231 protein-coding genes, 3 tRNA genes and 8 pseudogenes (1 of these 242 cut by a window edge) are annotated in these 230686 nt (G+C 59.6%); 156 read left to right on the forward strand and 86 right to left on the reverse strand.

Annotated elements, in window-relative coordinates; all coding sequences use genetic code 11:
* The first annotated feature begins 197 nt into the window (after positions 1-197).
* The 12 genes and pseudogenes from AADH44_RS00790 to AADH44_RS00845 all read left to right on the forward strand — a co-directional run bounded on the left by AADH44_RS00790 (position 198) and on the right by AADH44_RS00845 (position 8904).
* Positions 198-1619, forward strand: coding sequence for a hemolysin family protein (locus AADH44_RS00790; protein WP_341953486.1), 1422 nt, complete (start codon positions 198-200; stop codon positions 1617-1619).
* Complete coding sequence (locus AADH44_RS00795) at positions 1616-2632, forward strand: hemolysin family protein (RefSeq protein WP_341953487.1); 1017 nt, start codon at positions 1616-1618, stop codon at positions 2630-2632. The genes AADH44_RS00790 and AADH44_RS00795 overlap by 4 nt, the downstream gene beginning before the upstream one ends.
* A gap of 76 nt (positions 2633-2708) precedes the next feature.
* Positions 2709-3098, forward strand: coding sequence for a VOC family protein (locus tag AADH44_RS00800; RefSeq protein ID WP_341953488.1), 390 nt, complete (start codon positions 2709-2711; stop codon positions 3096-3098).
* 66 nt (positions 3099-3164) lie between these two features.
* Positions 3165-3512 (forward strand): annotated as a pseudogene (locus AADH44_RS00805) (type I restriction enzyme endonuclease domain-containing protein); the annotation flags it as partial.
* 119 nt (positions 3513-3631) lie between these two features.
* A complete protein-coding gene (locus tag AADH44_RS00810) occupies positions 3632-3958 on the forward strand; it encodes a hypothetical protein (RefSeq protein WP_341953489.1) in 327 nt (108 codons plus the stop codon).
* Positions 3959-3987: 29 nt separating this feature from the next.
* A complete protein-coding gene (locus AADH44_RS00815; protein ID WP_341953490.1) occupies positions 3988-4827 on the forward strand; it encodes a hypothetical protein in 840 nt (279 codons plus the stop codon).
* Positions 4828-5188: 361 nt separating this feature from the next.
* Complete coding sequence (locus AADH44_RS00820) at positions 5189-5398, forward strand: type II toxin-antitoxin system HicA family toxin (RefSeq protein WP_341953491.1); 210 nt, start codon at positions 5189-5191, stop codon at positions 5396-5398.
* 10 nt (positions 5399-5408) lie between these two features.
* Positions 5409-5822, forward strand: a complete 414-nt coding sequence (locus AADH44_RS00825) for an antitoxin HicB (RefSeq protein WP_341953492.1) — start codon at positions 5409-5411, stop codon at positions 5820-5822.
* A gap of 33 nt (positions 5823-5855) precedes the next feature.
* Positions 5856-6128, forward strand: coding sequence for a HigA family addiction module antitoxin (locus AADH44_RS00830; RefSeq protein WP_341953493.1), 273 nt, complete (start codon positions 5856-5858; stop codon positions 6126-6128).
* A 191-nt stretch (positions 6129-6319) separates the two neighbouring features.
* Positions 6320-6853: a type IV toxin-antitoxin system AbiEi family antitoxin domain-containing protein gene (locus AADH44_RS00835; protein ID WP_341953495.1), complete on the forward strand. Its 534-nt coding sequence runs from the start codon at positions 6320-6322 to the stop codon at positions 6851-6853.
* Positions 6850-7791 carry a nucleotidyl transferase AbiEii/AbiGii toxin family protein gene (locus AADH44_RS00840; protein WP_341953496.1) on the forward strand — a complete coding sequence of 314 codons (942 nt, stop codon included), beginning with the start codon at positions 6850-6852 and terminating at the stop codon, positions 7789-7791. Before AADH44_RS00835 ends, AADH44_RS00840 begins: the two co-directional genes overlap by 4 nt.
* Before the next feature lie 9 nt (positions 7792-7800).
* Positions 7801-8904, forward strand: coding sequence for an acyl-CoA dehydrogenase family protein (locus AADH44_RS00845; RefSeq protein ID WP_341953497.1), 1104 nt, complete (start codon positions 7801-7803; stop codon positions 8902-8904).
* An 18-nt stretch (positions 8905-8922) separates the two neighbouring features.
* On the opposite strand, the gene cydC is transcribed toward AADH44_RS00845, so the two are convergent.
* Genes cydC through AADH44_RS00860 form a run of 3 tightly spaced genes read right to left on the reverse strand, consistent with a single transcriptional unit; the run spans position 8923 to position 14937 of the window.
* Positions 8923-12240 carry a thiol reductant ABC exporter subunit CydC gene (gene cydC, locus AADH44_RS00850; protein ID WP_341953498.1) on the reverse strand — a complete coding sequence of 1106 codons (3318 nt, stop codon included), beginning with the start codon at positions 12238-12240 and terminating at the stop codon, positions 8923-8925.
* 15 nt (positions 12241-12255) lie between these two features.
* On the reverse strand, positions 12256-13299 hold the full coding sequence (cydB, locus tag AADH44_RS00855; protein WP_341953499.1) for a cytochrome d ubiquinol oxidase subunit II: 1044 nt from the start codon (positions 13297-13299) through the stop codon (positions 12256-12258).
* Positions 13300-13317: 18 nt separating this feature from the next.
* Entirely contained in the window at positions 13318-14937 is a 1620-nt protein-coding gene (locus tag AADH44_RS00860; protein ID WP_341953500.1) for a cytochrome ubiquinol oxidase subunit I, read from the reverse strand.
* Between the two features lie 88 nt (positions 14938-15025).
* On the opposite strand from AADH44_RS00860, the gene AADH44_RS00865 reads away from it, so the two are divergent.
* The 3 genes from AADH44_RS00865 to AADH44_RS00875 are packed head-to-tail and all read left to right on the forward strand — an operon-like array spanning position 15026 to position 17035.
* Complete coding sequence (locus AADH44_RS00865) at positions 15026-15388, forward strand: BlaI/MecI/CopY family transcriptional regulator (protein ID WP_341953501.1); 363 nt, start codon at positions 15026-15028, stop codon at positions 15386-15388.
* Positions 15389-15390: 2 nt separating this feature from the next.
* Positions 15391-16227 carry a M56 family metallopeptidase gene (locus AADH44_RS00870; RefSeq protein ID WP_341953503.1) on the forward strand — a complete coding sequence of 279 codons (837 nt, stop codon included), beginning with the start codon at positions 15391-15393 and terminating at the stop codon, positions 16225-16227.
* Between the two features lie 10 nt (positions 16228-16237).
* Positions 16238-17035 carry an endo alpha-1,4 polygalactosaminidase gene (locus tag AADH44_RS00875; RefSeq protein ID WP_341953505.1) on the forward strand — a complete coding sequence of 266 codons (798 nt, stop codon included), beginning with the start codon at positions 16238-16240 and terminating at the stop codon, positions 17033-17035.
* Between the two features lie 153 nt (positions 17036-17188).
* On the opposite strand, the gene AADH44_RS00880 is transcribed toward AADH44_RS00875, so the two are convergent.
* The 4 genes from AADH44_RS00880 to AADH44_RS00895 form a co-directional block, all read right to left on the reverse strand.
* Positions 17189-18409 carry an MFS transporter gene (locus tag AADH44_RS00880; RefSeq protein ID WP_341953507.1) on the reverse strand — a complete coding sequence of 407 codons (1221 nt, stop codon included), beginning with the start codon at positions 18407-18409 and terminating at the stop codon, positions 17189-17191.
* A 102-nt stretch (positions 18410-18511) separates the two neighbouring features.
* Entirely contained in the window at positions 18512-19744 is a 1233-nt protein-coding gene (locus AADH44_RS00885; protein ID WP_341953509.1) for an alpha-hydroxy acid oxidase, read from the reverse strand.
* Between the two features lie 9 nt (positions 19745-19753).
* Positions 19754-20407, reverse strand: coding sequence for a GntR family transcriptional regulator (locus AADH44_RS00890; protein WP_341953511.1), 654 nt, complete (start codon positions 20405-20407; stop codon positions 19754-19756).
* A gap of 82 nt (positions 20408-20489) precedes the next feature.
* On the reverse strand, positions 20490-21407 hold the full coding sequence (locus tag AADH44_RS00895; protein ID WP_341955021.1) for a 2-hydroxyacid dehydrogenase: 918 nt from the start codon (positions 21405-21407) through the stop codon (positions 20490-20492).
* Between the two features lie 140 nt (positions 21408-21547).
* Between AADH44_RS00895 and AADH44_RS00900 the strand changes: the two genes are divergently transcribed.
* A complete protein-coding gene (locus AADH44_RS00900; RefSeq protein WP_341953513.1) occupies positions 21548-24118 on the forward strand; it encodes a LuxR C-terminal-related transcriptional regulator in 2571 nt (856 codons plus the stop codon).
* A gap of 21 nt (positions 24119-24139) precedes the next feature.
* Here the strand turns inward: AADH44_RS00900 and AADH44_RS00905 are convergent, their stop codons facing one another.
* Positions 24140-24631: a hypothetical protein gene (locus AADH44_RS00905; RefSeq protein ID WP_341953514.1), complete on the reverse strand. Its 492-nt coding sequence runs from the start codon at positions 24629-24631 to the stop codon at positions 24140-24142.
* Positions 24632-24744: 113 nt separating this feature from the next.
* Here AADH44_RS00905 and AADH44_RS00910 point away from each other — a divergent pair, with 113 nt between their 5' ends.
* Positions 24745-25185: a nitroreductase family deazaflavin-dependent oxidoreductase gene (locus tag AADH44_RS00910; RefSeq protein WP_341953515.1), complete on the forward strand. Its 441-nt coding sequence runs from the start codon at positions 24745-24747 to the stop codon at positions 25183-25185.
* Between the two features lie 9 nt (positions 25186-25194).
* Here AADH44_RS00910 and AADH44_RS00915 read toward each other — a convergent pair whose 3' ends face one another.
* The 5 genes from AADH44_RS00915 to AADH44_RS00935 form a co-directional block, all read right to left on the reverse strand.
* The gene (locus AADH44_RS00915) at positions 25195-26124 is read right to left on the reverse strand and encodes a hypothetical protein (protein WP_341953516.1); all 930 of its coding nucleotides are present in this window, start codon (positions 26122-26124) and stop codon (positions 25195-25197) included.
* Positions 26124-27092 (reverse strand): electron transfer flavoprotein subunit alpha/FixB family protein, encoded by a 969-nt coding sequence (locus AADH44_RS00920; protein ID WP_341953517.1) that lies wholly within the window; start codon positions 27090-27092, stop codon positions 26124-26126. Before AADH44_RS00920 ends, AADH44_RS00915 begins: the two co-directional genes overlap by 1 nt.
* Positions 27093-27102: 10 nt before the next feature.
* Entirely contained in the window at positions 27103-27882 is a 780-nt protein-coding gene (locus tag AADH44_RS00925) for an electron transfer flavoprotein subunit beta/FixA family protein (protein ID WP_341953518.1), read from the reverse strand.
* A 58-nt stretch (positions 27883-27940) separates the two neighbouring features.
* On the reverse strand, positions 27941-29707 hold the full coding sequence (locus tag AADH44_RS00930) for an acyl-CoA dehydrogenase C-terminal domain-containing protein (protein ID WP_341953520.1): 1767 nt from the start codon (positions 29705-29707) through the stop codon (positions 27941-27943).
* A 140-nt stretch (positions 29708-29847) separates the two neighbouring features.
* Positions 29848-30060 (reverse strand): CrcB family protein, encoded by a 213-nt coding sequence (locus AADH44_RS00935; protein WP_341953521.1) that lies wholly within the window; start codon positions 30058-30060, stop codon positions 29848-29850.
* A 474-nt stretch (positions 30061-30534) separates the two neighbouring features.
* Between AADH44_RS00935 and AADH44_RS00940 the strand changes: the two genes are divergently transcribed.
* Positions 30535-31893, forward strand: a complete 1359-nt coding sequence (locus AADH44_RS00940; RefSeq protein WP_341955022.1) for a potassium transporter TrkG — start codon at positions 30535-30537, stop codon at positions 31891-31893.
* Positions 31886-32584, forward strand: a complete 699-nt coding sequence (locus tag AADH44_RS00945; RefSeq protein WP_341953522.1) for a TrkA family potassium uptake protein — start codon at positions 31886-31888, stop codon at positions 32582-32584. The genes AADH44_RS00940 and AADH44_RS00945 overlap by 8 nt, the downstream gene beginning before the upstream one ends.
* Here the strand turns inward: AADH44_RS00945 and AADH44_RS00950 are convergent.
* A complete protein-coding gene (locus AADH44_RS00950) occupies positions 32581-33225 on the reverse strand; it encodes an alpha/beta hydrolase (protein WP_341953523.1) in 645 nt (214 codons plus the stop codon). The two genes, AADH44_RS00945 and AADH44_RS00950, sit on opposite strands and share 4 nt — an antisense overlap.
* A gap of 85 nt (positions 33226-33310) precedes the next feature.
* Here AADH44_RS00950 and AADH44_RS00955 point away from each other — a divergent pair, with 85 nt between their 5' ends.
* The 3 genes from AADH44_RS00955 to AADH44_RS00965 are packed head-to-tail and all read left to right on the forward strand — an operon-like array spanning position 33311 to position 36749.
* A complete protein-coding gene (locus AADH44_RS00955; RefSeq protein ID WP_341953524.1) occupies positions 33311-34978 on the forward strand; it encodes a circularly permuted type 2 ATP-grasp protein in 1668 nt (555 codons plus the stop codon).
* A complete protein-coding gene (locus AADH44_RS00960) occupies positions 34972-35904 on the forward strand; it encodes an alpha-E domain-containing protein (RefSeq protein WP_341953525.1) in 933 nt (310 codons plus the stop codon). Before AADH44_RS00955 ends, AADH44_RS00960 begins: the two co-directional genes overlap by 7 nt.
* Complete coding sequence (locus AADH44_RS00965) at positions 35901-36749, forward strand: transglutaminase family protein (RefSeq protein ID WP_341953527.1); 849 nt, start codon at positions 35901-35903, stop codon at positions 36747-36749. Before AADH44_RS00960 ends, AADH44_RS00965 begins: the two co-directional genes overlap by 4 nt.
* On the opposite strand, the gene AADH44_RS00970 is transcribed toward AADH44_RS00965, so the two are convergent.
* Together AADH44_RS00970 and AADH44_RS00975 are read right to left on the reverse strand one after the other, a co-directional pair.
* Complete coding sequence (locus AADH44_RS00970; protein WP_341953528.1) at positions 36746-38083, reverse strand: MFS transporter; 1338 nt, start codon at positions 38081-38083, stop codon at positions 36746-36748. The two genes, AADH44_RS00965 and AADH44_RS00970, sit on opposite strands and share 4 nt — an antisense overlap.
* The gene (locus AADH44_RS00975) at positions 38080-38496 is read right to left on the reverse strand and encodes a MarR family transcriptional regulator (protein ID WP_341953530.1); all 417 of its coding nucleotides are present in this window, start codon (positions 38494-38496) and stop codon (positions 38080-38082) included. Before AADH44_RS00975 ends, AADH44_RS00970 begins: the two co-directional genes overlap by 4 nt.
* An 80-nt stretch (positions 38497-38576) precedes the next feature.
* On the opposite strand from AADH44_RS00975, the gene AADH44_RS00980 reads away from it, so the two are divergent.
* From AADH44_RS00980 to AADH44_RS01000, 5 genes are read left to right on the forward strand one after another with little or no spacing between them, the layout of a single operon-like run.
* A complete protein-coding gene (locus tag AADH44_RS00980) occupies positions 38577-39473 on the forward strand; it encodes an alpha/beta fold hydrolase (RefSeq protein WP_341953532.1) in 897 nt (298 codons plus the stop codon).
* Positions 39473-39934 carry an HIT family protein gene (locus AADH44_RS00985; protein WP_341953533.1) on the forward strand — a complete coding sequence of 154 codons (462 nt, stop codon included), beginning with the start codon at positions 39473-39475 and terminating at the stop codon, positions 39932-39934. Before AADH44_RS00980 ends, AADH44_RS00985 begins: the two co-directional genes overlap by 1 nt.
* A gap of 33 nt (positions 39935-39967) precedes the next feature.
* Positions 39968-41017: a biotin/lipoate A/B protein ligase family protein gene (locus AADH44_RS00990; RefSeq protein ID WP_341953535.1), complete on the forward strand. Its 1050-nt coding sequence runs from the start codon at positions 39968-39970 to the stop codon at positions 41015-41017.
* The gene (locus tag AADH44_RS00995; RefSeq protein ID WP_341953536.1) at positions 40996-42054 is read left to right on the forward strand and encodes an iron ABC transporter permease; all 1059 of its coding nucleotides are present in this window, start codon (positions 40996-40998) and stop codon (positions 42052-42054) included. The genes AADH44_RS00990 and AADH44_RS00995 overlap by 22 nt, the downstream gene beginning before the upstream one ends.
* Positions 42051-42806: a heme ABC transporter ATP-binding protein gene (locus AADH44_RS01000; RefSeq protein WP_341953538.1), complete on the forward strand. Its 756-nt coding sequence runs from the start codon at positions 42051-42053 to the stop codon at positions 42804-42806. The genes AADH44_RS00995 and AADH44_RS01000 overlap by 4 nt, the downstream gene beginning before the upstream one ends.
* A gap of 13 nt (positions 42807-42819) precedes the next feature.
* On the opposite strand, the gene AADH44_RS01005 is transcribed toward AADH44_RS01000, so the two are convergent.
* The gene (locus tag AADH44_RS01005; RefSeq protein WP_341953540.1) at positions 42820-43104 is read right to left on the reverse strand and encodes a GNAT family N-acetyltransferase; all 285 of its coding nucleotides are present in this window, start codon (positions 43102-43104) and stop codon (positions 42820-42822) included.
* A gap of 76 nt (positions 43105-43180) precedes the next feature.
* Between AADH44_RS01005 and AADH44_RS01010 the strand changes: the two genes are divergently transcribed.
* Positions 43181-43999: a M15 family metallopeptidase gene (locus AADH44_RS01010; protein WP_341953542.1), complete on the forward strand. Its 819-nt coding sequence runs from the start codon at positions 43181-43183 to the stop codon at positions 43997-43999.
* Positions 44000-44023: 24 nt separating this feature from the next.
* Positions 44024-45028, forward strand: coding sequence for a prephenate dehydratase (gene pheA, locus AADH44_RS01015; RefSeq protein ID WP_341953544.1), 1005 nt, complete (start codon positions 44024-44026; stop codon positions 45026-45028).
* On the opposite strand, the gene AADH44_RS01020 is transcribed toward pheA, so the two are convergent.
* The gene (locus AADH44_RS01020; protein ID WP_341953546.1) at positions 44997-45983 is read right to left on the reverse strand and encodes a diacylglycerol kinase family protein; all 987 of its coding nucleotides are present in this window, start codon (positions 45981-45983) and stop codon (positions 44997-44999) included. The two genes, pheA and AADH44_RS01020, sit on opposite strands and share 32 nt — an antisense overlap.
* A gap of 37 nt (positions 45984-46020) precedes the next feature.
* Here AADH44_RS01020 and serS point away from each other — a divergent pair, with 37 nt between their 5' ends.
* Positions 46021-47286 carry a serine--tRNA ligase gene (serS, locus tag AADH44_RS01025; protein ID WP_341953548.1) on the forward strand — a complete coding sequence of 422 codons (1266 nt, stop codon included), beginning with the start codon at positions 46021-46023 and terminating at the stop codon, positions 47284-47286.
* Positions 47283-48116 (forward strand): HAD-IIB family hydrolase, encoded by an 834-nt coding sequence (locus AADH44_RS01030; RefSeq protein ID WP_341953550.1) that lies wholly within the window; start codon positions 47283-47285, stop codon positions 48114-48116. The genes serS and AADH44_RS01030 overlap by 4 nt, the downstream gene beginning before the upstream one ends.
* Positions 48117-48173: 57 nt before the next feature.
* On the opposite strand, the gene AADH44_RS01035 is transcribed toward AADH44_RS01030, so the two are convergent.
* Positions 48174-49493, reverse strand: a complete 1320-nt coding sequence (locus AADH44_RS01035) for an aspartate aminotransferase family protein (protein WP_341953551.1) — start codon at positions 49491-49493, stop codon at positions 48174-48176.
* A 133-nt stretch (positions 49494-49626) separates the two neighbouring features.
* Here AADH44_RS01035 and AADH44_RS01040 point away from each other — a divergent pair, with 133 nt between their 5' ends.
* The 12 genes from AADH44_RS01040 (at position 49627) to AADH44_RS01095 (ending at position 60384) form a co-directional block, all read left to right on the forward strand.
* Positions 49627-51195 carry a PucR family transcriptional regulator gene (locus AADH44_RS01040; protein WP_341953552.1) on the forward strand — a complete coding sequence of 523 codons (1569 nt, stop codon included), beginning with the start codon at positions 49627-49629 and terminating at the stop codon, positions 51193-51195.
* Positions 51196-51283: 88 nt separating this feature from the next.
* Positions 51284-51368 (forward strand) — tRNA-Ser (locus AADH44_RS01045).
* Between the two features lie 45 nt (positions 51369-51413).
* Positions 51414-52700 carry an LCP family protein gene (locus tag AADH44_RS01050; RefSeq protein ID WP_341953553.1) on the forward strand — a complete coding sequence of 429 codons (1287 nt, stop codon included), beginning with the start codon at positions 51414-51416 and terminating at the stop codon, positions 52698-52700.
* A 143-nt stretch (positions 52701-52843) separates the two neighbouring features.
* Positions 52844-53899: an acyl-CoA dehydrogenase family protein gene (locus AADH44_RS01055; protein ID WP_341953554.1), complete on the forward strand. Its 1056-nt coding sequence runs from the start codon at positions 52844-52846 to the stop codon at positions 53897-53899.
* Positions 53896-55263, forward strand: coding sequence for a bifunctional PIG-L family deacetylase/class I SAM-dependent methyltransferase (locus AADH44_RS01060; protein ID WP_341953556.1), 1368 nt, complete (start codon positions 53896-53898; stop codon positions 55261-55263). The genes AADH44_RS01055 and AADH44_RS01060 overlap by 4 nt, the downstream gene beginning before the upstream one ends.
* Complete coding sequence (locus AADH44_RS01065; RefSeq protein ID WP_341953557.1) at positions 55260-55961, forward strand: glycosyltransferase; 702 nt, start codon at positions 55260-55262, stop codon at positions 55959-55961. The genes AADH44_RS01060 and AADH44_RS01065 overlap by 4 nt, the downstream gene beginning before the upstream one ends.
* A 66-nt stretch (positions 55962-56027) precedes the next feature.
* Positions 56028-56116: transfer RNA gene (locus tag AADH44_RS01070), tRNA-Ser, on the forward strand.
* Between the two features lie 260 nt (positions 56117-56376).
* Positions 56377-57294 carry a hypothetical protein gene (locus tag AADH44_RS01075; RefSeq protein ID WP_341953558.1) on the forward strand — a complete coding sequence of 306 codons (918 nt, stop codon included), beginning with the start codon at positions 56377-56379 and terminating at the stop codon, positions 57292-57294.
* Positions 57295-57301: 7 nt separating this feature from the next.
* Positions 57302-58381 (forward strand): histidine kinase, encoded by a 1080-nt coding sequence (locus tag AADH44_RS01080; RefSeq protein ID WP_341953559.1) that lies wholly within the window; start codon positions 57302-57304, stop codon positions 58379-58381.
* Complete coding sequence (locus tag AADH44_RS01085) at positions 58378-59046, forward strand: response regulator transcription factor (protein WP_341953561.1); 669 nt, start codon at positions 58378-58380, stop codon at positions 59044-59046. The genes AADH44_RS01080 and AADH44_RS01085 overlap by 4 nt, the downstream gene beginning before the upstream one ends.
* A 46-nt stretch (positions 59047-59092) precedes the next feature.
* The gene (locus AADH44_RS01090) at positions 59093-59428 is read left to right on the forward strand and encodes a PadR family transcriptional regulator (protein WP_341953563.1); all 336 of its coding nucleotides are present in this window, start codon (positions 59093-59095) and stop codon (positions 59426-59428) included.
* Positions 59425-60384 carry a permease prefix domain 1-containing protein gene (locus tag AADH44_RS01095; protein WP_341953565.1) on the forward strand — a complete coding sequence of 320 codons (960 nt, stop codon included), beginning with the start codon at positions 59425-59427 and terminating at the stop codon, positions 60382-60384. The genes AADH44_RS01090 and AADH44_RS01095 overlap by 4 nt, the downstream gene beginning before the upstream one ends.
* A gap of 96 nt (positions 60385-60480) precedes the next feature.
* Here the strand turns inward: AADH44_RS01095 and AADH44_RS01100 are convergent, their stop codons facing one another.
* Positions 60481-60957 (reverse strand): DUF6326 family protein, encoded by a 477-nt coding sequence (locus tag AADH44_RS01100; RefSeq protein WP_341953567.1) that lies wholly within the window; start codon positions 60955-60957, stop codon positions 60481-60483.
* Positions 60958-61090: 133 nt separating this feature from the next.
* On the opposite strand from AADH44_RS01100, the gene AADH44_RS01105 reads away from it, so the two are divergent.
* The 10 genes and pseudogenes from AADH44_RS01105 (at position 61091) to AADH44_RS01150 (ending at position 69742) form a co-directional block, all read left to right on the forward strand.
* On the forward strand, positions 61091-62119 hold the full coding sequence (locus AADH44_RS01105) for an NAD(P)-dependent alcohol dehydrogenase (RefSeq protein WP_341953569.1): 1029 nt from the start codon (positions 61091-61093) through the stop codon (positions 62117-62119).
* Positions 62116-62742, forward strand: a complete 627-nt coding sequence (locus AADH44_RS01110) for a GNAT family protein (protein WP_341953571.1) — start codon at positions 62116-62118, stop codon at positions 62740-62742. Before AADH44_RS01105 ends, AADH44_RS01110 begins: the two co-directional genes overlap by 4 nt.
* Positions 62739-63458, forward strand: a complete 720-nt coding sequence (locus AADH44_RS01115; RefSeq protein ID WP_341953572.1) for a DUF2306 domain-containing protein — start codon at positions 62739-62741, stop codon at positions 63456-63458. The genes AADH44_RS01110 and AADH44_RS01115 overlap by 4 nt, the downstream gene beginning before the upstream one ends.
* 615 nt (positions 63459-64073) lie before the next feature.
* Positions 64074-64613 carry a YaeQ family protein gene (locus tag AADH44_RS01120; RefSeq protein WP_341953573.1) on the forward strand — a complete coding sequence of 180 codons (540 nt, stop codon included), beginning with the start codon at positions 64074-64076 and terminating at the stop codon, positions 64611-64613.
* 113 nt (positions 64614-64726) lie between these two features.
* Positions 64727-65551: an ATP-binding cassette domain-containing protein gene (locus tag AADH44_RS01125; RefSeq protein ID WP_341953574.1), complete on the forward strand. Its 825-nt coding sequence runs from the start codon at positions 64727-64729 to the stop codon at positions 65549-65551.
* 10 nt (positions 65552-65561) lie between these two features.
* Positions 65562-66242 (forward strand): ABC transporter permease subunit, encoded by a 681-nt coding sequence (locus AADH44_RS01130; protein WP_341953575.1) that lies wholly within the window; start codon positions 65562-65564, stop codon positions 66240-66242.
* A 3-nt stretch (positions 66243-66245) separates the two neighbouring features.
* Positions 66246-67025, forward strand: coding sequence for an ABC transporter permease (locus AADH44_RS01135; RefSeq protein ID WP_341953576.1), 780 nt, complete (start codon positions 66246-66248; stop codon positions 67023-67025).
* The gene (locus tag AADH44_RS01140) at positions 67025-67957 is read left to right on the forward strand and encodes an ABC transporter substrate-binding protein (protein WP_341953577.1); all 933 of its coding nucleotides are present in this window, start codon (positions 67025-67027) and stop codon (positions 67955-67957) included. The genes AADH44_RS01135 and AADH44_RS01140 overlap by 1 nt, the downstream gene beginning before the upstream one ends.
* 281 nt (positions 67958-68238) lie before the next feature.
* Entirely contained in the window at positions 68239-68988 is a 750-nt protein-coding gene (locus AADH44_RS01145) for a FadR/GntR family transcriptional regulator (RefSeq protein WP_341953579.1), read from the forward strand.
* Positions 68988-69742, forward strand: a pseudogene (locus tag AADH44_RS01150) (SDR family NAD(P)-dependent oxidoreductase). Before AADH44_RS01145 ends, AADH44_RS01150 begins: the two are co-directional and overlap by 1 nt.
* A 126-nt stretch (positions 69743-69868) precedes the next feature.
* On the opposite strand, the gene AADH44_RS01155 reads toward AADH44_RS01150, so the two are convergent.
* Positions 69869-70576, reverse strand: coding sequence for an FCD domain-containing protein (locus tag AADH44_RS01155; protein ID WP_341953580.1), 708 nt, complete (start codon positions 70574-70576; stop codon positions 69869-69871).
* A 248-nt stretch (positions 70577-70824) separates the two neighbouring features.
* Here AADH44_RS01155 and AADH44_RS01160 point away from each other — a divergent pair, with 248 nt between their 5' ends.
* The 4 genes from AADH44_RS01160 (at position 70825) to AADH44_RS01175 (ending at position 74167) form a co-directional block, all read left to right on the forward strand.
* A complete protein-coding gene (locus tag AADH44_RS01160) occupies positions 70825-71850 on the forward strand; it encodes an alcohol dehydrogenase catalytic domain-containing protein (RefSeq protein WP_341953582.1) in 1026 nt (341 codons plus the stop codon).
* Positions 71851-71893: 43 nt separating this feature from the next.
* Positions 71894-72766 carry a fumarylacetoacetate hydrolase family protein gene (locus AADH44_RS01165; RefSeq protein WP_341955023.1) on the forward strand — a complete coding sequence of 291 codons (873 nt, stop codon included), beginning with the start codon at positions 71894-71896 and terminating at the stop codon, positions 72764-72766.
* An 86-nt stretch (positions 72767-72852) separates the two neighbouring features.
* Entirely contained in the window at positions 72853-73749 is an 897-nt protein-coding gene (locus tag AADH44_RS01170) for a dihydrodipicolinate synthase family protein (protein WP_341953583.1), read from the forward strand.
* A gap of 34 nt (positions 73750-73783) precedes the next feature.
* Entirely contained in the window at positions 73784-74167 is a 384-nt protein-coding gene (locus AADH44_RS01175) for an L-rhamnose mutarotase (protein ID WP_341953584.1), read from the forward strand.
* A gap of 43 nt (positions 74168-74210) precedes the next feature.
* Here the strand turns inward: AADH44_RS01175 and AADH44_RS01180 are convergent, their stop codons facing one another.
* Entirely contained in the window at positions 74211-74918 is a 708-nt protein-coding gene (locus AADH44_RS01180; RefSeq protein WP_341953580.1) for an FCD domain-containing protein, read from the reverse strand.
* A gap of 76 nt (positions 74919-74994) precedes the next feature.
* On the opposite strand from AADH44_RS01180, the gene AADH44_RS01185 reads away from it, so the two are divergent.
* The 12 genes from AADH44_RS01185 to AADH44_RS01240 all read left to right on the forward strand — a co-directional run bounded on the left by AADH44_RS01185 (position 74995) and on the right by AADH44_RS01240 (position 87665).
* Positions 74995-76530 (forward strand): sugar ABC transporter ATP-binding protein, encoded by a 1536-nt coding sequence (locus AADH44_RS01185; RefSeq protein ID WP_341953585.1) that lies wholly within the window; start codon positions 74995-74997, stop codon positions 76528-76530.
* Positions 76527-77504, forward strand: coding sequence for an ABC transporter permease (locus AADH44_RS01190; RefSeq protein ID WP_341953586.1), 978 nt, complete (start codon positions 76527-76529; stop codon positions 77502-77504). Before AADH44_RS01185 ends, AADH44_RS01190 begins: the two co-directional genes overlap by 4 nt.
* Positions 77501-78529, forward strand: coding sequence for an ABC transporter permease (locus AADH44_RS01195; RefSeq protein ID WP_341953587.1), 1029 nt, complete (start codon positions 77501-77503; stop codon positions 78527-78529). Before AADH44_RS01190 ends, AADH44_RS01195 begins: the two co-directional genes overlap by 4 nt.
* Positions 78530-78606: 77 nt before the next feature.
* On the forward strand, positions 78607-79644 hold the full coding sequence (locus AADH44_RS01200; RefSeq protein ID WP_341953588.1) for a substrate-binding domain-containing protein: 1038 nt from the start codon (positions 78607-78609) through the stop codon (positions 79642-79644).
* Positions 79645-79711: 67 nt separating this feature from the next.
* Entirely contained in the window at positions 79712-80926 is a 1215-nt protein-coding gene (locus AADH44_RS01205) for an enolase C-terminal domain-like protein (protein WP_341953589.1), read from the forward strand.
* Between the two features lie 123 nt (positions 80927-81049).
* Positions 81050-81808, forward strand: coding sequence for a 3-oxoacyl-ACP reductase family protein (locus tag AADH44_RS01210; protein ID WP_341953590.1), 759 nt, complete (start codon positions 81050-81052; stop codon positions 81806-81808).
* Between the two features lie 210 nt (positions 81809-82018).
* Entirely contained in the window at positions 82019-83017 is a 999-nt protein-coding gene (locus tag AADH44_RS01215; protein WP_341953591.1) for a TIM barrel protein, read from the forward strand.
* A 188-nt stretch (positions 83018-83205) separates the two neighbouring features.
* Positions 83206-84093 carry an amidohydrolase family protein gene (locus AADH44_RS01220; RefSeq protein ID WP_341953592.1) on the forward strand — a complete coding sequence of 296 codons (888 nt, stop codon included), beginning with the start codon at positions 83206-83208 and terminating at the stop codon, positions 84091-84093.
* Positions 84094-84346: 253 nt separating this feature from the next.
* On the forward strand, positions 84347-84709 hold the full coding sequence (locus tag AADH44_RS01225) for a DUF1801 domain-containing protein (RefSeq protein ID WP_341953593.1): 363 nt from the start codon (positions 84347-84349) through the stop codon (positions 84707-84709).
* 181 nt (positions 84710-84890) lie between these two features.
* The gene (locus AADH44_RS01230; protein ID WP_341953594.1) at positions 84891-86345 is read left to right on the forward strand and encodes a glyceraldehyde-3-phosphate dehydrogenase; all 1455 of its coding nucleotides are present in this window, start codon (positions 84891-84893) and stop codon (positions 86343-86345) included.
* 90 nt (positions 86346-86435) lie between these two features.
* Positions 86436-87464: a 2-oxoglutarate and iron-dependent oxygenase domain-containing protein gene (locus AADH44_RS01235; protein WP_341953595.1), complete on the forward strand. Its 1029-nt coding sequence runs from the start codon at positions 86436-86438 to the stop codon at positions 87462-87464.
* 125 nt (positions 87465-87589) lie between these two features.
* A tRNA-Arg gene (locus AADH44_RS01240) sits at positions 87590-87665 on the forward strand.
* A 58-nt stretch (positions 87666-87723) separates the two neighbouring features.
* On the opposite strand, the gene AADH44_RS01245 is transcribed toward AADH44_RS01240, so the two are convergent.
* Both AADH44_RS01245 and AADH44_RS01250 read right to left on the reverse strand, forming a co-directional pair.
* Positions 87724-88713 carry a site-specific integrase gene (locus AADH44_RS01245; RefSeq protein ID WP_341953596.1) on the reverse strand — a complete coding sequence of 330 codons (990 nt, stop codon included), beginning with the start codon at positions 88711-88713 and terminating at the stop codon, positions 87724-87726.
* 213 nt (positions 88714-88926) lie between these two features.
* The gene (locus AADH44_RS01250; protein ID WP_341953597.1) at positions 88927-89487 is read right to left on the reverse strand and encodes a hypothetical protein; all 561 of its coding nucleotides are present in this window, start codon (positions 89485-89487) and stop codon (positions 88927-88929) included.
* Between the two features lie 102 nt (positions 89488-89589).
* On the opposite strand from AADH44_RS01250, the gene AADH44_RS01255 reads away from it, so the two are divergent.
* The 4 genes from AADH44_RS01255 (at position 89590) to AADH44_RS01270 (ending at position 91655) form a co-directional block, all read left to right on the forward strand.
* Positions 89590-89793: an AlpA family phage regulatory protein gene (locus tag AADH44_RS01255; RefSeq protein ID WP_141990139.1), complete on the forward strand. Its 204-nt coding sequence runs from the start codon at positions 89590-89592 to the stop codon at positions 89791-89793.
* Positions 89794-89824: 31 nt separating this feature from the next.
* Positions 89825-90256, forward strand: coding sequence for a hypothetical protein (locus tag AADH44_RS01260; protein WP_341953598.1), 432 nt, complete (start codon positions 89825-89827; stop codon positions 90254-90256).
* Positions 90257-90576: 320 nt separating this feature from the next.
* Positions 90577-91227 carry a ParA family protein gene (locus AADH44_RS01265; protein ID WP_341953599.1) on the forward strand — a complete coding sequence of 217 codons (651 nt, stop codon included), beginning with the start codon at positions 90577-90579 and terminating at the stop codon, positions 91225-91227.
* Entirely contained in the window at positions 91227-91655 is a 429-nt protein-coding gene (locus AADH44_RS01270; RefSeq protein WP_341953600.1) for a hypothetical protein, read from the forward strand. Before AADH44_RS01265 ends, AADH44_RS01270 begins: the two co-directional genes overlap by 1 nt.
* A 274-nt stretch (positions 91656-91929) precedes the next feature.
* Here AADH44_RS01270 and AADH44_RS01275 read toward each other — a convergent pair whose 3' ends face one another.
* The 3 genes from AADH44_RS01275 to AADH44_RS01285 all read right to left on the reverse strand — a co-directional run bounded on the left by AADH44_RS01275 (position 91930) and on the right by AADH44_RS01285 (position 93995).
* Positions 91930-92709, reverse strand: coding sequence for a DNA-processing protein DprA (locus AADH44_RS01275; RefSeq protein WP_341953601.1), 780 nt, complete (start codon positions 92707-92709; stop codon positions 91930-91932).
* Between the two features lie 107 nt (positions 92710-92816).
* Entirely contained in the window at positions 92817-93056 is a 240-nt protein-coding gene (locus AADH44_RS01280) for a hypothetical protein (RefSeq protein ID WP_341953602.1), read from the reverse strand.
* 753 nt (positions 93057-93809) lie between these two features.
* A complete protein-coding gene (locus AADH44_RS01285) occupies positions 93810-93995 on the reverse strand; it encodes a hypothetical protein (protein WP_341953603.1) in 186 nt (61 codons plus the stop codon).
* A 109-nt stretch (positions 93996-94104) separates the two neighbouring features.
* Here AADH44_RS01285 and AADH44_RS01290 point away from each other — a divergent pair, with 109 nt between their 5' ends.
* Positions 94105-94428, forward strand: coding sequence for a hypothetical protein (locus AADH44_RS01290; RefSeq protein ID WP_341953604.1), 324 nt, complete (start codon positions 94105-94107; stop codon positions 94426-94428).
* A 58-nt stretch (positions 94429-94486) separates the two neighbouring features.
* Here the strand turns inward: AADH44_RS01290 and AADH44_RS01295 are convergent, their stop codons facing one another.
* Positions 94487-94921 carry a hypothetical protein gene (locus tag AADH44_RS01295; RefSeq protein ID WP_341953605.1) on the reverse strand — a complete coding sequence of 145 codons (435 nt, stop codon included), beginning with the start codon at positions 94919-94921 and terminating at the stop codon, positions 94487-94489.
* A gap of 115 nt (positions 94922-95036) precedes the next feature.
* Positions 95037-95720 (reverse strand): SOS response-associated peptidase, encoded by a 684-nt coding sequence (locus AADH44_RS01300; RefSeq protein ID WP_341953606.1) that lies wholly within the window; start codon positions 95718-95720, stop codon positions 95037-95039.
* A 239-nt stretch (positions 95721-95959) separates the two neighbouring features.
* Here AADH44_RS01300 and AADH44_RS01305 point away from each other — a divergent pair, with 239 nt between their 5' ends.
* Both AADH44_RS01305 and AADH44_RS01310 read left to right on the forward strand, forming a co-directional pair.
* On the forward strand, positions 95960-96178 hold the full coding sequence (locus AADH44_RS01305) for a hypothetical protein (RefSeq protein ID WP_341953607.1): 219 nt from the start codon (positions 95960-95962) through the stop codon (positions 96176-96178).
* 90 nt (positions 96179-96268) lie between these two features.
* Positions 96269-98533 carry a DNA methyltransferase gene (locus tag AADH44_RS01310; protein ID WP_341953608.1) on the forward strand — a complete coding sequence of 755 codons (2265 nt, stop codon included), beginning with the start codon at positions 96269-96271 and terminating at the stop codon, positions 98531-98533.
* Positions 98534-98648: 115 nt separating this feature from the next.
* Here the strand turns inward: AADH44_RS01310 and AADH44_RS01315 are convergent.
* Positions 98649-99143 (reverse strand): annotated as a pseudogene (locus tag AADH44_RS01315) (integrase core domain-containing protein); the annotation flags it as partial.
* Between the two features lie 344 nt (positions 99144-99487).
* Here AADH44_RS01315 and AADH44_RS01320 point away from each other — a divergent pair.
* Entirely contained in the window at positions 99488-100750 is a 1263-nt protein-coding gene (locus tag AADH44_RS01320; protein WP_341955024.1) for an IS30 family transposase, read from the forward strand.
* A gap of 28 nt (positions 100751-100778) precedes the next feature.
* Here AADH44_RS01320 and AADH44_RS01325 read toward each other — a convergent pair whose 3' ends face one another.
* Positions 100779-101216, reverse strand: coding sequence for an IS3 family transposase (locus AADH44_RS01325; RefSeq protein ID WP_341953609.1), 438 nt, complete (start codon positions 101214-101216; stop codon positions 100779-100781).
* Positions 101213-101527: a transposase gene (locus tag AADH44_RS01330; protein ID WP_341953610.1), complete on the reverse strand. Its 315-nt coding sequence runs from the start codon at positions 101525-101527 to the stop codon at positions 101213-101215. Before AADH44_RS01330 ends, AADH44_RS01325 begins: the two co-directional genes overlap by 4 nt.
* A 48-nt stretch (positions 101528-101575) precedes the next feature.
* Between AADH44_RS01330 and AADH44_RS01335 the strand changes: the two are divergent.
* The 4 genes and pseudogenes from AADH44_RS01335 to AADH44_RS01350 all read left to right on the forward strand — a co-directional run.
* Positions 101576-101964, forward strand: a pseudogene (locus AADH44_RS01335) (alpha-hydroxy-acid oxidizing protein); the annotation flags it as partial.
* Positions 101965-102030: 66 nt separating this feature from the next.
* Positions 102031-102420, forward strand: coding sequence for a Rid family detoxifying hydrolase (locus AADH44_RS01340; RefSeq protein WP_341953611.1), 390 nt, complete (start codon positions 102031-102033; stop codon positions 102418-102420).
* A 266-nt stretch (positions 102421-102686) separates the two neighbouring features.
* Positions 102687-103466, forward strand: a complete 780-nt coding sequence (locus AADH44_RS01345) for an IclR family transcriptional regulator (protein ID WP_341953612.1) — start codon at positions 102687-102689, stop codon at positions 103464-103466.
* Between the two features lie 354 nt (positions 103467-103820).
* Positions 103821-104783, forward strand: a complete 963-nt coding sequence (locus AADH44_RS01350; protein ID WP_341953613.1) for an aminotransferase class V-fold PLP-dependent enzyme — start codon at positions 103821-103823, stop codon at positions 104781-104783.
* A 619-nt stretch (positions 104784-105402) separates the two neighbouring features.
* On the opposite strand, the gene AADH44_RS01355 is transcribed toward AADH44_RS01350, so the two are convergent.
* Complete coding sequence (locus tag AADH44_RS01355; RefSeq protein WP_341953614.1) at positions 105403-106455, reverse strand: alcohol dehydrogenase catalytic domain-containing protein; 1053 nt, start codon at positions 106453-106455, stop codon at positions 105403-105405.
* Positions 106456-106863: 408 nt separating this feature from the next.
* On the opposite strand from AADH44_RS01355, the gene AADH44_RS01360 reads away from it, so the two are divergent.
* The 9 genes from AADH44_RS01360 to dprA all read left to right on the forward strand — a co-directional run bounded on the left by AADH44_RS01360 (position 106864) and on the right by dprA (position 115874).
* Complete coding sequence (locus tag AADH44_RS01360) at positions 106864-108336, forward strand: sugar ABC transporter ATP-binding protein (protein WP_341953617.1); 1473 nt, start codon at positions 106864-106866, stop codon at positions 108334-108336.
* 34 nt (positions 108337-108370) lie between these two features.
* Entirely contained in the window at positions 108371-109357 is a 987-nt protein-coding gene (locus tag AADH44_RS01365) for an ABC transporter permease (protein WP_341953618.1), read from the forward strand.
* A complete protein-coding gene (locus AADH44_RS01370; protein ID WP_341953619.1) occupies positions 109357-110358 on the forward strand; it encodes an ABC transporter permease in 1002 nt (333 codons plus the stop codon). The genes AADH44_RS01365 and AADH44_RS01370 overlap by 1 nt, the downstream gene beginning before the upstream one ends.
* Positions 110359-110416: 58 nt before the next feature.
* On the forward strand, positions 110417-111394 hold the full coding sequence (locus AADH44_RS01375) for a sugar ABC transporter substrate-binding protein (protein ID WP_341953621.1): 978 nt from the start codon (positions 110417-110419) through the stop codon (positions 111392-111394).
* A 42-nt stretch (positions 111395-111436) separates the two neighbouring features.
* The gene (locus AADH44_RS01380; protein ID WP_341953622.1) at positions 111437-112423 is read left to right on the forward strand and encodes a Gfo/Idh/MocA family oxidoreductase; all 987 of its coding nucleotides are present in this window, start codon (positions 111437-111439) and stop codon (positions 112421-112423) included.
* Complete coding sequence (locus AADH44_RS01385) at positions 112420-113262, forward strand: amidohydrolase family protein (RefSeq protein ID WP_341953623.1); 843 nt, start codon at positions 112420-112422, stop codon at positions 113260-113262. Before AADH44_RS01380 ends, AADH44_RS01385 begins: the two co-directional genes overlap by 4 nt.
* A 39-nt stretch (positions 113263-113301) precedes the next feature.
* Positions 113302-114153: a fumarylacetoacetate hydrolase family protein gene (locus tag AADH44_RS01390; RefSeq protein WP_341953624.1), complete on the forward strand. Its 852-nt coding sequence runs from the start codon at positions 113302-113304 to the stop codon at positions 114151-114153.
* A 348-nt stretch (positions 114154-114501) separates the two neighbouring features.
* Positions 114502-114939, forward strand: coding sequence for a hypothetical protein (locus tag AADH44_RS01395; RefSeq protein ID WP_341953625.1), 438 nt, complete (start codon positions 114502-114504; stop codon positions 114937-114939).
* A 17-nt stretch (positions 114940-114956) separates the two neighbouring features.
* Positions 114957-115874: a DNA-processing protein DprA gene (dprA, locus tag AADH44_RS01400; RefSeq protein WP_341953626.1), complete on the forward strand. Its 918-nt coding sequence runs from the start codon at positions 114957-114959 to the stop codon at positions 115872-115874.
* Between the two features lie 263 nt (positions 115875-116137).
* On the opposite strand, the gene AADH44_RS01405 is transcribed toward dprA, so the two are convergent.
* Positions 116138-116446: a hypothetical protein gene (locus AADH44_RS01405; RefSeq protein WP_341953627.1), complete on the reverse strand. Its 309-nt coding sequence runs from the start codon at positions 116444-116446 to the stop codon at positions 116138-116140.
* Positions 116447-116810: 364 nt separating this feature from the next.
* Between AADH44_RS01405 and AADH44_RS01410 the strand changes: the two genes are divergently transcribed.
* From AADH44_RS01410 to AADH44_RS01455, 10 genes are all read left to right on the forward strand, one after another.
* Positions 116811-117068: a hypothetical protein gene (locus AADH44_RS01410; RefSeq protein WP_341953628.1), complete on the forward strand. Its 258-nt coding sequence runs from the start codon at positions 116811-116813 to the stop codon at positions 117066-117068.
* 469 nt (positions 117069-117537) lie between these two features.
* On the forward strand, positions 117538-118512 hold the full coding sequence (locus tag AADH44_RS01415) for a DUF3560 domain-containing protein (protein ID WP_341953629.1): 975 nt from the start codon (positions 117538-117540) through the stop codon (positions 118510-118512).
* Between the two features lie 433 nt (positions 118513-118945).
* A complete protein-coding gene (locus AADH44_RS01420) occupies positions 118946-119089 on the forward strand; it encodes a hypothetical protein (protein WP_341953631.1) in 144 nt (47 codons plus the stop codon).
* Positions 119090-119153: 64 nt separating this feature from the next.
* Positions 119154-119309 carry a hypothetical protein gene (locus tag AADH44_RS01425; RefSeq protein WP_341953632.1) on the forward strand — a complete coding sequence of 52 codons (156 nt, stop codon included), beginning with the start codon at positions 119154-119156 and terminating at the stop codon, positions 119307-119309.
* A gap of 481 nt (positions 119310-119790) precedes the next feature.
* A complete protein-coding gene (locus tag AADH44_RS01430) occupies positions 119791-120144 on the forward strand; it encodes a hypothetical protein (RefSeq protein WP_341953633.1) in 354 nt (117 codons plus the stop codon).
* 604 nt (positions 120145-120748) lie between these two features.
* Positions 120749-121279: a hypothetical protein gene (locus AADH44_RS01435; protein ID WP_341953635.1), complete on the forward strand. Its 531-nt coding sequence runs from the start codon at positions 120749-120751 to the stop codon at positions 121277-121279.
* A gap of 161 nt (positions 121280-121440) precedes the next feature.
* Positions 121441-121902 (forward strand): hypothetical protein, encoded by a 462-nt coding sequence (locus tag AADH44_RS01440; protein ID WP_341953636.1) that lies wholly within the window; start codon positions 121441-121443, stop codon positions 121900-121902.
* A gap of 425 nt (positions 121903-122327) precedes the next feature.
* Complete coding sequence (locus tag AADH44_RS01445) at positions 122328-123875, forward strand: serine/threonine-protein kinase (RefSeq protein WP_341953637.1); 1548 nt, start codon at positions 122328-122330, stop codon at positions 123873-123875.
* Between the two features lie 253 nt (positions 123876-124128).
* Complete coding sequence (locus AADH44_RS01450; RefSeq protein ID WP_341953638.1) at positions 124129-125925, forward strand: DEAD/DEAH box helicase family protein; 1797 nt, start codon at positions 124129-124131, stop codon at positions 125923-125925.
* Positions 125918-126148, forward strand: coding sequence for a hypothetical protein (locus tag AADH44_RS01455; RefSeq protein WP_341953639.1), 231 nt, complete (start codon positions 125918-125920; stop codon positions 126146-126148). The genes AADH44_RS01450 and AADH44_RS01455 overlap by 8 nt, the downstream gene beginning before the upstream one ends.
* Positions 126149-126260: 112 nt before the next feature.
* Here AADH44_RS01455 and AADH44_RS01460 read toward each other — a convergent pair whose 3' ends face one another.
* Positions 126261-126665 carry a hypothetical protein gene (locus AADH44_RS01460; RefSeq protein ID WP_341953640.1) on the reverse strand — a complete coding sequence of 135 codons (405 nt, stop codon included), beginning with the start codon at positions 126663-126665 and terminating at the stop codon, positions 126261-126263.
* Positions 126666-126950: 285 nt separating this feature from the next.
* On the opposite strand from AADH44_RS01460, the gene AADH44_RS01465 reads away from it, so the two are divergent.
* Positions 126951-129182 (forward strand): N-6 DNA methylase, encoded by a 2232-nt coding sequence (locus AADH44_RS01465; RefSeq protein WP_341953642.1) that lies wholly within the window; start codon positions 126951-126953, stop codon positions 129180-129182.
* A gap of 100 nt (positions 129183-129282) precedes the next feature.
* Entirely contained in the window at positions 129283-129582 is a 300-nt protein-coding gene (locus AADH44_RS01470; RefSeq protein WP_341953643.1) for a hypothetical protein, read from the forward strand.
* Positions 129583-129634: 52 nt separating this feature from the next.
* On the opposite strand, the gene AADH44_RS01475 is transcribed toward AADH44_RS01470, so the two are convergent.
* Positions 129635-130072: a hypothetical protein gene (locus tag AADH44_RS01475; RefSeq protein ID WP_341953644.1), complete on the reverse strand. Its 438-nt coding sequence runs from the start codon at positions 130070-130072 to the stop codon at positions 129635-129637.
* A 472-nt stretch (positions 130073-130544) separates the two neighbouring features.
* Between AADH44_RS01475 and AADH44_RS01480 the strand changes: the two genes are divergently transcribed.
* Positions 130545-133565 (forward strand): AAA family ATPase, encoded by a 3021-nt coding sequence (locus tag AADH44_RS01480; protein WP_341953645.1) that lies wholly within the window; start codon positions 130545-130547, stop codon positions 133563-133565.
* 570 nt (positions 133566-134135) lie between these two features.
* On the opposite strand, the gene AADH44_RS01485 is transcribed toward AADH44_RS01480, so the two are convergent.
* Positions 134136-134792, reverse strand: a complete 657-nt coding sequence (locus AADH44_RS01485; protein WP_341953647.1) for a cyclase family protein — start codon at positions 134790-134792, stop codon at positions 134136-134138.
* 97 nt (positions 134793-134889) lie between these two features.
* Between AADH44_RS01485 and AADH44_RS01490 the strand changes: the two genes are divergently transcribed.
* The 8 genes from AADH44_RS01490 to AADH44_RS01525 all read left to right on the forward strand — a co-directional run bounded on the left by AADH44_RS01490 (position 134890) and on the right by AADH44_RS01525 (position 141541).
* The gene (locus AADH44_RS01490) at positions 134890-135177 is read left to right on the forward strand and encodes a BMC domain-containing protein (protein WP_341953649.1); all 288 of its coding nucleotides are present in this window, start codon (positions 134890-134892) and stop codon (positions 135175-135177) included.
* 74 nt (positions 135178-135251) lie between these two features.
* On the forward strand, positions 135252-136220 hold the full coding sequence (locus tag AADH44_RS01495) for an amidohydrolase family protein (RefSeq protein WP_341953650.1): 969 nt from the start codon (positions 135252-135254) through the stop codon (positions 136218-136220).
* Positions 136221-136224: 4 nt separating this feature from the next.
* Positions 136225-136491: a EutN/CcmL family microcompartment protein gene (locus tag AADH44_RS01500; protein WP_341953651.1), complete on the forward strand. Its 267-nt coding sequence runs from the start codon at positions 136225-136227 to the stop codon at positions 136489-136491.
* Positions 136478-137392: an agmatinase gene (speB, locus tag AADH44_RS01505; RefSeq protein WP_341953652.1), complete on the forward strand. Its 915-nt coding sequence runs from the start codon at positions 136478-136480 to the stop codon at positions 137390-137392. The genes AADH44_RS01500 and speB overlap by 14 nt, the downstream gene beginning before the upstream one ends.
* The gene (locus tag AADH44_RS01510) at positions 137385-138155 is read left to right on the forward strand and encodes a FadR/GntR family transcriptional regulator (RefSeq protein WP_341953654.1); all 771 of its coding nucleotides are present in this window, start codon (positions 137385-137387) and stop codon (positions 138153-138155) included. Before speB ends, AADH44_RS01510 begins: the two co-directional genes overlap by 8 nt.
* Before the next feature lie 40 nt (positions 138156-138195).
* Positions 138196-139032 carry an ABC transporter substrate-binding protein gene (locus tag AADH44_RS01515; RefSeq protein WP_341953655.1) on the forward strand — a complete coding sequence of 279 codons (837 nt, stop codon included), beginning with the start codon at positions 138196-138198 and terminating at the stop codon, positions 139030-139032.
* A gap of 73 nt (positions 139033-139105) precedes the next feature.
* The gene (locus AADH44_RS01520; RefSeq protein ID WP_341953656.1) at positions 139106-140719 is read left to right on the forward strand and encodes an amino acid ABC transporter permease/ATP-binding protein; all 1614 of its coding nucleotides are present in this window, start codon (positions 139106-139108) and stop codon (positions 140717-140719) included.
* Between the two features lie 39 nt (positions 140720-140758).
* On the forward strand, positions 140759-141541 hold the full coding sequence (locus AADH44_RS01525) for a sulfite exporter TauE/SafE family protein (protein WP_341953657.1): 783 nt from the start codon (positions 140759-140761) through the stop codon (positions 141539-141541).
* 815 nt (positions 141542-142356) lie between these two features.
* Here the strand turns inward: AADH44_RS01525 and AADH44_RS01530 are convergent.
* From AADH44_RS01530 to AADH44_RS01575, 10 genes are read right to left on the reverse strand one after another with little or no spacing between them, the layout of a single operon-like run.
* A complete protein-coding gene (locus AADH44_RS01530) occupies positions 142357-142806 on the reverse strand; it encodes a hypothetical protein (RefSeq protein ID WP_341953658.1) in 450 nt (149 codons plus the stop codon).
* Entirely contained in the window at positions 142803-143198 is a 396-nt protein-coding gene (locus AADH44_RS01535; protein ID WP_341953660.1) for a hypothetical protein, read from the reverse strand. The genes AADH44_RS01530 and AADH44_RS01535 overlap by 4 nt, the downstream gene beginning before the upstream one ends.
* On the reverse strand, positions 143198-145033 hold the full coding sequence (locus AADH44_RS01540; protein ID WP_341953661.1) for a TraM recognition domain-containing protein: 1836 nt from the start codon (positions 145031-145033) through the stop codon (positions 143198-143200). The genes AADH44_RS01535 and AADH44_RS01540 overlap by 1 nt, the downstream gene beginning before the upstream one ends.
* On the reverse strand, positions 145030-146346 hold the full coding sequence (locus AADH44_RS01545) for an AAA family ATPase (protein WP_341953662.1): 1317 nt from the start codon (positions 146344-146346) through the stop codon (positions 145030-145032). The genes AADH44_RS01540 and AADH44_RS01545 overlap by 4 nt, the downstream gene beginning before the upstream one ends.
* Entirely contained in the window at positions 146343-147971 is a 1629-nt protein-coding gene (locus AADH44_RS01550; protein ID WP_341953663.1) for a hypothetical protein, read from the reverse strand. Before AADH44_RS01550 ends, AADH44_RS01545 begins: the two co-directional genes overlap by 4 nt.
* Positions 147971-149467, reverse strand: a complete 1497-nt coding sequence (locus AADH44_RS01555) for an SCO6880 family protein (protein ID WP_341953665.1) — start codon at positions 149465-149467, stop codon at positions 147971-147973. The genes AADH44_RS01550 and AADH44_RS01555 overlap by 1 nt, the downstream gene beginning before the upstream one ends.
* Positions 149467-150927, reverse strand: a complete 1461-nt coding sequence (locus AADH44_RS01560; RefSeq protein WP_341953666.1) for a hypothetical protein — start codon at positions 150925-150927, stop codon at positions 149467-149469. Before AADH44_RS01560 ends, AADH44_RS01555 begins: the two co-directional genes overlap by 1 nt.
* 7 nt (positions 150928-150934) lie before the next feature.
* Entirely contained in the window at positions 150935-151249 is a 315-nt protein-coding gene (locus AADH44_RS01565; protein WP_341953667.1) for a hypothetical protein, read from the reverse strand.
* A gap of 26 nt (positions 151250-151275) precedes the next feature.
* On the reverse strand, positions 151276-151881 hold the full coding sequence (locus tag AADH44_RS01570; protein WP_341953668.1) for a M23 family metallopeptidase: 606 nt from the start codon (positions 151879-151881) through the stop codon (positions 151276-151278).
* Positions 151881-152663: a hypothetical protein gene (locus AADH44_RS01575; RefSeq protein WP_341953669.1), complete on the reverse strand. Its 783-nt coding sequence runs from the start codon at positions 152661-152663 to the stop codon at positions 151881-151883. The genes AADH44_RS01570 and AADH44_RS01575 overlap by 1 nt, the downstream gene beginning before the upstream one ends.
* A gap of 474 nt (positions 152664-153137) precedes the next feature.
* Here AADH44_RS01575 and AADH44_RS01580 point away from each other — a divergent pair, with 474 nt between their 5' ends.
* Positions 153138-153572, forward strand: coding sequence for a helix-turn-helix domain-containing protein (locus AADH44_RS01580; RefSeq protein WP_341953670.1), 435 nt, complete (start codon positions 153138-153140; stop codon positions 153570-153572).
* A gap of 617 nt (positions 153573-154189) precedes the next feature.
* Here AADH44_RS01580 and AADH44_RS01585 read toward each other — a convergent pair.
* Together AADH44_RS01585 and AADH44_RS01590 are read right to left on the reverse strand one after the other, a co-directional pair.
* Positions 154190-154843 (reverse strand): response regulator transcription factor, encoded by a 654-nt coding sequence (locus tag AADH44_RS01585; protein WP_341953671.1) that lies wholly within the window; start codon positions 154841-154843, stop codon positions 154190-154192.
* Positions 154840-156138 carry a histidine kinase gene (locus AADH44_RS01590; RefSeq protein WP_341953672.1) on the reverse strand — a complete coding sequence of 433 codons (1299 nt, stop codon included), beginning with the start codon at positions 156136-156138 and terminating at the stop codon, positions 154840-154842. Before AADH44_RS01590 ends, AADH44_RS01585 begins: the two co-directional genes overlap by 4 nt.
* A 477-nt stretch (positions 156139-156615) precedes the next feature.
* Here AADH44_RS01590 and AADH44_RS01595 point away from each other — a divergent pair, with 477 nt between their 5' ends.
* Entirely contained in the window at positions 156616-157191 is a 576-nt protein-coding gene (locus tag AADH44_RS01595; protein ID WP_341953673.1) for a helix-turn-helix transcriptional regulator, read from the forward strand.
* Positions 157192-157193: 2 nt separating this feature from the next.
* On the forward strand, positions 157194-157388 hold the full coding sequence (locus tag AADH44_RS01600; protein WP_341953676.1) for a hypothetical protein: 195 nt from the start codon (positions 157194-157196) through the stop codon (positions 157386-157388).
* A gap of 3 nt (positions 157389-157391) precedes the next feature.
* Here AADH44_RS01600 and AADH44_RS01605 read toward each other — a convergent pair.
* Positions 157392-158545, reverse strand: a pseudogene (locus AADH44_RS01605) (IS3 family transposase).
* A gap of 82 nt (positions 158546-158627) precedes the next feature.
* The gene (locus AADH44_RS01610) at positions 158628-159053 is read right to left on the reverse strand and encodes a hypothetical protein (RefSeq protein WP_341953677.1); all 426 of its coding nucleotides are present in this window, start codon (positions 159051-159053) and stop codon (positions 158628-158630) included.
* Positions 159054-159319: 266 nt separating this feature from the next.
* Here AADH44_RS01610 and AADH44_RS01615 point away from each other — a divergent pair, with 266 nt between their 5' ends.
* From AADH44_RS01615 to AADH44_RS01630, 4 genes are read left to right on the forward strand one after another with little or no spacing between them, the layout of a single operon-like run.
* Positions 159320-160231, forward strand: coding sequence for an ATP-binding cassette domain-containing protein (locus AADH44_RS01615; RefSeq protein ID WP_341953678.1), 912 nt, complete (start codon positions 159320-159322; stop codon positions 160229-160231).
* A 53-nt stretch (positions 160232-160284) separates the two neighbouring features.
* On the forward strand, positions 160285-161142 hold the full coding sequence (locus tag AADH44_RS01620; RefSeq protein WP_341953679.1) for an ABC transporter permease subunit: 858 nt from the start codon (positions 160285-160287) through the stop codon (positions 161140-161142).
* The gene (locus AADH44_RS01625) at positions 161142-162428 is read left to right on the forward strand and encodes a histidine kinase (protein ID WP_341953680.1); all 1287 of its coding nucleotides are present in this window, start codon (positions 161142-161144) and stop codon (positions 162426-162428) included. Before AADH44_RS01620 ends, AADH44_RS01625 begins: the two co-directional genes overlap by 1 nt.
* Positions 162425-163141, forward strand: a complete 717-nt coding sequence (locus AADH44_RS01630) for a response regulator transcription factor (protein WP_341953682.1) — start codon at positions 162425-162427, stop codon at positions 163139-163141. The genes AADH44_RS01625 and AADH44_RS01630 overlap by 4 nt, the downstream gene beginning before the upstream one ends.
* A 166-nt stretch (positions 163142-163307) precedes the next feature.
* Here the strand turns inward: AADH44_RS01630 and AADH44_RS01635 are convergent.
* A pseudogene (locus AADH44_RS01635) lies at positions 163308-163502 on the reverse strand (IS982 family transposase); the annotation flags it as partial.
* A gap of 85 nt (positions 163503-163587) precedes the next feature.
* Between AADH44_RS01635 and AADH44_RS01640 the strand changes: the two are divergent.
* The 10 genes and pseudogenes from AADH44_RS01640 (at position 163588) to AADH44_RS01685 (ending at position 172634) form a co-directional block, all read left to right on the forward strand.
* Positions 163588-163755, forward strand: a complete 168-nt coding sequence (locus AADH44_RS01640) for a hypothetical protein (protein ID WP_341953683.1) — start codon at positions 163588-163590, stop codon at positions 163753-163755.
* A 153-nt stretch (positions 163756-163908) separates the two neighbouring features.
* Positions 163909-164490: a type IV toxin-antitoxin system AbiEi family antitoxin domain-containing protein gene (locus tag AADH44_RS01645; protein WP_341953684.1), complete on the forward strand. Its 582-nt coding sequence runs from the start codon at positions 163909-163911 to the stop codon at positions 164488-164490.
* A gap of 80 nt (positions 164491-164570) precedes the next feature.
* A pseudogene (locus AADH44_RS01650) lies at positions 164571-165359 on the forward strand (nucleotidyl transferase AbiEii/AbiGii toxin family protein).
* A 279-nt stretch (positions 165360-165638) separates the two neighbouring features.
* Positions 165639-166022: pseudogene (locus AADH44_RS01655) on the forward strand (Fic/DOC family N-terminal domain-containing protein); the annotation flags it as partial.
* Positions 166023-166088: 66 nt separating this feature from the next.
* Positions 166089-167399, forward strand: coding sequence for an extracellular solute-binding protein (locus AADH44_RS01660; RefSeq protein WP_341953685.1), 1311 nt, complete (start codon positions 166089-166091; stop codon positions 167397-167399).
* Between the two features lie 76 nt (positions 167400-167475).
* Complete coding sequence (locus tag AADH44_RS01665; RefSeq protein WP_341953686.1) at positions 167476-168363, forward strand: sugar ABC transporter permease; 888 nt, start codon at positions 167476-167478, stop codon at positions 168361-168363.
* A complete protein-coding gene (locus AADH44_RS01670; protein ID WP_341953687.1) occupies positions 168360-169199 on the forward strand; it encodes a carbohydrate ABC transporter permease in 840 nt (279 codons plus the stop codon). The genes AADH44_RS01665 and AADH44_RS01670 overlap by 4 nt, the downstream gene beginning before the upstream one ends.
* Before the next feature lie 70 nt (positions 169200-169269).
* On the forward strand, positions 169270-170325 hold the full coding sequence (locus AADH44_RS01675) for a LacI family DNA-binding transcriptional regulator (RefSeq protein ID WP_341953688.1): 1056 nt from the start codon (positions 169270-169272) through the stop codon (positions 170323-170325).
* Between the two features lies 1 nt (position 170326).
* A complete protein-coding gene (locus tag AADH44_RS01680; protein WP_341953689.1) occupies positions 170327-171307 on the forward strand; it encodes a glycosyl hydrolase family 32 in 981 nt (326 codons plus the stop codon).
* Positions 171294-172634, forward strand: coding sequence for a right-handed parallel beta-helix repeat-containing protein (locus AADH44_RS01685; protein WP_341953690.1), 1341 nt, complete (start codon positions 171294-171296; stop codon positions 172632-172634). The genes AADH44_RS01680 and AADH44_RS01685 overlap by 14 nt, the downstream gene beginning before the upstream one ends.
* Positions 172635-172721: 87 nt before the next feature.
* On the opposite strand, the gene ppk2 is transcribed toward AADH44_RS01685, so the two are convergent.
* From ppk2 to AADH44_RS01700, 3 genes are all read right to left on the reverse strand, one after another.
* Positions 172722-173519, reverse strand: coding sequence for a polyphosphate kinase 2 (gene ppk2 / locus AADH44_RS01690; RefSeq protein WP_341953691.1), 798 nt, complete (start codon positions 173517-173519; stop codon positions 172722-172724).
* Between the two features lie 213 nt (positions 173520-173732).
* Positions 173733-174548 carry a dienelactone hydrolase family protein gene (locus AADH44_RS01695; protein WP_341953692.1) on the reverse strand — a complete coding sequence of 272 codons (816 nt, stop codon included), beginning with the start codon at positions 174546-174548 and terminating at the stop codon, positions 173733-173735.
* A 54-nt stretch (positions 174549-174602) separates the two neighbouring features.
* Complete coding sequence (locus AADH44_RS01700; RefSeq protein WP_341953693.1) at positions 174603-175898, reverse strand: GNAT family N-acetyltransferase; 1296 nt, start codon at positions 175896-175898, stop codon at positions 174603-174605.
* 244 nt (positions 175899-176142) lie between these two features.
* Between AADH44_RS01700 and AADH44_RS01705 the strand changes: the two genes are divergently transcribed.
* Together AADH44_RS01705 and AADH44_RS01710 are read left to right on the forward strand one after the other, a co-directional pair.
* Positions 176143-176700, forward strand: a complete 558-nt coding sequence (locus AADH44_RS01705; RefSeq protein ID WP_341953695.1) for a heme-binding protein — start codon at positions 176143-176145, stop codon at positions 176698-176700.
* Positions 176701-176848: 148 nt separating this feature from the next.
* Positions 176849-177199, forward strand: coding sequence for an HPF/RaiA family ribosome-associated protein (locus tag AADH44_RS01710; protein WP_341953697.1), 351 nt, complete (start codon positions 176849-176851; stop codon positions 177197-177199).
* Here AADH44_RS01710 and AADH44_RS01715 read toward each other — a convergent pair.
* From AADH44_RS01715 to AADH44_RS01735, 5 genes are all read right to left on the reverse strand, one after another.
* Entirely contained in the window at positions 177196-177939 is a 744-nt protein-coding gene (locus tag AADH44_RS01715; RefSeq protein WP_341953698.1) for an FAD:protein FMN transferase, read from the reverse strand. The genes AADH44_RS01710 and AADH44_RS01715 overlap by 4 nt on opposite strands.
* Complete coding sequence (locus tag AADH44_RS01720; RefSeq protein WP_341953699.1) at positions 177939-178406, reverse strand: FMN-binding protein; 468 nt, start codon at positions 178404-178406, stop codon at positions 177939-177941. Before AADH44_RS01720 ends, AADH44_RS01715 begins: the two co-directional genes overlap by 1 nt.
* Complete coding sequence (locus AADH44_RS01725) at positions 178403-179821, reverse strand: ferredoxin reductase family protein (RefSeq protein WP_341953700.1); 1419 nt, start codon at positions 179819-179821, stop codon at positions 178403-178405. The genes AADH44_RS01720 and AADH44_RS01725 overlap by 4 nt, the downstream gene beginning before the upstream one ends.
* 65 nt (positions 179822-179886) lie before the next feature.
* Entirely contained in the window at positions 179887-181236 is a 1350-nt protein-coding gene (locus AADH44_RS01730) for a HAMP domain-containing sensor histidine kinase (RefSeq protein WP_341953701.1), read from the reverse strand.
* Positions 181236-181913 carry a response regulator transcription factor gene (locus tag AADH44_RS01735; protein ID WP_341953702.1) on the reverse strand — a complete coding sequence of 226 codons (678 nt, stop codon included), beginning with the start codon at positions 181911-181913 and terminating at the stop codon, positions 181236-181238. The genes AADH44_RS01730 and AADH44_RS01735 overlap by 1 nt, the downstream gene beginning before the upstream one ends.
* A gap of 138 nt (positions 181914-182051) precedes the next feature.
* On the opposite strand from AADH44_RS01735, the gene AADH44_RS01740 reads away from it, so the two are divergent.
* Positions 182052-183524 (forward strand): SPFH domain-containing protein, encoded by a 1473-nt coding sequence (locus AADH44_RS01740; protein ID WP_341953703.1) that lies wholly within the window; start codon positions 182052-182054, stop codon positions 183522-183524.
* A gap of 44 nt (positions 183525-183568) precedes the next feature.
* Here the strand turns inward: AADH44_RS01740 and AADH44_RS01745 are convergent, their stop codons facing one another.
* Together AADH44_RS01745 and AADH44_RS01750 are read right to left on the reverse strand one after the other, a co-directional pair.
* The gene (locus tag AADH44_RS01745) at positions 183569-183712 is read right to left on the reverse strand and encodes a methionine/alanine import family NSS transporter small subunit (RefSeq protein ID WP_341953704.1); all 144 of its coding nucleotides are present in this window, start codon (positions 183710-183712) and stop codon (positions 183569-183571) included.
* Entirely contained in the window at positions 183709-185292 is a 1584-nt protein-coding gene (locus AADH44_RS01750) for a sodium-dependent transporter (protein ID WP_341953706.1), read from the reverse strand. Before AADH44_RS01750 ends, AADH44_RS01745 begins: the two co-directional genes overlap by 4 nt.
* Before the next feature lie 235 nt (positions 185293-185527).
* Here AADH44_RS01750 and AADH44_RS01755 point away from each other — a divergent pair, with 235 nt between their 5' ends.
* The 4 genes from AADH44_RS01755 to AADH44_RS01770 all read left to right on the forward strand — a co-directional run bounded on the left by AADH44_RS01755 (position 185528) and on the right by AADH44_RS01770 (position 190978).
* Positions 185528-186490 (forward strand): metal ABC transporter substrate-binding protein, encoded by a 963-nt coding sequence (locus tag AADH44_RS01755; RefSeq protein ID WP_341953707.1) that lies wholly within the window; start codon positions 185528-185530, stop codon positions 186488-186490.
* Positions 186491-186591: 101 nt separating this feature from the next.
* Complete coding sequence (locus AADH44_RS01760) at positions 186592-187320, forward strand: ABC transporter ATP-binding protein (RefSeq protein WP_341955026.1); 729 nt, start codon at positions 186592-186594, stop codon at positions 187318-187320.
* Complete coding sequence (locus AADH44_RS01765) at positions 187317-188189, forward strand: metal ABC transporter permease (RefSeq protein WP_341953708.1); 873 nt, start codon at positions 187317-187319, stop codon at positions 188187-188189. The genes AADH44_RS01760 and AADH44_RS01765 overlap by 4 nt, the downstream gene beginning before the upstream one ends.
* A gap of 143 nt (positions 188190-188332) precedes the next feature.
* Positions 188333-190978 carry an AMP-binding protein gene (locus AADH44_RS01770; RefSeq protein ID WP_341953709.1) on the forward strand — a complete coding sequence of 882 codons (2646 nt, stop codon included), beginning with the start codon at positions 188333-188335 and terminating at the stop codon, positions 190976-190978.
* Position 190979: 1 nt separating this feature from the next.
* On the opposite strand, the gene AADH44_RS01775 is transcribed toward AADH44_RS01770, so the two are convergent.
* From AADH44_RS01775 to AADH44_RS01795, 5 genes are all read right to left on the reverse strand, one after another.
* Positions 190980-192032, reverse strand: coding sequence for an ABC transporter ATP-binding protein (locus AADH44_RS01775; RefSeq protein WP_341953710.1), 1053 nt, complete (start codon positions 192030-192032; stop codon positions 190980-190982).
* Positions 192029-193552: an iron ABC transporter permease gene (locus AADH44_RS01780; protein ID WP_341953712.1), complete on the reverse strand. Its 1524-nt coding sequence runs from the start codon at positions 193550-193552 to the stop codon at positions 192029-192031. Before AADH44_RS01780 ends, AADH44_RS01775 begins: the two co-directional genes overlap by 4 nt.
* Positions 193553-193590: 38 nt before the next feature.
* The gene (locus AADH44_RS01785) at positions 193591-194631 is read right to left on the reverse strand and encodes an iron ABC transporter substrate-binding protein (protein WP_341953713.1); all 1041 of its coding nucleotides are present in this window, start codon (positions 194629-194631) and stop codon (positions 193591-193593) included.
* Positions 194632-194737: 106 nt separating this feature from the next.
* Positions 194738-195454, reverse strand: a complete 717-nt coding sequence (locus AADH44_RS01790) for a metal-dependent transcriptional regulator (RefSeq protein WP_341953714.1) — start codon at positions 195452-195454, stop codon at positions 194738-194740.
* Between the two features lie 452 nt (positions 195455-195906).
* Positions 195907-197376: a deoxyribodipyrimidine photo-lyase gene (locus AADH44_RS01795; RefSeq protein ID WP_341953715.1), complete on the reverse strand. Its 1470-nt coding sequence runs from the start codon at positions 197374-197376 to the stop codon at positions 195907-195909.
* 123 nt (positions 197377-197499) lie between these two features.
* On the opposite strand from AADH44_RS01795, the gene AADH44_RS01800 reads away from it, so the two are divergent.
* Positions 197500-198390, forward strand: a complete 891-nt coding sequence (locus AADH44_RS01800) for a mechanosensitive ion channel domain-containing protein (RefSeq protein WP_341953716.1) — start codon at positions 197500-197502, stop codon at positions 198388-198390.
* Positions 198391-198662: 272 nt separating this feature from the next.
* On the opposite strand, the gene AADH44_RS01805 is transcribed toward AADH44_RS01800, so the two are convergent.
* Positions 198663-198986, reverse strand: coding sequence for a multidrug efflux SMR transporter (locus AADH44_RS01805; RefSeq protein ID WP_341955028.1), 324 nt, complete (start codon positions 198984-198986; stop codon positions 198663-198665).
* 172 nt (positions 198987-199158) lie between these two features.
* Entirely contained in the window at positions 199159-201189 is a 2031-nt protein-coding gene (locus AADH44_RS01810; protein WP_341953718.1) for a transketolase, read from the reverse strand.
* A 110-nt stretch (positions 201190-201299) separates the two neighbouring features.
* On the opposite strand from AADH44_RS01810, the gene AADH44_RS01815 reads away from it, so the two are divergent.
* The 4 genes from AADH44_RS01815 to AADH44_RS01830 all read left to right on the forward strand — a co-directional run bounded on the left by AADH44_RS01815 (position 201300) and on the right by AADH44_RS01830 (position 204938).
* Complete coding sequence (locus AADH44_RS01815; RefSeq protein ID WP_341953719.1) at positions 201300-202496, forward strand: ROK family protein; 1197 nt, start codon at positions 201300-201302, stop codon at positions 202494-202496.
* A 109-nt stretch (positions 202497-202605) separates the two neighbouring features.
* Entirely contained in the window at positions 202606-203058 is a 453-nt protein-coding gene (locus AADH44_RS01820) for a PTS sugar transporter subunit IIA (protein ID WP_341953721.1), read from the forward strand.
* Positions 203059-203086: 28 nt separating this feature from the next.
* Positions 203087-203362, forward strand: coding sequence for a PTS sugar transporter subunit IIB (locus AADH44_RS01825; protein WP_341953723.1), 276 nt, complete (start codon positions 203087-203089; stop codon positions 203360-203362).
* 43 nt (positions 203363-203405) lie between these two features.
* The gene (locus tag AADH44_RS01830) at positions 203406-204938 is read left to right on the forward strand and encodes a PTS ascorbate transporter subunit IIC (RefSeq protein WP_341953724.1); all 1533 of its coding nucleotides are present in this window, start codon (positions 203406-203408) and stop codon (positions 204936-204938) included.
* Positions 204939-205048: 110 nt separating this feature from the next.
* On the opposite strand, the gene AADH44_RS01835 is transcribed toward AADH44_RS01830, so the two are convergent.
* From AADH44_RS01835 to upp, 3 genes are all read right to left on the reverse strand, one after another.
* Positions 205049-205684 (reverse strand): pyridoxamine 5'-phosphate oxidase family protein, encoded by a 636-nt coding sequence (locus tag AADH44_RS01835; protein WP_341953725.1) that lies wholly within the window; start codon positions 205682-205684, stop codon positions 205049-205051.
* Between the two features lie 50 nt (positions 205685-205734).
* A complete protein-coding gene (locus AADH44_RS01840; protein WP_341953726.1) occupies positions 205735-206523 on the reverse strand; it encodes a winged helix-turn-helix domain-containing protein in 789 nt (262 codons plus the stop codon).
* 330 nt (positions 206524-206853) lie between these two features.
* The gene (upp, locus tag AADH44_RS01845) at positions 206854-207486 is read right to left on the reverse strand and encodes a uracil phosphoribosyltransferase (RefSeq protein WP_341953727.1); all 633 of its coding nucleotides are present in this window, start codon (positions 207484-207486) and stop codon (positions 206854-206856) included.
* A gap of 64 nt (positions 207487-207550) precedes the next feature.
* Between upp and AADH44_RS01850 the strand changes: the two genes are divergently transcribed.
* Positions 207551-207982, forward strand: coding sequence for a nucleoside deaminase (locus AADH44_RS01850; RefSeq protein ID WP_341955029.1), 432 nt, complete (start codon positions 207551-207553; stop codon positions 207980-207982).
* 10 nt (positions 207983-207992) lie between these two features.
* Here AADH44_RS01850 and AADH44_RS01855 read toward each other — a convergent pair whose 3' ends face one another.
* Entirely contained in the window at positions 207993-208379 is a 387-nt protein-coding gene (locus AADH44_RS01855) for a hypothetical protein (RefSeq protein WP_341953728.1), read from the reverse strand.
* A gap of 14 nt (positions 208380-208393) precedes the next feature.
* Complete coding sequence (locus tag AADH44_RS01860; RefSeq protein WP_341953729.1) at positions 208394-209356, reverse strand: cation diffusion facilitator family transporter; 963 nt, start codon at positions 209354-209356, stop codon at positions 208394-208396.
* A gap of 23 nt (positions 209357-209379) precedes the next feature.
* On the opposite strand from AADH44_RS01860, the gene proC reads away from it, so the two are divergent.
* Positions 209380-210207 carry a pyrroline-5-carboxylate reductase gene (gene proC / locus AADH44_RS01865; protein WP_341953730.1) on the forward strand — a complete coding sequence of 276 codons (828 nt, stop codon included), beginning with the start codon at positions 209380-209382 and terminating at the stop codon, positions 210205-210207.
* On the opposite strand, the gene AADH44_RS01870 is transcribed toward proC, so the two are convergent.
* The 6 genes from AADH44_RS01870 to AADH44_RS01895 are packed head-to-tail and all read right to left on the reverse strand — an operon-like array spanning position 210204 to position 216745.
* Positions 210204-211451, reverse strand: a complete 1248-nt coding sequence (locus AADH44_RS01870; RefSeq protein ID WP_341953732.1) for a sugar ABC transporter permease — start codon at positions 211449-211451, stop codon at positions 210204-210206. The two genes, proC and AADH44_RS01870, sit on opposite strands and share 4 nt — an antisense overlap.
* Positions 211448-212272: an ATP-binding cassette domain-containing protein gene (locus AADH44_RS01875; RefSeq protein ID WP_341953733.1), complete on the reverse strand. Its 825-nt coding sequence runs from the start codon at positions 212270-212272 to the stop codon at positions 211448-211450. The genes AADH44_RS01870 and AADH44_RS01875 overlap by 4 nt, the downstream gene beginning before the upstream one ends.
* 49 nt (positions 212273-212321) lie before the next feature.
* A complete protein-coding gene (locus tag AADH44_RS01880) occupies positions 212322-213374 on the reverse strand; it encodes a sugar ABC transporter substrate-binding protein (protein WP_341953735.1) in 1053 nt (350 codons plus the stop codon).
* Between the two features lie 20 nt (positions 213375-213394).
* A complete protein-coding gene (locus tag AADH44_RS01885; protein ID WP_341953737.1) occupies positions 213395-214591 on the reverse strand; it encodes an ROK family transcriptional regulator in 1197 nt (398 codons plus the stop codon).
* Between the two features lie 50 nt (positions 214592-214641).
* Positions 214642-215313, reverse strand: a complete 672-nt coding sequence (locus tag AADH44_RS01890; RefSeq protein ID WP_009773878.1) for a TrkA family potassium uptake protein — start codon at positions 215311-215313, stop codon at positions 214642-214644.
* Positions 215306-216745, reverse strand: a complete 1440-nt coding sequence (locus tag AADH44_RS01895) for a potassium transporter TrkG (protein WP_341953738.1) — start codon at positions 216743-216745, stop codon at positions 215306-215308. The genes AADH44_RS01890 and AADH44_RS01895 overlap by 8 nt, the downstream gene beginning before the upstream one ends.
* 65 nt (positions 216746-216810) lie before the next feature.
* On the opposite strand from AADH44_RS01895, the gene AADH44_RS01900 reads away from it, so the two are divergent.
* The 3 genes from AADH44_RS01900 (at position 216811) to AADH44_RS01910 (ending at position 217860) form a co-directional block, all read left to right on the forward strand.
* Positions 216811-217293 (forward strand): metalloregulator ArsR/SmtB family transcription factor, encoded by a 483-nt coding sequence (locus AADH44_RS01900; protein WP_341953739.1) that lies wholly within the window; start codon positions 216811-216813, stop codon positions 217291-217293.
* Positions 217294-217428: 135 nt separating this feature from the next.
* Positions 217429-217623: a helix-turn-helix domain-containing protein gene (locus AADH44_RS01905; RefSeq protein ID WP_341953740.1), complete on the forward strand. Its 195-nt coding sequence runs from the start codon at positions 217429-217431 to the stop codon at positions 217621-217623.
* Positions 217624-217761: 138 nt separating this feature from the next.
* Entirely contained in the window at positions 217762-217860 is a 99-nt protein-coding gene (locus AADH44_RS01910) for an AURKAIP1/COX24 domain-containing protein (protein ID WP_003792170.1), read from the forward strand.
* A gap of 43 nt (positions 217861-217903) precedes the next feature.
* Here AADH44_RS01910 and AADH44_RS01915 read toward each other — a convergent pair whose 3' ends face one another.
* Positions 217904-218668, reverse strand: a complete 765-nt coding sequence (locus tag AADH44_RS01915; protein WP_341953741.1) for an HAD family hydrolase — start codon at positions 218666-218668, stop codon at positions 217904-217906.
* A gap of 18 nt (positions 218669-218686) precedes the next feature.
* On the opposite strand from AADH44_RS01915, the gene AADH44_RS01920 reads away from it, so the two are divergent.
* Entirely contained in the window at positions 218687-218950 is a 264-nt protein-coding gene (locus AADH44_RS01920; protein WP_341953742.1) for a glutaredoxin family protein, read from the forward strand.
* Positions 218947-219246 carry a Dabb family protein gene (locus tag AADH44_RS01925; protein ID WP_341953743.1) on the forward strand — a complete coding sequence of 100 codons (300 nt, stop codon included), beginning with the start codon at positions 218947-218949 and terminating at the stop codon, positions 219244-219246. Before AADH44_RS01920 ends, AADH44_RS01925 begins: the two co-directional genes overlap by 4 nt.
* 17 nt (positions 219247-219263) lie before the next feature.
* Here the strand turns inward: AADH44_RS01925 and AADH44_RS01930 are convergent, their stop codons facing one another.
* Together AADH44_RS01930 and aspS are read right to left on the reverse strand one after the other, a co-directional pair.
* On the reverse strand, positions 219264-219572 hold the full coding sequence (locus AADH44_RS01930; RefSeq protein ID WP_341953744.1) for a hypothetical protein: 309 nt from the start codon (positions 219570-219572) through the stop codon (positions 219264-219266).
* Between the two features lie 71 nt (positions 219573-219643).
* The gene (gene aspS / locus AADH44_RS01935; protein WP_341953745.1) at positions 219644-220972 is read right to left on the reverse strand and encodes an aspartate--tRNA(Asn) ligase; all 1329 of its coding nucleotides are present in this window, start codon (positions 220970-220972) and stop codon (positions 219644-219646) included.
* A 67-nt stretch (positions 220973-221039) separates the two neighbouring features.
* Between aspS and AADH44_RS01940 the strand changes: the two genes are divergently transcribed.
* Genes AADH44_RS01940 through ccsB form a run of 5 tightly spaced genes read left to right on the forward strand, consistent with a single transcriptional unit; the run spans position 221040 to position 225639 of the window.
* Positions 221040-221675 (forward strand): histidine phosphatase family protein, encoded by a 636-nt coding sequence (locus AADH44_RS01940; protein ID WP_341953746.1) that lies wholly within the window; start codon positions 221040-221042, stop codon positions 221673-221675.
* Positions 221672-222262 carry a TlpA disulfide reductase family protein gene (locus AADH44_RS01945; protein ID WP_341953747.1) on the forward strand — a complete coding sequence of 197 codons (591 nt, stop codon included), beginning with the start codon at positions 221672-221674 and terminating at the stop codon, positions 222260-222262. Before AADH44_RS01940 ends, AADH44_RS01945 begins: the two co-directional genes overlap by 4 nt.
* Positions 222262-223005 carry a cytochrome c biogenesis protein CcdA gene (locus AADH44_RS01950; RefSeq protein WP_341953748.1) on the forward strand — a complete coding sequence of 248 codons (744 nt, stop codon included), beginning with the start codon at positions 222262-222264 and terminating at the stop codon, positions 223003-223005. Before AADH44_RS01945 ends, AADH44_RS01950 begins: the two co-directional genes overlap by 1 nt.
* A complete protein-coding gene (locus tag AADH44_RS01955) occupies positions 222983-224614 on the forward strand; it encodes a cytochrome c biogenesis protein ResB (protein ID WP_341953749.1) in 1632 nt (543 codons plus the stop codon). Before AADH44_RS01950 ends, AADH44_RS01955 begins: the two co-directional genes overlap by 23 nt.
* The gene (gene ccsB / locus AADH44_RS01960; RefSeq protein WP_341953750.1) at positions 224611-225639 is read left to right on the forward strand and encodes a c-type cytochrome biogenesis protein CcsB; all 1029 of its coding nucleotides are present in this window, start codon (positions 224611-224613) and stop codon (positions 225637-225639) included. The genes AADH44_RS01955 and ccsB overlap by 4 nt, the downstream gene beginning before the upstream one ends.
* Positions 225640-225782: 143 nt before the next feature.
* Here the strand turns inward: ccsB and AADH44_RS01965 are convergent, their stop codons facing one another.
* A complete protein-coding gene (locus AADH44_RS01965) occupies positions 225783-225929 on the reverse strand; it encodes a hypothetical protein (RefSeq protein ID WP_341953752.1) in 147 nt (48 codons plus the stop codon).
* Positions 225930-225983: 54 nt separating this feature from the next.
* Positions 225984-226973, reverse strand: a complete 990-nt coding sequence (locus AADH44_RS01970) for an o-succinylbenzoate synthase (RefSeq protein WP_341953754.1) — start codon at positions 226971-226973, stop codon at positions 225984-225986.
* A gap of 42 nt (positions 226974-227015) precedes the next feature.
* Here AADH44_RS01970 and AADH44_RS01975 point away from each other — a divergent pair, with 42 nt between their 5' ends.
* From AADH44_RS01975 to AADH44_RS01990, 4 genes are all read left to right on the forward strand, one after another.
* Positions 227016-227429 carry a 1,4-dihydroxy-6-naphthoate synthase gene (locus AADH44_RS01975; RefSeq protein WP_341953755.1) on the forward strand — a complete coding sequence of 138 codons (414 nt, stop codon included), beginning with the start codon at positions 227016-227018 and terminating at the stop codon, positions 227427-227429.
* A gap of 64 nt (positions 227430-227493) precedes the next feature.
* Positions 227494-228477: a 1,4-dihydroxy-2-naphthoyl-CoA synthase gene (locus tag AADH44_RS01980; RefSeq protein WP_341953756.1), complete on the forward strand. Its 984-nt coding sequence runs from the start codon at positions 227494-227496 to the stop codon at positions 228475-228477.
* A 33-nt stretch (positions 228478-228510) separates the two neighbouring features.
* On the forward strand, positions 228511-229620 hold the full coding sequence (locus AADH44_RS01985) for an AMP-binding protein (RefSeq protein WP_341953757.1): 1110 nt from the start codon (positions 228511-228513) through the stop codon (positions 229618-229620).
* Positions 229621-229629: 9 nt separating this feature from the next.
* Positions 229630-230640 carry a 1,4-dihydroxy-2-naphthoate polyprenyltransferase gene (locus AADH44_RS01990; RefSeq protein ID WP_341953758.1) on the forward strand — a complete coding sequence of 337 codons (1011 nt, stop codon included), beginning with the start codon at positions 229630-229632 and terminating at the stop codon, positions 230638-230640.
* Here AADH44_RS01990 and AADH44_RS01995 read toward each other — a convergent pair.
* Positions 230623-230686, reverse strand: partial view of a DUF4229 domain-containing protein gene (locus AADH44_RS01995; RefSeq protein ID WP_341953759.1) — the 3' portion only. Its footprint extends 215 nt past the window's final position; only the last 64 of its 279 coding nucleotides appear in the window; the start codon falls outside the window, past its right edge — the gene reads right to left on this strand; its stop codon occupies positions 230623-230625. The two genes, AADH44_RS01990 and AADH44_RS01995, sit on opposite strands and share 18 nt — an antisense overlap.

Consider the following 230686-nt stretch of genomic DNA (forward strand, 5'->3'; position numbering starts at 1 on the left):
CAAGTTTGGGCGTCTTCTCAGCCCAGACCCCCACGCTGCTCGGTACGATGAGGGTTCACCCATTTCGGAGGCGTCGACTAGCCAAGTGCACACCCTGACTGATTCGTTGTTCTGCAACGAATCCAGCCACAGCCCGATCACAACCGTCTGGCCTGCTCTCTGCAGGTCGACCGCACTACGAGTGTGGTGATCGGTCGATGATCACCGCGCTTCTGCTGCTCCTGATGGGCTTAGCGCTCACGGCGGTCATTATCGCCACGAATGGCTATTTCGTCGCCCAGGAATTCGCGTATATGTCTGTCGATCGCGCCAAGCTGCGCGCTCGCGCGGAGACGGGTGATGTGGCGGCGTCGCGAGCGCTCGCGGTTACCCGCCGCACGTCGTTCATGCTGTCGGGGGCGCAATTGGGCATCACCGTCACCGGCCTGCTTGTGGGTTATGTGGCGGAGCCGTTTATCGGCGAATCTATCGGTGTTCTGCTCGGCGGCGCAGGGGTGCCTGCTGCGATTGGCATCACGATCGGCACAGTTGGCGCTCTTCTTTTGGCGACTGTTGTCCAGATGATTTTTGGCGAGCTGTACCCGAAGAATCTCGCACTCGCGAGCCCTGAGCCGTTATCGCGTCGGCTCGCCCGCTCGACGCTGGTCTATCTCACCGTCTTCGGCTGGCTCATCCGATTCTTCGATGCTTCGTCGAATGCTGTGCTTCGGCTTCTGCAGGTGAAGCCCGTTCATGACGTCGATTCGAGCGCGACGTCGGAGGATCTCGAGCACATCATTGAGGACTCGCGCGTCAGCGGGGATCTGCCCGAGGAGCTGTCGGTGCTCCTCGATCGCATCCTCGATTTCCCGGAACGTGATGTGGAGCATGCCATGATCCCGCGTGTGCGGGTGGACGTTGTGAGGCCCCACACCACGGTTGGTGAGGTGCGGGCTCTCATGGCGCGCGCCCACACCCGTTATCCGGTGATCAGCGAGAGTGATGAGCTCGAGGGTGTTGTGCACCTGGCCGACGTTCTTATGAGTGCAGCGGATGACGGGCGACCGGTGAGCGCGATCATGCGCGAGCCGCTGGTCGTGCCCACTCTCATGCGCCTTACAGATGCGTTGGAGAATCTGATGCACACCCGCAATGAACTCGCTTGCGTGATTGATGAGTATGGCGGTTTCGCGGGAGTTGTCACGGTGGAGGACCTTGCCGAAGAGCTCGTGGGCGAAATTGCCGATGAGCATGATCCGCACGATGTTGCGGGCGCCGAGATGGATGCGGATGGTGTGTGGGTCATTGATGGTGACGTTCACATTGATGAGGTGGAGCGGGTTGCGGGCCGCGACCTTCCTCGTGGTGACTACGAGACGATTGCTGGTCTGGTGATTGCCACTGCTGGGCGTCTCCCCGGGGTCGGCGAAATTGTTCTCGTGGAGTTGCCGGTGGTGGGCTCGGATGTTGTCGAAGTGGTGCAGTTGGCACGCGCCCTTGAGATTGAGATTGTGGAGATCGAGCGCCATGTGCCGCGCACTGTGCGGGTGACGCTGCGAGCGGATCCGGTTGATGAACCGGCGCACGAACCGGTCGAGCCGGCTGCGGCATTCACTGCGGATGGTGAGGTGGGTCGATGAGTGTCGGGATTGTCATTCTGGTGACGGTGGCTCTTATCGGGCTGAGTGCGTTTTTTGTTGTGATCGAGTTTTCTCTGTTGGGGGCGCGGCGTCACCGTATTGAGGCGGCGGCGCCCGAGAGTGCGTCGGCGCGTGCTGCGCTGCGGGGGATGAACGAGTTGACGATTATGTTGGCGGGTGCGCAGTTGGGGATCACGGCGTGCACGTTTGCGCTCGGCGCGGTCACTAAGCCATTTGTCGATGGTTGGCTTGGTCCCGTCTTTGCTTCGTGGGGTGCCCCGGAGTGGCTTGCGGGTGGCGCAGCGTTTGCTCTGTCGTTGCTGGTGGTGACGTTCCTGCATCTGGTGATTGGTGAGATGGCCCCGAAATCGTGGGCGATCGCGCATCCGGAGCTTGCGGCCACAATTGTTGGTATTCCAGCGCGTGCGTTTATTTGGCCTTTTCGGCCTTTCTTGAGGTGGATCAACAGCGTCGCGAATGCCCTTGTTCGCCGCAGCGGGGTGGAGCCGGTGGAGAAGGCTGCGGTGGGGGGCCGGGATGCCGAGACTATCCGTCACTTGGTGGAGTACTCCACGCAGGCTGGCGTTTTTGAGCCAGCGCTGCGCACACAGATCGCTGAGGTGATCGCTCTGCAGAAGCTCACCGCTGGCGGCATTATGGCGACGGGTGTCGTGCCGACGTCAGTGTCGGTAGGGGCGACTGTTGCCGATGTGCGCGCTGTTGCCCAACGGTCTGGTCATTTGCGAATTCTGCTGATGGATGCTGCCGGAACGGTGTCGTCGGTGGTTCACGTGCGCGATACCCTGCTGGCTGCGGATGATGCGCCCGCCGTGTCATTCGCTCGTGCGGCGTTTAGTGTTGCCGAGTCGGCGCCCGTCTATGAGGTTTTGCGTCAGATGCGTGAGCAGCGGGTGCAGCTCGCGATCGTTGAGCACAACGATGCTCTGGTTGGCGTTCTCACGCTGACTGATGTGGTGAAGCGGGTTTTGCCCGGGCGTTCGGTGGCGGCTTAGGCATAGTGGTTGCACCGGGGCTTCGATGGGTATGGAATGTTCACGCGTGAACTCCTTCAATGAAAGCAGGCAAATCATGTTCTCTCCGACACGTGCACTATCTGGTTTTAGTGTGGACGATCTTGATGCAGCGAAGACTTTTTACGGCGAGACTCTGGGCTTGACCGTGGTCGATGGCGAGATGGGAACACTGATGATCACCGTGCCTGGTGGTGCAGAGTTGATCGTCTACCCGAAGGCGGATCACCAGCCAGCTAGCTATACGATGCTGAACTTTGTGGTCGATGACGTTGAGGCTGCCGTCGACCAGTTGAACAAACTCGGGGTGCGCACGAAGATCTATGACGACTCCGGGCAGGAAGGTGACTTGAACACTGACGAGAATGGGATCATGCGTGGGCACGGGCCGGAGATCGCCTGGTTCCTGGATCCGGCCGGAAACGTGCTGTCTGTGATGGGGGCTTAGCCTTCGCGCCTTCGGGCAGCGTGACGAGGTTCTCGCCGGTGCTTAACGGGGTGATGGTGGATCGCCAAAGTTGCGCTTGAAGGTAAGCGTGGGGAAACGTTCTCGCCGTCACTGTCATCAGACGAACTCGCGTTCTACGACGCTGTAGCCCAAAACGAATCTGCCGTTGAACTGCAGGGTGACGGCAAACTCGCGGACATTGCCCGCGGCCTTGTCGAAGTGATGCGTCGTGATGTGCGAACCGACTGGACCGTGCGCGACGATGTACGCGCCAAACTGCGCTCCTCCATCAAACGGTTGCTCGTGCTCAACGGGTATCCGCCCGATAAGCAGCCCGAAGCGATCAAGTTGGTTATGGAACAGATGGAGTCGATGGCGCCGCGGTATGCCGTGGAGCGTGAGGTGGGGGCGTGATCTAGTCGTCGTGTTCAAGCGAAGCGGCTTTGGACGAGTAACCCTCAACAGGTCAAGATGCTTCGATAACTTGACAGTCCCACACGATATGCTGAGGAACATAGTGACAAGGGGCCACAATGTCAGATATGGATAAGCGCTTCGAACTTACGGTTTCGCTCAGTTTTGCGGATAACCCTAACCTGCGCGTTCTTCAGGTTGCACACCAGCTTGAGGAAAGCCTGCAACAGGTTCTCAAGGAGTATGGCGCCATTACTGCGTACTTCGTCGCTCCGCAAGAAGCGGAAGCCGAGATCGAAGTGGGTTTGCGTTTCGAAGGAATCTACGCAAAGTACATTCGCGAGATGGCCGATGAGGTGCTCAAGAAGAGTATGGACAGGATCGCGAGCAGCTCGGGTTCAGTGTTCGAAGCAACCCGCGAGGAATCTACCCTCATCCCAGCATGACCGCCAGACGCGCAGGCGAGACTACAGCGATGAGAGTTGCAGAGTCTGTGGTGTGGCTTTGGCGAGCGTGTAAGGGCTGGGCATCGCAAACAACCGCAACGCTCGCTACCGTTGTCGCGCTCATCTGGGGCGGCTTTGGGGCTAGGCAATGGACCGAAGGTATATGGGTTTTTTGTACAGCCGTTACTTTGGGTTTCCTAGCGCTGGTGTTTCAGATCGCGCTGCAGCGCCCCACCTATATGGAACTGTCCCGTCGAGAGGAAAGGGCGGGACAGGAATCGGCCGATAAGTCAGAAGCTATCGAAAGATCCCTCACGGTGTTGATCCGTTATTTGGCTGATTACTGCTCACTGGCGACCAACAGCGACCGAGTCTCTGTTTATTATCACCAAGACAAGCAATTTGTCATGCTTGCGCGCTGGTCGCAGAACCCGAATTTCAACTCCGCTGGCCGTGGTACCTATCCTGTTGGGCAGGGAGCGATCGGCGACGCGTGGGATGCTAGATCCGCCGTAGTTGAGCTTCCGGGATCGAGGAGCCATTGGAACCAACGCCTCGAGAAGTACCACGGGTTTCCTCACGGAACAGCCGCGACTCTCACGATGCACAGTCAAAGTATCGCGGCGCAACGAATCGCCACCAACGGAGACGCTGCGGGAGTTATCGTTTTCGAATCGACGATCAAGCAGCGCGCTAGTCAAGACACATTGGATGCGCTCGACGATTCGAAACTTTACGCAGCACTGTGCGAACTCGTGGCAACGGTTGCCATGCTGACGCCGCGGGTGCAAGAAGCAGCCAGAGAAATCGCTCAATCAGCGCCCAGGCCAAACCTGTGGCGGGAAGTTAAGGAATCCAGGGGCGAATAGTGTCCGGAGTAACTGTCGCGAACGCAATTAGGTGATGGGAGACGAATCGTAATGTGCCGAACGACTTACGAAGCGATCGCGAGGTTATCGGTCTTTTTCTAGCTGCCGACCCAGATTCTTTCGAGGTTGTGACTACGATTGCGGCCTGGTCAGGGTCATACACGGGGTCTCGTTTCGCTGCGATGCACAAGCGCTGCCGAGGAGCGTTGACCCATGACGGTTCTTACCCCCGCACTGCTTGACCGCAAACTTGTCATGGAACAAATGGAAACGAGGGCGCCGAGACATGCAGTTGAGCGCGAGTCCACCATTTCGTCTAGTGGGGCTTGATGGAAAAATCAAGTGGGGCTAGAGTAAGCTGATGCCGAAGCCGCAGAAGTACCGAGATGTCATCAAGGTAGCGAAGGCAAACGGCTGGGTCTTCCTTCGGGACGCGAAAGGCAGCCACGAACTGTGGGGACTGCCCGACGGGTCAGTAAGAGAATCGATACCGCGCCACGGGGAAGTGAGCGCGGGAGTCGTTGGGCAACTGATGAAGAAGCTGCCGGAGACCCCGCAAAACTGGCGATAGGGGAACAACAATGGCGAACCGAAAGACATACGACGTCACTGCTCGCAAAGATGGCCGTTGGTGGTTCGTGCAAGTACCTGAACTCGACACCGTGGGCCAGGCGCGCAGTGCGAGTGAGATCGAGGAAGTTGCTCGTGAGGTAATTGGACTTTGGCTGGACGTCGAGCCCCATTCGTTCGATGTTGCTCTCGATGTCGAGATACCGGGCGAAGCTCGCGTTTCGTGGGAACGAGCGAAAGCACTCGAGGCGGCAGCCCGCAAAGAAAGTGCGGAGGCGGCTGCCTACGCAAGACGAGCCGTCGCAAGCCTTCGCGCAGAAGGCCTCACCTACAAAGACGCCGGAATCGTGCTGGGGCTTTCGCCCCAACGTGTGCAACAACTCAGCAAGGCCGAGAACGCCGACGCGCTGCAGAAGAGCGCCTAGCTCCGAGCGTTGACTGAGAAAGGGTCAAGAACAATGAGCATGCACAACCCTCCCCACCCCGGCCTGTTGCTGGAGGATTACCTCGGCGACATCAGCATCGCCGAAGCCGCTCGACGACTTAGCGTTACGCGGGCGACTCTTTCGCGCATCCGCAACGGTCATGCATCAGTCACAGCGGACATGGCTGTGCGCCTCGGAATCTTGCTCGGCACCAGCGCAGAGCTGTGGCTCGGCATGCAGACCAGCTACGACCTGTGGAACGAGCGCCAGAAACCACAGCCCAACGTTGTGCCGATAGCGAGTTGACCTCGTGGTCGCCGCTCGTACTCCTGGAGCGGCACCCAAGAATCTGGCAGTGAGTGTGACTTCGCTTCCCTCGGAATTGTCAATCACGAGGTTCTTCCGGCTCGCTTGGTAGCGAGAACCGATCTGAACCCTGCTCGCTCAGGTATGTCAAAACTATACTAATTTTGGTATAGTTTTGGCACGGAGGAACCATGACTTTGCGAACAGAACTCTGGCCAATCGCCACGACACAGTACGGATTCGTCACCACTCAGGATGCACGAGAGCTGGGTTTCTCGGCAGTGGAACTAGCCAAGCTTGCATCACGGGCGAGGCTGGAACGCGTCTCGCACGGGCTCTATCGGTTTCCGGAGCTCCCTCAAACTGAGCGCGACGACTACATGCGCGCAGTGCTGGCGACAGGGGCGCCTGACGCGATCCTCTCCCACGACACGGCGCTGCTCGTGCACGACCTCTGCGACATTAACCCTGAGGTTATCCACGTCAATGTCGGAAAGCATCGTGTCCGTAGAAGCATCACTGGTGTACAGCTGCATAGCGATCACATTTCGCCAGGGGAACGAACCTGGTGGGAAGGGATTCCTGTCGTCACGGTGCTCACGGCGATCGCGCAAGGCATCGCGACAAAGGTGCCACGGCATCTTCTCCAGCAGGCAATCGAAGCGGCGCGTGCGCGGGGGCAACTGACAGCCGCAGAACTGAGCGAGTTGGAGACCAACCTGTGACCGGCGCCTTCCACGGCCTACCTCCACGTGAGGCGCCACCCAAGAACACAGCAGCTCTCAACTCGTTTCTCAACACGGCCGCAAAGAAGACTGATCAGGCAGTTGACCGTCTCGGCTGGCTCGCCGGATCGGTGATCGTGATGGCGGTGCTGCAAAGAGCATTAGGCTCCGACGGCCGCCCAGAATTCCTGATCAAAGGTGGTGCCTACCTAGAGCATCGGTTGGAAATCGGCGCGCGAGCAACGAAGGATGTGGACACTGTCTACAGGGGTGCAATCGCGGAGTTTGAGACCGCCCTCGACGCGGCGCTCGCGGAACCTTGGGAGCCGTTCGAGTTAGTCCGAACTGAGATTGAGGTCGTCGAGAACGCCCGCACCACAAACAAACCTCGGCGCTTTCACATCCAACTCAAAATTCGTGGCCAAGTTTTTCGCAAGATCAAAGTGGAAGTCTCGTTCTCAGAGGGCAAAATGGGCGAGGAGGATGAACGCTTCACAGCGCCTGATCTGAGTGCGCTTGGGCTCGGCGTTCCTAACGACATCGCTGGAATAACCATGGCGTACCAAGTCGCACGAAAAATTCATGCCTGCACTGACCCGGATGATCCAGCGCCGGAAGGTAATGGCAAACCATTCTTGAACGACAGAGTGCGAGACACAGTAGACCTGCTGTTGCTTCGCGACGCTTTCTTTCCCGCCGGAAGCGAACTCACCACGGTGAGAGTGGCTGTCGAGCACGTATTTGAGGCGCGCGCGATCGAAGCTGAAAAGCTCGGGCTTAAGCCGCGCGCATGGCCGCCGGAGCTCATAGCGTGGCAAAGTTGGGCAGAGGGGTGGCAAAAACCTGCTGATCAAGCAGGAGTCAGCATCGGTCTTGCCGAGGCGCTGGCAACGCTCAACGAGTGGGTCGGAGAGATAGCGCGCAGCCCGGCACAGTAGCGTTGAACCATGACGGTACTCACCCCTGCACTGCTTGACCGCATCCGTTCGCGCGCCGCACGCTACGACCGCGAGAACATCTTCTTCACCGAAGACCTGCAAGAGTTGCGTGCGGTCGGCTACCTCAAGCCGCGCAGCCTGCGCGAACTCTCTGACGACCAACGGCTCCTCGCGGCCTACGCTCCCGCCACCGCCCTCGGCATCAACATGCACCTCGTCTGGATCGGCGTCGCCTGGGCCCTCCACGAACGCGGCGACACCAGCCTCGACTGGCTACTCACGGATGCCGAAGCCGGCGAAGTGTTCGCCTTCGGCCTCAGTGAACCCGGCAACGACCTGGTCATGTGGGACTCCCTCACCACCGCCGAAACCGTCGAAGGCGGTTACACGTTCACCGGCACGAAGGTCTCCACCTCGCTATCGCCCGCCTGGACCCAGCTGGGAACCTTCGGCAAACACACCGCCGCTGACGGCACCGAAACCCTCGTTCACGGTTTCATCTCCCGCGATAACCCCGGATGGCGCTCCCTCAACGACTGGGACACCCTCGGAATGCGGGCCAGCCAAAGCCACACCACCGTGCTCGACGGCGCCTACGTACCCGCCAACCGTGTCGCCAGGGTGCTCCCCATCGGCCCCAACGCTGACCCCTTCATCTTTGCGATCTTTGCCAACTTCTTATCCCTCATCGCCTCCGTTTACGCCGGCATCGCCGACCGCGCCCTCGAACTCGGAGTCGAAGCACTGCAGACGCGCAGCTCGGCAATAACCGGCGACCAGTACTCCGAGAATCCTGACCTGCGCTGGCGCATGGCCGACGCGGCACTCGCCCTCGACGCCCTCGAGCCCCAAATCCACAGCGTCGTCGACGACGTAGACGCCCTCATCGATCACGGCATAGGGTGGTTCCGCAAACTCACCGGCCTCAAACATCGCAGCGTCGAAACCTCCCGCCACGTCGTCGAACAAGTCATGCGCTCGGCGGGGGCTGGCGCATTCCGCAGCACCAGCGAACTCGCCCGCCTCCAGCGCGACGTCTTGGCAGGCATCTACCACCCGTCAAACCCAGAGTCAGTGCATCGCACCGTTGCGGGCGACCTGTTCGGCAGTTAGACCGCTAACCCAGCAGAGTTAGAGAGCGCCAACCTGCTCGCGCGCACCCAACCGCACACTCACATCCGAGTCGCGACGCTCATCCGCATGGTGACTCACCAACACAACAATCTTGTCGGCCAACGCCACTCGCAAGTCGGCGATGAGCTGCTCCGCACTCGCCGCATCCAAGTGAGCAGTCGGCTCATCCAGCAGCACAACGTCGGCACGAGTCAGCAGAGTGCGGGCGACCGCGAGACGCTGCCGCTCACCACCCGACAGACTCTTGCCGGCCGACCCGACCCTCGTATCCAACCCATAATTGAGCGAATCAAACAGCGGACCAAGACCCACCTGACGCAGAACCTCAACGAGTTCCTGCTCGGTGGGCTGATCGTCGTGGGCACGCCCCAGCAACAGATTGGCCCGGATCGTTGAATCAAACAGGTGCGACTCCTGCGGGCACCACGTCACTGCCTGACGCAACTGCTCAGCCGAAAGCCCCCCCGAATCGATGCCGTTGAGCGCCCACGAACCCGCCGCTGGCGACAGGTAGCCGAGCAACGCCGCCAGCAGTGTCGACTTTCCGGAACCCGAAGGCCCCTCGACCACCAACCAGTCACCGCGCTCTGCCCGAGCCGACACGTTCGAGAACGCCAAAGCAGTGCTCTGGGGCCAGCGGATGCCGAGCTCCTGCAACTCCAGAATCGTCACGTCGCCCAATGGCTGGGTGGCGCTCGCACCAATCACGTCGCGTTCGCGACCAGTGTCGCCCGCGGTCACCCCGCGCACCTTCGCCAACGCCGCACTGAGTGCCGGCCACTGCTGCACCGAGTCGACGAAAGCGATAAGGGAGTCAACGAGGCCGAGGGGGATCAGCACGAGCACGGCAACGATGCCGATCGGGAGCGTTCCGGTGGCAACCGCGGGCGCGGCGACCGTGAGCATCGCAACGGCAGTCACCGAGCAGGCGAGCACGACAACAGCGTTGCCGAGTCCGAGGGCGCGAGCGCTGCGGCGAGAGAGTGCGCCGGCTTCGGCGTCGATGTGATCGAGACGGACGAGCATCCGACTACCAACACCGTTAGCTCGCAAATCTGATGCGGCGCCGGTGAGTGCGGCGAACGAACGCAACACGCGAGACTGCACCTCGGTGATGCGACGGGCGGCGGAATGGTCGACCCATACCGCCACAAGGGGAGCAAGCACGAGGCCGAACGCGAGGCCTCCCAGCAGAATCGGAAGTGCAACCGGGTGCAGGGCAGCAACAGCGATGACCGCCGCCACCGATGTTCCGACAGCAACTGCGGGCGGCACGATCACGCGCGGAACCAGATCGCGCACCCGGTCAGCGGCAGCCACAAGATAGTCGAGCGCAACCCCGCCATTCGCCAGCGCCCGCGAACCCAGCGCCTGAGCGCCCAAACCATTCCACAGGGCCACCCGCAGTTCAACCACGGAACGCAACACTGCGCTGTGGGTCATCAGCCGTTCCGAATACCGCAGCCCCGCGCGACCCAAACCAAAGAACCGAACGCCAACAATTGCGACCAACAAATACATGATTGGCGGATGCTCGCTCGCCCGCACAATCAACCAGCCCGAGATCGCGGTCAACGAAATAGCGAACAGGCTCGCACCAATACCCAACAGGATCGCGGCTACGAGATTCCACGCCGAGGGACGCACAAACTCGAGGAGGCCGGCGAAGGTTGCGCGGGGAGAGACTGGCGCAACAGCTGCCGTGGCATCCAGCTCCATCACCGCGGTCACGGAAGAATCAACCACGGTGGCAGCGCGCGTGCCACCCGAAGTTCCCACCGGGATAACAACATCCGCGAGCCTCGCCATCCCCGACTCGTGGGACGCCACAATCACGGTCACCGGGCGCCCGCGCAGCTCAGCGATCGCCGTCTCCACCCGGTGAGCGGATGCTGGATCAAGGTGAGCGGTCGGCTCATCCAGCAGCAACAGGGTTGCGCCTGCTTCGACGCGCAGCAGCCCGCGCGCGACAGCAATGCGGCGCAACTCGCCCGGACTCACCTGGCGCGGATCGGCATCCGCAATCTCTGCCAACGAAAGTTCGAGCAACACCGATTTGATGGCCTGCTCGTCGTCGCTGTAGAGCCGCAACTCATCAATCACGGTGTCGGCAACGGTGTGCGGATGCTGCGGAACCCACGCGACGTGTTGCGGGTCGATGCCCCACACACTTCCGCCGCTGGGTTCGCGATTGCCGGCGAGCACCTCAAGAACACTGGACTTGCCGCTGCCGCTTGGCCCATCCAGCGCCGTAATGGTGCCGGGGCGGGCGAGAAAACTGAGCTGGTCAACGGTGGGAGCGGCACGACCGGGGTAGTCGATCGTGAGGTCGACTACACGAAAGCTGCCGTCGGGGCGACGGTGTTCGCGCGCTCGGGGAGTGTCAATGATGGCCCGTGCTCGACGAAGTGCGGTGAGTCCGTTTTCGGAGGAGTGGAATGCGGCACCCAGTTCACGGAATGGTGCAAAACATTCCGGTGCAAGTATGAGAGCGATGAGACCGATGGTGAGGGGCATTTGGTCGTTGACGAGACGCACACCAACGAAGACCGCCACCACCGCCACCGAGATTGTGGCGATGAGCTCAAGCACCAGTGATGACAGAAAAGCAGTACGCAGGGTTGCCATCGTCGTCGCACGATTCTCAACCGAAATTGCCCGCAACGCTCGGGACTGCTCAGCTACCCGACCCAGACCCACCAGAACAGGAAGGCCGCGCGCCAACTCCACCAGATGATCTGACAGGCGTTCGAGGCTCGCACTGGCCGCTTCCGCGCGCTCCCGCGTGTGACCGCCAACGAGAATCATGAAGACCGGAACGAGAGGCACGGTGAGAACAACAATGAGCGCGCTCACCCAGTCGACCGACAGGATGCGGAGCCCCACCAGCAGAGGAACCGTTGCGGTAGTGACGAGGGTCGGCAACACCACCCGGAAATAGTTATCGAGCTCATCGAGCCCCACCGTAGCGATCGCCGTGCTCGATCCGACCCGTGAGTCGCTTCCCGTGAGAACACGCTCCGCTAGCTCACGACGCAAAGACTCCTTCGCGCCGAGCGCCGCCCGGGTAGCGAAACTTTCCGTACCCCACGCAGTACCTGCGCGCAGCACTCCGGCGGCGACACCAAGCACAATCGCGAACTGCCACGCACGGGCATCCGACTCAATAACGCCGACAACACCGCGGGCGACCGCCTCGGCCATGAGCACAAGAGCAAGACCCTTGAGCGTTGCAAGCAGGCCCAGCCCGAACAGCGTGTGAACACCACCCGGCCCAAAACCGGCTGCGAGTCGTTCTCGGAGCTTCGCCTTCATACCCTCCATGGTGCCTTATCGAGCTGAGGGAACCGGGGCAACAGCTGGCTTCACCAGGTGTGCCTCAGGGATGTGGTGCTCGCTCATGCGCTTGCGGAACACCCAGTACGTGTAGCCCTGATAGAGGAATACCAGCGGCAGGCCGAAGGCGGTAACAACACTCATTACGCTCAAGGTGTACTCACCGCTAGCCGCGTTCGAGATCGTCAAGTTGAAGGCCGGATCAATCGTCGACGGAAGCACCACCGGATAAACAGCAGCGAAAATGGATGACGCACCCGCCAACAAGAACGCGGCAATCCCGATAAACGCGAATCCTTCACGCCCGGCACGAGCACTGAGCCACCCGAAGACGACCGCGATGACGGCGACAACAACAAGCGCCCACGTGATGGGGGTGCCGTTCTGGAGCTGCACGGCAAGCACCCAGCCGACGATGGGGAGTAGAGCGACGGGGCTCCAACGCACCAGGAAAGTGCGAGCACGAACACGAACTTCGCCGTCAGTCTTGAGGCCGAGGAAGGCGGAGGCGTGTACGAGGGCGAAACCAACGACGGCGAGGCCGCCAAGCACGGCGTAAGGGGTAAACCAGGCGAACGCGCCGCCGACCCGGTCACCATTTGCATCGATGGGGAGCCCTGTAGTGGTGAGGGCGAGTGCCGCACCGATACCGAAAGCTGAGCCCAGCGAGCCGAGACCGAGAGCACGGTCCCACCAGATGCGCCACCGCTCAGTGGAACCCTTGCCGCGGTACTCGATAGCGACAGCGCGGAAGATGAGACTCACAAGCACAATGGTTAGCGGGATGTAGAGCGCCGAGAACAACGATGCATACCAAAACGGGAATGCAGCGAAGGTGGCGGCGCCGGCCGTGATCAGCCACACCTCGTTACCATCCCAAACCGGACCGATGGCATTGAGCATGAGGCGGCGCTGCTTGTCACTGCGTGTACTGAAGAGCAGAAGCATCCCGACACCGAGGTCGAAGCCTTCGAGAAGGAGATAACCGATCCACAGGGCAGCGATCGCGATGAACCAGACGGTGGGAAGAAGTTCCATGAGTGGGTGTCCTTCTGGCTAGTAGGCGAACGCGAGAACGTCGTCGCGTTGGTCTGGTCGGTTGGGGTCGTCAGGGTTGGTGGGGTCATCGGCGGAACCACCGGTGCCCCCGTTGGTGCCATACGGGTGCGCTAGTTCCGGCATGGCCGAAGCAACACCACCGCGCACATACTTCATGAGAAGCCGGAACTCGACGACCAGAAGCGCGCCATAGACGAGCCCCAGTGAGACGAGCGAGAAGATGATCTCTTCACCGCTGACTCCCGGGGAGACTGCGGCAGCCGTGAACATGAACACACCATCAACTCCGCCCGGTGTGGGGTTCGGGGCAACCACGAAGGGCTGGCGGCCCATCTCGGTGAAGACCCAACCCGCGATGTTTGCGCCGAATGGAGCTGCGATGCTGGCGAGGGCGGTACCCATCATGAACTTGGACTGCGGAACGGTACCCTTTCGAACCATCCAGAGCGTGAGAGCCGCGAACGCCGCCGCGAGTGCACCGAAGCCGATCATCAGCCGGAAGCCCCAATAGGTGACCTCCATGATGGGCAGATAGTTGATTTCCTGACCAGCACGCTCACCGTAGAGCGGGTCGTTAGGCAGGTTGGTGCCGTACATCGCCTGGTACTCCGGGATGAGCGTGTTGACGCCCTTGATCTCGGTCTCGAAGTCACCGTGAGCAAGGAACGAGAGGATGCCGGGGATCTCGATGATTCCGACAACATCGTCACAGTTCTGCGAACCCAGGTTGCCAATCGACAGCACCGAGAAACTTGTACCGTCATAGCAGGCGGCCTCGGCAGCAGCCATCTTCATCGGCTGCTGCTCAAACATGAGCTTGGCCTGCACGTCACCCGTGATGGCGACACCACCGAATCCGACAATTGCTACAACAGCGGCGACGCGGATGCTCGTGATCCACACCGAATGGTCGGCGCGGTCGCGGCCAGGAATGCTGGCATTCTCGCCGACGACGACACGGCCCGCGGCATCCACGGAGTCGATTCCGTCACGGCGGCGCTGCCACAGCTGGTACCAAGAGATGCCGACAACAAAGCCAGCGCCGACCGCGAGTGCACCCATGATCGTGTGGGAGTAGGCGGCAAGGGCAGTGTTGTTGGTGAGCACGGCCCAGATGTCGGTCATGACGGGGCGGCCGTCGACAAGTTCGACACCCACCGGGTGCTGCATCCACGAGTTCGCGACGATGATGAAGAAGGCAGAAACGATGGAGCCGGCCACTGCGATCCAGAGGGCAGCAAGGTGGATTTTCTTGGGGAGGCGGTTCCAGCCAAAGATCCAGAGGCCAAGGAACGTTGATTCGAAGAAGAAGGCGAGCAAGCCCTCCATGGCGAGCGGTGCACCGAAGACGTCACCGACGAAACGAGAGTATTCGCTCCACGCCATGCCGAACTGGAATTCTTGAACGAGGCCGGTTGCGACACCCATGATGAAGTTGATGAGGTACAACTTGCCCCAGAACTTGGTCATTCGTAGCCACTTCTCGTCGCCCGTGCGCACCCACTGGGTTTGCATCAGGGCAACGACCGGGCCAAGGCCGAGCGTGAGCGGAACCATAACGAAGTGGTAGACGGTGGTAATACCGAACTGCCATCTGGCGATTTCTAGGGGATCCACTCCGTGCCTTCCAGTGCATTTTCTACGTCTTGTAGAACTATCTTGGCACAGTTGTTGAGCCAATTTCTACATGAGGTAGAATTGCTTCATGAACTCGTTAGGGGAACTGGAACGCAGCGTGATGGACGTGCTGTGGGCGGGCGGTGAAAGCCTTTCTGCGTACGACATTCAGGCCAAGCTTGCCGAGCCCCAAGACTCGGGCCGCGAGCTCGCGGCCACCACCATTCTGACCGTGCTATCGAGGCTCGAGAACAAGAACTTTGTGGTGCGAGAGCGCGACTCTCGCCCCCACCTGTATCGCGCCGCCGCCCGTCGCGAAGCTCATATGGCTGACCTCATGCACGAAGTTCTGGGTGGAGCAAGCGATCGCGCTGCAGTGCTCGAACGATTCGTCGGTCAAGTTTCGAGTGAAGAGGCTGACACTCTGCGCCGCATCCTCGCTGGGCGGTAGGGGTGATCGCTGCCGCCATCACGCTCGGCCTCGTCGCGGTACTGCTGGCGTGGCCTGTGCCCGCACTGCTCCCCGGCGCCGCGTGGGCGTATCGGCGACCGACCCTCGGACTGCTCGTCTGGCAACTCGTAGCACTCGTTGGTGGCATCAGCATGATCGGCTCACTAGTACTGCTCGGGGCCGCGACCTTCGCCACCGATCTAGCGGATGCCGCAAATGGCATCTGGGGGTTCGTCGCCGACAATGAATTGCCCGCCGGTGCCTCCGTATGGTCGCTGCTCGCGCTCTCGGGGGCCCTATTTCTTACCGTGCACCTTCTTCTCAACCTGCTGGTGACCGTTGTCTATGCCGAGAGGGAGCGCACTCGTCACGCCCAGCTGATTACCCTACTGAGCGAACCCATGTCGGACCGCCCGGGCACCCGGCTCATCGACACCCCGGCCCCAGTTGCCTACTGCCTGCCTGGTGCGCTCAGGTCGATTACCGTGCTGAGTGCGGGTCTCATCCAGTTGCTTGACGAGGACGAACTGCAGGCAGTGATCGAGCACGAACAGGCTCACGTGCGCCTTCGCCACGACATCGTTCTGATATTCTTCACGGCCTGGAAAGTGTCGCTGCCGTGGCTACCCACTGCACGCAATGCGTCTCGCGAAGTCGCACTCCTGCTGGAGATGCACGCCGACGACGACGCCCTCACCCGTGTTGGGCGCGGCAGCCTTGCCCGGGCGATCACGATTGTGTCGAAAGGCGGCTCGCTGCCGCAGCGCAACGAACTCTCCGCCACACTCCCAGAATCGACCCCGAAAGAGTTGCGCGCTCGCCTCTTACGGCTCGCCTAGGCTCAACAGCATGATCGCTCGCCCGATGAGATCCCGGCTCATAGTGGTTGTGACCTCAGTTCTCCTGATGTTGCTGGCCGCATGCTCAACCCCGCCCATTTTCGCGCAGGGAGCCGTTGCTGACTACCAGTTGGGTGGTGCTTACGAGCCGGCCGCCGAAGTTTCGATCGTGGTCCGCGATGCGGGAGAGCAACCAGTCAACGGGATATATTCCATTTGCTACATCAACGGTTTTCAGTCGCAGCCGGGGGAATCTTGGCCAACAAAACTGCTGCTGCGAGATGCCGCGGATGCCGCTGTGATCGATTCGAACTGGCCCGATGAAACCCTTCTTGATATTCGCAGTGCCGATAATCGTGTGGCTATAGCTGAACGGTTCAGGCCACTAGTCGCCCGGTGTGCTGACAAAGGTTTTGATGCGGTCGAGTTCGACAACCTCGATAGCTACACCCGATCCGGGGGGCTGCTCGACCGCGAGGATGCGATTGCGATGGCGACACTGTTGGTGAAAGCTGGGCATGAAGTAGGACTCGCAGTGGCCCAGAAGAACTCGGCGGGGCTGCTGGGGCAAGCGGCATCCGACATTGGGTTCGACTTTGTGATTGTGGAAGAGTGCGACCAGTTCTCTGAGTGCGCTGACTTCACTGATGCTTACGGTGACGCGGTGATTAACATCGAGTACACCGACGACCTGCGCCGGCCCTTTGCCGAAGTGTGCGCGGATGTCGCGACACCACTCATCACGATGCTGCGAGATCGCAACCTTACGCCGCCCGGCTCACCCGACTACGTTTTCGAGCGTTGCTAGCCGAGCACAGTTAGCCGAGCACAGTTAGCCGAGCACTGCTAACCGAGCACTGCTAGCCGAGCAGTGCTAGCGGAGCAGTGTTAACCGGGCGCTGCCCCTGCACACTGCTCGCCGTTCGACGGTGGGCACTCGAAGAGCGGCGTCGCGCAACATCTACGGGGTAACGCGCGGCCCGCGCCGGAACGCGAGCGGGAGGGTAAGGAGGGAGATGCCGGCGGCAACGAGCAGGGCTGTGGGGAATGAGAGCCCGGCGGCGAGAGTGCCGATGAGCACTGAGCCCACTGCGGTGCCCAAATCGAATCCGATGTTCCAGACGGCGCTTGCGGTGCCATACTGCTCTCGTTTTACGGCGGCAAGGGAGAGAAGAAGAGTCAGATTTTGGAGTCCGCCGAATGCGATGCCGACGAGAGTCAGCCCGGCGAGGAAGAGGAGAACGCTGGTGGCGTCAGGATTCTCGACCGCGATAGCGGTGACAATGAGTCCGACGACCGATACCAGAACGAGCGGCCACAGGAAGGGCTTGGCACCGAAGCGATCGGCCAAACCACCAATGCCCCACCGTGTCACTGCTGCACTGAACGTAAGCAGGGCGAGTCCACCAGCCGTCGCAGCTGGTGCTGAACTCATTTGTGGTGCGAAAGTAATGAGCGCACCGCCGGCCAGCGTGACTCCGCCCAAAAGGACCATGGGCCCTAGGAGGCTGCCTGCCAATAGTCGCCGCCCAGACCCGGTACTGTTCACCGTTGCTGTGGCACCGGTGGGCGGCTGAAGAGCGCGTTCGGCTTCCTGCTCGCGCAGAACACGGGCCAGTCGTGGGGCGGAACTGATGCCCAGAATCGGCAACGAACCGAGTGCAAAAATTGCCCAGAACCCTACTGACTCTGACAGCCACGGTCCCACGGGAATGAGAATCACTTGCGGCACCGCGATTGCCGCACCGTAGGCCCCGATGGCGGCACCGTGCTGCGCGCGAGGTACGAGATTGGCCACCACTGTGGATCCGGCAACGGTGAGTACACCGAAACCTATGCCCCGCACAATCGAGAGAAGCAGAATCCAACTCAGGTGGTCTGAGAGGAGAAACAGCAGCGGCGGCACCCCGAGAAGAGCCAGGCCGGCCGCCAGAACCCGACCGGTTCCGAGTCGGCTGAGTAGTCGGGGAACAAACGGTTGTGTCATCACCGTCGCCAGCAGCAGCACCCCATTGACAAGACCGGCACCGGCCTCATTCGCCCCGCCGTTGACCGCCCACAGTGGCACGACCGGCAGGAGGGCAGAAAATCCGGCAAATCCGGCGGCAGTGAGCACAAGAAGCGCCGGCATTCCGGGTGCCCGCCAGACTGGCTTGGGGGTTGGTGCGGGATGTTGGCTCACGGCATCCAACCCTATGCGAACCGCAACACCTCACCCTGCCAACCTGAACGGCACTATGCCCCACCCCAAACATCCCCGTGTCGGGTGTCGAGCCAGGCGCTGTTAGCGGCGCGGCACCAACCGCTGCAACTGCGTCACATGCTTGGGCTCCAGTTCTTCAATGCTGGTCACTTCGAGGAGCTTCATGGTGCGCACGATCTGATCCGAAAGGATCTCAATCGCGCGGTCGACGCCTTCTCGACCGCCCGCCATCAGTCCATAGAGGTAGGCGCGACCGATCAGAGTGAACTTCGCGCCGAGGGCCATCGACGCGACAATGTCGGCACCGTTCATGATTCCCGTGTCGACCATGACCTCAACGTCATCACCCACTTCGCGAACGACCTCGGGCAGCAAGTGGAAGGGAATGGGAGCGCGGTCGAGTTGACGACCACCGTGGTTGGAGAGCAGGATGCCATCAACACCAAGGTCAGCGAGTCGCTTGGAGTCTTCCAGGTTTTGCACCCCTTTTATGACGATCTTGCCTGGCCACATGTCGCGAATGATCTGCAGGTCGTCGTAGTTAATAGACGGGTCCATCGCGGAGTCGAGCAACTCACCGACGGTGCCACCGGTGGTGGCGAGCGAGGCGAATTCGAGAGGGGGAGTGGTGAGGAAGTCGAACCACCACCACGGGCGGGGGATCGCGTTCAGGATTGTTCCGGCGGTCAGCTGCGGCGGAATGGAGAAACCGTTGCGCTTGTCCCGAAGGCGCGCACCAGCAACGGGAGTGTCAACCGTGAACATGAGGGTGTCGTAGCCGGCGGCCGCCGCGCGCTCGACGAGTCCGTACGAGATCTCTCGCTGGCGCATCACGTACAACTGAAACCAGTTGCGGCCGTCAGGGTTTGTGGCTTTCACATCTTCAATGGATGTTGTCCCCAGTGTCGAGAGCGTGAACGGAATGCCTGCTGCCGCTGCGGCGCCCGCACCAGCGATCTCGCCCTGGGTCTGCATGAGGCGGGTGAATCCGGTGGGCGCGATACCGAATGGCATTGCGGAGGTGCCGCCCAACACTTTCGTGGTGGTGTCAACGTGGGAGGCGTCACGAAGGATCGACGGGTGGAACTCGATGTCTTCGAAGGCTTGGCGCGCACGGCTCAGTGAGATCTCGCTTTCGGCCGAGCCATCCGTGTAGTCGAACGCCGCTTTGGGGGTGCGGCGCTTGGCGATCGCTTTGAGGTCATAGATCGTGAGCGCACTGTCGAGGCGACGCTTCTTGCCGTTGAGTTCTGGTGCCTTGAACTTCATGAGCTTCGCAAGCTCGATGGGGTTCGGAAACTGACGCTTCTGCATGGTGTGCCTTTAGTTGGTGCTGGTGAGGTGGGTGAGGAGGCGATCGCGCGCCCCCACAATGTGTTCGCGGGTGAGGCGCTCAGCGGTGGCGGCATCCCCGGCGGTGATGGCATCGAGGATGCCCTGATGCTGGTCGGCCACCTCGTGGGCGGTGAGCAGGTGAGCTGATTGAACCTGCCCGATGCACAACTCGATTTCGCCCATCAGCAGTTCGTGCATTCGGGTGAGACGGGAGCTGGGTTGTCCGGCGACGAGCGCACGGTGGAACTGGATGTCGTCGTCGGCGAATTCATCCGAGCCAGATAGCAGCGAGTGGTGGGCTTGCAACGCGGCTGCCGGAATCGTGCCGTGTGTGGTGAGCGCCGCGATTGCCGCGCCTTCAACGATCGCTCGGTTGGTGAAGAGGTCGTTCACGTCGTTGCTGCTGAGGCGCGGAACTCGTGCGGCTTGGTGCGGTTCGCGTCGCAGCAGGCCATCGGCGACGAGTCGATCGATGGCGATGCGCGCGGTGGGGCGGGCGACGCCGAAGCGCAGGGCGATAGCTGACTCGGTGACGGTCGCGCCGGGAGTGATGATCGCAGCGATGACGTCGGCACGCAGCTCAGCGTAGATCGCGTCGGGACGGATGGGCTCCGCGTGTTCTGTATCCGGGACCAGCCTCATTATAGCTCTCTCTCCATGTAGATTGTATAGCAATCTACTATATTGCTATACAATTCGGCAACGAGAAGTGGAGCCCTCCTAGTTAGCGCGCCTCAACCACCACGTACGCGAGTGGTTCTCCGGCGAGAAGCCGTCGGGCCTGCTCACGAACCACGGCATCCACTCGGCCGTGCATTGCTGAGGTATAGCCGCCGATGTGTGGGGTGATGGTGATTCCGGGCGTCGACCACAGCTTGTGGTCTGACGGCAGCGGTTCGGGGTCGGTGACATCAAGCGCCGCCCGAATGTGACCAGCGGATGCCGCAGCAATCAGCGCGTCAGTGTCAACAATTTTGCCGCGAGAGACATTCACGAGCAGAGCTCCGGGCTTCATCGCCTCCAGAAACTCCGCGTCAACGAGTCGCGTCGTGTCGTCGCTGAGGGGCACGGCGATTGCTACAACGTCAGCCTTCGCGAGCAACGAGGGCAGAGCATCCATCGACTGGACGGCACCACGTGCGTCGCTGCGGTTGGTGCGAGCGACGCGCACGACGTTCGCCTCGAACGGGGCAAGCTTGTCGGCGATCTGATTGCCGACGCCACCCGCACCGACAATGATCACCGTGCTGCCGGCCACTCCGATGAATTCGTGCTGGTTCCACGTGCCAGTCTGTTGGTTGGCGAAGTGTTCGGGAAACCCGCGCTGTTCGGCAATGATCATCCCCACTGCCAGCTCGGCAGTCGACGCCTCATGCACGCCGACCGCGTTGCAGTAGGTGATACCCGCAGGAAGCCAATCGGTGACCCCGTCATAGCCGAGCGACTGCGATTGCAGAGCCGCGACATCCAGACCCTCAAAGCTGCCCAGTTCGTTGGCTGAGCCCAAGTAACCGAGCACAGCAAGATCAACGTGCTGCGGGGGAGCGCCATCATGTGCACCCCACACAATCAGATTCACCTCGGGCAGTTGCGCCTCAAGTCGGTCGCGCATGTGCTGGTCGGGAAGAGCAATGGTGATCATCACGCAAATCTACTCCAGCCTCTCGCGCCGACGAGCTGCCCGCCCAACCCAGCTGCCCGCCCTACTGAGCTGCCCGCCGAACGGCACCCTCCCACTATGCTTTCGCCCACAAGCACTTTCACTCTGGAGAAGGGAAGATCATGGCGCGCTGGCCCGTGTTGCCCCGGGAATCCGAGCGGGATGCTGTGGTGAACGCCCTGCGCGGCCCACGCTCGCGATCGGTAATGTTGCGCGGACCCAGCGGTGTCGGCAAGACCACACTGGGTGCCCACATCTCACACGTGCTGCGCGCCGATGGTCGCACCGTGGTTCCCGTGATCGGCCTCGTCGAGCTCGCCGAAATTCCCCTCGGCGCCCTCGCCCCCGTGCTGGCAAGCGCCGGCAGGGTAGGCCTCGAAAGTGTGAGCGACCGGGTTCAAGCACTCGTCGCCGTCGTCGGCGAGAACCCGGCCAAGTTCGTTCTGGTTATCGACGATGCCCCACTTTTGGATGCCGTATCCGCCGGCGTGCTCTACCAACTGGTGCGCGTCTTCGGCGTCACCACTCTGCTCACCGCTCGCGACTCCCACGAAGTCTCCGGCCCCCTCGCCCGCCTCCTGCACGAAGACCTCATCGACATTGTGGAACTCGACGGGTTGAGCCTGGAACACAGTCAGTCGATCCTCCAACAGTATTTGGGCGGAACACTGCGCCCCGAAAGCCTGCGCGCCCTGTTCGAGGCGAGCCGCGGCAACCCACTGATGCTGCGCGAACTCATCTTTGCGGCGGCGCGGGCTGGCGGCATCCACAGTGGAGATTTTGGTGTTGAAGTGTCGGTGGCGACGCTGCCTAAGCATGTGCGGGCCACGATTGCTGAACGCCTGCTGCAGTTGAGCGACGACGAACGACGACTGGCTCAACTAATTGCGATCGCCCAGCCCATTCCGGAGGCGGCGATTCGGCCGGAGGAGACAGACGTGCTCGCCCGCCTCACAATTGACGGCGTCGTTGAGGCCACGAGTGGCGATGCGATTCCCTCGGTGTGGCTGGCGCATCCGCTATTTGCTGAAGCACTCGTCGGTGAGCTTTCTCGAGCCGAACGAGCCGAGATCATTCAGGAGGTCGCCGCCCGATTGACGCCGATGGGTGATCAACAGCTGCGCTTTACCGCAACAGTTCTGCTGACGACGACCGATGCGGTGATCGATAATGATGAGCTCGATTGGGCGGCGAACTATGCGCACGCTGCGGGAGACCACGCCATGGCGGCCACTCTGGCTGAGCGTGCCCAAGAGGTAGAACGGCGCTTCGCTCCCGAGTTGGTGTTAGCCAGTGCGCTTTCGGCTCTTGCGGAATCTGAGCGGGCATCGCACGTTTTCGAGTCGACCATTAGCTTGGCTGCCGGAGATGAACAGCGTGCCATTGCTCTTGCTCGGTGGGGTCAGCATGTCGTCTATCGACTGGCTCGCCCGGCCGATGCGGTCACGCGCGTGCTCGCCGAGCTTGGGGAGTTGGATGCGCGAGCACAATCAGTGCTGCGACCCGAACTGGCCAAATGGCAGCTGATGACCGGCGACGCAACTGCCCTCAGCGATGTGGCTGATCCGGTGGTGCTCGATGGTGGGCTTGGCGCGGTTAATGCGGGCCTCACGGCGGCAATGATGGCCACCATGATGGGCAATCCCGAGGAAGCCTTTCACGCGATCAACCAGACTCGACCACTGGCCGAAGCGTTCCGTTTCGAAGCACCCTTTGCGGGCGCACTGCTCGATCTCTCCGAGTTTCTGGCGCTCGTCGCTTCAGCAGACATTGTGCGCGCCAGCGAATTCGCGGCCCAACGCCGACTCGATCGTTTTGCGGATTCCGCCGGAGTCTGGTCGTATGCCCTCGCCATTGTGCGCCTGCACGACGGCAAGCTGAACGAAGCAAGCACGCTGGCATCACTCGCCGTTGAGCAACTGCGCTGGCGAGACTTCACCGGACTGCTCGGCACAGCCCTAGCCCTCCACGCCACCATTGAAGCGCAACGCGGTGACCCACACACCGCACGACTCCTGTTTAACGAAGTGACTCCCGAGCAAGCCAGCGATGCCAAGGTGATCCTGCAGCGTGCCGAATGCGAAGCGTGGCTCCTTGCCGCCGACGGTCGGCCCGACGATGCCGCAGCGGTAATCGTGGCTGCGGTTGCAGAAGGAATCACCCTCGGTCATTTCTTACTCAGTGCGCTCACCCTCACCGTGGCACTGCGTATCGGCCAACCAGAAGCCGCGAGCGAACAGCTTGACCTACTCACGCAACTCTCGCCTGCACCGCTGATTGCCCGCATCCGCGAATGGGGAGAAGCATCAGCCGCTCGGGATGTCACCCGCCTGTGCGAGCTGGCACCCACGTTGGCTGCGTCTGGGGTGGCGGCGCTCGCAGTCGACGGTTTGCTCGCGGGGGCTCAGTCCGCGGCCAAAACTGACCGGCGAGAGTTGGAGCGCAAAGCCACCCTCGCGGCGCGGCGCCTCGCCGCCGACATGGATCACGTGCCCTCCGCGAATGGCGGTGATGAACTCACCGAACGTGAGTGGATGATCGCCCGCGCAGCTGCTGGCCGTAAACGCAGTCGGGAGATCGGCCAGCAGCTGGGGCTGTCAGTTCGAACCGTGGACAACCATTTGGCTCGCATTTATCGCAAGTTGGGTGTCACCGGCCGGGTTGAGTTGGAGCACGTGCTCGAAGAGTTGTAGCGCGCCACGGTGAGGCACGTTTTACTCGCCAGTCGGGCCAGCGGAGATGTTTACGGTCGCTGTGCCCTCATCGTCTTCACCCCAGCTGTACTGGACTACCCAGCCGTCACTTTGAAGTCCGTAAGCGTAGGCGCCTTCGCCGAGGGATATCTCAGAGGTCATCTCATAGCCGCTAGCAAGAAGCTTTTCGTATCCGGCCTGAGCATTGTCGGGGCTGCCGACGGTGATCGTGGCACTGTAACTTCCCCCAACCGCTAGGGAGAAGACGATGGCGCCATCCGGCACGGGCACTTCCGCCGGCCACGAATCAGGTAGTGACCCTCCCGTGCCGTCGGGACTGACATCGACGTCGACGCCGGTCGAGCCTTCGATGACATTCTCCACGGTGCCCTCGATGAGACCGTTCGCCAGATTCTCGAGTGGGTTGCTGAAGCAACCGGACAGCGACACGGTAATGCCGGCGGCAATGACTAGGGTAATTGTGCTTCTCAGGGTGCGCTGCGATGTGATCATGAGCCCAGTAAAGCGCTCGCACTCTAGTCAGCGCGTGAGTAAAAACTACCTAGCAGTGGCAGCATTCTCCGACCCCACTCAAGCACTCAGAGCAACAGGGGTAGCCTTAACCCATGCCACTTACCGGAGAATACGAACCCAGCACCTCAGAGTGGGCCCGCAATCAGGCCGACACTTTCGAAGCCAGCAACGGCCACGAAGGCAACCTCATGCGCGGGATGCCCGTGATTGTGTTGACCACGGTCGGTGCCAAATCGGGCAAGCTGCGCAAGACCGCCCTCATGCGAGTGGAACACGACGGCAACTATGCCGTTGTAGCGTCGCTGGGCGGTGCGCCGAAGCATCCGGTCTGGTATTTCAACATCGTGGCTCACCCGCACGTTGAATTGCATGATGTGGGCTTCAAGGGTGACTTTATCGCCCGCGAAGTCACCGGAGATGAGAAGGCGCTCTGGTGGGAGCGCTCTGTTGCCGCCTTCCCCGACTACGCGGATTACCAAGCTAAGACAGAGCGCCAGATTCCCGTTTTCGTTGTGGAGCCCCTCACGAGTTAGAACAGCGGTTCAGCGACCCACTTTGCCCGTGAGGGCTGCGATCGGCCTGAGGAATAGCGGCCGGGCGAGCAGCCAGGCCGCAGCCAGGACCACCAAGGAGGCGGCGAAGATCCAGAAACCCACCCAGTTCAGCTCGTCGTTAGCTGCATACATATGGTTGAGGTTCTTCAGCGCCCCAGTGGCCAGCACCAGCGCGACGTGCACGATGGTGAATGCGACGAAATAGAGCATGACGGGGAAGTGCACCGCCCGCGCCCACTCGATCGGGTACGCCTTGTTCAGCCTGGTCGCGTCTGCGGGCCAGGCTGCGCTCATGCGCAGTCCCGTGATGATCGCGAGCGGTGCCGCAATGAAGACGGTGACAAAGTACGCAAGCAGCTGCAGCGCGTTGTAGTTGACCCACCCCGACTCAACCGGCCAGTTCAGCGACACGTATTGCAGGGCTGCCGAGAGGGCGTTCGGGATCACGTCCCAACTGGTCGGAACGATGCGCATCCACTGACCGCTCGCGAACAGCAGAACGATGAAGAGGATGCCGTTCAGAACCCAGAGAGCATCGACGCTGAGGTGCAACCACAGATCGAGACTGATCCTCTTCGGACTACGCTTCGTGCGAAGCAGACCGGTGTTGTTCCTCGTCCAGTATGTGCTGGGCCTGGTGTTGGTGCGCACTTGCCAGCTGCTCTTCACGATCAGCAGCAGAAAGAAGATGTTCAGGAAGTGCTGCCAACCAAGCCAGGCCGGGAAACCCACCGGCGCGGACTCGGGCAAGGGCTGCTTTCCCGGATAGTCGGTCATGAACTGCTGAATACCGGCGAGCCCCGTCAGCCACCGGGCGAACAATACGACCACCAGTAGTAACACGACGATCAGCGGCACGAGCCAGACCAACTTGAGCCAGGGGCTTCGCGCCGTCGTGGTCTGAGATGAGGCCGCCATTATGCTGAGCGCGACTTGATGGCATCGACCAGCTGCGGCACGACGGTGAACACGTCGCCAACGATGCCGAAGTCGGCCACATCGAAGATCGGTGCGTCCGCATCCTTGTTCACTGCCACAATGGTCTTCGCCGTCTGCATACCGGCGCGGTGCTGGATGGCACCCGAGATGCCCAAAGCGATATACAGGTCGGGGGAGACGCTGACACCGGTCTGCCCTACTTGGGTGGTCTGGGGCGAGTAGCCGGCATCGACGGCGGCTCGGGATGCACCGACGGCAGCACCGAGGGCATCCGCCAACTCCTCGACCATGGCGAAGTTCTCTTTAGACCCGAAGCCGCGGCCGCCCGAGACGACCTTCTTGGCGCCGAGCAGTTCTGGTCGTTCGGAAACCTCGGATGCCTCGTTATAGGAATCGACAACACCGGCCTTTGTTGCGTCAACAGTGACCGTCTCGGACGTGACCTGGGCGGATACCGCAGGGGCGCTTTCGTCGATCGCGCCCGGGCGTACGGTGATCACCGGCATCCCGGTGGTTGCCGAGTCGACGAGATAGTTTCCGCCAAAGACGGAACCGCTCGCAATGATCCGACCAGCTTCGGCTCGCACGTTCACGGCATCGACCAGCACAGCACTACCGGTGCGCACCGCCAACCGCGCTGCGGCCTCGCGCCCATCGAAGGAATGAGAGAGAAGAACGGCGACTGGGTTGAGCGCCGTGAGAGCCGCGGCAAGCGCCTCCACCTGAGGCGCGACTAGGGCACTGTCGGCGTGCTCGGACTGCGCCTGGTAGACCTGGGCCGCACCGAGAGCACCGAGCCGGGCAATCACGTCATCCGCCAAGGGCTCGCGGGTGGCTACGACCGCGACGGGGTCGCCGAGCCGAGCAGCCAATGCCAGTAGCCCGCGCGCGGAGTCAGCCACGTGGCCGTGGGGGGAAATCTCTGCGAGTACCAGAATGTGAGACACGGGTGTTCTCCTAGATCAATCGGTTGGTGGCCAGAAACTCGACCAGGGCTGCGGCGGCAGTGCCGTCATCTTCGATCTTGGTGCCGGCCGCACGCTCCGGGCGCTCCGCCGTTGAGAGGACCTCTGTGCGATCGAAACCGGATGTCTCGGCGGCGTCTAGCCTCAGATCGGCGCGCGTCACCGTTTCGACCGGCTTTCGCTTCGCCGTCATGATGCCCTTGAAGTTGGGGAATCGGGCGTAGTCGAAACGCTCGGTCACGGTCATGATCGCGGGAAGCGCGGCGTGCACATTTACGGTGCCGTCGTTTCCCTGACGCTCGCCGGAGATGTTGGTCTCCGTGATCTCGACGTTCGCCAAGAATCCCAGCAGCGGCACACCGAGCCGTTCGGCAAGCATCGCCGGAATGATGCCACCGTTGCCGTCGGTGGACTCGTTACCAGCGATGACGAGATCAAACTTGGTGCGCTCAAGGGCACGGGCAATTGTGAGGGAGGTGAGCAGAGCATCCGCGCCCGCCAGAGAATCATCGACAACGTGCACGCCGGAATCTGCCCCCATGGCTAGGGCTTTACGGATCGACTTGATCGCATTCTCGGGGCCCATACTGAGCACGACAACCTCGGTATCTTTGTGGTCGTCCTTGTAGCGTAGTGCCACCTCAAGAGCACGTTCGTTGATCTCATCAACGATTGGCTCACCCGCATCGCGGTCGAGCCACCCCGTTTCCAGATCAAGTTTTCGCACATCAGCGGTATCGGGCACCTGTTTCACCAGCACGACGATTCTCATGAAACTACTCCTTCGAACACGCTTGGGTTCCTCCTAGTTATTTGCACACTCGAATCGATCAGAGCGTGGCGTTGTCTAACGCGAACAGGTCGTCGGCTCCGGCGGTCGCTGAGCCGAGCAGCCCGGAGCACTGGGGCAGTATTTGTTCGGCGAAGAAGCGGGCGAGCACGAGCTGGGTTTCCGCTACCTCGGCGTCATCAATCGTTTGTGCGGCAAGCGCTGCGCGGGCGAGCAGCCAGGCCCCGGTGCACAGTCCCCACATGCGCAGGTAGGGGGTAGAGCCTGCGAGAACGGCGTTCGGGTCAGCGCGGCCGGTACGTAGCATCCACATCGTTGACTTCTCAAGAGCGTCAAACTGAGTGGTGAGTTCTGCCCGAATAGAGGCGAACTTGTCTCCGGCGTCCGCCAGTTGCGCATCGATCTCGCGCATGCTGGCGAGAAACTCCATCACCGATGCACCATCGCGCACCCCCAGCTTTCGGCCGACAAGGTCGGCCGCCTGGATGCCATTGGTGCCCTCGTAGATGGCTGCGATCCGCACATCACGCACATGTTGAGACATGCCGGTCTCTTCGATGTATCCCATGCCACCATGGATTTGCAGGGCGAGAGACGTAAGTTCATTGCCGAGGTCGGTGCCAAATGATTTGCAGATCGGGGTGAGCAGGCCCACGATCTCATCCGCACGCTTACGTACCGCGGCATCCGGTTCATTCATGCTGTGATCGACGTAGCTGGCGTTCAGCAGCATCAGGGAGCGAAGGGCAGCGATGGATGCTTTCTGGGTCATCAGCATGCGGCGCACATCGGGGAAGTCGATGATGGCGGAATCCTCAGTGGCTCCAATTGCCCGGCCCTGACGGCGCTCTTTGGCGTAGGTGAGTGACTGCTGGTAGGCGAGTTCTGCCACGGCGAGACCCTGCGTGCCCACCGACAACCGAGCGCTGTTCATCATGACGAACATGATGCGCATGCCCAGGTTTTCTTCGCCGATCAGGTAACCGGTGGCGTCTTCGTAGGACAGCACGCAGGTGGGAGCACCGTGGATGCCCATCTTGTGCTCGATCGACACCGTGTGCACCGGGTTACGTTCGCCGAGCGATCCGTCGTCATTAACGAGGAATTTCGGCACGATGAAGCACGAGATGCCGCGGGTCCCTGCCGGAGCACCCGGGGTTCGTGCGAGAACCAGGTGCACGATTTGCTCAGAGAGGTCGTGATCACCGAACGTGATGTAGATCTTCTGGCCAGAGATAGCGTAGGTGCCGTCGTCTTGGGGGATGGCACGGGTGGTTAGTGCACCGACATCCGAACCGGCCTGCGGCTCCGTGAGGTTCATAGTGCCGGCCCACTCGCCAGTGACCATCTTCGGCAGGTAGCGCTGCTTGAGCTCGTCGTCGCCATAGTGGAGCAGCGCTTCGATAGCACCCTGAGTGAGTAGCGGGCAGAGAGAGAAGCCCAAGTTCGACGACATCATCATCTCTTGGATGATCAAACCGACGGTGCGGGGGAACCCACCACCACCGAACTCCTCTGGCAACGGCACCGAACCCCAGCCGGCTTCCACGTACTGCTGGTACGCCGCCTTGAACCCGGTCGGGGTGACAACGGAACCATCCGGTTGCCACTGAGCTCCCTCGATGTCGCCAGCACGGTTCGTTGGGGCAACGACCTTGGACATGAAATTGCCGCACTCTTCCAAGATTCCCACGACCGTGTCGAGATCGGCGTGTTCGAAACCGGGCAGCGCAGCAATCTCCGGGTATCCCACTACGTGCTCGAGGAGAAAGGCGATGTCTTTGACAGGCGGCTGATATGTGCTCATGCGCGCCATGGTATCTCTCGTTCACGAATAGTCGAAGGTGCAATGGCTAGCCCCGAGTTTTATGCAGGCTTCCTACAAAATTGTCTCTCGTGTGGGCACAACTAACGGATGTTCCCTCAGCGTCGAAAAATCCCCCCGCGTCACAGAGACCTGCCGAGCCACAGTCCACACGCGGCCATAATGACTGCCAACGCGAGCATCCCGAACGAGTTCGCGATAGCCAGCCAGATTCGATGCTCGTGCAACAGCCGCAGCGTTTGAAAGCTGGTCGTGCTGAATGCGGTGAACCCGCCGACCATTCCGACTCCGGCGTACAGCCCTAGCTCTTCGGGCAGGATGTGCGCTGCGGCCAACCGTTCGTGTTGGCGCAAAATTCGGTACCAATTCTTCGAAGTGAAGATGCCCCACCAGACGGCAGCCGCACCACGCGCATCCGTACTGTGGCCCCCAGTCCACCGCCGAGCGCGGCGAGTGCGAGATGACGGGGTCGGATACGAATCATGACGGGCATGCCGACAACGGTGCGGGCTACCTCGATGTCGCTGTTCATCGGGAGTCGGGGGCGGATGCGGCGCCGCCAACTGGGAAAATACCACGGCCGGCGAGTCGGGCGCCGATCGTCTGCAGCTGCTGTCAGCGGCGGATTCTTCGGGGCATGTGGCACAACGAGTTCTCCAGAATTCTGGTGTGGTTGGGCACAACTTTATCGAACGATCGTTCCCGCAGATGAATGCGCCCTCGACGATGGCTCTGCCCTTGTCACGGGGAGCGACTCTGCTTCCGCAGTTGGTGTCATGCGTGCCCTAAAACAGGCGTATCGTATCCCGGTGCACAATATCCTCCGCGGGACGGGTACTAAGAGAAAGCTGGTTCATCCGGCACAACTCACCCTTCTCGGGTTTTTGATCGGTATCGCGGCAGGAACAACCCTCCTCGCGTTGCCCATGTCACGCACCGGTCCCGGTGCCGCCAGTCCGGTTGAGGCGTTCTTCACCGCGGTTTCGGCGATGTGCGTGACCGGGCACATCATCGTCGACACTCCCACCTATTGGACCGGCTTCGGCCAAGTCGTGATCATGGTGCTCATCCAGGTGGGTGGTTTCGGTGTGATGACCTTCGCGTCAATTATCGGAATCGCTGTTGTGCGCCGTCTTTCGCTGCGCTCTCGCATCACAGCCGCCGCGGAAACGAAGAACGTCGGCTTCGGTGATGTTCGTTCGCTCATTCTTGGAGTGCTCAAGATCTCCCTCGTTATCGAGGGGGCTGGTGCGCTCATCCTTTTCCTCTGGTTTGTGTTTCACTATGGCAAGGGCGTCGGCGAAGCTGCGTGGCTGGCGGTCTTTCACGCCGTGTCGTCATTCAACAACGCAGGCTTTGCGCTCTTTAGCGACAACATGATGTCGTTCGTCGATGACCCGGTGGTTTCGCTCACTCTGTGTGCAGAAATCATCCTGGGTGGCCTCGGCTTCCCCGTTATTGTGCAACTGCTGCGCTACCGCAACAAACGCCTCAAATGGAGCATGAATACCCGCATCGTGGTGGCCGCAACCCCACTGCTGCTGATTGCCGGCGCCGTCTACATCACCCTCATCGAGTGGAACAACCCCGCAACCCTTGGCCCCCTGGACTGGCAAACCAAGATCCTCGCCGGCTTCTTCCAATCAGTGCAGACCCGCACCGCCGGCTTCAACAGCATCGACATCGGTGCGATGAGCGAAGCAACCCAGTTCGGGATGACCGCCCTCATGTTCATCGGTGGTGGCCCAGCAGGCACTGCCGGTGGCATCAAGATCACGACCTTCGCGGTGCTGTTCTTTATCCTCGTCGCAGAGGTGCGCGGTGACGGCGTTGTGAACGTCTTCGGCAAGCGACTGTCGCGTGCGGTGCACCGCCAAGCAATCGCCGTCGTCTTGCTGTCTGTTGGCGTTGTTGCGGCATCCACTGTCACGATCATGCTGATTTCAGGGTTGCCGTTGAGCCCGGTGCTGTTTGAGACGGTATCGGCATTCGGTACCGTCGGACTCTCGGAAGGCATCACGCCTGAACTACCGATCGCAGCACAACTGATTCTTGCGATACTCATGTTTGTCGGCCGACTTGGCCCTATCGGTTTTGCTACCGCGCTTGCGCTGCGTGAGCGCGCTGTCATGTATGAACTTCCTAAAGAAAGGCCGATCATTGGTTAAGTTGCGTATGTTCTCCGGCTCGGATGCCTCAAGCGTGGCTGCCGCAGATTCGGTTGCGGTAATCGGTCTTGGCCGTTTCGGTCGCGCTCTCGCGCTGGAACTCATGGCCAACGGCACCGAGGTGCTCGGTATCGACGTCGATGAATCGATCGTGCAAGAACTCAACGGTCAGCTCACCCACGTCGTGTCGGCAGATTCCACCCGCGAGGAGGTGCTGCAGCAGTTGGCGGTGCCCGAGTTTGACCGCGTAGTGGTGGCGATCGGCAGTGACATTCAGGCGAGCATCCTCACCACCTCCTTGCTCTTGCGGTTCAACGTGGCGCACGTGTGGGCGAAGGCCGTCAGTGATGCGCACGGCACGATTCTGGAACAGCTCGGGGTGAGCCATGTGATCTACCCCGAAAAGGAGATGGGCCGCCGCGTTGCCCACCTCGTGCGGGGATCAATGCAGGACTACCTTGAAATCGGCGATGGCTTCTCGCTCGTGAAGATGGCACCGCCCGCAGGGATCGTCGGTCACACGCTTGGCGAGTCCAAGGTGCGATCCACTGCCGGGGTAACCATCACTGCCGTTCGCCCGCATGGCGGAACCTGGACCTACACTGACGAAAAGACTGTGATCTCGGCCGATGACACCATCTTGGTCTCCGGTCCGACCGGCAAAGCAGAAGCGTTCAGCCTTCGACGCTAGCGCAGCGAGCTCAACCAGATCTCGCACAGCGACTGCCATGCCTCGGCGGCAGTTCCTTCAGCAAGACCCAGGCCGTGCTCGCCGTCAGCAAACACGTGCAGTTCGTGACGCACTCCGGCCGCCGCCAGGGCCGCGGCGAGGGGGTACGAGTGCTCGCCAACAGGGACCGCTTCATCAGCCGCGGTGTGCCAGATGAACATCGGCGGCGTGGCAGGGCTGACCAACAGCTCAAGCGACGTGTCTTCACGGAGGAAAGCGTTGGCATCCAAACCGATCAAATTCTCGCGCGACCCTGCGTGGGTGGGGCTGGTCATGCTGACAACGGGGTATCCCAGCACCACAAAATCGGGGCGTTCTTCGGGTGTTGCAATCGGCGCAACTGCGGCGTGGCCGGCCAAGTGACCGCCGGCAGAAAAGCCCAAAACACCCACGATTGGGGCGCCAGCGGCACGCTCTTTCGCAATTTCAGACTGAATTGCCAGCAAAGGAGTCGGATGTTTCGCGGCGACGGGGTATTCCACGACGCGAGAATTCCACCCGAGAGCACGCAACCAGTCAGCAACCGGCTTGCCTTCGTGGGGTGCGAGTCGCGAGTACCCTCCGCCGGGGAGAACAAGAATTGTGGGGAGGGTGTTAGGCATTATTTAACTGTAAATTGTGTGCGGCGATCTGCCGTAATCGACCCACTGTCATGCACAAATTGCCTGAGCGGCATAGGCTCTGGGAATGGCAGATTTGTTTGACGGATACACATCAAGCGCCTCCAAACGCACCGGACCAGCGGCGTGGGATGAGATGTTCTCTGCTGATAGCGAGATACGTCGCCCCTATCGGGAGATCCACGACGCTCTCGCTCAGATGACTCAAGAAGAGTTGCGTGGGCGCACCGAAGCGCTGGCAGATAGCTACCTCGCTCAGGGCGTCACCTTCGACTTTGCGGGCGAAGAGCGGCCGTTCCCTCTAGACCCGGTACCGCGCGTTATCGATCTCTCCGAATGGAAACAGGTTGAGAGTGGAGTCAAGCAGCGAGTGCGCGCGCTCGAAGCTTTTCTTGCCGACATTTATGGGCCGCAAACCGCTATCAGAGATGGTGTAATCCCTGCACGGATGATCACCTCATCCAGCCACTTCCATCGTCAGGCTGCCGGAATCGAGCCGGCAAATGGTGTTCGGATTCAGGTCAGCGGCATTGACCTGATTCGTGACGAGGTCGGCGCGTGGCGGGTGCTCGAAGACAACGTTCGCGTGCCAAGCGGTGTGAGCTATGTGATCTCAAACCGTCGCGTGATGGCTCAAACGCTGCCCGAACTGTTTGTCTCGATGCGCGTTCGCCCCGTTGGTGACTACCCGCATAAACTCCTGCAGGCGCTGCGGGCAAGCTCGCCGAGCGGCATCGAGGACCCCACCGTGGTTGTTCTCACACCGGGTGTCTACAACTCTGCATACTTCGAGCACACACTGCTTGCCCGCCTCATGGGCGTTGAGCTTGTTGAAGGCCGAGACCTGTTCTGTTCCGGTGGCCGCGTGTGGATGCGCACCACCGCTGGCCCCACCCGCGTTGACGTGATCTACCGCCGCGTTGACGACGAATTCCTTGACCCGCTGCAGTTCCGTGCCGATTCCATGCTGGGCAGCCCCGGCATGATGCTTGCCGCACGACTCGGAAACGTGACGATCGCCAATGCCGTCGGAAACGGTGTCGCCGACGACAAACTCGTGTACACCTACCTGCCCGATCTCACCGAGTACTACCTCGGCGAGAAGGCGATTCTCCCTAACGTGCAAACGTGGAGACTTGAAGACCCGGGATCCCTCGAAGAAGTGCTCGACCGACTGGATGAGCTGGTCGTGAAACCGGTCGACGGTTCCGGCGGTAAGGGTCTCGTTATCGGGCCTGCGGCATCCAAGGACGAATTGGCAACGCTGAAGGAACAGTTGCGCAAAGACCCGCGTGGCTGGATCGCGCAGCCCGTCGTTCAACTGTCAACAATTCCGACGGTGGTCGATGACGGCATGCGTCCACGTCACGCCGACCTTCGCCCGTTCGCTGTCAACGACGGCAGCGACGTGTGGGTATTGCCCGGTGGGCTCACCCGTGTCGCGTTGCCAGAGGGCCAACTTGTCGTCAACAGTTCCCAGGGTGGTGGCTCGAAAGACACCTGGGTTGTGGGCCGCGAGGAATCTCCGCCGACATCGGCTCGGGTGCAAAACCTTGTTGAGTATCAGTCTGAAACGGAAGCAATTACCGTCATCACTCCCGAGATGTTGCTTGAAGCGAGCGCGCACGAAGATCACGCTGAAGACCACGACAGCACTCGGGCGCTCAGTCAGCGACAACGTCAAGAAGAACAGCAACAGCAGAGTGTCGACATCGAGGGAGGGCAATCATGCTGAGCCGCATCGCAGAATCGCTGTTCTGGATCGGGCGCTACATTGAGCGCGCTGACGGAACCGCACGCATCCTCGACGTGCACCTGCAGTTGTTGCTGGAAGACCCGTGGATCGAAGAAGACGACGCCTGCCGCGCACTCTTGAGTGTGATGGGAAGCGAAGCGCCAAAAGATGCTGTGCTTACCCGCAGCGACGTGCTCTCGATTCTCGCGGTTGACCGCACCGAACCAGCCTCGATCGGCTACTCGATCGGCGCTGCCCGCGAGAACGCTCGCCGTGCTCGTGAGATTGTCTCTACCGAACTGTGGGAGTGCCTCAACACCACACTGGCCAGGATGCCCCGTCGCATTTCTGGAGACAAAGTTGCCGACTTTTTTGCTTGGGTTCGCGAGCGCAGCGCTCTTGCCGTTGGCATCATCGAGTCGGCGACAAGTCGCGATGAGGCGTGGCAGTTCTTTACGCTCGGTCGCAGTCTTGAGCGTGCAGATATGACTGCGCGCCTTCTGGCTACTCGCAGCCTCACTGAAGCGAGTGGCCCATCGTGGACCACGATCTTGCGGTCCTGTGGCGCCTACGAGCCGTACCTCCGCACCTACCGTGGTATGCCGAGCGCCAGCAACGCCGCAGAATTTTTGCTGCTTGACCGTCTGTTCCCACGCAGCATTCTGTTCTCGGTGTCTCGGGCAGAGGATTCGATCCGCGAGCTTGAGCCCCGCCGCATGAACCGTGTGGGTGTTGCCGATGACGCGCAACGACTGCTGGGCAAGATTCGAAGTGAACTCGAATACCGGCCCATTGCTGAAATTCTGGATGATTTGCCGCTGCACATGGATCGCGTTCAGGCAGCGACGAGTGCGGCATCCGAAGCGGTGCGCCACCGTTACTTCCCCACAAATGCCGCCCCCGAGTGGGTAGGAGAGATTTCATGAAGCGCTTGAGAATCAAGCATGCCACCGGCTTTAGCTACGGTGGAGACGTCACAGCCTCCTATAACGAGGCTCGGATGCTGCCGGCCAGCGTCGAGGGTCAGCTTGTGCTGTTTTCGAATCTGGAGATTTTGCCGCTCTCGAGTCAGAGCAACTACGTCGACTATTGGGGTTCGCGAGTCGCCTCATTTGAGGTTCTTACCGGGCACAAGGAGCTTTCGCTGACGGCGACAAGCTTGGTTGAGGTGCACGAGCGTGAGCACGAATCGGAGTGCATGAGTTGGGCGGATCTCACAGCGGCGGCAGAGTTGTCGATGCAGGCGGTAGAGAATTTGAGCCAGACCCGCCGAACTGAGCCCCCGGCGGAGGTTGTCGCGCTTGCGAAAGATATCGCTTCGAAGTCGGATGATGCCTGCGAGAGTGCACTTCAGATTTCGATAGCCATTGGTAACGCCATTGAGTACATGAGTGGCGTTACTGGGGTGCACTCCACTGCCGCAGAAGCGTGGGCTGGTGGCAAGGGAGTCTGTCAGGACATCGCACATCTGGCGCTGGGTGCCCTGCGCTCGGCAGGCATCCCGGCACGATACGTTTCCGGATATTTGCACCCGAAGCCGGATGCCGCGATTGGCGAAACCGTTGTCGGCGAGTCCCATGCGTGGATCGAATGGTTTTGCGGTGGGCACTGGCGCGGGTACGACCCGACGAACCTGATCGACATTGGTGACCGGCACGTTTTGGTTGGTCGCGGTCGCGACTATAACGACGTTCCGCCGCTGCGTGGTGTCTACGCTGGGCCGTTCGGCTCCAAGCTGTTCGTGAGTGTGGAGATTACACGCGAGGCTTAGCTAATGCGCCGGGTGGTGCTTTCCACAATCGCGATCTCTTGGGTTGCGAGTTCGCGCTCTTCATCGGGCGTTGGCTCGGGTGGGAACCTCAACCGCAAACGGAAGCGACGTTCTGGTACCCGACCGATGCGCATCCCGCGACTGTAAACGAGCCACGTGATCGCGATCGCTGCGGCAAGCACGCCGGACAGCGCTCCGATGCCCAGGGCCCAGCGCGCACCGAGTTCGTTAGCTGCCCAGCCGACGATGGGTGCGCCAATAGGGGTACCGCCAGCGAAGATTGCCAGATAGAGCGCCATGACGCGACCGCGCATGATCGGTGTTGTCGAGGTCTGCACGTAGGCGTTGGCGGTCGTCATCATGGTGAGCGAAGACACGCCGACGATCGTGAGGGCGGCGCCAAAGGTCCAATAGCTGGGGGCGAGGGCGGCGAGGAGGCACGCCATCCCGAAGAAGGCGGAACCGATCACGACGACACCGATCCGCGCACGCTCACGTCGAGCCGCAAGCAGCGAGCCGACGATCGCGCCGACGGCCATCATCGAGGAGAGCAGCCCGAATTCGGCGGCGCCTTTGCCGAATTCAGCCGTTGCCATCGTTGAGATGAAGACGGGGAAGTTGAACCCGAAGGTTCCGACGAGAAACACCATCACGAGCACGATCAGGATGTCTGGCCGGTTGCGAACGTAGCGCAGCCCATCCCGAATCTGACCCTTCGCTCGCCCCAGTTTGGCAACGGGAAAGAGTTGAGAACGTCGAATGAACCAGAGGGAGGCGAGCACTCCAGCGAAGGATGCCGCATTGACGAGAAACACCGGACCCGAGCCGATCAGGGCCACGAGAACCCCGGCGATTGCCGGGCCGATGAGTCGGGCACTCTGAAACGACATCGAGTTGAGCGCGACCGCGTTGGGAAGATCTTTGTCGCTGACGAGTTCAGAGACGAACGCCTGTCGCGCTGGCGCATCGATCGCGGTCGCAATTCCGAGCAGGAGAGCGAAAACGTAGACGTGCCAGAGCTGCGCGTAGCCCGAGATTACGAGAATGCCCAGGCCAAGTGCGAGCACGAACTGGCTGAACTGGGTCCACAGCAGAACGATGCGCCGGTCAAAACGATCGGCGATGATCCCCGCGACGGGCATGAGAATGAGCAGTGGGCCGAATTGCAGCGCCATGGTGAACCCGAGAGCTGCCGCATCGTGGTCGGTTAGTTCGGTAAGTACGATCCAGTCTTGGGCGGTGCGCTGCATCCACGCACCGGTGTTGGAGATGATCGCGCCGATAGTCCAGAGCCGGTAGTTGAAGATGCGCAGTGAACGAAACATTGCGTTCACGAATTGGCCAGCTTCATCAGTACAGGGATCGCGGCTAGGAGGGCATCTTGCTCGCTGGGGTCGAGCGTGGAGAGTTCAGCGGCAAACCACTCTGCTCGACGCTGCCGGGTTTTGTTCACGAGCTCAGAACCGGCATCCGTCGCTTCGATGAGCACTTTGCGGCCGTCATTGGGCGAGCTCGAGCGCGTGATGAGTCCTTCGTCGCTCAGGCAGTTAACGGTTCGATTCATTGAGGGTGGGGTGACGTGCTCGTGTTCGGCGAGGGCGGCGAGGGTACTGCCGCCGTGATGAGTGAGAACGTAGAGCACCGAGAGTTGGCTATCGCTAAGGGTGTCATCGTGGCGCTGTTGGCGGATGCGGCGAGCGATTCGCATGAGTGCGATTCTGAGTTCGTCGTCGTGTTTGTCTGGCACTTTCATTAGTCTAGCAAATTAGTTTGGCTAACTAAAAAGCGTGCCCCACCGCCGTACTATGGAAGCAGCAAGGAGGCCCAATGCCCAAGTTCACGGTGCCACGAACTGACCACTCCTACACGGATGCCCAGGGAGTGAAGATTTACTATTACGTCTGGGAGTCGCCCAAAGCTCACGCGGTACTCCAGCTCACGCACGGACTCGGCGATCACGCTCGCCGCTATGAGCACGTCGCACAGGCCCTCGTCGCGGCCGGCTACACCGTTTACGCCGACGACCACCGTGGCCACGGCGCAACAGGTCTCGAACAGAACGACGGCGATGCCAGCAAACTGGGCAAGCTCGGCAAGGGCGGACTGCGAGCCGCAACCGAGAACATCCGCGAACTCAGCAGCATTATTCGCGCCGAACATCCCGACCTTCCTGTAGCTCTGCTCGGCCACTCGTGGGGCTCGCTCATGGTGCAAGACGTGCTCAACAAGCACGCCGACGAATACGAAGCGGCGATCCTCACCGGCACAGCCCATCGCACGTTTGCCCACATGAACAGCGGCGACCTCAACGCCAAGCACAAGAACCTCGGAACGACCGGCTATGAGTGGCTGAGCCGTGACCCCCAAGTCGCAGAAGACTTCGTCAACGACCCGCTCACCTTCTACGCCGATGCCCTCAAGCTGTTAGGCCCTATCGATGGCATGCGCCTGCTCGGCCGTCCCACCAAACACATCAAGCGTGACATCCCGCTGCTGATCCTGATCGGCGAAGAGGATTCGCTCGGCGGAGAATCGAGCATTGAATGGCTCGCAGCCGACTATGCCACGCGGTCCAAACTCACCGACATTGAAGCAATCGTCTACCCGGGTGCCCGTCACGAGATTTTCAACGAGACCAACAAAGACGAAGTGATTACTGACCTGATCATGTGGCTCGATGTGCGCCTCAAGCCTGCACCGCACACAGCAACGCCGCATAAATAATGGTGTCGATTTTCACCGAGATTCTGAACGGTCGCTCGCCTGGTCGCTTTGTGTGGGCGGATGACCGGGTCTTCGCCATTCTCACTATCGAGCCGCGCAAGCCGGGCCATGTGCTCGTGATTCCGCGCATCGAGGTTGATCGGTGGAGCGACCTCGACGAAGAACTTGCACTGCACATTTTTCGTGTGGGGCGTCTCATCGGGTTGGCCCAGCGCGCAGAATGGAGCGCAGACCGGGTTGGCCTGATGTTTGAGGGCTACCGGGTGCCGCACGCGCACCTGCACGTGTGGCCATCATGGACGGTGTACGAATACAGTCACACCGGCATCAACCGCACTCCGGGAACTGCAGCACTCGATGAGGCGTTTGTGCGGTTGCGCAACCGAATGATCGAGCACGGGCATGGCGAGTGGGTTCCTGGGCTCGACTGGTCAATACCATCGGCGGATGCTGCACATTAGGCTTGATTCAGCACAACTAGACAGGGGTGAGTGATGCACGGCGAATTCAAAGTGCCCGGCGGAAAACTCGTAGTGGTTGATCTCGACGTTGTTGACGACACGATCACCGATTTCCGGCTCGCTGGCGACTTCTTTCTTGAGCCGGATGAGGCGCTTGGTGCCATCGATTCCGCCATCAATGGTCTCCCCGCTAACTCAGACGCCAAGACCATCACGACCGCGATTCAGCAGGCGCTGCCCGAAGGCACCGTAATGCTCGGCTTTTCTGCGGAATCTGTCGCCACGGCCATCCGTCGTGCCCTGCAGCGTGCCACGACCTGGAAAGACTATGACTGGCAGATTGTGACGGGCCCGCAGCTGGAGCCGCGCGTGCAAATGGCGATGGATCAGGTGCTGGCCGAAGAGGTTGCTTCCGGCCGCCGCAAGCCAACTTTGCGCATTTGGGAGTGGGAGAAGCCCGCCGTCGTCATCGGCAGTTTTCAGTCGCTGAGCAACGAAGTCGACCTCGAAAATGCCACAAAGTTTGGCTTTGATGTTGTGCGTCGCATTTCGGGCGGCGGCGCCATGTTCATGGAGGCCGGCACGGTCATCACGTATTCGATTTATGCCCCCGTCGAGCTTGTCCACGGCATGACATTTGCTGACTCGTATGCCTTCCTCGATGAGTGGGTCATTATTGCGCTGAAGTCGCTCGGCATCGACGCGAGCTATCAGCCGCTCAATGACATCACAAGCCCCACCGGCAAGATCGGTGGAGCCGCCCAGAAGCGACTCGGTGCTGGTGCTGTGCTGCACCATGTGACCATGAGCTACGACATGGATGGCGAAAAGATGGTGCAGGTGTTGCGCATCGGTCGCGAAAAGATGAGCGACAAGGGAACCAAGTCGGCAGCGAAACGCGTTGATCCTTTGCGCCGCCAGACCGGAATGGATCGCTCCGAAATCTTGGACCGCATGGTCGCCACTTTCCATAGGCTCTACGGCCTCACCGAGAGCGAAATCACGAGCGACGAACTCGCTCGCGCTGAAGAGCTCGTCGCCGAAAAATTCGGCACCGAAGAGTGGTTGCAGCGCGTTCCGTGAACCACACCCTTCGCGGCCTCACCCTCACGCTCACCCTTGCCGCACTCCTGCTGGGCGGCATTGTGGCATCGGCCGTGCTCGGGCAACTGCCAGTGAGCCCGGCAGAGGTCGGCGGCTCGCTACTGCGGGCAATCGGCATCCCCAACGGGTGGGCCCCGACGGACTCGATCGTGGAATCCACGCTGTGGGTTGTGCGCTTTCCCCGCATAGCGATGGCCCTGATGGTGGGCGCTGCACTCGCCGTTGCCGGTGCCGTGATGCAAGCCATTTTTGGGAACCCGCTGGCCGAACCTGGTGTCGTTGGGGTGTCATCCGGTGCCGCGTTTGGTGCAGCGGTTGCCATCGTTATCGGCGTCGCCGCGCTTGGTGATGGGGCCATTGCGGTCTTCGCCTTTGTTGGCGGTCTGCTCGCGACCCTGCTCGTGTACTTTGTTTCCCGCGCTAACGGGCGCACCGAGGTCGTGACTCTGTTGCTGACAGGAATTGCGGTCAACGCCTTCGCCGGTGCTGGTCTGGCATTCTTGTTGTTTGTTGCCGACTCCGGCAGCCGCGAACAGATTGTGTTCTGGCAGTTGGGGTCGCTCAATGGGTCACGGTGGAGCGAAGTGCTCATCGTCGCTCTAGTGACGGCCATCGGCATCGTCGCCGCCGTCGTGCTTGCCCGGCCGTTTGATCTGCTTTCGCTGGGGGAGCGTAACGCCCGTCACCTTGGCGTCAATGTAGAGCGCCTCCGTATCGTCTCGATCGTGATCGTCGCCCTGCTCACAGGGGTCGCGGTGGCTTTCGTGGGAATCATCGCGTTTGTCGGTCTCGTTGTTCCGCATGCCGTTCGGATGGCCATTGGCCCAGCCCATCGGCAACTGATTGTCGCCAGCGCCGGCGGCGGCGGCGTGCTGCTTGTGCTCTCTGATCTGCTTGCCCGTTCAGTAGTGCCGGGCGGTGACCTGCCGATCGGTCTGCTCACCTCTCTTGTAGGTGGCCCCTTCTTCTTCTACCTCCTGTTCCGTCAACGCAAACGCAGCGGAGGCTGGGCATGATCCGTGCACGCAACGTCGGCGTTCGACTCGACTCCCGCGCCATCCTCGACGGGGTGAGCCTCGACGTGCAGCGCGGCGAAGTTCTTGCGCTCGTCGGGCCCAACGGTGCCGGAAAGTCGACACTGCTCTCGGTCTTGAGCGGTGACCGCGTGCCAGACAGCGGCACCGTGACTATTGATGGTCGGGATGTTGGCGGCATCCGCCATGCTGAACTCGCCAGGCTGCGGGCCGTGCTCACGCAGGAGAACAGCGTGAGTTTTCCCTTCCGAGTCTCGGAAGTTGTTGCCATGGGGCGCAGTCCGTGGGCGCGCTCTGCGGAGAGTCGCGATGATGTGGCCGTCGTGAACGCGGCCCTCGCAGCCACGGATGTTGCCCATCTGGGTGCGCGTCGCTACACAACGCTGTCCGGTGGCGAAAAAGCGCGAGTCTCGCTGGCGCGCGTGCTCGCCCAGCACACCCCCGTTGTGTTCCTTGATGAGCCCACCGCCGCCCTTGATCTGCGCCATCAAGAGGATGTGATGAGGGTTGCGAAAGCTATGGCGGCAGAAGACAGAGCAGTCGTCGTGGTGCTTCACGACCTCAGTTTGGCCGGAGCGTACTCCGACCGGCTCGCCCTCATCGCACACGGCAAGCTTGACGCAATTGGTACACCGAGCCAGGTACTCACGGTCGAGCGGGTAGAACGCGTGTATGGCCTACCGGTCGACCTGCACGACGTTGCCGGGCATCCGGTGGTCGTGCCTCGACGCTAGGGGCAACCAGCGTTTAGCGGCTGAGGAGGTCGCGGTATTCGGGGTTGTCAGTGATGAAGCGCTCGATGAACTCGCACTGGGGGACAACCCGGGCTTCGCTTTCGGCACGCAACAGGTTGAGCGCGCCCCGGGCGAGTTCGCCACCACGGCCCTGGCCCCGGAACTTGGGGTCAACCTCGGTGTGCACGAAGATGATCGTGTCGTCACGGAGCTGGTAGTCGGCAATGCCCGCTTGAACACCATCAACAAGCAACTCATAGCGGTTCATTGTGGGATCGTGGATTACTTCGCTGGCCATGGTTCAAGCCTACTCTCGGTGTCAACGTGCGACGGTTGGCTGCCAGTGCGTCGCATCATGCGAATAGTATCGAAGCGTGTCTGATCCTCATCCCCCCGTTTCTAGCGGATCGAGCCGCCGAGTGCTCATCATCGCTAGTGCGATAGTGGCAGTAGTGGCGATTGCTGCCGTGGTGAGCTTTATCGCGCTCACTCCAGCGCCCGCTCCGGTCGCCACCGCAAGCCCCTCGCCGAGTGCGACGCCTACGCCTACGCCGACACCCACGCCAACGCCGACGCCCACCCCCACGTTCGACAAAGCGAAGTTCTCGAACGATGACGCGAGCAGCCTCTGGGTTGTTGCCGACAAGCTGCGCCCCCTCAACCCCATCGATTACGAACCCACCCTCGTGTTTGTTGATGTGCCATACGTCTACGAGCCCTACCTGACTCCGGATGCCGCTGCCGCCGTTGTCGAAATGTTTGCGGCGTTTAACGCCGAAACGGGGTTGCAAATGCAGTCCCAGAGTTCCTATCGCAGCTACTGGTCTCAAGAGAGCGTGTATGCGGGGTGGGTGTCGAGTCTCGGGCAGGAGGCAGCGGATCTCACGAGTGCGCGTCCTGGCCACAGCGAGCACCAGACGGGCCTCTCGATTGATGTGAGCGCGTTGCCGGCGAATTGCACCCTTGATCAGTGCTTCGGGGACACCCCTCAGGGGCAGTGGTTGGCGGCGAACGGCTGGAAGTATGGTTTCACGGTGCGCTATCCGCTCGGCAAAACCGACATAACCGGTTACGAGTATGAGCCGTGGCATATGCGGTTTGTGGGCAAGGAGCTCGCTGCCGAATTGCACAGCACGGGCATCCAAACCCTCGAAGAGTTCTTTGGGCTACCTGCCGCACCGACCTACGGGTAGTCGCAGGCACCCTAAACTCGTGACATGACTTCGACGCCAAGCCTCCACCCGGTGAGCTACAGCTACTTGGGGCCCGCCGGAACGTTTACGGAGGCTGCGCTGAAGCAGGTTCCCGCCGCGGTTGGGGCGCACTGGAAGAGTGTCAACAATGTTGGCGAAGCTCTTGACGATGTGACGAGCGGTCGCAGTATTGCCGCGATGATCGCGATTGAGAATTCGATCGAGGGTGGGGTGAGTGCAACACAGGATGCGCTCACAAATGTTCCCCACCTGCGCATCATTGGCGAATACCTGGTGCCGGTGAACTTCGTGCTTGTGACGCGGCCGGGAATGGCGCTCGCCGACGTTAAGACTGTGAACGCGCATCCGGTGGCGTACGCGCAAACGCGCCGGTGGCTTGACGCTAACCTGCCGAGTCACGGCCACGTGCCTGCGAGCTCGAACGTCGCTGCTGCAGCAACTCTCCTTGAGAGCGAGCAGGCGGATGCCGCGGTGGCCCCGCCCGGCATCACCGAGCACTACGACCTTGATGTTGTGGCAACGGAGATTGGCAACAATCAGAACGCGGTCACCCGCTTCGTTCTCGTGAGCTCCCGCACTGAGCTGCCCGAGCCTACCGGGGCCGACAAGACAAGCATCATTGTTGAACTGCCCGACGATGCGCCGGGTCGACTGTTGGAGATGCTTGAACAGTTCGCCACTCGCGGGGTGAACATGAGCCTGATCGAGTCACGGCCGATTGGCGATTCTTTAGGCCGCTACCGTTTTGTCATTGATCTTGAGGGCCACATCGTTGATGAGCGCGTTGCCGATGCTCTGCTTGGCCTCAAGCGTTTCAGCCCCAACGTGATCTTCTTGGGCAGTTACCCGCGCGCAGACAAACTCGCGACAACGGTGACGCCGCGCTATGGAAACGGCGTGTTTGTCGAGGCGCGCGACTGGTTGCGCGCGATAACGACCAACGAACCTTTGGCAGCTACAGGCGAACCTTCGGTGGCTACCGACGAGCCTTCGGCACCCGCACTTTAAGCGCACCGGGGTCGGCCCAGGCGTGCACTGATTTGACGAGACCAAATTCGTCACCGTCGAGCTGAAACTCTTCCGGGTTTTCGACAATCATGTTGAGATCACTGCCGGTCGCATAGCGCACATCGCGCACGTCTTGCGAGAGGTCAATGATTCGGCGGCCGATCACGCTCTTGCGCAACACACCGTTTTCCCACGCGATCTTGTTCCAAATATTCAGCCAACCGAAGCGGCCACGCGGCACAAGCGCAGCCATGTTGAGGATGCCGTCGTCGGGTTTTGCGTCGGGCATCAGCAGCAGGCCGCCGGGCAGTGCCCCGCAGTTGCCGATGATTACGGTGTGCGCGGTGAGGGACCGGTTGGGGGCACCATCCACGCTGTAGCGCAGCCGCACCGGTTGCAGTTCGGGGATCGAACGAGCGATGCCGTCGATGTAGGCGAGCCAGCCCACTGCCTTCTTGAGTTGCGAGCTGGTGTTTTTAATCATTTTGGCGTCGAGCCCGAGCCCGGCCATCACCAAGAATGCGTGCTCTTCACGCTCGTCATTGTCGCGCACAATTTCTACGATTCCGAGGTCAATCGTGCGGTCTTGGCCGGTAAATGCAATGTCGACGCTGTCACGGATGTTGGCGGTAGGCAGATCGAGATTACGCGCCAGCAGGTTGCCGGTGCCGGCCGAGACGACGGCCATGGCCACACCGCTTCCGCGCAGGGCTTCGGCCACCGCCCGCACTGTGCCATCGCCGCCCGCCGCGAGCACTATGGTTGCGCCGCGTCGGATTGCACTGCCGGTCGCTGACTGGCCCGGGTCTTTTTCGGTGGTCGAGAACCAGATTGGCGTTGCCCAGTCTGCTGCCTTTGCGGCGGCGTTCACAATCTTTTTCAATTTCCCCAGGTCGACCTTTATGGGGTTGTAAACAACCGCAGCTTTGGGCTGTGAAGTTCGAAGGTTGGGCACAGATAAACGCTACGCCATGAATCGGTAGGCTGTAGTAGTGATTGACCCCCAAATCCTTCGAGATAATCCTGATGCTGTGCGCCAATCGCAACGTGCTCGCGGCGCCTCCGTTCAGTTGGTCGACGACGCTGTTGCTGCCGACCAGAACCGCCGTTCCTGCATCGGCGAATTTGAGGCTCTCCGGGCTGAGCAGAACAGCTTCGGCAAGAAGGTGGCTCAGGCGCCTTCCGAGGAGAAGAAAGCCCTCGTTGCTGAGGCGCAGAAGCTTGCCGCCCGAGTGAAGGCCGCCCAGTTGGTGTCGACTGAAGCTGAGACCGAATTCACCCGCATCGTTGGTGCCCTCGGCAACATCACCGTAGACGGTGTGCCAACCGGTGGCGAGGATGACTGGAAGCTCGTTCGTGAAGTCGGCACTCCCGTCGCGTTCGACTTTGAACCGCGTGACCACGCCGACCTTGGCGAAATCCTCGGAGCCATCGACATTCCGCGCGGGGTGAAAGTATCGGGCAGCCGCTTCTATTTCCTTAAGGGTGTTGGTGCGCGCCTCGAGCTGGGCCTCATGAACATGGCCCTCGATCGTGCGATCGCCGGCGACTACATCCCTCTCATCACCCCCACCCTCGTGCGGCCCGAAATCATGGCCGGCACCGGGTTCCTCGGAGAACATTCCGACGAGATCTACTACCTGCCCGCCGACGACCTCTACCTCACCGGCACCAGCGAGGTCGCGCTCGCCGGGTACCATTCCGACGAAATAATCGACCTGTCGAAGGGCCCGCTGCGCTATGCCGGCTGGTCGACGTGCTACCGCCGAGAAGCAGGTTCTGCAGGAAAAGACAACCGTGGCATCTTGCGTGTGCACCAGTTCAACAAGCTTGAAATGTTTAGCTATGTGCTGCCTGAGAATGCGCAAGAAGAGCACGAACGTCTTCTCGCCTTCCAGGAGTCGATGTTGCAGGCGTGCGAGCTCAGCTACCGCGTGATTGATGTTGCCGGTGGTGACCTCGGTTCGAGTGCTGCTCGCAAATACGACATTGAGGCGTGGGTTCCCACCCAGGGCACCTACCGCGAACTCACGTCGACCTCCAACTGCACGACGTATCAGGCGCGCAGGCTCGACATCCGCTACCGCACTGAAACGGGTAAGACGGCACCGGTCGCGACCCTCAACGGAACCCTTGCGACAACTCGCTGGTTGGTCGCGATTCTTGAAACTCACCAACAGCCTGACGGGTCAGTCGTAGTGCCACAAGCTCTGCGCCCCTACCTTGGCGGACTCGAAATATTGGAGCCAATCGCGTGACAACTGCAGCACAGGATGACCGCTGGCTGGTCGCACTCGACATTGATGGCACCGTGCTGTTGGAGTCGGGTGAGATGAACGACGTCGTTATTGCGGCTGTCGCGAAGGTTCGGGATGCCGGCCACGAAGTGATGTTGGCCACCGGTCGTTCGGTTGCCATGACTTTGCCCATTCTCCGCAAGTTGGGCCTCAAGCCTGAGTATGTCGTCTGCTCCAACGGCGCAATTACTCTCAAGCGTGATGCGATGGGCGAGGGTGGCTACCGCCGCGAGTTTGTGGAGATGTTCAACCCTAAAGAGGTGTTGACGAGCATCCGGAGCCATTTGAGTACGGCAAACTATGCGGTCGAAGATCAGACCGGCAAGTTCTTTGTTAGTGGAAAGTTTCCGGACGGTGCACTCGGTGCGGTCAGCGAAGATGTTTCCTTTGATGAGCTCGTCAAGGTGCAGGCCACCCGTGTTGTCGTGATTTCACCGGAACATCATGTCGAGGATTTCCTTTCCGTCGTCGCGAAGATGGGTCTCCATCAGGTCAGCTACAACGTGGGCTGGACCGCCTGGCTCGACATTGCGCCCGATGGCGTCAACAAGTCAACGGCGCTCGAAAATGTGCGTTCACGGCTCGGAATCTCGCGCACTCGCGTGTTAGCGATGGGTGATGGCCGCAACGATATTGACATGCTCGAGTGGGCAGCCCTGCGTGGTCGCGGTGTTGCGATGGGGCAGGCTCCGGATGATGTGCTTGCCGTCGCCAATCAGGTCACCGAGAGTGACGTCAACGATGGTGCCGCGCTGGCGCTCACCATGTTCTTGGCTGGGCGTTCGGCGTAGTCGAGCCCTGTTGGGCCCGAGGAGAAAACAGAAACTCGGCCGAGACGGAACCCGTTTTTACAGCTCGCTAAACGCTTCGTCGTAGATGGCGAGCGCCCGCGCGACTTCTTCTGGAGTCACGACGGCTGGCGGCACCACGTGGATGCGGTTGTCGGCGATGAAGGGCAGTAGTCCACGCTTGACGAGTGCACCCTTCAGCTTGCCCATGTGCGCTGCGCTGAGCGGTTCGCGGGTGGCGCGATCGGCAACGAGTTCCATTGCCCAGAACACTCCACGGCCGCGAACTTCACCAATGCACGCGTGCTTTTCGGCGAGGGCGGCAAGGCCGGGGCCAATGTGGTCGCGGCCGATCATGGCAGCGTTCTCGATGATGCCCTCGTCTTCCATCGCAGTGATGGAGGCAACAATGGAGGCTGCAGCGATGGGGTGGCCAGAGTAGGTGAGTCCACCAGGGAAGACGCGTTCGTCGAACGTCGCAGCAATCTCATCGGAGATCACGACACCGCCGACAGGAATGTACCCAGAGTTCACACCCTTGGCGAAGGTGATGAGGTCAGGCTTGATGTCGAAAGCATCGAACGCGAACCAGTCACCGGTGCGACCGAAGCCCGCCATCACTTCATCCAAGATCACAAGGATGCCGTACTTGTCAGCGAGGGCACGCACCCCAGCCATATAGCCGGGCGGTGGCATCAGCACACCAGCGGTTCCGGGAATGGTCTCCAGCAGGATCGCCGCGATCGATGCAGAACCCTCAGCTTGGATGGTGCGCTCGAGGTGGTGCAGCGCGCGCTCTGATTCTTGTTCGGGGGAGTCAGCCCAGAACTCGGAACGGTACTGGTATGGCCCGAAAACGTGCACGTGGGCACGGGCATACTCGTTGGGGATCCGACGCCAGTCACCGGTGGCCACGATCGCCGAACCGGTGTTGCCGTGGTACGACCGGTAGCGCGAAATGATCTTGTCGCGGCCGGTGTGAAGGCGAGCCATGCGGATCGCGTTCTCATTGGCATCCGCCCCACCATTGGTGAAGAACACCCGGTTCATGCCGTCGGGGGTGTGGGCGGTGATCTTGCGGGCCGCTTCACCACGAATGTGGATCGCGTGCGCCGGTGCGACAGTGGCCATGAGGTCGGCCTGAGCTTTGATGCCGGCAATCACAGCAGGGTGCTGGTGCCCGATGTTGACGTTGACGAGTTGGCTGGAGAAGTCGAGATATTCGTTGCCGTCGTTATCCCATACGGTACTGCCGAGACCGCCCTCAAGCACCATGGGCTTCAATGCGCCCTGCGCCGACCAGGAATGAAACACGTGGGCACGGTCAAGTGCGACGGTCTCGTCGTTGCTGTGATTGGTGGATGTGGGCGCAGAGTTCATGAGACACCTTTCGAGGGCGAGGCCAATAGTCCACTATCGCGCGCAAAACCTGTCAGGTGGCTGACAATTTGTATACTCGCAGGTAGCTACTTCGACATAATGTGAGAAGTCGGTTCCGGAAGGAGAAACCCTGATGCTCCCCACCATTGAATGGCTCCTCGGCAGAAACGAGCTACGCCTCAGCGTGGTGGGCGGTGGTCGAGCAGACCGGGGCGACCGTGCTGCTGCGGGTGGGCATCCGCAGTACTCCGACCGGCTGACCGCACCCATCACCTGGGTGCACAGTTCTGACCTCGACGACCCGACGCCTTTTCTCAGCCCCGGCAACGTACTGCTCACCGATGGCGCGCAGTTCGGCTTCGACGATGCCGCTGAACGCTACACCTACGACACCTACGTAACGCGACTGGTCGAAGCCGGCATCGTCGGTCTCGGTTTTGCGACCCACTTTCTGCACCAGGGCATGCCCCCGGGGCTTGCGCAGGCGTGCGAACGTGCCGGGCTCCCTCTTATTGATGTTCCCGACCGCGTCCCCTTTATTGCCGTCATCCGTGAAGTTGCCGATCAACTCGCCGCCGAACGCAGTCGCCGCATGGAGTGGTCGATTGCAGCACACAAGGCAATCTCGCGCGCGTCCCTCAAGCCGACCGGACTGCGATCGACACTGAGCGAACTCGAACGTCAACTCTCGTGCTGGGTCGGATTATTCGATGCCACAGGAAACCCGGTGCTTGTTCCTGCCCAACGGCCATCCGAAGACCGGTTTGCGGCACCCGTGCGGGATGAAGTGGCGCGTGCCCTGCGCAAGGGGCGCCGGTCATCCACGAGTCTCACTCTCGATTCGGGTCAGGCGACCATTCAGACGTTCGGCCAGAGCGGACAATTGCGGGGTGCTCTGGCGTTGGGGCGAGGGTTTCCGCTCGACCGTGCCGAGAACGAACTCGTCACAAGCGTGATTGCGTTGGCAACGTTGGCGCTCGAGCAAAACCGCGAGCTCGACACGACTCGGCGCCAGCTGCGTTCGGCTCTGCTTGAGCTGATGCTCGCCGGCAATGTGCCTGCTGCGCGCACTACCGCTCATAACGTGTGGGGTGCGTTGCCCACAGAACCCCTCAGTGTTGTCGCAATCGCTCGGCAGGTGCGCAGCCACTATGTGCTTGACGCCCTCGAATCTTTGGCACTCGAAAGTGACGGCCGAGTGTTCTTTGCCGAGCGCGATACCACGATCGTGGTGATCGTCGGGCAGGGGAGTGAGCGCGACCAAATCGCACACCTTGTTGCCGATCACGAACTCACCGCCGGGAGTGCCGCCGCCGCAGACTATGCCGAACTCGGCGAAGCTCTCGGTCAGGCATCCCATGCACTGCATGCTGGCGGTGGGCGTCCTGGCCTCAGCGACTTCGCTGACATTGCTGACACCGGGATGCTCGGGGTGCTGCACGCGGCAGGTGCTGAGCAGGTGGCACACCGGGTGCTCACTCCGCTCGTCAACTTCGATGCCGAGCATTCGACGGCTCTCGTGGATACGCTGCGCTCCTGGTTCGCACACGACTGCTCGTGGGGTTCGACAGCGGCACAGCTGGGCGTTCATCGGCACACGGTGCGGGCGCGGATTGACCAAGCTGCGAGCATCCTGCACCTCGACCTTGAGTCCTTCGAAGGACGCCTAGAGATCTGGGCGGCGCTACGGATGCTCGACTAACCCCACCCACCCCCATTTCGAGCGTTCTAGCCTGCCTATCAGGTAGGCGATGCGGGCATCCGATACACTCTGAACTTGCGCTATGCAGGGAGGGCTGTCCGAGCGGCCGATGGAGCCAGTCTTGAAAACTGGTGGGCAGAGATGTCTCGTGGGTTCGAATCCCACGCCCTCCGCACTGCGTGTCATAGCTTGAATTAGGTGGTTGAAAGGAGTGTGTGATGAGTGAACTGCGTCCGCGGTCAGAGTTGCGTTCGCGCTCCGTTGCTCGCACAGGCCCCAAAAAAGCACCCCAAGTACAAGCGTTGGCACGCCACGGACGACTCAAGAAGCCGAGCCCGTGGGGCTCAATCGCCAAGATCGTTGCCGCGTCCCTTGCCGTGGTGATGGTGAGCGGTGCCGCTGTAGGTGCCGTCGCATTCGACAGCATTTACGGTCAGCGCGACACCGTAACTCTCGTCGGGGAAACCGAAGGACCTCCGCCCCAGATCGGCAGCTATGAGGGTGGATTCAACATTCTCATCGCCGGTAGCGACACCCGCGCAGGCCAGGGCGGCATCGGCGGAACCACCGAAGACGCGTCAGGTGAACTCAACGACGTCAACATGATCTTGCATGTTGCTGCCGACCGCCAATCTGCGGTTGCGATCAGCTTTCCCCGCGACATGGTTATGGGCATCCCTGAGTGCCCAAGCGCCGACGGCGACTACAACAAGTACTACTCCACTGAAGCGCTCAACACTGCATTGTCTTATGGCGGCCTACCCTGCGTGGCTATGACGCTCTCTGAGTTCACCGGCCTCGACATCCAATTCGCCGGCATCATCACGTTCGATGGTGTTATCGAAATGACCAACGCGATTGGCGGTGTGGATGTCTGCATCGACGGCCCACTAATCGACGACTTCACGGGGATCAATCTTCCCGCAGCAGGCACCTACAATTTGCAGGGATGGAACGCACTCGCATTCCTGCGCTCACGCCACGGCGTCGGCGACGGCAGCGACCTGACTCGCATCAGCTCGCAGCAGGTTTACCTTTCCTCGCTCGTGCGCACCCTCAAGAGTTCTGAGACACTCAGCGACTACAAGAAGCTCTACAACCTTGCGGATGCCGCCATCGCCAACATGCAGTTGTCGAAGGGTCTTGCAGACATCCCCACCATGGTCTCGATCGCGCTTGCCCTCAAGGACATCCCGCTGGATCGCATCCAGTTCGTGCAGTACCCCGGCACAACCGGAGGCTCCGGCGTTTACGACGGCAAAGTTCAGCCCAACCAGTACCTCGGCGACCAGATGATGGATCTAGTTTCATCGGACCAGGCATTTGCTCTGGAGGAAACCACTGATGGTCTGGGCGCAATTCTTGACCCGAACGCTCCCGTCGCCGAGCCCGCCCCCGAGCCAACTGACGGTTCGACAGCAACGCCCGTGGAAGATCTTCCGGTGATTGACGTGCGCGGTACAAACGCAGCAACGTACAGCTGTTCGGTCACCAACAACTATTAAACCGGCCCAGCCCGCCTAACTCAGCCGGCCGCTCGTCACTCTCAGGTGGATTTGGTACAACTGCAGAACTAAATGTGGTCGCCACCGATCGCGTACTTCATTTGCGCGTGAACGACCCAGACTCAAGAGGATGAGAGCTGAGGGTGAATACGACGTTTCCGGTGCGGATCACAGCTTCAGATCGCTACGACGGCATGCTGGATGAGGTGGGCCGGCGGGCGCTTGATTGTGACGGAAAAGTGGATGCTGCGCTGCAGCTGGCCGTGACTCTTGGAGCCACGGTTCCGCTGGTCGGGGCGGGCTCAACAGCCACCCTGTGGAGCGCATTGGCAACTGTGGCTGCGGCAGATGTCACCGTTGCCCGCGTTGTGGAGCCCCACCTCGATGCGCTCGCAATTCTCAGCCAAGCCAAACCCAGTGATCTGGATCGTGTGGCCGTTGCGGAAGACAGCACATGGGGCGTCTTTGCGGCCGAGTCACCTGAAGCCCAGTTAGATGCAGCGGAGAGCGCTGACGGCTGGAAACTGACGGGTACCAAAGCATGGTGTTCGTTGGCTGGTTCGCTCAGCCACGCACTAATCACGGCCCACACGGGCGGATCTTCTCGTCGGCTATTCGCCGTGGCCCTGGACCAGCCCGGCGTTGTTGTTCGCGAAGGGGAGTGGCATGCGAATGGGTTGTCTGCCATCGCGAGTGGAGCTGTCGATTTCACCACCGTGGATGCCGTTCCGGTGGGAGAGGATGGTTGGTACTTTCACCGTCCCGGGTTCGCCTGGGGTGGTATCGGGGTCGCAGCGTGCTGGTGGGGCGGCGCCGTAGGAATCGCCAGACGTGCATTCGACGCCGCACGAGATCGGGAACCCGATCAGGTTGCGCTCATGCACCTCGGCGCATTGGACGTGGCACTTTATACTGCTCGGGTCGCTTTAGCGACGGCAGCGGAGACGGTAGACGACCCGGCGACCGATCGTGATGCGGCAAAAATTGTGGCTCACCGAACTCGCACCGTCGCGGCTCGTGTTTCTGAAGAGGTCATTGAGCGAGTTGGTCATGCGCTCGGGCCTGGTCCACTGTCGCTTGAGCCAGATCATGCGCGGCGCGTAGCTGATTTGCAGTTGTACGTGCGTCAGCACCACGCAGAACGGGATGACGTGGCGCTGGCTCGGAAACTCCTCGAATCGCGAGCTGCCCGGTGGTGACTTTCGATAATCGTGAGCCGGGCACTCTGGAGTCGCAGTGGAGCGCGAGCCCACACTGGAACACACGGAGAGAACTAGACCCATCCACAATCCACCGCCTCATCGTGGTGGCCGCGCATCCCGATGACGAAACTCTCGGCGCTGCAGGGCTCATGCAACGTGTGGCGAGAGCCGGAGGAGACGTGCGGGTTGTGCTCGCCACCGATGGTGAAGGATCGCACCCGCAGTCTCCGACTCACACAACAGAGCAGTTGCGTGCGCGCCGAATGGCCGAGGTCGAGGAGGCCATCGAACTCATTGCACCGGGTAGTTCTGTTGTGCGACTCGGGCTACGAGATGGGGCGCTGAAACACGATGCGTCTCAACTGCGCGCTGGGATTGAGGCTGTGATCGCTGACGGTAGCGGTGCAGCCACGCTCGCGGTGACATGGCGCGGGGATGGGCATGGCGATCACCGAACTGTCGGCGAAGTGAGCGCAGAAGTCGCTCACGCAACAGGATCACAACTGTTGGAGTATCCGATTTGGTTATGGCATTGGTCGTCCCCCGACGACACACGGATGCCGTGGTCGCAGTTGCGCACGCTCGTTCTTGATCCTGAGGAAAAAGAACTCAAGCTGCGCGCCATCGCGATGCACACCAGCCAAACCGAACCGCTCTCAAACGGGATAGGAGACGAAGTTGTCCTCCGCGACGAATTTTTGGAACACTTTAGACGACCATTGGAGGCGTACGTTAGCCACGAAATAGCCCCGGATGGAGCATCGCTGTCACGCGAATACTTTGACACCTTCTATGCTGACAAAACCGATCCGTGGGGTTTTGAAACTCGGTGGTACGAGCAGCGCAAGCGTGCACTCACCTTGGCGGCTCTGCCCAGGGAGCGTTTCGAGCGGGCGCTCGAAGTTGGATGCTCGATAGGGGTGCTTACCGCACAGCTTGCCGCGCGCTGTGATCAGCTGCTCGCCACCGATATCGCCGAACAGCCACTGGAGATCGCGCGAAAACGACTGGGGAATCATTCACACGTCACTTTTCACCAGACTGCTGCTCATACCGAGTGGCCCACTGGTGAGTTTGACCTCATCGTGCTTTCCGAAGTCGGCTACTACTTCAGCGTGGACGCTCTCAACGACCTAGTCTGCAGAGCAGCCGAGAGTTTGACACCGGGCGGTGTGCTGGTGGCCTGCCATTGGCGACACCCCGTCAGCGACTATCCACTGACCGGTGACCAAGTGCACGCGCGGCTTCGGGCGGAACCCAGCCTCGAGCGTTTCGTTCACCACAGCGAAGAGGACTTTCTGCTCGAGCTGTTTAGCCCTCGACCGGCGCTCTCCGTGGCGCGTCAGACTGGACTCGTATGACGACACCGATCACTGGAATTGCTGTCGTCGTTCCGGCCCGAAATGAAGAAGCCCTGCTGCCTGGATCTTTGGCTTCTCTCGCGGTCGCACGCGACTCGATCCGAAATCAATTGGGCGGGCATGCTCCGTGGGTGCGCGTAATCCTCGTGCTGGACAGTTGCACTGACCGGTCTGCCTTCATAGCCTCACAATGGGGCGAGATTGAAGCACTCACGGTGGATTTCGGTGCCGTCGGGGCCGCTCGGCACCACGGCATCCACCACGTTCTGACCAGCAGCGACACGTCAGAATCAGCGCTGTGGATCGCAAACACTGACGCTGATTCTCAGGTTCCCGCAAACTGGCTCGTTCATCAGTGGGAGCTTGCCACTGCCGGCGTTGACATGATGATCGGCACGGTGCGTCCAGATTTCAACGACCTGAGCGAAGCCCAACGCCAACGATGGCTGGCCACTCACACCCCCGAATATGCCAACGGGCACGTCCACGGAGCTAACCTCGGATTCCGGGCCGACCGGTACCGGTCGGTGGGCGGGTTCAGGCCGGTCGCGGAGCATGAAGATGTGCTCCTAGCGGCGTCGCTTTCGGAGGCGGGGGCTCACGTCGCGGCAACGCACAGCTGTTGCGTTCTCACGTCTGGTCGCGCTCAGGGTCGAACACCCGGCGGCTACGCGTCGCACCTGCGGGAACGGCTCTAGGCGAGGGTGAGGCTTGCGCCAGTTCGTCGTTCGGCTTATCACCCGTTATGATTGCTGAGTACGTCTGGAGACGTCGCATAGTCCGGCCTAGTGCACCACCCTGCTAAGGTGGAGTACCCGTAAGGGTACCGAGAGTTCAAATCTCTCCGTCTCCGCTGAAAAAGTGCTGGTCAGAGCAGTTTTTGTTCCCGTCTAACCCACTTCTCACCACGACCAAATTCGCGCTGCGCAAAGTTCTTGTGCACTCTTTGTGGACTGTGAGCCAAACGAACTCGAGGACGAGCGAGTTTAGGCGATGCTGGTACCTCCAGCGGGGTACGAACAGTCACCCCGGCGGGGGGACGATCGCCGAGTACCGAGACCGTAGCTTTGTCCAGCCTGCCGGGAAAGTCCCGACAGCGAAAGGACGTTTCTCATGTTCAGCACCATCTGGAGTCACCTCTGGAGCCACATCCGGCCCGTCACGGCCCCGCAGCGCTTCCTGTTCGTGGTTGGTGCCATCTTGCTCGTGTCGGCGCTCATCCACAGCGGCATCGCGCTCGGCGCCCTGGCCTCCGGCCAGGAGTGGTCTGGCCCCATCTCGTGGCGCAAACCCGTTGTGTTTGCGGGGTCGTTTGGAATGCTCTCGCTTACCGCAGCATGGATCTTGCGTCTGCTGCCGACCACCCGCTGGACCTGGATTCCCGCACTGATGCTCGGCGTCTTCTCCTTCACCGAGGTCAGCGCAATCACGATTCAGAAGTGGCGGGGGGTACCCTCGCACTTCAACGAGGCCACCTCGTTCGACGTTGCAATGTTCGGGATCATGGCCGTGTCAGTCTTGACGGTCGTGCTTGCTCTGGCGATCCTATTGGTCTGGGTAGTGCTGAGGTTTCGAGGCAACGGTGGCGAACGGATCGCAGCAATCGTCGGACTGGTCAGCTTGATCGCAGCCGGGTACATAGGCAACCAGATGATCGATGTTGGTACCGCACAAACCGTGGCTACGGGAAGTGTTCCCTACGAGGTCGTTTTCGGTGCAGACGGCAGCGCCAAGCTGTCCCACTTCGTCGGGATGCATCTCATCCAGTTTCTCGCGGTGCTCGCCATCTTCGCCTCTGCGCGTCGCCGGGTCGCCGCGGTCGCGCTCGGGTCGGTCGGTGGCCTCGCCGTGTTCGGCTCGGTGACCCTGACCGCGTACGCTGGGCAGCCGTGGATCACCCCCGATCTCGCCACTGGAGCGCTCGGGATTCTCGGTGTAGTGGTTGCCGTCGTCGCGCTGGCGCTAACCGCGCGTTCGTTTACGCGGCAGGAGGGCGTGACCGGGTCGCGAACTCCCGCGCCGGTGGGATAATGTGCTCATGCCTCGCAGAGCGGCCCTGATTCTCGACGTTGGCGTGTCCGTCGCGCTGACGACGGCGCTCGTGGTTGAACAAGTTCTGCTGGGCCCGAACTCAGGGCTGGCTCCCGCCATCACTATCGCTCTGGCGGTGGTGATCGGCGGGAGTCTCGCCTTTCGTCGCGCGTGGCCTTTGACCAGCTACGCGATCGGTTCGGCAGCACTCATCGTGCAGTCCCTGTGGGTTGACGCGAGTTCGCTCAGCCCATATGCGAATTTGATAGGACTGTTTTCGCTCGGAATGTATGGCACCCATCGGCGTGCCTTGTGGGGGCCCGTCATTCTCGCGCCCGGTGTCATCGCGTACTTCGCGAACTCCTCGCAGCCCATCGGCTTACTCACGCTAAGCACCTTCGGGCTGTGGTTTGCGGCTTGGGCGATTGGCTATCAGATTGCCCGCGGCCGCGAGCAGAGCGCGGGAGCCCGCGAGGCGTCTCGCCGCGAGGCGCTGGCCGACGAGCGAGTGCGCATTGCCCGGGAACTGCACGACGTGGTCGGCCACACCGTCAACCTTGTTCTCGTACAGGCCGGCGCGAGTCGGCTCATCATGGATAGTGACCCGGCACGAGCCAAGACGATGCTCGGCGAGGTTGAGAACACTGCGCGCCAGGCGCTCGGCGAACTCGATCAGATGCTCGGACTGCTGCGCGACGATGCGGACTCGGTAGCGCAGCCGGGAATCCGGGGCCTGCCGGCTCTCGGTGAACGCCTCGCGGCGGTGGGCCTGACAGTGGAGTTCGAGATCGATCCGAAAGTGTCAGAAGCCGTACCGCCGCAGGTCGACATCGTGGTCTACCGCATCGTGCAAGAGGCACTCACGAATGCGTTCCGGCACGGTAAGGCGTCGAGCGCAGTTGTGCGAGTGCACGGCACCGAACCCCTCATCGTTGACATCTCCGACACAGGGCACGGCCCCACGGCGTACCAGCCCGGCCGCGGACTTCGCGGCATGGAGGAGCGGGTCGCGCTATTTGGCGGCACCCTGACTCACCACCGGGATGCCCGGGGATTCCACGTCCACGCCGAGCTGGTGCTGCCGTGAGGATCTCCGTACTCATCGCCGACGACGACGCCCTACTTCGTCAGGGTGTTCGCGTCGTGCTCGACAGCGCGACCGACATCGACGTAGTCGGCGAGGCTGGCGACGGTATCGAGGCGGTCAATCGCTGTCGTGAACTGAAGCCCGACGTCGTACTTATGGATGTTCGGATGCCCGGAGTCGACGGCATCGAGGCGACCCGTCGCATCACCGCAGAACACGACGAGGTGCGAGTTCTCGTACTAACTACCTTCCGGCACGACGACTACGTGTGGGGTGCTCTGCGTGCAGGGGCGAGCGGATTCCTCCTCAAGCGCACCCAACCGGAGAGTCTTATCGAGGCGGTGCGCACCATCCACAGCGGCGACTCGCTTCTCGATGCAGCCGTCACTCGCGAGCTCATCGATCACTTCGTGCTCGGCGGCGCACGAGGCCCCGAGGGCAACGCCGAGGAGCGCGCCGCGATCGAGCTGCTCACCGACCGCGAGCGCGAAGTCCTGTCGCTCGTCGCCAAGGGTCGATCCAATGCGGAGCTTGCCGCGGCACTCTTCATCGCCGAGTCGACGGCCAAGACCCACGTCAAGCGCATCCTCGCTAAGATCGGCGCGCGCGACCGTGCGCAGGCCGTCGTGGTGGCCTATCGATCCGGGCTGGTCGCAGTCCGGTGACGGTAGTCGCCTTGCTATAGTGTGTGATGCACAGTATCGTGAACTTGTGTTGAATGAAGAAGCGCTCGCAACCCATCGCCAGGAGTTGCGGCGGGGAACGATCGTTCTCGCCTGCCTCTTGCTCCTGAGTCGGCCGAACTACGGCTATGCGCTGCTCGACACGCTGGAAAAATCCGGGTTCGAAGTCGACGCCAACACCCTGTACCCACTTCTGCGCAGGCTGGAGAAACAGGGCCTTCTGACCAGTGAGTGGAACACAGACGATTCCCGCCCGCGCAAGTTCTACGTAACGAGCAAGGAGGGTGCCGCTCTTGCCGACACCCTGAAACGGGACTGGCACGACCTAGACACAGCGCTTCTCACTCTGAAGGATGACTCATGACGGCGACGTCTTCCCCTACTGACCGCTACGTCGCGGCAACCCTCCGCAGCCTGCCGGAACGGCAGCGCCAGGACATCGAGGCGGAGCTGCGCGCGCTCATCGCCGACGCCATCGACGACCGGCGTGAAGCCGGGGCAGACGCCGATTCCGCAGAGCGCGAGGTGCTCACCGGACTTGGCGCGCCCGCGCGCCTTGCCGCGAGCTACTCCGACAGATCCCTGTACCTGATCGGCCCCGAGTTCTATCTCGACTATCTCCGGGTACTCAAGTTGCTGCTGTCGACTCTCGTTCCTTTGTGGTTTGTCTTCTTCGCACTGGTGACTTTCACAGACGGCTCGCCTGCTGAGGTCGCGTTTGGCGGCGCTCTGTACAGCGCATTTGAGACCGCGGTGACCATTGCCTTCTTCACCACGCTCGTCTTCGCCATCATCGAGCGCGTGTCGGCGGTGCGCACGAAACGCAAAGCCACCTGGGATCCGTCGTCCCTGCCCGAGGTCCGCAAGAAAACCGGCTACTTCACCGAGTTGATCGGCGGCGTAATCTTCCTTGCGGTCATCGTGATCGCCCTGGTGCTCGCCCAGACGCTTGGCGCCGTCGAGGGCGCAGACGGGACCAAGGTTGGTCCCGTCTCCTCCGGCTTGTGGGAGTCCGGCGTTTTCTACATCGCTCTGCTGTTCGGTATCGCCAGCATCAGCTTCCACGTACTTGCCTATTACACGGGCTGGTCGACGGCTAACGCGATCGCGAACGCAGTACTCGTCGTACTCTTCGCTGCGCCAGCCATCTGGCTCGCGGCCAGTGGTCGCCTCCTGAGCGAAGAGTACTTCAGCGCCGTTGGCTGGCCCGGCGGGGAGAACGTCATCGCGGTTGTGGTGATCGTGGTCGTCACTCTGCTCACGGGAGGCGACGCCGTCGACGGATTCGTGCGGGCGAGCAAGAAGAGGCGTACGCGCTAAAGGCGACCCGGGAGACGATGGAACCCCCGCCGAACCCTGAGGCTCGACGGGGGCAAACCGTGGTGACCCACCGCTTGCTCGTCCGGCGTGGCGCACCTACTTTCGAAGGTCGGCTGTCGCGCTATCTGCCGCGACGGCGGAGGTGCGGGGCCAGGTCCAGGCGGAGCGCAGGATGAATACCAGGATCAGCACCTCGACTCCGATGGTAACGCCGTAGTAGAGCGCATAGCCTTGCGGCGCCCCTGCCGCGTTGACCACGCAGAAGGGGATCCACAGCGCCGCGGCGACGAGGTTCGTTGCGCGGTTCACCCGGGCGGGCAGCGTCAAGGAGAGCAGCACCATCAAGGCCGGCGTCGAGATGAGCACGAAGAAGATGGTCATCAAGTTCCCGCTAATTTCGAAAGTGAAGATGTTGCCGCCACGGATGATGTCGATCTGGTCAGGCTGGTAGAGGTGGAAGTAGTCGATGTAGAGCACGAGGTACATGAGGCTGGTCCATGCGGCGGCGAGCTTGGCCTGCACGGGGATCCGCGGGTTGTCGAAAAGCTTCGGGGTGTTCGTTCGGATGGTCATCGGTTCTTCTTTCGGACTCGTTGAGTGGGCGTGGTCGCGCACTACTGTATGACACACACTATAGTGAATCTTCTTGAGAAGTCCATTGAAGTGTAATAATGTGTGTCACACAGTATCGAGAAGAGGAAGAACCATGAGCGCACCCACTCAGCCCGCGCTAAGAACGATGAAAGCGATAACCCAACATCGTTACGGCGGACTCGACACTCTCGAACACGAGACTGTTGCCCGGCCCGTACCGGCGAAAGACGAAGTCCTCATCCGCGTTCAAGGAGCTTCCATTAACGCAGCCGATTGGCTGCTCATTCAGGGTGAACCATTCGTTGCCAGGTTGGCGTTCGGTATCCGGCGGCCCATGGTCTCGACGCGGGGCAGGGATGTGGCCGGCGTGATCGAGGCTGTGGGCGACAACGTGCGCGGTTTCAGTGTGGGCGACGAGGTCTATGCCGAAGTGGATGCCGGCAGCTTCGCCGACTACACCGTTGCCAAGTCGAAGCGCTTGGCTCACAAACCCTCGCGGATCAGCTTCGCCGAGGCGGCTGCCGTGCCGATCGCCGCAACAACGGCGCTGCAGGGGATGCGGGATGTCGCGAAGATCAAGCCGGGCGACACAGTGCTCATCAACGGGGCATCCGGCGGAGTTGGCTGCTTCGCTGTGCAACTGGCCAAGGCCTATGGAGCCGACGTGACTGGCGTCTGCAGCACCGCAAATCTCGAGTTCGTGCGGTCATTGGGAGCAAACCACGTCATCGACTACACGGGTGAGGACTTTACGGCAGGCGAGGCTCGCTATGACGTGATCTTCGACCTGGTCGGCAACCGACCGCTGGCCGAGTGCCGGCGGGCCCTCACTCGTCGCGGGACTCTGGTGCTGGCATCGGGCAACGGGGGACGCGTGCTCGGTCCGATCCGACGCATGCTCGCAGCGATGCTGCTGGACATGTTCGTGACCCAGAAACTTCGAGCCCTCGCCGCAGTCGCGAGTGGCGCTGACCTCGAGGTGCTTCGGGAGCTCATCGAGGCCGGCACCATCACCCCGCCGGTCGATCGCAGCTACCCGCTCGCCGAGACGCCTGAGGCGATCCGCTACTTCGTTGAGGAGCGCGTCAAGGGAAAGATCACCATCACCATCCAGAACAACACCAAGGAGCAGCACCAGTGAACACCACCCAGGCGACTCCCGCCGAGCCTGCGCACGCACTCGGCGAAACACTATCGACTGAGCGATTGTCGATACGCCCAGCCTCGCTGGAGGACGAAGCATCCACCTGGCAGTTCCGGCGGCTCGACGACGTCAACGACTGGCTCACCGGTACACCTGACACGGCCGAGGGCTATCACGAGCTATTCCGTGACCCGATCAGACTGTCAACCACGGTAATCGTCGAGTTGAACTCCGATCACGGTGGAAAAGTCATCGGAGACTTCATGTTCCGAATCGAAGACGCGTGGGCGCAACTTGATGTGGCCGAACAAGCGCAAGGCCGCCAGGTCGAGCTTGGCTGGGTACTTGACCCTCACTTCACCGGCCACGGGTACGCGACCGAGGCTGTACGCGAGCTCATCCGCTACGGTTTCGAGAACCTCGGAGTACACCGGATCGTTGCCGACTGCTTCCTCGACAACGAAGCATCGTGGCGGCTCATGGAACGCGTGGGAATGCGCCGCGAGAAGCATGCTGTGCGAGATTCGTTCCACCGATCAGGTGGATGGATGGACACTGTCGCCTACGCGATACTCGACGACGAGTATCCGCGCCCGAGCACCAAGGAGCAGCACCAGTGAGCACCACCGCCACAACTCTGATAACCCCTGCCGAGCGCGAGGGAGGGCGGCAACGACCTAAGAGCGGATGGCTTGCGATATCCGGCCTCTTGCTGCTCAGCGCGCTGCCCGTGATCGGCGGGGTGCTTCGCTTGACGACCGTGGGCGCTGACACCGAACGCGAAATACCCCTTGCCTCATTGGTCGCGATTATCGCGCACATCGTGGCGATGACCGTGTTCTGCCTTGTCGGCGCATTCCAGTTCTCTCCAGCACTGCGCCTTCGGCGCGGGTGGCATCGCGCCGCCGGCCGTGTGCTGATCCCCGCTGGAATCATCGCGGCACTCGCCAGCATCTGGCTCGCGGTCTTCTTCAGCGGCCCCCCTGAAGAGTTCGCACTCGCGATGGTTCGACTCGTCTTCGCTGTACCAATGACAGGGTTTCTTGTGATAGTGATCGCGATCAGGCGCCGCGACTTCGTGGCGCACGGGGCATGGATGACGCGCGCCTACGCGATCGCTGTCTCCGGCGGAACCCAAGCGCTCGTGTCCATATTGGGGACAGCTCTCATGTCCACGCTGTGGACACTCAACAACGGTGAGGTCGACGCATACGGTGAGGCATGGTTCGTCGCTACCGGCTTCGTGATCAACAGTGTCGTGGCGGAGTTGCTGATCCGGCGTCGGGCCGGCCGGCGGATACGCGGTCGTTTGGGGCGGGGTGCGCTTGAATCATGAGATGTTCTTCAAACCCCCTTCGTCTCCGCTCGAAGAATCGGCTCCGGTGCACCCCCAATGAGTGAGCTTGAGGATCTTCTTTCCAGCATCGTTGATGACGATCAGCTGGGGGATGCACGGGCGCTCATTGCGCTGATGGAGCACGCGACCGGTGAGCTTACCCGAGGTATGTCGAGGCCGTCGGGTTCGGTCACTACCACCACCAGTATTCGCTCGGACGCCAGATCTCGGTCTATCTGACAGGCGGTCTCGGTGCGTTCGCCGCTTGCGCGGCAAGTGCCGTCATCCGCGGGGGCTGGAACAGCGGCGCATGGTTCACGGGCATTCGGGTTGTCTTTGAGGGTGGTGCTTCGTGTGTCCCCCCTGTGTACCCGAGAACCAGATTATGCGGTGTGAGGAGTGTTTCGCGGAGCCGCGAGGCGCAAGAAGTCGCCCCTGAGTTGGAAACAGCGGCCCTGCTAAGGTGGAGTACCCGTAAGGGTACCGAGAGTTCAAATCTCTCCGTCTCCGCTCTTGCCCTGTTGAAGGAAAGTGAAAACCCTTGAGTCATTCAAGGGTTTTCGTGTTTTACGGCAGGGCCTTGATCACTTCATCCACAGGCTAGGCTCGGGCGCTATGGCAACTGGCTCAACAATCCACACTTTCACGGTGCAGCTCGCCGATGTGGATCGCGGCGTCTACGACGACTTCACGCTTCGGGTGGCGCGGCATCCATCCGAGACTGACTCGTACATGGTGACGCGCCTGCTGGCGTACTGCCTCGAATACGAGGAGGGGATCGCGTTCAGCGAAGGGGTCTCATCGACCGATGAGCCGGCGGTTCTCGTGCGAGATCTCACTGGCACCCTGACGGCATGGATCGAGGTGGGCGCGCCTGATGCGGCCCGACTGCACCATGGGAGCAAGTTGGCAGACAGGGTTGTCGTTTACACGCACCGTGACCCGGCGAAAGTGGCGGCTGCGTGGTCAGGCAAGAAGATCCACCAGGCCGAAGCCATCGTCTTGCGCAGTTTCGACCCCGGCTTCATCGACGGGGCCGTCGCCGGCCTCGAACGACGCAATACGATCACACTGTCCGCCACCGAGGGCCAGCTTTACCTAGAACTCAACGGCATGACGTTATCGTCGGCGATCCATGATCAGGGCATCGAGTAGTAACTCCGAGCCCGCGGTCATCGCCGCAGGCTAAGGCGCGAAGAATATACTTGTACTTTGAGGGGACCGGCAAGTGTCGATTCGCCCGACGAACGAGGAATGAGGCGCCTGCCATGATCGAATTCCAGAACGTCACCAAGCGGTTTCCCGATGGCACTCTCGCTGTTGAAGATTTCTCCCTCGTTCTTCCCGCACACAAGGCGACAGTATTCGTTGGATCGTCTGGCTCGGGCAAAACAACGCTGCTCCGGATGATCAACCGGATGATCGACCCAACCTCCGGCACGATTCTGATCGATGGCGAAGATATTTCCGGCCTCAATCGGGTATCGCTTCGACGACGGATTGGCTACGTTCTCCAAGCCATCGGACTCCTTCCGCACCGGCGGGTGGTCGACAACATCGCCTCAGTACCGCGGTTGAATGGCGTGCCGAAGCGGGTGGCCCGCGCGGACGCGCTCACATTGCTCGATGCGGTTGGACTCGACAGATCTCTGGCAGAGCGGTACCCGGACCAGCTTTCCGGCGGCCAGCAGCAGCGCGTCGGAGTCGCGCGTGCTCTGGCAAGCGACCCGGACATCCTCCTCATGGATGAGCCCTTCGGCGCGGTCGACCCGATCGTGCGGGCTGAACTTCAGGTCGAACTCAACCGCTTGCAACGTGAGCTCGGCAAGACCACGGTGTTCGTCACCCACGACATCGACGAAGCTTTCGCGATCGCCGACCAGGTGGTGATCCTCCGCAGCGGTGGCGTGATCGCGCAGGTGGGAACTCCGGCCGAGATCCTCTCGAACCCGGCAGATGATTTCGTCGCGACATTCATCGGTGCAGACAAGGGAAAGCGCACCCTTCATTTGCAGCATCGCGAAGGGGACAGCGCGACCCTGATCGTCGATGGTGACGGCCGCCCCGCGGGAATTCTCGGGGCTGACCGATGAGGGTCGATCAATGAGCTGGTTCATCGAGAACTTCGGCCTGATCGCGAGACTCACGGGCAACCATGTTGCCCTCAGCATTGTTCCGATCGTGCTCGGATTCGTGATCGCTGTGCCACTCGGCTGGGTTGCCAACCGGTGGCTGACGCTGCGGTCGGTGGTGATCGCCGGCGGAAGTCTCCTTTACACAATCCCGTCCCTTCCCCTCTTTGTGATCCTGCCGTATGTGCTCGGGACAAGAATCACAGATGACCGGAATATCGTTGTCGCGCTCACGATCTACGCGGTCGCGATGATGGTTCGCACTGCGGCAGACGCCCTGGCGGCGGTGCCGACGGATGCGATCCAAGCCGCCACAGCCATGGGGTACTCCACGTGGAACCGATTCTGGCTTGTGGAATTTCCTCTCGCTGGCCCTGTCCTTCTTGCGGGCCTTCGCGTGGTCTCAGCAAGTACGATCGCGCTCGTTTCCGTTGGCGCAATCATTGGCTCCGCCAACCTCGGCTACCTGTTCACCAACGGCAAGCAACGCGACTTCCTTGAGGAAATCATCATCGGCATCGCAGCGAGCCTCGTCATCGCCCTCGTCTTCGACGTAGTGCTTGTTCTTCTTGGCCGCGTGCTCATGCCCTGGAAGCAGCGGCGCGGTCGAACCCAACGCCAGAGTATCCTTCCCCTCAAGCAGGTGGCCTGACCCATGCAGTTCTTTATTGACGCCTTCCGCTGGCTTGTGGATCCCGCGAACTATGCCGCCGGGGCGCAGAACCCGCTTCCGATCCAGGATCGGCTCGGCGAGCACCTCTTGTACACGGTCGTAGCGGTGGTGATCGCAGCGATCATCGCGCTGCCGCTGGGTTTCTACATTGGGCACACGGGGCGCGGCCGCCAGTTCGTGATCGCATTCACCGGTGCAATGCGGGCCCTGCCGACACTGGGGTTGCTAATGGCCCTCTTCGTCATCGTCGGGGCGACAGTGCCGTTCACGCGGGCTGCGTTTATTGCCTCCATAATCGCCCTGGTCATTCTGGCGATTCCCTCGATCCTGGCCGGTGCGTATGCCGGTATCGAATCGGTCGACAGCGAGACAGTGGATGCCGGACGCGCGAGCGGCATGACCGAGTTGCAGGTGCTCACACAGGTTGAGATACCGCTCTCGCTCCCGCTGATCATCGGCGGTATCCGTGCATCCGCGCTGCAGGTTATTGCGACCGCGGTTATCGCCTCGTACATCTCGCTCGGTGGCCTTGGCACAATCATCTCGAGCGGTATCGGACTCAATGACAACGATCGAATCCTGGGCGGCGCCATTCTCGTCACGGTGCTTGCGCTTGTGGTCGATGGGATGTTCGCGCTTGTCCAGCGAATAACCAGACGACGCGGGTTCTCCGACTCGCACCAGCAGAAAAAACACCTCCGCGGACGGTCACTCGGACCGGTCACGGTGGCGGTAACAACCGCCAACGAAGGGAAAAACTAATGTTCGCAGCACACAGGGGGCCCCGGATCACCACCGCGGTCATCGCAGCAGGGGCGCTGGTTGCACTGGCCGGGTGCGCCACTTCCGACCCGACCGGTACTTCGTCGAACGACTCGGCGGCCGACACAAAGATCGTCGTCGGCTCATTTGCTTTCCCTGAAAGCGAGATCCTCGGCAACATCTATGCCCTCGCTCTTGAGGATGCCGGTTACGAAGTCGAAACGAAGTTCAACCTCGGACCACGGCAGACCACGATTCCGGCCCTTGAGGACGGGTCGATCAGCCTCATGCCGGAGTACAACGGCAACCTGCTGTTCTTCTATGACACAGAGAACACTGCCCGCAGCACGGCCGAGGTGGATGCTGCACTAGAGACCATAGTTCCGGATGGATTCCAAGTGCTCACCTCGTCCCCGGCCGAGGACAAGGATGCCTACGTCGTCACCCAGGAGCTTGCAGAGAAGGAGGGGCTTGTTTCGATTGGCGACCTGAAGAAGATTGAACCATTCAGTCTTGGAGCCAGCCCGCAGATCGCCGAGCTTCCATACGGCATCCCCGGCCTGAAGTCGGTCTACGGCATCAACGATGTGACGTTCGTGCCGATCGAAGACTTCGGCGGACCAGACACAGTGAAGGCCCTCGTTGACAACGCAGTGCAGGTGGCTGACATCTTCACAACCTCTCCTGATCTCGTCGCAAAGAAGCTCTTGGTACTGGAAGACCCAGAGAACCTGATCGCGGCGCAGAACGTGCTGCCATTGCTCAACTCGAAGATCTACAGCGAGAAACTCGCGAAGGTACTCGACCAGATTTCGGCCGCTCTCACCACCGAGGATCTGATCGCGCTGCGGGATCGCGTCGAAGGATCGGAGAAGGCGCAGGCCGCCGTGGCGGCGAAGGACTGGCTCACCGAGAAGGGCCTGCTGAAGTAACTGATTGCGGGGCGCCGCCTGGCTGCGCGGCGGCACCCCTCGCTTTGGCAGTTTTCTGCGTGAAGGAATGAACCTCGCCCGCGGCGGCGTTGGCTAAGAAGATGACTATTCTGCCGTGTTCTGGAGCACAACCTCCAGCATGCCGTTCGGTCGGATGCCGATGAAGGCCATCATCAGTGGCCTCAACTTCGTCACCGAGAACGACTACCCGGCGCGCTGTACTGTTGCGCCCTGAGCGACGCGTAGCACCGCCCATACCTGCGCGCAGTATTATCGCGGGGATGACTACTTTTTCTCGCCGAGGCCTGCACGGGCACGTTGTCGATGTGCTCGGCCGCCGCATCATGCGCGGCGAACTAGTCTCCGGCGAGATCATTGACCCGGATGCACTGCTCACCGAATTTCGCGTGAGCCGCACGGTGCTCCGCGAAGCCCTCAAGGTGCTCACCACCAAAGGCCTCGTCGACGCGCGCCCCCGCCTCGGGACCTACATCACCGAACGCGAACGGTGGCAGCTGCTCGATAGTGACGTCATGACGTGGCGATCGGAAGGGGTGCCTGACGCCCTGCTCGTACTCGAACTGAGCGAGGTGCGCCAAGTTCTTGAGCCCGCCGCCGCCCGGCTGGCGGCAGTGCGACGCAGCGAGGAACAGTGTGACCAGATTCAGGCTGCGATGACCGCGCTCGCTGCCACATTCGAGAGCACCGAAGTTGACTCGCACGTGAAAGCAGACCTCGCATTCCACCGGGCAGTGCTTGCGGCATCCGGCAACGAACTTTTGGCACGATTTGAAGTTGTCTTAGAGCCAGCACTGCACGCTCGCAACGAACTCGCCTTCGCGCACGAGACGACAACACAATTCTTGGTAGAGCATCAGGCCGTCCTAGAAGCAATCGTTGCCCAGGATGCCGACCGTGCTTTCGCTGCGATGCACATTCTTATGACGGAGTCGGCGCGTGACTCCGAAGCAATCGTCAGCCAGGATGCCGACGGTGCGGCCCTCGTGAAAGCACGCAAGAAGGCGCAATAGTGGAGAACGAAATTGGCACGACTCGCACCGTTCTTATCACCGGGGCAGCCCACGGAATTGGTGCTGCAAGCGCCCGACTGTTTGCTGCCGCTGGCGACGACGTTGTGGTCAGCGACATCGACACCGATGGCGCCTTGGCTCTCGCCGACGAAATCCAGGCAGCGGGCGGCACCGCCACCGGCCACTTCCTCGATGTCGCTGAGCCTGAAGCTTGGCAGGCACTCTCGCGCGAACTCCGAGCTGCAAACCGCCCACCCGCGGTCATCGTCAATAACGCGTTCTTTCAAGTGGGGGGAGTTGCCCACGAACAGGCCGAAGATAGCTGGAACAAGCAGCTCTCGGTGACCCTGTCATCCGTTATCGCGCAATGCACACCTTCCACGACACCCTCACCGCAGCCCGCGGCAGCATGGTTAACGTTTCCAGCGTTCATGGTGTGCTCTCGTGGGCCGAACAGCCTGCCTACGGTGCGGCCAAGGGCGGCCTGATTTCGCTCACCCGCCAACTTTCACTCGACTATGCACCCCACGTTCGCGTCAACGTCGTACTCCCCGGCTCAATCGAAACCCGCCAGTGGGCTCACCAGAGCAAAGAAGCCTACGAAGCTGCCGAGCGTCAAACAACACTGCAGCGACTCGGCAAGCCCGAAGAGGTCGCCTCCGTCATCCAATTCCTCGCCAGCAAAGGTGCCTCCTACGTCACCGGAGCATCGCTGCTCGTTGATGGCGGCATGACCACCACGCTCGCCAGCTGAGGCTCGCTTCGGCCTTTGCGCCTAAAGGGCGCCGGTAGTTGCCACTGGATGGTACGGCGTCGGAGTACTTTCATATGGACTGACTCTGTGGGGTCGTGCGTCAGTGTGGGTGAGCCATGGTCAGGGTTAGTGGCAGAAGTTGAAGTCGAGGTGTGGGGAGCTTGTCTCGAAGTGTCTTCTCATGGCGTCGATCGCGCCAGCGCGGTCGCCGTTTTGGACTGCGACAGCGATTTCTCGGTGGTTTGATATGGACAGCTCGACTGAGGATCTGGTGCGTGGCCCGATTCGTTCATACATTACCGTGAGTGAATCACTGACGAAGGTGTGTAGTCCTTCGAGAAGTAGTACGAGTGCGCGGTTTCCTGACAGAACGGCCAGGCTGTGGTGGAAGGCAACGTCGGCATTGATGAGCGCCTCGTCGTTGTCAGCGTGTGACATCGCTTCAAGGTGAACGCCCAAGGTCTGAAGTGCTTCTGCGTGATGGATTCCTGATGCTGCTTCGGCGGCTGCCTGTTGCTCTAACGCGGCTCGACAGTGTTGGAACTCGTCCAGGGTGATGCTGTCCTGTCGCATGCGAGTTCGGAAGATCGAATCAAGCACTTCGCTACCGGGGCGGGCAACGACAGACTCTTTTCCTTGCGCGCGTTGTATTATTCCGCGGCCTGAGAGGGTCGATAGAGCCTCTCGGATGACGACAACGCTGACGCCGAATTGTGAAGCGAGTTCGCCAGTAGAAGGGAGGGGGGATCCTACTCCGATCCCTTGCCTTTCGATCATCGCGACCAGCTCGTGAGTGACCTGGTCAGATAGGGAAGATCGCTTGATCATGGACATGCACTCATTCTAGACGAGGACTACTTATAAGAAGATCATCTTGACCACTCATACTAGAAGTAGGTAAGCTCGCTGCATGGCATCGCGTTGGTGGCACCAGTCGTCGAGGTGTGAATCGATCTCAACCATAAACAACTTCTTGATCCGAATCTTGGTTGACAACGGACCGAGACTCAGTCTCGCACAGATCAATACTGACTCTTTCGAAGAAAGTGAAAACTTCCTCCGTCGCACTACAAAGGAAATCAATGAGAGCTCTAGTACTCAGGGAATTTGGCAAGATTGAGGTTGAGCATCGCGAGAAACCTGTTCCGAACTCGGGGGAGATGCTCATCCGTGTGATCGCAACCGGTATCTGTGGATCAGATTTCCACGGGTATACGGGTGAAAACGGTCGACGCCAGCCGGGGCAGGTGATGGGCCACGAGACAGTTGGTCGCATCGAAGCCATCGGAGATGGGCCACAAAGTGATCTAGCCGAAGGTCAGCTGGTGACTTTCAATCCAGTCGTCGTGCCCGAATCCGAAGCTGCCGAATATCTTGGTCGTGAACAGCACTGCGCAAATAAATTCGTTATTGGAGTCGCTCCCACAGTGTCTGCAGGGTTTGCTGACTACGTTGTTGTCCCCGGCCGAAACGTGATTGGGCTACCTGCTTCAATGCCCGCCACTCACGGTGCTCTTGTCGAACCCATTGCTGTCGCGGTTCATGCTGTCCGTCGCGTGTATCGCGACTCGATGAAGAGAGTGTTAGTGGTTGGCGGGGGCCCAATCGGCCAGTCACTAGTGCTCGCGCTGCACATGCATGGCGTTCGAGACATCTACGTAAGCGAGCCATCAATCGAACGACGTGATCTGTGTGAGCGCCTTGGTGCGACCACAATTGACCCGACTGTCTCGTCAGTTGCGGAGACTCTGGCTGCCTCAGGACGCCTTGCCGACACCGCATTTGATGCAGTCGGGATTAGCCGAAGCCTAGATGACGCGCTAAACGCAACGGCATTCGGCGCGAACGTGTGCCTAGTCGGGATGGGATCCCCGCACTTGGACCTAGACGCGTTCAGAGTGAGCACGGAGGAGCGCTCTGTTGTCGGCAGTTTTACCTACTCTGCACAAGACTTTGTAGACGCTGCAGCGTTCGTGGGTGCAGCGCCTCCACATATTGGAGAACTTGTCAGCCTCGAGATCCAACCGGAGCAGGCTGATGCAGCATTTCGCAAACTGGCGGACGGCGATGGGACTCCAGGAAAGATTCTCGTTCGATTTAGCGAATGAGTGACTATCGTTTGCCTAATAATTTGGGAGTAGAGCATTCATGATTGAGTTTCGACGACTGGGCTCTGCGGGGAGCGAGGTGCCAGTACTTCAGATCGACGGCCAAGTGTTCGATCTAAGAAATCTGACGAAGGATCTGGATGCCAATTTCTTTGCCACGGAGGGAATGAATCGCGCGCTTTCGGCGCATGCTGAGGGTGAGCTACCGCTTCTCACAGGCACAAATTCAATGCGAGTTGGAGCTCCGATTGCTCGCCCGGGTGCGGTGCTCTGCATTGGGCAGAACTATGCTGCACACGCGGCCGAGTCAGGGAGCACGCCCCCAGAGGTTCCCATTCTTTTCTTCAAACACCCCAACACCGTTGTGGGGCCTTATGATGATGTCCTAGTTCCCCCTGGGGCTACCCAAGTTGACTGGGAAATTGAGCTTGGTGTTGTCATCGGTAAGAGAGCGCGCTATCTCTCTAGTCCAGAGGTGGCATTGGATTATGTGGCCGGCTACGTCACCAGCAACGACGTCTCCGAGCGCGACTATCAGATTGCGCAATCTGGTGGTCAATGGTCAAAAGGAAAGAGTGCAGAGACGTTCAATCCTCTTGGACCATCTCTAGTTCCTGCAAGAGATATCGACCCGCAAAACCTTCGGTTGTGGTCCTCGGTAAATGGTGAGCCACGGCAAGATTCGAATACCGCGGACATGATCTTCAGCGTGGCGTATATCGTCTACCACCTCTCCCAGTACCTTGTGCTCGAACCCGGAGATCTCATTAATACGGGTACCCCCGAGGGTGTCGGGCTCTCTGGACGGTTTCCCTATCTCGTAGCTGGGGATGTTATGGAAGTCGGGATTGACGGGGTCGGGGCGCAGCGGCAGAGTTTGGTTCCGGCAGTAACGGGCCTGGTGGGTAACTCGTGAAGGTATTTTTCGGGGAGCGTATCCGAATCGCATCCCACAATTTCGTCGATCAGCGTCTGGCCGTCAAGGGTTGACGGGCGAACACAATGGCAGCCAATGAACTTTTGGATCAATTGCACGGCGTAGTGCCGATGCTTCCTACTCCGTTCGCCTCTGACGGGAGTGTGGACTTTGCGGGCTGCGAGTCTCTCGCGAATTTTGCAGAAAAGCATCCCGCGGTTGCTCTTCTGGGGTTTGGTGCCGAATGCCTGACACTCACCACGGAGGAACGACTTGCCGTGCTTCGCTTCTTCGCTTCGGCCCGGAGTGCAGGGCGCCATATCGTCGCAGGGTGCACAGCGAAGACAGAGTCCGAAGCCTTGCGTCTCGTGGAAAGTGCAAACGAACTCGGAATTCATGCGGTTATGGTGGCAACTCCGCAACAATTAGAGCTAAGCGAAGACGCTGAGCACTTCTTTCGCAGAGTGATCGAGCGGCTCGACGAGACAACACTGATGGTGCAGGATGCGCCGCAGTGGGCGGGAAGTCCACTGGGTGCAGAAACCGTGCGGCGACTGCACACAGAGTTTCCTGAGATTCTGCGCTATGCGAAGCCAGAAACAGTTCCCTACATTGATCTAATGGCAGAGTTGGTAAGAATTCCTTCCCTTTCTGTCTTTGCCGGACTGGGTGGTGCGGGGCTTCTTGAGGCGTTGACGCTGGGTGCCACTGGAGTTATCCCGTTTTCCGAAGCCGGGGTGGAGCTCGCACGGATTTTCGAACTTCCGGAGCAGGAACGCGGGGGACGGTTTGCTGACTTCCTCCCACTCATCAGCTTCCAGTTCCAGTCGCTCGAATTTGCGGTTCAAACATCCAAGGCGTTGCTAGGCGCTCAGGGAGTGGCGATCACGGAAATGATGAGGTTGCCGATTCGACCGATGAGTGACATATCCCGCAAGTTTTTACTCGAGCACGCGCGCCGCGCGCACGTTCTCCCTAGTTAGCAAGATTTAAACAGTGGATTGAGGTCTGAGCCCCATGTCGAAAGAATACAGCGCACCCAACGTTTCTGATGAAGAGCAGACCTCCTCTGCAACTGGCGGGGTCCAGCGTTTCTGTTTTATCCTCCAGTTGAAAAGCGAGATGGTCGCGGACTACCTCGAGGCTCATGCGACGGTTTGGCCCGAGATGCTAGCAGCAATGTCCGCAACTGGTTGGACCAACTACTCGTTGTTTATTCGTAAATCCGATGGTCTAGTTGTTGGGTATGTCGAGACTGACGACTGGGAACGGGCTAACCGGGATCTTTCGCGAATGGTGGTTAACTCGCATTGGCAGGCCAGTATGGCGCCATACTTTGCGCAAACCGATCGTCCCGATCAATCCGCGCAGTTATTGACCGAGTACTTTCATATGGACTGACTCTGTGGGGTCGTGCGTCAGTGTGGGTGAGCCATGGTCAGGGTTAGTGGCAGAAGTTGAAGTCGAGGTGTGGGGAGCTTGTCTCGAAGTGTCTTCTCATGGCGTCGATCGCGCCAGCGCGGTCGCCGTTTTGGACTGCGACAGCGATTTCTCGGTGGTTTGATATGGACAGCTCGACTGAGGATCTGGTGCGTGGCCCGATTCGTTCATACATTACCGTGAGTGAATCACTGACGAAGGTGTGTAGTCCTTCGAGAAGTAGTACGAGTGCGCGGTTTCCTGACAGAACGGCCAGGCTGTGGTGGAAGGCAACGTCGGCATTGATGAGCGCCTCGTCGTTGTCAGCGTGTGACATCGCTTCAAGGTGAACGCCCAAGGTCTGAAGTGCTTCTGCGTGATGGATTCCTGATGCTGCTTCGGCGGCTGCCTGTTGCTCTAACGCGGCTCGACAGTGTTGGAACTCGTCCAGGGTGATGCTGTCCTGTCGCATGCGAGTTCGGAAGATCGAATCAAGCACTTCGCTACCGGGGCGGGCAACGACAGACTCTTTTCCTTGCGCGCGTTGTATTATTCCGCGGCCTGAGAGGGTCGATAGAGCCTCTCGGATGACGACAACGCTGACGCCGAATTGTGAAGCGAGTTCGCCAGTAGAAGGGAGGGGGGATCCTACTCCGATCCCTTGCCTTTCGATCATCGCGACCAGCTCGTGAGTGACCTGGTCAGATAGGGAAGATCGCTTGATCATGGACATGCACTCATTCTAGACGAGGACTACTTATAAGAAGATCATCTTGACCACTCATACTAGAAGTAGGTAAGCTCGCTGCATGGCAAAGATGGCTCGCAACGCAGCGAACGTTCCCCCGGTGGTGGAACTCGAGGACGTATCAATGGTCTTTGGGGGGACGATTGCTCTTCGGCATGTCAATCTCGACCTCAATGCTGGCCGCGTACGGGCACTTGTAGGCGAGAACGGCGCCGGAAAATCAACTTTTACGAAGGTTGTTTCTGGAGTTTACGCTCCGTCTGGAGGTCGCGTCTTGGTCGATGGAAACCCCATCAACTTGAGCTCACCGGCGCAAGCTCGGAGGCTAGGGGTGTCGATCATGCATCAGGAGCCATCGCTTTTTGCTCATCTGAGCGTTGCCGAGAATATTTTTTTGCAGCGCCAGCCTCGCCGAGGAATTCTTCCTCTGATCAACCGGTCGGAGATGAATCGGCGTGCGCGCGAAATCCTCGACGAACTAGATCCGGCTATCGCCGTTGATGTGTTGGTGCGCGAGCTTTCCATCGCTCAAGCACAGCTTGTTGAGCTCGCATCCCTGCTCACGGAGGATCCACGGGTTCTCATTCTTGATGAACCGACCGCCTCGCTCACCCCATCTGAGGTGGAGCGCTTATTGACGGTTGTTGAAGGTCTGCGCAAGCGCAATGTTGCGATTCTGTTTATCAGCCACCGGCTTTCCGAGGTATTCGCAATTGCAGATGACATCACGGTTCTTCGTGACGGTGAGATTGTGAGTTCGGGAGCGGTGGACACTTACAGCGAACGATCGCTGATCGCCGATATGGTCGGCCGAGATCTACTCGCTGAGCAGCACATTCGGGACCGTGTTGCCACGGGAACAGAACCGAGTCCCGTGGTTCTCGAAGTTAACAATCTCCGTGTTGCCGGTTCGTCTGGGCCGGTTGATTTTGTGGTTCGCGCGGGAGAAATTCTTGGGATTGCGGGGTTGGTAGGTGCTGGCCGCACTGAACTGGCTCGTGCCGTAGTCGGTTTGGATAAGAGTTCAGGCGGGCGTGTTCTCGTCTCAGGAACGAGAGTAAACAGCCCGCAAGGTGCATTGAGTCAAGGCTTGGTCTACGCACCCGAAGATCGTCAGCGTGAAGGTGTTGCCGTTGAGCTCCCTATCTCGGAGAACATCACGCTGCCACGACTGCAGGACTATTCGCGCATGTCGTTCATTCGCCGTTCTAACGAGCGAGACACAGCCAGAGAATGGATCGACAGATTGCGAATTAAATGCAACGGTCCAGAACAAGTCCCAGCTCAGCTCTCTGGCGGCAACCAGCAGAAGGTTGTGATCGCGAAATGGTTGGCTACTCGACCGAACGTTGTCATTTTGGATGAGCCAACACGAGGTGTAGACGTCGGAGCGAAACTCGAAATTCACCAACTCATCGAACGTCTAGCTCAGGAGGGACTAGCTGTGGTCATGATCTCTTCTGATCTCCCCGAGGTCCTGGCGATGAGCGACCGGGTTCTGGTGATGCGGGCGGGAATTTTTACCGCAGAATTTGACCACACAGAAGTGACAGCTGAGGGTGTTCTCGCGGCAGCGATTATGGAGAAGGTCGCGTGAAATCGTTGGCATTCCTCCAACAGCGGTCCGTGAACCTCGCGATCGTGATCGCGATGATTGCTGTCGCGGTAGCGGTAACGCAGCCTGCTTTTACTGGGGTTGGGAATATACGGAACATCTTGTTGGACATCACGATCATTACCGTGATGGCGGCGACGCAGGTACTTGTGGTGATCACTGGAAACTTCGATATTTCCATTGGGGCAACGACAGGGCTGAGCGCAATGTCTGCGGGCATAGTTCTTCAGAATGTCGGTGATTTCCCTGCGATCTTGGTCTTTGTGATCTCGATCGGGGTAGGTCTTCTGGTGGGGATTGTGAACGCGATCCTCGTCATCACCATCCAGATTCCGTCGATCATTTTGACGCTGGGAATGCTGAGCGTCATCCGGGGCGTTACGTTTTATGTCGCCGGCGGCAGCCAGGTAAATACGGAAGATGTTCCTGAATCGATTATTTCGCTGAGTCAGTCAGGACCTTTCGGCGTACCGTGGCTCGTTGTAATCGCTGCACTAATCGCGCTTGCGCTCGGAGTTTTTGCGAGGTCAACATCGACTGGACGAAACCTATATGCGCTCGGCTCGAATCCGAAGGCGGCAGCACTGCAGGGACTGCCTGTCAAGCGTCTCCTCTTCCTTGTATTCGCTTTGAGCGGTGCCTCTGCCGGTCTCGCCGGAGCGTTTTACCTGAGCCGCTTTGGGTTTGTTCAGGTCAACGCTGGCCTTGGGTTGGAATTGACCGTTATCGCGGCTGTTGTTGTGGGAGGCGCGAGTGTATTCGGCGGTGTCGGCGGTGTAGCCGGTGCTGCTCTTGGATGTCTCCTGCTCGGGGTCATTGGGAACGCCTTCGCGATACTCGGCATTTCCCAGTACTGGCAAGACTTTGCCTACGGCACCATCATCTTGCTTGCCGTGGTTGCGGACGCGGTTCTGAACCGAAGTCGGGCCCGCGGAGTGAACGGGGTTCGAGCATGAAACAGTTCATTCAACGGTTAGTGCTCGCCCCTGAAGCGTTCTCGGTAGTCGTTCTAATTCTCGCGATTCCACTTCTCGCGGCGGCATCTCCCTACTTTCTCACCTCGCAAAACGTGTCCCAGCTTTTTACCCAAAACCTCGAGATCGCGATCATGGCACTCGCATTGGCACCGCTGGTGATTGTTCGAGAGATCGACCTATCAGTTGGGTCGATACTTGCGCTCTCAGCTGTAGTCTTCGGAAAGTTTATCGAGATGGGTGCCCCGTGGTTGATCGCGGCGGTAGCTGCTTTAGCGGCGGGAGCAGTTGCAGGTCTGTTTAACGGAATCATGGTGACTAGGTTCGGACTGTCTTCAATAGTTGTGACGCTCGCAACAATGGCGTTGTTCAGAGGCCTTGCAAATGTGATCGTGTCTGACGAAACGATCGTGGGATTTCCTGAAGGCTTCGCTGGTTGGGATTCTTGGTATGTTCCTGGCACCCTGATTACAGTTCCGCAGATCTTGTTCGTACCGCTTGCCCTCGTCGTAGGCATTGCTCTTGCCACGTCTACGTGGGGTCGCCGGATTTATTTCATCGGCTCCAGCCCGGGAGTAGCTCGGGCTACAGCAGTGCCGGTAGATCGAATCAAGATCGCGCTCTTTATGGGCTCTGGTTTGGCGGCGGCTCTAGCCGGGTTGGTTTTGAGCTCCCGGTTAGATTCTGTGCGTGCAGACACCGGCACGGGATTCGAACTTCTGGCGCTCACCGTGGTGCTGCTAGGAGGGGTCAGCATTCTCGGGGGGCGAGGGTCGATCGCCGGCGTTGTTGTCGCAGTCGTATTGGTGGGGGCGCTGAGGAGCGGAATGGCGCTTGCCGGGCAACCAGATCAAGCCCGCATCGCGCTAATCGGACTCCTGTTACTCCTCTCCATCGTGACAAACGTAGGCATTCAACGGCTCCAGCAGTCGATGAGGCGCCGTCGATCTCTCAAGCTGCTGACAACGCCAGATATCCCTAAACCAGCACAATCCACAACGGTTTAGACCACGAAGTAAACCACACACGTAGCTCCAATTTCGCATAAGTAATCAAACAATCCACTCAACGAAGAGAGACAACAATGAATAAAAAACTCTTACGCGGCATCGCATTGGCCGGCGCTCTTACGCTAAGCGCCACAATGGCTGCCTGCGCCCCCGCGGGCGACAATGCGCCACCAAGCGGCGGCGACGGCACCAAGCCGAAGATCGTATTCATCCAACAAAACTCGGGTAACCCATACTTCGACAATATTTCTGATGGTTTCCAGGAGGCCGCAGATGCATACGGGTTCGAACTCACCGTAACTGGCCCCGCTTCTGCCGCCGCATCTGAGCAGGTGCCCTTGATCGAAGATGCCATCACTCAACAGGTTGCGGGCATCGCAATTCAAGCTAGCGATCCTGAGGCAGTCGCCCCGGCACTTAAGAAGGCCGTGGCGGCTGGCATCAAAGTCATTTCGATCAACTCAGATCAGTTGGCAGATGTGCGAAATGCCGCGGTCACACCGGTAGATTTCACTCGGGCTGGTTCTGAACAACTTGACCTTCTTGGTTCGCTGATGGACTACGAGGGCGAGTTCGCGATTCTCAGCGCGACAACAACTGCTCCTTTCCAGTTGGGTGTTGTGGATTCCATCAAGGAGCTCCTCAAGAGCGACGCAAAGTACGCCAAGATGGAACTCGTCGATGTGGTCTTCGGGAATGATGAACCCCAGAAGTCGACTACAGAAACGACCGGACTACTCACCAAGCGACCCGATCTGAAAGCGATCCTCGCGCCCACCTCGGTTGCGCTTCCTGCAGCTGCACAAGCTATCGAAACTGCCGGACTAACCGGCAAGGTCATCCTCACTGGTTTGGCACAGCCGAATCAGATGCGAAAGTTTGTTGAGAGTGGAACAGTGAGCAAGTTCCAGCTCTGGGTTCCCGCCGACCAGGGATACGTTGGCGGTGCACTGTTGAGTCAGCTCATCGCGGGTGAGATTGATGCTGCTCCCGGGTCGACGTTTGATGCGGGAGACTTCGGTTCCATGAAGATTGACGACTTAGGTGTGGTCATTGTGGCCGATACGTTTACCGTTTTCGATTCCACAAACATCGATAATTACGACTTCTAGACGCTAACGGGCGGGCGATCTGAGGTCGCCCGCCTGCCAGCAACAATCAGCGGAAAGAAGTACACACATGTCTGACCAGAGAATTGCTCGAATAACGACAACGCAACTGTCATTCGATTCAACTCCGACTACCCTTGAGGCGCATTTAGTGAGCCCGCTGAGTGCGGTGAGGCGTAAGCCTGCAAGTACTCCAGGGCGCACTTGGTTCGGCGACTGCGCCCAAGTGTTGGTAGAAATTGAAACCGAATCCGGAATCGTAGGAGTCGGAACGGCAGGTGGATTCAGCTCGGTGCCCGCAGCGGTCATTGATCAGCACCTTGCGCCAATGCTGATCGGGGCAGATCCGTTCAATGTCGAAAGCAACTGGGACTTGATGTACCGGGCGACTTCCCGTTTAGGAAACGGTGGCGCCACAATGGCCGGAATCAGCGGTATCGATATTGCCTGTTACGACATCATGGGCAAAGCACTCGGTGTGCCTGTGCACGATCTCATCGGAGGAACTAAACAAGACAAGATTCCCGTCTACGTGAGTCGACTGTATGCGCTCGATGATCTGGACGAACTCGCGAGGGAAGCTGTTCAGTGGAAAGAGGCGGGGTTTCGAACGATGAAACAACGCTTCGGATTCACTGCCGCGGACGGCGTAAAGGGAATGCGGAGAAATGTCGACCTCATCCGAGTGGTCCGCGAAGCCGTTGGGGATGACATTGAGATAGCTGCTGATGCGTATATGGGGTGGGACGTTGAATACACCCTAGCGATGGCCCGCGAGCTCGAAAAATTCAATCTGAAATGGATCGAAGAGCCACTGCTTCATCATGATATATCCGGGTATGCGCGGCTGTGTCGTGAGAGTCCCATCCCCATTTCTCACGGAGAGCATCAGTTCACTCGGTACGGTTTTGCGCGAGTCATCGAGGCCCAAGCCGCTCACCTGCTGCAGCCTGACGTTAACCGGGTTGGAGGCATCACCGAGGCACGAAGAATCTTTGCACTTGCTGCAGCGCACGACATCCCAGTGATTCCCCACTCGAACGAACTGCACAATCTTCATCTCGTTGCATCACAGATTAACGCTCCGTTCGCGGAGTACTTTCCAGACGTTGAACCTGACACTGGGAACGAACTGTTCTGGAAAATTTTCGATGGAAATCCGCGCGCGACGGACGGTTTCATAGAGATGCCGTCTGGGCCTGGGCTTGGACTGACTATCAACGAGCACAAGGTTCGCGAGTTGACACTCACAACTCGCGAGCACACCAGTCAGGAGTCAGCATGACGAATGTGACGACCGCTGCCCGGCACAGGTATCTCAGAGGCGAACCATCCGGATCAACAATGTCAAACGTGTGTGGCTTCCTTTGGATCACATCACCCGATAACAACCCGATGAGAGGATCTCATGACGAATCGTAAGGTGGCGCTAGTTACTGGTTCATCCCGTGGCATTGGGCGAGCAATTGCTCTCCGATTAGCTCGGGATGGTTTTGCGGTAGCACTCAATTACGCGACAGATGAAGCCAGCGCGGACAGCGCCCTCCGAACAATCAGAGAAGCCGGCGGCGAGGCTGTTTCGTTCCAAGCAGATGTCGGTATTCCGGAGCAGGCCATTGCTCTCGTAGCCGACGTCGTAGAGTCCATGGGTCGGATTGATGCCGTAGTCAATAACGCGGCAGTTTGCCCGCTCGGTCCTCTGGAGACCGTGACACTCGAGCAGTGGAATCGTGTTCATGACGTCAACCTTCGCGGAACGTTTTTGGTATCCAAGGCGGCCGTCGAGGTCATGCTTAAGCAGGGCTGGGGCGGTCGACTGGTTGCTATCTCCTCAATTTCTGCGATCGCTGGGGGAAGTCAACAGATCGCGTATACGCCGACGAAGGCCGGACAGGTTTCTCTGATGCGTTCCTTAGCGGTTGCGCTGGGGGTGCACGGCATTACGGCGAATTCTGTTGAACCGGGCACGATACGTACCGACCTAAACCGCGAGTATCTCCTCGATCCAGAAGTTCTAGCCCACTATGAGAGCCGCATTCCGGTCGGCAGGATCGGTGTTCCTGAAGACGTCGCAGGAGCAGTCGCATTCTTGGTGTCGGACGAGGCAAGTTACATCTCAGGCACCGAGATTTTGGTTGATGGTGGGGCGCTAATCAACCTCGCGTAAATAATTACCAACTCTTTCAAAGAACAAATGAAAGTCGATGATTGGAGACAGGTGAAAACTTCACAGGAAATTCGGGTTCGCAACATGCTCGACGAACTGGACGTCGTACAAGCGTCTTGGGCATTTGGCAACTCAGGTACACGATACAAAGTGTTTCAGGCCCCAGGTTGTCCTCGAAACATTTGGGAGAAACTAGACGACGCTGCAAAGGTGCACGATCTCACGGGAACAGGCGGATCAGTAGCACTGATTCTTCCTTGGGATTCGGATGAGCCTCAGAAGCTTAAAGCTGGACTTGTGGAGAGGGGACTTAAAGCGGGCCCTATTCGAACGAACCTCTTTCAAGATGAAGACTACCGGCTTGGGTCGCTCGCTCATCCAGATGCGCGTGTTCGCAAAAAAGCTATTGCTCACATCAAAGACTGTGTGGATCTCGCCCTCGAGCTCGGTTCGAACACTGTCGGTATTTGGCTACCTGACGGAACAAACTATCCTGGCCAAGACTCAATCATCGCGCGGAAGCGACGTCTTGAAGACTCCCTAGAGGAGGCGTACGCGCTCTTCCCCGCCGACCTGATGTTTTTGCTTGAGTACAAATTCTTTGAGCCAGCGTTTTACTGGACAGATCTTCCTGACTGGGGCACAACCCTGAAGCACGTTGAGCGGTTGGGAGATAACGCAAAAGTGCTGGTCGATATGGGACACCACGCCCCGAATGTCAATATCGAGGGAGTTGTTGCTCAAGTTCTTGATCTTGGTCGCTTGGGAGGTTTCGATCTTAACAACCGAGCCTACGCAGACGATGACCTCATAGTTGGTTCGGTTGACCCGTTCGAGCTCTTCCTCGTTTTCAACGAACTCGTGGACCGATGGGATATGGCGCGAGACGTCATTTACGCCCTCGACCAGAACCACAGCATCGAGGAGAAAATCCCCGCGATTCTGCGGTCGATCATGAACGTTCAAGAGGCCGCAGCAAAAGCAGCATTGGTGGACCGAGAAGCACTCACGTTGGTGCAGCAGTCTGGCGAAGTACTTGGGGGTCATGAGATTCTTTTGGATGCATACTCTACAGATGTGCGCCCGCTGATTGCAGACTGGCGAGAGCACAAGGGGCTGCCACGTGATCCGATTGGTGCGTTCAAAGCGAGCGGTTACGCGGACAAGATTTCTGAAGAGCGGGGAACCGCTGGCGACATCGGTTGGTAGGAGAATCACGCAACGGACTATGGCCGTTGGCGAACTAACAGTTATCGCGCAGACGTCTCGTTGCTTTTCATGATTACGAGTCTTATTGGGAAAGCTGAAATCGGTCTCGCCTCGCAGTCGCGTGCCGATTCAAGCCGAATCTGCGTGCGGCTTACTTGATGTGAAAAAAGCGAAGAAAGGGCGCTCCAATGTTGAAGCATCAGATTATCGATACCCATGTTCATTTCTGGGATATGGCGAACCCTGATACTGGGATGAAGTGGGTTTGGCTTGAGAAGGATTTCGTGCACCCAATACTGGGCGATATTGACGCAATGAAGTCGCTCAAGTACGGCATAAACAACGTATTCGCGGAGTCGCGTTTTGCGAATGTGCGGGCTTTCGTGCACGTACAGGCAGCTCTTGGCAGTACAGATCCGGTGCTTGAGACACGCTGGCTAACACGCATGCGCAACGACTCTCCCGTTCCATTCACCATAGTTGCGCATGCAGACTTGAGCAGTACCGAAGCGATCCGACAGCTCGACGAACATGGGGAATCCCCATACTTTGTGGGAGTGCGAGACTTTGCGTCTGAAGGGATTCTCGCATCTGGCGAAATCAATTCGAGGTTCGAATCTTCACTCACGACGCTTGCCGCCCGCGGCCTCGTGCTTGACCTGGATTGCGAGTGGATGAACATGGGTAAGGCGCTCGAACTCGCGCACAGGCATCCTGATTTGCAAATCGTTCTCGAGCACATCGGGTTTCCTCGCCGACGTGACGACGAATACTTTGAGATGTGGAAAAGTGGGATAACTAAGCTTGCAGGCGCTGAGAACGTTACCTGCAAAATTTCCGGCCTTGGCATGATCGATCCTCTGTTCACTGCGGAGAGTGTGCGTCGTTGGTTCGATACGTCGTTAGAGGCATTTGGAACGGATCGGTGCGTAATCGGATCCAATTGGCCTTTGGATCGTCTTTTCTCAAGCTACGACGTGATCATGAATCTGTATCGTTCATTTTTGGGCAGCTTGAGCGATTCCGAGCAGGCTAAAGTTCTGTCTGAGAATGCGGCTCAAGTCTTCAAGCTTTGAGCGGATTCATGCCGGCGATTCTTCTTCATGGTGAAAAATTGTCCTTTGATTTGGTTTAACAGGCCTTCTTGCCAGTCGTCTTCTACTCCTGCGGTAGAGGTGACGAGAAGGTATTCGGCGTGATGTTTGACAGCGACACGAACACTTTTCAGCCTGCCTCCAAGAGCAAGTTCTCACAGATCGGTGGTTCGGCGATCGGTTGCACTGAATACAATCTCCTCGCGCGTGAATACCGCCAACTAGAGTGATCACCATGGCAACAGGCACCACAGAATCCAGTGACTGGCGCAGCGACATGCTCGCCTACATTCGCGACCTGATCATGACCGCCGAGCCCGAAATCATCGAAGAGGTCAAGTGGCGCAAACCATCGAACCCGCTCGGCGTCGCAGCCTGGAGCTTTAACGGACTAATCTGCACCGGCGAAACCTACAAAGACAAGGTCAAGCTGACCTTCCCCAAAGGTGCCTCACTCGACGACCCGGAAGGGCTCTTCACCAGCAGCCTTGAAGCGAACGTCAGACGCGCCATCGACCTGCATGCCGGGGACACAATCGATGCCACCGCATTCCAAGCACTCGTACGTGCGGCGGTCGCTCGCAACTCGATGTCCTAGATTTCGGCGAAGCGCGACCGGGCGCGTTAAAAACAGCCCCCTTTGGCAATCTCTAAAGTGTTGCCCGAACTGCATCCCGCGCACGGCCCATGCCGAGCATCCGTCTGGAACAATGGATGCGGGGTTAGCCACGTCACAAGCGCGCTCGCGGCCCCGTAACACTGCAGTCGGAAGGAACCTGATGCAACGCCAACACAGCGACGAATTTGACCGGTGGAATGCCCGCCAAGAACTGGCGGAGGCAATGATCCCGCTCATTGGGGGGCTGTATCGCAACCACGGCGTTGTGACCTCCATTCATGGTCGCCGTCTCATCAACAAGTCGCCCGTTGAGGTTCTTAAAGCTCACCGATTTGCACGCCAACTCAATGAGAGCGAACTGCCGATCGAGGAGACCATGCCGATCATGGTCGCGCTGGCGGCGCTGCCACTGAATCCGGCATCCATTGATCTAGCGAAGCTCGTGAATCGTTTTCGTGAAGATGGCGGCACACTCGAAGACTTCTTGGCAGTAGAACTCGCCCCGGTGCTCAAGGACGGTAGTGAAATCAAGCCAACGGGAGCGGATGTTGTGCTCTACGGTTTCGGACGTATCGGTCGACTGCTTGCCCGCATCCTCATCGCCCACGCCGGCAATGGCGAAGGGCTCAGACTGCGCGCCATCGTTGTGCGGCGCGGATCAGACAACGACCTCGTGAAACGCGCAAGCCTGCTGCGTCGCGATAGCGTGCACGGGCCATTCGAGGGCACCATCTCCGTCGACACTGACGCGAACACAATCCTTGCCAACGGCACCCTCATTCAGGTGATTTACTCCAACGACCCCGCCACGATCGACTACACCGAGTACGGAATTTCGGATGCCATCGTCGTCGACAACACCGGCCGCTGGCGTGACGAGGAGGGCCTCAGCCAGCACCTCAAGTCGAAGGGAGTGAAGCGCGTTCTCCTCACAGCCCCCGGCAAGGGCGACATCAAGAACATCGTTTACGGGCTCAACCACGACTCGATCGTTGACTCCGACACGATCCTGTCTGCCGCCTCGTGCACGACCAATGCAATCTCGCCGGTACTGAAAGCGATCAACGACATGTACGGCATCGAGCATGGTCACGTCGAGACCGTCCACTCCTACACAAATGACCAGAACCTCACCGACAACTTCCACTCGGGCGATCGTCGGGGCCGCTCGGCACCGATGAACATGGTCATCACCGAAACAGGTGCCGCGAAAGCAGTCGCTAAAGCAGTGCCGGAACTTGCTGGCCTACTGACCGGCAGCGCCATCCGGGTACCCACCCCCAACGTGTCGATGGCGATTCTGAACCTCAACTTGGCTACCGAAACTACGGTCAAGGAAGTGAACCGTTACCTGCGTGGGCTCTCGCTGGATTCGACCCTGCAGCAGCAGATCGACTTCATCGATTCGCCCGAGGTCGTGTCGAGCGACTTCATCGGCTCGCACCGTGCCGGCATCGTTGACGGGCTCGCCACGATCAGTACTGGCAAGCATTTGGTGCTCTACGTCTGGTACGACAACGAGTTCGGCTACACCAGCCAGGTCGTGCGCGTCATCGAACATATGGGTCAAACTCACCCTCAAGTTATTCCCGAACGCGCCGCAGTTGGAGCATAAGTTTCCGAACTGTGACCGTGTTACGCCTGTGGCTAACGCTGCGAGCGTAACAAAGGAAAAGTCTCAGGATACGCATGCAAACATCGTTGAATGAACGATTCCGCACTCCCCATAATTGATCTCTCGCTCCTTGATGGCAGCCCCGAATCGGCGGCCAAATTTCGTGACGATCTGCTGTGTGCGACCCACGATGTGGGGTTCTTTTACCTTGTCGGGCACGGTGTTGACGAGACGTTAATGGATGACCTTCTTGCGGCATCCCGTGAGTTCTTTGCCCTGCCCGAAGACGAGAAGCTTGCCGTCGAAAACATCAACAGCCCGCAGTTTCGTGGCTACACTCGCGTGGGTGGAGAACTGACCGAGGGTAAAACTGACTGGCGTGAGCAGGTCGATGTGGGGCCCGAACGCCCCGTCGTTGATACCGCTGCCGGGTACGCCGACTACTGGCGTCTCGAGGGTCCTAACCTCTGGCCGGATGCCGTACCGCAACTTCGTGGTTTGGTAAATGAGTGGAACGACAGACTCAGTGCCGTCTCGCTACGCCTCCTGCGGGCGTGGGCTCAGGCGCTCGGTTCCCCCGAAGACTCCTTCGACCACGCCTTTGCCGATAAGCCATTCCCTGTCATGAAGATTGTGCGGTACCCGGGGGAGTCAAACCCCGAGCCGAAGCAGGGTGTTGGCGCCCACCGCGATGGTGGTGTGCTGACGCTGCTGATGGTGGAGCCCGGTAAGGGGGGCCTGCAGGTTGACTACCACGGTGAATGGGTGGATGTGCCGCCCCTGCCGGGTGCGTTCGTCGTGAACATTGGGGAGATGCTTGAGCTCGCGACCCAGGGCTACCTCAAAGCGACGCTGCACCGCGTGATTTCGCCGCTGATTGGTGACGACCGCATTTCGATTCCGTTCTTCTTCAACCCCGCGCTCGACACCGTGATGCCGCAACTGAAGTTGCCGCCCGAGCTCGCCGCTCAAGCTCGTGGTGTTTCACTTGACCCCACGAACAGTCCCATCCTCGAAACGTATGGAGACAATGCGCTTCGCTATCGAATGCGGGCGCACCCCAACGTGGCCCAGATTCATCACGACGATCTGATCCAAGCCCCACGAGGTGCGATCTAAGCAGCTAGCGCTGAGCGTGTGAAGTGCGGTCTGGCCACTGGGGCGGGCCGCACTTTCAGGCGAAAGCGTCATTCGGAAGGTAAAACCGCTGGTATAGTTTTCTGGTTGGCGAAAGTCAATGGTCTGCGCCCGTAGCTCAGCGGATAGAGCAATTGACTACGGATCAATAGGCCGGGGGTTCAAATCCCTCCGGGCGCACCAGTCAAAACCAGCTGTTAGAAACATTAAAACCCCCGGTCAGCCGGGGGTTTTAATGTTTTTATGGCTTTTCTTTCTTACTTGGTTCCGAATTCTCAATACTTACTTTTGCCCACATTTCACCCACACTTGAGGACACTGCCCTGTCATTCAAAGCGGCTGCAACCGCGTCCAGGTCATCATCGAAGAGATCTGCGTAGACGTCGAGAGTCATCGCCGCAGACGCGTGTCCGAGCATTCGCTGCAAGGATTTGACGTGTGCTCCGGCCGAAACGGCCAAGCTCGCGGCGGTGTGCCGTAAGTCATGAGGCGTTACGCGGGGAAACTGCGGATCAGCGGCCGTGAGCTCAGCAACTGCGCGATCGAACCTTCGCTTCCGAAACTGCGAGTTTCTAAGCACGCCGCCCTTGGGCGCAGTGAACAGTAGATCGCTCCTGTGTTTACCACTCATGTGACGCGCGATCACCGTGTCGAGAAATTCGGGGAACGGGACTGACCGACGCGCATGTGATTTTGGCGTGCCCCAGACAATAGTGCCGTTTGGCTCGGTGATGGCTTCTACGATATTGATTCGGCGTTTTACCGGGTCTACTCGCTCAACCTTTAAGGCAGCGAGTTCCCCCCAACGGATTCCTGTGTACGCGAGCAACAAAACCACATCGCCTTGGTCCCCAGCCGACTTCGCCAGTTTGGCGACTTGCTCATGCGATAAGTAGCCACGTTCCTTTTTCAGGATTCGAGGAAGCCGGATCCCTTCGCATGGGTTTCTAACCACGAGACCGTCTCGAGCGGCAAATTTAAAGATGCCAGCTAAGACTAAATAGGTCTGTTTCACTGATGAACCGCCGTGCGTAGCGGATAGCGAGGTCACCCAGCTCTGGACGTCGCTGTGGGAGACGTCATTCAGCCGGGTTTTCGCCCAGCGAGGAAGCACGTGTTTTCTCAGTGCTTGCTCGTATCCAAATAGTGTCGTTGGCTTGAGTTCGCTGTGAGCAAGGTACCAGGGCCGCGCCCACTCCCCGACAGTGACTTTGGACTTGGTCGGATCCATCCATTCACCACGAAGTTTCGATACCTCGATCGTCGCGAGGTACTCCTCAGCAGACCGTTTCGTCTTGAAGCCACGTTTGTCTGTTTGGCTTCGATCTGGCTTCCTGTATCGAACTCGATACCGCCGGCCACCTGATGTCTCGTAAGGCTCTACCGTTCCCATTCTCTTCTCCATCTGCGGCCCGAAGGCCTCCGCGGAGAGAGCTTCGCCGTTCTACAGTTCCCACCCGGCAGTGCCGAGATAAGACTCAAGTCGTTTCTTTTCATCGCGCGCGAAAGTCAAGCGAGCTTCAGTCCGCGCGGCAAGGCCACCTTCGGCCGCAACCTCAAGTTCACGAGCGACCTCAAGTCGAGCCACCTCACGGGTGAGAGATGCCCATTCCCGCAAGGCCTGCAGTTCTGAGCTTGCGTTGCGTTCGCTTATGGATTGCGGCTGGAAACCGCTCTCAGGCACGTTCGAAAACCAAGAGTCAAACTCAACGCTGCTCATTCCTTCGAATGCTCGGCTTAGGTTTGGAAGATCGATGCCCTCCCAAGGGCGTCCGAGTGGTGCAAGCAGATAGCTGGGTGCGATCCCGAGGGCCATCGCAATATTGAGCAATTGGCTGACATCGATGCTTGCTTTTCGGCCAGCTTCGATGTTTTCGATGATCGACTCAGAAACGTTCCCACCGTCGATCGCGTTAGCAAGATCGAGTGTGGTGCGGAATCCCCGAGCCTTTCGCGCTGCCTGAATTCGAGCGCCCAGCGTGCGTTCCGATCTGAAATCACCCATTTCGACAGATTACAGGTCTTGTCGTTGTCAAACTTACTATTCATGTGTACCGTCATATCAACAACGCTAACACACTGACGTTGTCAAAACGAGGAGCACACCATGGAAGATGAATTCATTCGTCCCGCCACAGTTGGCGAGATCACGGGTATGTCGATAGCTGCATTGGCTCAAATGAGGACTCGTGGACGCGGCCCACGCTTCTACAAGCCGACGGAGCGAACTGTCCTCTACAAGAGATCGGAGATCATGGCGTGGCTTGAATCCAGCGCCCAAAGCTGCACCGCTCCGCGAGTGGTCGCGTGACCAAAGAATGCATCAATTCTCGAGCATTGTCATGGACATGATGGGACTCTATGCCGCCAAGAGCGCGATCCTCGTGGCTGCTCGGTTGAGGCTCGGCAACACGGCTACTCGCTTGCTTCTCCACATGGCACTGGAATGTTGGGACGAAAAGCGCGACGCTCAGGAGCCGCGGAGGTACTTCGGGGGCCGAGAGATGTCGGCCGTTGCCTTGGGGTTTCTTGCCCCTGAGAATGGCAGCGATGCGGCACACAGGGCCGTAAAGCGTGCAGTCCACGAACTCGTCGAGAGCGGCGCGATCACGCGACTGCGGGCTGGCGGCAGGGGGCTGACCTCCGAGTACGAATTGATGCTCGACAGTGCACGACCGCAGACAGCTCGGCGACAGACAAACGATCCGAATGGCCTGCCGTTCATCGGCGGCCAGGGGACCAAGGATTGGTACCCACAGAGGGCAACTTTCTAGTCCTCTAAGGGGACCGAAAAGTTGTCAGTCAGGGGGCCAAAATTAGGCCCTCTTAACAGGAAGAGACCAGAAATGAACAAAACAGAACCAGTACGCGCAGGCGATGAAGTTCGTGACTTTTGGAGTTTCGGACTTACGAACTTCGACACTGTCGGACTCGCGAAGTCCGACAGTCACTGCCTCGCCGCACCGACCTGCGCTCGTGCCCCGAACATCCGAACATCCGAACCCACAGATTCACGAACATCCGAACTTACAGACTCACGAACACACGAACCTTCGAGGTCCATAACTTTGGGACTACCAAGGACGGTGCGCTCATGAGGATCGTGGCCATAACCAACCAGAAGGGCGGAGCGGGTAAGACCACCACGACTATGAATCTCGCGGCGATCGCCGCGGAAAACTCCCGTGTCCTGGTCGTGGATGTTGACCCCCAGCAATCGACGACCTGGTGGGCCTCGACCGCGGGAGACGGGCTACCGTTCGACTTCGCTGACGACACCGACCCGGCAACGTTGGTACGGATGAGAGACCTGCCTTACGACGTGGTCTTCGTCGATACCCCTGGCAATCTAACTGACAGCGACATCCTGTCCTCGGTTCTCTCTGTCGCAGATTTTGCGATCGTCCCTACAGAGCCGGAAGCCTTGTGCATCCCGCCAATGATGCGAACCGTGCGGACCTTCATCGAGCCAACCTCGACGCCCTTCCGTGTCTTACTCAGTAAGATCGACATGAGAGTGCCAGGGCAGCTGGAAGACGCCGAGCGCCTTGTGGACGAACTTGGGCTGCCTAGGTTCGGACGTGTGATTCGCCGCTACAAGATCCATGCTGACGCACCGATCGAAGGCAAAGTAGTCACCCAATACCCTGAGTTCAAGCAAACGGCGAAGTCGATCGACGACTACCGTGCTGTAGCACTAGAGCTGATGTCGATCTGGGCCAACGCCGCAACTTCGAGCAACTAATGGCTCGGGCCAATCTTGGCAAGTTGCTCGGCAACGTCGGAGATAAGGGACCGTCCACACCACCTCTTGCGGATGCGTCCCGAATCGAAGTCGCGGCCCCCGAGCGTCCGCGGATCGCGGTTGACCCGGTTCGATCTTCGACTCGAAAGAAAACGGTACGGAAGGAAAGCAACGAGCGCACGCGGCCAACATCTGATGCTCCTACACCGACTTATCTACGCTACGTGCGGAAAGAGACAAGAATCCGGGAAGACCAACAGAACCAACTCACGGTCGAGGCGAGACGCCTCAACAGGGCCAAGAAAAGCCAGGGAGCGCGGATCACTGAGAACTCCCTCATAAGGGTCGCGATTGACTTGCTCCTCGCCCAGATTGGCGTCGCGGCTGGCGACGACGAGGACTCGATCCGCAAGTCAATGACGACATGACCGGCGTAAATAACTGGGACGACGTATCCATCTTTGATGACCGGCGGGCAGCCTTCAGGGGACTGCCCGCCGCGCCAGCATCCGACCAGTACTCGATACTCAAGGCCTGGTGAGGTTCTCCATCGCTGAGACCACTCATCGCGCACTCACCCGTGACACCGCGCTGATTTTCACTGCGCCCTGGGACGCAGTCAAATCAGCCTGCGTCAGCGCGCTCCCCTCAACGCGCCTTCACCGAAAAACCTGATTCAGGTGAGTAGATGCCAAGACTTAATCACCGGAGCCTGTCGGCATCCTTGACGGACGCGACTCGCACCATGCTGTGACGCAGATGCAGGTCGATGCTTCCCGCCGCAGATTTGCTCATACTTGTTTGCGCCACGGTACCAACGGGACGGTTCATCGAAATAGCTGCCTCTGCAGTGCGAAGCGCGCCGGAGGATTTGCCGGCTTCTACGACTATTGTTTTGGTCGCTATTGCGGCCAGCAGTTGCTCGGCTCGGCGCTGCCCTCGAACTGTGATCGCGTCCGTAGGTGGCGATTCACTGATTCGCACCGAACCATCCACAACCTCAGCGCCGAGGAGCCCCTCCGCAGCGACGGTGATCGTTCTTCCTCGCATTGCGGCGGCGGCACTTAATGACAGTTGGTCGACACCCTGGGTCATTCCTGAAGCAATAACCCATCGCCGGTCGGCAAGACCGGTGGCCAACTCGATCGTCATGTGGATTGCTCCGGCAGTTGGGTCAGCGGTTCCCGTGATCGCAACTGCCGGGAGTTCAAGGACCGCCATGTCGCCCTGGGCAAAGAGCACTAGAGGCGCACTGCGCCGGAGTGCGCTCAACTGGCTCGGCCACTGAACATCTCTCGGTGTTAACACGTGCCCTCCGTTGCGGCTCATGGAGCGCAGCGTATCCGCCACACGCTTTGCTGATGCAAGTGCGCGAATCCGCTGACGCACGAGATGCGACAAGGCAACGGGGCGATCTCGTCCATCGTGAACCGCCGCAACGAACGCAACGGGACCCCCGAGGATGTCGATTCCGATAGCCACAGTAGGATCCCCGCTGACCCCTGCAGAGGCCAGGGCAATCCGAGCGATGGTGTCGTCATCGAGCACACACGACGTGGTCCCCATGGAAGGTGACAGCGAGTTGACACTCATAGTGAGCCACGCTCCTCATGTTGATCGCGTTTCTTGCCTTCGGGCAGACCAGATCTAGCTCGACAGGATGAGGTGAAATAGCGCACGGTTCGAGTGGTGAGAGCGACGAACCGAGGGCCCGTGCCCGCAGCCCGCATCTTCCGCAAATCCTCGACTGTCAGTTCAATGAGCTCGGCTGTTTCAGCAGGCGTGAGGAAGTAGAGCTCATCCAGTTTTTCTCGTATAGCGGTAGCCATTACTCGCAGGCCTCACAGTTCAAGTCATCCATCGGGTCGACGGGCACCTGGTACTCGCCTACGGTCTCTGTGTCTCTTTGCATTTTCTTTATCCCTTCCCATGTCTTTTTCGACACAAAGTGCGAAATGGTGCGACGGTGTGAATTCGCCAGTGACCGTGGAATACCGGAGTTCCGCGAGGATATGCCGCGAAAGCACTTGCGAAGAGAGGAATCGTGCTTACACTCACCTAGCGAAAACAGACAACGAAGTTGCTGGAACATAGGAGCCATCGGCTCACCAATTGCTCGTTATCAACGAGCGTCGTTAGACCTTCTTGTGCTTGATCTTGGGTAGTAGCCGTTGGTCACGAAGAGACGCAGCTCGGACGCCAGCACCACAGCTCCTTTCGCGGAAAACTTTGCTGCGCAAACTTTGGCCACGGTGCGTTGCACTGTCAGCGGATTCGAACTGTTGGGCGTCTTCAGCCAACAGGCGACAAACCCAAGGAGATCGCCATAAATAAGAAGCCAGAACCTGACGTCGACGAATACTTCGCACCCGTCGATCCGATAGAAGGTTCGCAGTGCGACAGCTGCCAGCAGGCAGCAAGTACCGGCGTAGCAGCCGGCACTTTACGCTGGGAAGGCGTTAACGCGATTCCACTGCGGAGCCCCATACCCAGGCGCGGTGTGGTTCTCCGCTGATGGAGTTCCATTGAATGGCCATGGCTCGCTCTGTCCATGCCACTGCGTCCGCTTCAACCCGAAGGGCTCACTCGGAGTATCGGACCCATGCCCAGACGGGGCGTGGGTTTTGTGTTCGAGTGAGGTCGAAACGACTCAGTTCCAGCTCTTCATCGTTCAATGAGTCCGGGGCGCTCGATGCCATTATTCGCGCGATGATGTTCGCGTCCATTCGTTCATCGATCTGGCGCGCATAGCGCTTGCTGCTGCCCACGACATCACCATAGGTGCGGCCGCCGACTAACTATCCACAGCTTCCGGCAACGGCCCCCACGTGCGTGCGCGGTATCGCACGCTTAGATGACGACGAATTGGAGAGAGTCATGTCTAGGTACGTATTCGCAGATGAGCAAGGGCAGTCCTGGGCTGTGGGTTTCGATCCTTCGGTTGCCAGCTATTCCGCTCAGATTGACTCAACGAACGATGCTGTAACTGTCGTAGGCGATGGGTACGGCGAGGTCCACAGCGTTGACGATTTGAAGAAGAAACTGGAGCAGCGTGTGCAGCTGCCGGCCTCGATCGAGGACAAGCTTCGTGCGTGCGGACCCGAGCGCGTCACCGCTCTTCAGGCTGTCCGTGCACGTTCGCGGGTGCGGGGTATGGAACAGCACGTCCTCAGAGCAGCGCATGACGGCGTGGGCCTTTGATCGCGCACAAAGTGCGACAGTGAACTGGCGGGCAGCCATGTGGCCTGCTCTGGTCTTCTCAACGAGGGGCCGGATGCAGCTCAACTAGCCCGCAGCGCGGACAAGTGATTGTTCCGGGTTTCTCGAATCGATCGCCTGGCCGCCATTGGCGGTCGCGGCCGCACGATGGGCACGTCGTAATGGGGGAGGTCATCTCAGTTGTCAACGAGCTGGCCTCGACAGCTTCCTTCATCGCGTGATCGTGAATCTGCCGCTCACGATCATCGGCCGGCCAATCACGAAGCACGGCATGGATCGCGTCCGCTGAGACGAACGTTCGCACAGGGTGCTCGAGCTCACGGGCGACGAAGCGAGCCAGTCGGCGCCACTCGTCGACCGAGACAGACAATCCTTCGAGTTCCTGCGAGGCACAGCCATCGGCCAGTAAAGCCGCTCGGATAGTGAGTGTCAACGGGTGAACCGGCTTGCCGTTTAGTCCAATGACTGTTCCCATATGCGCATCCTAATTAGTGCCCGGGCTGTGCTGATGAAGCGATCCAGTTTGTGGATAACGGAAGGGAGCTATCGGCTGTTGGCGACGGGAAGCAGAATCGTGAAGTGCTGGGGGATCAGGACACTCGATCGATGAGGTCAGGGCCGTTTCCAGTCAGCGGTGCGATCTGGTGAGAGGTCAGGGAGCTTGCGACAGGGATTGCTGCCGCGACTGCGGCATCGACCAAAGTTTGACCGCCCGCTGTTGTGGGGGCGGTCCATTCGTCCCAGAAATCGCGGGGGAGTGTCACCGGGTTTCGATCATGCAGGTGGGCAAGCTCGGGAACGCTGGCCATGGTGAGGATCGTCGTTGACAGTGACCACGCATCATCGCCTTCCTTCGAAGGGTCCTTCCACCAGGAGAAAAGGCCCGCGAATCCGAGCAGGTCGCCTGCTGGGTCGTGGATGAAGTTGGGTGTTTTGGTTTTTCCTTCAGTGACCCATTCGAAGTAACCGGTCGCTGGCACGATGGCGCGTTTGGATTTCACGGGGTTCTTCCACGTGGCTTTGTCGGTGATGTTTTCTGAGCGTGCGTTGAACGTGGGGAACTTCTGCGAGAGATCCTTCGCCCACGGGGCGACCAAGGACCACCGGGCAAGCTTGGTGCGATGTCCGTGTTCCTCATCCTCGAAGAGGATCGGAATCTGTGTGGTCGGTTTGATGTTCCATGATGCGGACCATTCCCGGAAGTCGCCACCGGCAGCAACATATTCCTCGATCAGAGCATTGACTTTGTCATCAAGAGCAAACCGTCCGCACACGCACATGAGGGTACCCCCATTGCTGCGTCACTTGGTGGGTAGATTCGCGACACCAATTTGTCTCTACGACCATAGTTCGCTCCCTCGGCTGCGACCCTCCGTTCGCTATTTGCAGACTCCTCCACTGCGTTCCCCCGCTTAGCAACCGCTTACTGCGGGTACTTCGCCTCCTCCGCTCTCTATTGCTCTACGTGCCCAACCGGCACCGCGAATCTGATAACCCAATAGAGAGAGAAACAATGGCTAACTCACGCAACGAGATCTTCGACCTCGAAACGATCAGTACAACTATTTCCAATCACGCCCACGCCGGCATCCGGTCTGACAGGTTGGCGGCGCGTGCACTTGATCTGGCAATGTTTGGAGGCATGGGATACGAACTCGTCTCCACTCTGAAGGTTGAGGGTGAAGGATCGATCGCGATTCTCGACACCCTCCAGCGGCGAAAGAGTGACTAAGTCTTTCTTGAGGGGGTGGCTTCTGCTGCCCCCTCGATGGGAGGGGTGCCGTTATCGCACAGAGTTCGGATACGCCGATAGGGTTTGGTTATGCCTGACGCGGTGGATTTCTCCCTCCAATCGGCGCGTGCATTCGCGGACAAATACGCTTCAGCGAAGTCAGAGAAGCAACTCGCGCAGTCGTATTGGCGAGATTTCTTTGGCATGGTCTGCGGTATCGACGATCTCCTTGCGACGGGAGTCGAGTTCGAGCAGCCCGTCAAGTCAGCCGCAACAGGTATGACGAACTTCGTCGACGTGCTCTGGCCGGGCGTAGTTCTTGTCGAGCACAAAACCGCCGGCAAGGACTTGGACAAGGCAGAGACACAAGCCCGTGATTACCTCGTTTCGTTACCGCTAACACATCGCACCCCGGTCATCATCGTTTCTGACTTCGCTCATATTCGTATTGTCGAGGTACTCGCAGGTAGAAGCATCGAGTTCTCCCTAACCGAGCTGCCGGATCACCTTCACCGCATCGAGGCAATTGTGGGCAACCACGCCAAGGAAGCAGCGCGCCCCGAGGTTTCCGCTGACATTCAAGCCGTCCAGCTGATGGCTGACTTGTTCCTCGCCTTCGAGAAGGCCGGCTATAGCGGCCACGAGGTCAGCGTGTTTCTTGTCCGTGTGCTCTTTCTCCTATTCGGTGACGACACCCGCATGTGGAAGAGAGTGGGGCATGGCCTTTTCGCAGAGTTCATTTCCGACTCCTCGACTGACGGAATCGGGCTAGGCGGACGCATCCAAGAACTCTTCCAGGTCCTCGACACACCGCCCGAGAAACGGCCGTCGTCTCTCAATCCGAGACTCACTGACTTCCCGTATGTCAACGGGGGACTCTTCTCCGAATACCTCCACGTCTTCTCCTTCACTGAAGAAATGCGCGATTCGCTGGTTAACGCATCGGCCTATGACTGGTCGAAAATTAGTCCCGCCATCTTTGGCTCGATGTTCCAAACCATCAAAAGCAAAGAAGACCGCCGCGCGCTCGGTGAGCACTACACCTCAGAGGCGAACATCCTGAAGGTGATTCGTCCGCTCTTCCTCGACGACTACCTCGAACGACTTCGTAAAGCTTGGGAAAGCCCCGCGGCGCTCAAGCGCTTGCGATCCGCACTCGGCGTAAATCATTACCTCGATCCTGCCTGTGGCCCGGGAAACTTTCTCGTTGTTGCCTATAAACGGCTACGTGACATCGAACTCAAAATTGTGGCGCGACTCCAAGAGTTGGGAGGAACACAAGGCCAGGTTGGGCTCGATGGGTCGATTGGTCTGCAAGTTCACCTCTCCCAATTCCACGGGATCGAGTATGAAGAATGGTCATCGCAAATTGCGACCGTGGCAATGTTCTTGGCTGACCACCAAGCGAATCTAGCTCTAGACGAAATCACAGGGGCTGCGCCTAACCGTTTCCCCATCACAGACAGCTCCATCATCGTGCACGACAACGCCCTGCAAGTGAACTGGGCCGAGGTCTGCCCCATGGATGAAAACACCGTCATCATGGGCAACCCACCCTTCTACGGCTCATTTCTGCAAAGCCCAGAACAAAAAGCAGACACGGTAAGCGTCTGGAAGGGAATATCCGGCAGCGGCAATCTCGACTATGTCGCAAATTGGTATTTGGTCGCTGCTCGACACATCGCGTCGACGGGCGGACGAGCCGCATTCGTCTCAACGAATTCCGTCACACAGGGTCAGCAGCCCGCAATTATCTGGGGGCAGATAAATCCGCTGGGTGTTGCTATCGACTTTGCCCACCGCACGTTTTCGTGGACCAACGAAGCATCCGGCAAAGCAGCTGTGCACTGCGTCATCATCGGGTTCTCTGCTCGACCTAAACCGAAGAAGCTGCCGCTTTGGAACTATCCCACGGTAAAGGGTGACCCCGAGCTGGGCTGGGCAACCCAGATCAACGCCTACTTACTAGATGCACCAAACACTTTGATCACTGCGCGCAGGAAGCCTCTCCACGCAGACACCCAGCCGATGGACTACGGCAGCAAGCCCACAGACGGTGGCTCCCTTTCAAACATCAGCTCCGCCGAAGCCGACTACATAAAGGCGAACGATCCCGTAGCCGCAAAATATTTGCGCAGGCTCGTCGGGGCGCGAGAACTCATCCATAACGACGTGCGTTTCTGCTTGTGGCTTGTCGGGGCAAGCCCCGCAGACTTGCGAACTTCACCAACACTCGCCACACGCATCAAAGCCGTGCGTGCACTGCGAGAGGCGAGTCCGAAGAAAATGACTCAGCAGGATGCAGAACGCCCATCCGAGTTCCAAGAGATCCGCCAACCAACAACCAACAACTGACTACATCGCCGTCCCTCTCCTTTCGTCAGAAGATCGGGAGTATGTTCCTGTTTCTCTGTTCACGCCCGAGACCATTGTGAATAATTTAGTTTCTGAATCGCCCTGGGTTTCGTTCCTAGGTTTTCTCTTGGGAAGCGGTCGCTCTCAAGAGTGATTCAGCATCAGCGTAGTACTCGTTCTCGGCTTCGGTCGGGGTGCGGTAATCGAGCTCGGAATGAAGGCGCTGGTTATTCCACCACCACACCCATTCCAGCGTTGCGAGTTCGACCTGCTCGACGGTGCGCCACGGCCCGCGAGCACGGATCAGTTCCGTCTTGTAGAGCGCGTTGATGGCCTCAGCCATCGCATTATCGTAGGAGTCGCCGACGGTCCCTGTTGAGGGAATGGCGCCAAGTTCCACGATCCGGTCCGTGTAAACCAAAGCCATATAGTTTGATCCGTGATCGGAGTGATGGGTCAGCCCAGTGAGGTCGCCGTCGGCGTCGAAGGCGGCCATGTCCAGTGCTTGAAGAGGCAGAATGTCGGCCTTCAGCGTCGCTGCGACATTCCAGCCCACGATACGACGTGAGAACACGTCAGTGACGAACGCGACATAGGCGAAGCCCTGCCAGGCTTGAATCCCAGCGATCGTCGCAACACTAGCGGCGAGGAGCGGGTATGCCTGCGAGGAAGTACACGGAGCAGCAGCGTCTTGAGTTCATGACTTTGATTGATCGTGGCGGCTCTGTTCGGGCGGCTGCGGTAGCAGTTGGCGCGCATCCCGATCGCGGCTATCAGTGGATGAAGCAGGCGGGGTTGTCAACGCCGCGCAGCACGCAGCGCAAATACACGGCGGCGGAGAAGGCGGAATTCTTCAAACGATTAGAGGAAGTGGGTAACGTCTCGGCGTTCGCGCGGGAGCTCGGCTTGAATCGGGTGAGTTGCTACGTCTGGGCGCATAAGGCCGGGATCTTCATGGCGGCCTATTCGGATGCGAAGCGGCAGGAGTTCCTCCGGTTGCGACGCGAGGGTGTATCCCGGCGTGAGGCCGCGGGCCGGCTCGGGATCGAGGCGCATCAGGCGCTGGACTGGGACAAAGGTATTCGGGTGTTTTCCAAGGGGCGCATCTACCCCGATCGTCGTATTGTGCTTTACCGTCCGGCCGAGAGACTGGCTAATGTGAAGAATCCAAGAACTGCGTGGGTGCAGGGTGGACGAGTTGCTCTGGCCAGGGTCGAGCAGGTCATCGATTCCCGTTACCTCAGTCTGTTGGAGCGGGAACGTTTGAAGGATCTGCAGTCATTGGGGCTGTCTATCAGGCGTATCGCGACGATGATGGGTCGCTCACCGTCGACGATCAGCCGTGAATTGCGGCGCAACACCGTCAGCCGGCATGGATACCTGCCCCACAACGCCCATCGAACGTCGGCCAAGCGACGAGAGCGTCCGAGGGCCTCGAAACTTGCCGCCAAGGGGCCGCTTCACGACTACGTCGAGGCAAAGCTGGCCAAGCGGTGGTCTCCGGAGCAGATCAGTCACCGGCTTCGGCGAGACTTTCCTCATGACGAGACAATGCGTGTGAGTGGCGAGACGATCTATCAGGCGATCTACGTCCACCTGCATGGGGAACTGAAACGCGAGTTTGCCCGGTCGCTGCGGCGAGGTCGATCCGCCCGGAAGTCGCAACGTGATCCCCATGCCCGGGCCAGCCGGTTCGTTGATCCGATGACGCCATTGACTGAGCGGCCCGCGGAGGTTGAGAGTCGAGCGGTTCCCGGGCACTGGGAGGGAGATCTGATTGTTGGGGCGGGTAGCCGATCGGCGGTCGCGACCGTTGTCGAGCGCAGCACCCGATACGTTGTCCTCGGATATCTCCCGGTGGAGCGCACCGCGGAAGCTGTCAGAGACAGCCTCATTGCAGCCTTTTCGGGACTCCCCTCGAGCCTTCGTCGCACGCTCACCTGGGATCAAGGCGCCGAGATGAGCGAACACAGCAGCGTCGCGATGGTGACGAACATGAAGGTCTACTTTTACGATCCTGCCTCACCCTGGCAGCGCGGCACGAATGAGAACACGAACGGGCTGCTGCGCCAATACCTACCCCGGCGCAGCGACCTCAGAATTCGAAGCCTCGAGGAACTCACCGCCATCGCGGACGAACTCAACGGGCGCCCCCGGAAATCCCTCAACTGGGACACCCCCGCGGAGCGCATAGCTGCTTTACTAAACACAACATAGACCAGACCGTTGCGACGATCGCTGGGATTCAAGAGGTGCGCACATACGTCACGTCAACGACCCAGAGCTTGCGCGGTGCATCAGCGTGGAAGCGTCGCTGCACGAGATCCGTGGGGCGTCGCCCTGCTGGATCCGATTTCGTCGTGAACACCCGCTTTGACCGTTTGACGCCGCGCAGCCCCTGGGCTCGCATGAGTCGCCCGGTCTGATCCCGGCCGATCTCCCAACCCTGCCGCTTCAGCAGGCGATGCATTTTCCGGACCCCGTAGACGCCATAGTTCTCGGCGTGAAGCCGTGCGATCTCGCCGCCGATTAGCTGATCCGACAGGGTTCTCGCCGACGCCGGGCGGCCTTTCGCCGCACGATACCCGCGGGCCGTCACGAATCCCACCTCAGCTGCGCGCATCGTGCGGCAGACGAGCTCGACCCCAAAACGATCCTTCATCACGTCGATGAAGCGGATCATCTCGACGAGGTGCGGCCGAGCTCGGTGGCGAAAAATACGCTCGCAGACCGCAGGATCTCGTTCGCCTTCTCTAGCTCCACGATCTGCTTCTTCAACCGTTTGATCTCCACCTGCGCCTCGGAGGTCGTCCCGGGCTCACGACCGGCGTCGATATTGGCACGCTTCTTCCATAACCGCAACGTTTCAGGATTCACGCCAAGCCGGCCGGCGACATGGCTGGCCGCAGCGAAATCAGACAGGTGATCAGGACGAGCCTGCGCGAGCATCCGCAACGCACGCTCACGAAAATCGGCTGGGTAAGGGTTAGTCATAGTTCCATCCTCCAAAAGGATCAGACGGAACGAAACCCAGGGCGATTCATTCTGCCCGAAGTGGTGCGCGAGGTCGGCAAGGACACCGAGGTGATGGTCGACACCGGCATCATGAACGGTGCGGATGTCGTCGCCTCCCTAGCGCTTGGCGCAAAGTTCACGCTCGTGGGCCGCGCATACCTTTATGGCCTGATGGCCTGATGGCCGGGGGTCGTGCCGGGGTCGATCGCACGATCCAGATCCTCTCGGACCAGGTCATCCGCACGATGAAGCTCCTCGAGGTCGCCACTGTCGAAGAACTCGAACCCAAGCACGTGACACAGCTTCAGCGACTGATCCCACGCGAGCTGTCGCCCCGGTTGGCTGCTGTTGAGGCACCTCCAAGAACCAACGTAATTGGTTTGGGTGGCCGCCCGAGCGATAGTATTGGTTCATGAATGGAAACCGACTCCCTCAACCGGAATCAGGGTTCAGGCCGATAGATCCCAGAAAGCGGTAAACAAATGTCATTTGAAGTAATCGAAACTACCAATGCACCCGCCCCAGGCGGAGCATATTCACAGGCTGTAAAAGGTGGTGGTTTAGTCTCGTTCTCGGGTCAAGTCGGCCTGGAACCTGACTCGGGGGCACTGGCTGATGGTGTCGCCGCGCAGACGAGGCAAGCGCTAAAGAACCTAGACGCCGTCCTCAAGGCCGCACACGTGAGTAAGGGCGATGTAATCAAAACAACCTGCTTTCTAACGGACATCGCAAACTTTGCCGAGTTTAACAAGGAGTACGAAGATTTCTTCGGGCCCTACAAACCGGCTCGCAGCACGGTAGGTGTCGGTCTCGCTGGTAGCTATCTAATAGAAATTGAAGCTTTCGCCATCGTCCCCGAAACCCAGCCATAATCGATTAAAGGGCTTTCTATTTAGGTACCCCGGCCGACCAACGTCCACTGGATGTCGTGTCTGGAGGGTCCAAAAGGCCTACATGTGGGACGTACTGATGGCTAAGGGTATCAACATAGAAAGCCCCTATCGATTATTAACACTATTGCGCCAATACTGCATGCGGTGGAATGTTTATCTGGGCAGTCGTGATTTACCAATGATTTAGATGCTTGACAAAAACCAATGATTAGTGAAAGTCACAATCAACTAGAGGATGGCGTTCAGTGGGAGACGAGAAACGCAGCGAACCGGTAAAGTCCGCGGGCAGAGCGCTAACGCTTGTGGAGTATGTCGCGGCAGAAGGTCCAAAGAACTTTACAGAAATACTCGAGGCGTTGAACATTCCTCGGTCAAGCGCACACAGTTTGTTGCAAACACTTACTGATGCCGGCTGGCTTGAGCACGAGCCTCGGTCAAAGCAGTACTCTTTAGGACTTCGTGCATGGCAAGTCGGACAGCGCTATCGTGGTCATTCTGATCTCGCTGATGTTGCTAAGGGTGCTATGGATCGACTCGTCAGAGCTGTTGGCGAAACAGTACAGATCGCCAGACTTAATGGGTTGGAAAACATCTACATCGCAATAAGTGAATCTGACAAGCAAATGCGATTGGCTTCCTCTGTCGGGGGCCGCCTGCCAGCCCATGCGACCGGCGTCGGGAAAGTTCTGCTGAGTATGCTTGACCCCGTCGCGGCCGAGCAACTATTGCGACCAGCCTCGTTATCTAGTTTTACTGACAGAACTATCACTGATGCTGACGAGCTCCTTTCCTCTCTTGAAAGCATCAGAGCTCAAGGTTTCGCCATGGACGATGAAGAATACGTCAGCGGTTGTCGATGTGTGGCGGTTCCGCTAACCAGCTCGAGCGAAGGGGGAATGCTCACGGCAATTTCAGTGACCATGCCGACATCTCGTACCGATCAGAACTGGCCAGAATCAATGCTTCAGCCACTACGGCTAGCTGCCAATGAGATTCGCTCCACTTTGGGCATTCCCAAGGTCTGACAGGAAACTGACACCACCGAGCTGGCGCCTGCCCTGAAGCTTGGAGGGCATGATCTTGACCCGAAACCCTAGTTGCTGAAATACTAGAGTCAGTACGTTCATGGATGAGAAAAAAGTTCAAGCATAGGAATCTCTTATCCCTATGTTGAGTGTTAGTTACTGATTGGATAGAACGCGTTGGAATCGAACAATGGCCTCCCCGCAAGGAAAGAAGACTTCCTTGGACTTGAGAACGTTCACTACTTTTACACGGGCGCCGAGGGTCCTCCGCTGAAAACTCACCCCAGTGCCTTTGAAAGTTATCTCGCACACAAGTCAGCAGGCCAGCCCGGGCGTGACCACCACGATGTGATCATGAATAGCTGTCGCGCTCAGCTAGCGGGACTTATGGGAGTAAATGCGCAGAATATTGCCTTGGTCTCAAGCTCGTCAGAGGCATTGCATCGGGTCGTAGAGAGTATCCCCTGGCGAACCGGAGGGAATGTGGTCAGCTGCGACATTGAGTTCCCCTCTGTGACACTCCCGCTCGTATCGCTGAAGACGCGCGGCGTAGACGTCCGCATAGTCGCCAACCAGGAGTGGCGTGTTTCAGAAGACGACATCGCGGCTTCAGTCGATGACAATACCCAGGCCATCATTCTGAGCCACGTAAGCTACATGTCCGGGTCTCGATTCGATCTGGAAAAGCTCTCGGCCCTAGCGCGAAAAGTTGGAGCTCTTTTGATCGTGGATGTCACACAGTCGCTTGGGGTCGTTCCAGTAGATGCGACGCAAGCGGACATCGTGATTGCGAGCACATACAAGTGGCTGCTTGGCGCACACGGCACTGGCGTTGTCTATATCAAGGATCCAGAATCAAGTCTGTTGCAGCCAGAATTTGTAGGGTGGCGCTCCGTTCAAGACATGTTTGCACCAGATCGCTTCGAGCGTTTCCAGCTTTGGCCTGACGCGCGCCGTTGGGAGCTTGGGTACCCAGGGTTCCCCAGCCTCTACATGCTCGAAAGCTCGCTCCAGTATTTGACTCAGTACTCACCAGAGTCGATTGAGAAACATATCCTGCAGTTGGGAACAGTGCTTTTGGAGGGTGCAATCGGTCACGGAATGTTGAATATGACCCCTCTGCTACCGGAGCTGCGCGCCGGGAATATTGCGCTCAGGGCTAATGAGCCAGTCAAGTTGGCTCAGGACCTGTCAGAAAAAGGGATCCTCGCTTGGGGTGGTGATGGGCGAATCAGATTCTCAATTCACCTCTTTAACGATCTCAGCGACGTAGAGGCGGCACTCTTGGCGTTGACGGAACTTGTCCCGTCCAAGTGACGCTAATGATGGCTCGATGAAGACACCATGTTGGCGGCCATGGAAATGTGCCCACAGGCGGCCAGACCAAACGTGTATTCAGGCAGAGAATCCCTCGTCAGGAAATCCGCCGCAGGCGTGAAAAATCGAGCTCATTCTGGACGGCACCGTGAGTTCCGTCATGGGCGTCACAGGCAGCCCAGAATGCACCACGGACGCTCCAACGGCCTGTAGACGGGCAGAGTTTCGACGAGTCCAAGAGAGCTGTCGGGGCCTTGCTGCCATCGCGCGGCCAGGACAGCCGCAGGCTGAAGTCACGCAACGTGACACCGGGAAGATCGAACCGGTGAGGATTGACCACATTCCCTTGATTTCAGGCGTCAAGGCGAGCCCATGTGCGGCCACTGACCAATGACGATATGCGGGCTCAGTGGTGGCCGTGTGTGGGCACTTTCTCATGGCCGCTAACAACACCACGCTAAAGCCGCCAGACACACTTCGTATGGTCCGCCGATGGCTCACTTAAGAAGTGATGCATTGAGCAAGTGGGGCCGTAGAGGTCATAAGCGGATTTCAAGAGATAATGCCAAGGTAAGAACCCATCTCGATTTAGACAATTTTGCCCAACAATTTTCGAGAATTAGCTGTCGAATCGGACAAGCACCTTTCCGGGCGTCCCATCATGTGCCGCTAGGCGCGTGAACAGACTCGGAGCTTCTTCAAGTGGAACTTCGAGGCTAATGAGCCGCGCAAGCTCGCTGGGCCCGGAGGATACCCACTTTGCCGCATCCCGGAAGTCACCATCGGAATACGTGAAGCTACCGACGATTGACTTATCGGCGGTGCTGACCTGGTAGGCGTCGAGGCTAATGACCGGGGCTCCCATACCCACAAGGCATATGCGTCCGCCGAGTTTAGTCGCCTCAATCGCGTCGGCCAAGGTTTTTCCAATTCCAACCGCGTCGATAGAAACGTCGGCGAGGCTTCCGAATTGCCTCCTCACTGCGGCTTGCACGTCTTCTTGGCCAGGATCAATCGCAACTGCGCCAATTTGTTCGCAGAGTTCTCTTCTATCTGGATCTATTTCACTGACGATGATGCCACTAGCTCCGCTACGGCGGGCGGCGAGAATTACGGATTGGCCGATAGGACCACCACCCACGACTAAAATCTTGTCGTCTTTGTGTACGACGACGCGACGGACGGCATGAAACGCGACGGCGAGAGGTTCGATGAGCGCACCGTAGGTTTCGGGCATTGTTTCAGAGATGCTCACCACATTCGATTCCGGAACCACAACGTACTGGGCAAAGGCGGCCACCGTTGTCGAATCCACACCAATCAGCACGCGGTCTTCGCAATGCTGCCATTCACCGCTTCGGCTTGCATCGCAGCGCCCGCAGGGGACTACTGGATTGAATGTGACTAGGTCTCCGACAGAGAAACCGGCAGCACCAGTGCTCGGGCCCATAGCGGAGACGCGACCGACGGTCTCGTGTCCCATAACCTGACCAGGTACGCGACGCCCTGTCTCGCCAGTCAATCCGTGAATGTCAGAACCGCAAATGCCCGTCGCGATGGTAGAAATGAGCACTTCGCCGTCGCCCGCAACCGGATCAGGGCGTTCTTGGACAACCATTTTTCCGTACGCTTCGAGCGCCAAAACTAGCATTATGTTGAATCCTTCTGTCATTGAGACTGCGTACCTCAGGGCCAGGCGGCCCTTATAAGAATCATCAAAAGTTCACCCCAATGAACTCCAGTTCCCGGACGCGAATTTTGAATGTAGTATTGCAGCCCTAAGCAGATGCCGTCAAGTTGCTTGCACGAGCCAGCGACGTTGCACCCCGAGGCGCTTAAACAGTCCGGCACGCGGGCTTGACGTTCGAAGATGTGGCTGGCATAGTACATATCAGAAATTCGCCTATACAAATTATGTTCACAAGACCGAACGAAGGGGAATCCTAATGCCAGATCCATTGGGCGTTAATAAGTGGCCTGCATATTCTCTCGTCGTGCCGCCGGGTGCTGTTCGATGAAGCCGGGGACTCTGGAGGAGGAATTGCCGAGTGAACCTATTTCGGGGCAGCCGCTTCTTGCAATGAGTGATATCTCAAAGACCTTCCCCGGTGTCTTGGCTGTTTCTGGAGTGAACCTGGAGATTCTTAGCGGTGAGATTCACGCGATCGTCGGAGAAAATGGGGCTGGAAAGTCGACTCTCATGAAGATTCTCGCGGGCGTCTATAAACCGACTTCGGGGACTATCTCGTGGAAAGGGCAGACGGTTTCCCTTGCCTCCCCGCAAGCAGGGCAGCAACTCGGAATCAGGATGGTATTCCAAGAGCTGAGCCTTGTGCCCGACTTGACCGTTGCCGAAAACATTTCTCTGGGCAGAATGCCTAAGAATGGACTCTTCCTCGACCGTAAGCAAATGATTCGTCACGCAGTAGAGGCGCTGGCCACGATAGGCGAAGATCTAGACCCTAATGCGCTCATTGCAGACCTGACAATCAGCCAGCGACAACTCGTAGAGATCGCCAGGGTCATCAGTTCAGGCGCGGAGTTAGTTGCCTTGGACGAACCAACATCGTCTCTCACTGAACATGAAGCCCAGAAGCTCCTCACGATAATCAGAGCCCTAAAGGAAAAGGGAATTTCGGTTATTTACATTAGCCACCGGTTGCACGAAGTGCTTGAAATAGCTGATCGCGTCACAGTAATGCGTGACGGGAAATCGATTGACTGCCGACCAGCGACGGAAACGTCGCCTAGTGAACTTGTTCGCGTGATGGTCGGCCGGGACCTTGAGGACGTCTTCCCCAAGACAGTTGTTGAGATTGGCGACGTCGTTTTTCAGGCAAAGTCACTCACGAGTGCTGGTCGATTCTCAGACATAAGCGTGGAAGTACGAAGTGGAGAAATCGTTGGGCTCGCTGGACTGGTTGGGGCCGGTAGAACTGAGTTTGCGCGGGCGGTTTTCGGGCTAGATCATTTTGACTCCGGAAGTTGTCAGATAAACGGCATCGACGTGAGGCCACGCAATCCGGCGCAGGCCATTCGGCTCGGAATCGCGTATCTTCCAGAAGACCGGCGGCTACTGGGCATAGTCCCTCCGCTCACCATTCGGGAGAACCTGACCTTATCGAGCCTGCGAAAGGTATCAAGAGCTGGCCTCATAAAGAGGCGTGCAGAAAGCGTGGAGGGCACGCAGCTGGCTGAATATATGACGGTTTCCCCTCCGGCAATAGAGAGTCGAATTGACACCCTCAGTGGCGGAAATCAACAAAAGGTTGTTCTTGGAAGGTGGCTTGCCACAAACCCGTCGTTGCTCATACTCGACGAACCAACACGTGGTGTTGACGTTGGCGCAAAAGCGGAGATTCATCGAATAATCGGCAAACTCGCGAGCGAAGGCATGGCAATACTTATGATCTCGTCCGAATTGCCAGAAATCATCGCTGCTTCTGACCGGGTTTATGTGCTCCACGAAGGCGCGATTTCTGCAGAGCTCAGTCGAGAAGAAGCTACAGAGGAAAACATTATGGTCGCTGCGACCGGAGCGGCGGTGAACTGAGATGTCAACAAATCGTGGACGATCGGTGAAAGACATGCCTCAAGTAACGCTAGATAGCGAGATTGGCCAGCGTCACAGCAAGTCTCGAGGAAGCATTGGATTCGCGATCGGGGTTCCGTTGACGGTAATCCTGCTTCTTGTCGTCGGCACGACGACATCTCCAGAGTTTTTGACTGTCCGCAACCTACTCAACGTTCTCACGTCAATTTCCATTGTCGGCATTGTTGCTGTGGGCATGTCCTTTGTCATGATCTCTGGAGGTTGGGCCGACCTTTCGGTTCCCGCGGTCGTTGCGACGGGAGCGATCCTTGCACTTGGCATGCAAAGCACATTTGGTACGATCGGTGCGATACTGATCGCACTGGTGGCCTGTGCAACCGCCGGCCTGATAAATGGTCTGATAGTTGGGTTCATAAAAGTGAACCCAATTGTCGTAACTTTAGGCACAAATATCATTGTGCTCGGGGCCGCGCAAGCATTCGTTGGCGGCGACATCGTCTACAACAATGACCCAATAGCCAACGCAATAGTCGCGGGAAGAGTTTTTGGAATTCCCTTCATCGCCCTCGTTTTCCTCGTTGTCTTGCTTTTCGCTCATATAGTTCTCGCTCACACTGTGTGGGGGCGGTGGACAATTGCGGCAGGCGGCAACTATGCAGCTGCTGCAGCCTCGGGCGTGCCAGTAAAACTAGTTCGGTGCCTGGCGTTCGTCGGCACAGCCTTAGCGGCGGGGCTGAGTGGGTGTTTGCTCGCACTTTCGTTGCAGAGCGCGCGCCCCGTAATTGGAGCCGGATACGAATTCGACGCGATAACAGCACTGGTGGTCGGCGGCGTGAGCCTGCTTGGCGGAGCTGGCAGCATACCCAGGGTGCTCGGTGGGCTTCTCATAGTTCAGCTCATAAAAAACATCATGGTGCTACAGGGATTCCCGACAACCTCACAAGGCCTTGCTGAGGGGCTCGTAATTGTCTTTGCCGTGGCACTCGACATCAAACTGCGGAAGAGATCGGGTGACCTGTAATGGCGCATATATTCACGATTGGGACTGCGCTTCTCAAGGCGCGACTTTGGGTAATCCTCACGGCGACACTCCTCTACGGAGCAATATTTGTTCCCGGATTTTTGTCGTTTCGTACGCTCGCCTTTAGCTTTGACCGAGCTACCACAATTGGAATTGCGGCAGTCGGGATGACAGTGGTTCTTATCGCCGGGCAGATCGATTTGTCGATCGGATCCGTAGTGGCCCTGACCGGAATCGTGGCCATTGGATTGCAGCCCGTTCTCCCCGCGTGGATTGCTTTCCTCTTCGCAATACTTTGTGGAGGTCTCCTTGGCCTTGTGAATGGCGTGCTTACAGTTGTTTTCAAAATCAACTCGATGATCGCGACGCTGGCGACAATGCTTGCAATTAGCTCCGTAGCTTTCTTGGTTACGAATTCGCTACCCGTTTCAGGGACAGACCCGTTTTTTGGCGCGGCCGTGACTGGGAACTTGGTATGGCTCTTTACCAATCGCACAGCAATTTTCCTAGTTCTAATCCTCCTTCTACATGTTTGGCTCACTCGGTTCCCGTCCGGGAGAAACCTGTTCGCCGTCGGCAGTGACATTGGGGCAGCTCGTGACAGTGGAATAACGGCTTCGCGGATACTCGTGGGCGCATTCATCTTTATCGGTTTGTGCGCAGGGTTGTCAGGCGCCTTGTTCTCACTTCAGATCAACACAGGGTCCCCAGTCTTTGGGACCACAGTGCTGCTGGCAACAATCACCGCAGTGGTAATGGGAGGCACAACCCTAGAGGGAGGCAGGGGGTCAGCACTGGGAACACTTGGCGGCGTTATCACTGTGACAGCTCTCACAACCGCATTCGAATATGCCAGCGTCCCCGTCTACTTCCAGACGATCGTAATTGGGACGATTCTTATCGTCCTGATTGTTCTCGATCGGGCACTGGGCCGATCGCCACGGCGGAAAGCCTCCATCCCGCAAGTCTTTGCAAAACTCACTGGAAAGCCAGCAGCGTAAATCACATTCCAATAATCAGGCACACCTCGAATGCACCAACCAATAAGGAGAATGAAAAATGAAAAGGACAGCAAAAAAAATCGGACTGCTAGCGGTCGCGATGACCGTTGGTCTTGCAGCAACTTCGTGTGCAGCTGACACTTCGGGGTCAACGGGAAATGAAGGCGCAAGCGGAAAGACCGTTTGCTACATCACCGCCGCAGCAGCCCACCCCTACGTAACTCCAGCCAATGAGGCTATTGAAAAAGCTACAACAGAGGCAGGCGTGACGCTGGTTGAGGTGAGCCAGGAGTTTGATGTTCAAACGGGAACTGACCAGCTCTCTACCTGTGTTGGACGCGGTGTTGACGGAATTATCCTGTGGCCGTTGGACCCAGATGCCTACACTTCGGGTCTTCTCAAGGCTCAACAAGCTGGGATTCCCGTCGTCGCGATGAATAGCCCTCTTGGTGAAGACGCATCGAAGCTAGTCGAATCGTTCACTGGCCCCGATCCTTATGAAACGGGTGTCCTTGCCGCACAGCTGCTCAATGAAGAACTCGACGGCGTTGGAAATATTGTTGTGATCTCAGGGCAGGCCGGAAACGGAACGTCGGTTAACACGGAAGCTGGCTTCTACGCCGAGCTAGAAAAGCTGGGATCAAAGATCGAGGTCCTCCAAACTGTGTACGCTAACTTCGATCAGCAGGATGCCCTTGTGGCGTCACGAGATCTCATCACGCGATTTGGAGACACGATCGACGGCGCATTCACCATCGACGATGGAATGGCGCACGGTTTTGTTGACGCGTGGACTGAAAGCGGCTCGACAAAGGTGCCTGCAGTAACCGGAGTTAACGGTCAACAGGATGCGTTCGAACTCATCAGAAGCGGCATGATGACGGGTACGGTTCTCCAGTCTCCAGTGACGGATGGGGAAGTAGCCATCGCCACGATGATTGTGTTGCTCGAAGGAAAGACGGTGGACAGCCGGATTCCGATTCCGCTGCCAGTGATCACCAACGAGAACATCGACGAGCACCAGCCAGCGTTCTAGGGCCGGACTACTAGAAACTAATGAGATTGGGCATGCACACAAATGGTTAAAGTCGCCTTAATTGGAGCAGGTGCAGTTGCGGACCTCCACGCCAAATCAATTGTCGAGGTCAATGGCATCGAAATGGTCGGTGTCTGCGACACCGACGTTGAGTTGGCCGCGAACAAAGCCGAGAAATGGGGGACCAGGCACTATTCGAACTCAGTCGCCGTTTTCAACGATGATAGCGTCGATGCCGTCCTAGTGCTCACCCACATGGATAGCCACCTCGAGCTGGCCTCAAACGCCATTTCTGCAGGAAAACATGTTTTTCTGGAGAAGCCTGTTTCAAAAAGTGCGGAGGGAATTGAAGCACTGTCCGCACAAGCAAAAGCGGCCAATTTGGTATGCATGCCCGATCACAATTACGCGTATATCCCAGAGTTCAGGCGACTTAAACGGATCGCTGATCGCGGGGACCTAGGCACAATTCGTAGTTTCCATATGAACTACGTCATCCCCCACGATGAGGAGCTAGCAAGCCGCTATACGGGAATTCTGGAAGAGGTGATGATTCATCACAGCTATTTGACGCTATCAATCCTAGGGAAACCGGACTGGGTGGTAGCGGGGGTGGCGAAGCCAGGGTGGAAGCTGCACAAAGCAGAGGACCAAGCTTGGATGGCTTGGGACTACGATTCGGGCGCATCTGCTCACCATTTCGCATCATTCGCCACAGACGACCTGAGCAACGACCCCTGGACTTGCATAGTTAAGGTTCTGGGCACCAACGGGTCCGCAGAAGTCAACTGGCGAACTTCCATGTTCAACCGGAAGTTCGGCACACATTCCTTCGCTTGGGTCGCCTACGAGGAAAGCTTCTCAGAAGCCCTATCGGCTTTTAGGGACGCAGTGCAAGAGGAGGTGCCGTTTGTTTCAACTCTGGATGATGCTGCAACCTCCGCGCGAATAATTGAGAAAGCGTATCTCGCAGCCAAAGAACATCGCAGTATCCCTCGGATCGATCCTCAGGGCAAGGCGGCGTGGTGACAAACGACATCAACCAGGGCTGGATAGATTCCCATTTCCACTATTGGCGAGTATCGCGAGGCGACTACCCGTGGATGCCCAAAGACGGCCCGCTAAGGCGGGACCATCTCCCGGCAGAACTCAGGAAACTGAGCGCGGAGACTGGTGTTGTCGGCAACATTTTGGTGCAGGCCGCACCAACGGTGAACGAAACCGAGTACTTGCTCGGAATCGCTGACGCTTCTCCTGAAGTACTCGGGGTTGTGGGTTGGGTCGACATGGAAGATGGCTCTTTTAGCGATCTACAACGCTTTACAGACAATGAGAAGTTCGTCGGAATACGACCGATGATTCAAGACATTGACGATGATGCGTGGATTACTCGCCCTTCGGTGTTTTCTTCCCTGAAAGAACTCGCGAGAGTGGGGCTCAGCTTTGACTTGCTCTGCAACCCTCGGCATCTTGAGTATGCAGTGCCAGTACTTAAACGAGTGCCGGAATTACGCGTTGTTGTGGACCACCTAGCAAAGCCTGACTACAGGAATCTTGACGATGACTGGCGGAAGTGGATGGGGCGCCTTGCCGCAATGCCCAACGTCGCGTGCAAAGTTGCTGGGCTGGTTAGCGAGGCGGGGACGTCGTGGCGGAACGCGGACTTCACTAGTCACATCGACGTAGTACTTGATCAGTTCGGGCCAGATCGGCTCATGATTGGCACAGATTGGCCGGTCCTTAATGGCGTTGCCTCATATACGGAGGTTGTTGAGCTTTACGAGCAAATCTTCCAAGGTCTTTCGCCGTCAGAAAAAGCGGCCATATGGTCGAAAACCGCTGTTCGCTCATACGGGCTCGTCACGTAATTGACAGTTTTCAAGTTTGGACAAGGGTATGGAGAAGGTATGAAACTGGCTCGCTTGGGTGAACTTGGACATGAGATTCCGGTAGTTATCGATGGCGATACAACATTTGACATAAGTGCGCTGCGAACTGATTTCAACGCGGAATTCTTCGAGTCCGGCGGCCTAGATGAGGTTCGGTCCGCCTTACTTGCTGACGATCTACCGGAAGTGCCGTATCCGACCAGTATGAGAATCGGCGCTCCAATAGCGCGGCCAAGCGCGGTCGTTTGCGTCGGAATGAACTACGCCGCTCACGCCGCCGAGTCGGGTGCCGAGCCACCCACTGAACCCATACTTTTTCTCAAAACCCCGAATACGGTAGTTGGCCCCAATGATTCGGTCAAAATCCCTCGAAATAGTGTGGCAACGGATTGGGAAGTTGAGCTGGGCATCGTCATCGGTGCGCGAGCCGCCAACTTGGAGAGGCGAGAGGATTCACCGAACCACATTGCTGGGTTTGTGATGGCAAATGATGTTTCGGAGCGCGACTACCAACTCAAATCGCCCGGCGGACAATGGTCAAAGGGTAAGTGCGCGCCGGGGTTTAACCCGGTCGGTCCGTGGCTCGTCACTAGTGACTCGATCGATCATAAGAACTTGCGCCTGCGCAGCTGGGTAAATGGCGAGACTCGACAAGATTCCTCAACCTCGGACATGATCTTTGACGTCGACTACATCGTTTGGTACGTAAGCCAGTTCCTTACTCTTGAGCCAGGTGACCTGGTTCTCACAGGTACGCCCGAGGGAGTCGCACTATCGGGCAGATTTCCATTTTTGGCTGATCAGGATGTGGTCGAAATGGAGATCGAAGGCTTGGGTCATCAGCGTCAAGAATTCGTCAGGTCCGAATAGCGACAGCGTGATGACGACGACGTTGGCTGTTGTCTCAAACCAAAGACTGATCCCTATCCTCGCTCCTGGCCTCGCTGACGATTGCGGAGTCATTTCGTGCTTCTTCTCGCGCTTTCTCAGCTAACGTTGCACTTATACCCAGTGCGTCTCGCATGCCGGTCGGCGTACGAACACTTCTGTACCGTGATTGAGGTCTGAGCCGCCGACTGGATTGCGATTTCGCGTATAGCCCGCCCGCAAGGAATTGTCACTCAGGTCCGTCAAATGCAACACCTTGCGGATTCGGCCTGACGGGTTCTGGCGGGCGGCCTATCGTGGGCGAATCGGAGCCGACTCAACGCGCTCCTCTTGAACACACTTGTTCAGATAGATATCGTCGTCGGGATCCTCGAACTGGGTACCAGCGTGTACAGCATCAGTTATGTGGCCGGGTGGAGCGCGGCCGAACCAGACGCGATCAGAAGCGCCGCCACCGAAAACCCATACGACCTTGCCGCTGACACAGACGCAAAGCCCGACGGGCCCCTAAGCCCCTCACTTTCTCCGGCTGACATCAACACATCGGACGGCGCACACGCCCGCGACTTGGTCTATACGGACCGCTTCCCGGCTGTTTTGTTAGAGACTTTTTTGTCTGTCTGGCCGGTCATCGTAGTTCGCTTCGTGCCTCTCGTTGCAGGCTTTCGCGGCATATCCTCACTGCGTTCCGGTATTCCACGACCCTTCACTGCCGGCACTCTCGCTCTCAATCGATTCTCTTGCCAGACAGGCAAAAAAATCAGTTGACGGAAAGAGAGAACCCCATGACTACCACTACCAGCAGCATCCTCGATAGCTTCCACCAGCAGCACCACAACCTCACGCTGGATACTCTCGCCCGCGTCGCGCTGTCCTCGATGAGCGAACCGGGAGATAGTGACATTGGGCAGCTCGTGGCGTCCCTGGGGGCGGAGGGAGCTGTGCGGGCACTACTCGACGCAGAAGACACCACAATCGATGCCGAAATGCACGAGTGGGCGCACACAAAATTCAGTGCAGGCCTCATCGAGTTGGCGTTTCGCAGCGCGGCCCGGTTCGGGGCAACCCTGATCACCCCCGAGCATCCACACTGGCCCACCCGCATGAACGATCTGGGCATACACGCCCCGTTTGCGCTGTGGGTGCGAGGCGACAGCGAGATCCTGATCGACGATAAGACTACGGCCATCGTCGGAGCCCGTGCTGCCACCGGCTACGGGGAACACATCACCATGGAAATCGGCGCCGGGCTTGTCGAGCGCGGTCACACCATCGCCTCAGGTGCCGCGTACGGCATTGACGGCATGGCCCACCGAGGGGCGCTTGCCTCCGGTGGTCGCACCATGGCCTATCTTTCCGGAGGAGTCGATAGGTTCTATTCGTCAGGCCACGACGCGCTCCTTGGTCGAATTGTCGAGCGTCGCGTCGTGGTGTCCGAGTTACCGTGCGGGGCCATGCCGACCCGGTGGCGTTTCCTGCAACGCAACCGACTGATAGCCGCCAACAGCGCCACCGTGGTTGTCACCGAGGCGGGGTGGCGTTCCGGATCGTTGAACACCGCAAGCCACGCCGCCGCCCTTGGCCGAGCTGTCGGCGCAGTGCCGGGACCGGTCACCAGCGCGGCATCCGCCGGATGCCACCGCCTCATCCGGGAGAACCGCGCCACCCTCATCACCAACACCAAGGAAGCCGCCACCCTCTAGCAACGGTGGGCCGATCCAGCAGGGCCGGCCCACCCCCAAAGTGAGACAGAGACACCAGACACAGACGGTCGAGGATCCCGTGCACGGGATCCGGCGGTTTTATTGCGCCGCCCTGGCGGGCGGCGCAACACAACACCCCCCCCACACAGCGGCACGCACATATCTACAGGAATACAGGGTCACAGGAGGAAGGCAACGCCAAGGCGACCGTCTACGCCCTAGCAAGCAAGGTCGTCTTCTAAGGGGCCGACGGCGGGAGCCGTTCAGTCGGTCGGACTAGCGGCTTCCGACTTCGCGGCTTCTGCCTTGCGCGCCTGGGCGGCTTCGTGGGCGGCTTCTTCTTTCCAGCTGGCCCCGAGGGACCACCAGTTTACAGCAGCGATGAGCGCAACTATCGGGGTAGTCCATTGCAGGAAGATTCCGAAGCCGCCCAGCGGGGTAATAACGATCGCCTCGCAGTCGACGAAGCTCCCTAGACAGAAGTACGTGCGCGTGGTTCCTGCGGTGGCAAGCACGTTACCGATGATGATTCCGGCGATAGCGGCGAGTACGATCCAACCCCAAATATTCACGACCCGCTTCTGCTCCGCGGCGGTACGCGAGGTGGGCTTTGGTCCATTCCCACCGGGCTGCGGGTGTGTCATAGCTGGAGTATGACACATTTTCAGGAGCGCATTCGTTAAATTTTGACGCCCGGAATCCTCTGGGGCGGCGGTCCGTCAGTGATGAAAGCTGGAGCGAGACAGAGACGCCAGACACAGACGGTCGAGGATCCCGTGCACGGAATTCGGCGGTTGTGTTGGCCGCCCTGACGGGCGGCCAACACAACGCCCCATACCCCCATGCTCAAATATTTACAGGTATGCAGCAGGACAGGGCGGGGGGAGTGGGGGCCAAACTGCTCCCTCGAACGGGTACCCCCAACCCGCTGCTCCCGTGAACGCGACAGCTGTACGCGATACCGATGCCCTCACCGGTGGCCGGCACCTCGACATCCAGCTCGAGGCCGCAGGCCGGGCGTTGACGCCCGGCCCATCCAAAACCGCCTTCAACGTGGAGATATGGAGAGTCCCCGAGAGGAAGGGTGACATCGTCAACGCTGCGCCGAACGAGCATCATGCGCTCGGCTGGTTCACTTTGGGTAAGTCGAAATCCGTGGACTTGGCTGATCATGAGTACCGCGCTTCTCAATGAAGTCCTGAGTTGAGTTCGGCGGTTAAGCGGGACCACAAATCTCTCTCACGATCGGCTTGTGGTCGTGGTGTCACTGAAGGCTCCTCATTGCGGACGATCGTGTCCCGAACACGGCTGCTGAAATCTGTGCAGCCGATTTTTGAGAATGACGTGGACTATCCGTCGGGGTGTGCTTCAAATAGGCACAATAAGAAGCGCAGGTCGACGGCGTAACGCCGCGGTTTCCCTGGTGAGCTGGCGCTCACATTTTTGCCAAAGCGCTCTGTGAGCGATTGTACGGTCGGCTTCACGAAACACAAACGGTATTCTGCCGTCCGCTCCTCCGAAGATTTTTGGTACGCGGTCGCTGCGCTCCCTTATTTCGTACCAAAATTCTTCGCCCCGCAGCCCTACGGGTTGTGTTCCGCTTCGCCTCCCATCGGCACTAAGCGCCGCTTTGGCAAAAAAACGTAGAAGAGAGAAGAAGAACATGCTGACAATCACCCACACACACGAAGCGGGCACCATGATTGAGGGCACAATGCGGGGAGACGGAACCCCCGAAATATTGAAGGCTCAGCGCTGGCGCTGGGGGCGCAGCATCGCGGCGTGGTTCGTGCCGCAGAGCCGCGACCGCCTGCCGAAGTGGCACACCATCAACGCCACCACCGCGGCATTACGCGCGGCAGGGTTCGAGGTCGCCACAGAGATTGACGAGGCCACCCGATCCACAGCCGAAGTCGAGGCGGCAAAAATTGAGCGCCAAGAACAGCGCGCGGGCGCGCTTGATTCCAAGGCCGACCGCAAAGCCACAGCAGCAGACCAGGCACAGGCGCGTGCAGACCGGGCACACGATTCTCTGCCGGAGGGAGGCGAGCCAATCAAGGTTGGCCACCACTCAGAAAACAGGCACCGTAACGCGACTGAGAAAGCACACAACACACAGGGCCGGGCAATCGCAGCAGGAACCGATGCGACAGAAGCAGCCAGACGAGCCGAAACAGCACATCACACCACCGGCGCCCGCTACAGCGTGCAGACCGTCGCGAACCGCATCAAGAAGTTGGAAGCCGACACCCGACGCACTCAACGCCACATCACCGGCAAACGTGAATGGATCACCAACGACGCCGGGCAAAGTGCGTTCAGCGCCGAACCAATCGCAGCCACCGGCGCCTACCTTGACCGCCTCACCCTTCTGCTGGCAGAGCAGCAAGACCAGCTCACCTACTGGCTGCAAATCCGCGCCGATCAAATCAGCGCGGGCACGGCCACCAACTACAGCCGCGAAACAATCAACAAAGGCGACTTTGTGAGACACCGTTTCGGATGGGCAGAAGTAGTCCGAGTCAACGCCAAATCAGTCTCGATCCGCACAGAGTACAGCTGGACTGACACTCTCGAATACGAAGCCATCAAAGAAGTAAAAACAGCCGCCGAGATGAGCCGCCTAGCTGCGAGCTAGGCGCACGCTAGGTTCTAGCAGTCTCCCTCAACGGATAGAGACTGCTAGAACCAAAAGTGCGAGAGGGCGCTGCCCCCTCGCGCTCCCCGACGCACAAACCAGTGCTCACCCGCAATGCGGAGAACGTCAATCGCTAACCGGCAGCAGGTTCAGGCCGGCAAGGCACCATGGACGGCGTAACGCCGCAGTTTCCTTGGTGAGCTGGCGCTCACATTTTTGCCAAAGCGCTCTGTGAGCGATTGTACGGTCGGCTTTACTCCACACAAGCGGCTTGCAGCCGCCTGCTCCTCCGAAGAGTTTTGGTACGCGGTCGCTGCGCTCCCTTATTTCGCACCAAAATTCTTCGCCCCGCGCCCTACGGGTTGCGCTGCGCTTCACCTCCCATCGGCACTAAGTGCCGCTTTGGCAAAAAAATATGGAAGAGAAGAAGAACATGGAAAACATCACAATCATTGTCCAGACTCGTCACGCTGAGCTAGACGGAACCGCCACACCAGGTCACACCATCGCCGCAGCACATGAGTACATCGTGCCGGTCGATCCAGCAGACGAAACACGGTGCGACAGCTGCCAGTAGTGACGCCGACTATTTCGGATTCGGCACCGGAACCCTCGCCTGCCTCAACCTTGGAAAGCGACCCATGGACAAGCAAGAAAACTTCGGTCCCGAACCGATCAGCGCTGAGCAAGAAAATCTACAGAACGCAATCGGCACCTTCGAAAAAGAGATCCACGCGCACGGCGGTGACGTTTACGCCGCAGCGGTCGAAGTCTTCCGAATGATGACCGGCAATTGAAGCAAGTGGCAGGTGGGCGACAGTGGGGGGAGCGCCACGAGCACCCTCCACCAAGCAGACGAAACACAGTGGGACAGCCGCCAAAATCATAAACAGGCGCGCAGTATCGAAGAAGAAGATAAGAGATGACGCCGCCCACAGATTGGCCAATATTTCATTGGATAACGCAACACTTTTTCTTTTTGTGGGTCGCTTTTTGTGGTACTATTTATTTATGGGAATCGAGTAGACAACAAGCGCAGCAAAGCACAACATTCCCCCAAGCTGACACCCTCTACGCAATAACTCACGCAGCAGGTTCAACCCAAATTGAAGGGCACGCAGGAGAGACAACGATCGTTTACGTGGGTCACCCTCACGCGCAAACCGAACGCTACATCGAAGTGATCGCCGCGCACCGCAAACCCCGAAGCATGGTTATTTATCACGCAATGGAATTGTCAGACCTGTACCGAGACCTACTAGACGAAGGAGAGAGCAGATGAATAACTACGATAACCTCGCGGCAGGAGCTGAGGCCGGACAACTCGTCCCGAAGCCAGGAACCACCCTCCGGGGGAAGGCCGCGGCCGAAGCAGGACAGCGCGCCGTCATGGAAGCGACAGGCGCTGACACTGTTGCTGCTGCTACTGGAATCGCACTTGGACGGCCACGCCTAACCGCTGCTGCACCTTCTGGGGTGACTTGGAAAGTCCGCACAACCCCAGACCTCGACCGAGACGCACGCAACGCCGCAGCAGCCCAGGGAGTATCTATCTCGCAACTGGTCAGGGATGCCGTTTCTGCCCACGTTTATGACCTCAACCTCAACGAGGTGGTACCCAAACACCGCTGATTGTGCGGCGAAAGGCAGCGTGGGGGAGCGAAATCTCAGCGTCGACGAGCTAGAGCTGAATCATTTTGCATCGTAACTAGAAAACACTACGAGCACTATGGGTCCACTTCACGGTTAGGTGACAGTTTGACCTGCCCTACTCCTGCAGCAGGCCCGAAAGATAAGGTGATCCAGCTAGCCACGCGACCGCTGTAACTACTCCGACGAGAAATTCAACTGCGGCGAAACTCACGACACTGGCCAGACTCGCGAAGCCTGACTGGCAAGACTCGCGCCGAGTACCCCGGCGGCGATGGTGCACAAACTGAAGAGGTTGACCGGAATCGATCGTTCATAGTGTGCCCCTATCCGCCGCGAGCAACAGCGACTGTAGGCTCCCGGCATTACCAATCCGAACCCTGGAAGTAAGCCGGGCTCCCGCCACACGCCGACGAACGCACCGGTCGAGTCCAGCGATGACGGACAGTTCCGCCATGACGGCTACTGGAACTCGTTTCAATTCGACCCTCCTCTGACACACGGGGACGCCCTCGTCCTGGTTGCGCGAGCAGAGGAGCTTGGTTACCGGCTGCTGTTTCGGCGAGCCGACTATTCACTCGAACAGGTGCAGGCTCAACTCGTTGACGAGGGCCCGAGCGCGTTCCTGGATCTGACGTGGCTCCAAGAAGATATCTCCCCGAAGGAACCGCCACCGACAGCAGAGCAGCGTATGGCTGACCGGCTACAGAAGCTCGCACCCATCACAGATTTGGTCATCACTGATCCGTTTCTATTCACAAAGTCCCGGAGCAGAGACCGCTGGGCGTATGCGGCGTCGGTAGGCAGCATGATTGCGCCTGCGCTAGCGAGGGGCCTGCACATCACTGCAATAGTGAAGCCGTCAGAGAATGACGCGAAGGTGAGAGCCGCGGTTGAAGCGGTGCTGTATGGTCGCGGCCAAGAGCTGACAATCTCAGTGGTCGAATCCGAGGACTTCCACGATCGCTTCTGGATCGCAGACCGCGCACGAGGTCTTGTCATCGGGACCTCGCTCAACAAGATCGGCCGCCGAATCTTCTTTGTCGACGAACTCAGCGAGGCGGACGTGGCCGCGGTGCTGGACGAGGTCGATCTGATTCTTAAACCACAGTCCTAGGGCGAGCAGCCGCAATCGTTCACTTTCGAGCACATCTGGGTACCTACAAACCACTTTGCTCAACCGTTCACACTCGACTGTGTGCCAATGAGGCAGAAAGGGTTGACCACCATAATTACGGAGCGATACGGGGCGCGCGATTGAAAACTGTATTGAGGTAGTTGGCCGGGTCAGTTCTTGGTGGCCTCGGAACGGTGTTGCTCACGATCTCAGTCGAGCAACTTCTTGATCCCGCGACGATCCAAGATCTCCTTGTCCGCGCGAGGGTAGCTGCCTTCGCCGGTGTGTTGCTGCTCGGCGCCGGAGTGATTCTCGCGGGGATCGCAGCCGCGGTCTCGGACGCTCGCGACCGATGGAAGATTGTGTGGCCGGCGATGGTCATGATTACGGCTCCGGTCGGGGTAGCTTTTTCCTTGGCCCTCTCTCTTGTGATTGCGGCCCTCGTCGCCATGGCCTTCGGAACGGAGTCCGGATGGGTCGTCGGGCCAGCCGGCGCCCTGCTCGTCTTAGCGGGGTACGTGCTCACCCGGGAGCTCTGGTACAAAGTCAAAGCTCGGCTCATGGAGGCCATCCGATCTCGCTGTGGCGTGGCCGGCGGAATCGTGGAGACTGATGAGCCCTGAGTGGCTGAACCGAGGCGACGGACCTCGCCATCCCGAGCTCGCGGGGCGGCTCCCTTACGAGGGCGTGAGCGATGTGCAGGTATCGCCGCGGTGCGCTCAGCTCTCCTGCCGGGAACGATCGTTTCAGTGGGGCAGGTCAAGTGCTGACTGAGAGGCGTCGTTAGCGCAAATTCACTATGGCTTTGTCGGGCTCAATCAACTGAGCGCTCGGGTGAGAAGGCCTGCGCGGCCCAATGTTGGACCCAATTTGGCCAATGGAATCCCAGGAACCCCTTTTCGGCGTCACCCATGAGTTCTCGACCAGCTGCCACCCCAGCAGCGTGATTCTTATCGCGCCTAGACCAGTCAATTTAATGGTTTAATAAAGACCAACCAATTACGTGTTATCATTGTCTCATGGACAACCATTGCGAAGGGGTGGTGACATGAGGCTCGGTGGACTTGCAGAGGTAGCGGCGGAGCTCGGGGTCACCACGCAGCGCATAGCAGTGCTGCGTCAGCGTGCAGACTTCCCCGATCCTGCGGGTGAGATTGCGCAGGGCCCCATCTGGGACCTCGACGTCGTGCGTGCATGGAACGGTTCGGGGCTTCGTCAGAAGACTGCGGGACGACCCAAGGCTGACGTCACCACACGGACGCTTGGCGGCCGATTTATACTTGAAATCCCACCGATCGGCAGTGGTGGTTTCGCCGATGTTTACCGCGCAACAGACCGGAAGACTGGCGACCTGGTAGCTGTGAAGGTCCTCCGCGATACGGCCTCGGTCGATCCGGAGGTTATCAGCCGGTTCACTCGCGAGCTCCGGCTCCTCGAAGGACTCAAACACCCGAACGTTATCTCGGTCGTCGCACAGGGAGAAACCGATGGCCGGGACGTCTGGTACGCGATGCCGCTGGCGCAAGGCAGCTTGGCCGACTTTGTCGACAAGATCGGCGGCAGTTCGCCCCTGGTCGTCGATATCATGCGGCAGGTGTGCGCGGGACTGACCTACATCCACAGCAACGGAGTATCCCACCGCGATCTGAAACCGGCCAACGTGCTTCGGTTAGAGAGTGGCGAGTGGGCTGTATCCGACTTCGGCCTCGCAGTCGAAGTCGAGCGAGGCACGACTCCTCTGACCTCGACGCTCCGCGCCGGCATGGGGTCATGGGTCTACGCAGCTCCCGAGCAGTGGGCACGAGCACGAAGCGCGGATCACCGATCGGACATCTACAGCCTGGGAAAGATTCTCCAGGAGCTGGTCACGCAGGAATACCCCGTGAATACCGAGATGCCGGCGAGCCCAATGCGACCAGTTGTCGAACGCGCAACCGCGAACAGCCCCGCTGGCCGATATGCCACCGTCGAAGAGCTCCTTGACGCACTCGAGCGTGCCCTCGGCACTCACGAAGAGCATGAGAACTGGGAAACCCGCGAACAGGCAACTGAACGGCTTCGGGACAGGATGCTGAGCCCCTCCAGGACACCATCCGACCTCATCGAGGTACTGGACTGGGCGGTCGCTCTCGACGAGACCGACGAAGAAGACATGAAGGCGCTCAGCCGGGTGCTGCCCTGGTGCACCTCCTCGTCTATCGAGTTCCTTTGGAAACGAGACCGCGGCGCCTTCCGTCGAATCTTCGAACGCTTCACCGACTACACGAAGCGCAGCGGATTCTCTTTCGAATACTGCGACGTGCTGGCCAACTTCATGCGTCGAGCTGTCGACGAGACCGCCGACTCCAGCATTATGCGTATGGCCGTCAGTGCCTTGGCGGAGCTGGGCCCCGACCACAACCGTTGGCATGTCCGAGATGTCCTCGTCTCTGTCTTGCAGGACATCAAGTCAGAGGAGGTGTCGATGGCCGCGATCGAGGGTCTTCGTTCCGTAAGGCGTGGCCAAGTGGTGTGGTCTATCACGGACTTCACCGTCCGCACCCTGCCTCCAGCCATCCGTACCGGTATCAGCGACTGGATCAGCGAGGCCGGTTGATGGCCTCGAAGAACACAAACCGAAGGGAGGTGATCACATGACCAGAGGAAGAAAAGCTCCCGCAGGAGCTCGGGCGCGGAGCGCCGTCTCGCGGCGCTTCGTGAAGCTGAGCTACGCGAAGCGCAACCCGAGAACGACCATCGTCCACAAGAAGAAGAGCTGCGTGGCTGAGCCTTCACGTGGAACCGGGGCGGGATCGTCATCGCAGGAGGTCCCGCCCCCAGCATAGACACACAACCAGCGTCATCAATGTTTGGAGCACACCATCAAGACCGACCACTACGCCGAGACGACCCCGTTCGTCGCAGCCAACCCCGACCTCCGCGACCCACAAGTCGATGCTTTCGAGGCCGTCGCCCAGCACGACTTCGAGGCACCCGACGGCAGGGAAGTCTCCGTCGTCCTCCCCGTCGGATGCGGAAAGTCGGGCCTCCTCGCCTTGGCGCCCTTCGCAGTGAGATCGAAGCGGACTCTGCTCGTCGCGCCGAACCTAAAGATCGCGAAGCAGCTCCTCACTGACCTCACCCCAAGCGACCCCAAGTACTTCTATCTCAAACGCAACGTGCTGTCCGACGCGCCCTTCCCGGAACCCGCGGAAATCCGGGGAAGCTCGAGCAACGTCAGCGATCTCCACGAAGCGGACATCGTCGTCACCAACATCCAGCAGCTCCAACGCGAAAACAACAAGTGGCTCGCAGATCTCCCCGGCGACTTCTTCGACCTCATCCAGTTCGACGAAGGCCACCACAACGTTGCCGAGAGCTGGGACGTACTTCGCCGGAAGTTCCCTGCCGCGCGCATCCTGAACGTCAGTGCCACCCCATCCCGCGCTGACGGCAAGATTATGACGGGCGAGGTCATCTACAGCTACCCCATCTCTCAGGCCGTGAAGAAGGGCTACGTCAAGCGGATCAACGGGTACCGACTCAACCCGACCACCCTGCACTACGTACGCCACGAAGGAGCCGAGGAAATCGAAGTCACTCTCGACGAGGTGCGACGCCTCGGCGAGGAAGACGCAGGATTCCGGCGCAGCATCGTCAGCTCGGAAGCAACGCTGACCACGATCGCAGAAGCATCTATTCGGAAACTTCGTGAACTTCGTGAGAGCACCCAGCAGCCACGGCTCAAGATCATCGCGTCGGCACTCAACATGGAGCACTGCAAGCAGGTGGTCGCCAAGTACCGCGAGCTTGGTCTGCGCGCAGACTTCGTTCACAGCCAGCTCGCCGGGAAGGCGAACGATCGAATCCACGAAAAGCTCGACAATCACGAGCTCGATGTCATCGTCCAGGTTCGAATGCTCGGCGAGGGCTTTGATCACCCGTATCTCAGCGTGGCGGCAGTGTTCAGCATCTTCAGCAACCTCGGCCCGTTCATGCAGTTCGTCGGCCGAATCATGCGCACGATTCCTGGGGTGGAACCGTTCGACCCGGTGAACGAGGGCGTCGTGGTCTTCCACGTCGGCGGCAACATCACAGGTGTCTGGACCGACTTCCAACAGTTCGCTGAGGCCGACCAAGAATTCTTCGCCAACCTCATCGATGAAGATCTCATCGAGTCCGCGCCGACCTCCGAACTTGGTACCGGTGGAGCCCGCGAGAGCAGCCCGCTGCCGACCATCACCTCTCAGGAGGAGGTGCTTCTCGAGAACCTCGTTCTCCTTCAGGCCGACCCTAAGGTGGCCGAGGCCCTCGCGATCTTGAAAGAGGCGGGCGTCAGCACAGGGGAACAGTTCGACCGACTGCAGCGGATCGTGCCGACGAAGCAGGCCTCGAGGAAAGCCAAACGCGCTCTCCTCGACGAGCTCGTCAAGACCGCGGTGGGCAAGTTTTTCGCGAAGCACGGCTTGAAGCATGCGGGACGGGACCTCGACAAGACGCGGGAAAACTTCCAGGTCGTGAAGTCAGCCATCGACTTTCAGATCAAGTCGACCGTCCCCAGTGGCGCCACCACGCGAAGCGAGTACACCACCGCGGATCTGGATCACCTCATCAAAGAGTTGCCCCAGCTCGTGGAGACCGTTGAAAAGGATCTCCGTCGTGGGTAGTCAGCGATCACTGCTCCGCTCCGTGAGTGCCGGAACTGCGAAACGCAAGCACTCTTGCAAGGGCAACAAAGCTCATGCCATCGTCAAGGATGATCGGATCCTCATCGTCAAGATCGACCGAGACGACTTCCACTACTGCCTGGACTGCGCAACGAAGTTCATCGCAACGGCCCGGACGAAGCTGACCACACTGGAGGACGAACTCTTCGGTACGGCCACGTAGAGAAAAGGTGCGCCGACTGTCACCGGGGTCAGCTGGGTCGATCAACAGCGCACTGCAACGTTGCAGCGCTGACGCAGCCTCGCCCCGCTGGTTCGACGATCACGATGTCGAGTCAGCGGGCAGGCTGATCCTCCCACGGAATTTCGAACGGCATATCGGCCGCAGAGCCGCCCGAGCGAATGTGTGAGGCGAGTCGTTCTGACTCCGGTGACCAGCCGGGCATGACGAAGGCCACGCCGTCTTGCCAGCCGGTGTTCGCATCGTCGAAGTAGTAGGTGATCTCGATACGCCCGTTGAGCATTTCGATCACGAGAGTCTGGTCTTCCGGATGAGTGCCGAAAACCTTGCCGGCGATTGGAGTCGGTAGAAGTCCCTCAGCTGCGAACTGCTGGAAGGTTGGATCGAAGATCATCGAGAGATGCTTGCTGGTCACGATCATGTGGGTCAGCGTGTCCAACTGCTGTGCTTGGCGATCGAGCTTCGCCGTCTTGTTGGCTGCGCGTGCGCTCTTACCCACGTTGGACATCCTGCCGGTGAGCTGAGGTAGCAGGCATTGTCCTGGAGCTCGTCGCGTCGTGTGGAGTTCGAGTGTGGGGTCAGCCGTTAGACGATTGATAGCCGAGGCTCCTGTCTATGTTCAGTGATGAGGAGCGAATTACCCTAAAAGGTGGTGAGCCCCAAAATACTTCAAACACATTCCAAGATCGTCTTACCGTCGAAAGTCTCGAGGTCGCCGTAGACTGGCGTGCAACTGGCCTGATCAATGACGGGTCGGCGCTTCATCGAAAGGACCCTTGCTCGCGTGTCGACAGCCACCCCAGCTCCCCAGGCCGCCCCTCCGGTCGCACTTCTTACCTGTCCCATCCGCGGCAAGCTCAGCGCCGCGGCTCTCGCCACGGACGGCTTGACCCCGACCGAAGAAGCGCGACGGATCGACTTCATCAGGTACCTGCTCAAGCGGGGATATCCGGCAGCGAACATCGCCGTCGAAACCGTGGTGATCAAATCTCTCGGGGAAAGCGGTCGCAACAAGCTCCGAGCCGATGTGATCGTCTACGACCAGCCGGCGATCAACCTCTCGTCGTCGGCAATCGCCGAGCGGCTCGAGCACGTCGTCCTCGTTGCCGAGATCAAACGTGAGTCCGCCAAACAGGCGTCGGGCATCAACAACCAGCTCATCCCCGCGATGCAGGTGATGCCGTCGACCACGGTTCTTGGAGCGTACTGGGACGACACCTCGCAGATCCTTCTGCACAAGTCCGTTGTGCGCGAGAACGGTCAAGAGAGCGTTCGCATCGGCCAGGATTCCCTGGCCAATCTCCCGGCCTTCGGGCAGAAGTACAAGAGCAAGCCGATCACCCTCTCGACTCTCGTGCCTGCTGAGAACCTCGTGGCGACCTTGCAGGCGATCGCGAACGTTCTCCGGAGCAATGGCGTCAACGACGAGCAGCTCCGCTACAAGGAGACCGTCAAGCTCTTGCTGGCTCGCTACGTCGACGAAAAAGCTGCGAAGTCGAAGTCGCCGCAGGTCCTCGACCTCCAAGTGTTCGAGGGAGCCGACCCGAGCTTCATGACTCGCGTGCAGGCGATCTACAAGCAGGCCGCGACTCGCTACGACCGCGCGAAGTCACTTTTCAAGAACGGCGTGGGCTCAGAACTCGACGAGGACGCGCTCCGAGGCTGCGTGCGAGCCATCCAGGGCATCGACCTAAGCTCCGCGTCCAACGACGTTATGCAGCAGGTCTTCATGTCGTTCGTGCCCGCAGTGTTCAAGAGCTCGCTCGACCAGTACTTCACGCCGATCACGCTGATTGACTCCATGGTCGATATGGTCAAGATCACGGCCAACGACAAGATCGCCGACCCTGCGATGGGCACCGCGGACTTCCTCAGCGCGGCGATGAGCTATCGGGTAGGGCAGGGCGACGACGACGCCTTCCAGCGCGTCTACGGAGTCGACAAGGACTCCCAGGCCTACGAGCTGGCAATCATCAACATGATCCTGAATCGCGACGGTCAGGCGAACCTTGTCCGCGAAGACTCGATCGAGAACCACACTCGCTGGGCGGAGAGCATGAACGTCGTGCTGTGCAACCCGCCGTTCGGGGCGAGGACAGTCGAAGACCGCCAGTCCGTCCTCAAGAATTACGACCTCGGACACCAGTGGGAACTCGACGCCGGCGGCCAATGGAAGATCACCGATAAAATCCTACCTAAGCAGCAGCTCGGGCTCCTCTTTATCGAGCGCTGCTACAAGCTCCTCGCAGACGGCGGTCGTCTCGCGATCATCCTCCCGGAGGGCTATCTCTGCACCGCCAGCTACGGGTACGTGCGGGAATGGATCCTGTCGCACTTCCAGATCATGTGCCTCGTCGAACTCCCACGTCGGATCTTCCTGAAGTCCGATGCCGACCTCCGCTCCAACATCCTCGTCGCCAGAAAGCTCGACACGGTCGGGCGGCCTGCGGTCACTTACCCGATTCACACGGACCTCGTTCGAAAGGTCGGCTACAAGCTCGGCAAGGCCTTCTCGCCGGTTCCATCGAGGGACCCCGAAACCGGGCTCGAGCGGCGCGACGGCGACAACGAGTTGGTGCTGGACACGGACTTCCGGCGAGTTCGCTCCGGCTTCGACGCGTTCATGGCCGAGAGCAACAACGCGACGACGATGCCCGACGATTGGCCGGGCGCAATATCTGACGACATCTTCAACACCAAACTGCTCGACATGAAGCCACGCCGACTCTCCGTGAACGCGATTGCCAACGTGCGCAAGGTGCAGGGTGGCGATCACGTAAGGCTCGGCGACATCGCCGAGGTCATCGATGGCGACCCTGCGATGGTCAACATGCTCGATTCGCCGGCATCGCTCTACCGTCTCATTGAGGGTGAGGACATCCGAGCCGTCGAGGGAATCGTCACTCCCAAAGAGCCCCAGCGCGCATGGCTCATCGCCGACCGAAAGTCGGCGAAGGTCTACAAGCTCCAAAAAAGCGACATCATCGTCGGCCTGGTCCGGCCTGGTCCGGCCTGAGCGCCGGAACGTCGGGCTCTTGATGTCCACCGGCGACGACATGGTTGGCTCGCCCGACGGCGTTGCAGTCGTTCGCCCAAGGGACGCGACACAGTACCCCGTGGGTTGGCTCTTTGCAGCGCTCCGGAGCGAGGCTGCGCGTCTGCAGCTTTGGACCGAGAGCGGCGGGACAAGCTACGGCAAGCTCTCGAAGGATCACATCCGGAACGTGATCCTGCCCAAGCCAACGGCGAACGAGATCAAGGCGATCGCAGAGCAGGTAGATACCTGGGCCACGAGCGTCGGCGAGTCCCTGACAGTGTGGGAGGGTATCGGTGCGCCTGAAGATCGACGACCGATCCGCAATAGCGCGATCATCGGCCTCGACGCGGACGAGTCCGACTCCGAGGACGCGGATTAGCCGATCCGGCGCCTGCAGGCTTGACAGATAGTCATCGGACCGCCGGCGAGCGCTAAGCGCCCGGGAACGCCACGGTGTTGTTGAGCTTGACCATCGCGAGCACACCAGGTGTCGCATTTCCGAACGCGGCGCGCATCTCGGCGCGGGCGACGAAGAGGTTGGGCTTGAAGTCGTCCTCGTTGGTCTCGGTGATCGCGACTGCACGTTCTCGCGGATCCAAAGGTGGGCCTGGCTGAGGTCTCCAAGCATCGCGAAACCCTCGGGGCGGACGGAACGAGGGCTGCGGGCACACCCCAGACGGTGCGTGGGCCGGCGTCGTCGGGTGCCGCGTGGTTGCGGTAGTCGCCCGCGGTGTTGAGCTCGAGCTCAACACCGCGTAGTCAACCGGGTTGAGCACGATGGCGGTGTTTTCGTAGACGGCGCTCTCAACCTTCGCCATTGCGCGGCGGATCGACGCTCTGGCGCTGGTTGCGTATGCCTGCGCGAGCACACCATCCTAGGAGTAGAGCCCTTTCAATCTCGCCCACGCCGTCGCTGAGAATTCGTGTGGTCGTAGTCGAAGTGACCCACGGCGGGGCGCGTGATAGCTCTACGGTCTGATGTCACGCACAGGCCGACCTCTACTTTGTTCCGGCCGTCCGCGCGGCCCTGTCGCTTTCGCTGCTGTCAGCGCGCGTGGCAACGCTCCGCTGACGACAGCTTCTTCGTCGCCGACGAGAAAGCGATGCCGAAGAAGAAGGGACGTGCAGGACGCACGATGACACATGCCCTCTATGAGATGAGGAGGTATCGAGGAAGATAACGATGAGTAGACAACGAGCAGACAATGCACGCAGGCACTATTGAGTGGGGGGTACTCTAGTTGCATGCGCGGAGGGATAGCCAGGTGGAAGCGAGGGGTTGCTTCTCAGGGTGTCCGGCAGGCCCTTGATTACGCATTTGGCGGTACGTGCGACTCGCACATGGCTACTTCTGCCGGATCTGAAGCGGCAGCCAATTACACCGATGGTGTGATTGAACGCTTCGTCGTAGAGGACGGGGTTACGGTCTCTGACTTGCTCAGCCGTGACCAGTTGAAGGCGTGGATTGGTGGTGCAGATGCGGAAACGGGCGAGCACCGTGGCCGCGAACTTCCGTCACCGGAGGCGGACCTGTTGCTTGATGCGACAGTCAATTCTCCGAAGTCCTTCTCGCTCGTGGCTCTTCTAGATGATGAATTGGCGGTCGAGTTCGAGCAGCTTCAGGATCGCCTGCGCGACCGTGTGCTGCTGACGTGGCAGTCGGAGCTCAACGCTCGCCGCGGCGCTGGGGGCGCGGTCAGGGAAGAGCTTTCGCGTATTGAAGTTGTCGAACTCAAGCACGAACGTTCACGTTCGTTGGACCCTCACAAGCACCGTCACCTGTGGCTGAATATGAAGGTTCGCGGCGTCGATGGTCGATGGTCAAACATCGATTCACGAGTGGCTTTACGGTTCCAAACTGTGGTCAATTCTGAAGGCGATTTGGCCGCTCGAACAGACCCAGAATGGATCGCTGCATTGGCAGCTAAAGGGTTCACATTGGATGCCTCTGGGGAGATCGAACAGCTCGCACATGTGGTGCGTCCGTTGTCGCGTCGGTCGAACCAAATTGAGGCGAACCGAGCACTGAAACTTGCCGAGTGGAAAGCCACTCATCCGGGTCAAGAACCTGACCACACTGTGCTGACTGCAATCGACCGTTGGGCATGGGCGGCAGGCCGTCCGAACAAGCCGGGCAAGGTTGACGAAGCTCGCTGGACCGAGGTTGTGCGGAACGAATTGTTGGGTCTTGACCCCAAGGTTTTGAACATGCGGTCAGCAGCAGATGTTGTCCCGGTTCACGTAGGCGAGCTTGATCGTGACCTCCTCGCAGCTCAAGCTATCGCGGATGCTGACCGACGCTCTGCTGGCACTGGTGGTCGATTTAGTCACTACGACATCCGCGCCGGCGCCGGCCGTGCCGTTGCCGCAAGCGGCATTGTTCTCGACCGTGCGCGCCTGTCAGAGCTGCTCGAGGACGTCGTTTCGCGAGCCGTCTCGACAGAGACCGTTGAACTCTCCGACGACGTCGATGCACTCCCCGGTCACGTCAAGCACTACATGGCAGCCGACACCGCCGTGCTCAAAACACAGCTCGCCGACCAACTCGATCTGCTCATTGAAGCGGGCGAGTCAGTTGCGGTCGGCGCTATCGAGACCATCGCCAGCCGTGTGCTGAGCGACGGCCGACGACTCGATGAAGGACAGACAAACGCCGCGGCCGCCATCGCCGGCAGCGACCGTTTAGTGACCGTCACCGGGCCTGCCGGCACGGGTAAGACGACCATGCTGAAAGTTGCTGCAGCATCGCTGGCAGAGCAAAGTCGCCAACTCATCGTCGTCGCCCCGACAAAGAAAGCAGCCAGCGTCGCCGGCCGCGAGACTGGCGCAACGGCATCATCGTTGCACGGTCTCTTGTACGACAACGGATGGCGTTTCGCAGTCGATGCGGCGGGCGTTCAGCGCTGGTCGCAGCTCGCTGTCGGTTCAGTTAGCCCCGACACTGGTGCCATCTACGAAGGTCCCCGTAGGCACGTGCTGCAACCACGCGACCGCATCGTCGTGGATGAGGCAGGGATGATCGACCTGAACGCAGCGCGTGCGCTGGCGATTCTTGCCGAGCAGTCCGGAGTCGGTATCGCGATGGTTGGCGACCACCTGCAGGCCTCCCCAGTTGGACACTCTGGGGCGATGGCATTGACCAAGCAGCGCTCGACTGCGGTTGTGGAACTCACCGCAATTCACCGTTTCAAAGACCCCGAGTATGGGCAACTGTCGATGCGACTGCGCGATCCGGGCAGCGAAGAGGCTGCCGCCGATGTCGCTCGCGAACTGTATGACGGCGGGCACGTAGCTTGCGTCTCCAACGACATCGACGCCCGCGCACGAATGGTTTCTGGCTACTTCGAGACCGCTGGTGTCGGACACAGTATCGCCCTGGTTACGGGCACCAATTCGGATGCGCAGTTCGTGAATGAGAGCATCCAGAGTGAACGTGTTGCTCGTGGCCAGCTCGCAACGAAACGTCTCGCCGAGGGACAGGACGGCCAGCGGTTATTGGAAGGCGACGTGGTGCAGACCCGTCGCAACGACTCCAGCACTGGTGTTGAGAACCGTGCTCTGTGGGTTGTGAAGAAGATCCGCGATAGCGAGATCGTTCTCGCCAATGCGGTTCAAGCTGGGGATACAAGGACCGTCACACGTGAGTACGGTACCAAGCACTTGCACCTCTCGTATGCCTCGACAGTGCACGGCATTCAGGGTGTGACTACCGACGTTGCGATTGTCGGGCCGGGGGTTGACGCAGCCGGTTTGTATGTTGGGATGACGCGTGGCCGGCGCCATAACGAGGCTGTTGTGCTTGCTGGCAGTCGTGGCCAGGCGGTTGAGATCGTTGCCGAGTCAATGCGGCGCGGCCGCGTGGAGATCACCCTCGATGATTCCCGAGCCGCTGCAGCAGCCGAACTATTGCGTGCTGCGCGTTCACCTGAAGGCGGCAGTGTCGATACGGTTGAGGGCATGCCGGCTGACGATCCTCGGCGTCCTGCAATCCTCACTGCACGAGCAGAGGTCCATGCACAGCTGGAGAAACTGTCAGGCCGGCTCACGCGCGATCGCCAGACGATCCGTGAACTCGATACGCGCCTCGCCCAACGAGCAGCGCTCAACCACAGTGCCCACATCGCCGGCGGCGAGCAAGAGCCCGTTGATGCGCTGAAATCTGCCAAGGTTAAGTTGCTCGAGCGGCTCAAAGATGACTCAGCTAAACGGGGCCAGCTTGCAGCACGCTACCGCAAGCTCAGCGATTCTCTAGAGAAGCCAGAGCAACCGCCCGTCGAACGTTCGAAGGTGCCGGCGCCGGATCTCGCACGCCCGGCAGCATCTGCGCCGTTGGCTGCTGAGAACTCGGGCTTGTCGCTGTAAAAATAGTCACGCCAAATGCGGGGCTAGTGTGCGTCCAAGAACCACCAGTACTATTGGGCGATCTAAGGATAACCATGGCATATCTTGTGGTTGTAATTCTGAGCTGCACGGATTTGCGATTCTCTGCGGCGTCATCTTGACGAGAACCCGGAGCGCACCTACTCAGCAATACAAGATGGTGTGCAGGGCGTTCTTCTAAACACTGCTCTAAGAACCGAAGGACACAAAGCCTCTCCAGTGAAATCCGGGAGGGTTCGACTCAGTCATGGCGACCAGGAAGATCAGACGCTGTGCCGATGTCGCCGGCACCTCCACAAACCATGCAGCGCTGCCCACCTTGCCCGGCTGGATCTTGCGTCAAAAGCACACCTTTTTGATGGCCCAGACCGACGTTAGGTCAGTGATCTCTTCATGGCACCTGTCACATTAAGAAAAGACGGTGTTGTCATCTCAGAAAGTAAGAGGTCACCAAGCCCGTGGCTGAACTCGCGCGGTGCTGAGACACGGTATCAAGAAGCAATGCTACTCACGTCACGAGGGTCCAAGGACATATCCAGGCCCCCTGTCACCCTATGAGGCCTTTTCGCGAATGGCTACGGCGCGGATCGGCGATCCGTCCAGCCCCGCCAAACGCAGAGGGAGGAGGGAGACAAGAGGGCGCGTCCAATCTATCCTCCCCAGATTCGTCAGGTTTTCGACGATGTACCCACCGGAGCCGAGCATGAGGTCATGGATCGCGACACTATTGTGCTCCTCACCGTCCGGATCTGGGTTGATCAGATCGACGCCCAGAACGCGCACTCCGCGATTAAGTAATTCTTCACCGAGCTCGGGCGCAAGGTATGGATGGTCCAGATACAAAGCTGATCCGTAGTGAGACGACCAACCTGTCGCGATGAAGACGATGTCATTCGGGCGGACGCTTTCCAACTGATCACGGACGTGCGAAACGGTGATCGCCTGGCCCGCACCGATCTCGGGAACTGACAGCACCACTGCGGGGCCGAAGAGCAGTCCGAGTTCCGCCTCGTCGATCGTTCCGGCGCCGTCGAAACGATGGCTAGGTGCATCGATGTGGGTTCCACTATGCGTTCCCAGGCGGAGAGATGCAACCGCGAAGCCGGTTTCGTCGACTGAACTAGCCGTTGAAATTTCCACTGTTGGGTCACCCGGGTAGACCGGCATTCCGGTGACCACTGGGTGGGTCAAGTCCAATATCGAATACAAGAGTATTGCCCTCCTTCATCCCCGGGGTTGACACCCGGCTCCCGCAATTATAGCATCTTGGCATGACCAAATAGGTCGTACCAAGGAGGATTCTTACATGCCTAACGACGCTTCGACCGCGCTGGGAATCGTTGCTACAAGGGGTCTCGTTGCTGCTGCGGAGGCGGCTGATGCGATGCAGAAGGCGGCAGTTGTTAACTATGAGGGGCGTCACTTCCTCGGTGATGGAACGGTTACGGTCTTGATTTCGGGGGAACTTGCCGCGGTAAAGGCTGCGACTGACGCAGCGGTCGACAGGGCGCGTAGCGTTGGCGAGGTCCTCGGCGTGACTGTAATCTCGCGGCCGAGCGACGCCGTTCACTCACTGCTCGCACCGCAAGCCTGACTCGGCGCTCGAGAAGCCTCATGTCGAAAGTAGTTACTGCCAACGATGTTCGTGATGCGATTCGACGAGGTCTCATGACGATCACGACCGACCATGAAGCTATAATCACCTCCGAGGCCCGCGATGTCGCAAAGTCGGCTGGGGTCGAGATTGTGCAGGAATCCTCCGGGGGCTGCTGCGGTGTAGGACCCCAACCGCTTGCCACCTTCGGACAAGTATCGTCGTTCGATTCAGGCCCGCAGCGCCCGCTGACCATGTCTCACTATGACGGCAGCTCTCCGCTCATCGCGGCCATTGCTGCTCCCATACGTGCTCTTATGCCGATTGATGCTCACGTCCATATCGGTCGCGCTCGATGGATGAGTGAGGACGTGGCAGCTGATTCTGTCCTAGATTTAATGAAAGATTCAGGTGTCGCAAAGTCTTGCGTCTTCCCTTTTGCTGATAGAGAGATGGACGCTTCAGAGGCTGTCTGGGAGGCGACACGCGGACGTCGGGACCTCATTCCGTTCGCCCTATGCAATCCCCTTGAACCCGGCAGCGCCTCGAAGCTCCGAGCCTTTTTGTTGCAGGGCTTCCGCGGGATAAAGATGCATCCGACTGCGCACGGATACCCCCTAGACCAATATGACATCGTCGACCCGATATTCGAGCTCGCCCGTGAATTCTCCGTGCCAATTGTCTGCCACTGTTTTTCGGACACGCCTTTTAATACTGCGGGTCAGTTCAAAGATCTCGCAGGTCGGTTCCCTCAGGTTGATCTCATTGCCCTTCATGGCGGGTTCATGTGGCATACGGCCGGCTTGGCAGAAGCGGCGCGAACACTGCCGAATCTATTTCTCGAAACCAGCACTGTCTACCCGAATCTCTTGCGTAAGCACATAGCAGACGTCGGCGTCGAACACTTCATCTTTGGAAGCGACACCCCCTTCAATTCCTCTGCCGCGGAACTGGGCAAGCTTCAACTTTCGGTCGAATCGATCGATGATCTGAAGGAACTGGTTTCCGGCAATCTTTCACGAATTCTTGCGAAACGAGGTTGAGCTAATGCTCATTGGACAAGTAATAAATCCTGTAGTGTGTGACGCTGCCATCCCGGAGCTTCGAGGCCTTCCGCTAGTGACAGTCGCGATAGAGACCGTCGACGCGTCGCCTCGCTTAATGGTTGCGGTCGACGTCGTCGGCGCTGGAGTCGGTGCCAATGTGCTTATTGCGGAGGGAGATGCCGCCCGACTCGCAGTGCGCAACCTCAGTGCACCTATCGAGGCAGCGGTCGTTGGCCTGGTTCGGGGTTCCACCAATGTCCAGTCCTAAATACGTCGGGATCCGAACTTTCCTGGGAGCTCCCCAGTCCGCGGTGAACGAGGTGCTTTCCGGTCAAATCGTATTCTGCGGTGCCCCACTCGACGCTGGGCAGACTTACCGGGTGGGGGCCCGCCATGGACCATCTGCAATTAGAGAAGCCTCTCGTGTGGTTAGACCTTATAATCCGCGTCTGGATCTTGACCTCTCAGCACTTGCGTTAAGCGACGCAGGCGACGCAGATGTGGCTCCCGGCTCCATCGAGCGTGGTTTCGAAGCTATCCGTTCTCATATTGGAGCGATCGTCCAACGGGGCGCATATCCGATGATCATGGGCGGGGACTGTTCTATCGCATTTCCAGTCCTTGGCGAGTTGTACTCAAAATGGGGCCCGATTGCATTGGTTCACTTTGATGCACACACCGACACATGGGACGAGTACTGGGGCGAGCGATACACGCACGGCACCGCTGTCCGTCGCGCGATCGAAGCAGGATTTATCGAACCCTCCGCCTCCGTACAAGTGGGCATACGCGGTTCGGGCTATGGTCCTAGTGACGTAGAACAGAGCCGAGATCTTGGCCTTCTGGTGTTGACGGCGGATCAGGTGCACGCAGATGGCGCCTCTGAAACAGCCCGACGGATTGTCGAACGAGTTGGTTCACACCCAGTCCTCGTTCACTTCGATATTGATTGTCTAGACCCAGCGCACGCGCCGGGTACTGGAATGCCAGAAGTGGGTGGTCTGACAACGCACGACGCCTCGATCATTCTCGTCGGTCTTGCAGGTATCAACGTAGTCGCAGCAGAAGTGACCGAGGTCCTTCCTGCATACGACCCGAGTGGTATCACAGCGATTGCAGCGGCGAATGTTCTGTTTGAACTAGCGAGTCTGGCAGGTTCGCATGGCTGATGAGGCAGGGCCCCAATCCGTATTCCTTACGCCTTCGCCCGTCAGCTTGTTGGAGTTAAGAAGCAAAGGCGTTCACGGCGCAGTAGCACTTGCCGCCGAGGTTGAGCGACTGATCGTCTCCGGTGCCATCGCTGACGGGGCGCGACTTCCTACTGAGCGCGAGCTCGCTGAGTTGCTGGGGATGTCGCGGGCGTCGGTCAGGGAGGCGATGTACGAGCTGTCCCTCAAAGGAATAGTCGATCGGCGTAGGAGCCGAGGTTCTGTAGTGGTTTTCGATCAGTCGAGTTCAAACCGATTACTACATACCAGTATGCCCAGAGACGAACGAGAGTTTTGGGAAGTAGTTGAATTTCGGTCAGAGATCGAGCCTGTCATCGCTAGCCGGGCTGCGCTTACGGCAACACCGAGTGATCTTGTTGTCTTGCGGGAGATCTTGAGGGCACAGGAAGATTCGGCAGATGTCGACAGCGCCATCGCGAATGACCGAGCATTCCACATCCAGATTGCGTCGCTCACTCACAATCAGCTCTTCGTCAGGCTCGCAGAGGTCAGCGCGGAGTGGCTCGTCCCCACGCGCAAACGATCTCAATCCACAATGGCAGGCCGACGCCGGTCGATCGCCGAACATCGCCTGATTCTTGATGCGATAGCTGCCAACGATCCAGAACGCGCTAGCGAAGCGATGCGAACGCACATCGAAAGTGTTGCGGAGCTTGCTCAGATGGCCAGTCCGGTACCCAGAGTAGTGAGAGTCGCGCACTAAGCACAACGTAATCACGGTTCACCAAGAAAAGGAGATAACAATGAAGTTATGTAAGAAAGCGCTGGCGGTGTCCGCAGGCTTGTTCTCGGTCGCTCTGCTACTTTCAGCTTGCGCCTCGACCGACGGTGCTGACAACGCTGCGGAGCGTCCGACAATTAGGGTTGGTTTGGACCCTAACCTCCCTCCGCTTTCGAGCCTAGATCCCGATGATCCTTCTAAGATCATTGGCGCCGAAATCGACATGATGGAAGCAACCTTCGCGCACTTGGGTTACGACTTCGAACTCGTTCCCCAGGCTTGGTCAGGAATCCTTCCCGCTCTCGATTCTGGGCAAGTCGACGTAATGTGGTCGATCCTGTACTACACGCCAGAGCGGGCGGCAAATGTGGACTTCATCACCTATCTTCGCGCGGACACCGGTGTCCTAGCAAAAGAGGGTTCGACGCTCAAAATCTCGTCCACTCTCGATCTTTGCGGGCTCACTGGCGCTGCGACTCTCGGAACGCTCGAGGTAGATCTGTACAACGAGATTTCTACCGAGTGCAAAGCTGCGGATCTTTCTGGAATCGACGTGCTGACGTTCCCGGACCCGGCGGCGACAGTTCGGGCCGTACAAAACGAGCGCGCCGATGTCGCCACATATAACGCCGTTCTTGTTTCTACCATCATTGAGCAGGTTCCGGGAGTCGAGCAGATTTTCATCATTCCCCAGAACAATCTCGTGGGCGTTGGGGTAGCTAAGGGAAATGTTGATCTCCGAGACTCGATCGCGGAGGGTGTTGCGTGGTTGCAGGAAAGCGGTACGCAGGAGGATATTTTGCGTGCGTGGGGGATCGATCCCGATCTCATGGTTTCGACCGAGATACTGACCCAGTAGTTATAGTCCTACAACCGAGTCGAAGGGGCGCTAACCAATGGCGCCCCTTCGACTGAAAGAATGCGTGTGAATCATGGATTTCATTTCGGAAGTTGCCCGTTACTTGTTCTCGACTTTCATGCTCGAGGGCGCATTCATCACGATTGGAATAGGGATAGCGGCGATGGCCGGGGGGCTTGTCTTCGGGCTTCTTCTAGCACTCATGCGGTTATCGCGGTTCCGTCCTGTGTCCGCGATAGCCGCTTTCTACATTTGGGTTTTTCGGGGTACTCCCCAACTACTTCAACTCGTGTTCCTGTTCGACGCGTTACCGCGACTCGGCATCACCATGTCCCCGATTATGACGGCGATTGTTGGTTTTGCGCTCAATGAAGCCGCGTTTGCGGGTGAGATCGTTCGTGGTGGAATAAACTCTGTCCAGAAGAACCAGCGTCTTGCTGCTGCATCTCTAGGAATGAGCCCCACACTCACACTGTTCCGAGTTGTGCTGCCACAAGCTCTCCGAAGCATCGTGCCCGCTCTAGGAAATGACTTTGTCAACGTCGTAAAGATGACTTCGATAGCCTCTGTCATTGCAGTGAGCGAGTTGACTCTTAGAAGTCAGCAAATTGTGGCCTCGACTTTTGAATTTTTTCCAGTCTTTACCGCCGCTGCAATTTACTACCTAGTCGCTACGTCCATCCTTGGCGCCATGCAGCGGTCACTTGAACGCCGTCTAGACCCGACGGTCGCACCAAGCGAAAGCATGGCGAGAAGGCTTGTGGGCTTGGGCATGCGCCGCAGGGTCGTGGGTGCGCGTCCTGATGGCGAGCCAGAAGACGCCGAACGAATTGTTCCGATTGAGGCTCGCCAGATTGGACCCAACCCGACGAAGATTGCCGAAGCGATTAGCCGTGAAATCGCTGTATCGACCCCCGTTTTGGAACCCTTCCTCTCGTGTAAATCGCTCGAGAAGTCGTATGGGTCAAGGCAGGTGATCAAGGATGTTAACTTGGAGGTCATGTCAGGTGAAGTCGTCGTTCTAATGGGCCCGAGTGGCTCGGGAAAGAGCACGATACTCCGCTTGATCGATCACTTGGAGACGGTGGATGGCGGGGAGATTCTCGTCGGTGGCCGACACATCGGATATCGCGCCAATAAGGGAAAACTGGTGCCGACACGGCATGTTCATCAGGAACGCGTCGACGCGGGCGTGGGAATGGTCTTCCAAAGCTTCAACCTCTTCGAGCACATGACCGTCTTGGAAAATCTTATAGAGGCTCCGGTTCGAGTGCTGGGCGAGAGCCGAGAGGTGGTGCGTGAGCGAGCTCTCCTGCTTCTCGAGGGCGTCGGATTGCGTGATCACGCTAACGACTATCCACACAGCCTCTCCGGCGGGCAAGCACAGCGGGCGGCGATAGCCAGGACACTCACGATGAGACCCAAGCTGATCCTATTCGACGAACCGACATCTTCACTGGACCCGGAGCTAGTCTCGGACGTCCTCGAGGTCATCCGAGCACTGGCTGACGCGGGTCTTACGATGCTTGTTGTCACGCATGAAGTTCAATTCGCACGTGATGTTGCCGATCGAGTTGTCTTCATGGATGGGGGCGTTGTCGTTGAGCAGGGCACACCGAGTGAAGTCCTGAGCAACCCCCAGCACGCACGCACTCGCCAGTTCCTCCATCGAGTGTTGGGCGAATAGTCCACAGAACGCCTCGATCTTGTCGAAAGCAGCAGCATGATGATTCCTTGGGACGTCGTGGTCCTCGCGGGCGCTGGTCTGTTGGCGGGGATGGTCAACGCGATGGCAGGTGGAGGAACGCTTATTTCCTTTCCTATACTTCTGGGCCTTGGAATGCCCGCGGTTGTCGCTAACGTGACGTCGGCCGTTGGTCTATCGTCTGGGTACCTGGGTGCCGCTATCGAGTATCGTCGAGAGCTCAACGGGCAAGGTGCTCGAATGTGGGCTTTAGTCCCTTTCGCTCTGGTGGGCGGGCTTCTCGGGGCCATCGTGCTTTTGCTGGCGCCCGCGGCGATATTCCGCGCCGCAGCGCCGTACCTCGTCTTGTCATCATGCGCACTAATGGCCGCTCAGCCAATATTGTCAAGGTTGGTGAAAAAACGTGCTGTAGCGCGTGAGAAAGAGCGACCCACGACGACGATTCCGCACACCACAATCTCAGTGCGGGTTGGAGTTCTGTTAGCTGGCATTTACGGTGCGTACTTCGGGGCAGGCCTCGGAATCCTACTTCTAGCAGTTTTGGGCATTTTAATCGACGACTCTCTACAGCGGCTAAATGGGCTCAAGGCAGCGCTCTCACTAGCGGTGAATTTTGTCAGTGTAACTCTGTTTATTCTCTCGGGACACGTCTCATGGGTCGCGGCGGGAACGATATTTGCCGCGGCCGCGATCGGCGGGATCGTCGGCGCAAGGGTTGCAAGAGTCTTGTCTCCTGCAGTGCTGCGAACGAGCGTGATTATATTTGGACTCGTTGTTGCGGTCGTCCTCCTAGTAAGGGGCTAGTGGTTGCAGCTTTTCGTGCAGACTTTGTTTTTACTCGGAGAAATCTCGTGTATCGCATCTCCATGACGAATCTTGCTCGATAAACGTAGTTTCACGGAAAAGTATCGAAGCGACTCCTGGCCTACAATCGCGCAAGAGTCGCGCATTTTAATGCGACGTGCGTCTAAAGACGAGATAAAATTGAGTTCACTATTTGGTGATTAGGAAGTCCTTACGGACTGAGAAGACGGTGGTCCGAAGCTGCTCAAGCTGCGTCAAGTAGCTCAACCTCAACGAACGTCACTGCTAGCTCTCCTCCGTTTGAGACATTGTGCTCCACTCCCGCCTGCCGGAAATATGCACTGCCCGACACAAGCGATACTGCTACCTCGGTTCTGGCGCTTTTCTGGATTAGAGTTCCATCTGTGATCGCAATGACGATGTAGTCAAACTCGTGTCGATGATGGCCTGTCTCTGCACCCGGAGTGAGGTGCCATCTGGTGACGCGCGCCCCCTGCACGTCAATCAGAGGGTGGGAGTTTGCGTTTTGCAATTTGTTCCTTTCCTTGGATCGCTGTGCGCAGTTGAAGCAGCGGAAAGAGAGCCTGGGTTCCAGAGCGACTTGTAGCGGTAGTTGCACCACTGCTTACTAGGCTGAATACTAGTATGTCGACGAGGATCTGAGTGGGTACGAGCCGATCAAGTCGTTTCTTGAGCCTCTTCCGTATCTCGCAAGCGACAGCGGCGGCTCACGCTCATGAGAATGGAGTGACGATAGACCCTTCGGTTATGCGCTGAGCGCCACGAGGGGGTCGGTATTACGCTCGCATATCGGACTAGGCGTGGCTAGTGGTGCTCCACCCTGACCATTCGTCATCAATCGGAAATATCCGGATCCGATCGGCGCGGTGCCCTTGGCTGCATGCGCCTCCGGATATTTGCCTGAATCTGGTTTGAGCACTACGCCAACGTTCAACGAAGCCGATGGGGCCATAGCCGGCATCAGTGGTGTCATAGGAGACAGTCCAAGCCGTCTGCAGTGCGGAAAGCTCCTCTACGAGCGCTCCGTGCTTCCACCAGCAATCAGGGATCACGCCCTCATCGATTGCATAGCGTGTGCAGATCCACTCGACCCAAGAGCGGAGTTCGTCCCATTTCTCGGGTGCGTTCGAGTTCGGTAGCGTTCTCCAATTCACAGCGATCGCTGCGATCTCTTCGGAGTCTGGATCGCGTTCGCTTTCTTCTTCGGCGAGCACGTCGTCGATGTCGAAGTCTTCGTAGCTCATGGTTGCTCCGTGGTTGTGGTGGTCAGTTTTCGCCGCAGAACACGTAGGGCGAATGCGCTGGCGACTCGGCGGCTTCGCATGGCGCGCAGTACCTGGTCGCGGTCGAGAAGTCGATGCAGTAGCTCGTGGTGGGCGGGGTGCAAGCTCACGAGGTCACTGTGGTTTTCTTCTGCTTTCCATCCGGTCGGAGCTTCAGTGACTCCGGAGTAATCGATGTGGTGAAGCTCGAGCTCGCGAACCTTCGCAGCTTGGCTGCAGGCCTCGCAGCGCAAATCGTTTCCTGCTGCAGATTCTTCGACGAACCAGCGTGCTCGGCGGACAAACCATGCGCGTGAGCGCAGGTAGCCAGTGCGGTATTTGTTGCCGCGTGCCGGCCTGCGAAAGTTCGACATCAGTTCTGGGTTTCCTCGTAGTCCAACTCGACGGGTTCCTCGGGCCCGGGAAGTGCAAGGGGCTCAGCTTTCGCGAACTGCGTGCGGAACTGTTCCTGCTGTTCTGCTTCGGTTGTGCGCTTTCCGGTTGAGATGCTCGTGCTGTCGGCCCGGTCTGTCCACCCGCGGAGGTCGAGGAGTGCTCCGCGTCGGTTTCGGTAGGCCAGCAACCCCATCGATTGCGGCATGCGACGAATCTCGTCAACGGTCATCAAGGGGACTCTTTCGAGCTGGTTGCTGGTCGAGGCTCCTTGCTGGTTGTAGCTGTAGGAGGAACGTTTCAACTGTCGCGTTCCGAGCATGGCTTCGATATCGCGCAGGTGGCCCATATCTGAAGCGCCTCCGAGCAGGATCTTCGCGGTTGCTGCGGACCAGATGGTGTCTGCTTCTGCCTTTGACCAGGCGGTCTCCGCTTGCGAGAGTGCCTGCAGGACGACCATCGTGCAGATTCCGCGACCGCCACCGTCAGCCATGACTCGTGGCAGTGCTGGCCACGCGAACATATTCGCGATCTCGTCGAGGATGAGGCCCAGCGGCAGGGCGAGTCGTGAGCCGGGTGTTGCCAGTGCCTTGCGGCGGGCTGTTTCGACGACGTCGTCCAACAGTGCGCCGAGGAAGCCTCCCATTGCCCCAGCTCCGCCGCTGGAGCCGATGAGATAGAGGGTGTTTTCGCCGGAGAGGAATTCGGCTGGGTCAAAGTTTTCTCCGGCTTTCGGGGAGAGTGCTGCGCGTAAGGAGGGGATGCCGAGCGGGCGCACCGCTGCTGCCACGCCGAACCAGGACGACGAGAGAAGCTTGGGGTCGCCGCCCAGAACACCGTTGAGGCTTTCAGCCCACCCTGGAGCGCCGTCGCTGCGAAGAATATCGACCGCACCGCGGGCGAGACCGGGGTTTGAACCCCAGTGGTAGAGCTGTTTGACTCCACCGCCGGAGATCGCGGCAGCATGGAGCAGTTGCGCCAGCACGCTTGACGCGGCGCCTGCCCATTCTTGATTGGACTGGCTGGACCCGAGGGCCGTTCCAGCGATGATCGCCTGTGCCCGTTGATCGGCAACGAGAGGGTCGTCACATCCGGTGACCGGCGAGATGCGCAGGGCGGAGCTGACGCCGGAAAGTTGCTGTGGGTCAAAGACTGTCACGCGGCCGCGCTCGGCGCGCGGTCGCATCGTCGCGGCCAAGTTGTCGTTGGTCGTCGACGTTGTAACGAGGGGACCTGCCCAATCGAGGATTGCCGAGATCAGGATGCGGTAGCCCTTACCGGATCGGGGTGGACCTTCTAGCGCTACTGAGTCTTCTATGGAGACGTATACGTCGACACCGGACGAACGTCCGACTCTCCATCCCACGTCCGTGGCGGCAGGCTTCTGCAGGTTTGGGCGGAGTGTTTTCGCTTGCTTCAGCACGGCTTTCGCCGAGAGGTGCTTGGTGATCTCGCTACCCTTCGCGAACCCTTCTCGGCCGCGCAGCTGCTGGATGAAGTAGCCGTCTGACTGGCGGTATCTGAACCACATGACGACCCCGGCGACTACCGGCAAGACGCAGAGGGCGATGACGATGATGCTGGCAATACGTGCCGGCGTTGCCGGAAACGAGCAGCCCTGGTCGACCACATAGCTTGAGGTCTCACCGAAGAAGGCGAACCCGACGCCGGAGAACATGGACTGAGGTGCTGCAGTGCTGTCACAGATGATCTTTGTGACTAGCGCGGTTACTGCTTGGCACGCGAAGTTGATCACTAGGATCACCGCGACGAGGCCAAGAACTGGCGTCACCCACCAGTTCTTCGCGGTGTTCATGCGTGCTGCTCGTTCAAGCTCTCGGCAACTGCGGCGCCGGCCGCGATCCAGGCGTTCTTCGTGGATGGCTTCAAGCTGTCGAAGCGTAGAGCGCCAGACTTCAAGCTCGGCTCGAAGGGAATCACGACGGTGCGTGGCGCAACTTTCTCGAAGCCCGACACGATGCGTGCGACTTCAGTCGCCGGAGTTGAGCGCTCTGCGACTGTGACGACGACGACAGCGTTCTTTACTAGCTTTGCGGAACGTTCATCTCGTTGGCTGAGTTCCTCGAGCAGCAAAGCTGCGGACTCTGCGGCCTCACCCGATGGGCTAGTCGGCACTACGAGCTGGTCGCAGTGGTCGATCATCCGCAGCCAGCGCTCGGACGATTCGTCGTTGCCTGTATCGAAGATGACCATCCGCGAGTACTTCTTGATGACTTCGTTCAGCGCATCAAATTCGGTGGCGGTGAGCCGCTGATCGGAGGCCAGAAGCTTGGGGTTTGAGCGGAGAACGTCGTACATATCTGCACTCTGGTGGTGAACGTAAAGCGCTAGATCCCCGATGGTCGCTGTCGGCTGCATGAGCCGTTCGGTTACGCCGCCAAGGTCTTGGATGGTGGCGTTATGGCTGGAGCGTTCCGTTCTCCAGCCGAGTGTTCCGCGAGTGTCGTTGTTGTCCCAGGCGATTACCCCTGAGCCACCGTGACGCGCGAATACTGCGGAGAGCATCGCGGTAGTCAGCGTTTTTCCGACTCCACCTTTGCCATTGACGACGGCAATCGAGCGGCCGCCGGCCCAGTGCTGGCTGACGGCCCGGATAGCCATTAGGCGCTCTTGCTCTGCAGCGGAAGGGGCAATCTTGATGCCCGTTGTGCGGGTGATCAGACCGCGCCATCCAGATGCTGGTGGAAGTGCCGCACTGTCGTCGGCGAGGAACGACCGGCGCCCTTCTTCGGGCGCTTCTTCCTCTACCTCGAGGGCCGGCTCGGGTTCCGGGGCGATAGGGACTTGCACTTCTCGTTCCGATGTCATCGGTCGGGTTCTGCGCAGTGGCTCTACGTGTGCGGTGTGTGGTTGAGGTTCAGCCCTGTTGTCGGGGCTGATGCGGCCGTCACCTGAGACTAAGAAGCTGAAGACCCCGTTGGATTGTTTCGAGGTCAGGCGAACGTTGTCACCGTGCTCGCGAGCAACTTCTGTGGCTCTCTGGATGATTCCGCTGCGGAGCTGGTCCTCACGTGCGTACTGGACGGTTTCGGCTGGCTTGCCAGCGATGCTCACAGTGGCTGCGGTGCCGCTCGCGGCAACGTCGGCTGTCATTTCGAGGGTGCTCATGCGGACTTCTCCTTGTGGCCCTCCACGGGCACGGTCGAGGGCCAGATCTGGTCCAAGCTGGGTTCATCGAGTGGCCAAAGATCATCCAGATACTGGTTTCTGAAATCCAACTCAGCAATCGGGTTGTCAATGATGTCGGCGGCACCTTCCACGGCATCGTCAGTCTTGAAGAGCTCGTACTCCCACTGGGTCGAGGTAACGAACGCATCGACCAGATACGAGTACAGGCCGACGTAGGCGATGAAGGTGCCCGATCGTAAACGTCGCGCAATCAACACATGCTGCGGCGGTAGCTTCAGGCGTTTAACGAGGTTGTCTTCTTCTTGCTGGTTGACGCGGAAGATGAACTTGTTCTCGATGTCGGCGGCGATCGAGTAGGCCAGTGCGCGTTCTTCTGACCCTTCTTTGCCGACAGCATCAAGGTCGGAGAACTTGTGCAGGATCAGCACGTTGCTGATGCCGTAGTGGCGAGATAGCTTCAGCCATTGCTGAAGGGTCTGGAGTGCTGCCACTGATGACATATCGCGCCAGCCTTCTTCGCGAATCAGGTAGCGGGTTTTCTTGGCGGCTCGGTCGGAGATGACCGCCTGAATCCATGCGCTTGTGCACAGCTGTGTCAGCTGTGCCACAAGGTTTCCACGTTGGAAGAGTTCGGAGGTGTCGACTACGACCATGGGAGCTTCATCATCGAACTTCACAGTCGATTCGTGCTCGAAGAGACCACGCAGATCCCCATCGATGAACCGCTTGAGAACGTAACGTGCCCGCTCTCCTTCATTGAACAGTTTCGCGGCTCGAAGAGAGGAAGTTGCATCGATGTTCTCCAGCTGCTCGGATACTGCTGTCAGTGTCGGCCGATCGCCGGTCACGTCGATCGCGGTATCGAGGGCCCAGCTGATCGAGGCGTGCTCCATTGGAGTCAGCGGGGGTTGGCCGCTAAGCGTCAGTTCGATGATGCTTCTCAGGGTTCCGTGCCGGCGGTCATGAACCATCTGGAGGTGCTCGTCATCGGTGGCGTTTGAACGCCGCGGGCCACCATCTAAGGGATTGATTCGTGCGGTGGTGTTGGGTCCGCCCACACGGATCACTTTTCCTCCGGGGGTTGCCTCGCACACGGCAACCCACTCGCCCTTGGAATCAGACGGCACCACTACTTGGTGGCCGAAGGGGATGCTGCGGGTGGTGAGCATCTTCAAAACACCGGACTTACCGGATCGGTACGCTCCGAGAACAAGAATGTTCGTCGATAGGGCTGCTCGCGAGGTGGTGTCGGTGTATAGATCCCATGGTGAGAAATGCCACAAGGAGTCGGCGTTGAGGTCGACGCCGAGAATGGGGCCGCGATGGCCCAGTCCGCGGTCGGCGATAAAGGGGTAGATGCCGGCGACGTGGTGGCTGGTGGCTTGGTGGTGGGGCTGCTGCAACCGCATCAGGTTCCAGTATTCGCCGGTTCGAACTCCCGGCCCGAACATGCCGGGGACGGCAGCGGGTGGAAGGTTGAGGGTGTTTTGTGATTGCCCTGTCTCGTCCTTCTGTGACGTCAGGGCCGCGATTTCTTTGGCGCGTTGTCGACGTTCGCTGCGCGTGAGAGACGGTGGGGTGACGGTGAATACTTTCCGTGCCATTACTTCAGTCCCGTTCCGAGTGGCATTGCGTTGATGAACAGTGCTTCTGCTTGCTGGCAGTAAAGAATCTGGCCCTCCATTCCCACACGGGACATCGCGTTTCGGATGCCGGCGATGCCGGATGCGAGCCGTTCCTCTGTTGGGGCGCTGACCGTGAGGTAGCCGCCATAGCGGTATTCCCCGTGGCCCTGGACGATGGATTCCTCTTGGTCATCCAGCGCCTGCCAGTCAGCACGGTCCTCAGCGGAGTCGCTGTCATTTCGTTTTGCTTTCAAGCGTTGGTTTCCACGCCATACTTTTTTCTCGGTGCGGATGCGTTTGAGGGCTGCTTTTACGGAAACCGGGGTCAGCACGAGGGTGAAGATGTGGCTGATCGCATCATCGGTAGCCGGGTCGCGGGCGAAGACGATGGGTTCGATAAATCCCACCTGCGCCATGCTTCGAGGCCACTCGTGTATCCACATCGTCGAGTGCCATGCACCTTCGGCGAGCACGACCCCGTTGTTGCCTTGAGGTTCGTCAAACGCCATCGGCCCGATTGCGTCGACCGAGACGCCGGCCTGCTCGTCAGAGCGATCTTGGATCATCGGTACCGAAGCGATGTCGAGTGCGGTTCGGGCCATCGCTGCCCACTGGCGGGAGTCGAGCCAACGACGGACGTTGATGTTCGCGGCCGCGAGAGCCGCTCCGACGTTGCCTGCTTCGAGCTTGGCGAGTGTCTGAATAGCGTGCTTGCCACCTCCGAGGCTTTTCAGCTGCGACTGCAGCGCGACCAGGTCGAGGGTCAGTGTGAGGTAGTTACGGTGTGAGACGGCGAAGCGTTCGGCGTTGTCCATCACGTCGCGGTAGTTCTGCGCTACGGCGGTCGTGCCATCGGTGCCTCGACGCGCCAACGTGTCTTCGAAATGCTGCCGTGCCGGCCTAATTGTGGTCGGCATGGTGCGTTCTTGCATCGAGACTCGCTTGATGCCGGCACGCTGGGTGAACGAGGTCAGTACTGAGGCGAGTTGCTGCGAGAGGTCGTACCGGTCAGCATTGTCCATCATCAGGAATCCGTCGACGTCTAACTCGGCGGTGATCGAGACAGTTCGATCGCCAGGGTTATAGGCCGAGGTGAAGTCGTCTGAGTCCCACAGTTGAACGTTTGCCAGCTTGCCCGGCAGATTCAGCGTCGCGGCCACGCGAGGCCGCTCAGGCCGGAAGCGGGTCTTCGTCCCACCTGTGGCGTGCCTAACTTGCTTGGAGATCCAGAGGGCCGCAAGTTTGGATGCCGGCATTCCCTGTATAGGGATAAATGACGCTATCCCCATGGGTGCCCAGATGATGGCGCTGGCGAAGAACCCTACGAACCCGTAGCGGGTTGTAGAGATGACAGCGATCGCCAGTGCTGCTGCGATTGTGGTGAATGCCCAGCCGTCGAGGCCGAGGAAGACTCCTTGGGACGACCTGCGGCTCAGGCGCACCGGGCGGTTGTAGACGTCGTTGCTGCTGGACATTAGCTGGCTCCATTTCGTGGTGTGCCGCTCGATCTAGCTGATTGGGGCGCCGGTGTGGCAGCTGCGGAGGGGGATGTAGCCGTCGGGGCGCTGAGGTTCCCTCCGGCGCTCTGGCGAGATTGCGGCTTCTGGGTGGCAGCCGGTGGTGATGATGCTGATGGTGATGATGCTGATGGTGATGTTGTTCGGGGTGCTGAAGTGCGCGGTTGGCTAGCTTTCCGGCGGGCAGAATTTGCTCGGCTAGCGGCTCCGCGTGCCATAGAAACGCCGCGGCTAGCTTGTTGTGTTGCGCTTGAGCCCATGCGTGAGCCGACAGCATCGGCGGCGGTGCCTCCGATGAAGCTGAACATGCTGAACGCGGCAATCGGTACGAACGCGATCATGCAGAGTCCGATGCCGAAGGGTAAGGCTTGGATGCTCCAGAGTGTGTCGACTTCACCAACTCCGGTGATGACCAGGGCCAGTAGCCCTAGCGTTAGTGGTGTGGTCAGGATGAGGGCGATTACAGCGGAGAAATAGCGAACTACCCACTGTTTTCCGAATGATGTCGGGAAGAGCATCCACGCCACGGGTCCCATCGAGATCAGTGCGGCCAGGGCGAAATTGCGGAAGGAGAACACTGCGACCAGGACGGCGGTGGCGATTGCAAGTAGGCCGAGGATGGTGGTCGCGGCGAAGATGTTTCCACCGCCGCCACCGAAGATCAAGTTCTCCATGAACTTCTCTACCCCGCCACCACCGTTGGTGCGATTGATGATGGGCTCGACCATCAAATCAACGATGTCCAGCAGCTTCCCGATTATCCATAGGGAGGCCGCGGAAAGAGGTAGAGATAACGCAAATCGTGAGATCGCCGTGACGAGGTCACTGCGGTCGCCAGTGGCTACCGCCATGACGATCGCTACGATTCCCGCTCCGAGAATGACGAGAATGATCGCGCCTTGCCACCATGCCCACTCGGTAAGTGAGGCCTCCCATAGACGGGAATCTGAGTTGAAGCTGGTTTGGCTAATCGCCCAGCTGAGCTGCGCTCCGATCGATGTTGCGAGTGCGGTGGCCGCCATTTGTCCGACGGTGCATGAGGGGTCCAGTAGCGCACATTTGAAATCAATCTTGAGCTCGTCGCCGCCAGCGGCCCTTATGTCGTCAACGTTGTCTTCGGAGGACGTGCAGACCGTATTTGGTTCACCGCTGATCAATACTTTGTTGAAGCATCGTTCCTCGACGGAGCTAGCGAGTTCTGTGGGAGCGCAAGTGATCCTTATGCCAGTTCTGATGCACTCAACGTCGGCCGCGGGAGCGCTCCATTCTTGATCTGTTACTTCGCCCTGTGCAGCTGAGACTGCAGCAGAGTAGGGAACATCGGCCGGTCCCGCCGCAGCCGGTGCTGCGACAAGGAGGCTGATGCCGACAGCTACAGCCCCCGAGATGCTCAGCATCGTCCACTTGGGAATCCTCATGCTGTTTTTAGAATCCGAAGTTGAAGTTGACGAGCCATGCAAAAATGCCGGAGATGCTGCCAAGGATGATCGTGGCGATTGCTACGGTGGCCACGTTCTCTCCCGCCCAGCTCTGCATCCGTTCTGGAACGATTGACTTGAACCCCAAGGAAGCTACGGCGACGATCAGCACGCCGAACATAATTACCAAGGCAGCGCCCAGGATGTAGGAAACGACTGTTTGGACTCCGACCATGAAAGGTGCGGAGAAATCGGGAGCGATGGGCGGCACTGTCACATCAGCCGGGAGGCTTCCGATCAGTTCTACTGCGAGGTGGATCATTTATTTTCCTTTTCCTGGTCGGAGAGTTAGAGGGAGATGCCGTGCTGCAGCATGAAGGGTCGGGGATCGACAGGCTGCCCGTTGACGTTGAGCTCAAAGTGCAGGTGGCAACCGCTGGAGAGGCCGGTTGTGCCCTCGATGCCGATCTGGTCGCCGGCTTGCACGGTCTTGCCGAGCGTGGTCAAGACGCCGCCATTGACCATGTGGCCGTAAACGGTGACGTACCCGCCACCGTGATCGATGTTGACCCAGTTGCCGTAACCGCCGGAGTTCCACCCGGCGGCGACAACAGTTCCAGGGCCAGCGGCGTAGATAGGGCTGCCGCAACCCGCAGACAGGTCGATCCCCTTGTGAAACTCGGAACACACGAAGCAGTCGGAGCGGTCCGGGTATCCGAATGCTGCCGTCTCAAAATATCCGCTCTGGGGGGCGCCCCACTCGCCCACAATCAGCGGCCCACCAGTGGCGTTATCCGGCGGAGTAGTCGCGGGGGTCGCGTTGACGACTCCCAAGAGAAGCGGAAGCGAGAGCAACAACGCGCCAGCGATTCCCGCTAAGCCCACTACGAGTAGCCGCAATGCGGGTTTCAGACCCAATGAAACGGCGAGCTTTACGACGACAGGCGCCGCCATCAGTTGAAAACTTCAGGAAAGTAACGGATTACGGTGCAGTTCCCGGGAACTTGCGTCGTGGGCGGCACGGGGTAGGAGCCTTCGCACTGGATCTGCATGGATACGCTCAGGGGCTTCACGACCTCGATCGGGTTCCCGCTTTGCTCTGCCGTGGTCGTAATATCCAGGTCGACAGTGACGGTGTGAAGATCGATGCTGATCGAGTCTTCTAAGGAGCCTGCGGAAATCGAGACGTGGTCGTAGTCCATCTTTACGACGCCAGTGGGCTTCCCGACTAGGATCGAGTCATCTCGAGCGAGAAGGTCCCACCGTGAGGAGTCGCCGATTATTCGGCTGTAGATCTCGTTAAGCCGATCATCCCTGACGCCCTCCAGCTCGGAGAGGTCGGTTCCGTAACGCTGGTCGTGTCCGATCCACCCGGCGATGTATTCCTTGAACTTCTTGCGGTCGACCTTTGTAGAGTCGACTGTCACAAGCGCTTTAGCGGCTTCAAGCGCGTACTGCTGAATGTCGGAAGTGATGGGCTGGGCGATGAGACCCAGTTCGGTCACTGTGGGGTCGACCACTTCGCTTCGTGGTCCTTCCGGACCCTCGGTGGGCGGAGCTGGTGACGTTTCTGTTCCACTAGGAACAGAATCAGAAGGCTGTTTATCCCGGTCAGTCCCCAGCAAAGCCAACGACCAAATGATTGCCCCCACCGCGGCGAACCCAAGGAGCATGGCCAAAATCAACGCGACCAGTCGTCGGACTTTTTTCTGTTCCTCGGTGCGCTCTTTCGCCATTAAAACTCTCCCTTGAACGAAGAAATACGGGAGCCTCTGCTCGAGTTTTCTTCGCATAACGTCCGTACCACCCTAGTCTGGGGGGTAGACGCTAAGTTCCACTTACGTCGTCCACATCGTCTGGGTCAGCGACAACCACTGCTGCCTAACTCTTTAGTAGTGATAATACTGCATTAAGTACTGTTTTGCCCTTATAAAACGTAAAAACGATCACTAGCCTCTTTATGGGGTGCAATGTGCGGGCGGTAAAATGAGCGGTGCCATAACCGAATGTGTGCGCATGCGTTTCGGAACCTACTGCGCCTTTCCCCGGCTCGCGCGCTACTTCGCGACATAATGCAGGGACTAGAAGCTCTATTTGTGCGAAGAAATGGTTGGCAGTGTCGGTCTCAGTACGTTTCGACTACAACGAGGAATTCAGTCTTCACGTTGAGGTTGTCGTTTCTTGTCTTGTCCGTCCACCTGGGTCGCCTCATGCCTGACGAGAATTATTGGATGCGGTTCCCTCAGGTGCTGAGCGTTGCAGAGGTCGCTGGGATCACTCGCGTCTCCAGCGTTACAGTCTGGCGGCTGCTCAATAGCAGCAAAATCCCCGCGCACCGCATCGCTGATGCGTGGATTATCTATAAAGAGGAGGTTCAGGCGTGGGCTGAGAGCGGCGCGGAATCATCGAAGGTGCATTCGCCGACTAGGTTCCTTGAGGGGTATCCCGAAGAACTTACAATCGAAGATTTGACTGTATTGCTCGGCAAGACACAGCAAACGGTATACAAGTGGCTTGCAGCCGGGAGCCTTGCCCCAACGGGGTGGCGAGTCGGCCGGAAGTGGTTGCTCCACAAAAGCAGCTTTATCGTCCTCCTTGAGAACAGCAGCAACCAAAATGGCGATTTCGTTGGCGACGGAGCGTGAGGTCGCAGTTGATAATACTGAGATCCGTCTCCGGTCAGTCGACAGAGCGCGTTGTGGCACGACGTAGGGGGTCTCGCGTTGGAATAATACATGACACGAGAAATAGTCAGATTAGCCGTGCCCACATTTCACCCACACTTGGGGAGCACCCCAGTCAACTCGCGGCATCGGAGTCGCGCCCAGTCACCAGTGTTTTGCAGCAATTTTGGGCACTTCCGCATAGTTCTGCGGGAATGGTTTTCGACTACGGATCAATAGGCCGGGGGTTCAAATCCCTCCGGGCGCACCAAAAAAAGCAGGTCTGACCAGCACTTTCTCGCAGAGTGTGGTCGGGCCTGTTTTCGTTTGCCCACATTTTTCCCACACTTTGCCCACACTTCAAAAAGTTTTGCGCCGCATTTCGGCCGAGATGCGGCCTTTGCGACTCGTCCCGGCTCAGTGTTTGCTTGGGATTTGGTCTGCCGCATCGAAGTGACCTATTGACCTCTGATCGAGGGGTCGGAGGCGCAGCAGTTCGCGATGCTCCGAGACATCATCTGCCGCTGCAACGGACTCGCCAAAATATGATGTCGGGGATGCTGAATGGAGTCGTCACGGGCGGAGGCGGGGTCCATGGCTCAACTAAGTAACCCGTTTTCGTAGGCGTGCGCCACTATTTGCACTCGCGACGTGAGCGCTAGTTTCGCCAGGATGCTTCGGATGTGGCTTTTGGCCGTAGATTCGCTGATATAGGCGGCTTGGGCGATCTCTGCGTTGCTGAGTCCCCGCGCTGCGAGGAGGAATACTTCTTTCTCGCGAGCGGAGAGAACTGCGATCGCTTCTTCGGCTGGTTCCCGATTGGTTCGGTTTGTGCGCTGCCGAATGAGGTCGACAGTACTACTGGGTGCGATCACGGAGTGACCAGCGTGCACCGTGCGAATGGATGCGAGAACGAACTCTGGTGTGGTGTCTTTCATTAGGAAGCCCTCGGCGCCGGCGCGAATAGCGCGAATAACAGCTTCGTCGCGCTGGAAGGTCGTCAGCATGATGATTTTCGGTTGGCCCTCTTGGGTGCCAAGAATGCGTGTGGTCGCTTCGATGCCGTCGATGATTGGCATCCGGATGTCCATCAGAATCACGTCGGGGCGAGCACTTTGTGCAAGAACGATGGCGGCTTCTCCGTCGTATGCGGCTCCGACGAATTCGAGATCTGCCTGCGATTCGATGAGCATCTGGATACCGGAGCAGAAGAGTTGCTGGTCGTCGGCGATCGCGACTCGGATGACTGTCACTGTGTACTCGTACCCTGTTGTGGCATCGTAGCCATCTCTGCTTCGACGGTTGGCGTAGGACTCCACGCTGTCGGCACGAAGGCGGTAACCAAGTATCCCCCCGGTATATCCGCTTCGCTACCTGCGGTGAGCCACCCTCCCGCAAGTCGTGCACGCTCACGCATACCGTAGATCCCGCGGCCCTGCTTTATGGTGTGCGGTTCGGTGTTGGTTTGTTGCGGGGGAGTCCCGCTTGATTCGATCGTAAGAGCAAGACCGGGGCCGCGCCAGTCCATCGTCACACGTGCGGTCGGGCCGGCACCGGCGTGCTTGAGTGCGTTTGTCAGACCCTCCTGCACGATGCGGTAAACCGCTAACTCCTGACTGGCAGTGAGTGTGACTTGCTCGCCGAACTGCGTTACCGTGGCCGACAGGCCAGCCCCGGACATCCTCAGCACCAGATCATCCAGATTCGCGAGGGTGGGATTCGAATGACCCTCCGGGTCATCTACTAGCGACTCGATCAGCATCCTCACCTCAGACAGTGATGCTCGAGCCGACGCGGCGATCCGCTCAAGTGATTCATTGACCACCCCAGGTCGGGACGGGCCGATGAACCTCGCACCATCCGCCTGCGCAATTATCACAGCTAACGAATGAGCCATGATGTCATGAACATCCTGTGCGATGCGGTCACGTTCTCTCGTAATAATCAGGTCAATTTCCGCAGATCGCAACTCTCCTTCGGCCTCTCCGAGCTTGATATCGCTGGCTCGTTTCAACCGCGAAGCCCTGAAGCCGAAGCCAATGAACCACGCTGCCGCTGTTGACACAAGACTTGGCAGCAGAACTGCAAGGAAGTTGCCGACAATATGAGCTTCGGGAAGCCCCACTCCTGCCCAGGACGCCAATCCGTAGCCATCCGAAAGGGAGGGGATCGTCATCAGGCCCGTGATGAGGATGAAGTAGCCGGCGGTCGCGGGAAGAGAGAGCCAGCGGACCCGTCCTGCTGCGGTCGCACTGATGATCAAGCAGGTGATGAGAACGGCGAGGTAGATCGGCCAGGTCGTCCCAATAAATCGTGTCGATGGTACGAAGAGCTGAACCACAAGCACAATGCCAGTAAGCGCCAGCGCCACTCTAGGAAAACTGCGTGCGACGCCAATCGACGCAGCGAGTAAACCTACGGTGAACGGGAAACTTGGCCAGGGTGCGCCACCCGAACGGCCAATTTCGGCAACGATCCAGAGGGCGAAGAAGATGATCGCAAACGACGGCTCGACGAGCCAGCGAAGCTTGGGAAGTGGATTGAACATGCCCCCACGTTAGGGCGAATAGGCTTCAAACACTGTCGGCAAGTAGATGAATCCTCCGAAAGGATGAGTAAAACTAGCCCGAGGGCGGACGACTATTCGGCGTCAAACCGATTGCATTGATTCATCAGGATCACAACCATAACCAGCGCCCGTAACGCCGACGACCCAGCGACCGTTGAGCTAGCCAACATCCACACCGTCGAGCTGAAAGCAACGGACTGCACCGACCACCACCCCAAGGTCGAGGCGCCGTCTGGTGGCGACGCGAGTTCTGCCAGCATCAATCCGTCATAGCCGATGTGTTTCGACGCACTCTTCGAGCACATCCAGAACTAGGCGCGAGCTGCTGGGCAAACCCTGCTTAGGTGGGGTGACCCGAATCGGCGAGATCGCCAAATCTCTAGGATCCGAGTGGGGCACACGCAAAATATGACGTGTAAGCTATAAATAAGATAATGATCGAGGGTGGTGATGGGCATGGCGAACGCATCGACGCTGGTCCGCGCCGCCCGGAAGAGTCGTCGTCTTACCCAAGAACAGCTTGCGGCTCGTTCGCTCATTGACCAAGGCAGCGTTTCTCGGTCCGAGCGCGGACGCGATGCAAGCTTCGAAACCATCGACCGGCTGCTTGCTGGGGCCGGGCATCGACTGTACTCGGCTCCTACTCGGCGGGATGACGCAGCAACGGTAGCGACAGAAATCCGTCGACAACTCAACGCCGGTGACAAAGACAGGGCTCTTCGCGCCCTGCTGCAACTCAACGACAATCTTGTGGCCGAGCACGGACTTGTACGGGGGATACTTGGGCTCGCAGAGCCCGAGTCAACTCGCGACCCGGTGTGGGATGCGGCGATCGCAGCCCTCGTAGCTTGGCGACTTTGCGACGACGGAATCCCTGTGCCGGCATGGGTCGACCTCCCGAGTCGGTTTCTGAGTACTCCCCGAACTCTCGAAGTGGATCCGGCCGATCCTGTTCCTGCACTTGCTGAAGTCCCCGTCGAGTTCGCCAAACGAGGCGTTCTTGCGTGGCGCGCGACGTTCGAGAGCGTGTGATCGTGGCAACCACTCTTGATCGAGATGACATCATCGCCGGGCTTCGTGAGCTCATCGCTGAACTACGTGCCGATGGTGAGGTGGCGGGCATCAGATTGGTTGGCGGGGCAGCCCTGTCGTTGCGCTATTTTGATCGGGGAAGCACGCAGGATCTTGATTTGACGTGCCCCACGGCCTGGTTACCCGTTCGGGTCTGAAGGTCAGGCGGGGATGGATGTTTGATTGAAGCGTAGCTCGTGCTCGATAGGGGTTGAATATCCGAGCTGAGAATGGCGGCGTTGGCGGTTGTAGAAGATCTCGATGTAGTCGAATATCGCGTTCGCCAGGTCGAGACGGGTGCGCCATTTCTTCCGGTTCAGCAGTTCGATCTGCATCGATGACCAGAACGATTCCATCATGGAGTTGTCGTAGCAATCGCCGATGGTTCCAAATGAGGGCATCAGGCCTGAAGCTCGGATCTTGTTCGTGAACGCCCAGGAGGTGAATTGGACACCGTGATCAGCGTGCACGATTCCGCCGGCGACGGGTTGACGGCTCTTGATTGCCATGTCGAGGGCGTTGACGACGAGGTTCGAGTCTTGCGCGTTGTCGATCGACCAGCCGACGATCTTCCGGGAGAAGGTGTCCATCACGGCGCAGCAGTAGATTTTCCCTTCTCTTGTCGGATGCTCCGGGATGTCGGTGACCCAGAGCTCGTTCGGTGAGAGCCGATGAAACTTGCGATGGACGAGATCATCAGCGGTCGCGACGCCGTGCAGCCGCTTCACCTTCGCCGGCCCGGGAAGCCCGGCAATCCGGGCCTGGCTCATCAGCACGGCGACGAGCCGCTCACTGACCCGAACGCCCATGCCAAGGGTGAGTTCAGCATGAACTCGCCTCGAACCATAGGTTTGCCGGGACGCCGTGTGAACTTCGCGGATCAATCCCGTCAGCCACTGCCGCCTCATCTGCGCAGCTGACAGCGGCCGGTTCCGATATCGGTAGTTGCCGGGGCTGCTGACACCAAGAAGCCGGCAGCAAACTTTGGCCCGGTAGCCGGCTTCAATAAGAGCGTCGACTACCGGGTGAATCCTTTTGGGGGCGGACGATCCTCCCCAAGCAGCTTCGCTGCGACCTTCAGAATCTCGACCTCTGTTTCCAGCTGGCGGATCCGTTTCTTCGCCTTCGCCAACTCCATGCTCTCCGGCGTCGTTATTCCGGGCCGTTCCCCTCGATCGATCTGGTCTTGGCGGACCCAGGCGTGGATTGCCGCCGCGCTCACCCCCAACTCGACGGCAGCGGTAGTGATCGGCTTACCGGCACGAACGAGCGCGACAGCTCGCATACGAAATTCAGCGGGAAACGGTCTGGGCATGGAAGAAGCCTCTCAAAGAGAGCCCGATCCACACACCGTTCCGGGTAACTAAACCGTGGGGCACGTTAGAGCGTGCCAGTTCTTACCAGCTGACCTCGTGTGCCGAAGTGGCGGACGGAGGCTGTGGTCGGTTTCCGGGCACCTCGGGTCCAGGCCCAGTCCGACGAACTGGAGCTGTCGGCTCAGCGCGCTTCTCGGATTCCTTCGCGGCCTGCTGGGAGGCAAGCGCGTCGGAGTGCGCGAACGGTGCTCTGAGGCGTGCATCCGCCTCCAAAATTTCGGCATTGAGAACAACGTCTTCTTGTTCAATTTCGCCGATGATTCTGGGCACTGCAGATGTTCGATTTTCGAGCTGACGGATCAAGCCCAAACCACCACCCAAAAACTCACTGCGTGACACCTTCAGACTCGAGCGCGGAACACCATCAAGACGTACCGCGAGGTACGGCTCTTGCTCCATTCCCGGATCACTTTCGACCTGAACCGCCCTGAATGCGTTCGCCATCACCTTCTAAGACCGCTGGCCGGCCACGGAAGCCCACTACGAAAACCGCCGGAATAACCGTGACTGAAACAGACCCCAATCGTGCATAGACCGATCGCCGCCTGGGCGAGACCAAATTCGCTTGATCAAGACGCGCTAGTACCGCGGTACCGGATGCCGCGGACAACACAGCACCCTGGTGGGATGCCGCAGGGTCCGGAGATTCCTAGAGTCAGGTTGATGAGTTTCAAAAAGGCGAAACTCCAGACGTGAAATCGAGGCGATCAGACATGATCGAGGTTAGTAATCTCACCAAGAGGTTTGCCGACGTGACGGCCGTGAACGACATTTCATTCACGGTTCAACCCGGCAAGGTGACCGGATTCCTTGGCCCCAACGGCGCGGGAAAGACCACAACAATGCGGGCCATCGCCGGACTTGACCGTCCGAGTGCCGGCACGGCTAGGGTCAACGGTAAGCGGCTCGCAGATCACCGCGCGCCGCTGCACGAGATCGGCCTGTTGTTGAATGCGGGTCACGTGCACCCGGGCCGCAGCGCGAAGAACCACCTGCTCGCGCTTGCCGCGACTCACGGGATCGGACGCACGAGGGTGCGCGAGGTCATCGAGCTGACCGGACTGGAATCGGTGGCCAACAAGCGTGCTGGCACCTTCTCGCTCGGCATGGGCCAGCGGCTCGGTATCGCTGGGGCACTTCTCGGCGACCCCGCCACCCTCGTCATGGACGAACCGATCAATGGCCTCGATCCAGACGGTGTTCTCTGGGTTCGCCAGTTGCTGCGCGAACTGGCGGCCGGCGGCCGCACCGTGTTTCTTTCCTCGCACCTGATGAGCGAGATGGCCATGAGTGCCGACCACCTGATCGTCATCGGTCGCGGCCAGCTCATCGCTGACTCGCCGATCGCCGAGGTGCTGGCGGGCGCAGACAAGAGCCGGGTGCTCGTTCGCACTAACGACGCTGCGCGTCTGGCTGTAGCCCTTGCCGCGCCCTCGGTCACCGTGACGACCGTCGCCCACGATGAGCTAGAGATCATCGGCATCGACGCCGGCGTCATCGCGCGCATCGCGGCAGACGCCGGCGTGCTGCTCCACGAGCTCTCTACCCACACGGCGTCGCTCGAGGACGCCTACATGTCACTCACCCGGTCATCGGTGGAATTCACCTCAGGGGCTGCGGTTTGATGAACGCGACGCCCACCCCAACTTCTTCTCTCACAGAAACGGAACCAGGAATCATGTCAGTCTCCACCATCTCCCCCGCTCTCGGGGGCGCCGCGGCGCAACCCGCACGCGGGCAGCTGAGCTTCGCGCGAGTCATGAGGTCTGAGTGGATCAAATTCACGACGATCCGATCCACCCTCTGGGGGGTCGCGCTCGCGCTCGTCGGCGGGGCCGGTCTCGCCGGCCTCATGGCGTATGCCTTCCTGGTCGGTCCGTCCCTCGACTCGACACTCACCGCGGCCGAGATGTTCAGCGAGATCGGCGACCGCCCCGCGCTCGCGGTCATCGGCTTCGACATCAAGCTCACCTACGCGCTCGTCGCAATCCTGGGCGTTCTCCTGATCAGTACCGAGCGCGCGTCGGGACTGTGGAACGCGACACTCGTCGCGGTTCCCTCCCGTACTCCCGCGCTCACCGCGAAGTTGCTGCTGAGCGGTGTCGCGGGCACCGTGCTGGGATTCGTCGCGGCCGTCGCGACGGTGCTGATCACGGCGCCGACCCTTGCGCATTACGGGTTCGAACAACCCCTTCTCGATCCGATTCTCGCGCAGGTGGTTGTCGGTGCGGCAGTGTTCACTGGCCTGATCGGTGTCATGTCAACCGCCGTGGCGTCGGTGGTCCGCAGCACAGCGGCGGGCGCTGGTATCGTGCTCGGGCTATTTCTCATCGTTCCCAGCATCGTCGGCCTCATTCCCGGCGAGTTCGCTGCGCAGCTGGCCCAGTTGCTGCCCAGCGCCGCTGGTATGATGCTGCTTCAGCCGGTGGATGCGATCGGCTGGTCGATGCTTGCGACGGGCTTCTTGGTCTTTCTCGGTTGGGTGGTCACGTCGGTCGTCCTTGCCTTGGTGCTCCTGAAGAGAAAAGACGTCTAGTGAAACGAGCGCGATCTGCCCCGGCAGGAGAGGTGGTCACCTCTCCTGCCGGGGCAGATCCCATCTCTGCCGACGACTTCCCTTCGAGAATCGGCTTACTTCAGTCACGCCCTTGGCTTGTCGACATCTCGATCGCTGTCGGATATGTAATTCCGCTGATGCTCGCGAGAGCCTACAATCTGGTCACAGGGGTGCCCGGGGAGACGATCTGGCTTCTCCTCCTGGTGCCGGTCTCGGCGGCGTGCCTAGTCTTCCGGCGCCATCGTCCGGTCACCGTGCTCATCGCGGTGGCGGTCATCGCGTCGGTACTCAGCCCGCCTCTGGGCGACACCAACGACCTCATTGCCGTGCCCATCGCGCTGTACGCCGTTGCGGTATATCGCACTCCCCGCGTCGCATGGTTCGGCTTTCTCGGCTTCGCGTTCATCGAATTGTTCGGTATCGGACTGTGGTTGTCGATGCCCGGGGCCGATGGGGCGAGGTATCGCGACCCGATCTCACTGATCGAAGTTAGCGCCGTGCTTCCCATGCTCTGCTTGTCCGCTATCTTGACCGGCATGCTGGTGCGCGCGCGACGCGAGCAGCTGCGCATCCTCGTCGATCGTGCCCGGCAGGTGGCTCGGGAGCGTGACAGCCACGCCCAGATCGCGACGCTTGCCGAGCGCTCGCGAATCGCGCGCGAGATGCACGACATCGTGGCCCACAGTCTCTCGGTCATCGTTGCGCTTGCCGACGGGGCGACCGCGACAGCGCAGAGCGACCCCGCGGCGACGAGAAATGCGCTCGATCGGCTCTCTGATACGGGACGAACCGCGATGAACGACATGCGTAGCCTGCTCGGCGTGCTGTCAGGCGATGAGCCGCTCGCCCCAGAGCTGCATCCCACTCCCGGGTACACCGATCTCGATTCACTTGTCGAGAGCTTTCGCGCTGCGGGCATGCCCGTTCGCCTGTCGAAGACGGGCATGCCCACTGACAGCCCTGCCGTCCAGCTGACCGTCTACCGCATAGCGCAGGAGTCGCTCACGAATGCGCTGCGCTATGCCGTCGCCCTCACGAGAGTCGAAGTTGCACTGGTATTCACCGACTCCGAGACCATTCTCACCGTGACCAACGATGGCCAGCGGCCCGCGCCGAAGCCCGGATCATCCGGCGCCGGGCGCGGCATCACCGGCATGATCGAACGGGCAGCGGTGCACGACGGCACCGTCGAGACGGGGCCATGGTCCGGCGGTGGATGGCGCGTGCGCGCTACCCTTCCGAAAGAGCCACAGGAGACGCGATGACCACCCAGCCGAATGACTCCACTGAGACCGACATTCGAGTGCTGCTCGTCGACGACCAGTCACTCATCCGACTCGGGTTCACGATGGTGCTCCGCAGCGTCGACGGCATCACCGTGGTCGGTGAGGCCGACGATGGCGCTGCGGGTGTGGCGCTCACCGAGTCGCTCCGTCCCGATGTTGTGATCATGGACGTGCGGATGCCCGGAGTCGACGGAATCGAGGCCACCTCGCTCATCGCTTCGAGGTTTCCGCTGACGCGCGTCATCATCCTGACAACCTTCGACCTAGACGAATACGCGTTCGCCGGGCTCCGCGCTGGAGCGAGTGGCTTTCTACTAAAGGATGCGCGACCGGCCGAGCTCATCCAGGCGATCCGATCGGTGGCGGCGGGTGACGCGATTGTTGCCCCAAGGATCACGCGGCGGATGCTGGATCTCTTCGGCAGCCAGTTGCCGCATGACGCGGCGACGCCGCGCGCTCCGGCCGTCGATCGGAACGCCCTGCTGGCAGCGCTCACGGAGCGCGAGTTCGAGGTGTTCAGTGCCGTTGCGAAGGGCAGGACGAACGCCGAGATCTCAGCGGAGCTGTTCCTCTCGGAGTCGACAGTAAAGACACACGTCGGCCACATCCTGATGAAGCTAGCGCTGCGAGACAGGATACACGCCGTCGTTCTCGGGTATGAGACCGGCGTCGTCGTGCCCGGTCGGGACTAGGCCTGTGTTGAGCAAGGTTAAGGCGGTGGCGAGGGTGGTCATTGATGCGAAAAAGTACGGTCGATTCATTGATTCGTGCTCGCTCGCCCAGAATAAATCCGACAACGATTGGTCGACTCGAAAGTCACAGGAGTTGGGACTCTCGGCGCCGGTCTTGATGGGTGCTGGCGTAGCGGACCCAGCGGGCTTGCGAGTCAAACTGGAGCAGATGCTGAGCGACTACGAGGCACAGCAGCTCCGCATCCGAGAGCACCGGCTTGCGTCCCGGGCGTCCGGCGCGGGACAAGCCAAGACGCAGGAGTACCAGATCCTCGAGGAAGACATAAAGTGTGGTCAGGAGCGTGTTGAGTTCGTTGTTCATCCCAAGGGTTTAACACCCTCCGCCAAGACCTAAAAACCGGCCCGCGGCCCAACGCAATAGGAATTACTCATCTAAGCCCGACATCGTGTTCGCGGACGAGCCGACAGGGTCACTCGATACGGTCGCGGGGCGCGGAGTGCTCGATCTGCTGCGGAAGGCTGCCGACGGAACTCGCTCGATCGTGATGGTCACGCATGACCTCGAGGCTGCAGCGCGAGCGGATGGGTCGGCTGCACCGGTAGGTGACATCTGAGTTGGTTTGCCTGGGTGGGTGGGTTTTTGCAAAGGTTTCGACTTTGACTAGGTGTCGTGCGCGAGTGTGCTGACCGGCCCTCATTTGATGTGGTTCCGGGCTGTCGCCTATAAATAGCTACAGCTAAATGCATCTGTAGGCTAAATTCGGCACATGTCAACCACGGGCCTGCCAATGCGAGCGTTCTCGCAATCTGAGGCGAGCCGCGCGGGAATCGACTCGCGCCAGCTCTATCGGTTGCTAGACAGGCAGCAGATTGAGCGGATCAGTCGCGGGCTGTATCGGCGCACCGATCTGCCGGTTGCTGACCTTGATCTGGCTGAGATTGCAGGGAGGCGTCCTGATGCGACTATCTGTTTGGAGTCGGCTCTTGCACGCTTCGAGTTGATCGATGCAATTCCGACTCGCACTGACATTGCGATCGCTCGGGGCCAGCGGCCTGCGAAGACTCAGGCGGCGGTTGAGTGGCATGTGTTTGACCGGCCCACGTTCGAGATTGGTCGCACTCTGCTTGCGACCGGGGACGAAGGTCAGAGCATAGGACTTTATTCGGCTGAGCGTTCGATCGTCGACGCGTTCAGGCTGCGCGGCACTGTCGGGTACGAGACCGGTATCGAGGCGCTGCGCAATTGGTTGACGCTCCCAGCATCCCAGCCCGCGAAGCTGTTCGCTATTGCGCAGTCCCTGCCGCGCGCGGTCGGCCCACTGCGAACCGCCTTGGAGATACTGACATGACCCCGGAGTAGACTTTTGCTGCGCTGCAACGCATCGCCCGACAGCAGGGTCGCGCAGTACGGGAACTTCTTACCCTCTACGTGCTCGAGCAGGTTTTGGCGAGACTGGGGGAGTCCACCTTCGCGGATTCGTTCGTGCTGGAGGGCTGGGTCCTACTCGCTGGCTACGGTCTTCGGCGGCCGACGCGGGATGTTGACATGCAAGCAATCGGCTTCGTGCTCGATGAGCAACACTGCCGGGAGGTGGCCGCAGCGGTAGCGGGGGCTGATGGGGACGACGGTGTCGTCTTCGAGGCGGTCCCGATTCGTATCGAGTAGATTCGTGACGAAAAAGAGTATTCCGGCATCAGGGTGCATATCCGAGCCCAGCTTCACAGTGCGCGGATAGCGGTGAAGCTTGACATCAGCACAGGGGACCCGATGTTTCCCGAAGCGCAGCGGATGACGATGCCGCGCATCCTCGGCGGCGAGTTCACACTGTTGAGACATGCGCTCGAAACCGTTATCGCGGAGAAGGCGGTCACTATCTTGCAACCTGGAGTCACGAGCACACGCTGGCGCGACTACATGGACCTCCGGTCGCTGTCCCGCAGTCGGAGCTTCGAATCGATGAAACTGCGCCAGGCGATCGACGAAGTAGCGAAGCACCGCGGGGTCACGCTGTCAGCCCCTTCTGTCTCACTGAGCGGTCACGATGAGATAGCGCAGCAGAAGTGGGCCGCGTGGCGCACGAAGTCCGACGTTGAGGACATCACCCTGGCCATCCTCAAGAATCAGCTCACTGAAGTCTCGACATTCCTCGACCCAATTTTCCTGAACACAGTCGAACCCGCAGCCGCGTGGGACCCAACTTCACAAGTCTGGATCTGAAGCCGCTTTTTCTCTTTCCTAATGGCACTGACAGCCTGATCAACGGCGCAGTTTCCAAGCGCTTGTGATGTCTCAAGACAGCACAAGGAGTACGGTCAGGCCTGTTTTTCTTTCCCCCAGATTTTGCCCACACTTCACAACGTTTCCGGTCGAAAGTCGGCCATCCAGGATCGCGACAACCGCACGATTCAGGTCGCATCCAAAGTTGAAACAATCTTTACAGATCACATCAACGTGTAAAATTGGTGGCTCCTTCTTTTCACGTTTGACGCAGGTGCCGCTTTAGCGACCCTGGATCAGGCTTCCCGACGAAAGACCAAACCGACCGTTTCCATTAACTCGATACCTCTTCTCGAGGGGCAGGCGAGTTCTGAGATCGAGAACATCGCTACGACCGCAGACGAACGCTTCAGATTCGCTCACGATGAGGAGTTTGCCATCGCCGTTGCGAGGGGGCACGAGGTGGCACGGCGTTACCCGGTGAGGGGGTTTGAGTGTCGCGTCGCCGCTCGGCAGGCGGCCTGCGTGGAGGTTCGCTCTTCGGCAGAATCATGTGGGGCGGCCGCCGCCGAGCAGCGAGAAGTTTTTTGGCTCCGTTTGGCACTGGACAAAGGAATTCTCTTCCCGCAGAATCGTGCCAAGACGTTTTGCCAAAACGTTTAATCATCACTAAGGTGATATCAATCACAGTGCGTAGCAATACTGCTACCAAAGAACGGAGTCGAAGTAATGAAGCTTCGCAATATGCGCGGTACACGTGCCGCAGTACTCGGAACGGCTGTCCTGTCGGTGACGGCACTCGCACTCTCCGGGTGTGGTGTCGGTGGTGGAACCAACGGAAGTCCCTCTGACGAACTGACAGTTCTCGTCGAAGGTGGCGGGCTTGCCGAGCTCCAGCCAATCGCCGACTTGTATAAGGAAGAGACCGGGACGACGATCAAGCTCGTCGAACTGCCCTACGACGGACTGTACGACCGAATCCAGACGGAACTTGGATCGGGCAGCGTCTCGTTCGATATTGCCGCACTTGACGCGATCTGGCTAAGCGCCTTCGCGGACGGTGTCGCCCCCCTCGACGACCTGTTCACTGACGACGTCAAGTCAGACCTCTTCCCCGGCCTCGTGTCCGAGGCGCAAGTGGGAGGCAACTACGTGGGAATGCCTATCTTCACCAACTCCGAGATTCTCTACTACCGCACTGACCTCTTCAACGACGAGAAGAACAAGTCAGACTTTGAGGCAGAGTTCGGCTATCCTCTTGCCGCGCCGACCACGTGGGCCCAGTACACCGATGTCGCGAAATTCTTCACTCGCGACACCGACGGCGACGGACAGATTGACCTCTACGGTACGGACGTCAAGGGCGCGGTAGAGACCGAGTGGCTCGCGACCGTCTCCCAGGCTGGCGAGACTCAGATGGTGCTCGACCCCTCCAGCGGCGACGTGACTATCGACAGTGCTGAGCACCTCGAAGCACTCGACTTCTATACGAGCCTGCTTCCTTACGCCCCGGCCGGTGCTTCGCAGCTCGACTGGGCAGGAGCGCAGAACCTCTTCTACCAAGGCAATTTGGCGATGATGCGATTCTGGGGTCACGCATACACACAGACTCCTGATGATGCTGCCGTCAAGGGCAACATCGGTGCCGCACCCATGATTGCTGGCCCGGGCGGCGTTGCAGGCGTACCTGGTGCCTGGTACCTCTCCGTGCCGACTGCGACCACCAAACAGCAGGAAGCGAAGGACTTCATTGCCTTCGCGTACGAAAACAACGAATTGTCAGTAGACACATCGTTGGGTCTCGTCTCGCGCATCTCTGCCTTCGAGTCGCAGGCGAATGTCGAGGGTCGGGAGAACTACCCAGCAATCCTCGCCACACTCAACTCGCCCGCGACGTTTGCGCGGCCAGCAACACCGAAATGGCAGGAGATTGTCAACACGGTACTCACGCCGATGCTCCAGAAGGCTGTTGAACCGGGTGCTGACAACGCTGCGCTCTTGAAAGACGCCAAGATGCAGATCGAAGCGATCATCCAGTAACTCGCACTGCAATCTGGGGCAGTCCGTCTAATCGCGGGCTGCCCCACCATCCGACTAGTTCAAAGGACTCGCTCTCGTGCGCCTCACCGACCGACGGTTCGCCTTGCTGCTGATGGCACCGGCCGCCGCCTTCCTCGCAGCATTCGTACTGTGGCCTCTTATCCGATTCGTCTCGAACGGATTCTACGAGATCTCACCCATTGCCGGAGGACCCCGAATCTTCGTGGGCTTCGATAACTTCGCCGCGGCATTCGCCTCAACGGCTTTCCAAGGCGCGGCGTTCCGCACGATCCTCTACACCGTTATCGTCGTCGCCCTTGAGTTTGCGATTGGGCTGGCTGTAGCGCTCATATTCGCCTCGCTCGGAAGCCGCTCCGCGGTATTCCGCACCATCTTTATGTATCCGCTCATGATCGCACCCGTCGTCGCCGGTCTGTTGTGGCGCTTCCTACTCATCGACAACTTCGGGATAATCAACGAACTTCTTCGCCAAGCAGGAATCCTGCAAACGAGTAGTCAAATCGGATGGCTAAGCGACCCGAACATTGCACTGTTCTCGGTCGCCCTACCTGACGTCTGGCTTACTACCTCATTCATTACGCTCGTGCTTTTCGCTGGCCTGCAGAATGTGCCGAGTGACGTAATCGAAGCAGCGAAATTGGATGGTGCCCGCTTTTCCACCATGCTCTTCCGCATCATCATCCCACTGCTTAGGCCGGTGATCGCGGTAGCGCTCATCGTTCGGGGGATTGATGCGGCTCGCGCCTTCGACATCATCCTCATCCAAACCAACGGTGGCCCGCAGGAGAGCACAACGACGTTGAGCCTTCTGGTCTACCGAACCATGACTCGCTATGGCGACCCGGGCCTCGCGAGCGCCATGGGGACTATTTATCTTGTTGCAATGCTCGTGATTGCCACCGCGGCGATATATGCAATCTGGCGCCCAGGGAGTGACAAATGATTGGCATTGAAACGAACCGGCGTTCCTCGCGTCTGTTCCTGTGGGTTGCTCTCGCGGTTGTTCTATTAATCTATGGATTCCCGTTCCTTTACCTTCTACTTACTTCCTTCAAGACTCCGCTCGATGCGATCGCTGTGCCGCCCTCTGTGTTGCCCTCGGTCTGGACTCTAGAGAATTATGTGACCGCACTTAGCAAGGACGGGGTGGTTCCGGCGCTGGTGAACAGCACGGTGACCGCTGTTCTGAGCACAGCCCTCTCCCTCGTGCTCGCGGTACCCGCGGCCTATGCGATCACTCGGTACCGCACACCAAGCGGGCAGGTCTTCGTCATGGCAGCGCTAGTAACACGGATGGTGCCCACGATCGCAGTGGGAGCCCCTCTTATAGAGACCATGCGGGTTCTCGGAATTAGTGACACATCTCTGGGCCTTGCTATCGCGCACACTACTCTCTCGCTTCCCCTGTCAATCTGGCTGATGGCGAGCTTCTTTGAAGCCGTCCCTGACGAGCTCGAAGAAGCGGCGCGGGTTGATGGCGCGTCACGTCTGGGAGCATTGTGGCGGGTCGTAATCCCGGTAGTGTCGGGCGGCCTTGCCGTCACAGCGATCTTCGCCTTCCTTGCATCGTGGAACGAGTTCCTCTTCTCCCTCCTGCTCACCTCGGTGCGAGCGCAGACGACGCCGATCGTGATCGCCAATTTCCAGACCCAGTTCGGTTTGGACTGGGGCGGGATGACCGCGCTCGCTGCGATCTATTCGATCCCCGTCATCCTGCTCACTCTCGCCTTGCAGCGTCACATCGTCGCGGGTCTCACTCTCGGCGCCGTGAAAGGATGAACCGTCTCTCGATGGAAAAAAATCACAGCTCCGGTGGAATTATTACGCACCTAAAGGAAGAAGTAGAACTGTGGCAGTGAGAAATGTTGGGATCCGAGATGTCGCCGAAATGGCTGGTGTTTCGGTTACGACGGTGTCCCACGTCCTGAACGACACACCGCAAATGCGGGTCGCGGCCGAGACGCGAGAGCGTGTCCGCGAAGCGGCGAAAACACTGGGCTACGGCCCGAACCGGATGGCCCAAGCGCTACGCACCAACCGGTCAGGACTCATCGGCCTGCTGAGCGAAGAAATCGCTACCACTCCTCACGCGGGCAGGATCATTCTCGGCGCCCAGAATGCGGCCCGCGAACACGACTTGACCCTGGTCATCATCAACACTGAGCGCGAATCCGGCGATTCGCATCGAGACGACGTTCAGGCGCTGATCGACCGGCAAGTGGAGGCGGTGCTCTACGCGACCATGTATCACCGCCAAGTATCCCTCCCTCCGAACCTGCAGGGGCTGCCTGCCGTGCTGATCGACTCGACCGACAGGGCCGGCATCGTTCCTGCAGTGGTACCGGATGAGGTGGGCGGCGCGATCGCCGCCGTCACCCACCTCGTCGAGGCCGGTCACAGACGCATCGGCTTCCTCAATAACGACGACGACGTGCCGGCTACACACGAACGTCTGGTCGGCTACACGCAGGTGTTGCAGCAGCACAACATTCCGCTCGACGAAAAACTGATCGTTCACGCACCATCAGAAACGCTCCCCGGCTACGAAATTGCTCGAGAACTGCTCGCTCGGAACGACCGCCCAACCGCCCTGTTCTGTTACAACGACCGCATGGCAATGGGCGCCTACAGGGCCGCGAACGAACTAGGTCTGAACATTCCGCTCGACCTCTCGATCGTCGGCTTCGACAACCAGGAACTCATCGCCGCAAACCTCTTCCCTGGCCTGACCACGGTGGCGCTCCCTCACTACGAAATGGGCGCTTGGGCCGTCGAAACTCTCGTGCACCTGCTTCACGGAGAAGACGAATACAAGCTCCTCGCCGACACCCCTACACGCCTCGAATGCCCACTAGTCATCCGAGGATCAGTCTCCAAACCACGCGACAACGGAAAGGTCACATAAAATGCTTCGACTGGCCTCGTCCTGGGTGTGGGACTTCTGGATCGCCGACGATGGCGACCGTTACCACCTCTTCTTCCTGAAAGCGTCTCGAGCTCTCCTCGACCCCGACCGGCGGCACTGGCGTGCCACCATCGGGCACGCGACTTCTACAGATCTCACGACGTGGACCGAACACGCCGACGCAGTCATTCCGGATGATTCCCCGGCCTTCGACGACCTCTCAACGTGGACGGGGTCAGTAGTTCGTGACGACAACGGCACGTGGCGAATGTTCTATACGGCGGTCAGCCGTGCCGAAGGCGGACTCAACCAGCGGATTAGCTCCGTCGTCTCCGACGATCTCTTCACGTGGAGCCGGGAACCCGACAGGCAAATTCTTGAACCGGATGCCCGTTGGTATGAAACTGCCGAAACGAGAAAGTGGCCGGACCAGGCCTGGCGCGACCCGTGGGTGTTCCGTGACCAGCACAACTGGCACATGCTGATTACGGCGCGCGCCAACCACGGCGATCCCGATAACCGAGGGGTCATCGGGCACGCAACCTCACCAGACCTTACTCACTGGACTGTTCAGCCGCCGCTGTCCGAGCCAGGCGCCGGATTTGGGCACATCGAAGTGGTTCAGACCGCCATAGTCGACGGCACGCCGGTCGGCTTGTTCTCCTGCCTTGGACCTGAACTGGCGCATGACCGCCATGCGGAAGATCCCGTCGGCGGCGTTTGGGCGGTTCCCGCGGACTCCCTGGCAGGGCCATTCCGGCTGGCGGATGCGTACCGACTCACCGACGAGCGACTCTACGTTGGTCGGTTGGTTCAGGATCGCGCCGGACAGTGGCAGATCCTTGCGTTCCGGAACGACGACGAGAACGGCGGTTGGGTTGGAGAGATCACCGACCCGCAGCCCGTCCGTTGGGTCGATGGCCGACTAGCGATCGAAGTGACTAGCCACGACGCGAAGGAGAGAATCTATGTCGAGCGCTAACTACTACGACGTGACGAAGTGGCCCGTCGGCAATCCGGTCGAGGACATCGGCGAGGTATTCAACAGCATCATCGCTGACATTAAGAGCCGGCAGGCGACCACCGATGAGAACAAGGGTGGAAAGCCGGGTGCGGTGATTTACGTTCCGCCCGGGGATTATCACCTTCGCACCCAGGTGCTGATCGATATCAGTTTCCTCAGCATCCAGGGCTCGGGACACGGCTTCACGTCGTCGAGCATTCGGTTCAATGTTCCCCAAGACGAGTGGCTCGACTTGCACGAACTGTGGCCCGGGGGCAGCCGCATTCTCGTCGACATTCCCCTCGGCGATGACGAGCCGAAGTCCACAGGCGCAGCTTTCTTCATCGAGCGAAGCGGGAGTCCGCGGATCAGTTCGGTCGAGTTCTCGAACTTCTGCATCGACGGGCTGCATTTCACCCCGGATGGCTCGGAGTTGCATCCAGAGAACACCTACGTCAACGGCAAGACGGGCATCTATGTCGCGAATGCCAATGATTCGTTCCGCATCAACGGCATGGGATTTGTCTACCTCGAGCATGCTCTCACGATCTACAACGCGGACGCACTTTCCATTCACGACAACTTCATTGCTGAATGCGGAAGCTGCATCGAGCTGCGTGGCTGGGGACAGGCCTCGAAGATAACCGACAACCTGATCGGAGCAGGGTTTAAAGGCCACTCGATCTACGCTGAGAACCATGGCGGGCTGTTGATCACGGCGAACAACATCTTCCCCCGGGGTGCGAGCAGTGTCCATCTCAGCGGAGTCACGCGTTCAAGCGTCACCAATAATCGCCTGCATTCGTTCTACCCTGGGATGGTGGTTCTCGCGGCGAATAGCTCGGAGAACCTCGTGGCCTCGAATCACTTTTTGCGTGACCTCGAACCCTGGACGCCCTTCCTGGGAGTCGACAACGGACTGGATGACCTCTACGGACTTCTCTGTGTCAGCGGCAGCAACAACTCGATCATCGGTAACCACTTCTCCGAGGTCATCGACTCACAGCGCATCCGCCCCACGGGTGCGACGCCCGTCATCATCCGGTTGATGGCGGGGGGCTCCAACTACGTCTCCAGCAACCACGTGGTGGCAATGGACGTTCACGCCAAGTCGAGTGGCTCCGCCTTCGCAGCTCAGGTCGACGCCCTACTGACGACCGAGGCTTCAGACGGCCTCGTCGTTACGGCAGTCAAGGTCGATTCCGAGTCAGCTCGAAATACGATCCTCGATTCTGGAAGCGACGCCCAAGTTGTCGTAGATGCAGCAGTTAACGCTTTTAGGGCCACACCCACAGTCGGAACCTAGTCGGTAGCCGAGTCGCCCTCTTCGCCCGAGGTTCAATTCGCTCATTCCTTGCAGGAACAGGTCAGCCGTACGGAAAGCATCGCATCCTCATAAACTCGTGGCGATATCGGGGACAAAGTGTTGGGTCTCGACCGGTGGACGTGAGTAGTTCGCCGACTTCGGTCGTTTCGGAATTTTCACTGACTTGGGTTCTGTGCGCTCGAACTCGATCTGTGAGATTAAGTGACTCATCACGTTGAGACGTGCCACTTTCTTGACGTCGCTGTCGACCGTCCACCACGGGGCGTACTCCGTATCGGTGGCGGCGAACATTGCATCTTTGGCGCGAGAGTATTCTTCCCAGCGAGTGATGGACTGAAGGTCGGTGTCAGAAAGTTTCCACCGGCGCATGGGGTCGTGGAGGCGGGACTTAAACCGTCGCTGCTGCACTTTGTCAGAAACAGAGAACCAATACTTGATCAGCACGATGCCGTCGTCGACAAGCATCTGCTCGAAGACCGGAGTTTGCCGAAGAAAGAGCTCGTACTGGTCGTCAGTGCAGTAGCCCATTACTCGCTCGACGCCGGCGCGGTTGTACCAACTGCGATCCATCAGCACGATCTCGCCCCGGGTCGGCAGGTGCTCAACGTAGCGCTGGAAGTACCACTGCCCCTTCTCCCGCTCATTCGGCTGCGGTAGGGCCACCACTCGAGTCGATCGGGGGTTGAGATATTGTGCGATGCGTTTAATCGCTCCGCCCTTGCCGGCGGCATCTCGACCCTCGAAAATCACCAGCACACGCAAGCCTGATTCAACAATCCACCGCTGCATTGTGACGAGTTCGATCTGCAATCGCTTCAACTCTCGCTCGTACAGCTCCTTGGATACGCGTCGGTTCTGAGACATGAGTTCACTTTAGGCGCCTGCGCAACGAAGTCTTAGGGAGAATCGAGAAACTATCCAGGGAGATCGCTTGGTCGTAGGCAGCGGGAATGGCCTGCACCTCGACCAGCGCGCCGGGGATGGCGCGCCAAATTCGATCCGCGGATGCTTGTCCCTTCCTAATGGTGCGTACGTCGCCTGCATGGGTCGGCGGGATTGCGAGTACCGGAGCCGCGCTCAGCCGATCCGTTCCTTCAGAAATGCAACAACGCGATCCCGGGCGGCCGACGCCGAATTGGCGGGGTCCTGGCGCACTTCACCGGTGAGTACCGAGTGCGCCGACTTCGCGTAGCCGTCGGGGTTACCTGGCGAGGAATCCAGTTGGATGATCTCGAAGGCATCCCCGAGCCGCTTCTTGATCGTGTCGAATCGTGCTCGCGGCACGGAGCTGTCTTCGCTAAACCGCAAACCGAGCGCACACACTTCGCCGGCACTCGCCCGCGCCGCGATGCGATCAAATTCTTCCGGAGAGACCCCAGGGTCGAGCTGGCGGGCGCGGCCCAGCGGAATTGGCGTAGCGGGTTGGCTCAGAACTGACGCGGCAACGGAGTCATCAATGGCGGCGGCTAGAGCGAAACCGCCGGTGAAGCACTGGCCGATTACACCGACGCCCTTTCCTGGAGTGCGGGCGGCGAGGTCGGATGCGACGGCCCTCAGGTAATCCGTGATTGGCCGGTGTGCATTCGTGGCGAATGCCCGGAACTCTGACGCAACACAGAGTCGCAGCACTGTCCCCATCATGTAGCTGCCGGATATAGCCCGCCCCGGATCGCCAAATGGGGACGGTACGACCACGGTGAAGCCCGCCGCAACAAGATGCTCGGCTAAGCCGAGAACTTCCGGGGTGATCCCAGGAATCTCGGGAATGAGCACCACCCCTGGCCCCGAACCCTTCTCGTAGCAGTCATGGGTTGTGCCCGCACCCGTGAATGGGGTGCGAACCCACCCTTCGAGTTGGCCTACCGGGGCGGATTGGGTGCCTGCACCTGTCATCTGTTGATCATCCTCCATGAAGTCCGAGAGCTGGTTGTGCGCAGCCAACCCGCGCTAGAGGCGGGCGAGCCGCTCAATATCTTCGAGGAACTCTGTCGCGACTTGAGCCGACACGGTGGTGCGGGTGGACCGAATAGCGGAGAGATAGTCTTCGGTGGTCGGGCCGGCCGGGCCAGCCGGAGCGGCGGCATCCACACCGTCGAAGAGCGCGCGCTCGAGGGCTTCTTGAGAAGCCCGACGAGCCGCGTACTCCACATCGGCGGGGGAGAAACCATCGCTTGAGGTGACCAGCACGTCAAGGTCAATGAGACCGGTGACGCCGGCAGGAATGTATCGCTCCCAGATAGCGTGCCGTGCCGCAACATCCGGCAACCCGATCGGAATGACGTAGTCAAAGCGTCCATGGCGAAGCAGGGCGGAGTCGAGTGCACGGATGAAGTTGGTTGCGCACACAAGAAGGCGCCCCGGTTGTTCTCGGAAGGCGGGGATGATCTTGAGTAGTTCGTTGGTGACACCCTGCAGGGCCGATGGCGGCTCACCACCACGCTGCGCCGCGATCTCCTCTACCTCGTCGATGAACACGACCACGTGCTCCAGCTCTGAGATTTTGAGGAACGTTTCGCGCAGAGCTCCGGCCAGCCCTTTCGGGTCGGCGGCGAGTCGGGAGGGGAATACCTCAACGAACGGCCAATCCAAACGGGAGGCGATCGCCTTGGCGAAGGTGGTCTTGCCCGTTCCGGGCGGGCCGAACAGTACAACAGCCTTCGGCGGCACCACCCCATACTGGTCGGCCATTTCAGGTTTGGCGAGCGGCATCACAAGGCGGCGCTCGAGCAGTTCTTTCTCGCGCCGCATACCGCCGACGGCTTCCCAGAGATCGCGGGGCAGCATCCGCCCACCAAGCTCGGCGAGTGACCGCAGTTCTTCGCGCTGCACCGGAATGTGGCGCTCGAAGTAGCGCAGATTCTTCTTCACCTCGAAGCCTTGATTGAGGAAGGCATCCACCCGGCTCGCCGATTCTGGAAGCAGCGCTGAAAGCTTGGCGAGCCCGTACGGCGCCATTCGCTTCTCCAGCGCCCCCAGTAGTGCGGTGCCGATGCCCTGATTCTGCCAACGTTGTGCGGTTGCGAGGAAGACAATCCACCCTTGAGCATGTGCCGCGCGACCGACGGCAGCACCGATGACTTCGTCGCCGTGCATCGCGACGACAGCCTGATCCTTCTGGCAGCTGGCCAGCACCTCCGATAGCCCATAGACCGGGTCAATCTTGAGGGCGGTGATCTCTTCCCAGAGATGCAGGATGCCGTCGAGATCGTCGGAATGAAAGTCGCGAATGCGCCAAACGGACACTGTGGCTCCCTTGTGTTAGCGCAGTGTGCCAGTAAAAGTGTGTCACTCGCTCGTGCGACGGTTGAGGCGATAATACGTTAGTCGAACGACATATTGTTGAGTGTCGTCTAGGCCATCGGGATGCGTCTTGTCGTGATGGGCTCTGGTCCTGCTTGGTCCCGAGGCCCCGCGGTCACGACGAGACGAGCCGCCGAACTTCCTGCAGGCTCGGGCCGCTTCCAGTACCCGAGCGTACGATCAGCGAATGACAGAGAAGCAGCCCTATGACCTCCTACGCACCGAGGGTGTGGTGGAGGTGCGACGCTACCCCGAGCATGTCGTTGCTGAGACGAAAGTTTCGGCAGATTTCGAGAATGCGGGCAATCGCGCGTTCCGCTACCTTTTCGGTTACATCACGGGCGATAACGCCGCCAGACAATCAATCGAGATGACCGCTCCCGTTGTGCAGGCCCGTTCGCAACGCATCGCCATGACGGCCCCCGTGGTGCAAACCGGCTCCGGGGAAAATTACACGGTCGCGTTTGTGCTCCCGGCATCCATCGACGAGGCATTGGCACCGCTGCCGACCCGCAGCGAAGTGTCTCTGCGCACGGTACCCGCGAGGCTCGTCGCTGCGGTGCGCTTCACGGGGCGCTGGAGCGAGTCCTCCTTCCACAAGCACCGCGCCCAACTGCTTAACGTGGTGAAGGATGCCGGGCTCACGACCATCGGCGAACCCTGGTTCGCACGCTTCGACCCACCCCTCACCCCCTCGTTCTTTCGTCACAATGAGGTACTTGTCGAGGTGGCGGAAGGCCACTGAACTCACACTGCACCCACGCCTCGACTACTCTGCTTACAGGGCACACAGCTCGGCGGCGTAGCGTAATTAGTGGATGAACTACTGTTCTTCTCGCGAAGTTCTCACCCGGCGGCAGCCCACAGTGCACCACAATTGCCAGGAGGCGACCATGCAGGTCATCGTTAACACTGATCACAACATCACCCTCAGCGAGGAAGCAACCGCCGAAATCGTTACCTCGGTCGAAAGCAAGCTCGCGCACTTCAGCTCTCACCTCACCCGGGTTGAGGTGCACTTGAGCGACGAGAGTGCCGGTCGCAGCACTGGTGACGACATCCGTTGCCAGCTTGAGGCCCGCCCCGAGGGTAAGAATCCTGAACTCGCCAGCGATAACGCGTCGACGGTCGAAAGCGCCGTCAATGGTGCGATTCGAAAGATGCAGCACGTGCTGGAAACAACGTTCGGGCGCGCCGACCAGCACAAAGGCGGCAGCTCGATGGGTGGCGTCGAACCGCGCTAGGCGGCAGTATTCGTCACCAGCGAGCGCAGCAGCCCTGGAGTCGCACGCAACGCACCTGACCGATCGACCGTGATCACATCAACATCCCAACGACCGGCCACATCATCGAGCGCTTCGGGCCCGCCCGCCACAATCGCGGTCGCGAGCACGTCAGCTGTCACGATGTCCCTGGCAGCAACGCTCACCTGCACGAAGTGCGTCGGCTCAGTGCTTCCTCCGCGCCAGATGTGGTCGCCACGTTGCGCGCTACCCGAGGTCGCGAGAGCGAGCCGCGAACCGCCGAGGGTGATCGAGCAGAGAAGAGCCGAGCTATCCACAGGATCGACGATACCCACGAGTTGGGCTTCGCCGGTGGGGGAGACGAGGATGTCGCCACCAACGTTTACGCTCCAGCTCGGGCATCCGACAGCCTGAAGGTGTGCGCCAGCACGTTCGATCGCTTCAGCCTTGACAATGCCGTTCAGATCGATGACCCCATCGGGGCGGTGTGGGCTAAAGAAACCCGAGGTAGTGCTGCGCCACTCAAGGGCACGCGAGTAACTGGCGAGCAACTCAATACTTGCGCCGGCCAGCGCCAGGTTGCCGCACGCGATGCGGCTCAACTCGGAGTCGGGCCGATACAAACTGAAACGTTGCTCGATCTCCGCGAAGATCGCCACAATCGCACCGAGTTCGCTCGACCACCCCTGGGGAACCTCAGTTGACGCCACCGTTCCCATCGTCTCGAAAGTGTGACGCATCAGGCACCAGCCTGATCAAGCGCTGACTGCACTGACGTCAAATACGCTCGCGTCGTGTACGTAGCACCACCCACATTCGACACCCGAGTGGACTGCGAGTTGAGCACCTCGCTGCGCAGAATTGGTGCCGCATAGTTGCTGATCTGCACCGAACGGCCATCCGCATTCGTCAGATGGAGCGCGTCGAGCTTGCTGATGCTGCCACCGGCGATGGTCACCCGCACTTGCACAGCACCGAAGCGTGTGTTGACGCTCGCACCGGTGTAGGTTCCATCGCTGGGTCCGCTCGGGGCTGGCGCAGCGGCACCGGTGCTTGAGCCCGAACTCGACGAACCAGCGGTGGCGCCACCCACGGGCAAGGAGATCGACGATCCATTGCTGGTCGTGACTGCGGTTCCTGCTTGGTAGCCGACGATGAGCACGCTGGCCGAAGCCAGAATGCTTCCTAAAATCGCTCTCGTTCTCACCAGTCAAACCTTTCTGCGTGAATTTGTTCGGGGCGCACGCCCGTGGCCCGCACTTCTGCTTCAACGAGGTCACGCCAGGCGGTGGGGCCGCACAGGTACACGTCGGAGTCGGCCAGGTCGGGAAAAGCTGTTTCTAGGGTGACTCCGCGAGCGACATCACTTGCGGCCATCCAACTGTCGCCACGACGCGGACGGTGCCCGACCATGGAGTAGCAGGCGGCACCCTTTGCTTCGGCGATTGCCCGTATTTCGTCCCAGTGGTAGGTCTCCTCTGGCGTACTGGCTCGCAGCAGAACGGTTGCTTCTCCGGGGGAAAATGAGGCATGTTCGAGCAGGGCCCGTACGGGGGTGACTCCGATACCGGCCGCAATGATCGCGAGCTTGGGTGATGTGCGGGCAGCTTCGGAGAACAGACCGTACGGGCCTTCGATGCTGACGCGTGTGCCAACGGGAACAGCTGACAGTCGCGCGCTTCCGGCTCCGAGCTCCCGAATCGTGATGCGTGCGGTGCTTTCGGTCGGCATCGCCGAGAGCGAGATCGGGTGCGAGTGCCACCAGGTTCGTGGGGTCCAGAAGCGCCAGATGAAGAACTGACCACCGGATGCTCCGAGCCCGCGCAGTGCGTGGCCGCCGAGTTGAATCGTGGTGACTCCGGGGGCAATCTCGGTGACCGCCGCGACCCGCAGCCGGTGTCGGAGGCTTGACACGAGTGGTTCGACGAACCGGAATGTGATGATGCTTCCGAGGGCGAGAACGTAGAGCGCAATCCAATAGACGCGTTGTGCGGTGCCGTCAGCGAGCACTCCGCCAACACTCAACTGGTGGGGGAGTGCGAAGGCGACTGACACATAGCTGAGCAGGTGCACGAGGTGCCACCCTTCATAGCTGAAGTGGCGACGAACAGTGACAACTGACGTTACGACGACGGCGATCAGCAGACCGAGGCCAATAAAGGCGAGGGGCATATCGGGTAGCGCGAGCATGGGGCCGATTTCGGCGATTGGGTTGATGCCCGAGGAAAGTCCGTACCCCACAAGCAGCATTACTCCATGGGCGAGCAGCAGGTAGAGGGCGGGCTTGCCGAGTGAGCGGTGCACCGCAATGGCCCGGTCGTGGCCGATGGTGCGGTCGATGAGCGGGATGCGCGCCGCAAGTACCAGCATCACGAGGATGAAGTCGGTGCCGACAAGTCCGGTGATGATTCCGATGCTGGTGAGTGTTTGCGCGATCGAGCCGAACTGGGCGGCACCGCCGGAAGCCAGAAAGAGTGCGGCGGCGGCAGCGCCCGAAGCCCAGAGCATCATCACGAAGACGTCAGAACGGCGTGCTCGGCGGGAGTAACCGCGGCGGTAGTCGTCCGCCGCCTCGATCTGAGCGTGTGGGTTGGTCGCTCGGGTGCGCACCTGTGTGGTCATGTTCCTACTGTGCTGGCGCCAGCTAGAGGAACGCTAAGAGAAAGCGCCTATTTGCCTGAGGGAACTCACATGTTCGGCAAGTAAACGCTCACACGCAAACCGTCGCCGGTGTTCTCGAGGGTGGCGGTGCCCCCGGCAGCGCTCGCGATGGCGTGCACGAGTGCCAGCCCGAGTCCGCTGCCGCCGGTCGATTCGGTGCGCGATACGTCAGGGCGAGAGAAGCGGTCGAAGGCGATCGGGATGAACTGCGCCGGCATTCCCGGGCCGTCATCGACGACATCCAACCGAAGACCGCCGCTGTCACTAGTGAACGTTGCTGACACCTCTCCCTGGGCGGAGATTGCGGCGAGGGCATTAGACAGCAAGTTGTCAACGAGTCGACCGAATGATTGGGCGCCGATCCGGTAACGGGCCGTCTCGTCGGCGGTTGAGACGGTGAAATCGACCTGTGCCGCTTTCGCCATCCCCAGAAGCCGGGCACGGTCGATGCTGCCCATGAATTCATCAACGAGTTCACCAGCGCGTGAGGTCGCGGTGTTTGATTCGGTCTCTAAGCGACTGAGTTCCAGCAGATTGGTGGCTAACGATGTCAGTCGATTCACGGATGCTTCCGCCGACGTCACTTGAGAGGCAAGTGCCGCTGCGTTCCCAAAGTCGGCGTGCGCGAGTTCAAGCTGAGTCGTGAGCGCTGCTAGCGGGGTGCGCAACTCGTGGGCGGCATCCGACACCATCTGCTTTTCGCGTTCGGTGGATGCCCGCATTCTAGCGAGAAACTCGTTGAGGGTTGTGGCCAGCGCCGAGAGTTCGTCGTGCGCGGGCCCGACAGGAAGTGTCGCCTCGGTGTCGGTGCTGAACTCCTCAGCTTTGCGTCGCATCGCAGTTACGGGTCGCAGGGCGACAGAGGCGAGAATCCACGATGCCAATCCCAAGCCCAATAGCAGTACCCCGCCGGCCACGATCAGTACTCGATCGAGCCCGTGCAACGCGAGTTCGCTTGCCGATGTGCTGCGGGCCGACCACAACACCCAGGTTCCTGCGGTGGTTTCTACCGTGCGCCCGGCGATCACATAGGAACGCTCATCGTCGTCGCGCAGCGTAAACGTGGTGTTGTCGGGATCGCGTCGCGAGATGGCCTTTCGAACGTCGCGAGGCAAAGTATTCACCTGCACGTTTTTGGTGGGGTCTTGAATGAACACGAGCACGCCCGTGCCGGGGTCGTCCACAGTTTCGTCGGGGTTTGCGGTGATGTCAGCTACGAACGAGGTGAGGTCGCTGGTGGCGAGAGAGCGGTCGGCTTCGATCAGGATGTCGTGCACGGCAACTCGCACGACGAGAAGCGCGAGCAATAGCAGGATGGTGGCCGCGGCGACACTGCCGAGGGTGATGCGGGCACGAATGGAGAGCTTCGAGAACATCACTCCACCTCCGCTAACGAGTAGCCAACACCGCGCACCGTGGTGATCACAACGCCCGACGTGTGCGGGTCGAGTTTTCGCCGCAGATAGCTGACGTACTGGTCAACAACGTTGGCATCAATGTGGGCGGTGGTTCCCCAGACTTCGTGCAGGATGTCGGCACGGGTGAGTGTTTCGCCGGTGCGGGCGCTGAGCATCCACAGCAGGGCGAACTCTTTGGAACTCATCGGCAGTGGTGCACCGGATGCCGTGGCTCGCACCGTTGCCGCGTCGAGCACCAGCTGGCCTATCTTTCGGCTGGCTTTGGGGGTGGACGAGTCGCGGCGCACAAGCGCACGAATCCGGGCGGCCAACTCGGCGAAAGCGAAGGGTTTGGTGAGGTAGTCGTCAGCGCCGGAGTCGAGGCCGAGCACCCGATCTTCTACGGCATCGCGTGCGGTGAGCAGCAGCACGGGAAGGGGGTTTCCCTGTTCGCGCAGGTGTCGGCAGATTTCGAAACCAGACATTTCGGGCAACATCACATCGATGGCGGCGGCGGAGAAATCATCGCTGGTCGCCGCAATGAGCGCATCCATGCCGTTCGTGACGAGCGTCACGGTGTAACCCTCACCCTCGAGACCCTGCTGAACGAGCGCACCCATCGCCGTGTCGTCTTCCACGACCAGGATCTTCGTCATGGGGGTCAGACTACGCCTGCCGTCGTGTGCGCTGAACGAATGCTGCACTGCACCGGGCTCACTTTCTGCGTCTTTCGTCCAAATGCTCCCCGAGCGACGACAATGGATGGATATCGCTCATCTTTGAAAGGTGCATACATGGAACTCTTCGCCACCGGCGGAATCGTCCTGCTCATCGGAATCGCGGTGGTCGTACTTGTTGTACTACTGCTCGTACTCCTCCTGATTGCTCGGGCATGGTTTAAGGTCGCTCGTGCTGACGAAGCTCTCGTCGTCTCCGGTCGTTCACAGAAAGACTCGACGGGGCGCGATTCGGCGGTCACTGTCATTGTCAACGGCAAAGCCCTGGTCAACCCGATCACACAGCGCCACGAGACAATTTCTCTTCGATCGCGTCAAGTTTCGATGACTGCCGAGGCGCAGTCGGCAGATAACGTCACGCTTCAGGTAGAGGCGGTCGCTATTGTCAAGATCGGATCTGACCCCATGCTGGTGCGCCGTGCCGCAGAGCGCTTCGCTTCGCAGGATAAAGCGATCGAGCAGTTCACGACAGAGCAGCTCGAGGGTGCCCTTCGTGGTGTCGTTGCAACCCTGTCGGTTGTTGAGCTCATGCGTGAGCGCAAGAAGTTCTCCGACCAGATCGCCACCGATGTTTCCACTGAGCTGTCGGAGCAGGGCCTCATCCTTGACTCCTTCCAGATCAAGGGCATCGGCGACAAGGTTGGTTACATCCAGTCGCTCGGAACCCCGCAGATTGAGTCGAAGCGTCGCGAGGCTGAGTTGGCAACCGCTGACGCTAACCGCGAAATCTCTAAGCGCAACATCACCGTCGCTGAAGCGAACCTGATCGAGCAGACTGCGCTCGACAAGAACACCGCAGACTCGAAGGCTGAAGTCGGTAAGGCAAACGCCGAAGCTGAGCAGGCTGAAGCGCTGGCTCGTGCCCGCGCAGAGCAGGGTGTTCTCCAGCAGCGCGCCGAAAACCGTCAGGCTGAGCTCGATGCTGACGTGAAGCGCTTGGCAGACGCCAACCTCTACAAGGCTCAGAAGGATGCTGACTCCGACGCGTACCGCCTCGTTAAGGGTGCGGAAGCTCAAGCGCAGATCGCGGCTGTCGAAGCTGAAGCTGTGCGCGTTCGTGCCGCCGCCGATGCGGATGCGGTTCGCCTCTCCGGTGAAGCTCGGGCGGCAAGCATTGAGGCAGAAGCCGCGGCTCTCGCTAAGCACCAAGATGCGCTTCTTGCGCAGCGTGCCCTCGAGTCGCTTCCTCTTGTCATGGAACAGTGGGCAAAGGGCTACGGTCAGATCGGGTCCGTCACCGTCATCGGTGGCAGCGGATCAAGTGCAGCAGACACCATCGGAAACGAGAGTGCTATCGCGCTGCGCAGCTCGTTCGAGTCGATCAAGGCAGCAACCGGGCTCGACCTCGCGTCGATCATTCAGGGTCGCGCCGTCGGCCAGGCTGTCGGCGAAGGCGCTCGCGGTGGTTCCGCAGAAAGCTCAGTGGATGCCAGCCTCGCGCACGTCGCTAACAGCGGCACCGAGGCAGCTCACACGCCCGCTCCCACGGCTGCCGACTCCGCTGCCCAAGAGAGCGACACAGCGAACTAGCACCGTCATGGTCGGGTGTCTCTGTTGATGCCCGACCATGAGCGCTAGTCGTTGTCGCTAACGAGCTCAGAACCCTCGGGGTAGTTCTCTACTTGAGGCTTGCGGGCGAGAAACACGATGCTGGCGATGAGTCCGCCCCACACGAGCACGGCAGCGACGACAAAGAATATGATGGCGATGCCGCTCATTTCTTGAGCTCCTTTAGTGCTTCGGCGCTAGGCCACGGGGTGAATTCGTCGGGGTCGTGCTTCCAGCGCAATGCCGTCATGCTGATGGCACCAATGAGGATTACGGCGATGGTGCCCCATCCGGCGACCGCGAGGTACCACAGCGGGTACCCCTCGTAGCCTTCGGTGACGAGCACAATGATGCGCTGGATGAGCATGTAGAGCAGAACGACCGGGGCGAGTACGCCGACGAGTAGCTGCCAGACGCGGCCCACCTTGAAGGTGGAGACGGCGTTGAGGTGCGCGGCAAGCTCCGGGCCCTTGCGGAACACCCAGATCACGAGGATCGTCGCGGCAATAGCGGCGACCACGATTCCGACGTTGTTTGCCCACTGGTCGACGGTGTCAAGGGTAATGAGTCCGGTCGTTGTCGAGAACAGCAGTACCGAAACGATCGCCAAAGCCGAGCCGACACGAATCGAGGCTTGGCGGGCACTGATGCCGAACTTGTCTTGAAACGCGGATGACACAACCTGCAGTACCGACAGCAGGGAGGTGAAACCAGCCATCACCAGCGAACCGAAGAACAGTGCACCAAAGAGTGGACCGCCGGGCATCTGGGAAACAATCGCGGGGAACGTGATGAATGAGAGTCCGACCCCAGTAATTCCTTCGAGCTCATCGATGCTGACGCCCTGCTGGAAGGCGAAGTAGCCGAGCGTCGCGAAGACACCGATGCCGGCAATGATCTCGAACGAGGAGTTAGCGAAAGCCACCACCAGTGCTGGCGCGGTGACGTTAGCGCGACGGCTGCGATATGAGGAGTACGTGATCATGATGCCGAACGCGATCGACAGCGAGAAGAAGATCTGGCTGTAGGCCGCAATCCAGACGCTCGGGTCGCCGAGTGCAGCCCAATCAGGGGTGAACAGGGCATCGAGACCGGTCATGGCGCCATCCAAGAACAGTGCGCGCACCACCAAGATCAGGAACGCGACGACCAGCAGCGGCAAGAAGATCAGGTTGGCGCGCTGCACGCCCTTCGCGATGCCCGAACCCAGGACGGCGAGCACGGCGACCCAGACGAGCACGAGCGGGATGAGAACGGCAGGCACGAACTGCGAGCTGAAGCCCGGTTCGGATGTTTGTAGAAACTCGGTGACGAAGAAGCCGGCAGTGTCATCGCCCCAGCGCAAATCAAAGCTGAAGGTGAAGTAGCTGGCGGCCCAGGCGACGACGGCCGCGTAGTAGACAGCGATGATGATGCAAATCCACACCTGGAACCAGCCCAGCGACTCCAACCACTTGCCGGCCTTGCCGCCCAGGCGACGGAAGGCGGTCGGTGATGATCCGCGAAAGCGGTGACCGATCGCATAGTCAAGGAACAGGATCGGGATGCCGGCCGTAACCAGTGCGATCAGGTACGGGATGAGGAACGCCCCACCACCGTTCTCGTACGCGACTCCGGGGAAGCGCCAAATGTTGCCCAGCCCCACGGCCGAGCCGATCGCCGACAGGATGAAACCGAGCTGGCCGCTCCACTGTTCACGCGGTCGCGAGGCGACCGATGCCTGTTGTCCCGATCCTTGGTGCGCCGACAAAGTTGCTCCTCTGCATGAAGGCCACCCGAAGGGCCGTCTGTGGGGCCATCCCGGAATTGTGGCCCGCTGCCCCTCACGGGGTGTTCTCACGTTAACACTCGGTCGTGCGGCGTTGCGACATGTGACGTGGGTAAGGCGCGCGAAAGAAGGGTGACTTTTGCTTCGCCCGCACAATGTGAAAAAACTACGGCTAGACGTAGTTACAGTTGCGCGGTACCCAACATAGAATCGGAAGATGAGCAGTTTCAGCGGCGAAGGCGCGCGGACGGGCATCCGTCGTGCTCGAAGTTTTGCGCTCGCCGCCACCGTTCTTGCGGCCCTTGTTGCGTGCAGCAGCACACCGGATGCCGCGGCACCAGCTGACCCGAATGACCAACGCCCCGTCGTGCTCACGACCTTTACTGTGCTCGCCGATATCGCCCAGAACGTGGCAGGCGAGCACCTTCGGGTGGAATCGATCACCAAGGTGGGTGCGGAGATTCACGGCTACCAGCCGACCCCCGGCGATATCGCCAAAGCGGCAGATGCTGATCTCATCCTTGACAACGGTCTCAACCTTGAGGCCTGGTTTGCGCAGTTCGTTGACGGTCTGGAGGTGCCGCACGTCGTGGTCTCTGAGGGTGTCGAGACGATCAACATTGCCGAGGATGCCTATGAGGGGTTGCCGAATCCGCACGCCTGGATGAGCCCACTCAACGCTCAAATCTATGTCGACAACATGGCTGCCGCCTTCGCCGAACTCGACCCCGACAATGCCGCCGATTTCGCCGCCAATGCCGAGGCATACAAGATCGAACTTCAGACAGTGAATGACGAACTCACCACCGAGCTTGCCACCCTCGCGCCCAACCAACGCGCACTCATCACCTGCGAGGGCGCCTTCTCCTACCTGGCTAGGGATGCCGGCCTCAGCGAGCACTACCTGTGGGCGGTGAACGCCGAACAACAGTCCACGCCCCGACAGGTCGCCGCCGTCATCGACTTCGTTCGCGACAACGATGTACCCGCCGTGTTCTGCGAGTCCACCGTCTCCGACCGCACCATGCAGCAAGTCGTCGAAGCAAGCGATGCAACCTTCGGCGGCACCCTCTACGTTGACTCGCTGTCGGCAGCGGATGGTCCGGTTCCGACTTACCTTGAGTTGCTGCGGCACGACGCACAACTCATCATCGACGGGCTGACGGGAGCCGGATCGTGACAGGAGAAGAGCCGACACCAGCGGCAGGGCAGACACCAGCGGCGGAGAACGCGGGAGCCGCGGCATCAAGGAGTGCGAGAGCCGCGGCATCCACACCGGCCATCAGTGTGCACAATGTCACGGTGCACTACGGCGACGTGCTTGCGCTCGACAACGTGAGCGTCACCGTTGCGGCGGGGCAGGTGTGTGGGCTGATTGGCGTGAATGGTTCGGGCAAGTCGACCCTGTTCAGGACGATCACGGGGATGATTCGCCCTGACCGTGGAACGGTCACACTGGCGGGTCAGGCACCCGCGCTCGCGCGAAAAGCAGGGGTGGTTGGCTATGTTCCGCAGAGTGAAGAGGTGGATTGGGCGTTCCCGATTTCAGTGCGCGATGTGGTCATGATGGGTCGCTACGGGCACATGGGCCCAACCCGGCGCCCGAAAGCTGCCGACCGCACTGCTGTCGATGAGGCTCTGGCGAGGGTCGACCTCACCGATCTTGCTGACCGCCAGATTGGTCAACTTTCGGGCGGTCAGAAGAAGCGTGCGTTCGTCGCTCGGGGCATTGCGCAGGGGGCGAGCATTCTGCTGCTGGATGAGCCATTCGCTGGTGTCGACAAGCGGTCAGAAGCAACCATCACCGCGGTGTTGCGCGAACTCGCCGCCGATGGGGCAACAGTGCTGGTGTCGACGCACGACCTAAATGCGCTGCCGAAGCTTGCCGATGAGGCGATCCTGCTGATGCGCAGCGTGCTGATGCATTCAACCCCTGCTGAGGTTTTGCAGCCCACCAATCTCGCCCGCGCTTTCGGTCTCGATGTTCTTCAGCAGGGTGACAGCGAATGAACCCGCTCGACTTTCTCCTCGAACCTCTCAGCTATGACTTTATCCAGCGGGCTATGGCGACCAGTGTGATTGCTGCGATCGTCTGCGCAGTGTTGTCGTGCTGGCTGGTGCTTGTTGGCTGGTCGCTCATGGGCGATGCTGTCTCGCACTCCGTGCTGCCCGGAGTTGTTCTCGCCTACGTGGTGGGGGCCCCTTTCGCCCTGGGGGCGCTCCTCTTCGGTTTCCTCGCCGTCGGCCTCATCGGGGCGGTAAGAAACACCAGTCGAATCAAAGAGGATGCCGCAATTGGCATCGTCTTTACGACCCTGTTCGCGCTAGGGCTCGTACTCATCTCGGTGATCCCCTCGCAGACCGACCTCAACCACATCATCTTCGGCAACCTCCTCGGCGTTTCCTGGGCCGACCTCCTGCAGGTGGTGATCTTGGGTGTTGTCACCTTCACTATTCTCATCGTCAAGCGCCGCGATTTCACCCTCTACGCTTTCGATGCAACCCACGCTCACGCCATTGGCCTCAACCCCAAAGTGCTCGGCGCTGCCCTGCTCGGACTGCTTGCGCTCACCTCGGTGGTCGCACTCCAAGCTGTGGGGGTTGTGCTGGTCGTGGCGATGCTCATCATCCCGGGTGCCACCGCGTACCTGCTCACTGACCGGTTCTCACGGATGCTCGTGATCGCTCCCGCACTGTCGGCGCTCGCAGCAATCACCGGGCTCTACCTCAGCTACTATCTCGACACGGCATCCGGCGGCATGATCGTGCTCGTCGAGGGTGCCGTCTTTGCGCTGGTGTATTTGTTCAGTCCGCGCCACGGACTCATTGGCAAACGGGTTGGTGCCCAACGACGTCGACGGATGCTCGCAGCACGGTAGTTGCCGAATCTGAAAGATAGGTTAGGCTTACCTTATCAATTCGAAGGAAGTCGGATGACCGTTGCACGCCACACTCAATCGGTGGGAAACCCACACCGGGGTAGTGCCGACCCAACTTCAGACAGCTGAGTCAACGCACAACCATGACTGTTCAGACTGAATTCGCCGCGCTAAGCCTCACCCGTGGAGTGCCACACCACGTTGCGTTGGTTACGGATGACGGCGAGCTAACCTACGACGACATTCGAGGGCGTGTAGAAGCCCGACGAGATGAGCTGGGGTCCACGCGACGATTGGTAATGATCGAAGCCGCCATGACGGTGGAGCCTGTCATCACCTACCTCGCGTCCCTCGAGGCTGGGCATCCGGTGTTGCTGGTTGAACCAGCCAGCACTACGAACGGACAAGCGTCTCGTGCACGAATCGAATCACTGGTGAGCCGGTTCGACCCTGACGTGATCGCTGTGGCGGAGGGTGACCACTGGGGTCTCAACGAAACACGAACCGGCACGCGGCATGAGCTTCATCCGGACCTCGCGATGCTGGCAACGACATCCGGGTCGACGGGGTCACCTAAAGTGGTGCGTCTTTCGCGCGAAAATCTGCTGTCGAATGCTTCTGCTATTTCTCAGTACCTCGAACTCGACGTTGCCGACCGAGCCATGACTACGCTGCCTTTGCACTACTGCTACGGGCTGTCGGTACTCAACAGTCATCTCTTCGCCGGGGCATCTGTGCGCCTGAGTTCGCGCTCTGTCCTCGACTCAGAACTGTGGAACGACTTTGAGGCGGCACAGGCAACATCATTTGCTGGAGTCCCGCACACCTTCGAGCTACTCGAAAAAACTGACTTTGCCACGCGCGATTTGTCATCCTTGCGCTACATAACGCAGGCGGGAGGAAGGCTCGATCCGGAACGGGCTCGGCGATTCATCCAACTTGGTCACCACCGCGGCTTCGATTTCATCACGATGTATGGACAAACTGAAGCGACGGCACGCATGGCCTACGTGCCCAGCGATCTCGCCGAAACTGCGATCGGCACCATCGGTATTCCCATCCCCGGAGGTCAATTTCGAATCGATGCCCCTGCTCATTCTGATGTCGGAGAGCTTGTATACACCGGCCCTAACGTCATGATGGGCTACGGAGAACAGCCAGCAGACCTCGCGCTCGGCATCACCAGCCACGAACTGTTTACGGGAGATCTCGCCCGGCAGCGCGACGACGGACTCTACGAAATTGTTGGTCGCAGCAACCGATTCACTAAGATCTTCGGGCTTCGAATTGACCTCGACCACGTCGAGCAGCTCTTCGAAAGCTCGGGTCTTGACGTGAAAGCGGTCAGTTCTGACGGCAAGCTGATCCTCTTGGTCACCACCGCCGGCCAGGCGGCAGTCGTAGCCGAACATGCAGTGTCGCGGTGGGGTTTGCCAAGCCACGTGGTGGAGGTGCACTCTATCGCTGAGATCCCGCGAACCTCCAGCGGCAAGACCGACACGGTTGCTCTGCTTCGCTACGCGAGCGACAACACTGTCGACCCTGTCATCGATGATGTCGTCACAGCCGAGACGCTCAGAACTCGAATCGCGTACCTCTTGGGCGCACCGCACGCTGTCATCGGCGATTCTTTTGCCGGGCTGGGGGGAGACTCGCTCAGTTTTGTTGAGGTCGCGATTCACCTCGAAGAACTCTTGGGAACGCTGCCTCGCGCCTGGCCAACGATGTCGATGATCGAGCTTGCTGCGCACGCGGTGAGACCCCTGTCGCCGCTGTCTGCCGAGCCAGCCTCAACCTCCCGGGCTGAAACGCACGGCCCGGTCCCACTTCACGCCCAGATGAAGCCAGCGACGAGACGGCCCTGGCAGAGATTGCCCCGCATCGAAGCGCCTATTGTGCTGAGAGCGGTGGCGATCGTTCTCATCGTTGCAACCCACGCTGACCTCATCTTTGTGCAGGGTGGCTCTCATCTATTGTTGGTGATCGCTGGCTACAACCTTGCGCGTTTTCAGCTCGCGAATCGATCCCACCGGCTGCGTACCCGGGCAATGCTCGCGGGGGTCGCATCGGTTGCCATTCCTGCCATCACATGGATCGGAATCGTCGGTGTGATTACGGGGACCTACGCCACGGCCACAGTTTTTCTTGGCAACAACTTCGTTGGCAGTGCGCAATGGACACCTCAATGGCATTACTGGTTTCTCGAAGCGATGCTGTGGTCGATGCTGGCCGTCGTGGCTCTGCTTGCGATACCAGCAGCGCGACGGTGGGAGCGTCGCTGGCCTTTCGCTTTCGCTCTCGCGGTGCTGGCGCTAACCCTCATTGTGCGCACCGCCGTGTTGGGTGGAGTTCTGGCAGAGGGCACAGAGAAGTACGCGGTCGCGACGGTTGCCTGGTGTATTGCCCTCGGTTGGGTGATCGCGCGCATCACTACGAGAACTCAACGCCTCCTTGTTTCGGCCTTGGCGATCGTGTGTGTTGTTGGCTTCTTTGGGCAGCCACTACGCGAAGCGATTGTCATCGGCGGGGTGCTGGTGTTGCTCTGGGTCACTTCGCTACCGATGCCGCGTTGGCTGGTCGGCGTAGTGTCCGCCGTGGCGGGGGCGTCTTTCTTCATCTACCTCATTCATTGGCAGATTTACCCGGGCATCGAAACGCACTCTCCACTGTTGGCGACAGTAATCTCGTTGATCGCTGGTGTGGTGGTCTGGAAGGCCTATACCTTCTCTATGGGTCGCGGCCGGGCGCTCTTCGCGAAAGCCTTTAGCACTACTCCGCGCACTCGTTGACCTAGTAAGTCGCCGTGCTCGCGGGATAGAGCACTGCTCCGCCTTCCACTTTCAGGCCCACTACCGCACCGACAGCTAGCGACTGCGTGTGCTGAGCGGGCATGGTCAGCGACAGTGCGATGGAATGGGTTCCCACGGTGCGCAACGATACTGCGGCGGTTGGCCCGATGTATCGCACTCCGGTAACTGACGCACTGCCATGGGAAAAGTCAGCATTCAGGGACACTTGCGAGGGACGAACCATTGCCGAAACCGACTCTGCACCGGCACTGTGATCATGCCGCACACGTATGCGACCCAACGCGGAATCGATTTCGTTCCCCACACGCACGGCAGGCATCAGTACGATCGACCCCATCAGCGCGGCAATCTCGGCAGAACCAGGGTTACCAAACACAGATTCGGGAGAACCCGACTGCGGGAGTGAGCCTCTCATCATCACAGCGACACCGTCACCGAAAGAGAGTGCTTCTTCTTGGTCGTGAGTGACCAGCACAGTGGTGGTTCCGCTGCGCTCAAGCGCGGTGATTACCGCGGCTCGCGTTTGTTCGCGTAACCCGGTATCGAGTGCACTGAACGGCTCATCGAGCAGCACAACCTCGGGCCGTGGCGCAAGGGCTCGCGCCAGAGCGACCCGTTGCTGCTGGCCACCCGAAAGCTGGTGAGGATAGCGCGAGACGAGAGCCGCATCCAAGGAGGTCAGTTTCATGACTTCGACTATGCGTTCTGTTCTCCCGGCGCGGGGAAGACCGAAACCAATGTTTGCGGCAACCGAAAGATGGGGAAAGAGTGCGCCATCCTGAGCGACATATCCGATCCCGCGTCGGTGCGCAGGTACACTGCTTCCTGGTGCTGCGAGCACGCGGTCGCCCAGAGAAATTTCTCCGCTGTCAGGTTCGACGAAACCTGCGATAAGGCGAAGGAGGGTGGTTTTGCCGCATCCCGAGGGGCCAACTATCGCGGTGCGTGACCCCTGAGGGACGTCAAGCCCAATGTCAGTCAAAACCGGCGTTGGGCCGAAAGATTTGCTGACACCGCTGATATGTAACTTCACCGTGTTCTACCCCTCGTCTGCGCAAAAAGTAGAGCCACAGCGGGAATTGAGAGTAGCACCAGAGCGATGGCGTAGGGGGCTGCGCCGGCGTAGTCGATCGACGAGGCAGCCGACCAAAACTGGGTCGCGAGCGTTCGTGTTCCGGTTGGGGCGAGCAAGAGCGTGGCGGTCAATTCGTTTGCCGCTCCGAGCGCCACGAGCGCGCCGGCTGCCGCAATGGCCGGGAAAAGCAGCGGAATTGTCACGCGCAACCTCGCGAGGAGGGGCGGCGTTCCGAGCGCTCGGGCGGCTTCTTCCAGAGACTCAGGAACCTGCGCGAGTCCGGCGCGCAGAGTCACCAGTGCCCGGGGGAGAAAAATGATCACGTAGGCCGCTGTCACGGTCGCGGCAGTCTGATAAAGCCCCGGTGCAACGTTGAGCGTCACCGTAACTAACGCCAGGGCCACAATAATCGCGGGCAGACTGCTGGCGATCGAGTAGCCGCCTTCGAGAACTCGGCTCAGTCGTGATGGATGCCGCGTCGCGAGCCACGCGACGGGAAGGGCGACCACGATGGCCCCGATGGCCCCGCCGAATGAGAGAAGGGAGGTGTCAACTAGCGCGCGCCAGAGACCGTCGAGCATCTCAGGCTGTGTGGCGAGGGACCATCGAATAACGCTGACCATGGGCACGACTGTGGCCAACGTCGCGATCGTTACGAGGGCAAGGATCGCGAGCGGGGTGAATTTGCCGAGTTTGACGAGTTGCGCTGGCCGCGCACTACCCGATCCCACATAGGCGTAGCGAGCGCGACCTCGTGCTGTGGCTTCGATCCCCAACACGATGACGCTGAGTAACGCGAGCACTATGCCGAGAGAGGCGGCCGACGGGCCGGCAAATGTTGACTGGTAGGCGACCACAATCGCGGTAGTGAAAGTGTCGAAACGAATGAAAGCGAATGCTCCGTACTCGGAGAGCAGATGGAGGGCGACGATGAGCCCCCCACCGAGAATGGCCAGTCGAAGCTGCGGGATGACAACTCTGAGAAGGACGGCCCCCTCTTTCAGCCCGAGGGATCGTGCGCTCTCCTCCAAACTCGGGTTGAGGCCGCGCAACGTGGCGAGGGCGGGGAGGTAGACGAGCGGGTAGTACGCGAGCGTCGCCACGAGGAGGCCGCCGCCGAGGCCTTGGATTGAGGGAACGACGCTCGCCCAGCCGTAGCTGCTAACGAAGGCGGGGATAGCTAATGGCGCAACAGTGAGGATGGCGAAGAAGCGCCGCCCCGGGAGGTCAGTTCGTTCGACAAGCCAGGCACTGCCGACCCCGAGCAGAATGGTGATGGGTACTCCGAGCACGAGAATCAGCACGGTGTTACCCAAGAGCTCGCCCACGCGGGGACGCAGGAGCAGATTTGCAAGCTCGTCAACGCCGATCCTTGCTGTTGCCTCAATGACGTAGCCCACAGGAATCAGCATCCCGATGGCAAGGACCACCACAATAACGAGCAGTGCTCGTGAGGGTGGTGTTGTGGTTGCGCTCAACCGCTCCGCGCGTAACGCTCGCGCCGCACCCGGGGTTGTCAGAGGAGCCCTGCTTGTGTCATGAGGTCGAGAACCTCGGGGCCATTGAGTGTTGACGGGTCAATGATTGGTGCGTCGAGTGAATCGAGAGCCGGTAGTGGATCCTTTGCTGGCACATTGCTTCCCACGGGGTATTCGAAGCTGTAGCCCTCGCCAAGAATTGTCTGTCCGGAGACGCCAGCGAGAAAGGCCAAGAATTGTTGAGCTTGGTCAGGATTCTTGCTTGATTTGAGCACGCCACCGCCGGAGATACTGACGAAGGCCCCGGGGTCCTGCTTGCCGAAGTAGTGCAGTTTGGTATTGCCGCTGTTTTCGCCGCCAGAGTCTGAGTCGCGGAACCAGTAGTAGTGGTAGATGATGCCGCCAGCAACCTCGCCCGCGTTGACCGCTTTCATCGTGACGATGTTGTTCCGGTAGATCGTCGCGTTGTCTTTCATCCCAGTGAGCCAAGCAGACGTAGCGTCAGCGCCCTGGGTTTCGAGAATTGCGGAGACTATCGCCTGAAAATCCGCTCCAGCGGGCGCCCCGCCCCACTTGTCTTTCCAGCGGGGGTCTTGCAGATCGAGTATCGATGTCGGGAGTTCAGATTCGTCGAGAAGGTCGGGGTTGTAGACGAAGACGGCGGAGCGCGCGGCGATGCCTGTCCACATTCCGCTACTGGGCCGGTACTGTTCCGGAACCAGCTCGAGGGTCGCGGGGTCTACCGGCGCGAGCAGCCCGGCATTTTCGACCAGCGACATGGCGGGGGAGTTTTCGGTGAGAAACACATCGGCGCGCGAAGCATCACCTTCGGCAATGAGTTGATTGCCGAGTTCGCTATCGCCGCCATTGCGCAGCACGACCTCAATTCCCGTCTGGGCGGTGAATTCTTCAACCCATTCCTCGGTAAGTTTTTCGTGCTGGGCGTTGTAGACCACCAAGGCTTCTTCGCTGGCATCCACGACCGCGCCATCGTCATCCGTGCCTGTGATTCCGGTGCACCCGCTCAGCAGAAGACTCGTTGCGGCCAGTGTTGCGGTCACGGTCAGGATTCTCTTCACAGCAGTCGCCCTTCATTCATACGGTATTAGATTAGGCTATCCTAACTTATCCCGAAGTCCCGTCAGACGCTCGAGAGCTCGCCCCGTCGCGGATGCCCGAAGAAAGCTAGATTTTCGCGGTGTCGCCCGTCACGGTTCCGCCCGAAACGTAGAGTGCATCGCTCGCGCTGCGACCCAGGCTGATCGCTTCGCTAGACGGCGTCGTTCCACCGTGGCCCACCCGCACGTCGAGGGCATCCGAGTATGGTGCCCCGGCGCTGATGTGCAGCGTTGCACCAAACACGATGCCTCGCTCTTCGAAAAACTTCAGCAAGTCGGGGTCGTCGTCAGAGATGCGTTCGACGAGCACAATACTGCCGGGGGAGATCCGGCTCAGCTGCACCGCATCCGGCAGCGTTACAACACCGTGGGCGCTGGGGATGGGATCACCGTGGGGATCGCGGGTGGGGTGCTCCAAGAACTCGTCGATGCGCTCCACCATGAAATCTGAGACTGCATGTTCAAGGATTTCGGCCTCATCGTGCACCTGATCCCAGCCATAGCCGAGCACGCTCACCAGGAACGATTCGATGAGGCGGTGGCGGCGAACCATTGCCACAGCGTGCCCCCGACCCGCTTCGGTGAGTGCGATGGAACCGTAGCGGGCATGATCAAGGAAGCCCTGATCGGTGAGGCGACGTACGGCATCCGAAACGCTAGACAGGGTGAAGCCGGTCTTTTCAGCGATGACGGTGGCGGTGACGGGGGCGTCTGACCACTCGGAGAGACTCCACACGGTCTTCAGGTAGTTCTGGGTGCTGACAGAAAGTTCTGTGACCGACATGCGCCAAGTCTAAAGCCGAAGATTCAACTACGGCTAGACGTAGTTAACGCACTTGCCCCCACCCTGAGTACAGAGGGTGAGGGCAAGCGAGTGCGGGTGTTCGTTGGGTTGGGTTGGGTGTTAGTTGAACATTCCGTCGAGACCAAGGTCACCGGTGATGTCGCCGATGATGTCATCAGTGTCAACAACACTGTCGAGGATGTCATCAACGTTCACCGATTCGGTGGCATCGGTCACCACGTCGGAGACGTTGGCGACGTCACTCACGTTGGCTGAGTCGCTGACGTTGCCGACTGCGGTGTCGTTGCCCGAAGCGACGGGTGCGTTTACTTCGTTACCGGATGCGATAGCGTTTCCGTTCAGGAGATCACCGTTGAGGATGCCACCACCAAGAATTTCGCCACCGCGGATGTCGCTGCGCAGCAGATCAACGTCGCCAATCTGGGGTGCAATCAGTACCGGGATGCCGCGGCAGCTTTCACGGCGGCGTACGCCTCGAGTGCTTCGCGGCGGGTTTCGGCGAGATCCACGATCGGGTCGGGGTAGTCGGCGGTGCCAAGTTCGGGAACCCAACGGGCAACGTATTCGCCGGTGGGGTCGAACTTTTTCTGTTGCAGTACCGGGTTGAAGACTCGAAAGTAGGGGGCGGCATCCGCACCGGATCCGGCAACCCACTGCCAGTTGGCGGGGTTGCTGGCGTCGTCGGCATCAACGAGGGTGTCCCAGAACCATTGTTCGCCGGCACGCCAGTCGATGAGTAGGTTTTTGATGAGGAAGCTCGCAACAACCATGCGCACGCGGTTGTGCATGGTTCCGGTGTGCCACAGCTCACGCATGCCGGCATCGACAAGGGGGATTCCGGTGCGGCCGCGACGCCAGGCTTCTACCTCGGCGACTCCGGCGGGTTCGTCAACGGCACCGAGTTGGTCGACGGTGTAGCCCCAGGGGAACACGTTGTAGGCGGGGCGGTAGCTGTCGAGCGAAAGGCGGGGGTGTTCGAAAAGTTGGGTGGCAGAGAATTCTCGCCAGCCGATTTCGCTCAAGAATTTGGCGATATTTTTGCGGGCCACTGTAGGTACGCTTGTCGCGCCCGAGCCGCGCAGCCGATGCCAGATGTGGGTGGGGCTGATCTCGCCAAAACGTAGGTGGGGGCTGAGGCCGCTCGTGGCGTCAACGGCGGGTTCGTCGCGGCGGTGGTAGTCGGCAAGGCGTTCCGCTACGAAACTCTCGAGGCGGTCAAGGGCCCCGGCCTCGCCGGGCGTCCAAGTCTCGCGCAAACCAGCAGCCCAGTCGGGGTGGGTCGGCAGCAGATTCCAGTCAGCGAGGTTGTCGCTGGGTATCGCGCTGGGGTTGTTGCTTGATTCATCGCGGTCGGAGGAGGTCTCTGCCCAGCTCAGTTCGCCGGATTCTGGTGGCGGCAGCAGCTCACGCACGGGGCGCTCTTGCGCAGCCCGCCAGTACGGAGTGAACACCCGATACGGTTCGCCCTGCCCGTTGCGAATCTGCCACGGCTCATTCAGCAGATTGCCCTGATGGCTTTCGACGGTGAGGCCCTGCTCGCGCAGGCTCGACTTGAGGCCGGCATCGATGTCGCGGGCTGCCGTGTAGCGGCGATTCCAGTGAACGGACGCAGCGTCGAGCTCATCGACCAGCGTGGGCAGCACGTGCGCGGCCGGCCCGCTGCGCAGGGTCAGTTGGCCGCCCAGTTTCTGCAGGGCAGCATCCAGAGCGGTGAGGCTGTGGTGCAGCCACCACTTGCTTGCCGAACCCAGCGGACGGATGCCGTCGCTGATTTCGTCATGAATGTAGACAACAACGAGTGGCCGGTTTTCGCTCGCGGCGGCGGTTAAAGCGGGGTTGTCGGCTAGTCGCAGGTCGTTGCGCAACCACACGACGGAGGGCCGGTTCTCACTTCTACTCACGGCACTATTCTACGTTTGGTGAGCGACTCTAGCTGGGGCGTTTGGCTGGGGTGTGACGCGTAGACTCACGCAGAACACTCAGTGTCGTGGAGTATCTCGACACGAGACAGAGGGGACTTGGCCATGAGGGAGTTTGGTTTTCGGCTGGAGCCGGTCGATTTCACCGATGTGATTGACCGGGTGCAGAACATCTTCGCTTCACTTTTTCTTGCCCTCCCTAATGTCATTCTCGGAATTGCCGCGTTCCTCCTTTTCTGGGCAATCTCATGGCTTGTGGCGAAGCTTGTCGGGTTAGCTGTTCGGCGTGCGGGGCGACCCCGTGGGCTCCAGGTGGTGCTGAGCCGTCTTGTCGGGTGGGGGATTCTCGGGTTCGGGTTGCTGGTGGCGCTCACCATCATCTTTCCCACCATTACGCCGGCATCGCTGTTTGGCACGTTGGGTGTGGGCGGCATTGTGATTGGGTTCGCCTTCCGTGACATTTTTCAGAATTTGCTCTCCGGAATCCTGATTCTGTTTACTCGCCCATTTCGGATCGGGGATCAGATTGTGTCGAACGATCACGAGGGCGAGGTCGTCGATATTTTGGTGCGCGCCACGCTGGTGCGCACCTACGACAACCGTCAGGTGGTCATCCCGAACAGCGAGCTTTACACCAAACGTGTGGTCGTGAATACGGCGTACACCACTCGGCGGCTCAGTGTTGAGGTCGGGATCGGGTATGACGACAGCATTGCTGAGGCCCGCATCGTGATCCTTAAGGCAATTGCTGCTTTGCCGGGCATCGTCACCGAGCCGGCGCCTACCGTCTTGGTGAGTTCGCTGGGTGATTTCAGCGTAATTCTTGAGGTGCGGTTCTGGATTAGTCCACCGGATCGTCGCGAAGCGGTGGAGGCCCAAGACCAGGTTCTTGAAGCGATCAAGCGATCCTTGACTGCGGCAGGAATTGAGATGCCGTTCCCGACCCAGCACATCAAGTTTGACTCGGAACCGGTTCGCACGGAAAGCGACGGTTAGTGACCGAACCCGCGTCATTAAGGGGTTATAGGGCGATAGGCCTCATTTAGGCGGCTGCGTTAAATAGTTCGAGGGCCGGTTTCAGAGGCATGAAACCGACCCTCGCCCTTGCACCAAGAGTGTCCTGCAATCACATTCCGCAGTAGCTGCCACAGCAAACAACTTCTGCTCTATGAATGTATAACGGAAAGATAACGCTGTCTAGTTACCGATCCGTTATTTTTGGAAAATTTTCAAAAAAGGTTGTCTACCCCGCGGTTTCTGCACCCGAATCAGCTCGCCGAGTCGACCAGTTTCAGCCCGACGACGCATCCGATCAGTCCGACGATGAGCAGAATCTTGACCCACGAGATAGCCTCCTCGCCGAACACCATCGCGTACGTCACCGTGAGCGCAGCACCAATGCCCACCCAGACGGCATAGGCGGTGCCTATCGGTAGTTCGCGCATCGCAAACGCTAGTCCGCCCATGCTTGCGATGAGAGCGACCCCAAAAACGACGCTGGGCCACAGCTTGGTGAAGCCCTCAGATTTGCCGAGCGCGGTCGCCCAGACAGCTTCGAGTACGCCAGAAAGAATCAGAATAAGCCAGTACACAACAGTCTCCTTGGCCAGTCGTCGCATACCCGGTACTGATCCGTCGTCGGGAGCCGTTGATGCGGCTACCCTCATACGGTATCAAAAGAGCTGTGAATTGGCAGGGCTGCCCGGCCGCGATATCCGATCGCTGCCGCCCGACAGCCACGACCCGACCGCTATCGTTTGACTGCTACTTCGCGAGCGCGCGCCGAGCAGCGCCAAGCACAGTATCCAGTGTGATCCCGCGACGAGCCATCACCTGCGCGCCAGAACCAGATTCACCAAACTCTTCAACGCTCACGACTTCACCGTCAAGCCCGACCCAGCGGTACCAGCCGTCACCCCGCCCGGCCTCAACAGCAACACGGGCGGCGATGGATGTGGGCAGCACTGTTTCCCGATACGCAGCATCACTCGCCGCAAACCACTCAACACTCGGCATCGAAACGACCCGAACACCGACACCCTCCGCGGCCAGAGCTTCCGCCGCCTCCAGTGCAAGAGATACTTCACTGCCGGTGGCGATGAGCGCGAGATCAAGACCATCACCGTGCTGCCACGCAACATAACCGCCATGGGCGACCTTGGCATCCAAGTCGTCTCGCTCAGGCAACACGGGAACATCCTGACGCGAGAAGACCAGCGCCGTGGGTCCAGTAGACAGAGTGATCAGGCGCTTCCACACCGACACAACCTCGGCGGCATCCGCGGGGCGCACAACATCAAGACCCGGCACTGTGCGCAGCGACGCAATCTGCTCCACCGGTTGGTGGGTTGGGCCATCCTCGCCAACAGCAACGCTGTCGTGGGTGAAGACATAAATCACGGGCAACTGCATGAGAGCAGCGAGGCGGATGCTCGGCCGCATGTAATCGCTGAACACCAAGTAGGTCGACGCAAACGGTCGCCATGGCCCCTGAATCGCAATGCCGTTGAGTATCGCCGCCATGGCGTGCTCGCGAATTCCAAAGCGAATGAATTCGCCGCCGGGGTTGCTCGCGGTCACGGCGGAGCCGGGCACCTCCACCCCCGTCGATCCTGCCAAGTCTGCCGAGCCACCCCACAGCGATGACACGTTCTGCAGCACCTTCAGCGCCACACTGTTGAGCTTGCGGGTGGCCGACGCGGTGCCGACCGGCGGAACCTCGATCTCGTTCAGCGCGCTGAGAGCTGCCGCAGCATCCGGGTTGCGGAATGCGTGCCAAGCTCGCGCCGCCTCAGGTTGGGAAGCCTTCCAGCAGGCGAGCGAAGCGTTCCACTCGTCTTCGAACACCTGACCGCGGGCGAGAGCGCCACGCGCGAAGGCGAGACCGTCATCAGTCACGAGCGCGTCGAGTGGAGTATCCGGCGCAAAGCCCAGTGCGGTCTTGATCGCCGAAACCTCCTCCTCACCAAAGCCGCCCGAGTGAGCGGCAGGTTTGCCCGAGAACTCGATCGATGGCGCACCGATCACACTGCGTATTGCGACGAAAGTGGGTCGACCATCTCGCGACCGCGCTTCGGAAAGCACTTTCTCAATCTCGTCAAGGTTGCTCGCGTCATCAATCTCAAGCACCCGCCAGCCATAGGCGGCATAGCGAGCGCGCACATCCTCGCTGAAAGCCGCTTCGCCCGTGGAGTCGATGGTCACGTTGTTGTCATCCCAGATCACGACCAGGTTGTCGAGGCCGAGAGTGCCCGCCAGGCTCGAGGCCTCGCCGCTGACTCCTTCCTGCATGCAGCCATCGCCGGCGATGGCCCAGATGGTGGGGCTGAGCAGGTCACTGTCTGGTGCGAACACTGCGCGCTCGCGGCGTGCCGCCAGCGCCATTCCCACGGCCGACGCGACACCCTGCCCGAGCGGTCCGGTGGTCATTTCAATGCCGGGGGTGTGACCGAGCTCCGGATGCCCGGGGGTGCGGCTATCGAGGGTGCGACTCTTCGCCAACTCGTCCAGCTGCAGCCCGTATCCCGTCAAAAACAGCTGCACATACAGCAGCAGACTGGCGTGACCGGCCGAGAGTACGAGTCGGTCACGGCCGAGCCAGTGGGGGTTGTGGGGGTTATGGCGCAGACTTCGTTGGTAGAGCACGTGGGCGAGGGGTGCCAGGGCCATCGCTGTTCCACCGTGCCCGTGGCCCTTGGCTTGCACGACGTGGGCGGGAATGCCGATGGCGGCGCGAACGGAATCTGCTTCCGCAGGCGTGACGTTTCCGAGAAGGGGGAGGCCGTTTTCTGACATACCTGACACTTTGGTCTACATGTGTACTAAAGTCAACGTGTGCAGAAAGCTCTGTACAGTCACGAAGTAGACTTTCCGTCACGGTCGGTCACGATGCGGAGGACACAGCTATGGCGCACGTGATCTCAACGGGCTCGGGCGTTGTTCTCGACCTCATCCGATCCGGTCAAGCGACCACCCGCTCCGACCTCATCATGCGACTTGGCTGGTCGCGCATCACCCTCGCCCGCAGGCTCGATGAACTTCTGAACGCCGAAATAATTGTCAGCGCCGGCCAGTCCGATTCTCGAGGCGGCCGTCCACCCGAAGAATTCGTCGTGAACAAAGACGCCGGGTTGTTGCTTGCGATGGATATCGGCGGCTCCCACTCCCGGCTAGCCATCACCGACCTCGTATCGAACATCCTCCTCGAAGACGAAGCAGACATCGGGCTCAACCAGGGCCCCGACGACATCTTCGACTGGAGCTGCCAAGTCTTCGACCATCTGCTCGCCAATCTTGGCAAGTCACGGTCGGATGTGCGCGGAATCGGTGTCGGCGTGCCCGGCCCCGTCGATTCGGCCAGCGGTCGCATCGCGTCACCCCAGCTCAACGCCCAGTGGGCGGATGTCACAGTTAAGGACTACTTTCCCGACGACTACCGAGCGGTCTTCGCTGTCGATCGCGACGTGAACATCCTCGCCGTAGGGGAGCATCGCTTGGGGTGGCCAGAATACGACGACGCCATTGTGCTGAAGGTGGGTATGGGTATCGGCTGCGGACTGGTGTTTGATGGCCGCGTTTATCACGGCACCCGGGGCGGCGCTGGTGACTTGGCGCACTCGCCATCGGGAGGCGCTGAACTATGCCTGTGTGGCCGCACCGGATGTCTCGATACTGTCGCCAGTGGTCGTGCGATCCAGCGTGAGCTGCACGCGCTCGGGGCAACGGTGCGCACGAGTGCCGACATTGTGGCGCTCGCCAACAGCGGTCATGAGGGTGTCGCCGAATTGTTGGCAGATGCGGGCAACCACATTGCCGACGCCCTGCTCGATCCGGTTGCCCTGCTGAATCCCGCTGCTGTCGTGATCGGGGGCAACGTTGCTCAGGCGGGCGCTGTGTTCTTGGATCCGATTCGTGACCGCTTGTTGCGTGAAGCTACCGCGTTTTCGCGTCGCGATCTTGTGGTGATTCCAGCGAAATTGGGGCAAGAAGCGGGTGTCATTGGGGCGTCGCTCATTGCACAGGATGCGCTTTTTGAGCCAGACCGCATCAGCCGGTTGACACGGGAAGACGGTGCTTCGCTCGCGAAGTACGGCGAGAAATAGACACTTCGGGCTATTCGTAGACATAAGTCCCGCTGGGGGACTAGGCTCGCAAGCGTCAGCAACTGTCACCCAGTGGCAGCGTGAACGACAGGCAAGAAAGCGGGATGCAATGAGTGAAACATTGGCCGACGAACTCAGTGATGACGCGATCGTCTTGGGCGCTGAAGCAGAGGACTGGCGTTCCGCCGTTCGGATCGCTGGCGACGCACTCACCGCCACCGGGTCAACAACCGCTGAATACACGGCCGAAATGATTCGTGCCGTGGAAGAGCTTGGGCCATACATCGTTATTGCGCCGTCAATCGCTTTGGCACACTCGCGCCCATCACCCGCAGTACTCAAGACCGGAATCAGCTGGGTAAGCCTCGCCCACCCTGTCGAATTCGGTCACGCAGCCAACGACCCCGTTCGGCTCGTTGTCGGGCTTGCCGCGGTCGACCACGACTCACACCTCGCCACCATGTCGAATCTTGCCGGTGTACTCAGCGGCGACATCGACCGCCTCCTCGAGGCGACCAATCCGGAACAACTCCGGGCACTCATCCGAGAGAACACGCAGTAGCCCACTCTCGAAACCGAAAGGCACACACATGAAGATCGTTGCGGTCTGTGGAATGGGAATCGGCACTTCCGTTCTCCTGAAAATGAATGCAGAGAAGGTTCTTCGCACCCTCGGAGTCGACGCGGATGTGGAAGCTGCCGACATCGGAGTTGCTCGCGGTATGGCACGCGACGCCCAAATTGTGCTGACCTCAGAAGAACTTGCCCCTGAGATCGGCGACGTTTCCGCCAAGGTCATCGTCATCGACAACTTCTTCGACCTCGAAGAAATCACAACCAAGCTCAAGGCAGCACTGCCCGAATAGCTCGTCGCCGCGTCATTAACACACCAAAACAAGGGAGAACACAATGGAGTGGCTTGTTGTAGTCCTGAATTTCGTCGGACAACAGATCCTCAACGTACCGGCGTACCTCGTCGGAATCATCACCGCAATCGGTCTGATCGCGCTCAAGCGACCAGCCGGTGCAGTTATCGGCGGTGGCCTCAAAGCAGCGCTCGGCTTCCTCATCTTGGGTGCCGGTGCTGGTGTCGTGGTCGGCTCGCTGACCCCGCTCGGCAATCTGATCCTTCTCGTCACTGGGGCACAGGGTGTTATCCCTACCAACGAGGTCATTACGGCCCTCGCTTCGGTTGAGTACGGCGCCACCAGCGCTTACGTTCTCACCCTCGGCTTCATCGTGATGCTCGCACTTGCTCGGTTCACGCCGCTCAAGTACGTCTTCCTCACCGGCCACCACATGGTGTTCATGGCGCTACTGCTCAGCGTTGTGCTCTCGGTCGGCTTTGGCCCTGACCTCAACTGGCTCGTCGTGCTGATCGGTGCACTGCTGCTGGGCGTAATCATGGTCGTCATGCCCGCGTTCGCTCATCCGTGGACCAAGAAGATCACCGGCGACGACACGATTGCTATCGGTCACTTCGGAACCCTCGGCTACATCGCCGCCGGTGCCGCGGGCCAGGCTACCGGTCAGAAGAGCCACTCAACCGAGAAGATCAACTTCCCGCAGGGCCTCAAGTTCTTGCGTGACTCGATGGTTGCCACCGCAATCTCGATGGTGCTGATTTACATGGTCTTCGCCGTGTGGGGACTCATCGCACTACCGCAGCAACAAGCACTCGACGTCTTCGGATCAGCGGATGCCGGTGCCTACATCATGGCCGCGTTCGCCCAGGCACTTCAGTTCGGTGTTGGTGTCGCGATCATCCTCTACGGTGTGCGCACCATTCTCGGCGAGCTTGTTCCTGCCTTCCAGGGAATTGCCGAAAAGGTAGTACCGGGTGCGAAACCAGCCCTCGACATCCCGCTGGTGTTCCCCTTTGCCGCTAACGCTGTGCTGATCGGATTCCTCGCATCGTTCCTCGGTGGACTCGTCTCGCTGGCACTGCTGGCAACCTGGCTCGGGCCCGTATTTGGTCTCGCGCTGATCCTGCCCGGCATGGTTCCTCACTTCTTCACGGGTGGTGGTGCCGGCGTTTACGGCAACGCGACCGGTGGACGAATCGGTGCCATGGTTGGTGGTTTCGTCAACGGCGTGCTCATCACGATCCTTCCCGCCATCCTGCTGCTCGTGCTCGGTGAGCTCGGATTCGCCAACAGCACCTTCGGTGATGCCGACTTCGGTTGGTTCGGAACACTCATCGGCGTAAGCCTGCTGAGCGGCGTTCCCGCGATCGGAGTGCTCCTGACCGTGGTGATCGCAATCCTGCTCGTGGTTGTCGCCTCCATCTTCCAGATCCGTGTGGTCAACACGGGCTGGACGCCGGGCGCGAAGCGTGATGCATGGCTCGCTAGCGAAGCTGAGAAGGCTGAAGCTGAGAAGGCAGCCGAAAAGGCGGCAGCGAAAGAGGCTGCTGCGCCGACTGCAGGAACTAAGGCTTAACCCCTAAGACCGAGTCATTCGGGTGACTTGGTCGGGCGCCATTCCTTCGGGGGTGGCGCCCTTTTCTTTGCGGATTGGATGCCCGCACAAAGGTTCCGCACCGACTGAGGTCAGTCGGTGCCGTGCAGTGCCCTAACCGACTGGGAAGCAAGGATGCCGGGCCGCAGGTCGGGCGCATCAAGCACTGTCACCGGTTGCCTGCCGAAGCGCACTTGGCCGGCCCAGGTGTCGCCGGCGATATCGGAATCCGCGTCTTCGGGCCACCCATCGGAGACCCTCAGAGACCACTCGTCGATGGGCATGGAGAGCACCAGCGTGGCGGCGAGTTCCTTGGTGGTGTTCGGGCGAACCTCGTTGAGTCGACCGGGAATCAGCTTGTCTGTCAGAGCGTCAAGCGCATCAGTCTTCTCTGTTCCGGCCAAGACCTGAAAGGATCCGAAAAGCACAGCACTTCGGTAGAGCAGTGACGACTCGAATGCTGACCGTGCCACCACTATTCCGTCGACAGCGGTGACCGAGACAGCGGCCGGAGCCCCAGAAACCAAGCGCATCCACCGCGAGCCTGTTGAGCCATGAACGATGAGGGCATCTCCGAATCGAGCGACCGCCGTCGGCAGCACCCCGGGGGCGCCCTGTTCATCCACGTAGGCGATGTGCCCGACGATCGTCGAGTCGAGGAGTGCATCAAGCACTTCACGACTGTGCGACATCAACTCAGGAATCCGGGTAGCGCTCGTTTTGCTCACCCGCTCAGTGTGGCATGCTGGCGGGCCCAGTTGTGCGGTGCGACCGACCCTTAAATGAAGTCCGGGCTCGGGGTCGAAGCGAAGCGCACCGAGACATCCGGATGACGGTCGTAGCGGTAACCGATTCCCCGAACGGTGCGCACAACATCTTCATACGCGCCGAGCTTGGAACGCAGGCGACGAATGTGCACGTCGATGGTGCGTTCGTTGGGTGCTTCGTCGTCTTCGGACGACCACAGTGTTGAGATGAGTTGTGCGCGCGCGATGGTCTGCGATTCGCGAAGGATGAGGAACTGCAGCAGCTCGAACTCTTTGTAAGTGAGCGCGGCGGGTTCATCGTCGATAAGCACGCGTTTGCGCGAAAGGTCGACAATCACGCCGCTTGCGGTCTTCACTTCTGGCTCTTCCACTTGGCGGTGCTTGGCGAGAGCCGAGGGGTCTTGCAGGGCGAGGCGCACAACGTCGACGTCGCGTCCGCCAGCACCGATGGGGGCGAGGGCGACTGCCGCGTGGGTTTCTGCTGCGGGAACCAGTTGCTGTGCGAGTTGCTTGAGCTGTTCGACGATCGTGCTCAGATCAGTGCCCGCTGAAGCGGCCTTGAGCTCGTCGATTCCGACGTAGAGCACGAAGCCGCGAGCTTCGGTGCCCTGAGGCACGGCACGAAGGCGAGGCGCGTCAGTTGCGGGAGCTGAGGGTGCTGGCGCTGCTGCCGGGCGCGCGTCGCGGGCAGGCTGCACAGCCAGCGACAGTTCGCGGACGGGTGCAGGAACCGGAGCGTGAGCCGGGGCCGCAGGGGCAAAAGTGGTGCGAGGGGTACGTTCGATGGTTGCGAGAGACATGGGTCCAGAAATCCTTGGATAAGGGGTGAAGGGCCTCTGATGATGAGGGTGTGATCCTTCGGAAAAAAATAGTGTGACGAGCTAGATAGACGCCGTTATGAGGACGAAAATCTGGGGGCATCCCATCTGGTGAGAATGCCCGGCGCAGGTTGGCCGACTAGGCACACATTCGACAACACAAAACGTCGCCCACCAGCGCTGTGCCCACAGGCATCGAGCTGGCGTTCCTGGAAGCCACGGGGGCGGTCAGGTCGCGAGTTTGTACAGTCATGAATGCAACTATGTTTCATTCGGCGCGCGTCTGTCAAGTTACGCGCGGCACATTGGTGGCTAGACGAGTCCGTAAAGTCGGTCGCCAGCGTCGCCAAGTCCGGGCACGATGTAGCCGTTCTCGTTGAGGCGCTCATCGAGGGCACCAAGAACGATGGTGACATCGCGACCCTCCATGGCCTTTTCGACGGCGGCGAGACCTTCGGGGGCTCCGAGGATGCAGACTGCCGTGACATCCGTTGCCCCACGGTCGAGCAGGTACTGAATGGCGGCGATCAGTGAGCCACCAGTGGCGAGCATGGGGTCGAGCACGAAGCACTGGCGGTTCGAGAGATCATCGGGGAGACGTTCGGCGTAGGTGTCAGGTTTCAGCGTCTCTTCGTTACGCACCATGCCCAAGAATCCGACCTCGGCGGTGGGGACAAGTTTCACCATTCCTTCAAGCATTCCGAGTCCGGCGCGCAGAATCGGCACGACAAGAGGCTTGGGCGAACTGATCGCAACACCCGTGGTTTTCGTGACCGGGGTCTCAATGTCCACCGCCTCAACGCGCACCGAACGTGTGGCCTCGTAGGCTAAAAGGGTCACAAGTTCCTCCGTCAGCGCCCGAAATGTGGGGGCTGCGGTGTTCTTGTCGCGCAACACTGTGAGCTTGTGCGTGATGAGCGGGTGGTCGGCAACGTGAACTCGCATAGGCTAAATCTACTTGAGGTCGACACCAACAGGAGAACCGATCGTGGCAAAGTTCGATCAGTGGATGACGCGGGCCATCGCCGAGGCGAAGCTCACGCACGATTCTGCTGACGTTCCGGTCGCCGCTCTCGTCTTTGACGAGAATGACCTTCTCGTCGCCGTTGGACGCAATGAGCGGGAGCTGACCGGCGATCCCACGGCGCACGCCGAGGTTGTGGCAATCCGGGCTGCTGCGGCCGCGACGGGTTCATGGCGGCTCGAGAATATGACTCTCGTGGTCACACTCGAGCCGTGCACGATGTGTGCTGGCGCGATTCTGCAGGCGCGCATCCCGCGTGTGGTGTTTGGTGCGTGGGATGAGAAAGCGGGGGCGGCGGGCAGCGTGAACGATCTGCTTCGCGACCGACGGTTACCTCACAGGGTTGAGGTGGTTGCCGGCATCCGGGAGGCAGAGTGTGCTGCGCTGCTCACTGACTTCTTTGAGGCCCGCCGCTAGCACGCTTCGCTTAGTGCCAGAGCACCGCAACGAACACGTTCACCAGTGCGGCAAATCCGGCGAGGTGCAAGAAGGGCAGCGCAGCTTTCTTCTCGCTTGTTCCGGCCGCTAGTGCCTTGCCCTGGCGTGCGCGAGCAACGAGCACGGAAACCAGCACGATAACGGCAAAGATGGTCTTCACGGCGATCTTGGCGTTATTGACGTCTTCGTCAGCCACCTGCAGCAGACCTACGAGGGCAAGTCCGGTCACCAGCTGGGTGATCGCACCGATCAGCATGGTGCCAAACTCGAACCCTTGCTTGCGGCGCAGTTGGAGGGCGAATGATCCGATGATCAGCGACAGCCCAATAATATGGATAACGACTAGGGCGAGAATAATTGGTTCAACATTCATCATTGTGGGTGCTTTCTTTAGTCGTTGCCTTTGATGACGATTGCATCAGTGGGTGGGGCGGCTTCGGTGGGGCGGCGGTAGACGTCTGGCTCGATATAGATCACTCGGGCCATGGGCTCGACGGCACGGATTTCTCGTTCGACGCTGTCGATGCTTTCTGCGACATCCGAGACTCGCGACTGCGCTCCGAAGTCGATCTTGGCGGCAACGAGCAGTTCCTCTGGGCCGAGGTAGAGCGTCTTCATGTGGATGAGTGAGCGTACTTCGGGGTGCGCGTTGATGGCGTCGCGGATCAGGTTGCGCTGCTTCACTGTCGCGCCTTCGCCGACGAGCAGGCTCTTCGTTTCGATGCCGAGAATGACGGCGACGGCCACCAGCAGGATTCCGATTGCGATGGTGCCGACGGCATCCCATAGTGAGTCGTCGGTGAGGATTGTGAGGCCAACTCCGAAGAGTGCGAACATGAGGCCGAACAGTGCCGCTACGTCCTCGAGCAGTACGACGGGAAGTTCGGGGGCTTTGGCGTGACGTACGAATGCGATCCAGCTCTGCTTTCCGCGAACCAGATTCGATTCACGCACGGCGGTACGCAGCGAGAACGATTCGAGCCCGATCGCGATGATCAGAACCGTGATGGGTAGCCACGCCTGCTCGAGCGGGTGCGGATTCTGAAGCTTGTTGATGCCCTCATAGAGCGAGAAAACTCCACCAACGGAGAAGAGGATGATCGAGACAACGAAGGCGTAGACGTAACGCTCGCGGCCATAGCCGAATGGATGCTCGGCGTCCGCGTGCTTCTTGGCTTGCTTGCCACCCAGCAATAGCAGCCCCTGGTTGCCTGCGTCGGCCACCGAGTGAACACCTTCGGCGAGCATTGCGCTGGAGCCAGAGACGGCAAAGGCAATGAATTTTGTGATCGCGATGCCGGTGTTCGCCAACAGTGCAGCGATGATTGCTTTGTTTCCGCCTGACGCGCTCATGTCATCAATCCTAGGATGTTCATGTGACTACTTCTCTTCCTAGCATTGCAATTGTCGGCGCCGGATCAATGGGGGGTGCCATCCTGCAGGGTTTGCTTGACCCTTCGGTGACGGTAACCGGGGGCATCCGCGTGACGAATCGCACCGAAGCGAAGGCTGCGGCGGTGCGTTCTGAGGGGGTGGAGTCCTTTGCGTTGGAGAATACCCCCGACGGCAACGCGCGTGCTGTGAAGGGCGCGAAGGTGGTGATGCTGGGCGTGAAGCCGCACATGATTCCTGACACGCTCACCGACCTTGCCCCGTTTCTTGAGCCCGAGGCGATCATCATTAGTGTCGCTGCGGGGGTGACGACCGCGCGGATGGAGGCGATCGTCGACAATGTTGTGTTGCGTGCCATGCCCAATACTCCCGCAATCGTTGGCAAGGCTGTTACGGGGCTGAGTGCCGGATCGCGGGCAACCGACGATGATCTCGCTATCGGCCGTGCAGTGTTCGAGACGGTTGGCACCGTTGTTGAAACGCCAGAATCGCAGATTGATGCGCTGAGCACGATCTCCGGATCGGGTCCCGCCTACGTTTTCTACTTCATTGAAGAATTCATGCGCACCGCCGTCGATCTTGGGTTCACTTCCGAGCAGGCGCTCACTCTGGTGGCAGGAACGTTTGAGGGTTCGTTGGCGTTGCTTGCGGCATCCGATAGTTCTCCGGAACAGCTGCGTAAGCAGGTAACGAGCCCCAATGGCACCACGGAGCGCGCTGTGGAGCAGTTCCAGGCCGCCGACCTCAAGTCGATCTTTGATCGCGCTACGGGCGCTGCACTGGCGCGAGCGAAGGAACTCGCGGCAGGCTAGAAGCGGCCATGCAGGGCGCGTGAACGGCGCGAGAGCGAGTCGATGATCACAGCGAGGAGCAATACCGCTCCCGTGACCATGTAGCGCACAGACGAGTCGAGGCTCAGCAGCGTGAGCCCGCTCGAGATCGACTGGATAACCACGATTCCGAGCAGAGCAGACCAGGCGCTTCCGCGACCGCCAAAGAGGCTCGCGCCGCCAATGACGGCGGCGGCAATCGCGGTCAGGTTGGTGTCGCCTCCGCCACTGCTCTGGTTGGCGGCTGCCAGCCGTGAGGCAGCCAAGACTCCGCCGAGGGTCGCCAGCGTTGCGCTGACCATGAAGACCGAAATGTACACCCGGTCTACGCGGATGCCGGCACGCCTAGCTGCTTCAACATTGCCGCCGACAGCATAGATTGACCGCCCCCAGCGGGTGCGTTTGAGGGCGAAGTCAACGGCCACGACCAGCACGACGAAGAGCAGGAACATGAGTCCGATACCGCGGTCGGTGTTGAGGTACCAGGCGCCGAACATGAGCGCGACGATCAGGAGTGCCCCACGGAGCAGGATCGCAGTGCGCGACTCGGGTAGGAGCCCAGCACGAAGTCGGCGATTGGCAAGGGAGAGGTGAGAGCCGACATAGAAGGCGGTCGCGAGTCCGGCGAGCACGTAGGAGAGCCAGTCGGGCAAGAACATCAATTGGGCGAATTGCACGATCCATGAATCGAAGGGGATATTTATCGACCCCAACGGGCCGAGGACCCAGAGCTGCAGGCCGAGAACTCCTAGTAGCCCGGCAAGGGTGATCACGAAACTGGGGACACCGAAGCGGGTGAGCAGAAAACCGTAGAACCAGCCGAAGAGGGCACCGACGGCGAGCGCGGCAAGAATCGCGAGCGGCAGCGGCCAGTTCAGTTGGGTGAACGTGACGGCCAGTATCGCTGCGGCAAGCCCAGACAGGGACCCAACCGAAAGGTCGATCTGGGCGAGGAGAAGTACGAGCACTACTCCGAGCGCGATGGTGCCGAGGGCTGCGCACTGCATCGCGAGGTTCACGAGGTTGGCGCTCGACAGGAATGTCGGGTTCAGAATCTGAAAGACGGTCCAGATGATGGCGAGTCCGACAACTACGGGGATTGCGCCGAGGTCCCCTCCGCTCACGCGGGAGCGGAACGCAGCCCATGTTTCTGCCATGCCGGTGGCGGACGCTAGCTCAACACGGGGAGTGCTGTTGCTTGGCGGTCGAGGAGGGGAGGTGCTCATGAACTGAGTCCTTCCTGAGCGCGAGTGAATACTGCACCCTGCAGGGTGGCGCGCCGGGTCACCGCGTTGTCGGTTGCTCCCGTAATCGCGGCAATGATGTCTTCGTAGGTCACATCAGCAACGGCAAAGTCGCCGTTATTGCGGCCGAGACGCAAGACGACAACACGGTCGGCAACAGCCTGCACGTCAGCCATGTTGTGGCTGACGAGAACGATGCCATGCCCACGTTCACGCAGATGTTCGATGAGGTTCAAGACTTCAGCGGTCTGGGCAACGCCCAGTGCAGCGGTCGGCTCATCGAGTACAACAATTGAGGGCTCCCCGATGAGGGATCGTGCGATCGCGACAGTCTGTCTTTGCCCTCCTGATAGACCGGCAACGGGCGTGCGCACTGAGGGAATCTTGGCAGATAGTTGCCGGAGCAACTCCCACGTTCGTTGCTCCATTTCCACTTCGTCGAGGGCGCGAACACCCAGCTCCCTGCCGAGGAACAGATTGGAGACAACGTCGAGGTTGTCGCACAGCGCCAGATCCTGAAACACCGTCGCGATGCCTAGGTCGCGCGAGTCTGTCGGGTTGGCGAGAGAAACCTCATCGCCGTAGTGGGTGATCGTGCCCGAGGTGGCCTGATGGACTCCGGCCAAAATCTTTACCAGCGTCGACTTGCCCGCACCGTTGTCGCCAACGATGGCGACAACTTCGCCAGGATAGATGTCGAGCGACACATCGATCAACGCTTGAATCGCGCCAAATGACTTGTTCATTCCGCGGAGCGAAAGGATGGGCTCATCGTCTGAAGTAGTCGGGCTGACTGCGGTCATGAGACGCTCTCTTCCTTGCTCGAAACTGCGGGGACTTCGTAGTTGGCCATTACTGAATCCCTGCCGCTGCACAGGCCCGGGCATACTCGCTGGTGCAGATCTGCTCGACCGTGTAAAAGCCACCAGCCACCACGGTCTCCATGATGTTGTCGATAGTGACAATCACCGGGGTCAGCAGCGTCGTCGGGATGCCAATGGTGTCTTCGCTCAACCCCACGAGCGTCTCGCCATTGAGCAGCGCAACCGCGTTCGTTGCCGCAATCTCTGCTTGGAGCTTCACATCCTTGTACACGGTCATGTACTGGTCACCGCTCACTATGCGTTGGATGGCGGTGAGCTCAGCATCCTGACCAGTTACGGGTGGCAGCGGCAACACCCCGCCAGCCTTGAGAGCCGCAATTGCGCCACCGGCGGTTGCATCATTTGCGGCGTAGACGCCGACGAGGCTGTCACCGAACTGGGTGACTTGGCTCGCCATCCACTCCTGGGCTTTGTCTGGACTCCAGTCGGGCGTATCAAATTCGGCAACGATCGTGAATCCGCTGCCGTCGATCACGCTGAGTGCGCCCTTTTTGAACAGGCGGGAGTTGTTATCGGTGGGGGAGCCGTTGATCATCACGATGCTTCCGGAAGAAAAACCGTCGGCTGCCAGCTTCTCGACGAGCGCCTTGCCCTGAAGTGCACCAACTTTTTCGTTGTCGAACGAGATCCAGAATGCGAGCTCCGGGTTGCCGACGAGCCGGTCATACGAGATCACCGGCACTTTGCGCGACTGCGCGGCTGCCACGATTGTTACGGCAGCAGATGAGTCGACGGGGTCAAGCACGAGAACACTGATTCCTTGCGCAAAAGCAGACTCGGCCTGCTGCTGTTGCTTTGCGGGATCCTGATCGGCGTTGGCGTAGATCACCTCACACTCGGGGCACAGCTCAGCAACCTTCGCCTCAAAGAATGGGCGGTCGTAAGCCTCGTAGCGGGCCGTCTTTGACTCCGGCAACAGCAGCGCAATCCTGCGCTCAGCACCAGCACCGCTCGGACCGACAGCCGTGCATCCGCCAAGGAACAACGCGACAAAAATCAGCGAGGCAATAGCTCTGACCATCCGCGGTGACCGTGTGGCCCTCATGATGAGACAGCCGAGGGTGTTGCAGAGTCGGCGCCAATCGTGAGCTGGTCGATCGCAAAAGCGATCGCACCCAAGAGCTCTGTTCGCGCGCCAAGTTGACTTTGCACGAGATCGGCAGCCCGATCGGGGCCAACGATGACGGCACGCTCCATTGCGTGCCGCATCGGTCCGAGTAACAATTCGCCAGCCTGCGCCAGCTCGCCGCCCACCGCGATCCGGTCAGGATCAAGAACGTTGCAGATGTTTGCCGCAGCAACCCCCAAATGGCGGCCGGCATCAGCAATCGCTCGGATGCACGCGGCATCACCCGCGATCGCTTTCACCACAACATCGTGCAGCTTGAGCCCGCGGCGGCCCGCCCGCACCGACTCGATAATGGCTTGTCCTCCGACCAGCGTTTCGAGGCATCCACGATTTCCACAGCGACACAGAGCGCCGTCTTCGTTAAGCACCATGTGCCCGAATTCACCCGCGGTGCCGTTGTGGCCGCGAAATACTGCCCCGTTCAAAATGAGCCCGGCACCGATGCCCTCATCCACACTGATGTAGAGAGAGTTGGGTTTGCCGCGCAACGCACCGGAACGGTACTCGGCGAGTGCGCCAAGGTTGGCGTTGTTATCGACATACACAGGGCTGTTAAGGCGGATACCCAAAGACTCCGCAACGGGCACACCATCCCAGCCGCGCATGATGCCGGTGCGGGTGATGATGCCGGTGGACAGATCCATGGGAGCGGGCATCGCGAAGCCGACCGCGAGAATCTCCTCGTGGGTGGCATCCACAGACTCCAGCATGTCGGTGATGAGCTGCGCTGCCCGGTTGAGTTCGTTGTCGGCACGATGGTCTTTTGCCAGCGGCATGTGCTGTTCAGAAACGACCGTGTGAGCAACATCAGAAAGGGCTACGCGCATGTGGCGCTCCGAGAAATGCACTCCAGCAACAAGACCGAGAGCGCGGGCAAGCGTCACCTGATGGGCGCGCCGGCCACTGCGAGTGCTCGGGTTTGTTGCCAACACTCCGGCGGCCGCAAGTTCCTTGACAATGTTGGAGACAGTGGCAGGAGAGAGCCCAGTTACCCCGGCCAGTTCTATCTGGGTGAGCCCGCCGTGATGCTTCACCGCGTCGACAATGCGAGCGCGGTTCGCTTCGCGGAGCGAAGATTGCGACCCCGGGGTCGCCCGTATTTTGCTCACTGAATCAAGATACAGGTAGGCAGGGCCAGAGAATCAGTCCACAAACGGGGCTAACTCGCTAGTGTCGCGAACTTCTCGATGTTCTCTGAGTTGCCACTGACAATCACGAGATCGTGATTCGAGATCACAGTCTCGGGTGTCGCATAGGTGAATTCCTTGCCGGGCGACTTCACGCCGACCACGGTAATTCCGTACTTGCGGCGCACTTGAGATTCGCTGAGCGGCACCCCACGAATCGGTTTCGGCGGGTACATTTTCACGATCGCGAAGTCATCATCGAACTCGATGAAGTCGAGCATCCGGCCCGAAACCAAGTGGGCAACGCGCTCGCCAGCTTCAGCCTCCGGATAAATCACGTGGTTGGCACCAATGCGATTCAGAATCTTGCCATGGGAGCGACTGATCGCCTTTGCCCAGATCTGCGGAATCTTGAGATCGACTAGGTTCGCGGTAATGAGCACGCTTGCCTCGATTGAGGAGCCAACGGCAACCACCGCGATCGAAAAGTCTTCGGCGCCGATCTGGCGCAGGGCATCGATGCTGCGAGCATCCGTCTGCACTGCATGCGTGACGCGCTCTGACCATTTCTGTACCAGACCGAGGTCTTCGTCGATAGCGAGAACTTCGCGGTCGAGGCGCTGCAGCTGACCGGCGGTGGCGGCACCGAAGCGGCCGAGACCGATCACGAGTACCGGCGCATTGTGCGGAATCTTGTCAACCAACGATGGGCCTCTCTTCTGCTCTTGTGAACAATTGTCGGCGCTGACTGGCCGCAAGGGCTGCCGCCAGAGTAACCGTTCCCACTCGGCCTGCCCACATTGTGGCAGCGAGGATGTATTTGCCGCTATCGGGCAGAGACTCGGTGAGCCCTGTCGAGAGTCCACAGGTCGCAAAGGCAGAGATCACATCAAAGAGCACTCGATCGAGTGGTTCTTTCGTGATCTGCAGTATCGCGACGGTCGAGATCGCGACGATCGTTGCGCCCCACAGGGTGACGCTCACTGCCAGTCGCAGCACATCGGTGGGGATGCGGCGATCGAAGGCGTGCATGTCATTATCGCCGCGGGCTTCGGCGAGAGCAGCCAAGAAGAGCACAGCGAGAGTGGTGACCTTGATTCCGCCAGCAGTGGATGCCGAACCGCCACCCACAAACATCAGCATGTCGAACACCAGCAGCGTTGAGCCATTGAGCTCATTGATGTCGATGGTCGAGAAACCGCCAGACCGCGTCATTGTCGACAGAAATGTCGCCGTCAGCGGACGGGATACAAGGCTTTGACCGCCGAGAGTATTGGTGTTATTCCATTCGAGCACGATGATCGCTATTGCTCCGAAAACAATCAGCACTAGCGTGGTCGCGAGGGTCAGGCGGGCGTGCACCGAAAGGCGGGCACCGGCCTTAATCTTGCGCACAACGGCGAAGATTACGGGAAAGCCGAGGCTGCCCAGAAACACGCCGGTACCGATAGCTCCGAGCATCCACGGGTCTTGGGCGAAAGCTTCCATGCCGCTGACCGCGGGCACGAAACCGGTGTTAGTGAAGGCGGATGCCGCAAAATAGAACCCTTGCCAAATGGCGGGCCAGACGTCGAGACCTTCAACCAGCAGCCGCGGGATTATCACGAGAGCCAGCACGAACTCGATGGCTAGCGCGCTGATGGCCACCGTCGCGAGGAGTCCACCAATTTCTCCTAAGCGAATTGCTTGCGATTCAGAAACGGGCCCTACGTGGATTCGTGACGGGTTCGAGTCGCTGGCAGCAATGAGCCGTTGACGTAGTCCGAGGCGACGCGAGACAACGAGGCCGAGCATGCTGGCAAGGGTGAGCACTCCGATGCCGCCAACCTGCAGCCCGATCAGGATTGCGGTGTTGCCGAATGCCGACCAGTGCGTGGCCATGTCTACGGTGGTCAGGCCGGTGACACAGATTGCCGACACCGCAGTGAACAGGGCGTCGACGAGGGGAGTGGCTTGGCCGTCACGGGCAGCGATCGGCAAGACGAGTAGCGTGGTGAGCACGATCACGAGCGCAGAGAAAATGGTGATCGCGAAGCGAGCCGGGGTTGCGGCGGCGAAACGATCAATCAGGTCGCGCACTTGACTGGCGATACTGCGCTCACGACTATATGCACGCATGGGTGACCGCGGACTCATAAGTTTTCTCTCCCCACGCACAGGAGGCCATGGTACTCCCCAGCAAGCCCGACTACCCTTATGTCATGGCCGACATCTTTGACGTAGTAGCCGATTCAACGCGGCGCAGTCTTCTCACCGTGCTGCTCGAGCAGTACATCGCCTCTGATTCTCCCAGCGGTGAGCTCAGCGTGAGCGAGATTGTTGAGAAGCTCGATTTGAGCCAGCCGACAGTCTCCAAGCACCTCAAGGTGCTGCGGGATCATGGCTTGGTTTCGGTGCGTGAAGAAGGCCAACACCGGTACTACCGCCTCGACTCGTCACCCCTTGAGGAGGTCGAAGACTGGTTAATTCCGTTCCTGAGTGCCGATTTCCTCGATGACTTCGATGACACAGTTCGTGACTCGACGGGTGCATTTGCGGCCTGGTCGGGGGCGGATGTCGGAGACAACTTCGGTCGACAGGTCGCCGAGCGCACCCATCAGGCCCGTTCCGCACTTCACGACGTCTCTGAGGCTGCTAAGCAGCTCCCGCGCAACGTCCGCAATCGCATCTTTGGCAAAGATTAGCTCGCAGGCGCGCCGCCGGTGCTGGATTAGGGCTGGACACCGAGTCACACCAGCCCCTATTGTTACCGATTAGCACTTCAGTCACACACTGCGGGTGCTGTGCAGCCGTCTGTGAAGCTAAGAGGGGCTAGTCCAATGTCACGTGATCTCACTGAGATGCGCTTTCTCACCGTCGCCGAAGTGGCCGACATGATGCGTGTCTCCAATATGACCGTGTACCGACTTGTCCACTCCGGTGAGCTGCCCGCAGTTCGCTTTGGTCGGTCATTCCGCATTCCGGAATCGGCTGTCGCGAGCGCCGTAGCACCCTCGATCTCTGAGGTCGGCTAGCAGCGAACATTCAGGTTGGGTTCGCTCCCCGTTCATCGAATCTTCAAAACCCGCCCGGTGCGGTAAACTCTTCCGGTATGTCTTTCCGCGGTTCTGAATCGGACCGGGTCGGTTCGTTCAGAAATCAGTGAGGTCCCTATGGGTTCAGTCATCAAAAAACGTCGCAAGCGCATGGCCAAGAAGAAGCACCGCAAGCTGCTTCGCAAGACGCGCCACCAGCGTCGCAACAAGAAGTAGATAGTTTTACCGACCGCGCTTCCGCACGGCTCGGTGTTAGTTACTAACGACCGCGCTTCCGCACGGTCTTGGCCTGCCGCTTAACTCGCCTTCTCGCCTCTTTCAGGCCTGCGCGGTTGAGCGGCAGAACGTGCCATCCCATTTTTTGGGCGTAGTCAGTTAGCTTCGCATCCGCATTCACGGCAACGCGGTTTCCGACGGCACTCAGCAGCGGGATGTCGTTGCTGGAGTCTGAGTACGCCCAACATTCAGCGAGGTCGGCCCCGAGTCGCTCCGCGAGTTCTGTGGCAACGATAGCTTTCTCGGCACCGTGAAGTACGTGACCGTCGAGTTCTCCCGTCAGAACGCCATCCCGGGCGTGCACACGCGTGCCCAGTGCTCCGGTGAGCCCGAGCCTCGTCGCTATCACGTCAGCAACGAACTGCGGGGTTGCCGTGACCAGCCACACTTCGTGCCCCTTCGCAAGGTGCTCTTGAGTGAGGTCGACGGTTTCTGGCCACAGGTTAGGCAGAATGTCGCGCTCGTAGATCTGCTCGGCCAGCTCAAACAGTGTCTGTTCGGAGTGTCCGCCAACAATGGCTAGGGCACGTTCCCGTGCGGTCGCCATATGTTTGTGGTTCTCGCCCACCGACACGAAGCGAAACTGCTGCCACGCAAAACGCGTGATATCGCGCCACCCCACAATGCCGCGGCGCCAAGCTTCTTTGACGAGGTAGTACCCGCTCGCCCCACGCATCAGGGTGTTATCCACGTCAAAGAACGCCAGAACAGTGTTCTGACCAGACAGGGGCGTCGTTACCTCGTGCATCCGCATTATTCTAGGGTTGTGGCTACGAAACGTCTGACATTGATTGGTAAACCCGGTTGTCATTTGTGTGACGATGCTCGAGATGCGATCACCCACGTCATCGCCGAACTGTCACCAGAGCTCACGATTGAGCTTACGGAACAGTCGATTCTCGAGGACGAAGAACTTCGCTTGAAGTACTCGGATGAGATTCCTGTAGTCCTCATCAACGACCGCGTGCACACCATCTGGCGTGTCGACCCCGCGCGGCTCAGCGCCGCACTTCAGGAGGAATCCGAATGATCCGTCACGTCGTCATGTGGAAGCTCAACGCCGAAGACACCGAAGGTCAGAAATCCGCAGTCGATGCCATGGCTGCAGCCCTGGAACCCCTTGTGGGCCAGATTGAGGGCCTCGAAAGTGTCACGGTGCGCCCGAATGCTGCCAACACTGCGGCCAACTGGGATGTCATCCTTGAGTCTGACCACACCTCGGTTGAGGCACTGGCCGTGTACGCGACCCATCCGCTGCATGTCGCAGCCGGCGCCGTAGTCAAGGCGAACACTCGCGAGCGGGCATCGGTCGACTTCGAGCTCTAGCACGGCCCACCGCGGAGCTACTGTCGAGCCGAAGGTTGCTTCTTGATAGGGATCGGGCCCGTCAGGTGGTTCTTGATCGAGTCACGCTCAGCGGCCAACGACGCGAGCGTTCCGCTATCGAGGCCAGGCTGCAGCATGTCGTCGAACGGATTGCCTATTCCTGTCTTGGCGTGCACAATCTCGGCATAGTTGGTGGCTGCAGCGGCAACCTGCGCACTCGCCCGCTGAGCCTTCTTCAGCGACACCGGCTTGCTGCCCACAACTTCGGCATGCTTATTGAGCGCCTTTTTCAGATCCTTGAGCGCCGCATCAATTTTCTTTGACATGTCGTCATCCTGCCTTAACGGGTTGCGTGCTGGCTATGGGGTGGTGTGTCGGAACTTGTTGTCCGTGGCAGCTACGGGGTGAGCCGTGTCGGTCCACGGAACAGGTAGGTGGCCTCGCGCAGGTTCGGCAGGCCGAGCATGAGCATCAGCACGCGGCCAAGGCCCATGCCGAAGCCGCCGTGCGGCGGCACGCCATAGCGGAAGAAGTCGAGGTAGAAGTCGAGCTCCGCCGGGTCCATTCCCTTGTCACGAATCTGCGCCTCCAACACGTCAACGCGGTGCTCGCGCTGGGCGCCAGTAGAAATCTCGACACCGTTGTAGATGAGGTCATAGCTGTTGGTGAGGCCAGCATCATCCGCATGACGCATGTGATAGAACGGGCGGATGCTCGAGGCGTAGTCGGTCAAGAACACGAAATCGTGGCCGTAGGTTTCTTTCACATAGGCGGCGATCTGGCGCTCACCCTCTGGGTCCATATCGGCGTCGGTCCGCGGCACCGTGTAGCCACGATCGCTGACGATCTGCTTCGCCTCCGCCAGCGGAATGCGGGGGAATGGTGCCGTCGGCACCGTCAGCTCAATGCCGAACAGTTTTTCGATCTCGTCGCCGTGCTTGTCTTTGACTGCCTGGAACCCGATGATCATGAGCTCTTCGTGCATTTTCATGACATCTTCGTGACTATCGATCCAGCTGATCTCGTTATCAACCATCGTGAACTCGGTGGCGTGACGCGACGTGAAGCTGGGGTCGGCGCGAAAACTGGGGGCGATCTCAAAGATCTTGCCGAACCCGGCTGCCTGAGCCATCTGCTTGAAGAACTGTGGGCTCTGCGCCAAATAGGCCTTTGTGTCGAAGTACTCGACCTCAAAGAGTTCCGCCTTCGACTCACTCGCGCTGGCCATGAGCTTGGGGGTGTGAACCTCAATGAAGTCGTTCTCGACCCAATAGGTGCGCCACGCGTGTTCGAGAGTGGTTTGGATGCGGAAAATCAGGCTGTTGCGCGGCACCCGCAGGTCGAGGAAGCGCCAATCCATGCGTTTGTCGACGCTGGAATCTTCAGCGATCGGAGTCTCGGGGATAGCCTCAGCAGCAATCTCGAGTCCATCAAGCTTGATCTCAACGCCACCGAGCTTCACGCGCTCGTCGTGCTTGAGTTCTCCCGTCGCGGTAAGGAAAGTGCCTTGGGCGAGGCCCGAAATGGTCTCGGCGAGCGCATCCTCAGCGGGCGTGCCGTCTTCGTTGAATGAGCGGGGGTGAACAAGCTGCACCGCACCCGACTCATCGCGCAGCACAACAAACTGCACCTTCTTTTGATCTCGCACGGTATCGACCCAACCCGAAACAGAGGTTGCTCCATCGCTTGCTGCGGCCAAGTTCTTAATGAGGGTGCGTGTAGTCACGGGGCCGAGTTTACAAGGGATCACGGGGGCGAAAGTGCGCCGAGGCAGCAGACGTAGACTGAATACCGTGCCAGCAGACCTCATCCATCTCGTTCGCCACGGCGAAGTGCACAATCCCGACCGCATTTTGTACGGCCGGCTGCCGGGGTACCACCTCAGCGAACTCGGGCATCAGATGGCGGATGTCGCGGCGGCGAGCCTGGCCGGTCGCCCCGTTACGGCGCTCTACGCGAGCCCGTTGCAGCGCGCCCAAGAGTCAGCGCAGCCGTGGTCCCAGCGCTACTCGTTGCCGATCATCACCGAAGACCGCATTGTTGAGCCTGCCAACTGGTTCGAAGGCGGCCGTTTTCGTTTTCCCCACGTTTTGGGCAACCCCCGAGCCTGGCCGCAACTGATCAACCCCATGAAGCCCAGTTGGGGCGAAGCCTTTCTCAGCGTTGAAGCGCGGATGCTCGAAGCCATCGATGAAGCGTGGGCTGCTGCCAATGGCGGCGAAATAGTGATGGTTAGCCACCAAATGCCGATCGTGATGGTTGCTCGTTCCGTGAAGAAAATGCGCCTTGCACACGACCCGCGCCGCCGCCGCTGCACCCTCTCCAGTATCACAACGCTGGCCCGCAAGGGTGATGAGTTCATCGAGGTTGACTATCAGGAACCTGCGGCAGAATTGCTTGCAGCATCCACCGATTTAGGAGCAGTGTGAACCGCCGTCTCATCGCCGTTGTTCTGGCGGGTATCGCCCTCGCCACGGTTTCCTGTTCTTCGCCGAATGAATCTCTCGCGGAGCAATACCAGAACGGTTCTGACGAGGGCTATATCTCTGGTGACGGGTCGACCGTCGAGATTCCCCGAGGCGACCGAGATGATGCCGTTAGCTTCGAGGCCACTCTCGATACCGGCGAGACCGTCTCGAGCAGTGACTTCGCTGACTCGGTCTATGTCGTGAACTTTTGGTACTCCAGTTGCCCACCGTGCCGCCTTGAGGCCCCAGACCTGGCGGCGCTCAGTGTCGAATACCCCGAGGTGCCGTTTCTCGGCGTGAACGTCTCAGACACTGCAGAAACGTCCCGTACGTTCGCTACCGAATTTGGTGTTCCTTATGCCTCCATCGTGGATGCCAAGACCGCGGGGGTTCAGCTTGCGTTCGCCGGTTCTGTTCCTCCCAACGCAGTGCCGACCACTCTCGTTGTTGACAGCGATGGCAGGGTCGCGGCCCGCATTAGTGGCCTTGTGCGTGATCCGAGCATCCTCGCAGCGATGATCGATTCAGTCGTCGCCGAGGCCCAGTAGTGTCGAGCCCGGTCGGCGAGCTGATTCTCGGCGGCAATCTTCTTCTCGCGCTTCCGATCGCGCTGCTGGCGGGCCTTGTCTCGTTCGCTTCGCCCTGTGTGCTGCCGCTCGTGCCGGGTTATCTCGGGTACATCGGTGGGTTCACGAGTGCAGAAAACAAGGGCAGCACGAAGCGTCTTGTTTTAGGCGTTGGGCTGTTTATCTTGGGCTTCACGATCGTTTTTGTGGCGTTTACGGTGCTGTTCGGCACCGCGGGGTTGTTGTTGCGACCGTGGCTTGATCTCATCACTCGTATAGCTGGTGCTCTGGTGATTGTGATGGGGTTGGTGTTTATCGGGCAGGTCACTTTTGCTCAGCGCACGATCCGGCCACAAATGAAAGTTGCGACGGGCCTTGCCGGCGCACCGCTGCTCGGCATTGTTTTCGCTCTCGGCTGGACGCCCTGTGTCGGCCCAACGCTCATTGCTGTTGGCAGCATGGTGTTGGAGGGGGGAGACCCGGGCCGCGCAGCAATCGTTGGCGTCGCCTACAGCTTAGGTCTCGGCATCCCGTTCCTGCTGGTGGCTCTTGGCCTGAACTGGGCGACGAACTCGGTGGCGTGGATGCGTCGCCACATCCGCATAATTAACCTCATTGGCGGGGCATTGCTCGTGCTGATTGGTGTGCTCATGGTCACCGGAGTGTGGCGTGCAATCGTGACAAGTTTGGGGGCGGTGATCGGTGGCTTCGACACAATCCTCTGATTCAGTGACCGGTGGTGACGCAACGCGTCCCAGTGACCATATGGATGCGCCAGAACCGCCGAGCAAGATTCAGCAGCCGCGCCTCGGGCCCGCTGGTTATGGGCGGTTCTTCTGGCGGCAACTCACGAGTATGCGCACAGCGTTATTCTTGCTGCTGCTCTTGGCGGTGGCCGCTATTCCTGGTTCGCTGGTTCCGCAGGTTAGTTCTGACCCCAACGGTGTTATTGCGTATCGTCGCAACTATCCAGACACCGCTGCTGTTCTCGACTTCTTCCAGGTCTTCACCACCTACACCTCGGTGTGGTTCTCGGCGATCTACCTACTGCTCTTCATCTCACTTATCGGCTGTGTGCTGCCGCGCACTAAGCACCATTTCGATGCGCTTCGTGCGCGACCCCCCAAGACCCCTGCGCGGCTGTCGCGGCTCGAAGGCTTCACGACGCGCACGACGGAGGCGGATGCTGCCACCGCTGTCGAGAGCGCCCGTCGTCTCTTGAAGTCGCAGCGCTACCGCACCGAGCTCTACGGAGACTCGGTCAGCGCCGAGCGTGGATACCTGCGCGAAACCGGCAACCTCATCTTCCACTCCGCCCTGGTAGGGGTGCTGCTTGCGGTAGGGGTCGGTGGCGGATTCGGGTACACGGGTCAGCGCGTCGTTGTTGAGGGTTACGCCTTCAGCAATTCACTTGCCAGCTATGACTCCTTCAATCCGGGTCGCTTCTTCACCGATGAAGCACTTCAGCCGTTCACGATCGCGCTCGATTCGTTCGAGCCGGTGTACGAGCAGTCGAATCGGAAGGCGCTCGGACAGGCCGTTGACTACACCGCGAATGTAACAACCACGATGAAGGGCGCAAGTTCTCAGACTGCCCGAATCAAGGTCAACGAACCGCTGAGCGTTGGCGGCACAAACGCCTACCTTTTGGGCAATGGCTATGCGCCGGTACTGACAGTGCGCGATAGCGACGATAAAGTCATCTGGTCGCAGCCGACTGCCTGCCTCCCCTTCGACGCCAACTTGGGCAGCACGTGCGTGATCAAGATTCCGGATGGCCTTGAGCAGCAGATCGGAATGCTCGGCTTCCTCTACCCCACAACCGGCACCCTCAGCTCGGGCGCACTAGTCTCTGTGTATCCCGACCTCGTTTCACCTACCCTCACCCTCGAGGTGTACGAGGGCGATCTCGGCCTCGACAACGGGCAAGGAACCAACGCCTACGCACTCAACACGGACTCGCTTTCGCAGATCGCCGGCCGTAAATCTGACGCCGACACGATTCGACTGAATCCAGGCGACCGGGTGGACCTTCCCAACGGCCTTGGCAGTGTGGAGTTGGCGAGCATCCCGCGCTTCGTGTCGCTTGATGTGCACCACGATCCCTCGCAGGGACCCGTGCTGTTATTTGCGATTCTGGTGATTGCCGGTCTCGTAACAAGCTTGTTTGTTCCTCGCCGACGCATGTGGGTTTCGGCGACAACAGACAGATCCGGAACAACAACAATCGAATACGCGGCGCTGGCGCGTGGAGACGACCCCAATCTTGATGCGGCCGTCGCTGAATTTGCCGAGAAACATTCCCAGCAACTGACGATTAGGGTGGACTCGTGACTGAGACGTTTGTGTCGTATTCCTTGATCGCTGTCTATTCTGCGATGGCGATTTATACTTTGGCGTTCGTGATGTTCGCCACCGATTTGGCGCGCCGTTCTGCCGAGCTAAGTGATGCGTCTGCGGCAAGCGCGACAGGTCTCGCCTCCGCCTCGGCGCGCAGCACAGGCATGATGGCGGCAGCGTCCTCTGGCGCTGCGAGTGCTGGTAACGCTGGTTCAGGCACGACGACCCTCACGCGTGACGCTGACGCTGACGCCAACGCCAATCGTCAGCACTCACCCAAGTACCTTCGCCTCGCAATGGCGCTGACGGTCATCGCTTGGGTGCTGCACGTCAGTGCTGTTGTGTTCCGCGGCGTTGCGGCAAACCGAGTGCCGTGGGCCAACATGTTTGAGTTCACGCTCACCGCCACCGCGCTTATCGTCGGCGTCTTCCTTCTGGTGCAGTTCTGGCAAGACCTTCGCTTCTTGGGCTCATTTATCACCGGCTTCTCATTGATGGCGCTTGGCGTCGGCACCACAAGCTTCTATGTGGATGTCGTGCCTCTGCCGCCAGCTCTGCAATCGGCCTGGTTGGTCATCCACGTTTTCGTTGCCAGCCTGAGCACTGGCGTCTTTGCCCTCGCAGCGGGGCTCTCTATTGTGCAACTCATGCAGTCGCGTCGAGAGACCGGAAAAGCTCTCAAGCTGCGTTTTCTTGACACCCTGCCTGCCGCAGAGCGCCTCGAGACTTTGGCTTACCGACTCACTGTCGTCGGTTTCGTCATGTGGACCTTCACCCTTATGGCCGGTGCGGTGTGGGCCGAACGTGCCTGGGGCCGTTACTGGGGCTGGGACACCAAGGAGGTCTGGACCTTCATCATCTGGACCATCTATGCCGGTTACATCCACGCCCGTGCAACCCGCGGATGGCGCGGCTCACGCTCAGCGTGGCTCGCGATCGTTGGTTTCGCCGCAATCGTCTTCAACTTCACGATCGTCAACCTGTTCTTCAAAGGGCTCCACTCCTACTCAGGGCTGTAACCACGCACCTCAGGTGACGTTGCACTTTGAGCGACGCTGCCACGGTCGACGCTGCGACGGTGGAGTGAAAACGCTGGGGCGCACCGAGCAGCACCCCAGCGTTTGATCGAGAGAGCCCACTGCGGCTCAGAGTGATCCAGGCGCTAGCTGGCGGGCGCCGAGACGGTCGCATCCGGTCCAGTATCGGAGGTTGCTGGCGCGGGAGGGGGCGACATGCAGGCGCTCAACACGCCAACACCCAGCAGGCTGAGCACAGCAAGAGCGAGCACGCGATGCGACTCAATACTCATCTTCACTCCTCCATGATCGACCAACGGTGTCCAGCATAGTGAGCCACCCGTTCGCTACTGTGAGTAGTTTTTACCTAGTTCATGACAGCGTTCAAGGCGCGAAAGCCACCACTGTGTGCGCTCAGGATTAGCAGCCCAGCGAGTGAGAAGTGCTTCGTCGGCATCCACTCGTCGAACCTCGATCCGACCGCCACGTGCGCGCAACGGAGACGCAGTGACGTCGGCCGCGAGGAGGGATGCTGTCGCGAGCCCGCAATCAAAGTCGAGCGGATCAATAGCGCCAGCTAAATGCGCACCCATCGCAAGCCCCACCGAGGTTTCGAGCGCGCTAGAAACCACCACGGGCAGCCCGGCCTCGGCGACAACGCTGAGCGCGCGAGAAATACCGCCAGACGGTTGTGCTTTGATCACGAGCAAATCGGCGGCACCCGCCCGCGCAACAGCAAGGGGATCCTCTGCCTTGCGAACGCTCTCATCTGCCGCCACCGGGATGTCCATGTAGGCAATGCGGCTGCGTAACTCACCCAACTCCTCAACGGTGGCGCAGGGTTGCTCCACATACTCAAGGTCGAACTTTGCGAGGGCATGAACGGCACGCTCAGCCTCATCGACCGTCCACGCCCCATTTGCATCAATGCGGATGCGACCTACTGGCCCCATGACGCGACGCACCTCGGCAACGCGAGCGACGTCATCCGCGAGAGTATGGCCAGGTTCGGCAACTTTGACCTTTGCTGTTCGGCAGCCATCGAAGCGTTCGAGCACGGCTTCGACGAACTCCGCATCCACCGCGGGAACCGTTGCGTTAACAAAAATGTGGTCACGTACCAGCGGGGGAGTCTCGTTCCAGGCGTAGTCGATCGCGGCCATCAGCCACGTAGTCGCCTCTGCATCGTCGTACTCGACGAAGGGAGAGAACTCGCTCCACCCTTGGGGCCCGCGAAAAAGCAATGCTTCACGTTGATCGATGCCCCGAAAACGGGAAGTCATGGGAAGGGACACCACGTGCGCGGTGTCGAGAATTTCGTTCACTGAAGGGAACATGTTCCCAGTCTGACAAGTTCCACCGTCAGTTAGGGTAAATGCGTGACTAATCCGGGTGATCTTGAGCGTGTCGCGACCAAAGTCGTGCCCTACTACGTCGTGGGGGTTGTCGACGAGCAACCGAAAGTTTCGCCCGAACCGCCCGAGCGCGAGACTGCCGACCGCGATAAAGTCATCCGCCCCCGACCGACTTGGGTTGGTTTCATCGCCGCCGCACTGGGTCTGACAACGCTCGTGCTCTTCATCGTGGCGATGCTCGTGGCCACCGGGGGAGATTTCCCCGCAGGAACCGTGCTCGGCTACGTCACTGTGATCGTATCGATTTCGGCCGCCGTCACCTCCCTCATCAGCCTCATCTTGGGCTTGCAAAGACGCTGGGCGGCATTCGGGTTGGCCTTGGCGATCCTTGCCAACCCCATCGTGCTCGTCGCGGTATTTCGCTTCTTCGGGAGCTAACGACAGCCGCGCATCCACGGTCCGGCGTCAGGCAGCCACAGGCCCCAATCGCTAGGGTGGAGCCATGGCGCTGGTTTCAGAAATTTTTGACGAAAAGTTGTGGCGTTCAGTCGCCGGATTCGATGACCTCACCGATGTCACCTACCACCAAGATGTGACCGGCACGGTTGCGCGTATCGCCTTCGACCGCCCCGAGGTGAGAAACGCGTTCCGCCCCCACACCGTCGACGAGTTGTATCAAACGCTCGACGATGCACGGCAGAATCCGCGCATCGGTGTCGTGCTGCTTACCGGCAACGGGCCGAGCGAAAAAGATGGTGGCTGGGCATTCTGTTCAGGCGGCGACCAGCGCATCCGCGGTCGTGCCGGCTATGAATATGACGGTCAGACCGGCGCAACGAACCCCACCGCAGCACGCGCCGCCGAACCTGCAGATGTTTCAGAGAAAGCCGCAGCAGATGCTGCCGCTGCGGCTGGAGCACGCCGAGCCGCGGCCGGACGCCTTCACATTCTTGAAGTGCAGCGCCTCATCCGTTTCATGCCAAAGGTCGTTATTGCTGTCGTTCCCGGCTGGGCTGCCGGCGGCGGTCATTCACTGCACGTCGTCTGCGACCTCACCATTGCTAGCGCCGAGCATGCACGCTTCAAGCAGACAGATGTCGACGTGGGGTCTTTCGACGCCGGCTACGGCAGCGCATACTTCGCTCGCCAGGTCGGCCAAAAGTTTGCCCGAGAAGTGTTCTTCCTCGCCCGCGAATATGATGCCCAGCGCGCCCTCGACGCGGGAGCGATCAACGCCGCCGTACCCCACGCCGAGCTCGAAGCAACTGCCTATGAATGGGCGCAGACGATCATGACCAAGTCGCCCACCGCCATCCGGATGGTGAAATTTGCCCTCAATGCTGTTGATGACGGACTTGTGGGCCAACAAGTATTTGCGGGAGAAGCGACGCGACTGGCCTATGGAACTGATGAAGCAGTCGAAGGCCGCGACTCATTCCTTGAGAAGCGCGCACCAGACTGGTCGCCGTTCCCCTGGCAGTACTAAGCAATGGCAGCCCTCAGCGACGGAGCACAAGCTATGACACGAGAACTCTGGTCGGTTGACGCGCGCGATCCGCGCAAGGTCTGGGCTGCGCTCGTACCAGCGCTCGACGGAACGGGAGCCGCGATTCTGCCGCACCCCGCCTCCCCCTCTGGTCTGCCAGAGACCGTGCCCGCAAACGTTGCGGTTGTCGTCGAAACGAGCGGATCGACCGGCCGACCCAAACGCGTGATGCTTAGTGCTGAGGCGCTAAAGGCGAGTGCTGTGGCATCCGAAGTCCGGTTGGGCGGTGCGGGGCAGTGGCTATTGGCGGTTCCCGCTCATTACATCGCCGGAATCAATGTGCTGGCGCGCTCACACTTTGCGGGAACCGTGCCCGTAATGATGACGCCGAGTGGTTTCTCTGCCGAAACCTTTATCGCCGCAGCCTCCGCGCTCACGGCGGAGCGCCGGTTCACCTCACTCGTACCGGTGCAGTTGGCGCGACTACTCGAATCAGACGTCGCCGTTTCGACCCTGGCAACCTTCACTCGGATTCTGGTGGGCGGCCAATCAATACCTGTCGCCTTGCTGGCGGCGGCGCGCGCTCGCGGTCTCGCCGTCACGACAACGTACGGGTCGAGCGAAACCAGCGGCGGCTGCGTCTGGGACGGCATACCCCTGCCGAGCGTCAGCATGCGGCTGGTGGATGATCGCATCGAACTCGCTGGCCCCCTGCTGGCCGAGGGCTACCTCGACGACCCCCGGCGCAGCGCATTCTCATTCCGGGAGCACGATGGCACGCGCTGGTACCGCACCGACGATGTCGGCGAAATGGTGGACGGCGTACTGCAGGTTCGTGGCCGCGCCGACGACATGATCATTTCTGGCGGAGTGAAAGTGTCACTCGCCGAAGTGGAGACCGCCGTGCAAGCGCTGCCCGGCCAGAGTGCCGCCGTTGTTGTTGCTGCGCCGCACCCTGAATGGGGAGAGGCACCGGTGGTCATTACGACATCCGCGATTGATCTCGACCAGCTTCGAGGGTTGGTTGCGGCTCAACTGGGGGCCGCAGCAGCACCCGCCCGAGTGATGCTGATTGATGAGATTCCGATGCTCGCGACAGGAAAACCCGACCGCCTGGCCTTAGCGTCAGTCGTGCTTAAGTAGAATCCCACCGTGGCCTCTCCTAAACAGCAACGCATCGACCCTGCAACCGTCGCACCGAAATCCAGCACCACTTCGGCGCAGAAGAAGAGCGGTCGTCCCGGTGCTCGCCCACCGAAAGCACCCAAGATCGCGAAAGCAACGGCGCGCGACTGGATTGGTGGTGCCCGCATTCAGACTCTGCCACTTGCCTTTGCGCCCGTGGCGCTGGGCACGGCAGCAGCCTATGTGCTGCCCCATGAAGAAGACGGAGCCGGATGGCACTGGTTGCGTGCTCTGCTGTGCCTGATCGTTGCGGTGTCGCTTCAGATCGGCGTGAACTTCGCTAATGACTACTCCGACGGAGTGCGCGGAACGGACAAGAACCGGGTTGGTCCCAGCCGCCTCACCGGCTCGGGCGCCGCTCGACCACGCACCGTCATCACTGTCGCTTTCGTGTGGTTCGGCTTCGCCGCTGTGGCCGGGCTCATCATCGTGATCCGCAGCGGACACTGGTGGATGCTCGCCGTCGGCGCCCTCGCGATCGTGGCCGCGTACTTCTACACCGGTGGCAAACGCCCCTACGGTTACCTCGGCCTTGGCGAAGTGTTCGTCTTTATCTTCTTTGGACTCGTCGCTACCGCAGGCACCACCTACGTACTCGCCGACACCGTGACTCTTGAATCGTGGTTGGCGGCCGTGGCCGTCGGACTGTTTGCCGTCGCGACGCTCATGGTCAACAACATCCGGGATATTGAGCAAGACAGGATCGCCGGCAAGCGCACACTCGCCGTGAGGATCGGTAACCTCCCGTCGCGCATCTTCTATGTTGTTGCGATGCTTGTGCCGTTCGGCATCCTGGCCGTATACACGCTGCTTTACGTCAACGCCTACCTCGTGTACTTCGTGCTGCTCGTCGCATTGCCAGCGTGCGTCATCGTACTGACAGCCAAGACGGCTTCTGAGCTTGTCTTGGCGCTGCGCCTCACTGGGCTCACAGCCCTGCTGTTTGGCCTGGGATTAGCCTCAGCGATCGCCTTCTAGGTCGCGCCGATCAGCGGTGAGGTCTGCTTCAGCATCTTCCGCATTG

The organism is Salinibacterium sp. TMP30, from assembly GCF_038397785.1.
Lineage (GTDB): Bacteria > Actinomycetota > Actinomycetes > Actinomycetales > Microbacteriaceae > Rhodoglobus.

Coding starts and splice junctions, on each gene's coding strand:
- AADH44_RS01965 (WP_341953752.1), bottom strand. CDS start 225,929: ATGAGTATTGAGTCGCATCGCGTGCTCGCTCTTGCTGTGCTCAGCCTG.
- AADH44_RS01550 (WP_341953663.1), bottom strand. CDS start 147,971: ATGGCACGGAAAGTATTCACCGTCACCCCACCGTCTCTCACGCGCAGC.
- AADH44_RS01630 (WP_341953682.1), top strand. CDS start 162,425: ATGACCACCCAGCCGAATGACTCCACTGAGACCGACATTCGAGTGCTG.
- AADH44_RS01880 (WP_341953735.1), bottom strand. CDS start 213,374: ATGGTCAGAGCTATTGCCTCGCTGATTTTTGTCGCGTTGTTCCTTGGC.
- AADH44_RS01645 (WP_341953684.1), top strand. CDS start 163,909: ATGTCAACCACGGGCCTGCCAATGCGAGCGTTCTCGCAATCTGAGGCG.
- AADH44_RS01500 (WP_341953651.1), top strand. CDS start 136,225: ATGCTCATTGGACAAGTAATAAATCCTGTAGTGTGTGACGCTGCCATC.
- AADH44_RS01420 (WP_341953631.1), top strand. CDS start 118,946: ATGGAAAACATCACAATCATTGTCCAGACTCGTCACGCTGAGCTAGAC.
- AADH44_RS01925 (WP_341953743.1), top strand. CDS start 218,947: ATGATCCGTCACGTCGTCATGTGGAAGCTCAACGCCGAAGACACCGAA.
- AADH44_RS00985 (WP_341953533.1), top strand. CDS start 39,473: ATGGTGTCGATTTTCACCGAGATTCTGAACGGTCGCTCGCCTGGTCGC.
- AADH44_RS00915 (WP_341953516.1), bottom strand. CDS start 26,124: ATGGCGGCCTCATCTCAGACCACGACGGCGCGAAGCCCCTGGCTCAAG.
- AADH44_RS01370 (WP_341953619.1), top strand. CDS start 109,357: ATGGCGCATATATTCACGATTGGGACTGCGCTTCTCAAGGCGCGACTT.
- AADH44_RS01265 (WP_341953599.1), top strand. CDS start 90,577: ATGAGGATCGTGGCCATAACCAACCAGAAGGGCGGAGCGGGTAAGACC.
- AADH44_RS00955 (WP_341953524.1), top strand. CDS start 33,311: ATGGCAGATTTGTTTGACGGATACACATCAAGCGCCTCCAAACGCACC.
- AADH44_RS01295 (WP_341953605.1), bottom strand. CDS start 94,921: ATGGGAACAGTCATTGGACTAAACGGCAAGCCGGTTCACCCGTTGACA.
- AADH44_RS01135 (WP_341953576.1), top strand. CDS start 66,246: ATGCAGTTCTTTATTGACGCCTTCCGCTGGCTTGTGGATCCCGCGAAC.
- AADH44_RS01570 (WP_341953668.1), bottom strand. CDS start 151,881: ATGGCGGCGCCTGTCGTCGTAAAGCTCGCCGTTTCATTGGGTCTGAAA.
- ppk2 (WP_341953691.1), bottom strand. CDS start 173,519: ATGTCTCAGAACCGACGCGTATCCAAGGAGCTGTACGAGCGAGAGTTG.
- AADH44_RS01155 (WP_341953580.1), bottom strand. CDS start 70,576: ATGTCCATGATCAAGCGATCTTCCCTATCTGACCAGGTCACTCACGAG.
- AADH44_RS01565 (WP_341953667.1), bottom strand. CDS start 151,249: ATGATCCACCTCGCAGTAGAACTGATCGGAAGCCTCCCGGCTGATGTG.
- AADH44_RS01205 (WP_341953589.1), top strand. CDS start 79,712: ATGTCTGACCAGAGAATTGCTCGAATAACGACAACGCAACTGTCATTC.
- AADH44_RS01310 (WP_341953608.1), top strand. CDS start 96,269: ATGCCTGACGCGGTGGATTTCTCCCTCCAATCGGCGCGTGCATTCGCG.
- AADH44_RS01245 (WP_341953596.1), bottom strand. CDS start 88,713: ATGGATCCGACCAAGTCCAAAGTCACTGTCGGGGAGTGGGCGCGGCCC.
- AADH44_RS01340 (WP_341953611.1), top strand. CDS start 102,031: ATGTCATTTGAAGTAATCGAAACTACCAATGCACCCGCCCCAGGCGGA.
- AADH44_RS01710 (WP_341953697.1), top strand. CDS start 176,849: ATGCAGGTCATCGTTAACACTGATCACAACATCACCCTCAGCGAGGAA.
- AADH44_RS01325 (WP_341953609.1), bottom strand. CDS start 101,216: ATGATCCGCTTCATCGACGTGATGAAGGATCGTTTTGGGGTCGAGCTC.
- AADH44_RS00890 (WP_341953511.1), bottom strand. CDS start 20,407: ATGAGGCTGGTCCCGGATACAGAACACGCGGAGCCCATCCGTCCCGAC.
- AADH44_RS01545 (WP_341953662.1), bottom strand. CDS start 146,346: ATGAGCACCCTCGAAATGACAGCCGACGTTGCCGCGAGCGGCACCGCA.
- AADH44_RS00865 (WP_341953501.1), top strand. CDS start 15,026: ATGAACTCGTTAGGGGAACTGGAACGCAGCGTGATGGACGTGCTGTGG.
- AADH44_RS01870 (WP_341953732.1), bottom strand. CDS start 211,451: ATGAGCACCTCCCCTCCTCGACCGCCAAGCAACAGCACTCCCCGTGTT.
- AADH44_RS01790 (WP_341953714.1), bottom strand. CDS start 195,454: ATGTCGGTCACAGAACTTTCTGTCAGCACCCAGAACTACCTGAAGACC.
- AADH44_RS01620 (WP_341953679.1), top strand. CDS start 160,285: ATGTCAGTCTCCACCATCTCCCCCGCTCTCGGGGGCGCCGCGGCGCAA.
- AADH44_RS00965 (WP_341953527.1), top strand. CDS start 35,901: ATGAAGCGCTTGAGAATCAAGCATGCCACCGGCTTTAGCTACGGTGGA.
- AADH44_RS01250 (WP_341953597.1), bottom strand. CDS start 89,487: ATGGGTGATTTCAGATCGGAACGCACGCTGGGCGCTCGAATTCAGGCA.
- AADH44_RS01905 (WP_341953740.1), top strand. CDS start 217,429: ATGTCACGTGATCTCACTGAGATGCGCTTTCTCACCGTCGCCGAAGTG.
- AADH44_RS01820 (WP_341953721.1), top strand. CDS start 202,606: ATGAGTGAAACATTGGCCGACGAACTCAGTGATGACGCGATCGTCTTG.
- AADH44_RS01535 (WP_341953660.1), bottom strand. CDS start 143,198: ATGTCGAACTTTCGCAGGCCGGCACGCGGCAACAAATACCGCACTGGC.
- AADH44_RS01175 (WP_341953584.1), top strand. CDS start 73,784: ATGTCGAAAGAATACAGCGCACCCAACGTTTCTGATGAAGAGCAGACC.
- AADH44_RS00790 (WP_341953486.1), top strand. CDS start 198: ATGATCACCGCGCTTCTGCTGCTCCTGATGGGCTTAGCGCTCACGGCG.
- AADH44_RS01715 (WP_341953698.1), bottom strand. CDS start 177,939: ATGCGTCACACTTTCGAGACGATGGGAACGGTGGCGTCAACTGAGGTT.
- AADH44_RS01200 (WP_341953588.1), top strand. CDS start 78,607: ATGAATAAAAAACTCTTACGCGGCATCGCATTGGCCGGCGCTCTTACG.
- AADH44_RS01670 (WP_341953687.1), top strand. CDS start 168,360: ATGATTGGCATTGAAACGAACCGGCGTTCCTCGCGTCTGTTCCTGTGG.
- AADH44_RS00795 (WP_341953487.1), top strand. CDS start 1,616: ATGAGTGTCGGGATTGTCATTCTGGTGACGGTGGCTCTTATCGGGCTG.
- AADH44_RS01725 (WP_341953700.1), bottom strand. CDS start 179,821: ATGACCACACAGGTGCGCACCCGAGCGACCAACCCACACGCTCAGATC.
- AADH44_RS01145 (WP_341953579.1), top strand. CDS start 68,239: ATGACTACTTTTTCTCGCCGAGGCCTGCACGGGCACGTTGTCGATGTG.
- cydC (WP_341953498.1), bottom strand. CDS start 12,240: ATGAAGGCGAAGCTCCGAGAACGACTCGCAGCCGGTTTTGGGCCGGGT.
- AADH44_RS01415 (WP_341953629.1), top strand. CDS start 117,538: ATGCTGACAATCACCCACACACACGAAGCGGGCACCATGATTGAGGGC.
- speB (WP_341953652.1), top strand. CDS start 136,478: ATGTCCAGTCCTAAATACGTCGGGATCCGAACTTTCCTGGGAGCTCCC.
- AADH44_RS01445 (WP_341953637.1), top strand. CDS start 122,328: ATGAGGCTCGGTGGACTTGCAGAGGTAGCGGCGGAGCTCGGGGTCACC.
- AADH44_RS01490 (WP_341953649.1), top strand. CDS start 134,890: ATGCCTAACGACGCTTCGACCGCGCTGGGAATCGTTGCTACAAGGGGT.
- AADH44_RS01100 (WP_341953567.1), bottom strand. CDS start 60,957: ATGACCATCCGAACGAACACCCCGAAGCTTTTCGACAACCCGCGGATC.
- AADH44_RS01425 (WP_341953632.1), top strand. CDS start 119,154: ATGGACAAGCAAGAAAACTTCGGTCCCGAACCGATCAGCGCTGAGCAA.
- AADH44_RS01365 (WP_341953618.1), top strand. CDS start 108,371: ATGCCTCAAGTAACGCTAGATAGCGAGATTGGCCAGCGTCACAGCAAG.
- AADH44_RS01065 (WP_341953557.1), top strand. CDS start 55,260: ATGACGACACCGATCACTGGAATTGCTGTCGTCGTTCCGGCCCGAAAT.
- AADH44_RS01745 (WP_341953704.1), bottom strand. CDS start 183,712: ATGAGCGGCATCGCCATCATATTCTTTGTCGTCGCTGCCGTGCTCGTG.
- AADH44_RS01595 (WP_341953673.1), top strand. CDS start 156,616: ATGGCGAACGCATCGACGCTGGTCCGCGCCGCCCGGAAGAGTCGTCGT.
- AADH44_RS01080 (WP_341953559.1), top strand. CDS start 57,302: ATGCCTCGCAGAGCGGCCCTGATTCTCGACGTTGGCGTGTCCGTCGCG.
- AADH44_RS01480 (WP_341953645.1), top strand. CDS start 130,545: ATGGCTACTTCTGCCGGATCTGAAGCGGCAGCCAATTACACCGATGGT.
- AADH44_RS01560 (WP_341953666.1), bottom strand. CDS start 150,927: ATGAGGATTCCCAAGTGGACGATGCTGAGCATCTCGGGGGCTGTAGCT.
- AADH44_RS00815 (WP_341953490.1), top strand. CDS start 3,988: ATGAGAGTTGCAGAGTCTGTGGTGTGGCTTTGGCGAGCGTGTAAGGGC.
- AADH44_RS01235 (WP_341953595.1), top strand. CDS start 86,436: ATGAACGATTCCGCACTCCCCATAATTGATCTCTCGCTCCTTGATGGC.
- AADH44_RS01815 (WP_341953719.1), top strand. CDS start 201,300: ATGGCGCACGTGATCTCAACGGGCTCGGGCGTTGTTCTCGACCTCATC.
- AADH44_RS01860 (WP_341953729.1), bottom strand. CDS start 209,356: ATGAGCGCGTCAGGCGGAAACAAAGCAATCATCGCTGCACTGTTGGCG.
- AADH44_RS01160 (WP_341953582.1), top strand. CDS start 70,825: ATGAGAGCTCTAGTACTCAGGGAATTTGGCAAGATTGAGGTTGAGCAT.
- AADH44_RS01225 (WP_341953593.1), top strand. CDS start 84,347: ATGGCAACAGGCACCACAGAATCCAGTGACTGGCGCAGCGACATGCTC.
- AADH44_RS01985 (WP_341953757.1), top strand. CDS start 228,511: ATGACACGAGAACTCTGGTCGGTTGACGCGCGCGATCCGCGCAAGGTC.
- AADH44_RS01040 (WP_341953552.1), top strand. CDS start 49,627: ATGCTCCCCACCATTGAATGGCTCCTCGGCAGAAACGAGCTACGCCTC.
- AADH44_RS01900 (WP_341953739.1), top strand. CDS start 216,811: ATGGCCGACATCTTTGACGTAGTAGCCGATTCAACGCGGCGCAGTCTT.
- AADH44_RS01260 (WP_341953598.1), top strand. CDS start 89,825: ATGGACATGATGGGACTCTATGCCGCCAAGAGCGCGATCCTCGTGGCT.
- AADH44_RS00900 (WP_341953513.1), top strand. CDS start 21,548: ATGGCGCGCTGGCCCGTGTTGCCCCGGGAATCCGAGCGGGATGCTGTG.
- AADH44_RS01230 (WP_341953594.1), top strand. CDS start 84,891: ATGCAACGCCAACACAGCGACGAATTTGACCGGTGGAATGCCCGCCAA.
- AADH44_RS01520 (WP_341953656.1), top strand. CDS start 139,106: ATGGATTTCATTTCGGAAGTTGCCCGTTACTTGTTCTCGACTTTCATG.
- AADH44_RS01770 (WP_341953709.1), top strand. CDS start 188,333: ATGACTGTTCAGACTGAATTCGCCGCGCTAAGCCTCACCCGTGGAGTG.
- AADH44_RS01825 (WP_341953723.1), top strand. CDS start 203,087: ATGAAGATCGTTGCGGTCTGTGGAATGGGAATCGGCACTTCCGTTCTC.
- AADH44_RS01130 (WP_341953575.1), top strand. CDS start 65,562: ATGAGCTGGTTCATCGAGAACTTCGGCCTGATCGCGAGACTCACGGGC.
- AADH44_RS01355 (WP_341953614.1), bottom strand. CDS start 106,455: ATGACAGAAGGATTCAACATAATGCTAGTTTTGGCGCTCGAAGCGTAC.
- AADH44_RS00910 (WP_341953515.1), top strand. CDS start 24,745: ATGCCACTTACCGGAGAATACGAACCCAGCACCTCAGAGTGGGCCCGC.
- AADH44_RS01980 (WP_341953756.1), top strand. CDS start 227,494: ATGGCGCTGGTTTCAGAAATTTTTGACGAAAAGTTGTGGCGTTCAGTC.
- AADH44_RS01095 (WP_341953565.1), top strand. CDS start 59,425: ATGACGGCGACGTCTTCCCCTACTGACCGCTACGTCGCGGCAACCCTC.
- AADH44_RS01305 (WP_341953607.1), top strand. CDS start 95,960: ATGGCTAACTCACGCAACGAGATCTTCGACCTCGAAACGATCAGTACA.
- AADH44_RS01125 (WP_341953574.1), top strand. CDS start 64,727: ATGATCGAATTCCAGAACGTCACCAAGCGGTTTCCCGATGGCACTCTC.
- dprA (WP_341953626.1), top strand. CDS start 114,957: ATGACTACCACTACCAGCAGCATCCTCGATAGCTTCCACCAGCAGCAC.
- AADH44_RS01730 (WP_341953701.1), bottom strand. CDS start 181,236: ATGTTCTCGAAGCTCTCCATTCGTGCCCGCATCACCCTCGGCAGTGTC.
- AADH44_RS01255 (WP_141990139.1), top strand. CDS start 89,590: ATGGAAGATGAATTCATTCGTCCCGCCACAGTTGGCGAGATCACGGGT.
- AADH44_RS01660 (WP_341953685.1), top strand. CDS start 166,089: ATGAAGCTTCGCAATATGCGCGGTACACGTGCCGCAGTACTCGGAACG.
- AADH44_RS01855 (WP_341953728.1), bottom strand. CDS start 208,379: ATGATGAATGTTGAACCAATTATTCTCGCCCTAGTCGTTATCCATATT.
- AADH44_RS01270 (WP_341953600.1), top strand. CDS start 91,227: ATGGCTCGGGCCAATCTTGGCAAGTTGCTCGGCAACGTCGGAGATAAG.
- AADH44_RS01380 (WP_341953622.1), top strand. CDS start 111,437: ATGGTTAAAGTCGCCTTAATTGGAGCAGGTGCAGTTGCGGACCTCCAC.
- AADH44_RS00810 (WP_341953489.1), top strand. CDS start 3,632: ATGTCAGATATGGATAAGCGCTTCGAACTTACGGTTTCGCTCAGTTTT.
- AADH44_RS01430 (WP_341953633.1), top strand. CDS start 119,791: ATGAATAACTACGATAACCTCGCGGCAGGAGCTGAGGCCGGACAACTC.
- AADH44_RS01800 (WP_341953716.1), top strand. CDS start 197,500: ATGAGGGAGTTTGGTTTTCGGCTGGAGCCGGTCGATTTCACCGATGTG.
- AADH44_RS01105 (WP_341953569.1), top strand. CDS start 61,091: ATGAGCGCACCCACTCAGCCCGCGCTAAGAACGATGAAAGCGATAACC.
- AADH44_RS01515 (WP_341953655.1), top strand. CDS start 138,196: ATGAAGTTATGTAAGAAAGCGCTGGCGGTGTCCGCAGGCTTGTTCTCG.
- AADH44_RS01005 (WP_341953540.1), bottom strand. CDS start 43,104: ATGGCCAGCGAAGTAATCCACGATCCCACAATGAACCGCTATGAGTTG.
- cydB (WP_341953499.1), bottom strand. CDS start 13,299: ATGGAACTTCTTCCCACCGTCTGGTTCATCGCGATCGCTGCCCTGTGG.
- AADH44_RS01840 (WP_341953726.1), bottom strand. CDS start 206,523: ATGTCTCTCGCAACCATCGAACGTACCCCTCGCACCACTTTTGCCCCT.
- AADH44_RS01735 (WP_341953702.1), bottom strand. CDS start 181,913: ATGACGAAGATCCTGGTCGTGGAAGACGACACGGCGATGGGTGCGCTC.
- AADH44_RS01035 (WP_341953551.1), bottom strand. CDS start 49,493: ATGAACTCTGCGCCCACATCCACCAATCACAGCAACGACGAGACCGTC.
- AADH44_RS01510 (WP_341953654.1), top strand. CDS start 137,385: ATGGCTGATGAGGCAGGGCCCCAATCCGTATTCCTTACGCCTTCGCCC.
- AADH44_RS01170 (WP_341953583.1), top strand. CDS start 72,853: ATGGCAGCCAATGAACTTTTGGATCAATTGCACGGCGTAGTGCCGATG.
- AADH44_RS01895 (WP_341953738.1), bottom strand. CDS start 216,745: ATGAGTCCGCGGTCACCCATGCGTGCATATAGTCGTGAGCGCAGTATC.
- AADH44_RS01590 (WP_341953672.1), bottom strand. CDS start 156,138: ATGTTCAATCCACTTCCCAAGCTTCGCTGGCTCGTCGAGCCGTCGTTT.
- AADH44_RS01525 (WP_341953657.1), top strand. CDS start 140,759: ATGATTCCTTGGGACGTCGTGGTCCTCGCGGGCGCTGGTCTGTTGGCG.
- AADH44_RS01830 (WP_341953724.1), top strand. CDS start 203,406: ATGGAGTGGCTTGTTGTAGTCCTGAATTTCGTCGGACAACAGATCCTC.
- AADH44_RS00990 (WP_341953535.1), top strand. CDS start 39,968: ATGCACGGCGAATTCAAAGTGCCCGGCGGAAAACTCGTAGTGGTTGAT.
- AADH44_RS01755 (WP_341953707.1), top strand. CDS start 185,528: ATGAGCAGTTTCAGCGGCGAAGGCGCGCGGACGGGCATCCGTCGTGCT.
- AADH44_RS01910 (WP_003792170.1), top strand. CDS start 217,762: ATGGGTTCAGTCATCAAAAAACGTCGCAAGCGCATGGCCAAGAAGAAG.
- AADH44_RS01280 (WP_341953602.1), bottom strand. CDS start 93,056: ATGGCTACCGCTATACGAGAAAAACTGGATGAGCTCTACTTCCTCACG.
- AADH44_RS01680 (WP_341953689.1), top strand. CDS start 170,327: ATGCTTCGACTGGCCTCGTCCTGGGTGTGGGACTTCTGGATCGCCGAC.
- AADH44_RS01810 (WP_341953718.1), bottom strand. CDS start 201,189: ATGTCAGAAAACGGCCTCCCCCTTCTCGGAAACGTCACGCCTGCGGAA.
- AADH44_RS01390 (WP_341953624.1), top strand. CDS start 113,302: ATGAAACTGGCTCGCTTGGGTGAACTTGGACATGAGATTCCGGTAGTT.
- AADH44_RS01495 (WP_341953650.1), top strand. CDS start 135,252: ATGACGATCACGACCGACCATGAAGCTATAATCACCTCCGAGGCCCGC.
- AADH44_RS01320 (WP_341955024.1), top strand. CDS start 99,488: ATGGCGGCCTATTCGGATGCGAAGCGGCAGGAGTTCCTCCGGTTGCGA.
- AADH44_RS00885 (WP_341953509.1), bottom strand. CDS start 19,744: ATGCAGAAGCGTCAGTTTCCGAACCCCATCGAGCTTGCGAAGCTCATG.
- AADH44_RS01970 (WP_341953754.1), bottom strand. CDS start 226,973: ATGTTCCCTTCAGTGAACGAAATTCTCGACACCGCGCACGTGGTGTCC.
- AADH44_RS01120 (WP_341953573.1), top strand. CDS start 64,074: ATGGCAACTGGCTCAACAATCCACACTTTCACGGTGCAGCTCGCCGAT.
- AADH44_RS01695 (WP_341953692.1), bottom strand. CDS start 174,548: ATGACAGGTGCAGGCACCCAATCCGCCCCGGTAGGCCAACTCGAAGGG.
- AADH44_RS01685 (WP_341953690.1), top strand. CDS start 171,294: ATGTCGAGCGCTAACTACTACGACGTGACGAAGTGGCCCGTCGGCAAT.
- AADH44_RS00825 (WP_341953492.1), top strand. CDS start 5,409: ATGGCGAACCGAAAGACATACGACGTCACTGCTCGCAAAGATGGCCGT.
- AADH44_RS01185 (WP_341953585.1), top strand. CDS start 74,995: ATGGCAAAGATGGCTCGCAACGCAGCGAACGTTCCCCCGGTGGTGGAA.
- AADH44_RS01140 (WP_341953577.1), top strand. CDS start 67,025: ATGTTCGCAGCACACAGGGGGCCCCGGATCACCACCGCGGTCATCGCA.
- AADH44_RS00905 (WP_341953514.1), bottom strand. CDS start 24,631: ATGATCACATCGCAGCGCACCCTGAGAAGCACAATTACCCTAGTCATT.
- AADH44_RS00875 (WP_341953505.1), top strand. CDS start 16,238: ATGATCGCTCGCCCGATGAGATCCCGGCTCATAGTGGTTGTGACCTCA.
- AADH44_RS01210 (WP_341953590.1), top strand. CDS start 81,050: ATGACGAATCGTAAGGTGGCGCTAGTTACTGGTTCATCCCGTGGCATT.
- AADH44_RS01220 (WP_341953592.1), top strand. CDS start 83,206: ATGTTGAAGCATCAGATTATCGATACCCATGTTCATTTCTGGGATATG.
- AADH44_RS01930 (WP_341953744.1), bottom strand. CDS start 219,572: ATGTCAAAGAAAATTGATGCGGCGCTCAAGGATCTGAAAAAGGCGCTC.
- pheA (WP_341953544.1), top strand. CDS start 44,024: ATGACTTCGACGCCAAGCCTCCACCCGGTGAGCTACAGCTACTTGGGG.
- AADH44_RS01765 (WP_341953708.1), top strand. CDS start 187,317: ATGAACCCGCTCGACTTTCTCCTCGAACCTCTCAGCTATGACTTTATC.
- AADH44_RS01050 (WP_341953553.1), top strand. CDS start 51,414: ATGAGTGAACTGCGTCCGCGGTCAGAGTTGCGTTCGCGCTCCGTTGCT.
- AADH44_RS01360 (WP_341953617.1), top strand. CDS start 106,864: ATGAGTGATATCTCAAAGACCTTCCCCGGTGTCTTGGCTGTTTCTGGA.
- AADH44_RS00820 (WP_341953491.1), top strand. CDS start 5,189: ATGCCGAAGCCGCAGAAGTACCGAGATGTCATCAAGGTAGCGAAGGCA.
- AADH44_RS00930 (WP_341953520.1), bottom strand. CDS start 29,707: ATGAGCACATATCAGCCGCCTGTCAAAGACATCGCCTTTCTCCTCGAG.
- AADH44_RS01075 (WP_341953558.1), top strand. CDS start 56,377: ATGTTCAGCACCATCTGGAGTCACCTCTGGAGCCACATCCGGCCCGTC.
- AADH44_RS01195 (WP_341953587.1), top strand. CDS start 77,501: ATGAAACAGTTCATTCAACGGTTAGTGCTCGCCCCTGAAGCGTTCTCG.
- AADH44_RS00845 (WP_341953497.1), top strand. CDS start 7,801: ATGACGGTACTCACCCCTGCACTGCTTGACCGCATCCGTTCGCGCGCC.
- AADH44_RS01580 (WP_341953670.1), top strand. CDS start 153,138: ATGCCTGACGAGAATTATTGGATGCGGTTCCCTCAGGTGCTGAGCGTT.
- AADH44_RS01850 (WP_341955029.1), top strand. CDS start 207,551: ATGACGCGGGCCATCGCCGAGGCGAAGCTCACGCACGATTCTGCTGAC.
- AADH44_RS01375 (WP_341953621.1), top strand. CDS start 110,417: ATGAAAAGGACAGCAAAAAAAATCGGACTGCTAGCGGTCGCGATGACC.
- AADH44_RS01615 (WP_341953678.1), top strand. CDS start 159,320: ATGATCGAGGTTAGTAATCTCACCAAGAGGTTTGCCGACGTGACGGCC.
- AADH44_RS01530 (WP_341953658.1), bottom strand. CDS start 142,806: ATGAGCTACGAAGACTTCGACATCGACGACGTGCTCGCCGAAGAAGAA.
- AADH44_RS00925 (WP_341953518.1), bottom strand. CDS start 27,882: ATGAGAATCGTCGTGCTGGTGAAACAGGTGCCCGATACCGCTGATGTG.
- upp (WP_341953727.1), bottom strand. CDS start 207,486: ATGCGAGTTCACGTTGCCGACCACCCGCTCATCACGCACAAGCTCACA.
- AADH44_RS01740 (WP_341953703.1), top strand. CDS start 182,052: ATGGAACTCTTCGCCACCGGCGGAATCGTCCTGCTCATCGGAATCGCG.
- AADH44_RS01000 (WP_341953538.1), top strand. CDS start 42,051: ATGATCCGTGCACGCAACGTCGGCGTTCGACTCGACTCCCGCGCCATC.
- AADH44_RS01875 (WP_341953733.1), bottom strand. CDS start 212,272: ATGACCGCAGTCAGCCCGACTACTTCAGACGATGAGCCCATCCTTTCG.
- AADH44_RS01705 (WP_341953695.1), top strand. CDS start 176,143: ATGACAGAGAAGCAGCCCTATGACCTCCTACGCACCGAGGGTGTGGTG.
- AADH44_RS00835 (WP_341953495.1), top strand. CDS start 6,320: ATGACTTTGCGAACAGAACTCTGGCCAATCGCCACGACACAGTACGGA.
- AADH44_RS01180 (WP_341953580.1), bottom strand. CDS start 74,918: ATGTCCATGATCAAGCGATCTTCCCTATCTGACCAGGTCACTCACGAG.
- AADH44_RS00800 (WP_341953488.1), top strand. CDS start 2,709: ATGTTCTCTCCGACACGTGCACTATCTGGTTTTAGTGTGGACGATCTT.
- AADH44_RS00950 (WP_341953523.1), bottom strand. CDS start 33,225: ATGCCTAACACCCTCCCCACAATTCTTGTTCTCCCCGGCGGAGGGTAC.
- AADH44_RS00960 (WP_341953525.1), top strand. CDS start 34,972: ATGCTGAGCCGCATCGCAGAATCGCTGTTCTGGATCGGGCGCTACATT.
- AADH44_RS01350 (WP_341953613.1), top strand. CDS start 103,821: ATGAATAGCTGTCGCGCTCAGCTAGCGGGACTTATGGGAGTAAATGCG.
- AADH44_RS01575 (WP_341953669.1), bottom strand. CDS start 152,663: ATGGCGAAAGAGCGCACCGAGGAACAGAAAAAAGTCCGACGACTGGTC.
- AADH44_RS00980 (WP_341953532.1), top strand. CDS start 38,577: ATGCCCAAGTTCACGGTGCCACGAACTGACCACTCCTACACGGATGCC.
- AADH44_RS01330 (WP_341953610.1), bottom strand. CDS start 101,527: ATGACTAACCCTTACCCAGCCGATTTTCGTGAGCGTGCGTTGCGGATG.
- AADH44_RS01540 (WP_341953661.1), bottom strand. CDS start 145,033: ATGAACACCGCGAAGAACTGGTGGGTGACGCCAGTTCTTGGCCTCGTC.
- AADH44_RS01290 (WP_341953604.1), top strand. CDS start 94,105: ATGTCTAGGTACGTATTCGCAGATGAGCAAGGGCAGTCCTGGGCTGTG.
- AADH44_RS01555 (WP_341953665.1), bottom strand. CDS start 149,467: ATGTCCAGCAGCAACGACGTCTACAACCGCCCGGTGCGCCTGAGCCGC.
- AADH44_RS01915 (WP_341953741.1), bottom strand. CDS start 218,668: ATGCACGAGGTAACGACGCCCCTGTCTGGTCAGAACACTGTTCTGGCG.
- AADH44_RS00895 (WP_341955021.1), bottom strand. CDS start 21,407: ATGATCACCATTGCTCTTCCCGACCAGCACATGCGCGACCGACTTGAG.
- AADH44_RS00830 (WP_341953493.1), top strand. CDS start 5,856: ATGAGCATGCACAACCCTCCCCACCCCGGCCTGTTGCTGGAGGATTAC.